Source organism: Burkholderia sp. AU16482 (genome assembly GCF_002223285.1).
GTDB lineage: Bacteria > Pseudomonadota > Gammaproteobacteria > Burkholderiales > Burkholderiaceae > Burkholderia > Burkholderia semiarida.
In genome coordinates this window covers 1358198-1584444 of sequence record NZ_NKEY01000003.1, presented here as the reverse complement: position 1 = coordinate 1584444, position 226247 = coordinate 1358198, and the positions used below count along the sequence as shown (strand labels likewise).

Sequence of the window (226247 nt, the reverse complement as noted above, 5' to 3'; positions counted from 1 at the left end):
GACGGCCGAGCGGGCGCTGCGCGCAGGCGACGATACGAAGATGCGCTCGTTCGTGAACAACACGATGGGCCGGCCGTACAAATACAAGTCGGACCTGCCGGAGCTGGATTTGCTGGCTGAGCGGGCGCTGTCGTATGCGGCGTTTACCGTGCCGTCGCGCGGGCTGCTGCTCACGATTGGCGTCGACGTGCAGCGCGACCGCATCGCGGTCGTCATCCGTGCATGGGGTCGGGGCGAAGAAAGCTGGCTGGTGCTGTGGGATGAGCTGTACGGCAACGTACTGGAACAGGGCGAGAACCCGCTGACCGGCGGCGTATGGGGCGCACTGACTCAACTGCTGACGCACGCGTACCGGCACGAATCCGGCGGGCTTGCCCGGATCCGCGCGGCGTCGATCGACTCGTCGGACGGCTCGACGTCGGACGCCGTATACAAGTATGTGCGTGCCGCGCAACGGGCCGGCCTGAACGTGATGGCAATCAAGGGCAGTACCGACGCGGGGGCCGAGATTTTCAGCGTGCCGAAGGCGTCGATCGACTCGACGCGTAACAACAGCAAGGCCGCGAAATACGGGCTGCGGCCGTTCATGGTTGGCGTCAGCAAGGCGAAAGACTTGATCCTGGAGAACCGGCTGAAGCTGGACGGCGACGGACCGGGGCGGATGCACTGGTACGCTGGCGTGCGGTCCGATTACCTCGCGCAGGTCACGGCCGAGGTGAAGGTGCCGGGGCGCGTTGGCGGCAAGCGAGTCTGGCAACTGAAGGCGGGCGTGCGGAACGAAGCACTCGATTGTGAAGTGTACGCGTTGCACGCGGCGCGAAGCGTGAAAACGCATCTGCTGACCGAACAGCACTGGTTGCTCGAGCAGCATCGCATTTCGCAGGTGACGCTGTTCGATGCGGTACCGGTGATCGAAGCGCTGCCGCTCGCACAACCGTTCGAGCAGCCCCCCGATCCGCCGAACGAATCGGCCGCCGAGCTAACCGCGGTCGTCACGACGGCACCAAAACCAACCGAAACCCCGCCACCGAGCGGGGTTTCGCGCATTCAGGGTCGGCGTGTTGGTCGCTCGACGTATCTGAAACGCCGATAGGAGGAACACATGGCATACACGATGGCGGACCTGCAACGCATCCAGTCGGCGATCGCGAAGGGCGAGCTGGAGGTCCAGTACGCGGATCGCAAGGTGCGATACCGGTCGATTGCCGAGCTGCGCGACGCACAGACTGAGATCATTCGGGCGCTTGACGGCGCGACCGGCCGCTCGCGGCTCATTCGCCTGCGCCATGCCGGCAAGGGGGTGCGATGAGCCGCGCGTATCCGGCTCTCGCGCAGCGCGGCTTTGTCGTGCCGACACGGCTGAAGGCTGCTGCGTACGAATCGGCCGGCACGCGCGGGGCGCGGGCGAAGTCGTGGCAGGCATCGAGCGCGGGACCGAATGCATCGGTTGTGCAGAACCTGCCGCTGATGCGCCACCGTGCACGGGACGCGATCCGAAACGACCCGTGGGCGAAGACGGCGATCGCGCGGCTGGTGTCGAACACCATCGGCACCGGCATTCAAGCGCATCCGCAGCATCCGGACGCGGACGTGCGTCGCGCACAAAAGCAACTTTGGGACGACAGCTCGGGGGAACTGGACGCGGACGGCGTGCACGACCTATACGGTTTGCAAACGCTCGCCGCGCGGGCGTTCTTCAGCGACGGCGAAGTGCTGGTGCGCCGCCGGCTACGCCCGCTGTATGCCGGACTGGCGGTGCCGATGCAGATCCAGCTATTCGAAGGCGACATGCTGCCGGTGACGAAGAACGAGCTGGTTCCCGGCGGCGAGATCATCAACGGTGTCGAGTTCAACGAAGACGGCGAGCGCGTCGCGTATCACCTGCTGCGCCGTCATCCGGGCGAGTACAACCGGTTAGTGGGTGATGCGGTGCAGACCGTGCGCGTGCCGGCCGACGAGATCGCGCACGTCTTCCACGCGCTCCGGCCCGGTCAGGTACGTGGCGTGCCGGAATTGTCGACGGTGCTGCTCCGACTGCATTCGCTGGACAACTTCGACGACGCGGTGCTGTTCCGGCAGGAGGTGAGCAACCTCTTTGCCGGCTTCATCGTGAAGCCGCAGGCCGAAGTGGGCCCCCTCGGCGATCCGGTCTCTGGTGCGCCGATCGCGTTCGATGTCGACGGCTTCTCGCCGGTTGTGTCGCTGGAGCCGGGCGGGATGCAGGAGCTGGCGCCCGGTGAGGACGTGCGATTCGCAACGCCGCCCGGCGCAGGTGCCGACTATGCGCCATTCATGCGACAGCAGCTGATGGCGGCAGCCGCGTCGGTCGGCATGCCCTATGAGGTTTTGACGGGCGACCTGCGCGATGTCAGCGACCGCGTGCTTCGGGTGTTGCTCAACGAGTTCCGGCGCTCGATCGAGCAGCTGCAGCAGAACGTGTTCATCCACCAGTTCTGCCGGCGGATCTGGCGCTGGTGGGTCGACGCGTGCGCGCTGTCGGGCGCGATGCCGATGCCGAACTATCACCGCGCCAGGCGCGAGTACCTGCGCGTGCGGTGGGTGCCGCAGGGCTGGCCGTATATCCATCCGGTGCAGGACGTGTCGGCCAAACGCGCAGAGATCCGCGCGGGCCTGACGAGCCGCACCGGCGCGATTCTGGCGAAGGGCGAGGATCCCGAGCAGGTCGACGACGAGAACGCAGCCGATCAGCAGCGCGCGCAACGGCTCGGACTGCAGTACGACACGCACGCGACGGACGACACCGATCCGCTCGTGCACACGAATGGGGAGTGAGATGAAACGTAATCGCAAGTGGTGGGATATCCGGGCGCAGGCGAACGCGGCCGGCGACGTTGAGATCCGGATCTACAACGAGATCGGCTTCTGGGGTACGGACGCGCAGACGTTCGTGACGCAGCTCGACGCGGCAGCGGCGAACGCATCGGCGATCGTGGTCGCGATCAATTCGATGGGCGGCGACGTGTTCGACGCATTCGCGATCTACAACGCGCTGCGCCGGCACGCGGGCAAGGTCAAAGTGCGCGTCGATGGCGTCGCGGCATCGGCGGCGTCGCTGATCGCAATGGCCGGCGACGAGATCGTGATGCCGGAGAACGCGATGCTGATGATCCACAACGCGCATACGGTGACCGCGGGCGAAGCGAAAGACCTGCGACGCATTGCCGACCTGCTCGATAACGCAGGCGACGGGATTGTCGCGGCGTACGCAGCCAAGAGCGGCCAGTCGGTCGACGAGATCCGGGCGTTGATGGACGCCGAGACGTGGCTGACGGCCGCGCAGGCGAAGGAGAAGGGATTCTGCGACACGATCGAGGCGGCAGTGAAGTTGTCCGCGTCGGCGAGTTCGACGGCGCTGCTCGCGCGCTTCTCGGCATTGCCCGAGGTCGTGCGGGCGCTGGTCGATGAGGGCGATCCGACCGATCCGCCGCAGTCCGATCCACCGCTCGATACGCCCCCGGAGCCGACCCCCGAGCCGGAACCTGAATTGCAGCCGGTACCGTCGGCCCCGGATGTCTCGGCGCTCGCGTCGCACGTGTTCGCGGCATGCCGTGACGCGCGCCTGTCGCACTGCGCGGAGGCGATCGTGACGGCAACCGGCCTGAAGGACCGCGCAACGGTCGATGCCGCGATCCAGCAGGCTGCGGACATCGCGGGGATCTGTCTTGCGGCGAACGTGCCGGAGCTGACCGCGCAGTTCGTCGCTGACGGGTTGACGCCTGATCACATTCGCGCGCGGCTGTTCGAGCGCGTGACGGCGTCGCAATCGCGCATCAATCCGCGTGCGCAGCCGGCAGCGCAAAACGAGCCGGTCGCGGCCGCGAATGCACCGCGTGCGGCCTCCATCTACGCGGCTCGCAAGAGCGGCAAGTAACTTTGACGATACCCGAGGAGGGGAATACTCATGTCGAACGTGAAGGTACAGGGCAGCCAAACGGCGGAATTTCTGGTGTCGGAAGGCAACGGGCAGATTTCGCGCGAGCACATCATCGTGAAGGCCGGACCGGCGCTGCCGGCCGGCCAGGTGCTTGGCGTGACTAGCACCGGCGAGTATGCGCCGTACGACAACACGGCGAACGACGGGGCCGAAGTGGCTGCGGCGGTGCTGTATGCACCGCTGGCGGCGTCCGACGCCCCGCGCTCGGCGACGGGTATCGTGCGGCTCGCCGAGGTCGCCGCCGCACGCCTTACCGGTCTGAATGCCGCTGCGCGCACCGATCTCGCGGAGCGCCATGTGATCGTCCGCTGACTGCAGCGCAACTGATTCCGAAGGCCACGCATCGCGCGTGGCCTTTTTTGTATCCATTTCCCTTTTGGAGGTTGTATGGCGGACATCGCCCTGTTTCAAGATGAAGCGTTCTCGCTGTCGTCGCTCACCGCTGCGATCAACGAGCAGCCGCACGTTCCGGGCCGCGTCGGGGCGCTCGGCCTGTTCGAAGAGGACGGCATCACCACGACGACGATCCAGATCGAGCGCGACGGCGACACGCTGTCGCTCGTGTCGGCCGGCGAGCGCGGCTCGCCGTCGGCGATCGTGGTCGGCAGCAAGCGCAGCATGATTCCGTTCAATACCGTGCACCTGCCGCAGCGTACCTTCGTGAAGGCCGACGAGATCCAGAACCTGCGCGCGTTCGGCTCCGAAACGGAGCTGGAGGCGCTGCAGACGGTCGTGAATCGTCGGCTCGCGAAGCTTCGCCGCCAGCTCGACGCGACGCACGAGTTTCACCGGATCGGCGCGATCAAGGGCGCGGTGCTCGATGCCGACGGCAAGACGGTGCTGATCGACCTCCTGCAGTACTTCGGCATCGAGCAGACCGTGATTCCGTTCGAGCTGGGCAAGGCGGACACGGAGATCCGCGTGAAGTGTGTCGATGTCCAGGACGCAATCGAAGATGCGCTGGGCGCGACGACCTACACGGGCGTGCGCGTGCTTTGCGGCCGGGCATTCTGGAACAAGCTGATCGTCGCGAAGGCCGTGAAGGAAACGTATCTCGCGACCGCGATGGCGGCGTCCCTGCGGGGCGATGCGCGCGACGCGTTCGACTTCGGCGGCTGCACGTTCGAGCGCTATCGCGGTCGCGTCGGCGACATCGGCTATGTGGCGGACGACGAAGCGTACGCGGTGCCCGAAGGCGTGCCGGAGCTGTTCATCACGCGCTTCGCGCCGGCCGACTATGTCGAGGCGGTGAACACGACGGGCCTGCCGTACTACGCGAAGCAGGAACTGGCGCAGTTCGGTAAGGGTGTCGACATCGAGGCGCAGTCGAACCCGGTGCACCTGTGCACGCGCCCGAAGGCGATCGTCAAGCTGAAGGCATGACATGGCGTTCCGGGATCTGATCTCGGATGTCGACTCCGCGGTGCTGCGCGACCTGGGCGATGCGGACATCACGATCGACGGGCGGCCCGTCGAAGGGATGTTCGCATCGCCTTGGCTCGGCCCTGATCTCGGTAGTCAGCGCACGCAACTCGTCGCGCCGGTGTTTCATCTGCGCGACCGCGACGCTGCTGCGGTCCGGCAGGGCAGCATCCTGACCGCGAGCGGGGAGCGTTACCGTGTGCTTGAGGCGCATCCGGACGGGACCGGCTGGACAGTCCTCATTCTCCAGTAGGCCATATGGACGATCTGAAGATCGAAATCGACATCAAAGAGGCGACGGCCGTCCTGCAAGGCTTGTCGCCGTCCGCGATGCAGGCAGCGTGGCGACGGACGTTGCGCAAGACGGCTGGCTGGATCAAGAGTCAGACGGCGAAAGAGGTCGGCGCTGCGACGAAGATTCCGCAGAAGGCGGTTCGCCGCCGGCTGTATTTCTTTCTTCGCTCGGCTGACACCGGAAAGGTGTGGCTCGGTCTGAACCCGATTGAAGCGCATCGCCTTGGCAGCGCCACGAAGACGCGCAAGGGGATGCGGGTCGGCCGTCATTCGTTCGAGGGTGCATGGCGGCAAACCAATCGGAAGCCGGACGGACCGATTTACGAACGAGTCGGCAAGGAGCGGATGCCTTACCGGATGGTGACGGTCGCGTGGCAGCAATCGGGCGACCCGGCATTCCGACGGGCCGCGAAAGCCTGCGAAGCGCGGCTCATGGTGATTCTCCGTCAGGAAGTGAACTACGAACTGCAGAAGGTGATGCGCCGTGCTTGAGAATCTGAAAGCGCTACACGAGGCAATTGAGCGCGGCATGCGCGTGAAGCTGCCCGCGATGAAGCGAATCGAGGCGTATCCGCGTCTCGGTCAAAAGATCGACACGCCGTTGATCGCGATCGAGCTGAACGAGTTCGAACCCGGTCACGATGATGGCACCGGTGACGTGCCGCTGATTGCGCGCATGCAGGCCCGTGTTGTGTTCGATCCGATCGACGAAGGGGCCGAGCTGGCCGTGCGCGAGGTTGCCGCGCGAGTCGCGATGGTCGTGCACGGGAACACGTGGGAACTGCCGATCACCCCGGGTAAGGTCGTGCAGGTCGCCGAAGATCCGTTCCGGCCGCAGCTCGATACCTACTGCGTGTGGCTCGTCGAGTGGACCCATCAATTCGGTCTCGGCTTCGACCTTGGCGAGATCCCGGACGGCCCCGCGATCCTGTGGGGCGTCGATCCGGACACGGGCCACGGCAACGAAGGGGCGTATTGGGAGCCGGCAGACGCTGGAGGTGGTGGGCCATGAGCGATTACGAACTCGGCGAGATTGATCGCCGCATGGCCTGCATGGTGCAGCACGGCACCGTCGAGAACGTCTCGTATCAGCCGCCACTGTGCCGCGTGCGGATTGGAGATTGGGTCAGCGACTGGATGCCGTGGAAGACCGCTGCGGCGGGTGTCGTTCGATTCTGGCGTCCGCCTTCCATCGGAGAGCAGGCGTCGATGTTCGCGCCATCGGGCGATCTGGCGGGCGCGTACGCGGCTCCCGGCTACTACTCGGAGCAGCACGGGGGCTCGGCGCGATCCAGCCCGTCCGAGACCGCATGGGACTACCCGGACGGTGCCTCGGAGGTTTACGACCACGAAAAGCACGAATACCGAGTCGACGTGCCGACAGGCGGGCGCATCGTGTTTCGCATTGGCGCGACGGAGCTGGAGCTACGCGCGGACGGCGTGACGTTGCGCACGGAGAAGTTGCTCGGCGACGTTCCCGATTCGACGTTCACGGGCAACACGACGACGGAGAAGCTGTTGACCTTCAACGGTGGGATGCAGGGCAAGGGCGCAGGCAATGGTGGCCCGGCGGTCAAGGTTGAGGGCGGGGCGATTTACACGGACGACGTTGAGATTGCCGGCAAGTCGTTTGTCGGTCACAGGCATATGGAAGAGGGCGACGGTGCGCCGGTGTCGCCGCCGCTGTGACGGCCATATTCGCAAAGTTGCTTTGCCCCGCCTCGGCGGGGTTTTGTTTTTGAGAGGGTGATCATGGCAAAAGACAACTCTCCGGCTACTACGCCGGCCGTTGCGTCTGTGGCGAAGTTTCTCGATACGCGGTTCCGTAGCCGCGTGATCGTCTTCCCGAACGGCGACGTGCTGCGTGTCCTGTCTGGCGAGGCGATCGCACGAACGGCCGCGCAGATCGAATACCTCGACGCGCACCCTGACTTCAAGCGGCTCGAGGAGCGCGGATGAGTCGGTCCGGTGCGCTCGTCGGTATGGACCGATGGACGGGTGCGCCGATCAGCGGCATCGCGCACTTGAAGCAGAGCCTCGGCGACATCCTCAGCACGCGCAAGGGCACCCGCCGCGAACTACCTGAATACGGTTCGGACATACCGTTGATGGTCGACCTTCCGGTGACGCGCGGATGGATCTCGGCGGCACAGGCTGAGGCCGCCCGCGCGATCGGCCGGTGGGAGCCGCGAATCAGGCTCGCTCAGGTCAAGGTGCTGTCGGTCATCGACGGCAAACCAACGTTCGCGATTCGCGGCGAATACGACGGTACGGCCGTCGAAATCGAGGTGCCAACATGACGATTATCGATCTCGCTTCGCTGGACCCGCCTGATCTTGTCGAGGTACTCGACTTCGAGGCGGCGTTCCAGATGAAGCTGGAGTACTTCAAATCGATCTATCCCGACTGGACGGCGGCGCTGAAGTCGGACCCTGTCGTGAAGCTCATTGAGCTGGCGGCGTATGACGAGATCCGCGCTGCAGCACGCCTCAACGACGCTGCCCGCGCAGGCATGCTCGCGTTTTCGACGGGTGCGGACCTGGAGCATCTGGCGGCGTTGATGGACACAGAACGAGCGGTGGTCGATCCCGGCGATCCGGTGGCGAATCCGCCGATCGAGCGGCGCATGGAATCGGACGACCGGCTGAAGCTGCGCACGCAGATGTCGATGGAGCGCGCGACGGTAGCGGGGCCATTCGCGGCATACCGCGCGTTTGCGATGGATGCGTCGGCCGACGTCCTCGATGTCGCCGTCGACCGGCCTGAACCGGGCACGGTGCGGCTCACGATCATGTCCGCACGCGGTGACGGTGTGCCCGATCAGGCGCTGCTCGATGTCGTCCGCGCCAAAGTTTCGCCCGAGACAGTTCGCCCCCTCAACGACACGGTCCTGGTCGAGCCGGCGATCAAGATCGCGTATGCGATTCATGGCGTGATCTATGTCGGCAGTGGGCCTGATCCGAACATTGTGCTCGATGCACGGCGTAAGGTGCTCAACGGCGTGGTGGCGAAGTCGCGACGGCTTCGTGCGGGCATGCCGCGGACTGCGATCGAGGGCGCTCTGCACGCGCCGGACAGCGGTGTCACACGCATCGAATTGAGTTCGCCGGCCGCTGACGTTCTCTGCGGTCCCCGCGAATTCGCGCTCTGCACGAGCATCAATCTGGAGGTAAAGGTCGATGACGCATGAACCGCTTTTACCATCGAACCAGACACCGCTCGAGGCGGCTCTCGCCCGTGTCATGCGACCCAGCGTGGATCCCGAGATCTTGCGCACGTTGTGGGACGCGGATCGTTGTCCGACCGCATGGTTGCCGTGGCTCGCGTGGGCGCTCGCGGTCGATGGTTGGGAGCTGGCCGAGTCAGAAGACGCACGGCGGGCGCTGGTGAAAGGTTCGATGGCGCTGCACCGAAAGAAGGGGACGCCTTGGGCGGTGCGCGAAGTGATTCGCCGGCTCGGCTTCGGTGAGGTCACGATTATCGAGGGGCGCAGTGGCCGCCGGCGTGATGGCTCAATCCTGCGTAACGGCGAGCAACTGCACGGTAAGGCGAGTGCATGGGCCGAGTACATCGTGAAGCTCGGCGTGCCGATCACCCGTGATCAGGCCGACAAGCTTTGGCAGGCGATCGAGCGTTACGCGCCCGCGCGCAGCAAGCTGGCTGCGCTCGACTACGCGGCCGTGCCGATCCGACACAACGGCGTTGCACGTCGAGACGGGCAATACACAAGAGGGAGTATCACTACATGACGAACCTGCTTGAGATCGAGCGATGGGAGGATGGCATCTACCAGCTCGAAACGTCGGACCCCGTTGTCGGCGGTCCGGACGGAATCGACAACCTGCAAGCCAAGCAGCTCGCGAACCGCACGCGCTACCTCAAAAAGGCCATCGAGGCGGGGCAAAGCGACTTTGGCGCGCACGTTGCCGCGGTTGATCCGCACCCGCAGTATGCGACGCATGCTGATCTGGCGGAGAAATTGGCCGCGCTTGTCGCGCAGTCCCCCGAGACGCTCGATACGCTCAGCAAACTCGCGAAGGCACTCGGCAATGACCCGAACTTTGCTACGACGATCGCCAATCAACTCGCGCTGAAAGCGCCGCAGGACTCGCCGGTTTTCACTGGTACACCGAAGGGCACGACTGCGCCGCAATTCGACAGCAGTACGAGGCTTACAACGAACGAATTTTTGCAGCGAGCGCTTGGGAACTTCAATCTGAGCAGCGGCACGGGTGCCGGCATCAGCGCCGCTGCGACGGTGCTGACGAACGACGACATTGGAGGCTTTCATTACTTCAACGGTGCCGGTGCCCAGACGACCACACTGCCGAGCGAAACGGGCTTGCCGGCAGGCGCCGCGATTGCGTTTCAACGTGGCGCTCAAGCTGGATTGACGATCGGTACCAAGAAGGCGAACGCGATCATCGATACCACGGCTGGCCTTGCCTCGTCGATTACGCTCATGGCCGGCGAGTTCGTCGTGCTGGTTTGGAGCGGTACATATTGGCAGGCGTTCGGCACATATACACAACGTGTGGGTCAAACGTTCGCCAGTTTGCTTGGGACAAGTGGTTGCCAAAAGCTGCCGAGCGGGATGATTTTTCAATGGGTTACGGGTACCAGTGACGCGAACGGCAACATGACTCTAACGCTTCCGCTTACTTTCCCAACCTCGGTACTGGGTGGTATGGCGAATGAGTCGAATCCGGCCGGTTGGGCTCCCAATACCGCAACGGTTTGGGCTTTCGATCAGTCGGTATCAACGCAATCCACGGTGGTGGCTCGTGTGCGAACGATTACCAATCCCGCGGGGCCTGCGACATCTGCTGGCATTGGCGGTCGGATCTTTTGCTGGGGAAAGTGAAATGGGGCAAAAACTCGCAGCGTACGACGCGGACGGCAACATCGTTGCCTTTTACGACTCCGTCGATAGTCCCGCTCCGGATGGAGTGGCTGTCATCGAGATCACCGCAGAGCAGTTGGAAGACCTGATGCGAGCACAGGCTACCGGAAAGCGCTTTGCGGTCAAGAACGGAGCGCCGGTCGCCGTCGATCCGCCGCCGCCGACCCGCGCGCAGCTCGCCAACATGAAACGAGCGCAGCGTGACGCGGCACTGAAGGCGACGGACTGGCTCGTTTCCCGGCATCAAGACGAGCAACTGCTGGGTGAAGGGACGACCCTGACGACCGACCAGTTTGCCGCGCTGCTCCGTTATCGGCAGTCATTGCGGGAAGCCAGTGATCTTCCCGGCTGGCCGAGTGCGGAGTTACCGTCACCTCCACCATTTGCAGGTGCGGAGCCGGCTGCAACGGCGTAGCACGACTGTTGATTTACCTGTATGTCAGGCCGCTCATTCAGCGGCTTTTTTATTTGCAGCTTCTCGGAGATCTGAATGCCTGCTACTTCTTTCTATCACGGTGTAACGACCGTGCTGGTCGACACCGGCCCGCGCACGATCGCAGTACCGTCGACATCGGTCGTCGGCATCGTGGATACATACACGCCCGGTTCGGACCTTGTTGCGCCGAACGTGCCCGTGCGCATCACGAGCGAATACGATGCGGCCGCTGCGTTCGGTGAGAGCAGCCCGATCGCGCGCGCGATTCAGGGCATCTACAAGCAGAGCAAGACGGTGATGGTGGCGGTCGGCGTCCCGGCTGATCAGGCCGATGCCGAGCTGACGTCCGCGATCATCGGTGGCGTGTCGGCGGGTGGCGTGCGCACCGGCATGCAGGCGCTGCTCGATGGCAAATCGCTGTTCGACCTGAAGCCGCGCCTTCTGATCGCGCCGGGACACACCGCCAAGCAGCCGGTCGCGACGGCGGCCGACGAACTGGCGGCGAAGCTGCGCGCAATCGCGATTCTCGACGGGCCGAACAAGACCGACGAGGACGCGATCCAGTATGCGAAGAACTTCGGCAGCAAGCGGCTATATCTGGTCGATCCCGGCGTGCGGTATTGGGACACGGCGAAGAACGCGGACGTCGACGCGCCGGCATCTGCGTACGCTGCGGGCCTGTTCTGCCAGACCGACGCGGCGATCGGCTTCTGGGCGTCGCCGTCGAACAAGGAAATCGTCGGGATCAGCGGTACGAAGCGGCCCATCGAATTCCTCGACGGGGACGAGACGTGCCGCGCGAACCTGCTGAACAACTCGTTCATCGCGACGATTATCCGCGACGGTGGGTATCGCCTTTGGGGCAACCGCACGCTCTCGGCCGATCCGAAGTGGTCATTCGTGACGCGCGTGCGCACGCTCGACATCGTGATGGACGCAGTCCAGGCCGGCCATAAGTGGGCGGTCGACCGCGGCATCACTGCGACGTACGTGCAGGACGTGACCGAAGGGCTGCGGGCGTTCATGCGCGACCTGCGCAATCAGGGTGCGGTGATCAACTTCGAGGTGTACCCGGATCCGAAGCTCAATTCGGCATCGCAGCTCGAACAGGGCAAGGTGTACTGGAACATCCGCTTCACGGACGTTCCGCCCGCAGAAAACCCGATCTTCCGCTTCGAGGTCACGAACGAGTGGCTGACGGAAGTTCTCGACACGCAATCGTAAGAGGTGACGCATGGTCCCGGAAACCCTGAACAACATGGCGTTGTACGTCGACGGACGCGGCTTTGCCGGCCGATCGCCCGAACTCAGCCCGCCGAAGCTGAAGATCAAGACGGAGGATTATCGCGCGGGTGGCATGGATGCGCCGATCAAGATCGACCAAGGGATGGAGGGGCTGCAGGCCGCTTTCTCCATGGGGAGCGTCGAGCGTGACGTGCTGAAGTTCTTCGGGCTGGCCGACAACAGCGCATTCAACGCCACTTTTCGCGGCGCGTTCCGCGACACGCGCGGCAAGGTGAAGTCGGTCGCACTGATCATGCGCGGCATGCTGTCCGAATACGATCCCGGCAGCTGGAAGCCGGGGGCGACGTCGGAGCTGAAGTACACGGCCGAGCTGTCGTACTACAAGGCTGAAATCGACGGTGCCGTCATCTGCGAGATCGACGTACTCAACATGATCCGCATTATCGACGGCGTCGACCAGCTCGCCGACGTGCGCAAGGCGCTCGGCATGTAAGCGTTGCTGCCGGCCAATGCGCCGGTCAAAGTAACTTTTCGATATACCGAGGGGCGGTCCGTTGACCGCCCTTTGTCATTTCTGAGGTGCTGAATGGAAACCGTGAAGGTCACGCTGAAGTATCCCGTCTCGTTCGACGGCGTTGTGCGCAACGAGCTGGTGATGCGCCGCCCGAAGGTGCGCGACATGCGTACCGCGAGCAAGCAGGCGCAGGGCGACGACGAGCTGCGCGAAATCGTGTTGTTCGCGACGCTGGCCGACGTCGCTCCCGACGATATCGAAGGAATGGACATGGTCGATTACGACGCCATGCAGCGTGCGTACGAGTCCTTTCGATCCGTTCGTCCGGCTTCCAATCGCGACCGTGAAGGCGCTGGCTCGGCGGATGATGAAGGAGTACGGAACGCAGCCGCAGGTGGTTGACGACATGACGATCGACGAATTGCTGTGGTGGCTGACGGATTGAGCGGGGACTGACATGGCACGCGATATTGCACTTGGTATCGTCATCGGCGGTGCGGTGTCGGCAACGCTCGGCAAGGCGTTCGCGGACACGAATTCGAAGATCGTGGGGTTGCGCAAGGCCGCGAGCGAGCGCGGCATGTGGCAGCGGCAAATCGGCGAGACGATCAAGCTGCATGAGGAGTTCCGCCGGCTGCATCTTGCCGGCGACAGTGCGGCTGACGGGATCCGCCGCAAGCTGGACAGTAACGTCCGAGCGTTGCGTGACGCCGGTTTCGAGGTCGATCGGCTCGACCGCGCGTATGCGCGGCTCGGCCGTACTGTGCGAGGGCTGGAGCTGAAGGCCGCCGGCCATGAGCGCTTCACGGTCGGCCGCGAAGGCATGCGCAATGCAGCGAGTGACGCGGTGAAGCTTGGTGTGGCCGTTGCCGTACCGACCGCTGTATCTGCGCAGTATCAGGCGATCATCCGCGATATCGCCATCAAGGCGGGCATCGCGCGCACCGAGCAGGAGCGCGCGATGTCCGAACGAATCCGCCGTGACGCACTGTCGAACGGCATGGGGCGCAACGAGCTGGCCGACGCGGTGAACCAGATGGTCGCGGCCGGGATGGATGTCGATCGGGCGCTGAACTTCGGCCCAGCCGTCGCGAAATTCTCGGTGGGTCAGGGCGCGTCGAGCGTCGAGACCGCGCAGATGATTCAGGCGCTGCAGCAGAACGCCAACATCACGGATCCCAAGGCGATGATGAAGGCGCTGGAGGCCATCGCGTACCTCGGCAAGGAAGGCTCGTTCGAATCCGTCGACATGGCTCGTTGGTTTCCGGTGCTGCTCGCCGAAATGAAGAAGATCGGCATCACGGGGCAGGACTCCGTGACTCAACTCGGCGCGATGCTGCAGGTTCAGATGAAGACTGCGGGCAACGCCGACGAGGCGGCGAACAACCTCAAAAACTGGTTCTCGAAGATCGGTTCGGGCGAGACCGAGCGCAACTACAAGAAGGCCGGCGTCGACTACGAAGCAAAGATGAAGGAGGCGATCGGCAAGGGCTGGTCGACGCTGGAGGCGTCGTTCGTTCTTGCGCGGGCGTACATCGAGCGTGTCGATCCGAAGAAGGCTGCGCAGCTCGCGGCGGTGGCGAAGCAGCTCAACAGCGAGCTGGATCCCGCCAAGCGGCAGGCGCAGATGCGCGCCTTCGAGGACACGATGAAGACCGGCGACCTGTTCAACGACATGCAGGTCAAGGCGGCGCTGACGGCGTACATGCAGAACGCCGATCTGTATCAGAAGCTCAAGCGCAATGCGGCGGACGCGAACGGCGAGATCGACAAGGATCTGGCTGATCGTCGTGCAACCTCGAAGCAGATCTGGAGCGAGGTCGTGCAGCAGTGGGACGACGCGATGCGCAGCATCGGTGACGCGCTGCGGCCCGTGACGGATCTCGCCGGCAAGGTCGCGAAGCGGGCGGGCGAAACGGTGCAGCACGCGTCCGATGCTGCGCCCGGTGCAACGGCGGCCGTCGTCGGCGTGATCGGCACGGCCATTGCCGTTCGCGGCGCACGTGCGGCGTGGAACATGGGGCGCGGAGTGTTCGACATCCTGCGCGGTGGCTGGATGGCCCGACGTGGCGTGGGCGCTGCTGCCGGTGGCGGCGCTGCCGGCGGGCGGGTTGGCAAGGCGCTCGATGCGTTGAGCGGTGCAGCCGGGGGCGTGCAACGTGTGTTTGTTGTGAACCTGCCGGGTGGCGGTCTTGGCGGCGGCCTCGGCAGCGCAGCGGGCGACCTGCTTGGTGACCTGGCAGGCGGCGGTTCTGGCGGCGGCCGGGTTCCCCGCGGGCGCCTCGGCCGCGTCATCGGTGCGTTTCGGACGGTCGCTGGCCGTATCGCGCCCTACGCGGGAAAACTGGCCGTCGCCGGCACCGTCCTGAAAATCGGGTTCGCGGCCAAGGATGCGTATGCGGTCGCTCGTAGCGATCAACCAACCGCGCGCAAGGCGGAAGGGTACGCAAGCATCGGGGGCTCGCTCGCCGGTGGCGTTGTCGGGGCGAAGCTCGGCGCAGGTATCGGCATGCTCGGCGGCCCGATCGGTGCAGCCATCGGTGGAGTGCTCGGCGGTGCGGTCGGCACGTTTGCCGGCCGAAAGCTACTTGGGGCGATGGCGCGGTGGGCGACGGGTTCGAAGGACGGCGACAGCGACGCGGCGAAGGCGGTCGCGAAGGCTGCCGCTGGCCCGGATTCGCCGCAATCGCGACTGTTCAAGGTCGAGCAACAAAATTCGTTTGCCCCGGTGTTCCACATCAAGGTCGAGGGCAGCTCCGACGCGGAGATCGCGGACAAGTTGCTCGCGCGCATCAATCCGCTGATTCAGCGGTCGATGACCGAGTCGCTGGACAAGAGCAACCGGTCTGCAATGTTCGACGCACCGCATCTGTAAGGGGGATAGATGGACTTCATTTCCAGTGTGACGCAGGCCGCGACGCAGGCGAGCATTGCGTCCGAGCGCGTTCGGCACGTCGTGCGCGTGTTCGATCGGAATCGCAGCGCGAGTCAGAACACGGTCGACACGTTGACGAAGCTCGCGACGGGAAATCTCACATCAGCTGCCGACCTACTACGTGGAGCGACGAGCCTGCTATCGGTGGCCGGCGACCTGAGTCCGCAGATCGGGACGGTCATGCGTAGCTTCTCGGCGACCGGCGCAGCGGTAAGCGGCATCGTGAAGCTGGTCGGCGGCGTCAATCATCCGTTGATTCAGTCGGCCGCGCAGTCGGTCATGGGCGCATTGGGCGACGCGAAAACACAGTTCACGGCGTTAGTCGGCGAGCAGACGATGGGTGCACTGCAGTCGTTCGCGCAGACGACGGGCCTGAGTTCGGTTCTCTCCGGCTTGTTCGACAGCGCGACGTCCTCCACCCCTCATCTGCTGACGCTATCAACGGATGACGGGGACGCGTTCCACTTCGGACTGTCGACGGCGGCGTACGACAAGCTGCGGCGCTCGACGCGCTTCAAGATCGCGTCGCAGGAACGATTGAATCGCGAAGAGGCGCAGCAGCCGGTCAGTCAGGGCGGCGACACGATCACGCTGTCGGGTGTCGTGTTTCCGTCGCTCGGTGCTGGTTTCCGCCAGTTGGAAACGCTGCGCGCGATCGGCGCGAAGTTGAAGCCGGTGCAACTGACGGCCGGCACGGGCGACGTGCTCGGACGCTGGTATCTGCACAGCGTCGACGAAGAGCAGGAGGCGCTGATGTCGGACGGTGCGCCGCGCAAGCAAACCTACAGCCTGGAGTTCGGCCGCTATGGCGAAGATTTTGCGAACCTCTGACGGGGACATCCTCGACACGCTCTGCTACGCCCATTACGGGACGTTGAAGGGCACCGTCGAGGCGGTGTACGAAGCCAATCCCGGTCTCGCGCGCGAGCCACAGCCGTTCCGGTCTGGCGTGTTGATCACGATGCCGGATCTCGACACGCCGCGCGACGAACCGATTCAGCTCTGGTCGTGAGGGAGGGACGATGCGGGCAATTTTTCAGGTCGTTGCGAACGGCAGCGACATCACGCGCGTCATTCAGGACCGCGTGCTGCGGATACAGACAACCGACAAGCCGGGCCTTGAGGCCGACGAATGCGAGATCGAGCTGGACGATCGGGATGGCAAGGTCCGATTCCCGCCGAAGGGCGCGACGTTGAAGATCTCGCTCGGATGGGAGGGGCAGGGGCTGTCGATGCTCGGCGAGTATGCCGTCGACGAGATCGTGTTGCGCGGACCGCCGGCGACGATGATCATCCGCGGCCGACCGGCCAACATGCGAGCGACGTCGAAGACGCAGCGCAACGGCAGCTGGACGAACGTGAAGCTGGCCGACATCGTCGGCGACGTCGCGCGGCGCAACAAATGGGTGGCCGCGTGCTCGGTCGACGCGGCGATTCCGCGCGCGGATCAGTTCGGCGAAAGCGACCTGCACTTCATCACGCGTATCGCGCGGCAGTACGGCGCGACGGCGACGGTGAAGGCGGGCAAGCTGATCGTCGGGCCGATCGGTGGCGGCAAGAGCGCGAGCGGCAAGCCGCTGCCGGCCGTCACGTTGACGCCCGACGATCTGACGGATTACGAGATCTCGTTTCCGGACCGCGCGAGCTTCGTTGCCGTACGGGCGAAGGTGCATGACAAGAAGACGGGGAAGAAGATCGACCTGACGATTCCGAATCCCGATGCGCCGCCGGGCGCCGCCGCTGTACATACCGAGCGCCATGCGTTCGCCAGTCCGGAAGCCGCGAAGGCTGGTGCGAAGTCGCGTCTCGAAAAGCTGAACCGGCACACCGCGCGTAGCGTGCTGCGCATGAAGGGGCGCACCGACATATCGGCCGAGAAAACCGTGAAGCTGTCGGGCTTCAAGCAGGAGGCGGACGGTGATTTTCTGGTCGACTCCGTACGACACACCTATGCCGGCAACGGGTGGGAGATGTCGGTGGAGCTGAACGCCGGCAACAAGGGCAAGGCGAAGGTCGGTCATCGCAAGAAGCCGACGAAGAAAGTCGACTTGGTCGTACCGTCGCCGCCGAAGTAACACGCGCGCACATCAATTTCTGGCAGCCGCCTCGGGGCAACTCGGGCGGCTTTTTCTTTTATTGCGGGGGTGGAATGCAGGACCACGAGAAAACCATTCTGGAGCTGATCATCATGGGCGGACTGATTGGTATCGCGAAGGTGCTTGTCGGCAGCGAGCAGCTGACGTTCCGGCTGGTCGCCGGCAGGGCGGTATTGGGTTCGGCGACGTCGATGGTTGCCGGCTTGGCGCTGTTGCAGATTCCGGATCTGCCGCCGATCGCGCTGCTCGGTCTCGGCAGTGCGCTCGGCATCATCGGGTCGCAGTACCTCGAGGTGCTGCTGCGTCGGAACGCGAAGCGACTGTTCGGGGAGAAGTGACGATGGCACGCATCAGTGTTACCGCTGCCGGCGGATGGAATCGCGTCGCGTTTCTCGACATGATCGCCGTGAGCGAGATTGGCTCCGATCTGCTGGCTAAGTCGGACGACGGCTACAACGTGCTCGTCGGCTCGACGCCGTCGCGGCCGCTACTGTTCGCCGGCTATGCGACGCATCCGAACGTGCTCAACCGGCAGATCCCGGTGCCTTCGACGGCTGCCGGCCGCTATCAGATCCTCGCGCGGTGGTGGCGGATCTATCAGGCGCAGATGAAGCTGCCCGACTTTGCTCCGATCTCGCAAGACCGGTATGCGCTGCAGCAGCTGCGCGAGCACGGCGCACTGCCGTTGATCGACGCCGGCCGGTTCCGTGAGGCGGTGGCGAAGGTGTCGAACGTATGGGCGAGTCTGCCGGGGGCCGGGTACGGCCAGCACGAAAACAGGATCGAACATTTGCAGGCCGCGTACCGCGCGGCAGGCGGGGAGGTGGTCGCATGACGTGGTTCGACCCGCGTATCTGGCTGCTCGTCGTTGCCGGCGTCATCGCTGGAGCGGCGTGTGGGTATCTGAAGGGGCACCGTGATGCGGACCAGTCGGCCACGGTCGCCGATCAGGCTCGGCAGATCGACGATCTGCGGGCCGAACGTGATGAATATAGCCGCCGGCTGGTGGCACAAGAGGAGATCGCAACCGATGCTGCGAAAGAACGTGATCAGGCACGCGCTGATGCTGCTGTTGCCGACGACGTTGCTGACGGCCTGCGTAAGCAAGTCGTCGCACTCATTGCCGACGCTCGACGTGCCGGCGCTGCGGCCGGAAGCTCGGCAACCGGCGACGGCCTCGATCTGCTTGCCGACCTGTTCGGCCGGGCTGACGAGCGCGCGGGAGAGCTGGCGAAGATCGCTGACGAGCGGGGCATCGCCGGCCAGCAATGCGAGCGCAGTTACGACGCGTTGATCGGCAACACGCAGCCCAATTCGCCGCGGTAACGCGGCAATCGAGGCGCAGCGGCCTCGAGAGAAACAGGGCGACCGAAGGGCGTGCGGCAACACGCTCCCCGGTCGCCTTTCCACTGAGCGTGCCAGTGAATCGGCCAAGGCCCTGCTACCTACCGGTAGGCGGGCCGGATTCTACACCAAGTTTAAAAACGGCTTTCACAATGGCAAATCCCATCATTCCTTGGATCGGCGGCAAGCGCCGCCTTGCAGACCACCTCATCCCGCGTTTCCCGGCGCACGACTGTTACGTCGAGGTATTCGCAGGTGGGGCGGCGCTCTACTTTCTGCGACCGCCTGCCAAGGTCGAAGTCATCAACGACGTCAACGGGGAGCTGATCAACCTGTACCGCGTCGTGCAGCATCACCTGGAGGAGTTTGTGCGCCAGTTCAAATGGGCGCTGACGAGCCGGCAGGTGTTCGAGTGGCTCAAACAGACGGTCCCGGAAACGCTCACCGATATCCAGCGTGCCGCGCGGTTCTACTACCTGCAGAAAAGTAGCTTTGGGGCGAAGCTGGAAGGGCAGACGTTCGGCACGGCGACGACAACTCCGCCCGGCCTGAACCTGCTGCGCATCGAAGAGGAGCTGTCAGCGGCGCATCTTCGGCTCGCAAACACATTCGTGGAGCGTCTCGATTGGGCTGCGTGCATCGATCGATACGATCGGCCGCATACGCTGTTCTATCTCGACCCGCCGTATCACGAGACAGAGGGGTACGGCGTGGCGTTTCCGTTCGCGGAATACGAGAAGATGGCCGAGCGGCTGCGCACGCTGAAAGGCCGTGCGATTGTCAGCCTGAACGACCATCCCGACATTCGGCGCGTGTTTGACGGGTTCCAAATCGAGACTGTACCAATTCACTACACGGTTGGAGGCGGCAAGGGTGTCGAGCGCAACGAACTGATCATCTTTAGCTGGGATGACGCGGCGCAGCCAACAGGGCTCTTCTGACGGAAGACGCTGAAGGCTCTTCCACGTTTCAGGGCTGCATCATTCATGTCAAATCATCCCGCCCTGCCGGGGCACTGGCATGCCGGGTCCAGTGGAAAGGGCGAGAAATCGGAGTTCCATGCTTCACGTCTGAAACATTTTCCTCTCCAGCTCACGGCTCCATGCGCATGATGCTGGCCGGTCGCCACTCTTTGCGGGGCGGCTGGCCAGATGGCGCGCATTTTGCATAGGCCATGACGTCGCATTGATGACCGGCGACCGACCGAAACATATCGGAGCATGTAAGCCGCTGCGCACCTCTTATTCACGGGGAAGAAGTGCCATGAAACGAAAACACTGGAAAAGGCAACGGGGCGTTGCGGCCGTAGAGTTCGCATTGGTCCTTCCGCTGCTGCTGTTGATATTGTTCGGCATCGTTGAGTTCGGGCTTGTGATGTTCGACCAGGCCGTCATCACAAACGCGAGTCGAGAAGGTGCACGAGCGGGGATCGTTCTCAAGACGCCAAAAGCGACGATTACAGAAATTCAGAACGTCGCCCTCAACTATTGCAACAGTCACCTCATCACACTCGGCAGTGCGTCGACTCCTACTGTTACCGTGCCATCGGGGCAGGGTGGCGGTTTCGGCACACCGCTGACCGTGACGGTCACATACAAATTTAATGGGCTGGCTTTAGGCTCGATGTTCAATCCGATAAGCAAGCTGTTGACCTTAACGGCGACGACTGTCATGAACAACGAATGAGGAATTGCTCATGAATCGCGATCGCAGACGTTGTGCTGTTGTGCGTTGCTCTCCGCGGACGACGCCTCACGCTGGCCTCGCATCGAAGCGTCGTCAGAAGCAGAGGGGTGCGGTTGCGATAATCGTCGCACTCTTAATGACGATTTTGCTGGGCTTTGCAGCTCTCGCAATCGATATCGGTTATCTGTTTGTCGTTCGAAACGAGCTTCAGAATGCGGCCGATGCCGCTGCGCTGGCGGGCGCCCCATGTCTGTATCCGCGCGCGCAGTGTAGTAATCAGACCGCTCACGCTCCAGATTGGGCGACGGCACAAGCGCAGACTGTGCAGGGTGTGTCGCTTAACAAGTCGTCGAATAAAACGCTGACCGGCTATACGACCGATGTCTCTTACGGATACTGGGACGTTACCGGGAGCGTTCATGGCCTGCAAAGTTCGATGCCGGCTTCGCCGGCTGTGGGTATGCCTGCGGTGCAAGTAGTTGTCACTCGGTCGGCAACGAAGAATGGCGGCGTACCGACGTTTCTCGCAACGATTTGGGGTACCAAGTCCGTTTCCGAAAGCGCCGTGGCTGTAGCGGTCGTCTCGAATCCCGGAAACGTTGGATCCGGAGCGATGTTTCCGGTCGCGATTACAAAATGCATGTACGACCAGTATTGGGATTCGACGAACGGAAAACCCAAGACCGCGACGGCCACGACACCTCCCGGCCCCGGCCAGCCAAATCAAACGGTGGGGAAGCCTTACACATTTTATGTGACCTCGTCTTACCACGCTGGTGCGTGCGAGGCAGGACAATGGACGACATTCGATACAACCGCTAACGACGTGCCTACGGTCCGCAATTTGATATCCAATGGAAATCCTGACCCGGCATCGATCGGATCACCGAGCGGTGTCTGCTCGACCTCGGATGCAACGTGTACCTATATCCAGCCTGGCACGAAGACGACCCTGTACACGTCGGTGAACGACTGTAGCGCAGCGGGCAATAAGACCTGCGAATATGTCCTCGTTCCGGTCGTTCAGGACCTGGCGACAACGTCATACGAGCGGATTCTTGCGTTCGCGTGTGTCCACATTGATGGTGCCAGCGGCGGCAGTTCGAAATATATCCAGATGGAGATGACGAACAATCCCGACAAATGTCAGGCGTCAGGGGCGGGTGGTATTGGGCCCTACTATGGAGCGCTTACGCCCGCGCGGTTAGTCCAATAAAGAGGAGGCGCGCATTGACCGGTACGTCAGCCTCTGACCGTCTTCACAGTGTCATCTTGGAGAAAGGCGGACGTTTGAGGAAGGTCGGGCTCGCGGTAGCGTGAGGAAGAGTGCAGGCGGTCGATGTGGGACTATCGGTAACCAAAATTGCCACGCGTCGCTGGAGACTCGAACAGGCCGACAAGCGTCCCGCACACTCCAATGTCCTGCATTCGGACGCTGACGTTGAGGGTGCTCGGTACATCATCGAGATATAGCGTTTCGAGCCTACGGAACGGTAAGCTGACCGCCTGTTAAGGATGTAAAGTGGTCCTCCGACATCCTCTCCGTGTTCGGTCTTATCTCGAGAGGAGGAGGCTGAGCGCGGCTTTCTTGTTCTCCGGCCTGTGTCCGCTAATTTCCAGTGCGCCGCTGGCCCTATAGTTGCAATCGAAGCTTATCTCTGCAACCGTCGGATCGCATGCGGCCATGGTCGCTCGTTGGGGCTATAGTGTAGAACCGTCGCACACGGAATCAGGCTGCTGGTGGAAGCCTGCGAGGTCGCTCGTTCACTGGAGCGAGCTTCCCCTCGGTTGCAGGAAAAGCGCCGGGCGCGCCATCACTGAAGTCCGTGCGCAACCATCAATCGGTATAGCGTCGTACGCGAGATACCCAGTTCAGCAGCGACGTCGGTGTGTTGATGCGGATGACGTGCCAGAGCCTCCTCGATGGCACGTCGTTCTGCTTGCTTGCGTGCGTCGGCAAGCGTTGGCGGACGGTGCGAGGTATACGGCGTCAGCTCCAAGTCAGCCGCTGAGATCATTGGACCATTCGTCATGACGACGGCAAACCGGATTCTGTTTATCAGCTCGCGCACGTTACCCGGCCAAGCATATTGGTGAATCGCTTCGATAGCACAGGGTGTGAAGCCAAGGATCCGCGTCGAGCTTTCACAACGATAGCGCCGCAGTGTGTAGTCGGCGAGCAACATGATGTCGCGGCCGCGTTTGCGGAGTGGGGGTTCGTCGATGCGAAGCACGCACAGACGGTAGTACAGATCCGCCCGAAACCGGCCTTCTTGTACCGCAGCCTCAAGGTCGACATGGGTAGCGGATATGATGCGCGCATCTATCGGTATCGAAACCCGGCCGCCGAGCCGCTCAATCTTACCGCCCTGCAGAAATCGGAGCAGGCTCGCCTGGCTCTCAAACGGCATGTCCCCGATCTCGTCGAGAAACAGGGTGCCGCCGTCGGCGGCCTCAACGCGTCCAACCTTGCGCTGATGGGCGCCTGTAAATGCGCCACGTTCGTTTCCGAATAGTTCGGCTTGAAGCAATGTTGATGGGATGGCCGCGCAATTCACCGCGATAAAAGGGCCATCTCCGCGCGATGAGTGTTGGTGGATTGCCGCTGCGGTCAGCTCTTTACCCGTGCCCGATTCACCTGAGATAAACACCGCCGCGTCCGTGCTCGCGACTTTGCGAATTGTCGCGAAGAGCCGGCGCATTTCATCGCACGCACCGATCATTTCATCGCTGGTCGGAGTGGTTTCCGTGGTGCCTTCGGTTTCGGACAATTTCAGCATGCCGTACGCATGGCCTGCGAGGTAGCCGATCGTCGACGACGCAGCAGTGTTGCGAACGTAATCGAAGCAGCATCGGCGGATCAAGCGTGCGAAGACGGGGTTCGTCAGCTGTTCGTCCTCCGCTAGTGCGACCCAGCCTACCCTCGGATCACGCAGGAGTGATTCGAGCGATGCAAAATCCGATGGCGCGAAGTCGCTGAAATTGATGACGCCCGCATGCAGACGGTTCGCTTTGATGAAATTTCGAGCTTCTGCAATGGTCTTTGCATGCCATACGTCCCATCCCCGCAAAGCCAGCGAATCGCTTAGCCCTACGTCATGGTGCCTAGAAACATAGACAAGCGGACGCAAGGGCGCGGCCATATTACGTCGTACGACGAAGAAGGGGGCGGGACCTTTGTCCGGCTCGTCCTTTGGACGAGCTGAGAGTCTGATCGAAGAGGGGGTCACGTTAGCCTCGTCCCGTGGGCACATCGTTAGCGACAGAAGACGACACGCTGGGTATAGATTTGCGGTTCTATGGCTGGCCGAGAAGAGCGCTCGACTATGGTGCGATAGCTGCGGTATGTTTTCCCGTTTACCGTCACCTCTTCCGCGTGCGCGATCTCGATCGAATTGAGCTCGTTGGTTTGCCAGTCGCTGACCATAGTCGACGCCGAGACGGCTGACTCACCGGCGATCTTCTGCGTGAGTGCGCTGCTGTCACTCCACGGTTGAGTCTGCATGTCGTCGGCGTGTTGGGTAGATCGACTGCCTTGAGTCGTCGGCGTCGGCCCCGCCTGCGCGACGAAGGGGGCACCGCGGCCATAAACTGGTGATTGCCAAGACGGCGCGTGGCCTGCCTGGGGCACCATATATACCACCTGTGGATCGCCGACCATCATCATCGGAACACATGCTGTATTGTCGGGACGGCCCAGCGTAGTGAGTGCCTGTTGGACGCTCACTGCATTTGCTGCTGTTTGCTCGTTCAGAATGACAAACACCGCGGGATTCTGGAAAACTGTCTGCGCAGCGGCCTGTGCCCCATACAGCAACAGGGCGCTCAAAAAGATCCTCATGATTGAGGCCTCCTCGCATCCCCGGCAAGCAAAAAGAGGTGTTGGACTCGGGGAAGGAACCAACACCCGTCAAACTTTGACCGTGCCGCAGAGCTCGACGTCTTTCACGCGGCCGGATGCCGACCGCGCGAAAGGTGGGTTCGATCGCTTACGACGACGTGCTTGTCGAGATGGCCGCTGGAGCCGGCATCGCAGGAGCGGCCTGCTGGTCGGCCGGGGCCGGGGCGACAGCCGGTATCTCGGCGGACGGCGCGACTTGTAATGCGTTGTCGGTTGCCGGCGCGGGTTCCGGGGTCTTCTCGGCAACCGCCGGTACAGGCTCCTCTGCCTTGCTAGCTTCGGCCGGGGCGGGTTCCTGAATCTTGTCGGCGACAGGCGATGCGGGCTCCGCTGGCTTCTCGGCGACGACCGGCGCAGCAGGCTCCGGTGCCTTGTCGGCAACCGTAGGCGCGGGTTCCGATGCCTTCTCGGCAACGACAGGCGCAGGCTCCGGTGCCTTCTCCGCGACGACCGGTGCAGCAGGCTCCGGTGCCTTGTCGGCAACCGCAGGCGCGGGCTCCGATGCCTTCTCGGCGACGACCGGCGCAGCAGGCTCCGGTGCCTTCTCGACAACCGCTGCCGCAGGCTCCGATGCCTTCTCCGCAACGACCGGCGCAGCAGGCTCCGGCGCCTTGTCGGCAACCGCCGGCGCAGCGACGATCGCGGCCGGTGCAACGGCCGGCGCGGCACTCGTCGCCGGCACCACCGCAGCGGCCTGCGACGCCTTCACCGCCGCCGCTTGTGTAGCGGCCGGCACGGCACTGACCGCAGGTGCAGCGATCGCCGGCGCGGCCATCGGCACGGGCACAGGCACCGGCGCCGCCTGAACCGCGGCCGTCGCGACCGGCCGCGCCTGCGCGGGTGCTGGCGCAGCGCCGTCGAGCGGCGGCAGGCCCATGCGGCTGCGCACGATCGGATCGCGATACTTCACGTCGTCGGCGACGGTCGCTTCGGCGGACGGCGCAACATTCGAACGCGCAAGCGGCGCAGTCGTACCCGGGCACAGATGCCCGGTCGCTTCCACCGCGCGCCGGTTCGCATCGCTCTGACACAGCAGCGCCAGCGCGACGTCGGTCAACCCCATCGCGCGGAATTCGCGCGCATCGAGACGGCGCACGCACGCCTGGTCGACCAGGGTCGTGCCGCCGGTCGCGCCGAACCCCGGAAACGACACGCCGACGCTCACCGAACCCATGCAGGTATCGGACAGCGTCGTCGTGAGGCCGGGCGCCTGGATTGCCGGGTTCGTCTTGATCGTCTGCGTGCCCGAATAGTTGACGTTTTCCGACATCTGGGTGTTGTAAGGGTTCGTGCCGGGCGAGCCAGCCGACTGGAGCGAACTCACGCTCTGTGGCGTCGCGCTCGAGCCGCCGCTCGCGGAGGACGGCATCGTCACGTTGACCTGCACGCTCGAATTGCCGCTGCCGCGTACACCGCTCGTGCTGGCGCTGCTGGCGTTGCCGCCGCGCGAACTCGTGACGTTCGTGTTCATGCTGGAGCCGCCGCCCTGGCTGATCGCCGTCGACGACGTCGAGGACTGCGCGCTTGAAGTCGAGTCGGCGGTCTGCGCGTGGGCACCGATTGTGGTCATCGCGAACATAGCCGCACACGCCACCCTGATCTTGTTGCTGTTCATATCATTCTCCGGACGAGGTTAAACCTCCGACCCAGGCAACCGTACTAATTCCCCTGAATTGCTTCAGTTTTTCCTGCTTCCCCGAACTGCTTCCAGCCGTTACCCAGCTGGGACCATGGGCCGTTCGCGATCCCCTGTTGCTGCCGAGATTCGGGGCCGGCGATGGCATTGCCCGACGAAAGCGATTGTTGTTCTGACGGTTTGGTTGTCTGAGCAGGATTGTTTGACGTCTGCAAATTCGATTGCACGTCGTCGGCAGCACGGTCAGCGCCATACGCCGTCAGAGACGCGAGCATCAGAGCGGCGGCAATCAGGTTCTGCTTCATGCCAACTCCTTACATGACAACTAGGTGAGGCAAGAGACCAGCGTCGCTGTGAAACTGGTCCCCCACACCTGACTAATGACTGCTCCCGGTTGCGCTCGAACTGCCTTGGCTTCCGCCCGACGCAGACGGCGAGCCGGCCGGACCGGTACTCCATACGGTCGACGAGTTGTAGTGATTCGAACCCGTGATTGCGCCTGACCCACCACTACTGGTCAGTCCGGCGGCACCCGCGTTGGCATTGCCCTGGTCGTTCGCACCCGTTGCCGTGTAGTGGTTCGCGCCCAATACGATCGTGGCAGTCACCCCTCCCGACAGCGCATTCGCGTTCTCATTCGTTTTGCTGTTTCCACCGAACGAGCCTGCGGCACCGATACCGCCGCCTGCTGCAAACGCGCCTCCGTTCGCGCCCGAACCGCTGGCGGTCGAAGTCGAGTTGTGAAAGGCGGATGCCGTGCCAGTGGAACCAGTGGGCGCCACGGTACTTCCTGCGCTCGCGCCCGCGACCGAATTCGAATTGCTCGTATAGCTGCCGGAGCCGACTAGCGCCGAACCAGATACACCCGCTGCAACGGATTGCGTCTGGTTTGTCGTGGACGGACCGGTGGCCAGTACGGCCGACGAAAGGGCGGTGAGCGCTGTCGCTAAAATAACTTTGGCTTTCATAACAATTCCTTGCGGTGAGGAAGTTCGGTGGCAACGTCGCCGGGCCTGTCCTTTCGGAACGAAGCCCGGCGTCCTCTGCCACCAGCCAGTGACAAACGCTACGCGCCGCGGCTTAGTGGTGATGCGTCCAGCCCATCGAGCCGGCGTTCGCGCCGCTGGAGCCGCTGGCCTGTGCCCCGCCGTAGCCGAAGCCGCCGACCGACGACGTTTGAGTGTGGTTCGTGTACGAGATCGAGCCGCTGCCGTAGCCACCGGCCATTGCGCCGGCGGCCCCGAGTGCCGAGCCCGAATCGGTGGCGGTGAAGTGGCCGAACCCGACAACACCGGCCGACGTGGCCCCGCCACTCGACGAGTTGCTGCTCGACACCGTACCGCTCCCGGCAAACGCTGCACCCGAAACCGCCAGAACTGCTGCTGCAATCAGAAGCTTCTTCATGGTCGACTCCATAACGGCGTGGAGGAAAATAGAGCAAGGAAGATCGCACGCCTTCGATCCGCCTGCCATGAGCAATCCCGATGCTTAAGGATTACCGTTTAATAAATTTCCTATAACGACATCACTTGCAAATTTGTTTGATCCAATTTTTTGTCAGGCGAAGTGTAGATTAAAGTTTTTTAGTCATCCGAACTTTCTTTGTAGGTGTTTTCTCTGAATTTTATGAATATTGGAAAATATTTTTTGAAAAAATAGCCGCCGTTCAAATAGATGTAAATCTATTCGGGTTAATGGGGCTCGTCGCCAATCTGGGCTACCGATGATGCGCTGGTGTATTCCCTGAATTCGGCGATTGCGCAGAATTTATGTGGCGCACAATGTCGTCTTTGTCGAACGCTAGCGTTGAACGAGCTTCAGTAGGGCTGCGTCGCCGCCAGCGACATCGATTCTCCCTGAGCATTCGAATGAGCATGCCGCGATAATCGTGATTAGGGCGATCGTTTAACTCGGGCGCCGTCGGTATTCGCGTGCCGTAATGGAAACAGGTTGGCACACTGGTCGGCGAATGTGCCCCATGCCGCCGGTTAAGGGCGGCAGATGCCATCTGAGTACCCTGAGAGAAGGGGGGTATCCCTCGCAGAGAATCGCCGTATGCAGCGACAATCGCCCCAGCGTGCGCTGCGTGATGCCGAAGAATCGGCGCGTCCGAGCTCGCGGAAGTGGCACTACAATGCGCGCCCTTCCGCGAAGTTGCCAACTAGCCCTTTGTTGCGCGAATGCGCGGAGCAAACTGCCACAGATGGTCTTCATCGCTGTTCCCCGACTGCTTATTGACGAGTTGGTCGCCTGTAACATTGTGGTGCGTCATGTCGACTGCTCGTCGGTGTTTAGAGTAAGGCAAGCACCATGCCATGTGCCATACGACCGACATTTGCCGGAGAACCTCCGCAGTTGTGGTGTGCGAAGTCGTCGTTTTTGTTTCAGATGTGTATCGACGCCCCGGCTCGCATCTGCCAGACTACAGAAAGCAATGCACCTGACGGCTGTCACGATTCGAGAACCTGGCCCACGAAAGCGCTGTCGGAATGCGCAGGAAGCTCGAATCGTGATGCGGAGGTCACGTCAAAGGCCTGAGACGCATCAGGCGCGCGGGCCAAGGGCGTGATGGGAAGAGGCATCGTTCGGACAGCGACGGTTGCTAACTTCGCACTAGCCTCGCGCCAATGATTCAGCCGTGAAACGAATGTAAAGGGCACGTGATTCCATATTGGTCGGCCGGAATTTTTTTCCGCAACTTACGCCGAGAGGTTTGCGATGTCACGTTGTTCGTTTGAATTCGTCAATGTTCGTCAGCGCGTGTATGAGTGGACCATTGTCACTGTGCGGGCGGATGATTCCTCATCGTTGGGCGACAAGCGATCGAGTGACGTCCCAAAGTAACTTTTTGTCGGATCCCGCAACGCGCAGTTCATGAAATTTTGCCGCTTCGTGATATTTCTGAAGTCGAATGGTTGAGGGGGGGTAACGCTCGTTTCCGCAAATGTCTGGACGACATACGCTGCAGGTGTGCATTCCCCAAATGCACAGGTGATTGGCCTTCTTTGAGCCCGCCACGTACGGGCTTTTTTTGTAGCTTTCGCGGCTCGATTACGAGTTGAAAACTCTGACAAATTGCGCTATACCGTAACGCGGGGGAACATCGCGTTGCGCGGGTGTGGCCCTCGGCCCGACGGCGCTATGCGAATTTGATCAGGTGCCGGTTCGGCCGTGCTCGCACAATGCAACGCGAGCCACATGGTCAGCTGTTCGATTCTTATTGTCGGGATACAGTAGGACGACACTAGGTTGCTGATATGCGATGTACGGCACATCGACTGCGAAATTCGGCTGCTTTGGGCGGGCACAGGGGTGATCGGCGACAAGGCGGCTCCGTTGCATTGTTCTTCCTCTTATTCCTGATACCGCTGCTGTCCTTCGGTGCGTTGGCGATTGATGTCGCGTGGATCGGAGTGGTGAAGAACGAATTACAGAACGCCGCCGACGCGGCAGCGCTTGCGGGCGCATCGAAGCTGACTACCACGGGCGGAGCAACGATGAATTGGTCGCAGGCCACGCTGGCTGCGAACAATGCCATCGCACTAAATCGGGCGGCAGGGGCCGCACTGGCGACGGGAACGGTGACTGCGGGCTATTGGAATCTGACGCGAAACCCGTATGGCATGCAGTCGACGTCCATTTCACCCGGCGTCTACGATACACCTGCCGTGCAAGTCACTGTCTCGCGCACGACCAACGTCAATGGTGGCCAGATTCCGTTGCTCCTTGGGCGTCTGCTTGGCATTCCCGGCGCGTCAGGAAGTGCGACCGCCGTGGCCGTTGTGACGTCACCGGGGACCATCGGCGCAGGAGGAGTTTTCCCGATCGCAGTGGATCAATGCATTTACAGTTTGTACTGGAATGCGGCAGCGAATCGGCCACTCCTGAATCCGCTCACGGGGCAGCCCTATGAAATCTTGATAACAAACGGGCAATTGTATGGAGCGTCATGCATTGCCGGCACGTGGACTTCGTTCTTGACCAATTCCAATGATGTGTCCACCTTAGCCGGCCTTATGCAGACCGGAAATCCTGAGCCGCTCAGTATCGGCGACAACATCTATCTTGTTCCCGGCACGAAAACAGCACTCTATGGTGACGTTCCGGTCGGCGCGACGGTAGTTATGCCTGTCGTCGCGCAAAGCGCGACCAAGTCGTATGTTCCAATCGTTGCATTTGCAGCGTTCCAAATTGACGCGTCAGTAGGTGGAAGTGGGAAGTATGTTCTTGGTCACTTCGTCGCGGGCTACAAGTCAAGTGCCGCTGTGAGCGGCAGCGGCCCGAACTATGGTGTCTATGGTTCTCCGAAGCTTGCGTTGTAACGCAGGCTGCAAATATGCCGAAGGTTGTTCCAAGTATGTCGCCATCCGGCTTTGGATGGCAGGCGTACATAGTGCCCGGTGAACTACTGGTCTGTGCGTGACTGCATCATCGGTGATCGGTCTATTCGATTCCTGTCACTAGAATCTCGCACGGCAGACCAAAGCAACTTGGAGCCGACAGCAGGAAATTTTTCGCGATCTACGCATTTTTTACGCATAACGTCGCGTTATCGGCGTTGAGAAAGGGAATTGGAGTCCGGCCTCACGCACCAGAAGTCGAACGTGTCCCGTCACGGGCCGTTCGCGAAAAAGCGCTGCCGGTCGGCTGACCGCAGCGCTTTTTTGTTGATGGCCCTCAGCCGGGATGATGCCGTTCGCGCAGGCACGGTAAATCGGCGATGTGTAATATGACGCAACCATTCAGAGCGCTGCGTCGTTCGACAAGCAAGCGCCGCGCGTCGTCCGAGCGCGCCGCTTCGTCGTTTCCGCCACGCCTATTCCCAGAAGCTGCGGATCGCGACGGCCACGATCACCGGCACCGAGAACACCAGCGGAATCGCGAAATACTGCGCTTCGCGATCGACGACCCAGCTATAGATCACCCACGCCGCACCGATCGCGAACGTGATCAGGCCGACCGTCACGGCGGCGATGTTCAGGGCCAGCTTCGACGGCTGGCGGCGCGTTTTGGTGTTGTCGTCGTGATCGCGCGGGGACGATTTCATCGGAAGAGTGCGGCCTCGTGCCGGAACAAGGGTAAAGGCACAGGAAACCCCATCCGCGCGGATCGTGCAAGGGCCGGCGCGGGCCGGCCCTTGCCACGTCCGTTCCCGCCCGTTACAACCCGAACGACGCGGCCAGTTCGTCGAGCAGTTCGCGCTGAAACGCGACGAACCGTTCGCCCGGCTGCTGCGCGATCGCGAGATCGAGCATCGGATCGGCGACCTCGGTGCGAATGCCGGCCAGTTCCTCGATGATCGCGAGCCCGCAGAACGGCACGTACGCCTCCGAATAGCCGCCTTCGTGAACGATCACGAGCCGCCCGCCGCAATGACGCTGCGCGGCGTCCTTCACCGCGCGGGTCATGAACCGGTAGCTGTCGGTATGCAGTTGCATGCGCGCGAGCGGATCGACCGCGCTCGCGTCGAGGCCGCTCGCGACGACGATCAGCTCGGGGCGAAAACGGGCGAGCGCCGGCAGCACGATCCGATCGAATGCATACCGGTAGGCATCGTCGCCGCTGCCCGCGAGCAGCGGCACGTTCAGGTTCGAGCCGATGCCCGCGCCTTCGCCTCGGTCGTCCGCGCCGCTGTAGCCGGGCGGAAAGCAGCGATCCTGGTGCAGCGAGATCGTCAACGTATCCGGATCGTCGTAGTAGATCGACTGCGTGCCGTTGCCGTGATGCACGTCCCAGTCGATCACCGCGACGCGCTCGATGCCGTGCTTCGCGCGCGCGGCCTCGATCGCGATCGGGATGTTCGCGAGCAGGCAGAAGCCCATCGGGCGGTCGCGCAGGCAGTGATGGCCGGGCGGACGCGACAGCGAGAATGCATTCGCCGCGCGCTCGCCGACGACCGCGTCGACCGCCGCGATCGCGAGGCCGGCCGACAGCGCGGCGATCTCGTAGCTGCCCTTGCCGAATGGCGCGAGATCGCCGAGGTCGCCGCCGCTCGCGTCGCTCAGCGCGCGGAACGCGTCGAGATAGTGCGCCGGGTGAATGCGCAGCAGGTCGGCTGTCGTCGCGGGTGCCGCGCCGCGCAGGTCGAGCCGGGCGGCCAGCCCCGACGCCTGCACGAGCGACAGGAGGCGGCGCTTCGAATCGGGCGATTCCGCGTAGCCCGCGCTCGACGGCGGCTGGACCCAGCCGCCGACCGGGAGGAACAGCGCGTGCGTGCCGCCGGTGTGCCAGAAAGTGCGTTCGTCGGTGAAGAAGGCAGTGCGATTCATGGGTGCTTGACCTGTCACGGTTGGGAGGAAACGGAGGGGCGCGCGCGGCGATCGATGTGGCGCAGCGCGGCGAACGACGCGATCGCGACGGCCGTCGCGGCCACGAACAGCGCGCGCATCGTGCCGCCGGCGTCGAGCATCAGGCCGGCCAGCAGCGGGCCCGCGGCGAGCCCCGCGCCGATCACGAAGTTGAGCGTCGCGACGAGCCGCCCAGACGTGTCGATCTGCGCGACCGTCGCGAGAATGAACGGCAGCACGAAGGTCCATGCGAACTTGAACGCGAAGATCGCCGCGCTGTAGCTGCCGCCGTGGCGCATCGCGGCGAGCGCGACGAGCGATGCCGCGAGCAGCGCGTAGCCGGCCGCGAGCATCGCGCGCCGCGCGAGCCGGCCGCCCGCGCACGATGCGAGCGCCGCGCCGGCGATGCCCATCACGCTCGCGATCGCGAGCACGTTGCCGGTCGACTGCGGATCGAGCCCGGCCTCGGCCGCCGCGCGGCTCGCGAACGTCCATACGCTGCCGATCGCGAGATAGAACGTCAGCACCGCGCCGATGGCGAGCACCACGAAGCTTCGGGGCGTCTGGGGCGCGTCGCCGTGCGCGGTGCGCGCGGATGCCGTTCGCATGCCGAGCGACGACGGAAACCCGCGCGACAGCGGCGCCGCGAGCAGCGCGAGCACGGCGAGCGCGACGTACAGCGCGCGCAGCCCGAACGCGGCGAACACGTGCGGCAGCACGAACAGGCCGATCGCGCCCGCGATCAACTGGCCGACGACCCACAGGCCGTACACGCGGTCGCTGTTTCCGCTCGTCGCGGCGCTCGTCATGCAGAGCACCATCAGCGAGCCGCCGCCGAGCGCGGTGACGGCGCGCAGCGCGAGCAGCGCGGCAAAACCGGGCATCCACAGCGCGGTCAGCAGGTTGCCCGTGCCAAACAGCGCGATGGCGAACGCGGCGACGCGGCGCGCGTCGACCCGGCCGAGCCACAGGTACGACGGCACGGTCGCGAGGCTGAACGCGCCGAGTTCGACGAAGAAGTAGGTGCCGATCTGCGATGCGGTCAAGCCGAGCTGCGTCGCGAGCTGGCCGGCGACGGCGGGCGCCACGAGCAGCAACAGCGGCGTGATGGCCGCGAACACGACGAGCGCGACGAGCGTCGAGCGTGCGAACGTCGACGCGCGGCCGTCGGGCGAGCGGGCGGCATCCGGGGACAGGATTTTCATGGCGGGATCTCGTCGAGGGAATCAGAACAGGTGGTACATGCCGACCATCGCGCCGAACTGCGACGCGCCGGCAAGCGGTGTCGGGTCGTATTCGTAGACGGTCTGCGAGCTTTGCCCGCCGTTGCGCGCATAGCCGAGGTTCACGTAGGCGACGGTGCGTTTGGACAGCGCGTACGTGGTACTCGCGATGAACAGCGTCGGGTGGCCGATCGCCGGCGTGCGCGAATCGGTGTGGTAGACGCCGGCGTTCAGGCCGATCCCGTTCGACATCAGGTAACGCGCACCGCCCCACACGATCGTGCGCGCCGCGTCGAGGTCGCCGGTCAGGCGTTCGACGCCCGCATGGACGGTGAGCGGCAGCGTCGCGAACGCATAGCGTGCGGCGAGCGTGCCGAGTTCGCGGCGCCGCGCGGATGCGTCGCCGGCCGCCGATACGTCGCCGTGCGCCTGGTGCAGCACCGCGCCGACCGACAGGCCGTTGCTCGTGTACTGGCCGCCGAGCTCGAGCACGCGGCCGGCGCGCGTATTGCCGGCGACGCCGGAGGTCGCGGCGAGCACCTCGATGTCGAAGCCGGCAAAGGTCGGCGACTGGTATTTGACCGAGTGGTCGATGAAGTTCGCGTTCATCGGCACGAGCACGCCCTGGCCGCTGTACGACCCATACCAGAGCGGGTCGTAGAACAGCGTCTTGTCGAACAGCACGCTGAACTGGCGGCCGAGCGTGACGGTGCCGACCGGCCCCGCGATCCCCACGTATGCGCCGCGAAAGAACGCATAGCCGGGCACGGTCGCGGTGCCATCGTTGAGGTCGAGGCCCTGTTCGAGCTTGAACAGCGCACGCCAGCCGCCGCCGAGATCCTCGTGGCCCTTGATCCCGATCTGCGAAGGCAGGATGCCGTAGTTTTGCAATCGCACGGCCGAGTGATGTCCGTCGGCGTGCGTCAGGTACTGCACGCCGGCGTCGAGCGCGCCGTACAGCGTGAGGGCGGACTGCGCGTGCGCGGCGCCGCCGCATGCGGCGAGCGTCGCGGCGGCCGCGGCCATGCGGATGAAGCGGGGTGTCGTCACGTGGGGTTCTCCATACCGTGCTGCATCGATTTGTCGTTGGTATCGTCGCGACGCAGTGTCCGTAGCGGGAAAACCTTCGAACAGTCGTCCAGATGAACGGTGCGGAAAACCCGCGGTGCCCCGCATGAACGCCGTGCGATGCCGGCGCGCGCGGTGCTGCGCAGCAGCAATGCGCGGTGCACCGTTCAAATGGATGGGGTTGACGAGCGTTCCGGCACCGTGGCCCGCCAAAAAAGCGGCTCGCTATAATCGGCCGGTGTCGTTGCGCACATCAGCAGCCCGACCGGGCAGGAGAGCGGAAAGTGAGGATCACGACGGATATCGGGCAGGACCTCGACGCGCTGCGCGACGTGCCGGCCGCCATCGTGCTCGACGAATTCGCGTGGCCGACGCGGCCGTCCCGGCGCGCCGATTTCGACGGCGTCACGCGTGGCGACGCGCCGCAGCGCGAACTCGGCCTGATGCTGCTCGACCTGTACGCGGTGGCCGCGCAGTCCGCCATCGGCGAATTCGAGTACCGGTTCTTTTCGCTGCTGCAGGCCCTCATTCCGTTCGATGCCGCGTGGACGGGCGTCGCGACCCACGTGCCGACCGGCCCCGTGATGCACAACAGCTTTTTGTACCGGTTGCCGCACGCGTTCTTCACCGACTGGAAGCGTGTGCGCGATTGCGATCCGCTCGCGCACCGCACGCTGCACGGCGCGCACGGTCGCGCGGTGCGGCTGACGGTCATCGAGCCGGGGCTCGATGCACGATTTCGCGATTGGTGCGTGAAGTACGGGCTCGCGCAACTGATGTTCGTCTGTACGATCGATCGCCGCTTCGGCCTGACGACGTTCGTGTCGATTTACCGCCAGGGCCTGAATCGGCCGTTCGGCGACAACGACGCACATCGTTTCGAGGAACTCATTCCGCACCTCGCGGCGGCGTTGACGATCAATCGCGCCGCGCAGCTCACGCGCGAACGCGAGCGCGCCGACACGGTCGCCCCGGCCGCGAGAGCGTTGTGCGACAACTTCGGCGTGCTGCACCATGCCGACCCCGGTTTCGACGACGTGCTGCGCGCCGAGTGGCCGGCCTGGGCGGGCCCGCGCGTGCCGGAGGCGCTCGTCGCGCACCTGCGACGCCAGTCGGGCCAGCCGTTCGTCGGCGACGCGCTGCGCATCCAGTGCGTGCCCGTCGCGGGGTTGTTCCAGATCGAGGCACGGCCGCGCTCGCTGCTCGACCGGCTCAGCCCGCGCGAGCTCGCGGCGATCCGCTATTACGGTGCCGGGCGCTCGCACAAGGAAGTCGCGCAGCAGATGGCGATCTCGCCGACGACCGTGCGCCATTACCTGCGCTGCGCGTACCGCAAGCTCGGCATGCACGACAAGAGCCAGATCGCCGGCGTGCTCGGTGCGACGACGAGCGGTACGGCCGACGACGAGGCGATGGAAGCCGGCGGCATGCCGCGCTGACGCGCACGCATGACCGGGTGCCGCGGGGAGCGCCCGGCGTTGTCGGAATGGTTGTGCCCGCAACTATTGAGCGTTATGCTCGTCTGCTCTCGGAAGACGGAATCCCATCATGAACGACACGAATTCAGGGTCGGTGCGCGCGGCGGTGGTCGGGGTCGGCGCGATCGGCGGATTGCTCGCGGCCGCGTTGTCCAGAGCCGGCATGACCGTGAGCGCGTACGCACGCGGCGCGACGCTCGATGCGCTGAATACGCACGGCGTGCGCGTGATCGACGAGGCGGGCGCAACGTCGTCGGTGCCGGTGCGGGCAAGCGACGATGCGGCCGCACTCGGCGTGCAGGACTACGTGGTGATCGCGCTGAAGGCGCAGGCGCTGCCGGCGCTGGCCGCGCGCATTGCGCCGCTGGTCGGGCCCGACACCGTGATCGTCGCGGCGATGAACGGGTTGCCGTGGTGGTTCACGCACGGGCTCGAAGGAGCGCTCGACGGCGTGCCGCTCGAGGCGGTCGATCCGGCCGGTGCGGTGTCGGCGGCATTGCCGCCCGCGCGGGCGATCGGCTGCGTCGTGCACCTGTCGTCGAGTACCGACGCGCCGGGCGTCGTGCGGCGCGGGCGCGGCAACCGGCTGATCGTGGGCACCCCCGATCCGCGGCTCGACGTGCCCACGGCGCGGTTCGCCGCGGCACTCTCGGCCGGCGGTTTCGACGTCGAGTCGACGCCCGCGATCCGGACCGAGATCTGGACGAAGCTCTGGGGCAACATGAACATGAACCCGCTGAGCGCGTTGACCGGTTCAACGGCCGAGCAGTTGCTCGATGATCCGTTCACGCAGGATCTGGCGTTGCGGATGATGGAGGAGGCGGCCGCGATCGGCGCGAAGCTCGGCCTGTCCACCGGGATGAGCGGTCCCGAGCGGATCGCGGTCACGCGCAAGCTCGGCGCGTTCAAGACGTCGATGCTGCAGGATTTCGAAGCGGGGCGCCCGCTCGAGATCGGGCCGATTCTCGGCGTGTTTCCGGAACTCGGTCGCAAGCTTGGCGTGCCGACCCCGTACTGCGACGCAGTGCTCGGATTGTTGCGTCAGCGCGCGACGAACAGCGGGTTGTAGTGTGCGCCAGGCCGGCGCGAATGCGCGGCTGCCGGCAACGCGCGCTTCGCGCGAGATCGCCGCATGATGCAAAACCGGCCGCCCGGATCGCGTGTGACGCGACCCGCGCGGCCAGTCTGATTCATCGGATCAATGCGGCCCGCGGCAAGCGGCCGTCCGGCGATGCCGGGGCCGACGCGACGCTCAGTCGTCGCGTTCGACTGCGTGCGCGACGACCTTGTCGAGCAGCCGCTCGAACGTCTGACGTTCGCTGTCAGACAGGCATGCGAGCAAGCCGTCGTTCCACTTGCGCACGATCGGCATGATCTTGCGATACAGCGCGCGGCCGTCGGCAGTCAGCGCGATCAGCACGATCCGGCCGTCCTCCTCGCTCGCGCCGCGCTCGAGCAGCCCCTGGCGCAGCAGCGCTTCGGCCGCGCGGCTCGCCTGGCTCTTGTCGAGATTGGTGTGGCGTGCGAGATCCATGATCGAGAACGGACCGAACGCGCCGACGGCGGCGATCACGCGCGCCTCGGGCAGCGAAATGTCGAGCTTGTGCCGGTACACCTCGCCGATTCCGCGGTCGGAGTGCTTCGTGAGCACATGGAGGCAATAGGTCAGAAACTGATCGAGCCCGGCTTGGCGGCCTTTCATGTCGAATCCTGAAGAAAAAGGGCGGGCCCGATTGTTCCTGTATCGCGCGCTCGGGTCAACGGTCAGTGTGCGCCGTACTTCAGCCGTGTCAACTGTTCTGCTTCGTTCGCGAGCAGATTCGCCGCATCGCGGATCGCGACGTCGAGCGTGATCGGCCCGGGAGCGGGCGAGAAGCAGCCGGAGAAATGCTCGGACAGGCGCGGCAGCGCGGCCGGATCGACCGCGCCCGACAGCAGCGACGCCGGGACGCCGGCGGCCCGCGCGTGCCGGCACGCGATGAACGGCGCCTTGCCGTGCAGCGTCTGCACGTCGGAGCGGCCTTCGCCGGTGATCAGCCAGTCGGCGCCGGCCAGTGCGGCGTCGAGCCCGACCTGGCGCGCGACCACTTCGGCGCCTGCCTCGAAGCGTGCGCCGAGCATGTGCAGCGCGAAACCGAGGCCGCCCGCGGCGCCCGCGCCCGGCAGATCGCGGCCGCCGCGGTCGAGCGCGGCCTCGAGCAGATCGGCGAAGCGGGCAAGGGCGGCATCGAGGGTCGCGACCTGCGTTGCCGTCACGCCCTTTTGCGGACCGAACACCACGGTGGCGCCATGCGCGCCCGTCAGCGGGTTGTCGACGTCGGACATGCCGATGAATTCGGTTTCCTTCAGCCGCGGATCGAGCCCCGACGCGTCGATGCGCGCGACGTCGGCGAGCCGCGACGGCACCGGCTCGACCGGCTGGCCATTCGCGTCGAGGCACTGCAGGCCAAGGCCCGCGAGGAGCCCCGCGCCCGCGTCGTTGGTGCTGCTGCCGCCGAGCGCGACGAAGAAGCGGCGCACGCCTTCGTCGAGCAGCAGGCGGATCGCTTCGCCCATCCCGCGCGTGCTGCGCGCATCGACCGGCACGCTCATGCCGACCGGGTCGGTGATGCCGACGATCTCCGCCGTCTCGACGATCGCGGTTCGCGCGTCGATCACGCCGACCGCCGCATCGCGCGCCGCGAGCGACGCGCCGGCCACCCGCAGCGTGCGCCGCGTACCGCCGCCCGCCAGCATCGCGTCGAGCGTGCCTTCGCCGCCGTCGGCCATCGGGCAGCAGCGCACGACGGCGTCGGGCCGGGCACGGCGAATGCCGGTGGCGATCGCGTCCGCGACCTGCTCGGCGGAAAGCGAGCCTTTGAACGAATCGGGCGCGATGACGACGACAGGCGCGGACGGGCGGTGCGGCATGGTGTCTCCGAAAGGCGTGATTGGTATGAAGGTCGGGCCACGACGGTGGCTCGCACGTTATCGGAGCTTACAGGATGACGGGGCCGGGGAGGATACGCCGTTCGGCATAGCGGCGATCCGCGTGCAGGGGCGTGCGACGGGCCGCAGACAGGGCCGGGACAACCTGTGTCGCGCCGATCTGGCGGTATGAGGAAAATTGTTTGCTAGAATAGTCGATTCTTCCGGCCAAAGCCGTGCTCCGAGCCGCTTGCGCTAGCCATCCGGCGCGTGCAGGGATGGCGTGGCGCCCCGGCGCGGCGTGTGAGTGTGCGCACCTCGCGCCGCAGGCAGGCACGGCAAGGAAAACCCGATTCGCTCGAATAATTTTAGGACGATTGAAGCCATGGCTAACGTTGTTGAGAACCTCGGCAAGCTTGAACGCCGTGTGACGATTTCTTTGCCGAAAGACACCGTGCAGAAGGAAATCGACGCCCGCATCCAGAAACTCGCGAAGAACGTGCGCATGCCGGGTTTCCGCCCGGGCAAGGTGCCGCTGAAGATGGTCGCGCAACAGTACGCGGGTCAGGTCGAGGCGGAAGTGCTGAGCGACAAGATCGGCCAGGAATTCTTCACGATCAGCCGCGCGGAAAACCTGCGCGTCGCCGGCCAGCCGAGCTTTGAGCCGAAGCAGGAGCAGGCCGAGGACGCATACGCGTTCGACGCGACGTTCGAGGTCTACCCGGAAGTGAAGATCGGCGATCTGGCGACGGCTGAAGTCGAGCGCTCGACCACGACGATCGGCGACGCCGAAATCGACCGCACGCTGGACATCCTGCGCAAGCAGCGCGTGCACTACCACGCACGCGGCGAAGCCGGCGAGCACGGTGACGGCGGCGCGGACACCGCGGCGAAGAACGGCGACCGCGTGACGGTCGACTTCGTCGGCAAGATCGACGACGTCGCGTTCCAGGGCGGCACGGCCGAAGATTTCCCGTTCGTGCTCGGCGAAGGCCGCATGCTGCCGGAATTCGAAACGGCGGCGCTCGGCCTGAAGGTCGGCGAACAGCGTACGTTCGACCTCAAGTTCCCGGACGACTACCACGGCAAGGACGTCGCCGGTAAAACGGCGCAGTTCACGGTCACGATGAAGAAGATCGAATGGCCGCACCTGCCGGAAATCGACGCGGAATTCGCGAAGTCGCTCGGCATCGAAGACGGCGATCTCACGAAGATGCGCGCCGAGATCAAGGAAAACCTCGAGCGCGAAGCGAAGCGCCGCACGCAGTCGATCGTCAAGAACCAGGTGATGGACGCGCTGCTGAAGATTTCCGAACTCGACGTGCCGAAGGCGCTGATCGAGCAGGACCAGCAACGTCTCGTCGAAATGGCTCGCCAGGATCTGGCGCAGCGCGGCGTGCCGAACGCGAAGGATGCACCGATCCCGGCCGAAATGTTCGCCGAGCAGGCCGAGCGCCGCGTGAAGCTGGGCCTCGTGCTGGCCGAGCTGGTGAAGGCGAACGGCCTGGAAGCGAAGCCGGAGCAGATCCGCGCGGAAGTCGACGAGTTCGCGAAGAGCTACGAAGACCCGAAGGAAGTGGTCCGCTGGTATTATTCCAACCAGCAGCGCCTCGCCGAGATGGAAGCGTTCGTCGTTGAAAGCAACGTCGTCGACTTCGTGCTGGGCAAGGCAAAGGTGACGGACAAGGAAGTGAGCTTCGAGGCACTCGCGAGCGCATCGGCGCAAGCGTAACTGTCGCTCTTGCGGCGTGCCGGCTGTCGGAGCGACGGCCCGCACGCCGTTTTTACGTCAAGCGCACGGTTGCCATTAATATGGCGATTGAGCGGGCGGCTTCCTTCCGTTCAATTTTCCAATCGAACAAGGTTCATTGAATGATCACTCGCGCTGAATTGCTGGACATGCTTGCTTCGAACGCGCCGCAGGGTTTCGAGGCGCAAGCGCTGGGGCTGGTGCCGATCGTCGTCGAAACGAGCGGCCGCGGCGAGCGTTCGTACGATATCTATTCGCGTCTCCTGAAGGAGCGCCTGGTGTTCATGGTCGGCGAAGTGAACGACCAGACCGCCAACCTCGTGGTCGCGCAATTGCTGTTCCTCGAGAGCGAGAATCCCGACAAGGACATCAGCCTCTACATCAACAGCCCGGGCGGCTCGGTGTCGGCCGGCATGGCGATCTACGACACGATGCAGTTCATCAAGCCGGACGTGTCGACCCTGTGCATGGGCCTCGCGGCCAGCATGGGCGCGTTCCTGCTCGCGTCGGGTGCGAAGGGCAAGCGCTTCGCGCTGCCGAATTCGCGCGTGATGATTCACCAGCCGCTCGGCGGCGCGCGCGGCCAGGCATCCGACATCGAGATCCAGGCACGCGAGATCCTCTACCTGAAGGAGCGGTTGAACAACCTGCTCGCGCAGCACACGGGCCAGGACGTCGAGCGCATCGCGCGCGACACCGACCGTGATAACTTCATGTCGAGCGAGGACGCGAAGGCGTACGGGCTGATCGATCAGGTGCTGCTGAAGCGCCCGTGAGCTTAAACGGGGTGCCGCCCCGATTCGGGCCGGCGCCCTCAAACGTCCCGAGTGCCCTGAGCATCTGCGGCAAGCGCATCCAGCCGGCTCCGGTCGCGCCCTAGGCGCGGCGTCCGGAGCAATCGGCGTATCATGTCATCTACCTGTCCGGAGGCTCTACATTCATGGCGGACAAAAAAGGTTCGAACAGCGAAAAGCTGTTGTATTGCTCGTTTTGCGGAAAGAGCCAGCATGAGGTGAAAAAACTCATTGCGGGCCCGTCGGTGTTCATCTGCGATGAATGTATCGACCTCTGCAACGAAATCATTCGCGACGAGGCGGCTGCCGCCGGCGTCGAGGCCAGCCTGTCCCGGTCGGATCTGCCGAGCCCGCAGGAAATTCGCGACATCCTCGATCAGTACGTGATCGGCCAGGAGCGCGCGAAGAAAATCCTCGCGGTGGCCGTGTACAACCACTACAAGCGCCTGAAGCACCTCGACAAGAAGGACGACGTCGAGCTGTCGAAGAGCAACATCCTGCTGATCGGCCCGACGGGCTCCGGCAAGACGCTGCTCGCTCAGACGCTCGCGCGGTTGCTCAACGTGCCGTTCGTGATCGCCGACGCGACGACGCTGACCGAAGCCGGCTACGTCGGCGAGGACGTCGAGAACATCATCCAGAAGCTGTTGCAGAATTGCAACTACGAGGTCGACAAGGCCCAGCGCGGGATCGTCTACATCGACGAAATCGACAAGATCAGCCGCAAGTCGGACAACCCGTCCATCACGCGCGACGTGTCGGGCGAGGGCGTCCAGCAGGCGCTGCTGAAGCTCGTCGAGGGCACGATGGCGTCGGTGCCGCCGCAAGGCGGCCGCAAGCACCCGAACCAGGATTTCATCCAGGTCGACACGACCAATATCCTGTTCATCTGCGGCGGCGCGTTCGACGGTCTCGAAAAGGTGATCACCGATCGTACCGAGAAAACCGGCATCGGCTTCGGCGCGACGGTCAAGAGCAAGCAGGAACGCGACGCGGGCGAGGTGCTGCGCGAAACGGAACCGGAAGACCTGATCAAATTCGGTCTGATCCCCGAATTGATCGGCCGCCTGCCGGTGGTCGCGACGCTCGGCAAGCTCGACGAAGCCGCGCTGATGAAGATCCTGGTCGAGCCGAAGAATGCGCTCGTCAAGCAGTATCACAAGCTGTTCGCAATGGAGCGCGTCGAGCTGGAAATCCGGCCGGGCGCGTTGCAGGCAGTCGCCCGCAAGGCGATCCGCCGCAAGACCGGCGCGCGCGGTTTGCGTTCGATCATCGAACAGGCGTTGCTCGACGTGATGTACGAGCTGCCGACGATGAAAGGGGTCAGCAAGGTCATCATCGACGAGAACGTCATCGATGGGGACGGCAAGCCCTTGCTGATCTACGAGGACACGCCGAAGGTGGCGGGTTCGAACTGACCGGCTTGCCGACGATGTTCATCGAAAAAGGCCGTTCATGAGTCCGTGGGCGGCTTTTTTTCGTTTATCTTGTGGGTAACTCTGACTCGACACGCGGTGGTTACTTTCTTACCGAATATTTCCCGCACTTGAAGGCTTGCAATTCGTTGTGGCGGCCTCAATTACCGAACAATTGATTCCACTCATGGGGAAATGAAATGTCAGGCACCCAACTTCTCCCGCCGGAACGCATCACGCTCCCGCTGCTGCCGCTGCGGGATGTCGTCGTTTTCCCGCACATGGTCATTCCGCTCTTCGTGGGCCGGCCGAAATCGATCAAGGCCCTCGAAGCAGCGATGGAAGGCGGCAAGCACATCATGCTCGTCGCCCAGAAAACCGCGGCCAAGGATGAACCGACCGAAAAGGACATGTACGAGGTCGGTTGTATCGCCAACATTCTGCAGATGCTGAAGCTGCCGGACGGCACCGTGAAGGTGCTCGTCGAAGGCCTGCAGCGCGCGAAGGCGTTGTCCATCGAGGAACAGGAGACGCAATTCTCCTGCGACGTGATGCCGCTCGAGCCCGATCACGCCGACAGCGCGGAAACGGAAGCGCTGCGCCGCGCGATCGTGTCGCAGTTCGACCAGTACGTGAAGCTGAACAAGAAGATCCCGCCGGAGATCCTCACGTCGCTGTCGGGTATCGACGAAGCAGGCCGTCTCGCCGACATGATCGCCGAGCGCCTGCCGCTCAAGCTCGACCAGAAGCAGCACATCCTCGAGATGTTCCCGGTCATCGAGCGCCTCGAGCATCTGCTCGCGCAGCTCGAAGCCGAGATCGACATCCTGCAGGTCGAAAAGCGCATCCGTGGGCGCGTGAAGCGCCAGATGGAAAAGAGCCAGCGCGAGTACTACCTGAACGAACAGGTCAAGGCGATCCAGAAGGAGCTGGGCGAGGGCGAGGAGGGCGCGGATCTCGAGGAACTCGAGAAGCGCATCAACGCCGCGCGCATGCCGAAGGAAGCCAAGAAGAAGGCCGACGCCGAGCTGAAGAAGCTGAAGCTGATGTCGCCGATGTCGGCGGAAGCGACCGTCGTGCGCAACTACATCGACACGCTGATCGGCCTGCCGTGGCGCAAGAAGAGCAAGGTCAACAACGACCTGTCGAACGCCGAGCAGGTACTCGACGAGGATCACTTCGGCCTCGAGAAGGTCAAGGAACGGATCCTCGAGTATCTCGCGGTGCAACAGCGCGTGGACAAGGTCAAGGCGCCGATCCTGTGCCTCGTCGGGCCCCCGGGCGTCGGCAAGACCTCGCTCGGCCAGTCGATCGCGCGTGCGACGAACCGCAAGTTCGTCCGGATGGCGCTCGGCGGCGTGCGTGACGAAGCCGAGATCCGCGGCCACCGTCGCACGTACATCGGCTCGATGCCGGGCAAGATCCTGCAAAGCCTCGCGAAGGTCGGCGTGCGCAATCCGCTCTTCCTGCTCGACGAAGTCGACAAGATGGGCATGGATTTCCGCGGCGATCCGTCGTCGGCGCTGCTCGAAGTGCTCGATCCGGAACAGAACCACACGTTCGCCGACCACTACATCGAAGTCGATTTCGATCTGTCGGACGTGATGTTCGTCGCGACGTCGAACTCGCTGAACATCCCGCCGCCGCTGCTCGACCGGATGGAAGTGATCCGTCTGTCGGGCTACACGGAAGACGAGAAGGTCAGCATCGCCCAGCGTTACCTGCTGCCGAAGCAGAAGAAGAACAACGGGCTGAAGGAAGGCGAGGTCGAGGTCACCGAACAGGCGATCCGCGACATCATCCGCTACTACACGCGCGAAGCCGGTGTGCGTTCGCTCGAGCGGGAAGTGTCGAAGATCTGCCGCAAGGTCGTGAAGATGCTGCTGCTGAAGAAGGCATCGGGTGCGATCAAGGTCGATGGCGAGAACCTCGACACGTTCCTCGGCGTGCGCAAGTACGACTTCGGCCTCGCGGCGAAGGAAAACCAGGTCGGTCAGGTGACAGGCCTCGCGTGGACGGAAGTCGGCGGCGACCTGCTGACGATCGAAGCTGCGGTGATGCCGGGCAAGGGCAACGTGATTCGTACGGGCTCGCTCGGCGACGTGATGAAGGAGTCGGTCGAGGCTGCGCGTTCGGTCGTGCGCTCGCGTTCGCGGCGTCTCGGCATCAAGGACGAAGCGTTCGAGAAGCAGGACATCCACATCCACGTGCCGGAAGGCGCGACGCCGAAGGACGGTCCGTCCGCCGGCGGTGCGATGACGACCGCGCTGGTGTCGGTGCTGACGGGTATTCCCGTGCGGGCCGACGTCGCGATGACGGGCGAAATCACGTTGCGTGGCGAAGTGCTGCCGATCGGCGGGCTGAAGGAAAAGCTGCTGGCGGCGCATCGCGGCGGCATCAAGCTCGTGCTGATTCCGGAAGAGAACGTGAAGGATCTCGCGGACATTCCGGACAACGTGAAGAACGCGATCGAGATCGTGCCGGTCCGCTGGATCGACAAGGTGCTGGAGCTCGCGCTCGAGCGTTCGCCGACTCCGCTGCCGCCGGAAGAAGAAGCGAAGGCAGCGGCGCCGGTCGGCGAGGCGGCGAAGGATGCCGGCTCGACGGAAGTCGTCAAGCACTGAGACCCTGACGACCGTCGTTGTTGACGGTTGTTCACGAAACCCGCGGCGATGCCCGCGGGTTTTTTTATGCGCGTCGGCATCGTGCGAGCGCGGGCGTTAAAAAAATTCACGCACGGGCTTGGCAAAATGATCGGGGATGAATTAAACTTGCGGGCTCGCTGATTGTTGATGCGGAAACGCAGATCGCAGTCGGAACGAATCGGAAACGGGTGCTTAGCTCAGCTGGTAGAGCGGCGCCCTTACAAGGCGTAGGTCGGGGGTTCGAACCCCTCAGCACCCACCAGTTTCACGATTCAGCCAGACCAAGGAGCGGTAGTTCAGTCGGTTAGAATACCGGCCTGTCACGCCGGGGGTCGCGGGTTCGAGTCCCGTCCGCTCCGCCAAGCAAACAACAATGCCCGCCTTGTGCGGGCATTGTTGTTTGTGTGTTGTGGTTTTGCGCCCGCTGGCGGGCGCGTGACTGCGGAGTGGAGGAAGCCGCCTGCGCGGCTTCCGGCGGGACTCGAAGGGCTGCGCTTGCAAGCGCAGCCGCGGCCTGCGGGATGTAGGCGAGTCCCGTCCGCTCCGCCAAACAAACAACAATGCCCGCCTCGTGCGGGCATTGTTGTTTGTGCGTTGTGGTTTTGCGCCCGCTGGCGGGCGCGTGACTGCGGAGTGGAGGAAGCCGCCTGCGTTTTATCCCGTCCCACCCCGTATGTTGTAATATCGGACGTTTTGTCCAATTTTCCCGTCACGCATGCTCGATTTCTTCCGTAATCACCAGCGCCTGATGATGGCGCTCCTGCTCCTGATCGTGTTGCCGGGGCTGGGTTTCGTCGGGATCCAAGGCTTCCGCGGCTTCTTCGACGACAGTGCGAACGTTGCGGCGGTCAACGGACACAAGATCACGCGGGTCGAATTCGACGGCGCGTTCCGCCAGCAGATCGACCAGGCGCGCCAGGCGCTCGGCGGGCAGTTCGACATCAAGATGTTCGATACGCCCGAGCATCGCAAGCAGGTGCTCGACGGCCTGATCCAGCAACGCGTGCTGGCCGACGAGACGCAACGTCTGCACCTGACCGCCTCCGACAACGCCGTGCGCGACGCGCTGATGAGCGACCCGATGATCGCGTCGCTGAAGAAGCCCGACGGCACGATCGACGTCGAACGCTATGCGCAACTGCTGTCGTTCCAGGGGATGACGCCCGAGCAGTACCAGGAGCGCGTGCGCTACAGCCTCGCGCTGCAGCAGATTCCCGCAAGCATCGTGTCGAGCGCGTTCACGCCGAAGAGCCTCGCGCAACGCCTGTCCGAACTCGCCGCGCAACAGCGCGAAGTGCAGGTGCTCGTGCTGAAGACGAGCGACTTCGCAGCGAAGGTCCAGCCGACCGACGCGCAGCTCGCCGCGTACTACGACGCGCACAAGCAGAGCTTCGCGACGCCGGAAACCGCGACGATCCAGTACCTCGTCTATTCGCCGGCAGCGGCGGCCGCGAGCGCGCAGCCGACCGAGGCGGACATCAAGAAGTTCTACGACGACAACCCGACGCACTTCCGTACCGAAGCGCAGGTGCGCGTGAGCCACATCTTCATCGCCGCGCCGGGCAACGCGAGCGCGGCCGACAAGGCAGCCGCGAAGGCGAAGGCCGAGCAACTGCTCGCCGACGTGAAGGCGCATCCGGACCAGTTCGCGCAGATCGCGCAGAAGAACTCGCAGGACGCGCCGTCGGCGGCGAAGGGCGGCGACCTCGGCTTCATCACGCGCGGTTCGACCGCGGGCGGCAAGGCGTTCGACGATGCCGCGTTCTCGCTGAAGCAGGGCGACGTCAGCGGTATCGTGCAGTCGGATCTCGGTTTCCACATCCTGAAGGCGACCGAAGTGAAGCCGGCCGTCGTCAAGCCGTTCGCGGAAGTGAAGGACCAGATCGCGGTAGACCTGAAGCAGCAGTACGCATCGAAGGCGTTCTCGGACAACGCGGAAGGCTTCACGTCGACCGTCTATGAAAAGGCGAAGACGCTGCAGCCGGCCGCGGACAAGTACAAGCTGACGATACAGACGGCCACGGTCACGCCGACGCCGAATCCGCAACTGCCGCCGACGAGCCCGTTGAACAATCCGAAGTTCCTGGCCGCCGTGTTCGCGAACGACGCGGTGAAGAACCAGAACAACACGCAGGCGATCGACGTCGGCAACAACACGCTGATCTCGGCGCGCGTGACCGAGCACAAGCCGGCCGCGGTGCCCGCGCTCGACGCGATCAAGGATGTCGTGCGCCAGAAGGTCATCGCCGAGCAGGCCGCGGAACTCGCGAAGAAGGACGGTGCGGCGAAGCTGGCCGAACTGCAGAAGTCGAAGTCGACGGACGGCTTTACGGCCGCGCAGAAGGTGTCGCGCACGCAGTCGCAGGGCCTGACGCCGGCTGCGCTGAGCGCCGTCTACAAGGTCGATGCGAAGACGCTGCCGGCTTACGTCGGTGTCGACCTCGGCGCGGACGGCTATGCGATCTATCGCGTGAACGCGGTCATTCCGGGTTCGGCGGTCGATCCGCAGCAACTGGCGGCCGCGCAGCAGCAGATGGCCCAGGTCGACGCGCAAAGCGAAGGCGAGGCGTACCTCGCCGCGCTGCGCGATCGCTCGAAGGTGAAGCTGTACGGCAGCACGACGGCCAGCCAGCAGCAGGACGGCGACAACTGAGCGTCGTTTCGCCCGCAACCATCGAAAAGCCCCGCTCGAAGCGGGGCTTTTCGTTTTCCGGTGCGTCGGCTGCGGTCAGCCGCGCGGCTTGCCGAGCAGCGGCTTCAATGTCGGCCACACGTTGTCGAGCAGAATGCCCTGGGCCTGCTGCGCGGGATGCATCTGGTCGGCCTGGAACATCTCGGGCTTGTTCTCGATGCCGGCCAGCAGGAACGGCACGAGCGGCACGCCGAGGTCCTTCGACAGCCGCGTATAGAGCGCGTGGAACTTCTGCGTGTAGTCGGGGCCGTAATTGGGCGGCACGTACATGCCGACCAGCACGACCTTCGCCTGTGCACGCCGTGCGCCGGCGATGATGTCGCGCAGGTTCTGCTCGGTCGTCGCGAGCGGCACGCCGCGCAGCGCGTCGTTCGAACCGAGTTCGACGACGACGATCGACGGCTTGAGCCGCTGCAGCACCGCCGGCAGCCGCGCACGGCCGCCGCTCGTGGTGTCGCCGCTGACGCTGGCGTTCGCGACGCTATAATCGATTCGCTCGGTGGTGAGCCGTTGCCGCAGCAGCGCCACCCAGCCAGTGTCGCGCGGTAATCCGTATTCGGCCGACAGGCTGTCGCCGAGCACGACGATCACGGGCGGGCTCGATGCCGGCGCCGTCGCGGCGCGTGCGGGTACGGTGACGGCCAGCAACGTGCCCAGCAGCGCGGCGGCCGTCGCGCGTCTTTTCCAGCGAAATGTCGTGTCCATGTTCAAGATTACCGATCCGATCATCGAAGTCCATGACGTGTGCAAGCGGGTTGCCGATGCAACGGGCGAGCTGACGATCCTCGACGGCATCACGCTCGCCGTGCAGCCGGGCAGCAGCCTCGCGATCGTCGGCGCGTCGGGCTCGGGCAAATCGACGCTGCTCGGCCTGCTTGCGGGGTTGGACAGCGCGACGAGCGGCACGGTTCGCCTGCTCGGCCGCGCGCTCGACCCGCTCGACGAGGACGAACGCGCGGCGCTGCGCAACGGCGCGGTCGGGTTCGTGTTCCAGTCGTTCCAGTTGATGCCGCACCTGACGGCGCTGGAGAACGTGATGCTGCCGCTCGAACTGCAGGGCGGCATCAGCGCGCGCGACGCGGCCGACCGCGCCCGCGCGCTGCTCGTGCAGGTCGGTCTCGGCGAACGCACCGCGCATTATCCGAAGCTGCTGTCGGGCGGCGAACAGCAGCGCGTCGCGCTCGCCCGCGCGTTCGTAACGCGCCCGGCGATCCTGTTCGCCGACGAGCCGACCGGCAGCCTCGACGCGGCCACCGGCCACGCGGTCATCGACCTGATGTTCGAGCTGAACCGCACGCATGGCGCGACGCTCGTGCTCGTCACGCACGATACCGAACTCGCGCGCCGCTGCGCGACGACAGTCACCATCGACGCCGGGCGCATCGTCGCGCCGCACACAATCGCTCCGCGTGACGCGTGAATGTCGTGCTGGCCGCGCATGGTGAATTGCGCGGCCAGCACGGGTGCGACGCCGTCGCGTCAGTCCTTCTTCAACGCTTGAGCGCCGCACGGGCGCGCTCGATCAGCGCCGTGGTCGACGAGTCGTGCTTCGCCGGATCGACCGATTCGGCCGACAGGTCGGCTTCGACGACCTTGCCGAGAATCTTGCCGAGCTCGACGCCCCACTGGTCGAACGGATTGATGTCCCACACCGTCGCCTGCACGAGCACCTTGTGCTCGTAAAGCGCGATCAGCGCGCCGAGCGTGCGCGGCGTCAGCGCATCGACGAGCAGCGTCGTGGTCGGGCGGTTGCCGGGGAACGTCAGGTGCGGCGCGAGCGCTTCCTTGCCCGGCCCGGCCACCTTGCGCGCTTCTTCGAGCGTGCGGCCGAGCATCAGCGCCTCGCTCTGCGCGAAGCAGTTCGCGAGCAGTTTCGGATGATGGCTCGCCAGCGGATGCTCGGGCGTCAGCACCGCGATGAAATCGATCGGCACGATCGTCGGCCCCTGGTGCAGCATCTGGAAGAATGCATGCTGGCCGTTGGTGCCCGGCTCGCCCCACGTGACGGCCGACGTCGGGTAGTCGACGAAGGTGCCGTCCAGGCGCGCGGATTTGCCGTTGCTCTCCATTTCGAGCTGCTGCAGGTACGACGGCAGGTAGTGCAGCGCTTCCGAATACGGCGCGACGAGATAGCTCTGCGAGCCGAAGAAATTCCGGTACCAGATGCCGATCAGGCCGAGCAGCACCGGCAGGTTCCGCTCGAGCGGCGCTTCGCGGAAGTGGCGGTCCATGTCGTTCGCGCCGGCCAGCAGCTCGTCGAACCGTTCAGGGCCGACCGCGATCATGATCGACAGGCCGACCGCCGACCACAGCGAATAGCGGCCGCCGACCCAGTCCCACATTTCGAACACGTTGTCCGCGGCGATGCCGAACTTCACGACTTCGGCCGGGTTCGCCGACACGCCGACGAAGTGTTTCGCGAGCGCGTCCTCGGGGCAGCCGCGCGCGACGAACCAGTCGCGCAGCGAGCGTGCGTTGGTCATCGTCTCGAGCGTCGTAAACGTCTTCGACACGATGATCGCGAGCGTTTCCTCGGGATCGACCTGTTCGAGCACGCGCGCGAGATCGGCGCCGTCGACGTTCGACACGAAGTGGGTCGAGATCTCGGGCGTCGCGACGTGGTGCAGCGCATGCACGACCATCTTCGGCCCGAGATCGGAGCCGCCGATGCCGATATTGATCACGTGGCGAATGCGCTTGCCCGTATAGCCCGTCCACGTGCCGCCGCGCACGGCGCGCGCGAACGTCGCCATCTTCGCGCGCTCGGCGCTCACCTGCGCGTGAAACGGCGCCTGCGGGTCGGTCGCGCGCAGCGCGGTGTGCAGTGCGGCGCGGCCTTCGGTCGGGTTGACGATCTCGCCCGCGAACATCGCGTCGCGGCGCGCTTCGACGCCCGCGTCGCGCGCGAGCTGCACGAGCAGGCGTACCGTTTCGTCGTCGATACGGTTCTTCGAGAAATCGGCCGCGAGACCGCCGCCGGCAATCGTGAAGCGCTCGGCGCGGGTGGGCGCGCGGTCGTTTTCCGGCGCGAACCAGTCGCGCAGCCGCGCGTGGCGGATCTGTTCGAAGTGGGATTGAAGGGCAGTCCAGGCGGGGAGCGATTTCAGCGTCATGGCGGTTCGAGTGAAGCGTGAATCGGGAGGAATGCCGCGCCGGCTCATCGGGATCGGAAAGCCGGCGGACGAGAAGGCCCGCCGTGCGGCGGGGCAGTCAGTATAGCGGCGTTACGTGTCGGCGCGCGGCGACGGATAAAAAAGGCGATTGATCAGCGTGCGCACCATCGGCGCGAGCTCGCCCGCGGTCAGCCCGGCCGGGCCGGTGCCGTTCGCGGTCAGCGTGTCGGCCGCGAGGCCGTGCAGGTAGACGCCGGCCAGCGCGGCCTCGTACGGCGCGACCCGCTGCGCGAGCAGCGCGCCGATCAGGCCGCCGAGTACGTCGCCGGTGCCGCCGGTGGCGAGCGCCGCGTTGCCGGTCGGATTGATCGTCACGCGGCCGTCGGGCGCCGCAATCACCGTACCCGAGCCTTTCAGCACGACGATGGCCGCGTAACGGGCGGCGAGCGCCTGTGCGGCCGCGACGCGATCGCGTTGCACGGCGGCGGTGTCGCTGCCGAGCAGGCGTGCGGCTTCGAGCGGATGCGGCGTCAGCACGCATGGATTGCCACGCGCGCCGCGCGTGGCGACCGCGGCCGCGAGGTCCGCGTGCGTCGCGACGAGATTCAGTGCGTCGGCATCGAGCAGCGTCGCGGTGTCGTACGCGAGCACGTCGCGCACGAGCGTCGCCGCGGCCTCGCGCGTGCCGAGCCCGCAACCGGCCGCGATCGCGGTCATCGCGCCGAGGTCGAGGGTGTCGGCCGGATGCAGCATCAGTTCGGGAAAGGGCGGATCGTACGGCGGCGCACCCGCGCCAAGGAAGCCGACGTGCACCTTGCCGGCGCCGGCGAACAGCGCGGCGCGGGCGGCGAGGATCGGCGCGCCGCACATGCCTGTGTCGCCGCCGAGCACCGCGAGGCTGCCGTACGTGCCCTTGTGGGATGCGAACGCGCGCACGGGCAGCGCCGCGGCGAACCGCGCGGCTGCGTTCAGCACGATGGCCGGCGCGGCGGGCGGCGCGACGTCGAGCGACGCGACGTGGATTTCACCGGCGAGGTCGCGGCCGTCGCCCGTGTAGAGGCCGGGCTTCGCGCCGATGAAGGTGAGCGTGTGGGTGGCCGCGACGGCGACGCCCGCGCCGACGATCCGGCCCGTGTCGCTGTCGAGCCCGCTCGGCACGTCGAGCGCGAGCACGCGGCCGCCGCCGCGCGCATGGGCGGCGATGCGCGCGGCCTGCTCGGCGAACGCGCCGTCGAGCGCGCGGCCGAGACCGATGCCGAACAGCCCGTCGACGACCCACGCGTAGCCATCCAGCGACGCGGGCGGGGTGGCCGACAACGGCACGCCGGCCGAGCGCGCGAGACCGAGCGCCCATTGCGCGTCGTCCGGCTTGACCGGCACCGGCATCCACGCATGCGTCGCGACGCCGAGCTGCTGGAGCTGCGCGGCGGCCACCAGTGCGTCGCCGCCGTTGTTGCCGGGGCCGACCGCGAACCAGACGGGGCGTTCGTCGCCGGCCATGCGCTCGGACAGCCAGTGTGCGGCGGCGGCGCCGGCGCGACCCATCAGCGTGTGCGGCGGCAGCGCGGCGGTGGCGTCGGCTTCGGCCGCGCGCAGGTCGGCGACGCGCAGCAGCGCGATCGGATCGGAATCGGGAAGCGGGTGGGTAACGGTCATCGCGGGATCGTGGCGGCTGGCAAGGATGCCGCCACGGGACGGCCCGCGGCGGTCAGGTCGTGAAGCGGCCGGCGCTCAGCGCGGCGAGCGTGTCGGCGGGCCAGTGCTGGACGTTGCCGCCCAGATAGTCGGCCACCACTTTAGCAGAGCCGCACGCGAGCCCCCAGCCGGCCGGGCCATGGCCGAAATTGACGAACACGCGTGGATGCGGGGTCGGACCCACGACGGGCAGGCCGTCCGGCGACAGCAGTTGCATGCCTTGCCACGACAGCGCGGCCGAAATCCGCGCCGCGCCGGGTACCCAATCGTGGACGGCCTGGCCGAGCAGCGCGAGCGCGGCCTCGGACAGCGGCTCGGCGAGCGGCTTCGCGGTATCGGCGAGACTCTGCAGCACGGCGCCGCCGCCGATGCGCAGCCGCTGGTGGGTGCGCGTGATCGAGATCCGCTTGATCGAATCGACGACGCTCAGGTGTGGCGCATGCTCTTCGTATGCAACCGGCGCGGTGAGCGTATGGGTGCGCACCGGATGCAGCGGCAGGCGCCAGCCGAGCCGTTCGAGCAGCGCAAGGCTGCCGGCGCCGGCCGCGACCACGATCGCGTCGGCGGACATCACGTCGACCTCGCGCGCCTTCGCCGGGTTTCCATTGCCCGGCGGCACGAGTTCGACCGCGGCGCGGCCGTTGTCGACGCGAATCGCGGCGACGTCCGCGCCGAAGCGGAACTGCACGCCGTGCTCGTCGAGCGTCTGCTTGACCAGTTTCGCGAACAGCGGGCAGTTGCCGGTGCGCTCGGTTTCGAGCAGCACGCCGCCCGCAAAGCCGGGTTCGGCCGGCACCGACGGTTCCAGCGCCGTGCATTCGTCGGCGGTGAGCGTGCGGTACGGCTGATCGAGCGTGCGCAGCAGGTCGAGCGCGGGTTGCAGCGCGTCCCAGTCGCGCGGATCGCGCACGACGTGCAGGATGCCCGGCTTCTGCTCGAATTCGAGTTCCAGGCGCGCCTCGATATCGGCGAGCGTGTCGCGCGACACGTCGATCAGCGGGCGCAGCCGCGCGTACTGCGCGGCGAACGCGTCGGGCTCGCGCAGCGCGCCGAGCTGCTTGACGAAGCGGCGCACGCCGCCGTTCAAGCCTGGTTTGTAGACGATGCCGCTGTCGCGCGGCTGGCGCTGGCGCATGAAAGTCGGGCCGAACCAGACGTCGAGGGGGCTCGGCAGCAGCGCGCCGCCGTCGCCGTAGGTCGCGCCTTGCGCGACGGTCGCGTGGCGTTCGACCACGCACACGCGATGGCCGGCCGCGCGCAGCTGGTAGGCGGTGGCGACGCCGCTGATCCCGCCGCCGATGACGATCACATCCATGGATTGCTTCGATGACGGGCGGCGCGCACGCCGCCCGGTGAGAATTCGCTGAGGGCCCGGGCCCGGTGAACCCGGAATGATAGCGCCAAAAGTGCGCGAGCCGGCGCCGGCCGAGCATGGGTCGTGCGGGCGCGCCACGACGGCGCGGCGCACGGGCTGCTCGTGCCGGCTAGGCGGGCGGCCGTGCGCGCCCCGCGCGCGGGCACCGGTGCGGTGCATGAGGCGCACCGATCGGCCGGTCTGGGACGCCCGACTTCCGGGTATAATTACGGCCTTCCTTTCGCCCCACGTCGCCACCTCGCGCGACTCTTCGACGTCAGTCCAGCCCATGGCTCACTTCTCGTGTTTTCCCGGCGCTTCGGCCCTCTCCGATTTCCGTCAAACCCGTCTGCTCGACACGCTCAGGCAAATCGACGCCAACATCGTCGCGGTGCGCGGCCAGTTCCTGCACTTCGTCAATGCGGCCGAGCCGCTGTCGGCCGACGACAGCGCGCGCATCGACGCGCTGATGCACTACGGCGAGCCGTTCCAGCCGGCGGGCGAGAAGGGCGCGACCGAGACCTTCGTCGTGCTGCCGCGCTTCGGCACGGTCTCGCCGTGGGCGAGCAAGGCGACCGACATCGCGCAGCACTGCGGCCTCACGCACGTGCGCCGCATCGAGCGTGGCGTCGAATTCACGGTCACGCTGAAGTCGGGCCTGCTCGGCGGCAAGAAGGCGCTGTCGGACGACGCCCGTGCGGCCGTCGCGGCCGCGCTGCACGACCGGATGACCGAAAGCGTGGTCGCGGCCCGCGACGACGCGAAGCATCTGTTCGACGAGCTGCCGGCCAAGCCGCTGTCGACCGTCGACGTGCTGGGTGTCGGCCGCGCCGCGCTCGAGCAGGCGAACGTCGAGCTGGGCCTCGCGCTCGCCGACGACGAGATCGACTACCTGGTCGACGCGTTCCGCAAGCTCGAACGCAATCCGACCGACGTCGAGCTGATGATGTTCGCGCAGGCGAACAGCGAACACTGCCGCCACAAGATCTTCAACGCACAGTGGACGATCGACGGGCAAGCGCAGGACATGTCGCTGTTCGCGATGATCCGCAACACCGAGAAGCTGAGCCCGCAGGGCACGATCGTCGCGTATTCGGACAATTCGTCGATCATGGTCGGCGCCGAAGCCGAGCGCTGGTTTCCGCGCAAGTCGGGTGCCGCGGGCGAGCCGGGTGAACGTTATGGCCGCCACACCGAACTCACGCACACGCTGATGAAGGTCGAGACGCACAACCACCCGACGGCGATCTCGCCGTTCCCGGGGGCGGCGACCGGCGCGGGCGGCGAGATCCGCGACGAAGGCGCGACGGGCCGCGGCGCGCGTCCGAAGGCCGGCCTCACGGGCTTCACCGTGTCGAACCTCGACCTGCCGGACGCCCGCCGGTCGTGGGAAAACGATCGCGACGCCGCGCAGCCGATGGCCGAGCGCAACCCGAACGAAGCGCACGGCCCGTACGGCCGTCCGGACCGCATCGCGTCGCCGCTGCAGATCATGATCGACGGCCCGCTCGGCGGCGCCGCGTTCAACAACGAATTCGGCCGCCCGAACCTCGGCGGCTACTTCCGCGTGTACGAACAGAACGTCGGCGGCACGGTGCACGGCTATCACAAGCCGATCATGATCGCGGGCGGCCTCGGCAACATCGCGGATCAGCACACGCACAAGCACGACGTGCCGGCGGGCTCGCTGCTGATCCAGATCGGCGGCCCCGGCATGCGGATCGGCATGGGCGGCGGCGCCGCGAGCTCGATGGCGACCGGCGCGAACACGGCCGAGCTCGACTTCGACTCGGTGCAGCGCGGCAACCCGGAAATCGAGCGTCGCGCGCAGGAAGTGATCAACGGCTGCTGGCAGCTCGGCGCGGAAAACCCGATCCTGAGCATCCACGACGTCGGCGCGGGCGGCCTGTCGAACGCGTTCCCCGAAATCGTCGACGGCGCGGGCAAGGGCGCGCGCTTCGAGCTGCGCAAGGTCGCGCTCGAGGAATCGGGCCTGTCGCCGCGCGAAATCTGGTCGAACGAGGCGCAGGAGCGCTACGTGCTGGCGATCGCGCCGGCCGACCTGCCGCGCTTCGAGGCGATCTGCGCGCGCGAGCGTTGCCCGTTCGCGGTGGTCGGTGTCGCGACCGACGAGCGCCAGCTGAAGCTCGTCGACGACGAAGCGACGGGCGCCGGCGAATACCCGGTCGACATGCCGATGGAAGTGCTGCTCGGCAAGCCGCCGCGCATGCACCGCGACGTCGTGCGCGTGAAGACCGAGCGCGCGCCGGTCGACGTGACGGGCATCGCGCTGTCGGAAGTCGCACTCGACGTGCTGAAGCACCCGACGGTCGGCAGCAAGTCGTTCCTGATCACGATCGGCGACCGTTCGGTCGGCGGGACGTCGGTGCGCGACCAGATGGTCGGCCCGTGGCAGGTGCCGGTGGCCGACTGCGCGATCACCGCGCTCGACTACGCCGGCTTCAAGGGCGAGGCGATGACGATGGCCGAGCGTACGCCGCTCGCGGTCATCGATGCGCCGGCATCGGGCCGCATGGCCGTCGGCGAAGCGATCACGAACATCGCGAGCGCGCCGATCGCGTCGCTCGACAAGCTGAAGCTGTCGGCGAACTGGATGGCCGCGTGCGGCACGGCCGGCGAAGACGCCGCGCTGTTCGACACGGTCAAGGCGATCGGCATGGAGCTGTGCCCGGCACTCGGGATCGGCATCCCGGTCGGCAAGGACTCGCTGTCGATGAAGACGAAGTGGGACGAGCAGGGCGTCGCGAAGGAAGTGGTGTCGCCGGTGTCGCTGATCATCTCCGCGTTCGCGCCGGTCGAGGACGTGCGCCGCCATCTCACGCCGCAACTGCGCCGCGTGGCGGATGCGGGCGACAGCGTGCTGATCGCGATCGACCTCGGCCGCGGCAAGAACCGGATGGGCGGCAGCATCTTCGCGCAGGTCACGCAGCAGGTTGGCGACACGACGCCGGACGTCGACGACGCGGAAGACCTGAAGCGCTTCTTCAACGCGATCCAGTCGCTCAATGCGCGAGATTTGCTGCTCGCGTACCACGATCGCTCGGACGGCGGCCTGTGGGCGACCGTGTGCGAAATGGCGTTCGCGGGCCACGCGGGCGTGTCGCTGAACGTCGACATGCTGACGCTCGACCCGAACCACGAATCCGACTACGGCGACGCGAAGGACTGGGCGAAGCAGACGAGCGGCCGTCGCGACGACCGCACGCTGCGCGCGCTGTTCTCCGAAGAACTCGGCGCCGTCGTGCAGGTGCGCGCGTCCGACCGCGACGCGGTGCTCGGCGCGCTGCGCGAGTTCGGCCTGTCGACGTGCTCGCACGTGATCGGCTCGGTCAACGATCGCGACGTGATCGAGGTGTACCGCGATGCGAAGAAGATCTTCGACGCGCCGCGTACCGAACTCCATCGCGCATGGAGCGAAGTAAGCTGGCGCATCGCACGCCTGCGCGACAACCCGGCCTGCGCGGATGCCGAATACGACGCGCTGCTCGACGCGGCCGATCCGGGCATCTCGCCGGTGCTGACGTTCGATCCGGCCGACGACATCGCCGCGCCGTTCATCGCGACGGGCGCTCGGCCGCGCGTCGCGATCCTGCGCGAGCAGGGCGTGAACTCGCATCTGGAAACGGCGTACGCGTTCGACCGCGCAGGCTTCGATGCGCACGACGTGCACATGAGCGACCTGCTCGCGGGCCGCGCGACGCTGGCCGATTTCGCGGGCGCGGTCGCGTGCGGCGGCTTCTCGTATGGCGATGTGCTGGGCGCCGGCGAAGGCTGGGCGAAGACGATCCGGTTCAACGCGAACCTCGCCGACATGTTCTCGGCGTTCTTCGCGCGTCCCGATACGTTCGCACTCGGCATCTGCAACGGTTGCCAGATGCTGTCGAGCATCGCGTCGATGATCCCGGGCGCGGAGGCGTGGCCGAAGTTCACGCGCAACAAGTCCGAGCAGTTCGAGGCACGCTTCTCGTTCGTCGAAGTGGAGAAGTCGCCGTCGATCTTCTTCGCGGGGATGGAAGGCTCGCGGATTCCGGTCGCGGTCGCGCACGGCGAAGGCTATGCGGACTTCTCGCAGCAGGGCGACATCGAGCGCGTCGCGGTCGCGATGCGTTACGTCGACCACCGCGGCGAAGCGACCGAGCGCTATCCGTTCAACCCGAACGGCTCGCCCGCCGGCATCACGTCGGTCACGACGGCCGACGGCCGCTTCTCGGTGCTGATGCCGCACATGGAGCGCGTCCATCGCACGGTCACGATGAGCTGGCACCCGGAAGGCTGGGGTGAGGCGAGCCCGTGGATGCGTGTGTTCCGCAACGTACGCCGCTGGATCGGCTGATTCGGGGATGATGTTCGACCCGAACGCGCCGGTCGAGGTCGTCACGCTGCGTGACGCGCGTGCGAGCGAGGCCGACGCGATCGGCCGCGTGATCCGCGCGGCGTTCGCGGGCGAGCCGCAGGGCGGGCAGTTCGAGCAGCGCATCGTCGACACGCTGCGCGCCGACGGTGCGCTGAGCGTGTCGCTCGTCGCGGAGCGCGACGGGCGTATCGTCGGGCACGTCGCGTTCTCGCCGGTCGCGATCGGCGGCGAGCCGGCCGGCAGCCAGCAGTGGTACGGGCTCGCGCCGCTCGCGGTGCGGCCCGAATGCCAGCGGCAAAGCATCGGCGCGGGGCTCGTGCGCACGGGGCTCGACGCGTTGCGGCGGCTCGGCGCGCGTGGCTGCGTCGTGCTCGGCGAGCCGGCGTATTACGCGCGTTTCGGGTTCGAACCGCACGGCGGCATCGTGTTTCCGGGCGTGCCGGCCGAGTATTTCCTTGCGCTGTCGTTCGACGAATCGGCACCGGTGCCGTCAGGTAATGTGCGTTACCACGACGTGTTCTATCCCGCCGCGTAGCGAACGCGGTGTGCGGTCACACCTGGCATGGCAAAGCCGCTCTTCGGAGCGGTTTTTTATTGCACGTCGGCCGCGCGTCGCCGCATCGCGAGACACATGTTCGCGCGCGCCAAAAGAAAAAGCCGCTCCGAAGAGCGGCTTTGCGATGCGCGTATGACGCGCGCCGGCGTTACTGAATCTTCGCCTGCTGGCGCAGACCTTCCTCGAACGCCTGCAGCTTCTGCTGCACGAGCTGCTGCGCGATCTGCGCCTTCACCTGGTCGAACGGCGGCGGGGCGATGTCGCGGATGTCGTCGACGCGGATGATGTGCCAGCCGAACTGCGTCTTCACCGGCGCGTCGGTCATCTGGCCTTTCTGCAGCTTCTGCGCGGCCGCCGCGAATTCCGGTACGTACGCCTTCGGGTCGGACCAGTCGAGATCGCCGCCGTTCTTGCCCGAGCCCGGATCCTTCGAGTATTGCTTCGCGAGATCCTCGAATTTCGCGCCGCCCTTGATCTTCGCGATCAGGTCCTTCGCCTGCTGTTCGCTCTCGACGAGGATGTGGTGCAGGTGATACTCGCGGTTGCCGCCCACGCCCTTGACGAGTTCGTCGTAGCGCGCCTTCACTTCGGCGTCGGTCGGCTGGTTCTTCTTCAGGAAGCTCTCGATCATCGAGCGCAGCACGACGGTCTGCTGCGCGACGGCGACTTGCGCCTTCACGTCCGGACGATTCGGGATGCCTTCGCGGATCGCTTCCTGCATCAGGATTTCGCGGTTCACGAGTTCCTGGCGCACGGCCTGCTGCAGTTGCGGGCCGTCGGTCTGGCCTTGCTGGACGAGCTGCGCGACCATCGCGTCGGCGCGCGATTTCGGAATCGGCGTGCCGTTGACGACGGCGATGTTCTGGGCGAATGCCGGCGCCGCTGCAAACGCAGCCGCCGCGACCCACAGGCGGGGGGATTTCAGGATCATCGGGAATTCCTAATGAGACTAGATTGAAGATTCGTTGAATTCTTCGGGCGTGTAAGCCACGATCGCGAGCGCGTGAATGCCGCGCTGCATCGCATCAGCGAGCGCATCATACACCAGCCGGTGCCGAGCGACGCGCGGCTTGCCCGCGAACGCGGACGATACGATCGTGACCGTGAAATGGCCGCCGGCGGCCGCGCCCGCGTGGCCTGCGTGCTGCGCGCTGTCGTCGCGCACGGTGAGCGACAGCGGCGCGAGCGACGCGGTGAGGCGCGCTTCGATCAGCGCGATGCGTTCGTCGGCGGAGGCGTGGAGAAAGGCGTCGCTCATGTCATTCGTCCTTCAGGTACTTCGTGAGCCACAGGCTCTGCAGGATGATGAATACGACCATCGCGCCCGTCGTACCGAACAGCTTGAAGTTCACCCATTGCGATTCGGTGAAGTTGTGCACCACGTACAGGTTCGCGACGCCGAGCACCGCGAAGAACAGCGCCCACGCGACGTTCAGCTTGTCCCACACGGGGGACGGCAGCGTGAGCTGCTTGCCCATCATCTTCTCGATCAGGTTCTTGCTGAACGCATAACGCGCGGCGAGCAGCCCGATCGCAAACAGCCAGTACAGCACGGTCGGTTTCCATTGAATGAATTTCTCGTCATGCAGGACGAGGGTGGCGCCACCGAACACGACGATCACGCCCAGGCTGACCCACAGCATCGTGTCGACCTTCCGGTGCCGGAAGGCGACCCACGCGACCTGGGCCAGCGTCGCGACGATCGCGACGGCGGTGGCGGTAAAGATGCCCCAGACCTTGAAGGCGACAAAAAACAGGATGATCGGAAACAGATCGAACAGGAATTTCATGGCGCTCGCAGCTGCGTGACGGGCCGCTCGTGCGGCCCGTCACCGTTGTAGGGACCCGCCAGGCATCGCCGTCGCGGATCGGGGCGGTCCGGCTCGAGGCTGGCCGCCCGGCAGATCCGCCCGGCGCCGCTCATTCGTTTTCGGGTCGGGACTCGAAGTTTAACGCAGCCGAATTGATGCAGTACCGCAAACCGGTCTTGTCGCGCGGGCCGTCCTCGAAGACGTGGCCCAGATGCGCGCCGCAGTGGTTGCAGCGCACCTCGACGCGCACCATCCCGTGCGAGTAGTCGACCTTCTCGTCGATCACCTCGCCGTTGAGCGGCTTGAAGTAGCTGGGCCAGCCGCAGCCCGAGTGGAACTTGGCGCCGGATTCGAACAGCGGCGTGCTGCAGACGACGCACTTGTAGATGCCGGCATCCTCGGTGTCGGTGTATTCGCCGGTGAACGCGCGCTCGGTCGCCGCGTGCTGCGTGACCTCGTACTGCATCGGCGTGAGCCGGCGGCGCAGCTCGGCGTCGTCCTTCTGGTACGGGTAGGTTTTGTCGTCGGAATCGTGGGACATGAGGTTCTCCTGATCGGTCGGTCGAGATGCGCGGGTTGCGGGCTTACGACGAGCAGCTCACTTCGAGCGAGCCCGCCCAGTCGGGCGGCAACGCCGCGTATGCTTCGTGCTCCGGTTGTTCGTCGAACGGGCGGCGCAGGATCCGCGCGAGCCGCTCGACTTCCGAAAAATCCTTTTCCTTCGCGCGCCGGATCGCGACTTCGGCCAGATGGTTGCGAAGCACGTATTTGGGGTTCGCGCGGTTCATTGCAACCGCGCGTGCCGCGTCGTCGCGCGTTTCCTCGGACAGCCGCGCGCGGTAGAGGTTCGCCCATGCGTCGAATGCTTCGCGGTCGATGAAGAGGTCGCGCACGGGCGCGTCGCGGCTCGCGTCGTGCTTCGAGAGCTGCGCGAGCCGGCGGAACGTCAGCGTGAAATCCGCGTGGCTCGCGTGCATCGTCTCGAGCAGCTTGTTCGCGAGTTCGGCGTCGTTCTCGCGCTCGAGCTCGAGGCCGAGCTTCGCGCGCATCGCGCGTTCGAGCGCGGGACCGAAGCGTTCGGGGAATGTCGCGAGTACGGCCTGTGCATCGTTCACCGCGCGCTCGGCGCGCGCATCGTCGTCGGCGATGCCGTGCTGCAGCCCAATCAGCGGCAGTAGCGCCTGCGCGAGGCAATAGCAGTTCCAGTGCGCGATGCGCGGCTGCATCCGGTACGCATAGCGGCCGCCGGTGTCCGAGTGGTTGCAGATGTGGTTCGCGTCGAATGCGTCGACGAAGCCGAACGGACCGTAGTCGATCGTCACGCCCAGGATCGACATGTTGTCGGTGTTCATCACGCCGTGGCAGAAGCCGACGGCCTGCCATTGCGCGACGAGCTCGGCCGTGCGCAGCGTCGCGGCTTCGAGCAGCGCGAGGTACGGATCGTCCGCGTCGCGGCAGGCCGGATAGAAGCGGTCGATCACGTGATCGGCAAGCTGGCGCAGCAGGTCGGGGCGATCGTTCGAGAAGAAGTGCTCGAAGTGGCCGAAGCGCACGAAGCTTTCCGACACGCGCGTGACGACGGCCGCCGTCTCGATCTCCTCGCGCACCACCGGCTGGTCGGAGCCGATCACCGTCAGCGCGCGCGTGGTCGGGATGCCGAGGTGATGCATCGCTTCCGAGCACAGGAATTCGCGGATCGACGAGCGCAGCACCGCGCGGCCGTCGCCCATCCGCGAATACGGCGTGCGGCCGCCGCCCTTGAGCTGCAGTTCGTAGCGCCGGCCGTCGGCGCCGGGCAGTTCGCCGATCGTCAGCGCGCGCCCGTCGCCGAGCTGGCCGGCCCACACGCCGAACTGATGGCCGGAATAGACCGACGCGTACGGCATCGCGTGCGCGGGCCAGTCGCGCGTCGGGTTGCCGGCGAACAGCTCGGCGAAGCCGGGCCGCGCGGCGATCGACGGCGGCAGGTCGAGCAGTCGCGCGACTTCGTCGGAAAAGCCGACGACGTACGGCGCGGCGAGCGGCGCGGCCGGCAGCCGCATATGAAACGCGTCGCCGAGCGTCACGAACGCGCGTTCGGCGGGCGCGCCGAGCGTCGCGGCGAGGTCGGGCAGGGTGTCAGCCGCATCGGCTGCGCTTCGGGAAAACGACATGTTGAGCGCCTCTGGGTAAGCCGATATTGTAAGGCGGCGCCGCGCCGCCCGCATGGCGGCCCGCGCACCGTGCGCCGCGCCTGTCCGGGCCGCCGACGGGCGCGCCGCGGGAGCCGGTCACCGATTCGCATCCTTCACGGAGAACAAGACGATGGGTAAGCCGTTGCTGGGCCAGATGATGGATGTGCCGTTGCTCGTGTCGTCGCTGATTTCGCATGCCGCGCGGCACGCCGGCGACACGGAGATCGTGTCGAAGCGCGTGGAAGGCGACCTGCATCGCTACACGTACCGCGATTGCGAGCGCCGCGCGAAGCAACTGGCGCAGGCGCTTGCGCGGCTCGGCGTCGAAACCGGCGACCGCGTCGGCACGCTGGCGTGGAACGGCTACCGGCATCTGGAAGCGTATTACGGGATCGGCGGGATGGGTGCCGTCTGCCACACGATCAACCCGCGCCTGTTCCCCGAACAGATCGCGTACATCGTCAATCATGCGGAAGACCGCTACGTCTTCTTCGACATCAATTTCGCGCCGCTCGTCGATGCGATCGCTCCGCAATGCCCGCACGTGAAGGGCTGGATCGCGATGACGGACGCCGCGCACCTGCCGTCCGGCGCCACGCCGTTCCTCTGCTACGAAACGCTCGTCGACGCCGAGGACGGCCGCTACGACTGGCCGCGCCTCGACGAGCAGCAGGCGTCGGGGCTCTGCTACACGTCGGGGACGACCGGCAACCCGAAGGGCGTGCTGTATTCGCATCGCTCGACCGTGCTGCATGCGTACGGCGCCGCGCTGCCCGACGCGATGAACCTGTCCGCGATGGACGCCGTGCTGCCCGTCGTGCCGATGTTCCACGTCAACGCATGGGGGCTGCCGTACGCGGTGCCGCTCACAGGCGGCAAGCTGGTGCTGCCCGGCAAGGATCTCGACGGGAAATCGCTGTACGAGCTGATGGAGGCCGAGCGCGTGACGTTCTCCGCGGGCGTGCCGACCGTGTGGCTCGGCCTGCTGAACTACATGCGCGAAGCCGGCGTGCGTTTCTCGACGCTGAACCGCACGGTGATCGGCGGCTCCGCGTGCCCGCCCGCGATGCTGCGCACGTTCGAGGACGAATACGGCGTGCGCGTGATCCATGCGTGGGGGATGACCGAACTGTCGCCGCTCGGCACGCTCGCGAAGCTCAACTGGGCGCAGTCGCGGCGGCCGCTCGACGCGCAGCGCCGGCTGCTGGAGAAGCAGGGGCGCGTGATCTGCGGCGTCGACATGCGCATCGTCGGCGAGGACGGCCGCGAGCTGCCGTGGGACGGCGTCGCGTTCGGCGAACTGCAGGTGCGCGGGCCGTGGGTGATCGACCACTACTTTCGCGGCAATGAATCGCCGCTGGCGGACGGCTGGTTCCCGACCGGCGACGTCGCGACGATCGACCCCGACGGCTTCCTGCAGATCACCGACCGCAGCAAGGACGTGATCAAGTCGGGCGGCGAGTGGATCAGCTCGATCGACATCGAGAACGTCGCGATCGCGCATCCGGGCGTGGCCGAGGCCGCCTGCATCGCATGCGCGCACCCGAAATGGACCGAGCGGCCGTTGCTCGTCGTGGTGCCGCGTGAAGGCGCGAACCTGAGCCGCGACGCGCTGCTCGCGTTCTACGAGGGCAAGGTCGCGAAGTGGTGGATTCCCGACGACGTCGTGTTCGTCGAGTCGCTGCCGCACACCGCGACCGGCAAGCTGCAGAAGCTGAAGTTGCGCGAGACGTTCCGCGATTACGTGTTGCCGACGGCGGTGGGCGCGCCGTAAGCCCTCGCGCCCGGGCAGCCGCCGGCACGCGGGGCCGGTCGCCCGATGCCGGTCGCCCGACGCCGGTCGCCCGACGCCGGTCGCCCGATGCCGGTCGCCCGATGCCGGTCGCCCCGCTCCGTCCCCGAATCGGGAACGCAATTCAAATTGAACGATCGTGCTTTTTCGTTGTATGCTGCCTGCGTTCATCCGGACATGCGGCCGTTCGACCGCGCACAATGAAGCGCAGCCAATCCGGCGCGCGATGCATGGAGGCAGGCAGATGGCAGTGGATTACTCGACTCGCGACGGCGTGGCCGTCATCACGCTCAACAATCCGCCCGTCAACGGGCTTGGCTTGTCGACCCGCCAGGGCGTCATGGACGCGCTCGATCGCGCCGCGCAGGATCCGTCGGTCACGGCCATCGTGCTGACCGGCGCGGGCCGCGCGTTCTCGGGCGGCGCCGACATCACCGAATTCAATACGCCGAAGGCGCTGCAGGAGCCGACGCTGCACACCGTGATCCGCGCGGTGGAGGCGAGCGCGAAGCCGGTCGTCGCGGCGCTGCACAGCGTCGTGATGGGCGGCGGCCTCGAGCTCGCGCTCGGCGCGCATTACCGGGTCGCCGCGCCCGGCGCGCAGGTCGCGTTGCCCGAGGTGAAGCTCGGCCTGCTGCCGGGCGCGGGCGGCACGCAGCGCCTGCCGCGCGCGGTCGGGCTTGAAACCGCGCTGAACATGATCGTGTCGGGCGCGCCGGTGCCGTCGGAGCAACTCGCGAAGAGCGGGCTGTTCGACGAAATGGCCGACGGCGACCTGCTCGACGCGGCCGTTGCGTTCGCGCGCAAGGTTGGCGCGCAGAAGGGGCCGCATCCGCGCGTGCGCGATCGCAAGATCGTCCACGAGAACGCGGCGGGCTTCATCCAGTTCGCGCGCAATTCCGCGCGGGCCGCCGCGCCGAATTTCCCCGCGCCGCACAAGTGCATCGACGCGATCGAGGCCGGCGTGCTGAACGGCTTCGACAAGGGCAGCATCGCCGAGCGCGAGGGATTCGTCGCGCTGATGATGACGCCGGAAAGCCGCGCGCTGCGCCATGCATTCTTCGGCGAGCGCGCGGCAAGCAAGATTCCCGACGTGCCGGCCGATACGCCGTTGCGCGAGATCCGCCGGGTCGGCGTGATCGGCGCGGGCACGATGGGCGGCGGGATCGCGATGAACTTCGTCAACGCCGGGCTGCCGGTCACGCTGCTCGAGACGAAGCAGGACGCGCTCGAGCGCGGCCTCGCGACGATCCGCAAGAACTACGACGCGCAGGTGAGGAAGGGCAAGCTCTCGCAGGAGAAGCTCGACGCGCGCATGGCGCTGATCGCGCCGACACTGTCCTACGACGACCTGAAGGACGCCGACCTGATCGTCGAAGCGGTGTTCGAGGAACTCGGCGTGAAGGAGCAGGTGTTCAGGAAGCTCGACGAAGTCGCGAAGCCGGGCGCGATCCTTGCGTCCAACACGTCGACGCTCGACGTCGACAAGATCGCGGCGTTCACGAAGCGTCCGCAGGATGTCGTCGGCATGCACTTCTTCAGCCCGGCGAACGTGATGAAGCTGCTCGAGGTCGTGCGCGGCGCGCGGACCGCGAAGGACGTGCTCGCGACCGTGATGGCGGTGGCGAAGAAGATCCGCAAGACGGCGGTCGTGTCGGGCGTGTGCGACGGCTTCATCGGCAACCGGATGATCGAGCAGTACATCCGCCAGGCGCTGTTCATGCTCGAGGAAGGCGCGCTGCCCGCGCAGGTCGATCGCGCGATCGAGAAGTTCGGCTTCGCAATGGGGCCGTTCCGGATGAGCGACCTCGCCGGCAACGACATCGGCTGGGCGATCCGCAAGCGGCGCTACGTCGAGCAGCCTGGCCTGCACTATTCGAAGATCGCCGACCGCCTGTGCGAGCAGGGCCGCTTCGGCCAGAAGACGGGCGCCGGCTGGTACGACTACGTGCCGGGCGATCGCAAGGCCAAGCCGTCGGCGCTCGTCGACGAGATGGTTGTCGCGTACTCGAAGGAGCGCGGCGTCGAGCGGCGCAAGATCGGCGACGACGAGATCGTCGAGCGGCTCGTGTTCGCGCTCGTCAACGAAGGCGCGAAGATCCTCGAGGAGAAGATCGCGTCGAAGGCGTCCGACATCGACATGGTCTATCTGACCGGCTATGGCTTCCCGCTGTGGCGCGGCGGCCCGATGCTGTACGCGGATACGGTCGGCCTCTACAACGTCGAGCGTGCGATTCGCCGCTATGCGGCGGCGCCGAACGGCGACGCGTGGCAGCTCGCGCCGTCGATCGCGGAACTGGCCAAGGCCGGCCGCGGGTTCAACGGCTGACGATCTCGCACGACGGCGCGCCCGATTCACCCAGGAGAATTGAAATGAAACGCACCGACGACGTCCTGCTCGTGATCGACGTGCAATACGACTTCATGCCGGGCGGCGCGCTCGCGGTGCCCGACGGCGATGCGGTCGTGCCGGTGATCAACGCGCTCGCGCAACGCTTCGACCAGGTCGTGCTCACGCAGGACTGGCACCCGCGCGAGCACGTGTCGTTCGCGGCGAACCATCCGGGCCGCGAGCCGTTTTCCACGCTTTCGCTGCCGTACGGCGAGCAGGTGCTGTGGCCCGTGCACTGCGTGCGGGACACCGACGGCGCGGCGCTGCATCGCGACCTAGACATCCCGCACGCGCGGCTCGTGATCCGCAAGGGCGGCGACGCGCAGGTCGACAGCTATTCCGCGTTCGTCGAGGCCGACCGCACGACGCGCACGGGGCTCGCGGGCTACCTGCGCGAACTCGGCGCGAAGCGCGTGTGGTGCTGCGGGCTCGCGACCGACTATTGCGTCGCATGGTCGGCGCTCGATGCGCGCGCGGCCGGTTTCGAAGCCGCGGTGATCAACGATGCGTGCCGTGCGATCGACCTGAACGGGTCGCTCGCGCACGCATGGCAGCAGATGCAGGCAGCGGGCGTCGCGCATGTGACGTCCGCCGGCGCGCGCCCGGCGGCGTAGCGCATTTCCCATCCGATTCAGGACATGAAGCAGGACCGAAGGAGACTCGCATGACCGAAGCCGTAATCGTATCGACCGCACGCACGCCGCTCGCGAAGTCCTGGCGCGGCGCATTCAACATGACGCACGGCGCGACGCTCGGCGGCCACGTGGTCGCGGCCGCGCTCGAACGCGCGAAGCTCGATCCGGCGCGCGTCGAGGACGTGATCATGGGCTGCGCGAATCCCGAAGGCGCGACGGGCGCGAACATCGCGCGGCAGATCGCGCTGCGCGCGGGATTGCCGGTGAGCGTGCCGGGGATGACGGTGAACCGTTTCTGTTCGTCGGGGCTGCAGACCATCGCGCTGGCCGCGCAGCGGATCGTCGCGGGCGAAGGCGAGATCTATGTGGCCGGCGGCGTCGAATCGATCTCGTGCGTGCAGAACGAGATGAACCGGCACATGATCCAGGAAGGCTGGCTCGTCCAGCACAAGCCCGAGATCTACTGGAACATGCTGCAGACCGCGGAGAACGTCGCGAAGCGCTACGGCATCTCGAAGGAGCGGCAGGACGCATACGGCGTGCAGTCGCAACTGCGTGCCGCGGCCGCGCAGGAAGCCGGGCGCTTTCGCGACGAGATCGTGCCGATCACCGTGCTCGCGGGCATCGCCGACAAGGCGACGGGCCGCCTGTACACGCAGGAAGTGACGGTCTCGGCCGACGAAGGCATTCGCCCCGACACGACGCTCGAAGGCGTGTCGAAGATCCGGTCGGCCGTGCCGGGCGGCGTGATCACCGCGGGCAATGCGAGCCAGTTCTCGGACGGCGCGTCGGCATGCGTGGTGATGAGCGCCGCCGCCGCGCAACGCGAAGGGCTGCAGCCGCTGGGCGCGTTCCGCGGCTTCGCGGTGGCCGGCTGCGAACCGGACGAAATGGGCATCGGCCCGGTGTTCGCGGTGCCCAAGCTGCTGAAGCAGGCCGGGCTGACAGTCGACGACATCGGCCTGTGGGAGCTGAACGAGGCGTTCGCGGTGCAGGTGCTGTACTGCCGCGACACGCTCGGGATTCCTGAGGAGCGCCTGAACGTGAACGGCGGCGCGATCGCGGTCGGCCATCCGTATGGCGTGTCGGGCGCGCGCCTGACCGGCCATGCGCTGATCGAGGGCAAGCGGCGCGGCGTGAAGTACGTGGTCGTCACGATGTGCATCGGCGGCGGGCAGGGCGCGGCCGGCCTGTTCGAAATCCTCTGATCTTTGACCGGCCGCGGTGGCGCTTCGGCGTCACCGCACGCCGCCGCGATGAATCGGCGCGACCGATGCGCGATTCGCAACGACGGGGAAGCAAAAGGCATGCACCCGGCAATGCCGTTTCCCCTGACTTGTCAAACGAATTACCCCACCTATACTTGCTCTGACATTTGCCTTTCGGCACGATGGGTCAGATCATGCGTTGCGCGATCCGTGCCGCGAAGACTCCAATCAACGCAGCAGACCGACCGGGGACCGAATGAGTACGACCTATGCAGCCGGGGAACCGCCGCGCGTCGTCAGTGCGGCCGCAAGGCTCTACGCGAAATGCCTGCTGGTCGGATTCGCGTTGCTGCCTGCGTATCTGATTGCCTATCTGTGGTTCTTCAGCGACCGGAGCGTCGTGTTCGAGAACCACGCTTTCCATGAAATCGCGATCGCGGCGGCGACGATCGAAGGCGCGTTCGTCACCTATGTGACGTGGGTGTGCTACCGGTCGTCCGGCGAGCCGCTGCTGCGCTGGCTGACGCTCGGCTTTCTCGGTTTCGCGATGATCTATGCGCTGCACGGCGCGTTCACCGGGATGGCGCATCACAATATCTGGCTGTTCCTGCTGTACGGGCCCGCGTCGCGGTTGGCGATGTCCGTGCTGCTGCTCACGGGCCTGCTGTCGTATTCGCGTCCGCCCGACCGGGTCGACAAGCGCACGAGCGCACGGACGTGGCTGCCTTGGATCGTGCTCTTCCTGATCGTCGACGTGGTGGTCGCGTACATCGCGTATTCGCCGGTTGCCGGTGCACTCGGCACGCGGCTGTCGATGGAAGGCGGCGCGCTGGTGTTCTCGCTGCTGAACGTGTGCCTGCTGCTCGCGCGGCGGATCCGCTCGCCGCTGATGGTGATCTACGGCGTGTCGATCATGGCGTTCGCGCTGTCGTCGCTCGCGTTCATCCTAGGCAAGCCGTGGAATCACATGTGGTGGCTCGCGCATGCGATCTTCGCGGGCGGGTTCTTCCTGCTCAGTTACGGCGTCGTGCAGGCGCTGCAGACGACGCGCTCGTTCTCGGCGATCTACAGCCAGGAAGACCTGATGAGCCGCTTGTCCGAATCGATGGCGCGCACCGAAAGCGCGCTGCAGGAGTTGCGGCGCACGAACCAGAAGCTCGAGTACATGGCCGCGACCGACCCGATGACGGGCGCGTCGAACCGCCGCCAGTTCATCGCGCAGGTCGAGCGCGAGATCGTGCGGGCCGAGCGCGACGGCACGCCGTTCTGCCTGCTCGCGCTCGATCTCGACAATTTCAAGAACATCAACGATGCCTACGGGCACCAGATCGGCGACGAGGTGCTGCGCGGCGTCGTGCGCCAGTGCCTCGAGGCGATCCGGCCGGCAGGTGCGCTCGCGCGGGTCGGCGGCGAGGAGTTCATGGCGCTCCTGCCCGAGATGCCGCTCGAGGGCGCGCGGATGACGGCCGAGCGCGTGCGTTCGTCGATCGCGAGTGCGCCGTTCGGACTGGACTTCAAGCGCGTGCAGGTGACGGTCAGCGTCGGCGTCGCGCAATACGGCGTCGACGGCGGCACGGTCGATGCGCTGCTGCGGGTGGTCGACGAGCGGCTGTACCAGGCGAAGCGGGAAGGGCGCAACCGCGTGGTGACGCGCTAGTCCGCATGCCGGCGCCGGTGCCGGCCTGCACGCGCGTGGCGACGCGCTAGCGCGACGCCACGGCCGTCGCCTGCTTCGATCGTTCGTCCTGCATCGGCTGCGACGCCTGCCACCAGTACTTGCCCGCGCGCTGCTGCGGATCGCGGATCGCGAGATACGTCGTACTCCAGAGTTGCGCCGCGTTGGCTTCGGTCGCATCGGCGCTGCGCGTGCCGAATGCGTCGGTCTGGTACTTGCCGTTCACGTAGGACCACGTCCACATTTCCGACGTGCGCATGTCGCGTCCGTTCGAGATTACCTGCCAGATCGTCTGCCGCGCCTGCGCGAGCAGCGTGCGTGTCGTGGCCGACAGGTCCTGGCGCGCCAGCTGGCGATCCAGCCCGGCCACCCACATCGCCTGCTGCCACGACCAGACAACCGTGCCGTGATACGCGGAGCTCGTGAACTTCGGCCACAGTGACGGGCTCGCATACGCGGGGTTCGCGATCAGCATCCCGGCATCGGTCACGAGCCCGGTCGGGAACGGCCGCGTGACGTCGCCGACGATCCGCTGGAGCTGATCGTCCGGCGGCGTGCCGAACAGCAGCGCGAAGCCGCCGTCCGAATGCATCACCGGAATCGGGTTGCCCTGCTGGTCGAGCGACAGCGCGTAGAAGGCCAGCGGTGCATTGGGCGCGGCGCCGGCCGGCACGCCGGCGGATGGCGCATAGGCCGACACGTCGGTCGCCGCCTGCGCGGCCGGCACGCTGACCTGGAACAGCGGCGGCGCCTGCGTTTCCCACGTGGCCGCTTCGTTCGCCGTGTTGGCGAGCGTCGCGCGTTGCTGGGCATCGAGATACGGATCGAGCAGGCCGCGGGCGAGGAACGCGTTCGCCGCGCGTAGCGCGGCCGGCACGAGCACCGCGTTCACGTCGTACGGGTAGACGCCGCCGCCGAGGCCGTCGGTGCTGTCGCGCCAGTTGCCGACGATTTCGCCGGGCCGCAGGTGGATCAGGTTTGCCACCGACGGTTGCTGTGCGAACGGCTGCGCGGTCGTCGCGACGTGCAGCAAGTTGACGACGAGGCGGCTGCCGTTGGTCTGCCCGTCGCTGCCGCGCTGCGCCAGGTACGCGGCCGCGCGGGCCTGGCCGCGCGTATCGTCGATCAGCCACGCGGCGGCGATCGGTGCGAGCAGGTAGTCGCTGTCGATCATCTTGTAGTCGTAGGTCGGTGTCGCATCGTTCGGCCGCCCGTTCTTCTGGTTGTCGACCAGCGCGAATTCGCCGATGCCTTCCTCGTGAGCGACCTTGCCGTCGGGCGACAGGCGGCTCAGCACCGACGACAGCCCGGCCTCGATCGCCGCCGGTTCGAGCACGGGCATCAGCATGCGGACCGAGATCAGCGTGTCGCGGCCGAAGTACGTGTCGTATTGCCACGAACCGGCCAGCAGCTTGTCGTTGAAGCTCAGGAATTCGAGCACGTTCTGGCTGACCGGGTCGGGGTTCACGGACGGCGCGAACAGGTTGGCGTGCGTGATCGGCGACAGCGGCGTCTCGCCCGACAGCGCATCGATGTGCAGCTTCAGCGTGTGCGAGCCCGCCGGCGCGTTCAGCACGAGCTTGCCGCCCGCTGCCGGCGCGATGCTGCCGCCGTCGCGCAGCGTGATGCGCAGCGCATAGCCGGGCGCGCCGTCGAGCCGGTCGCGTTGCCATTGCGCGGTGTTGCCCTGGACCGTCGGCGCGGTGAGGATCTGCGGCGGAATCGTCGCGCCGCCGTTGAAGTCGCGCAGGAAGCGCACGTTGCTGAGCACGCCCTGGCGGATCGTCAGCGTAGCGGTGTCGACCGACACGTCGGCGCCGATGCCGTACAGCGGACGGCCGTGCGCGTCCGGGGCCGACAGTGCGGCCGGCGGCGTGTCGAGGCTCCAGTTCACCGGCTGCGCGGTGTCGTCGAACCACAGTCCGGTGCCGCTGTTGCCGGCGGGGAAGACCACGAGCAGACGCGGCTTCGTGGACGAGCGCGCCAGCAGGTGCGCGGCGACCTTGTCCTGCCGGTAGAACGCGTTGATCTGGCCGCCGGTGTCCATGCGGAACGACAACGCGGCGGTGTTCGACGGCGGGCTGTTCGATTTGACGTCGTCGTCGTTGCAGGCCGACAGCAGGCCGGCGCAGACGAGCCCGAGACACAGCGACTTCGCAAGGCGATGCATGTTGATGTCCCTCCTGATGACTCGCGATTTTTTATCTGGATGTTCCAATCGGCGGATCTTGGGTCCGTCTGATCCTGTCTTGCATTCACTCCGGCGAATGGCGGGAATTAATCGGGGTGTTGCGCTTCTTCTAAAGGGAAACAGGTTGGCAAATAACCGGTTGGCCGATAAATGCCGAAAGCCGAAAACGGCAGAGGTGTGCGTCGATGCCCCGCTGGAAAGGCGATGAGACCGGCCTTCGCGCGGGTGAGCGGCGAATCCGGGGCGGCGCGGAAAATGATGCGTAAGCCGTCGTAGGCGATTCTAAATTTGCGGGAAAGTCGAAGTCAATAATGTTTTTGTTTTCGAATGTTGAATTGAAAAATGGGATGAAATTATTGCCAGTCGCTTCGGTAAAATGTGCGATTCAATGGATTCGAATTAACGTACTCCGGATATCCGGTGACAAAACGACCGGAAATACGATGCCGGGCCGGGCATTGATGCCCAACAGGAAATGAATCGCCGCATTGTGTCGGGCAGTGTCGAGACAGGCCGACATGCAAATCGCGGCACGCGCGAGGCCGAGCAAACCGCGTTCCTGCGCGTGTGCCGCACGACGAGGGATCGTCGATTGATCGCTAGACAGTCCAAGGTTCACAAGCGTCATGTTTCAACGTTCTTGATAGTCATCCGGCAATGATCAATCGCTTTTTTCAACCGTTAGCGGAGCCCGTGATGCCTGCAAACAATCTCAAAGTTCGTCCTTTGGTCGGCGGGATCAAAATTGTGACCCCCAGCAAGATCGGCACTTTAGGTCTGGTCGTGGAATATGACGGCGGTACGTGCTTTGCGACGGCGGGCCATGTGTTCGGAAAGAAGGATGTGAAGGTGGGTCAGCCCGATGACGCAAACCACGTGGGCGATCTGCTCATCAACTTCCTCGAGGAAAATCAGGATATCGCCCTCGTGACGGTGTTGTCGGGAGTCAAGGCAACGGCCAATGAGATATGGACGGACAGTGGTAAAAAACCGGTGGAGTTCGGCTCAAACGTTCGTCCCGTAAAGGGCCAGCGTTTGTGGTTGCAAGGTGCGCTCTCCGGTCTCGTGAATTGCTCGGTTGCCGAGGCGGATGCGGATATCACGGTGCCTGGCACCAACGATAAGGTCAAGAACGTCGTCCTGCTCAACCTGGACGGAGATGCGCAGACCCAACCGGGTGACAGTGGCGCGCCCGTGGTGGGAAACGTGGATAGCAAGGACGTTTGCTACGGCGTGTACGGCGGGAAGGTGGTGGTCAGCTCAAGAACGTATGGATGGTTCACGCCGTTCGAGAACCTGGTTTGGGATTAGTTCGGCGTGGTCGAATGTGACGCTGTCAAAGCCCTGGGTGCAAGCGCGCTCGGGGCTTTTGCATTGGGGCGCCGGAACGCGAACCGAGTCGACAGGCGCCGGAGCGTCGCAACGCACGTGCCGACCTCAAGATACCGTCCATTGCCATCGGCAAGTTTGGTAGGCTTGTCGCCTGCGCGAGCTTGTCGGATCCTGATGCCGGGCAGGAGGGTGACCGTGAGCGAACGGCGGAAGGGTGTAAAGTGCCCGGCTGCCAAGGACGACAGGCCAATCGCCGAACCAACACGAACAGGAGCAACCGAAGTGATCAGACATATCGTCATGTGGAAGTTGAAGGAATCGGCCGAAGGCGCGACGCGCGCGCAGAACGCGCTGAAGCTGAAGGAAAAGCTCGAAGGCTGCCGCGACCTCGTGCCGGGCACCCTGCAGATCGACGTCGGCGTGGCGACGCCGGGCCTCGATGCGACCGCCGACATCGTGCTCGTCTCCGATTTCGCCGACAAGGCCGCGCTCGACGCATACCAGGTGCATCCGGTTCACCAGGAAGTGAAGAAATTCGTCGTCGCGGTGGCCGAATCGCGCGAGTGCGTCGACTACATCGTCGACAACGCGTGATGAGCGACGCGGCAACCCCGACGGAAGGCCCGTCGATCGAAAGCCCGTTCGTCGATCTGCTCGGCGTGCAACTCGTGTCTGCGAAGGATGGCGCGAGCGAGATCGTGCTGCCGCTCGAGGAGCGGCACATGAACACGTGGAGCATCGCGCACGGCGGCGTGACGATGACGCTCGCCGATATCGCGCTCGCGATGGCGGCGCGCAGCCTGACCGACGACGGCGTCGGCGTCGTCACGGTCGAGATGAAGGTGAACTTCATGCAGCCGGGCCGCGGCGAGCTGCGCGCTTACGGGCGCGTGATGCACCGCTCGACGACGATGGCCTACTGCGAAGGCGAAGTGCGCGACAGCGACGGCAATTTCGTCGCGAAGGCGCTCGGCACGTTCAAGTACATGCGCCGGCTCGCGGTCGGCCGGGACATCAAGCGGCAACGCTCGCGCACGGCGCCGGACGCGCAACCCGGCCCGAGCGACGCGTAAGCATCCGCCACGCACGGCCCTGTCTCTTCGATGCGGCAGGGCCGTTTCGTTTTGGAGCACGGGATGGCGGTACATGGCACGGCGCGCCTGCCCGGCGCGCGCGTGGCATCATGTGACGCTTGTCCGTTCACGACGCCGCACCGGCGCCGTCCACACCGATGCCGCTGAATCCGAAGATCGCCCAGGTGCTCGACATGATCGAGCGCGCGAAACGCCCGTCGTATCACCATCAGACGCCGCAGCAGGCGCGCGCCGCGTACGAGAAGAGCGCGCCGATCCTCGACGTCGCGCCGGCGCCGATGCATGCGGTGGAGGAATGCATCGTGCCGACGCGCGACGGCCGCACGATCGGCGCGCGGCTGTATCTGCCGGTCGCGCCGAGCCTGGCCGAGCCGCTGCCCGCGCTCGTGTACTACCACGGCGGCGGCTTCACGGTCGGCAGCGTCGATACGCACGATGCGCTGTGCCGGATGTTCGCGCACGACGCGCAATGCGCGGTGCTGTCGGTCGGCTACCGGCTCGCGCCCGAACACAAGTTTCCGACCGCGGTGAACGACGCGGACGACGCATTGCAGTGGCTGCATCGCGAGGCCGCCACGTTCGGCATCGACGCCGCGCGGCTGGCGGTCGGCGGCGACAGCGCGGGCGGCACGCTCGCGACGGTCTGCGCGGTGCTCGCGCGCGACGCGGGCATTCGTCTTGCGCTGCAGCTGCTGATCTACCCGGGCGTGACGGGCCACCAGGACACCGAATCGCACGCGCGGCTCGCGAGCGGCTACCTGCTGACGCAGGACACGATCGAGTGGTTCTTCACGCAATACGTGCGCGATCGGGCCGATCGCGACGACTGGCGTTTCGCGCCGCTCGACGGTACGCGCGGCGCGCCGTCGTTCGCCGGTGTCGCGCCGGCGTGGATCGCGACGGCCGAGTACGATCCGCTGAGCGACGAGGGCGCCGCGTACGCGGACAAGTTGCGCGCGGCCGGCAACGCGGTCACGCTGGTCTGCTATCCGGGGATGATCCACGAATTCTTCAAGATGGGCGGTTACGTGCCCGAGGTGCGGGCCGCGCATGCCGATGCGGTCGCGGCGCTGAAGGCCGCATTCGACGAGGTTTGACGGCGAGCGCCTGACGGCGCGCACGCTGCGGGAGGATGGCGATGACGAACGGCGTGGGCAGGGTGGAAACGGGCGACTGGACGGTACTGGGCGGCGACGCTGCGCGGATCCGCGACGCGGTGTTCGTGCGCGAGCAGCAGATTCCGCCGGAATGGGAACTCGACGACGACGATCCGCTGTCGCTGCATGCGGTCGCGTACCGGACCGACGCGGCGACCGGGCTGCGCCGCGCGGTCGCGACGGGGCGGCTGCTGCCGTCCGGTACGATCGGCCGCGTCGCGGTGCTGGCCGACGTGCGCGGGCAGGGCGTCGGGTCGGCCGTGCTGAATGCGCTGCTGGACGCCGCGCGGCGCCGCGGCGAAGCCGTCGTGCGGCTGTACGCGCAGGATTCGGCGGTGTCGTTCTATCTGCGGCACGGCTTCGCGGCGGTGGGCGAACCGTTCGTCGAAGCCGGCGTGCCGCACGTCGAGATGGCGCGCGCGCCGTAGCACGCCACGCGTGCGTTCAGCGCGGGCGCGCCGCGTCGATATCGAACGTGAACGCGCGCTCGAACGCGCCCGGGCGCACGGTGCGGTGCGACCCGTCGTCGTCGCTGCGCTCCTTGACCTCGACCGTCAGCCGCACGCCTTCCTTCATCGTGACGCGCAGCGCGGTCGTGCCGCGCGTGCCGTATTCGGGCGTCTCGATGAACGCGGCCGACAGCGCGCGCTCGCGCTCGATCGGAATGCCCGTGTGCGGCAGTGCGTCGTCGTCCGCGACGTGCGGGTCGCGCATCAGCGCGATCAGTTCGTCGAGCGACGGGGTCGGATTGTCGGTGAGCAGCGTGCCGAGCTCCGCGCGCTTGCGCACCACTTTGGGCCAGGGCGTATCGAGCCGTGCATTCGACAGCGCATGCACGCCCGGCGCGATCGCGACGGGCGCGGCGACCCGGCTTTCGCCCTCGGGCGCGCGGTTGCAGAACCATGCGAGTTCGCGCCGGCGCCAGTCGCCGACGAGCAGGTTGAAGCCGTTGTAGACGGCCGCATGCTCGGCAAGCTGAGCGAGATAGTCGAGCGGCGCGACCGGCGTGCCGCCGAGAAAATCGGATACCAGCTTGCCGCGGGTCGGCGCGCCCGCGCGGATGTCGAACGGCGCGCGGTAGTTGGTCAGCGCGGCGAAGCGGCCGTCGCGCGAGACGCCGAGCCACGTGCCGCCTGCCTCGAGGTCGCGGCCGGCCAGTACGCCCGGCACGTCTTCCCACCACGAGAGCGGCGCGCTGGTCCGGCGAAAGAACTCGTCGCGATTGGCCACGAGGGTAAAGACGGGACCGGCGGCGGCATCGGGCTGCCAGTCGAAGGCAATCAGACACATCGGGCGAATCTCTCGCAGGAAACGTCGCGCGCCGGCTGCGACTCGCGAGCCGGCGCGCGAACGGGTTGTCAGTGCATCAGGCTTCGGTCGGCCACGCGTACGGCAGCGCGTCGAACGCGAGCGCCGGGCCGTCGGCCGAACCGAGGTGCACCGAGCCGCTGTCGAGCGCGGCGAGCTTGATCTCGACGAGCGCGTCGACGCCGCCCGCCGGCGCGGCCGCCGCGTTGACGATCATCCCGCACGGCTGGCCCGGATCGTCGCTGTGGAACAGCTCGACGCCGGCATGCACGGTATCGGTCTCGCCGGCGACGTGCGCGAGCGCGGTGCGGCGCTTGATCGTGCCGCGGTACTGGCTGCGCGCCACCACTTCCTGGCCCGGGTAGCACCCTTTCCTGAAGTTAACGGCACCGATCACGTCGAAGTTGACCATCTGCGGCACGAACTGTTCGACGGCCGGCTGCGTGATGCGCGGCTCGCCCGCGCGAACGTCGAGCCAGTCCCACACGGCGGGCGACACGACGGGCAGCGTGCCGGCGAGCGCGGCGACGCGCGCGTCGACTTCGGCGCGCGGGCCGATCCACACATAGCGCTTGCGGCCGGCCGCATCGGGCACGCGGATCAGCGCGCCGGCCGGGCCGTCGACCTTCACGTGCACGCCGTCGGGCAGCGCATCGAAGATGCCCGACAGCGCGTCGCGCACGTCGCCCGCGAAGCCGGCCACCGCGAGCGTGTCGCTCGCGTCCGTCAGCTTCGCCTTCGCGCGCAGCACGAACATCGACAGCCGCTTCTGCACGGCCGGCTGCACGTCCTTCGACACGAGCAGGCGCACGTCGTGGCCGGCGCGCCACGCGAGGAACGACGCGAGCAGCCGGCCCTTCGGCGAGCAGTACCCGGACAGCCGCGCGCTGCCGGCATCGAGATGCTCGACGTCGTTGGTGAGCTGGCTGTGCAGGAACGTCGCGGCGTCGTCGCCGGCCACGTCGATCACGCCGAACTGCGGCAGCGGCATGCAGGCGGCCGGCGCATCGAAATCGGCGGCCGACGGGCGGGGGAAAACGGGGAGCGAGGCGGATGCGGCCTGGGCAGCCGGTGAAGCGAACGGTGTGCTCATGGAATGAGGGAACAGTCAACCCTGACTTTGACGGAGGCGAGCAAGTATTATATGGGTCTTACCTGAGTCACGTTTCCATGTCCCTACTGAAGAAATGCGCCGCGACGATCGTGGCGCTGGCCGTCGTTGTGGCCGCTGCCGGCGCGGGCGGCGGGTATTACTGGGCGACCCGGCCGCTGTTGCTGGGCTCGGCATCGCTCGACGTCACGATCAAGCCGCGCAGCAGCGTGAAGAGCGTCGCGCTGCAGCTCCAGCGCGGCGGCGTGCCGGTCGAGCCGTTCGCGTTCGTCGCGATGACGCGCGTGCTCGGGCTGTCGAGCCGGCTCAAATCGGGCAACTACGAATTCAAGACCGGCATCACGCCGTACGACGTGCTGCAGAAGATCGCCCGCGGCGACGTGAACGAGTACGTCGCGACCGTCATCGAAGGCTGGACCTTCAAGCGGATGCGCGCGGAGCTCGACGCGAACCCCGATCTCACGCACACGACGGCCGGCATGAGCGACGCCGAGCTGCTGCGCGCGATCGGCGCGCCGGAGAGCGCGGTGCAGCGCGGCAGCGGCGAGGGGCTGTTCTTCCCCGACACCTATCTGTTCGACAAGGGCACGAGCGACCTGAACATCTACCGGCGCGCATACCGCCTGATGCAGGCCCGCGTCGACGAGGCCTGGGCCGCGCGCACGCCGGGGCTGCCGTACAAGTCGCCTTACGAAATGCTGACGATCGCGTCGATCGTCGAGAAGGAAACCGGCCATGCGGCCGATCGCGCGTTCGTCGCGGCCGTGTTCGCGAACCGGCTGCGCATCGGCATGCCGCTGCAGACCGATCCGTCGGTGATCTACGGGCTCGGCGACGCGTACGACGGCCGTCTGCGCAAGCGCGACCTGCAGGCCGACACTCCCTACAATACCTACACCCGACGCGGGCTGCCGCCCACGCCGATCGCGTTGCCGGGTGTCGCCGCGCTGCAGGCGGCGATCAATCCGGCCCCGACGAGCGCGCTCTATTTCGTCGCGAAGGGCGACGGCACGAGCGTGTTCTCGGACACGCTCGGCGACCACAACAAGGCCGTGGACAAGTACATACGAGGTCAATAATGGCGAGCGGTAAATTCATCACGTTCGAAGGCATCGACGGGGCGGGGAAGACCACCCACCTGCAATGGTTCTGCGAACGCCTCCAGGGCCGGCTGGCCGCGGCCGGCCGGCAGGTGGTCGTCACCCGCGAGCCGGGCGGCACGCAGCTCGGCGAGAAACTGCGCGAGATCCTGCTGAACCAGCCGATGGATCTCGAGACGGAAGCGCTGCTGATGTTCGCCGCGCGTCGCGAGCACCTCGCGCTCGTGATCGAGCCGGCGCTCGCGCGCGGCGACTGGGTCGTGTCCGATCGCTTCACCGACGCGACGTTCGCGTACCAGGGCGGCGGGCGCGGGTTGCCGCGCGACAAGCTCGAGACGCTCGAGCGCTGGGTGCAGGGCGGTTTCCAGCCCGATCTCACGGTGCTGTTCGACGTTGCGCCGCAGGTGGCGAGCGAGCGTCGCGGCGCCGCGCGCATGCCCGACAAGTTCGAAAGCGAATCCGATGCGTTCTTCTCGCGTACGCGCGCCGAATATCTGCGGCGGGCGGAGGAGGCGCCGCACCGCTTCGCGATCGTCGACGCGACGCGATCGATTCCCGAGATCCGCCAGCAGCTCGAACGCGTGCTCGCCGCGCTGTAACCCGCAAGGAACGCACCCCATGATCTATCCGTGGCAAACCGACGACTGGAACCGCCTGCAGCAACTGCGCGCGCAATGGCCGCATGCGCTGCTGCTGCACGGTCAGGCCGGGATCGGCAAGCTGCAGTTCGCGCAGCATCTCGCGCAGGGCTTCCTGTGCGAATCGCCGCAGCCGAACGGCGAGCCGTGCGGCGCCTGCGCGGCCTGCAACTGGTTCTCGCAGGGCAACCATCCGGACTACCGGATCGTGCTGCCCGAGGCGCTGGCGGGCGAGGCGCCGGGCGCGGCCGACGACGCGAAGCCGGCCGACGCGGACGAAGGCGGCAAGAAGACGCGGGCGCCGAGCAAGGAAATCAAGATCGAGCAGGTGCGGGCGCTGCTCGACTTCTGCGGGGTCGGCTCGCACCGCGGCGGCGCGCGCGTCGTCGTGCTGTATCCGGCCGAGGCGCTCAATGTCGCCGCGTCGAACGCGCTGCTGAAAACACTGGAGGAGCCGCCGCCCGGCGTCGTGTTCCTGCTCGTGTCGGCGCGCATCGACCGCCTGTTGCCGACGATCATCAGCCGCTGCCGCCAGTGGCCGATGACCGTGCCGGCGCCGGAGGCGGCCGCCGCGTGGCTCGCGGCGCAGGGCGTCGACCACGCCAGCGCGCTGCTCGCCGAAGCCGGCGGCGCGCCGCTCGCCGCGCTGGCGCTCGCGAGCGACGAGAACCGCCCGCTGCGCGACTACACGCTCGGGCAACTCGCGGCCGGTGCGGCCTGCGACCCGTTCGCATGCGGCGAGACGCTGCAGAAGCTGCCGGTGCCGCTGGTGCTCGGCTGGCTGCAGCGCTGGCTGTACGATCTGCTCGCGCAGCGGATGGCCGGCGCGCCGCGCTACTTCCCGACGCACGCGGCCGCCTTGGCGCGCTGCGCGGAAGCGGTCGACGCGAACGCATTCGCGCGCTTCATGAAAGCCGTGACGCGGCAGCGGACGGTCGAGAATCATCCGCTCAACGCGCGGCTCGTATTCGAGGAATTGTTTCTCGGATATCGGGAAATGTTCGCTTGACCCGGCATTGTTTCCGATGGGTTGCGAAACGATGAACGGGTCCCGCGGCGGCGCGGCCGTGGCCGCCCGGCCCGCGCACGTCGCCCGGTGCCGCCAGCCGGCGGGCGCATGAGCGCCCGTCTCACGTATTCAGGAAACACGATGTTCGTCGACTCTCACTGCCACATCAATTTCAAGGGCCTGGGCGACCGCCTGCCGGCCGTTCTCGAGAACATGCGCGAGCACGACGTCACGCACGCGCTGTGCGTGTCGGTCGATTTCGAGACGCTGCCGGACGTGCTCGCGATCGCCGAAGCGCACGACAACGTGTACGCGTCGGTCGGCGTGCATCCCGATCACGAGGACGCGCGCGAGCCGACGCTCGCGGAGCTCGTCGAGCTGGCCGCGCACCCGAAGGTCGTCGCGATCGGCGAAACCGGCCTCGACTACTACCGCCTCGAAGGCCGCTCGATCGCCGACATGGAATGGCAGCGCGAGCGTTTTCGCACGCACATCCGCGCGGCGAGCGCGACGATGAAGCCGCTGATCATCCACACGCGCGCGTCGTCGGAAGACACGCTGCGGATCATGGCCGAGGAGCGCGCGGACGTGCCGGGCGGCGTGATGCACTGCTTCACCGAGCCGTGGCCGGTGGCCGAGCAGGCGCTCGCGCAGAACTTCCATATCTCGCTGTCGGGCATCGTCACGTTCAAGAACGCGACCGACGTGCAGGACGTCGCGCGGCGCGTGCCGCTCGACCGGCTGCTGATCGAGACCGACTCGCCGTACCTCGCGCCGGTGCCGTATCGCGGCAAGCCGAATGAACCTGCGTACGTCAGCCATGTCGGACGCTTTATCGCATCCGAGCGCGGGATCGCCGTCGAGGCGCTCGCCGATGCGACGACGCAGAACTTTTTCCGGCTGTTCAAGATCGCCCGCTAACGACGCGCGCGCAGCCGACAACCCAGGGAAGGAGCCCACAACAATGACGAAGCCGACCAACCATCTGCCCAAACGCGCCCTCGTTGCCGCCGCATTCGTCGCGAGCGGCCTGTTCGCCGCCGCCGGCGCGCATGCCGAGTCGCTCGACGCGATCGTCAAGGCCGTCAAGTTCGACGACATCGCCGATATCGGCAAGCAGCTCAAGAGCGGCAAGCTCGATCCGAACACGCTCGCGCCGAACGGCGACCCGATCCTCGTGATCGCCGCGCGCGAGAAGTCCGACAAGGTCGCGGCCGCGATCGCGACGACGCCGAACGTCGACCTCGAGAAGGAAGACAAGGCCGGCGAAAACGCGCTGATGCTCGCATCGCTGAACGGCGACCTCGGCCTCGTCAAGCTGCTGATCGACAAGGGCGCGGAAGTCAGCAAGAAGGGCTGGGCGCCGCTTCACTACGCGGCGACCAACGGCCAGGACGCGGTCGTCAAGGTGCTGCTCGACCACGACGCGTACATCGACACCGCATCGCCGAACGGCACGACGCCGCTGATGATGGCCGCGCGCGGCAATCATGCGTCGACGGTCACGCTGCTGCTCGACCAGGGCGCGGATCCGCAGGTGAAGAACCAGCTCGGCATCACCGCGCTCGAGTTCGCGAAGCACTACAACGCGCCGGACGCGATCGAGATCCTGAGCAAGCGGACGACGCGTATCGGTGCGGGCACGCCGGCAGATGCTCAAAAGAGTGCAAAATAACGGTTTTTGGTGCGGCGGCGCCTGTCCGGCCAGCCGGCTTCCGGGCGGAGCAGGGCATCCGTTGCCGCACCGGCCAACGCAGCAGGCGGTCTCGGGCCGCCTTGACATAAGAAGGAACACCATGTTGCGCGCAATGTTTTGTGCCGCGGCGTTTGCCGTGCCGTTGTCGGCGGCGGCTTTCACGGGCGCGGATCTCGACCGGCTGTGCGCGAAGACGGACGTCAAGTCGCGGGCGTCGTGCGCGGCCTATATCGAAGGCGCCGCCGACGGCGTCTACAACACGATCGATGCGATCGGCGGCACCACGGGGCCGCGCGTCGGCCAGTATTTCTGCCTGCCGCCCGACATCCGGGCGCAACAGATGACGGACGCGGTGCGCAAGTACATCGCGGAAAATCCGAAGCTGGCCGACTACAACGCGAGCACCGCGGTGTCGCTCGGTCTCGGCAAGGCGTTTCCCTGCAGGAACGGCAGCTGATCTGACGCCGTGTCCGGGCGCGTGCGCGGCCCGGGCGTCGCCGACGCATCCAGGACGAAGCCAGTGGGCTTCATCACTCGAGGGCGCCGATGATTTCAATCGAGGAACTGCAGCGCATCGCCGATGCGCCGCTGCATTCGTGGCTCGGCACGCTGGGCGTGTCGGTCATCGTCATACTGGTCGTCACGGTCGTGCACCGCCTCGGCGCACGCATCGTCAAGCGCATCGCGCAGCCGTATCCGCTGATGAGCGCGATCCTGCGCTACATCGACAAGCCGTCGCTCGTCGTGCTGGCGCTGCTGGCGCTCGAATTCCTGTGGGTCCAGGCCGACGACGGCATGTCGTTCGTGCGCGGCATGCGCACCGCGGCCGCGGTCGGCTCGATCGTGTCGCTCACGTGGCTGCTGGTGCGGCTCGCGGCCGGCGTCGGCGACGCGATCATCCAGGCCCATCCGATCGATACGGCCGACAATCTGCAGGCACGGCGCGTCCATACGCAGGCCAAGGTGCTCGTGCGGACCGTGATGGTGCTGATCGTGATCATCGGCACCGGCGCCGCGCTGATGACGTTCCCGAACGTGCGCCAGATCGGCGCGAGCCTGCTGGCGTCGGCCGGCGTCGCGGGGCTGGTCGCCGGTATCGCCGCACGGCCGGTGCTCGGCAACCTGATTGCCGGGTTGCAGATCGCGCTCACGCAGCCGATCCGGCTCGACGACGTGGTCGTGATCCAGGGCGAGTGGGGGCGTATCGAGGAAATCACCGGCTCGTTCGTGTCGGTGCGGCTGTGGGACCAGCGGCGCCTCGTCGTGCCGCTGCAGTGGATCATCGAGAACCCGTTCACGAACTGGACGCGCAGCAGCGCGGAGATCATCGGCACCGTCTACCTGTCGGTCGATTACCGCACGCCGCTCGCGCCGCTGCGCGAGGAACTCGCGCGGCTCGTCCACGCCGCGCCCGAGTGGGACGGCCGCGTGCAGGTGCTGCAGGTGACCGACGCGACGGAGCGCACGATGCAGTTGCGCGCGCTCGTCAGCGCGGCCGATTCGTCGTCGTGCTGGGATCTGCGCTGCCGCGTGCGCGAAGGGTTGATCGCCTATCTGCAGGACCGCTATCCGCAATGCCTGCCGCGCAGCCGGATGGAGCTGTATCCGCACGACGCGGCGCCCGATGCGCCGAATCGCGAACGGCCGCACGTGCGCTCGCCTGCCGCCAGCACGGCGGCCAACACCGCCGCCGACCCGCAGGCCGTCGAAGGCCGCTGAGCGCGGCCCGGCCCCTGCTTGCCATTTCCCGTTCCCATGACCGCGCTGAAGACGCTTGCCATCGCCAATTACCGCTCGCTGCGCGAGCTGATCGTGCCGCTCGCGGCGCTCAACGTCGTCACGGGCCCGAACGGCAGCGGCAAGTCGAGCGTGTACCGCGCGCTGCGGCTGCTCGCCGACACCGCACAGGGCCGCGTGATCCCGTCGCTCGCGCGCGAGGGCGGCTTGCCGTCGACGTTGTGGGCCGGCCCCGAGCGCTTCTCGCGCGCGATGCTGGCCGGCGAGGTGCCGGTGACGGGCACGGTGCGCAAGGGCCCGGTGAGCCTGAAGCTCGGTTTCGCGTGCGACGATTTCGGCTATGCGATCGATCTCGGCCTGCCGTTGCCGAGCCGTTCGCAGTTCGCGCTCGACCCGGTGGTCAAGCGCGAGTGCATCTGGGGCGGCGCGGTGCTGCGTCCGTCCACGCTGCTGGTCGACCGGCAGGGCGCGCAGATCCGCGCGCGTACCGCGTCGGGCGACTGGCTGACGATCCCGCAGCCGGTCGCGAGCTTCGACAGCATGATGACCGAATTCGCCGATCCGACCGGCGCGCCCGAGATGATCGCGGTGCGCGAACGGATTCGCTCGTGGCGCTTCTACGACCATTTCCGGACCGATGCGCACGCGCCGGCGCGCCAGTCGCACATCGGCACGCATACGCCGGTGCTCGCGGACGACGGCGCCGACCTGGCCGCCGCGCTGCAGACGATCCGTGAAATCGGCGATGCCGCGGCGCTCGACGCGGCGATCGACGACGCGTTCCCCGGTGCGTCGGTCGAGATCGACAACCCGGGCGGCCGCGGCCGTTTCGACGTGCTGATGCGCCAGCCGGGGCTGCTGCGGCCGCTGTCGGCGGCCGAGCTGTCGGATGGCACGCTGCGTTACCTGCTGCTCGCGGCCGCGCTGCTGACGCCGCGGCCGCCGGCGCTGATGGTGCTGAACGAACCGGAGACGAGCCTGCATCCCGATCTGCTGCCGGCGCTCGGCCGCCTGATCGCGCAGGCCGCCCGGCGTTCGCAGGTGCTGGTCGTGTCGCACGCGGCGCGGCTCATCGCGACGCTCGAGCGCGAGGCCGGCTGCGAATCGCTGGTGCTCGACAAGCAGCTAGGCGCGACCGCGCTCGTCGATGCCGACTCGCGCGACCTGCCGGCCTGGAAGTGGCCGTCGCGTTGACAGCCTGACGGTGCGCCTGGGGCGTGATCGGCCCGGCCGGGCCCCGCTGCGAGGCGGCCGTGACCGGTCGGCCGAATGTATCCGGTCTGTAACAACCCCCAAAAAATGAAAGACCAGCGGTTCCGCTCATCGGGATCGCGAATAATAATGAGATATTCGGCTGGCGCCACGCCGGCCGGCGCCGCATGGACGCACGGCGGGCGCACGCAAGGGCGCAATCCCGCCGGCCGTACCGCAACGGACAGGACACAGGAGACGTGGACCATGAGAATTGCCCAGATCGCCCCGCTGACCGAATCCGTGCCGCCGAAGCTGTACGGCGGCACGGAGCGCGTGGTGTCCTACATCACCGAGGCGCTCGTCGACCTCGGCCACGATGTGACGCTGTTCGCGAGCGGCGATTCGACGACGCGGGCGACGCTCGAGGCCGTGTGGCCGCGCGCGCTGCGGCTCGATTCGTCGATCCGCGACCGGGTCGCGCCACACATGCTGCTGATGGAGACGGTCGCGCGCCGCGCGAAGGATTTCGACGTGCTCCATTTCCACATGGATTACTACTCGTTCTCGGTCTTCAACCGGCAGGAAACGCCTTACGTGACGACGCTGCACGGCCGGCTCGACCTGCCCGAGCAGCAGCCGGTATTCGACACCTTCAACACGGCGCCGGTGATCTCGATCTCCAATGCGCAGCGCCAGCCGCTGCCGCAGGCGAAATGGCTGACGACCGTCTATCACGGGCTGCCCGATACGCTGTACATGCCGCAGCCCGTCGAGCCGCGCTATCTCGCGTTCCTCGGCCGCATCTCGCCGGAAAAACGCGTCGATACCGCGATCCGCATCGCGCGCCAGTGCGGGCTGCCGATCCGGATCGCCGCGAAGATCGACGCGGCCGACCAGGAATACTTCGACCGCGAGATCAAGCCGCTCTTCGCGTTGCCGCACGTCGAGTACATCGGCGAGATCGCCGATCACGAGAAGGCCGAATTCCTGTCGGGCGCGCATGCGCTGCTGTTTCCGATCGACTGGCCGGAGCCGTTCGGCCTGGTGATGATCGAGGCGATGTCGTGCGGCACGCCGGTCATCGCATTCAACCGCGGCGCGGTGCCCGAAGTGGTGGACGAGGGCGTGTCGGGGTTCATCGTCGAGGATGAAATCAGCGCGGTGGCCGCGGTGAACCGGCTGCACCTGCTGCCGCGTGCGCGCGTACGGCAGCGCTTCGAGGAGCGCTTCACGTCGCGCCGGATGGCGCAGCAGTACGTGGACGTGTACCAGTCGGTGATCCGCGCGCAGAAGCGCTCGCGCTTCAAGGTGATCGACTCGACGACCTGAGCGGCCTGGCCGACCCGGCGCGCGGTGCGGGCGGATAAAAAAACGGCGATGCCCGCGAGGACATCGCCGTTTGCGCATGCCCGGCGCGCCGCGCGCGGGCAGTGCGTCAACGTCAGATCTTGAGCTTCGTGACCTTGGTGCCGTTGATCGACACGTCGCCCATCAGGCCGGCGTTCGTCAGCACGACGACCTGGATCGGCGCGGTGGCCGTGTTGGAATCGACCGCGCCGTTCGCGCCCATCTTCACGAGCGCGACCGATGCGCCGGCGCCGGCTGCCCAGCCGTCCGAGCTGCGGAATTCGTCGAGCGCCTGCTGCGTCATGAACAGGAACACGACCGCCTTCGACTGCGCGCCGGCCTGCAGGCCGACCGACAGCGACGACGTGTTGTAGTAGCCGACGGTGCTGCCGCCGACGCGCAGCGCGCCGTTGCCGGACTGGGCGCCGACGATGAAGCCGGCCTGGAGCACTTCGGGGAAGACCAGCACGCCGCGCGATTTCGCGACGAGCTCGCGCGAGCCCTTGACGGTGGAGTACATGCGCGACAGCGTGGCGTCGACGCTCGCGTCGATCGACTGACGCTTCGACGCGTTGGTGGCGGCATTGTCCGGCTTGTCCGGGGTGGTGGTGCAACCGGTGAGCGCGAGGCTACCGACGATGAGCGCGGCGGCGGCTTTGAGCACAAGAGTCCGTTTTTGCATCGTTGTTCTCCATCGGATGATGTTCGGAGTGAGTCTCGCTCAAGGAGCGGATCACGTCGGCAGTTATATCACAGCGGATCAGGGCCACTTTTCGTTGCCACGTGAAAAAGCGTCAAATCGCGCGCGGGTGTCGCGGCGCGCCAACGGACGAAGCGGCGCCCGCGCGACGCATGCCTCGCACAGGGGCGTCGTGCGGGAACGTGCGGGCGATTGCAGGGGCGGCGCCCGCGGCGCGCCGGTGTCAGTGCGTGACGGGGGGAACGGGCGGCTTGATCGGCGGGCGGCGCAGCGCGCGACGGATCAGCGCGATCACGACGCCGCACGCGAACAGGAACGCGGCCGGGACGACCCAGTAGCCGACGAACGCATGCCACAGGTAGCCGGCGAGCGTATTGCGGCGCACGACGTATTCGTCGCGAGCCGCCTGCTGGCGCGGCGCGTTGGCGGCCAGCACATCGGCCGGGCAACCGGCCGCGCGCGCCTCGTCGGCATCCCCGCGGCACTTCGCGGCGGCGCCGGCGGCCTGCTGCGCGTCGGTGAGCTGCCAGGTGGTCAGCGCGAGCTGCAGGTCGGCCTTGTTGTAGGCCATTTCCTCGCGGATCTCGCGCACGGCGACGATCGCGACGGGCACGGCCCAGAACACGATCACGATCAGCCAGCGGCGAAACCAGCGGTGTTGTCTCCATGCCATCCAGGCCTCCGTTTGACGCGCGTGCGCGTTCGTCTCGAGGGCGGCCCGATGGCGCTTCTTGGTCTTGGGTGGGCCGCGTTGCAGCCATCATAGAAGAAAACGCGGCGAATTGCCGCACCCGAATTACCGCCCCTGTGGCGGCGTCGGGACGGCGGGCCGGAAAACGGGGAGGGAGGCGGTGTGTGCGCGTCGATGCGCGTGCAACGAAAATGAAAATGCCGCGCCCGCCGAAGCGGTGCGCGGCATTCGAGACGGGAGCGCCGGAACTCAGGCGGCCGGCTGATTGCTCAGGCAGCTCTTCATGAACGCCTTGCGATCGTCGCCCTTCTTGCCGGTGGCCTGCGTGTTGCACGCCTTCATCTTTTCCTGCTGCGTCATCGCCTTCGCGGGCTTCGCCGACAGGCAGTCCTTCATGAACGCCTTGCGTTCGTCGCCCGTCTTGCCGGCTGCCTGCGTGTTACAGGCCTTCATCTTGTCCTGCTGGCTGTTCGCCGCGAAGGCGGGGGAAGCCAGCATGCCGCCGAGAAGCAGTGCGGCTACGAGCGATTGGATTTTCATTTCGACACTCCCATGGGGTGAATTGCGCGTGATCGACGCCGTCATGAAGCTCGACGCGACGTGGACAGGGCCACATCGCACCACGCGTTCCGATTATGGCAAATCAAGGTGAAAACACCAAAACGGCACTTTCTATAACGTTGCGGACGCCATGGCCGTTGACGGCGCACGCGGCTAGGAGATCGGGACAAACCATGACGCGCGGCGGGCGGCGCCGGCCCGTCGCGCCGGAACCTGCCGGCTCGCGGCCGCGAGCCATTACAATCGCGGCCATGAATACACCGAACACCGCATCCCCTTCGTCCGCGGCGACGCTGCCGCGCATCGCCGTACTTGCCACCGGCGGCACGATCGCCGGCGCCGCGCCCGACGCGGCCAGCACGGCCGGCTACCAGGCCGGCGCGCTCGGCGTCAGTTTCCTGGTCGACGCCGTGCCGGCGCTTGCGTCGGTCGCGCGCATCGACGCGGAGCAGATCGCCAGCATCGACAGCAAGGATCTCGCGTTGCCGCTGTGGAACACGCTCGCCGCGCGGATCGACGCGCTGATGGCCGATCCCGCGATCGACGGCATCGTGATCACCCACGGCACCGATACGCTCGAGGAAACGGCGTACGCGCTGCATCTGGTCGTCCGGGGCGACAAGCCGGTCGTGCTGACGGCCGCGATGCGGCCGGCGACCGCGCTGTCGTCCGACGGCCCGCTGAACCTGCTGAACGCGGTGACGGTGGCCGCCCATCCGGCCGCGCGCGGGCAGGGCGTGCTGGTCGCGTTCAACAACCGGATCCACGGCGCGCGCGACGTCGTGAAGACGAGCACCTATGCGGTCGACGCGTTCCAGTCGCCGGAGCTCGGGGCGCTCGGCTGGGTACAGGACGGCCGCGTCGAATTCGCGCGCCGCATCACGCGTACGCGCGACACGCAACTGGCGATCGCGGCAAGCTGGCCGCCGGTCGAGGTCGTCGCGAGCTATGCGGGCGTGACGCGCACGGCCGTCGATGCGCTCGTCGGGGCCGGCGTGCGCGGCCTCGTCGTCGCGGGCACCGGCAACGGGTCGATTCATGCGACGCTGCAGGCGGCGCTCGCCGATGCGGTCAATGCGGGCGTGGCGGTGGTTCGTGCGTCGCGCGTCGGGTCGGGGCACGTGATGCGCAACGGCGCCGCGAGCGACGATGCACTCGGTTTCGTGAGCGCGGGCTCGCTGCACCCGTTCAAGGCGCGCGTGCTGCTGATGCTCGCGCTCGCGAACGGCATTCACGATCGCGACGCATTGCAGCGCGCGTTCGATACGCTGTGATTCGATGACGGGAAGATCGACACGCGCCGATCGCGCGGTGCGCGTCGCCCATGAAGAAAGGCAGGCCGAGCGGCCTGCCTTTTTTGCATCAGCGCTGCGCGAATGCTCAGGACTGCGGCGGAATCACGAGCTTCTGGCCCGGGTAGATCCGGTCCGGGCTCGACAGCATCGGCTTGTTCGCCTCGAAGATCGCCGGGTACTTGCTCGCGTCGCCGTACACTTCCTTGGCGATCGCCGACAGCGTGTCGCCCGGCTTCACGTCGTGGTACCGCACTTCCGGATCGTCCGGCTGCAGGCCGTCGTCGTTGACGCCCGCGACACCCTGCACGTTGCCGGCCGCGACCTTGACCTTCGCCTTCGTGTCGAGATCGGCGACGCTGCCCGACAGCGTGACGGTGCGCGACGCGCCGTCGAACGCGACGGTCAGGTTCGACGTGTCGAGACCTTGCGAGTTGATGTAGTTCTTGATCGCATCGGCCGCGGTCTGGTTCGCGGCATTCGGATCTTCCGCTGCCTGTGCATCGGCGTGACCCAGCAGTTTTTCACCCGCCTCTTTAATAAACGAAAGAAGACCCATCGTTGCACTCCTTAGGTGGTTGAAAAGAAAACGCGCCGTGAAGTGGCGAAAAAACACCGCGCTGGGTGCGGTCTCCGGAGGGAAACGCAGGCGCGGCGGTTTTCTCGAAAGGCGTGGCGAAAGTGTAGGCGTTCGACGCGACGATTGCATGAAAAATCGCACGCTCGAACGTAAAGAAATGTAATACGCGAAATCCGACAGGCGGACACCCGACGACGACGTCTGACCGACCAAGGCTTCCCCGGCGCCGCCGGGTGCCGCTGCGGACCCCACCACGCCGCTCTCAGCCCAGAGCGGCGTTTTTTCGCCCCGTCCCGCCTGCCGTTGGCGAGCCGGGCGGGGCGCCCCACCGTGATGCGCGCGTACGCCGCGCATCTGTGCGACCGGCCGCGGCCGAGTCGCGTATATGCGTCGCGCGCGTCCGCCGTCGCGGCGCACACGCGCGTTGCGGCATCCGCGTCACGCGGCCGGCGTCTGACCGATCTCGAAGTTCGACATGATCTCGAGCGCGCGCACGAGCGCCGAGTGATCCCATGCCTTGCCGCCGTGCGACGCGCACACGCTGAACAACTGCTGCGCGCTCGCGGTGTGCGGCAGCGCGAGGCCGAGCTTGCGCGCGCCGTCGAGCGCGAGGTTCAGGTCCTTCTGGTGCAGCTCGATGCGAAAGCCCGGGTCGAACGTGCGCTTGGTCATGCGCGCACCGTGCACTTCGAGGATGCGCGACGCGGCGAAGCCGCCCATCAGCGCCTGGCGCACGCGTTCCGGATCGGCGCCCGAACGCGCGGCGAACAGCAGCGCTTCGCCGACCGCTTCGATGTTCAGCGCGACGATGATCTGGTTCGCGACCTTGCAGGTCTGGCCCGCGCCGTTGTCGCCGACGAGCGTGATGTTCTTGCCCATCTTCTCGAACAGCGGCTTCGCGCGCTCGAACGCCTTCTCGGGGCCGCCGACCATGATCGTCAGCGTCGCTTCGCGCGCACCGACTTCGCCGCCGGACACCGGTGCGTCGAGGTAGTCGCAGCCGAGCGCGTTGATCTGTTTCGCGAATGCCTGCGTGTCGAGCGGCGAGATCGAGCTCATGTCGATCACGAGCTTGCCGGCGCTCAGGCCCTTCGCGACGCCGTCGTCGGCGAACAGCACGTTACGCACGTCCGGCGTGTCCGGCACCATCGAGATGATGATGTCCGCGTGCCGCGCGACTTCGGTCGAGTTCGCGACGACCTTGGCGCTGCCGCGCAGATCGTCCGGGATCGGAAACGCGCCGTTCACGACGAGTTGATGATCGCCCTTGAGCAGGTTGCGCGCCATGTGCGCGCCCATGATGCCGAGGCCGATGAAACCGATGGTTGCCATGTGAAAGTCTCCTGTGAGGCTGAAAACGGAAAGGGTGCGACTCAGGCGGCGCGACGCGCCGAGGCCGGTGCGCAACCGGCCACGCTTTGCAGCCAGCCGAGGCCTTCCGTCGTGGTGGTGCGGGGCTTGTATTCGCAGCCGACGTAGCCGGCATAGCCGAGCCGGTCGAGCAGCGCGAACAGGAACGCGTAGTTGATCTCGCCGGTGCCCGGCTCGTTGCGGCCCGGGTTGTCCGCAAGCTGGACGTGGCCGATCGACGCGAGGTTGCGTTCGATCGTCGCGGCCAGTTCGCCTTCCATGCGTTGCATGTGATAGATGTCGTACTGCAGGAACAGGTTGTCCGAGCCGACCGCGCGGATCACGTCGAGGCCTTCCGACGAGCGGTTCAGCGCGAAGCCCGGGATGTCGAAGCGGTTGCACGGCTCGACGAGCAGGCGGATGCCTTCGCGCTTCAGCGCATCGGCGGCGAAGCGCAGGTTGTCGACGATCGTCACGAACGTCTTGTCGCGCGCCGTGCTCGCCGACGGGATGCCGACCAGGCAGTTCAGCTGCGGCACCTTCAGCGCCTTCGCGTAGTCGATCGCCCGGCCGACCCCTTCCTGGAATTCGCCGACGCGATCAGGCAGGCACGCGATGCCGCGCTCGCCCTGGTCCCAGTTGCCGGCGGGCAGGTTGTGCAGCACGAGGCGCAGGCCGTGCGTCTCGAGCCGCTCGGCGAGTTCTTCTTTCGCGTACGGATACGGAAACAGGAACTCGACGGCGTCGAAGCCCGCGTCCGCGGCCGCCTTGAAGCGGTCGAGGAACGGCACTTCGTTGAACAGCATGGTCAGGTTTGCAGCAAACTTCGGCATGAGCTAAGCCTCTTCGGTCGGTCAAAAATGTCGTGCGGTTCAGTCGAGCATCGAGATCGCGGTCGGTGCGTGCCCGGCCTTTTCGGCGAGCTCCTCGAATTCGTTGATCGCGTCGATCTCGGTGCCCATCGAGATGTTCGTCACGCGCTCGAGGATCACCTCGACGACCACCGGCACGCTGAACTCTTCCGCGAGCGTTTGCGCCTGACGCAGCGCCGGCTCGATCTCTTCCGGCTTGAACACGCGCAGCGCCTTGCAGCCGAGGCCTTCCGCGACGGCCACGTGGTCGACGCCATAGCCGTTCAGTTCGGGCGCGTTCACGTTGTCGAACGCGAGCTGCACGCAGTAGTCCATGTCGAACGCGCGCTGCGCCTGGCGGATCAGCCCGAGGTACGAGTTGTTCACGACGACGTGCACGTACGGCAGCTTGAATTGCGCGCCGGCCGCGAGCTCCTCGATCATGAACTGGAAGTCGTAGTCGCCGGACAGCGCGACGATCGGGCGGCTCGGGTCGGCCGCGCGCACGCCGAGCGCGGCGGGGATCGTCCAGCCGAGCGGGCCGGCCTGGCCGCAGTTGATCCAGTTGCGTGCCTTGAACACGTGCAGGAACTGCGCGGCGGCGATCTGCGACAGGCCGATCGTGCTGACGTAGCAGGTATCGCGGCCGAACACCTTGTTCATCTCTTCGTACACGCGCTGCGGCTTGACCGGCACGTTGTCGAAGTGCGTCTTGCGCTGCAGCGTGCGCTTGCGCGCCTGGCACTCGGATACCCACTCGCCGCGGTCCTTCAGCTTGCCGGCGGCCTTCCATTCCCGCGCGACCGCGACGAACAGCTCGAGGGCCGCCTTCGCGTCGGACACGATGCCGAGATCCGGGCCGAACACGCGGCCGATCTGCGTCGGCTCGATGTCGACGTGCACGAACTTGCGGCCCTTCGTGTAGACCTCGACGCTGCCGGTATGGCGGTTCGCCCAGCGGTTGCCGATGCCGAGCACGAAGTCGGACGCGAGCATCGTCGCGTTGCCGTAGCGGTGCGACGTCTGCAGGCCGACCATGCCGGCCATCAGCGGGTGATCGTCGGGAATCGCGCCCCACGACATCAGCGTCGGGATCACCGGCACGCCGACCGTTTCGGCGAACTGCACGAGCAGGTCTTCGGCCGCCGCGTTGAGCACGCCGCCGCCCGACACGATCAGCGGCTTGTCCGCGTCGTTGAGCATCGCGAGCGCCTTCTCGATCTGCGCGCGGGTGGCCGCGGGCTTGTAGACCGGCAGCGGTTCGTACGTGTCGATGTCGAACTCGATTTCGGCGAGCTGCACGTCGATCGGCAGATCGACCAGCACCGGGCCCGGGCGGCCCGAGCGCATCAGGTGGAACGCCTGCTGGAACACGCGCGGCACGAGCGCCGGTTCGCGCACGGTGACGGCCCACTTGGTGACCGGCTTCGCGATCGATTCGATGTCGACGGCCTGGAAGTCTTCCTTGTAAAGGCGCGCGCGCGGCGCCTGGCCCGTGATCGCGAGGATCGGAATCGAGTCGGCCGATGCGGAGTAGAGGCCGGTGATCATGTCGGTGCCGGCGGGGCCCGACGTGCCGATGCACACGCCGATGTTGCCCGGCGCCGCCCGCGTGAAGCCCTCGGCCATGTGCGATGCGCCCTCGACGTGGCGCGCGAGCACGTGGCTGATGCCGCCCGACTTGCGCATGGCCGAGTAGAACGGGTTGATCGCCGCGCCCGGCACGCCGAACGCGGTCTGGATGCCTTCCTTCTCGAGCACGAGTACGGCTGCGTCGACGGCTCTCATCTTGGCCATGAATGTCTCCTTGAATATGGCGGATCGTGCGAATCGGTCTGTTGGGGACACTTTAGGGATGCAGGAAAGGTTTGATAAGATCAGCCGAAGTCGCTTATTTCGAAACTAAAAGTATGGAATGACGGCCGGACGGGGCTTCCCGCCGGTGTCGGAGCCAAGACGGAGACGGGAGATGGACCGCTTCAAGCAGATCGAGACGTTCGTGCGCGTGGCCGATGCCGGCAGCCTCGCGGCGGCGGCGCTGGAGGAGGGCGTGTCGCCGGTGGTGCTGGGGCGGCGCATCGACGCGCTGGAGAAGCGCCTCGGCGTGAAACTGATGTACCGCTCGACGCGGCGGCTGGTGGTCAGCGAGGAGGGCGCCGCGTTCCTCGAGCGCTGCCGCGGGCTGCTGTCCGAATGGGATCAGGCCGAGAACGAGCTGGCTGCCGGCCGGCGCGCGGTCAGCGGGCACCTGATCGTGTCGGCGCCGGCCGCGTTCGGCCGCAAGCACGTCGCGCCGCACGCGCCCGGCTTTCTGGCCGACAAGCCGGAGATGCAGCTGTCGTTCAACCTGACCGACCGCGTCGTCGATCTCGTGCGCGAAGGCTACGACCTGTCGATCCGGATCGGCGGCGCGGTCGATCCGAACTTCGTCGCGGTGAAGCTCGCATCGAACCGGCGCGTGGTGTGCGGCACGCCCGACTATTTCCGCCGGCACGGCCGGCCGAAATCGCTCGACGACCTGCTCAAGCACAACTGTCTCGCGTTCAACCTGCAGGGCGGGCAGAACCGCGGCTGGTATTTCCAGCGTCACGGCAAGATCGCGACGATGCGCGTGACCGGCAATCTCGACTGCAACGACGGCGAGCTGCTGCACCGCTGGGTGGCCGAGGGGCTCGGGCTCGGCTGGCGCTCGACGTGGGAGATCGCCGCGCAGCTCGAAACGGGCGAACTCGAGACCGTGCTCGACGAATACGCGCTGCCCGACTACGACATCCTCGCCGTCTACCCGCAGCAGCGCTACGTGCCGGCGCGCGTGCGTTACTTCATCGACTACCTGCGCGAAGCGTATGCACGCCCCGGCTACTGGAGCACCACGCCGTAACGGCCGGCGCGCCCGGCCGCCCGGCGATTTTTTGCGCTGCATGCGTGCGGCGCGGGAATAAACTCGACGCAGCAGCGGTAAGGTCATCGAGCGCGCACGTTGCCGGTCTGTCCGGGCGCCGGGCGCGGAACGGGCGCGGCGTCGGCCGCCGGGACCAGGGAGGCCATGTGGGGCAAGCCGGACAGGCGGGCGATGAGCGGGCGGCGGACGATGCCGCCGCGCGCGGCGAGCGGTTTCGCACGCTCGTGCTGCCGCATCTCGACGCCGCGTACAACCTCGCGCGCTGGCTGAGCGGCAGCGCCGGCGATGCGGACGACGTCGTGCAGGACGCGTGCATGCGCGCGCTGCGCTTCGTCGATTCGTGTCGCGGCGACAACGCGCGGCCGTGGCTGCTGACGATCGTGCGCCACACCTGGTACACCGAGTGGCGGCGGCGCACGCATGCGCACGAGGTCGCGCTGCCCGACACGCTCGACGACGCGGACGTGCCCGACGACTGGCAGCCGGCGACGGAGGACCCGCTCGCGCAGCTGCTGCGCGGCGAGAACGTGCGGCTCGTGAATGCGGCGCTCGCGAGGCTGCCGACCGAATACCGCGAGGTGCTCGTGCTGCGCGAGATGGAGGACCTCAGCTACCGCGAGATCGCGGCGATCGCGGACGTGCCGGTCGGCACGGTGATGTCGCGGCTCGCGCGCGGCCGGCGCAAGCTTGCCGCGCTGCTGGGCGCCGCGCCGGCGCCGACGACCGAAGGCCGGCCGGGCCGGACGCCGGCGGGCGGAACCGCATCGGAGGCTATCGATGGACTGTAACGAAGCGCGAGCGTTGCTGGACGCGGACGTCGACCGCGAGCTGTCGGCGCCCGATGCGTTGCGGGTCCAGCAGCATGTCGACGGGTGCGACGCGTGCCGCCGCGAACGCGCGCGGATCGTCACGCTGGTGCAGGCCGTGCGGCAGGCCGATTATCACCGCGCGCCGGACGCGCTGCGGGCGAGCATTCTTGCGAGCCTGCCGGCCGCGGCCGATGCGCGCGCCCGTGAGTCGTCGCCGGCCGAGCCGCGGCCCGAGCCCCGGTCACCGCCGCCGCGGCGGCCGCGCGGACGCGGCTGGTTTTCCTGGCTGAGCGGGCGTGGCGGGCCGGCGCGCCCGGGGCCGGCCGGCATCGGCCCGCGCGTGGCCGCGTTGCCGGGTCTCGGCTGGGGCGTCGCGTTGCTGATGGCGCTCGCGGCGGCGGGCGGAATGGCGTGGTCGGCCCGCCACGCCGACACCGAGCGAACGGTCGACGAACTCGTCGCGAGCCATGTACGGGCCGACCTGTCGGCGCGCGCCATCGACGTGATCTCGACCGACCAGCACACGGTCAAGCCGTGGTTCAACGGCCGGCTCGACTATGCGCCGCCGGTCGAGGATCTCGCGGCGAGCGGCTTCGCGCTGGTCGGCGGCCGGCTCGACTACGTCGGGCGGCGCCGCGTCGCGGTGCTCGTCTATCGCCACCGGCAGCACGTGGTCGACGTCTACGTGCAGCCGGCCGGGGAGCGGCCGGCCGCTCCGTACACGACCGTGTCGCAGGGCTATGCGCTCGACCGCTGGAACGCGGCCGGGATGACGTGGTGGGCCGTGACCGACGCCGAGCCGTCGGCGCTCGCGGCGTTCCGGACGGCCCTCGGCGCGCGGCTTGCCGGCGCGCGCAGCGAATGACGGCGCGGCCGACGGGCGGCGCACGCGTGTTCCGACCCCGGCCGTGGAAGGGCCGGATGTCGGCCGCAGCCGCCCGCATGCCTGCTCAAGTCTTTGAAAACACGGCCGAATCCGTCTGCCGATCGTAGATTGGCCTTGCATACGCCCCGTAACCGGGTTAGAATCTTCGGCTTCTCACTTGCCACACCGGTTCAGACGCCCGGGTGGCTTTAATCCACAAGGAGTGTGTAATGCGTCATTACGAAATCGTATTCATCGTGCACCCGGATCAAAGCGAGCAAGTGCCCGCGATGATCGAGCGCTACAAGTCCACGATCACGTCGCACGGCGGCCAGATCCACCGTGTCGAAGACTGGGGCCGTCGCCAGCTGGCCTACATGATCGAGAAACTCGCGAAGGCTCACTACGTCTGCATGAACATCGAGTGCGACCAGACGACGCTCGACGAACTCGAACACGCGTTCAAGTTCAACGACGCCGTGCTGCGTCACCTCATCGTCAAGATGAAGAAGGCCGAAACCGGCCCGTCGCCGATGATGAAGGAAGTTCAGCGCGAAGAAGCCAAGAAGGCGGCTGCTGCTCAGCCGGCCGAAGCGCAGGCTTAAGTTCGTCACTTATTAAGCCATCAAGGAGCGCGCCACTCACGTGAACAGGTTGCAATTGACGGCGAGCGTCGTCGAACGCGCACCGGTGCGATATACGCCGGCCGGTGTTCCGATCGCAAGCGCCACATTGCATCACCGCACGGAAGTCGTCGAAGCAGGCATTCCCCGTCAGGTCGAAATGACGATCGAGGCGGTGGCGGCCGGTGAGGCGAGCGGCAAGCTGGAAAGTCGTGAAATGGGCGTCGAAACGCTGTTCACGGGCTTCCTGGCCAAGAAAAGCCGCAACGCGAGAACCTTGGTGTTTCACATCACTGCATTGCAGGACACAGGAAAGGACTGAAATCATGGCCCGCCCGACTGGTAAGAAATTCGACAAGCGTCGTCAGCAACAAAACCCGCTCTTCAAGCGCAAGAAGTTCTGCCGTTTCACGGCTGCAGGCGTCGAGCAGATCGACTACAAGGACACGGAAACGCTGAAGGACTTCATCGGCGAAAACGGCAAGATCACGCCGGCTCGTCTGACGGGTACGAAGGCGCACTATCAGCGTCAGCTGGATACGGCCATCAAGCGTGCGCGTTTCCTCGCGCTGCTGCCGTACACCGATCAGCACAAGGCGTAATCAGGCGACGCAATAAGGAGAATTCGAATGCAAATCATTCTGTTGGAAAAAGTCGCCAATCTGGGCAACCTCGGCGATATCGTCAAGGTCAAGGACGGTTACGCTCGCAACTTCCTGATCCCGAACCGCAAGGCTCGCCGTGCAACGAAGGAAGCGATCGCCGAATTCGAAGTGCGCCGCGCTGAACTCGAAAAGATCGCTGCTGAAAAGCTGGCAGCATCGCAGGCAGTCGGCGAGAAGCTGAACGGCCAGTCGTTCGAAATCACGCAGAAGTCGGGCGTCGACGGCCGTCTGTTCGGCTCGGTCACGAACGGCGACGTCGCGGAACTGCTGAAGAAGGCAGGCTACGAAGTCGAGAAGCTGCAAGTGCGCATGCCGGAAGGCCCGCTGAAGATGATCGGCGAGCACAACGTCCAGGTCGCGCTGCACACGGACGTCGTCGTCGACGTCACGATCAACGTGATCGGCGACCACGCGTAAGCGTATGCAAGCTTGCCGGGCGGCTTCCGTCGTCCGGACAAGGGCAGGCGCCCGGGCAACCGGGGCCTGCCTTTTTTATTGCCCGATCGCCGGCAAGCGGTGGTAGCGCTGCCGCCATCTATTCGCGATAATCCCAACCCATGAACGCGCCGCAAGATCCCCAAATCGAATCGCTGAAAGTCCCGCCGCATTCGGTCGAAGCCGAGCAGTCGGTGCTCGGCGGCCTGTTGCTCGACAACGCGGCATGGGACCGGATTGCCGATTTCCTGTCGCAGGGCGACTTCTACCGCTACGACCACCGGATCATCTACGAGCACATCGGCCGCCTGATCGCGTCGACGCGCCCGGCCGACGTCGTGACCGTGTACGAAGCGCTGACCACGTCCGGCAAGGCCGACGACGTCGGCGGGCTCGCGTACCTGAACGCCCTCGCGCAGAACACGCCGAGCGCGGCGAACATCCGCCGCTACGCGGAAATCGTGCGTGATCGCGCGGTGCTGCGCCGGCTGGTGTCGGTCGCCGACGAGATCTCGGCCGACGCCTTCAATCCGCAGGGCAAGGAAGTCCGCCAACTGCTCGACGAAGCCGAATCGAAGGTCTTCTCGATCGCCGAGGAGGGCGCGCGCGGCAACCAGGGTTTCCTCGAGATCGGCCCGCTGCTTACCCAGGTGGTCGAGCGCATCGACACGCTGTACCACACCGCGAACCCGAGCGACGTCACAGGCACGCCGACCGGCTTCGTCGACCTCGACCGGATGACGTCCGGGATGCACGGCGGCGAGCTGATCATCGTGGCCGGAAGACCGTCGATGGGTAAGGCCCAGCCGCTCGATGCGCGCGTCAGGACGCTGACGGGCTGGAAGCCGATGGGTGAGCTGGCAGTCGGTGATGCACTTGCTTCGGTCGACGGCGCAGCGTCGATCGTGACCGGGATCTACCCGCAGGGCGAACGCCAGGTGTATCGGGTCCGCTTTTCGGATGGGCGCTCGGCCGAATGCTGCGACGAGCACCTGTGGTGCGTCCATTTCCGTGAGTGGGAAAAGCCGCGCGTACTGTCGACCGCGGAGATTCGCACGTTGCTGACGCGCGAACGCTACCGGAACCGGCTGTGGATCGACATGCCGAGCGGCGAGTTCGGTCATCGCGAGGCGCTGCCGATCGATCCGTGGGTGCTCGGCGCGCTGCTGGGCGACGGTGCGCTCGGCGGGACTGCCGTGCGTTTCAGCGTGAAGGCCGAGGAAACGTTGAACCGGATGCGCGCGCGCGTCGACGCGTCGCTCGAGCTCGAATACGCGGGCCAGCACGACTGGCGGATCAAGCGCCGGCCGTCGACGGCCGCGGAAGCCCGGCCGTCCGCCAACCCGCTCAAGGCTGCTCTCGAGCAGCTCGGTGTGTGGGGGAGGACGAGCTACGACAAGTTCATCCCGCGCCTCTACCTCGATGCGGACAAGGACGCGCGGCTGGATTTGTTGCGCGGGCTGCTCGACACGGACGGCTGGGTCGAATCGTGGGGGGCGGTGCGTTATTCGACCGCCAGTGCGCAGTTGGCGAGCGACGTGCGCGAGCTGGCGCGTTCGCTCGGTGCATGGTGCCAGATTGCCGAAAAGGCGACGAGCTTCACGGTCGACGGCGAACGCAAGGCCGGTGCGACGGCTTACGTTTGCACGATCAGTCATCCGGATCCGCAGAGCCTGTTCCTGTTCCAGGGCAAGCGCGACCGGCTGACGGGCGGGCGTGTGCGCCGCAAGATGCCGGTCATCGTCGGCATCGAGCCGACGCGCCGGACGGCCACGCAATGCATTTCGGTCTCGCATCCGTCGCGGCTGTACGTGACCGACGATTACGTCGTGACCCACAATACGGCCTTCTCCATGAACATCGGCGAATACGTCGCGGTCGAGTACGGGTTGCCGGTCGCGGTGTTCTCGATGGAAATGCCGGGCACCCAGCTCGTGATGCGTATGCTCGGCTCGATCGGCCGGCTCGACCAGCACCGAATGCGTACCGGCCGCCTGACGGACGAGGATTGGCCGAAGCTGACGCACGCGGTGCAGAAGATGAGCGAGGCGCAGCTCTTCATCGACGAGACGGGCGGCCTGAATCCGATGGAATTGCGCTCGCGCGCGCGGCGCCTCGCGCGACAATGCGGCAAGCTCGGCCTGATCATCGTCGACTACCTGCAGCTGATGTCGGGTTCGTCGCAGGGCGAGAACCGCGCGACCGAAATTTCGGAAATCTCGCGATCGCTGAAGAGCCTCGCGAAGGAGCTCGACGTGCCGGTGATCGCGCTGTCGCAGCTGAACCGCGGCCTCGAACAGCGCCCGAACAAGCGGCCGGTGATGTCGGATTTGCGCGAATCGGGCGCAATCGAACAGGATGCGGACGTGATCCTGTTCATTTATCGAGATGAGGTCTACAATCCCGACAGCCCTGACAAGGGGACGGCCGAAATCATCATCGGCAAGCAGCGTAACGGCCCGATCGGGCCCGTTCGGCTCACGTTCCTGGGGCAATACACGAAGTTCGACAATTTTGCCGGGGCGCAGACCTTCTACGGCGAGTAAAGCCGGTTGTAAACACCTATTTCGCCAAATGTTGTATCCAATCCCGGCGTGCGCATATGCGCACGTCGCGTCGCGACCGGAACCGGTACAATGTCGCCCGTTTTCGTGACAGTAGTTTGACAATCTCTCAGGAATCCCATGTTCGGTCGATTCATGCCCACCGAGGGCAAGTTCTTTGAACTCTTCAACTCGCACGCGAAGCACATCGTTTCCGGTGGCCGCGAGCTCGAACTGCTGATCGACAATCTCGCCGACGCCGAGATTCACAAGCAAAACGTGCAAATCGCCGAGAAGGCCGCCGACAAGCTGACGCACGAGGCGATCGATCTGCTGCACAAGACCTTCATCACGCCGCTCGATCGTGACGAGATCCACAAGCTGATCACGACGATGGACGACATCCTCGACCTGATGGAGGACGTCGCGACGGCCGTGTCGCTGTACGACGTGCAGTCCGTCACGTCCGAGGCGAGCCAGCTCGCGCATATCGTCACGCAGTCGGCGCAACACGTGCAGCAGGCCGTCGGCCTGCTGTCCGACATGAAGCAGTCGGCGCAGATCCTCAAGCAGTGCGAGGAAATCGATCGCTGGGAGTCGGAAGCCGACCGCGTGCTGCGCGCGGCGATGTCGAAGCTGTTCCGCGAGGAAGACGACGTGAAGACGCTCATCAAGCTGAAGGCGATCTACGAGCTGCTGGAAGAGATCACCGACAAGTGCGAGGACGTCGCGAACATCATCGAAGGCATCGTGCTGGAAAACGCCTGAGCGGACCACATGCATTCGATACAACTCGCCCTATGGATGGTCGCGACGCTCGTGCTCGTCGCGCTCGTATTCGACTTCATGAACGGCTTTCACGACGCGGCGAACTCGATCGCCACCGTCGTGTCGACCGGGGTGCTGAAGCCCCAGCAGGCCGTGGTGTTCGCGGCCGCGTTCAACGTGATCGCGTATTTCATCTTCCACCTGAAAGTCGCGCAGACCGTCGGTAAAGGCACGATCGATCCCGAGATCGTCGACCACTACGTCGTGTTCGGCGCGCTGGTCGGCGCGATCGGCTGGAACGTGATCACGTGGTACTACGGGATTCCGTCGAGCTCGTCGCACGCGCTGATCGGCGGCCTCGTCGGCGCGGCGCTCGCGAAGTCGGGCTGGAGCTCGCTGAACATCGACGGGCTGCTGAAGACGATCGCGTTCATCTTCATTTCGCCGCTGCTCGGCTTCATCCTCGGTTCGCTGTTCATGCTCGGCGTGTCGTGGCTGTATTTCCGTACCGCGCCCAGCAAGGTCGACCGGCGCTTCCGCCGGCTGCAGCTGCTGTCGGCGGGGCTGTACAGCCTGGGCCACGGCGGCAACGACGCACAGAAGACGATCGGTATCATCTGGATGCTGCTGATCGCGAGCGGCTACGCGTCGGCCACCGCCGATGCGCCGCCGGCGTGGGTGATCGGCGCGTGCTACCTGTCGATGGGCCTCGGCACGCTGTTCGGCGGCTGGCGCATCGTGCGCACGATGGGCCAGAAGATCACGAAGCTCAAGCCGGTCGGCGGCTTCTGCGCGGAAAGCGGTGGGGCAATCACGCTGTTCGTCGCATCGTTCCTCGGCATTCCCGTGTCGACCACGCACACGATTACCGGTGCGATCGTCGGTGTCGGCGCGACGCAGAAGCTGTCGGCCGTGCGCTGGGGCGTCGCCGGCAACATCGTGTGGGCGTGGGTGCTGACGTTGCCGGCAGCCGCGCTGTTCGCGGCTGGCGGCTGGTGGCTCGGGCATCAGATCTTCTGATCGCCGACACTACCTGATCGACGCGAAATGCGCCGCGGGCCGAAAGGCCGCGGCGCATTTTCTTTTGGAGGCCAGCGGAGCATGTTGTCGACGTCGTCGACGGTCGCGGTTCGAGCAACGGCTCAGTAGCTGCCGTTCGCGAACCGCGCGATCGGATCGTCTGCCGTACTGGTGCGCGGGCTGATGGGCGCGGATTGCGTCGACGCACGCAACACCTGCACGGGCTCGACGGTGCGCGGCGGCGTGCCGGGGGCGGGCGGCGGCTCGGCATCGAAGGCGGCGGCCTCGGCGGCCGTCAGGGCGGTCGTCGGAATCTGCGTGCCGACTTCCGCCGGGGCGGTCGGTGCTGCGTTGGCGGTCATCGCGGTCGCGCCGTCATTCACCGACGTGGCTTGCTGCTGGGCCGCCTGCACCCGCGGTGGCGGCGGTTCATACGGATCGGCGGCCGGTGCTGCCGGTGCGGTTGCGGTGGCCGTCACGACAGGCGTGGTCGGGATGGCCGGAGCTGGAGCCGGCGCCTGCGTCGTTCTTGCTCGTGAAGACGCATACGCCGCCGGCTGTCGCGGCGCGGCGGCAGCCGTCACGACCGCCGGAGCAGCCGCGAGCGCCGGCGGATTGCGCGGCTCGTCGCGCTTGGCCTCGTAGGTCGGTGCATCGAACGGCGTCGGGGCGGAGCGCGGCGGTGCGACGCGGCGAATGCCGTCGAAGCGCTTCGCCCAGTACGGGTTCGTCAGGTAGTCGAGCCGCACGGTGCCGCCCGTCGACGGTGCGTTGACGAAGCGCAGCTTGCCGACATAGATGCCGACGTGCGAATGCGGCCGCCCGGTCGTATTGAAGAAGATCAGGTCGCCCGGCGCGATCTCGTCGGGCTCGATCGACACGCCGCGGCTGCTCATGTCGGCGGTCGTGCGCGGCAGGTTCACGTCGGCCGCGCGGCCGATCACGTAGCGCACGAGCCCGCTGCAGTCGAAGCCGCTCGCCGGCGTGTTGCCGCCCCAGCGATACGGGACGCCGACGAGGCTCATCGCCTGGATCGAGATCTCTTCCTGGCCGACGCTGTGGTCGACGAATTTGGGGAAATTGGCCGGCGCCGGGAACGCACGCGGCGTCGTGATCTTCATGCCCGACGCGGAACGCGATGCCGATTGCGGCGGCACGCTGGAGCAGGCCGCAAGCAGGGAGACGACGGCGACGGGAACCCAGATTCGAAGCATGGCAAGGCGGGCGAGCGGTGCACTCGCGAATCGTATGACAACAGACAGACCCGATGGTAGACGCTCCGGCGGGGCTTAAGCAACCATTCTTGAGAATTTACTTGAAGTTTCGCGCGTAAACTGCGTGGTTGCGTGACGACGCGTTACCTTTGTCTTCGACCCCAAATAAAAACGGCGCTCCGGAAACGGAGCGCCGCGTGGCGTCGACAGCCGGCCGATCGGCCGGCCGGCGCGTTACAGAATGTCCGACGCGTAGTCGGCGAGCCGCGAGCGTTCGCCGCGCGCGAGCGTCACGTGGCCGCTGTGGCCCCAGCCCTTGAAGCGGTCGACGACGTAGGTCAGGCCCGAGCTGCCCTCGGTCAGATAGGGCGTGTCGATCTGCGCGATGTTGCCCAGGCACACGATCTTCGTGCCGGGGCCCGCGCGCGTGACGAGCGTCTTCATCTGCTTCGGCGTCAGGTTCTGCGCCTCGTCGATGATCAGGTACTTGTCGACGAACGTGCGGCCGCGCATGAAGTTCATGCTCTTCACCTTCAGGCGCGAACGGATCAGCTCCTGCGTCGCCGCACGGCCCCATTCGCCGGCCGCGTCGTCGGTCTTCTGCAGCACTTCGAGGTTGTCGTCGAATGCGCCCATCCACGGCTGCATCTTTTCTTCCTCGGTGCCGGGCAGGAAACCGATGTCCTCGCCGACGGGCACGGTCGCGCGCGTCACGATGATCTCGTTGTAGCGCTTGTCGTCGAGCACCTGCGCGAGGCCGGCCGCGAGCGCGACGAGCGTCTTGCCGGTGCCGGCCTGGCCGAGCAGCGTGACGAAGTCGATCTCGGGGTTCATCAGCAGGTTCAGCGCGAAGTTCTGCTCGCGATTGCGCGCGGTGATGCCCCACACGTTGTTCTTGTGGTGGCTGTAGTCGCGCAGCGTCTGCAGCAGCGCCGTCTTGCCGTTCAGCTCGCGGACGATCGCGTGGAACGTCGGCTCGCCGTTCTGCGGCTCGAGATAGACGAACTCGTTGACGAGCATCGACGCGACGAGCGGGCCGGTCACGCGGTAGTACGTGGTGCCCGTCTTCGTGTCCTGCCAGCTCTCCATGCCCTTCGCATGCTTGGTCCAGAAGTCCTGCGGCAGTTCGCGCACGCCGTTGTACAGGAGATCCGAATCCTCGAGCACCTGGTCGTTGAAGTAGTCTTCCGCGGGCAGGCCGAGCGCGTGCGCCTTGATCCGCATGTTGATGTCTTTCGACACCAGCACGACCTGGCGGTCGGGCCGGTCGCGCTGCAGCGCGCGCACGACGCCGAGGATCTGATTGTCGGCCTTGCCTTCGGGCAAACCTTCCACCGGCGCGATATCCGCCAGCTTCGTCTGGAAGTACAGGCGGCCGAGCGCGTCGCGGCTGCCGAGGCGCGACAGCGGGATGCCGGCCGAGATCGGGCCGCCGTCGGCGACGAGCGCGTCGAGCGTGCGGCTGACCTGGCGCGCGTTGCGTGCGACTTCGGACATCCCCTTCTTGTGGTTGTCGAGTTCCTCGAGCGTCATCATCGGCAGATAGACGTCGTGTTCCTCGAAGCGGAAGAGGCTGCTCGGGTCGTGCATCAGCACGTTGGTGTCGAGCACGAACAGCTTCTGCAGTTCGGCGTCGGCGGGCTTGCGGCTGCGCGACTTCGTCGCGGCGCCGGCATCGCGCGCGGGTGCCGCGGCCGCTCCGCCAGATTTATCTGCGGCCGGCTTGTCGTTGCGTGCCACGACGGGCGCCGCGGGTTCGGCGGGCGCCGGCATCGGCTGCAGCAGCGCGGCCGTCTGCCTGGTCTTGCGGCCGCGCGCGGGCGCGCTCGGGGCATCGGGCGCCGAAGACGCGACGGCGCGCAGCGGCGCGGCCGTGTTCGCGGCTTCGATCATCGGTTGGGCCACGCTGGCCGGACCATAGTCACCGGCTGTGGATGCGTCCCCTTCGGCGGATTTCTTCGCGGCTTTCGCGGGCCGCGCTTTCGCCTTGTATTCGTCGGGCGGCAGCAGGCTGCCGAGCTTGCTGGGGGGGGTAGGCAAAGGCATGGTGTCCCTCGGGAGGAATCGTGTCGCATGGCGTGCGCCGCTGATCGCATCCTGCGTGACGTAGACGCATGCAGTTTGCGCGCGGTGGCGCACAGGAATTTCGTCTAGCCGGTTCGCCTAAGTGTCGATCAGCTCCTCGATGCGGTAAGGGCCGGACCGGGGAGGGCCGGCGCGCGTTCCATAAAAAAAGCCGCTGCCCCGTCGACAGGGACATGCGGCTCGGCTGATGCCGTCGTGATGCGCGTCAGGTGCCGGCAAGCATCGCAACGGGCACCGGCGCAGCTACGAGAAATATGGGGCGAACGGGCATTCATTGCGGCCCAATATAACGCGCCTCAAAGCGCTTGTACAGCCTTTAGCACGTCGTCCACGTGACCCGGTACCTTGATGCCGCGCCATGCGTGGCGAAGCACGCCGTCCGCGTCGATCAGGAACGTCGAGCGCTCGATTCCGCGCACTTCCTTGCCATACATTTTCTTCATCTTGATGACATCGAACAACGCGCACAGCGCTTCGTCGGCATCGGAAATCAGCGGGAACGGCAGTTCGAGCTTGGCCTTGAAGTTGTCGTGCGAGCGCAGGCTGTCGCGCGACACGCCGATGACTTCCGCACCGGCTTTCTTGAACTTCGGATAGAGATCGCGGAACTGCAGCCCTTCGGTCGTGCAGCCCGGCGTGTTGTCCTTCGGATAGAAGTACAGTACGAGCTTCTTGCCCTTCAGGTCGGACAGCGAAATGTCGCCGCCCGTGGCCGGTGCGGTGAAATCGGGAACTTGACGGTCAACTTCGACAGACACGTGTTTCTCCTGTTGTTATGGAAGGGCGCCGCTGCGGCGGCGCAGTTCGGCGGGGCGTCGCGGCAACGCGCCGCGAGGGCGGGAGCGGCGACGCCGGCTCGCGCGCGAACTCAGTCGGGCTGGACGATCAGTTCGCCGGAGCGGCCGGGGATTTCGCCCCACGCGACAGGGTACGATGGCAGCGAGTCGCGGTCCAGCGTCGCGTGGTAGTCGCCCATCGTCGCGAACGTGTGGCCTTGCGCACGCCAGCCGGCGAGCAGTTGCTCGAACACGGGCGCGAGCTTCTGGCCTTCCAGTTCCGCATGCAGCGTGAACACCTGGTCGTGCGGATTGGCTTCGGTGAACTTGAGGATGTGCGCGGCGACGTTGTGCGTGTCGATGCCGTCGACGCCGAGCACTTCGTCGAGCGTCGGCAGCGTGGTCGGCATCTGCACGTGCGACAGCGTGCGGCCGCCGACGACGGGCAGGTACGGCGAGTGGCCGCGACCGTCGGATGCGTAGCGCATCCCCCACGCGTCGATCTGCTCGAACGCGGAATCGTTCATCTGCCAGCCGGCCGCGCCGTGCGTGACGGGCGGCGCGCCGAAGATCTCGATGAAGCGCGCGTGGCTCTTCTGCATTTCACGCGCGGTCCAGTCGCGATCGCGCACGCGCACGTTGTCCTGCCAGACCACGTGATCCCACGTGTGGATCCCGCATTCGAAGCCGGCCTCGTGAATCGCGCGCATGTCGGCGATCGCGCGGCGGCCGATGTCGGGGCCGGGCAGCAGCACGCCGTACATCAGCTGCTTCACGCCGTAGTGTTCGACGACCGACGTGCGCGACACCTTCTTCAGGAAGCCCGGGCGGAACACGCGCCGCAGCGCCCAGCCCGTGTGATCGGGCCCGAGGCTGAAGAGGAAGGTCGCGCGCGCATTGAAGCGATCGAAGATGCGCGCGAGGTTCGGCACGCCTTCGCGCGTGCCGCGCAGCGTGTCGACGTCGATCTTGAGGACGATGCGAGCCAAGCGAACGTCCCGCTCAGCCTTGCTGTTCGACGAGCGCGCGCGCATCGGCGACGTGGCCGCGATACGCTTCGAAGATGTTGCGCAGCGCGTCGTCGAACGTCGCTTGCGGCGCCCAGCCGAGCTCCTGCATCGTGTTGTCGATCTTCGGCACGCGGTTCTGCACGTCCTGGTAGCCGTTGCCGTAGTAGGCGCCGGACGTCGTTTCGACGAGCTTCACCTGCTTGGCCGAATCGGCGTACTCGGGGAATTCCGCGGCCAGTTCGAGCATCTTGTGCGCGAGCTCGCGAACCGAGAAGTTGTTCTTCGGATTGCCGATGTTGTAGATCTTGCCCGACGCGACGCCGCCCTTGTTCTCGATGATCTTCATCAGCGCGCTGATGCCGTCGCCGATGTCGGTGAACGCGCGCTTCTGCGAGCCGCCGTCGACGAGGCTGATGTTCTCGCCGCGCACGATGTGGCCGAGGAACTGCGTGACCACGCGCGAGCTGCCTTCCTTCGGCGTGTAGATCGAGTCGAGACCCGGGCCGATCCAGTTGAACGGGCGGAACAGCGTGAAGTTCAGGCCTTCCATCCCGTAGCCCCAGATCACGCGGTCCATCAGCTGCTTCGAGCACGCGTAGATCCAGCGCGGCTTGTTGATCGGGCCGTAGGTGAGCGCGGAGGCATCCGGGTCGAACTGCTCGTCCGAGCACATGCCGTAGACCTCGGAGGTCGACGGGAACACGAGGTGCTTGCCGTACTTGACGGCCGAGCGCACGATCGGCAGGTTCGCCTCGAAGTCGAGCTCGAACACGCGCAGCGGCTGCTGGACGTAGGTGGCCGGCGTCGCGATCGCGACGAGCGGCAGGATCACGTCGCACTTCTTCACGTGATACTCGACCCACTCCTTGTTGATCGTGATGTCGCCTTCGAAGAAATGCATCCGCTCGTGGTTGACGAGGTCGCCCAGCCGGTCGGTCTGCATGTCCATGCCGAACACTTCCCAATCGGTGGTCTCAAGAATGCGCTTCGACAGGTGATGGCCGATGAAGCCGTTCACACCCAGGATCAGGACTTTTTTTGCTTTCATGAATGACGGGAAGAATGAATGAACTGCGCGAATTCCGCGGGCGTCACGACGGTTTCGCCGCCGTCGCGCTGTTGCCGGAGCTCGAGAATGGATAGGGCGCGGCTGTCGCCGCAGACGCCGAATAGCGCATTATCGCTTACGTGCAGGCCGGGCGGCAAATTCGCCGCGGCCGCCGCCATCGCGCTGCCGGGCGCCGCGAGGCGCGCGCGTGCGATCACGAAGCGCGCGCCGTGGACGTCCGTGAATGCACCCGGATACGGGGGCGCGACCGCGCGCACCAGGTTGTAGACCTGCGCGGCCGGCTTCGACCAGTCGATGCGGCCGTCCTCGGGCTTGCGCCCGCCGTAGTAGCTGCCGGTCGCGAGATCGTTCGGCAGGTGCGGCGCCTCGCCCGCGAGCAGCGCGGGCAGCACGCGCCACAGCGTCTGCTCGGCGGCCACGGTGACCTTGTCGAATACCTGTGTGGCCGTGTCGTCCGGCAGGATCGGCACCGCGGTCTGGCCGACGATCGCACCCGCGTCGGGCTTGGCGGCCATCTCGTGCAGCGTCGCGCCGGTCTCGGTCTCGCCGTTCAGCACGGCCCAGTTGGTCGGAACCCGACCCCGGTATTTCGGCAGCAGCGAACCGTGCATGTTGTACGCGCCGCGCGGCGCGATCGCGAGCAGGTCCACCGGCAGCATGTGGCGGTAGTAGAACGAGAAGATGAAATCGGGCCGCGCGTCGGACACCGCGCGGCGCAGCGCCGGATCGGCGGGATCGGCCGGCGTGAGCACCGGAATGCCGTGCTCGGCCGCGACGGCCGCGACGCTGCCGAACCAGATGTTCTCGTTCGGATTGTCCTCGTGCGTGACGACCAGCGCGACGTCGACGCCGCGCGCGAGCAGCACCTGCAGGCACCGCACGCCGACGTTGTGATACGCGAAGACGACCGCGCGCGGCTTCATTGCACGGCTCCCGGATGGTTCGCGCCGGCCGGCACCGGCGGCACGCCATCGTGCTGCTCGAGCACGGCCTGGATCAGGTAGCGCGGCCGCGCGCGCACCTGCTGGTAGATGCGGCCGACGTATTCGCCGAGCAGGCCGAGCGCGAAGATGATCACGCCGAGCAGGAAGAACGTGATCGCGAACAGCGTGAACACGCCTTGCACTTCCGCGCCGACGATGAAGCGGCGCACGAGCAGCAGCACGAACAGCGCGGCGGAGCCGAGCGACAGGATCACGCCGATGAACGACAGCCACTGCAGCGGCACGACCGAGAAGCCCGTCACGAGGTCGAAGTTCAGCCGGATCAGGCTGTACAGCGAATACTTCGACTGGCCCGCGAAGCGTTCCTCGTGCGCGACCTCGATTTCGGTCGGGTTCTGCGCGAACGTGTACGCGAGCGCGGGGATGAACGTGTTGACTTCGCCGCACACGTTGATCGTGTCGATGATGCGGCGGCTGTACGCGCGCAGCATGCAGCCCTGGTCGGTCATCTTGATGCGCGTGATGCGCTCGCGCAGCCGGTTCATCATCTGCGACGCCTTGCGCCGCCACAGGCTGTCCTGGCGCTGCTTGCGGATCGAGCCGACGTAGTCGTAGCCCTCGCGCATCTTCGCGATCAGCTTGCCGATTTCCTCGGGCGGATTCTGCAGGTCGGCGTCGAGCGTGATGACGATCTCGCCGCGCGACTGCGCGAAGCCCGCGAGGATCGCCATGTGCTGGCCGTAGTTGCCGTTGAGCAGCACGACGCGTGTCGTGTCCGGCCGTACGTGGAACTGATCGGCGAGCATCGCGGCCGAGCGGTCGCGGCTGCCGTCGTTGATCAGGATCACTTCGTACGGCGTGTCGAGTGCGTCGAGCGCCGGATACAGTCGCGCGAACAGCGCGGCGAGGCCGTCTTCCTCGTTGTATACGGGGATGATGACCGAGACTTCGGGCCGGCCGGCGTCCAGATGCGCGGCGCCCGGGTGTCCGGCGCCCGGATGCCCGGCGCGTGCTTCAAGGTGACTCATGTACGCTTATTTTCCGTATTGTTCGCAAATCTGATTGACGGCGTCGACCACGCGACGCACGTCGCCTTCCGTCATCTGCGTAAACAGCGGCAGCGTGACGGTCGACGCGCCGTACCGTTCGGCGTGGGGGAACATCCCCTCCTTGAAACCGCGCGCACGGTACAGCGTGAAAAGATGGATCGCCGGGTAGTGGATGCCGGTGCCGATGCCGCGTTCCTTCATCTGCGCCATGAATTCGGCGCGCGTGATCGTCAGCCGCTCGAGCGGCAGCGTGACGAGGAACATGTGCCAGTTGCCGTTCTCGAATTCGGCGACCGGCAGGCCGAGGCCGAGCTTCACGGCCGCGCCGCCGTCGAACGCGGCGAAATACGCGCGGGCGAGCGCGCGGCGCTGCGCGGTGAAGCGCTCGAGGTGCGGCAACTGGCCGAGGCCGACGCGCGCGGCGACGTCGGTCAGGTTGTACTTGCCGCCGAGCACGTCGCAGTCCATCCCGTCGAAGCCGGTGCGCGTGATGCCCTGCAGCCGGTACTTCTGCGCGAGCACGGCTTCGTCCTCGTCGTTCAGCACGAGCGCGCCGCCTTCGATCGTCGTCAGGTTCTTGTTCGCGTGGAAGCTGAACGACACGAGGTCGCCGAACGCGCCGATGCGCTTGCCGTTCCACGTCGAGCCGAATGCCTGCGCGGCATCCTCGATCACGCGCAGCTTGTGCGCGCGGGCGATCGCGTACAGGCGGTCCATGTCGACCGGCAGGCCGGACAGGAACACGGGGACGATCGCCTTCGTGCGCGGCGTGATCGCCTGCTCGAGCTTGTCGAGATCGATGTTGCGCGTGACGGGATCGATGTCCGCGAATACGGGCGTCGCGCCCGTTTCGATGATCACGTTGCTGGTCGAGACCCACGACGCCGGCGTCGTGATCACCTCGTCGCCGGGGCCGACGCCCGCGATGCGCAGGCCGATCTCGAGCGTGCAGGTACCCGAATTGAACGCGCGGACCGGGCGGCCGCCGCAGTACTCCGACAGCGCGGCTTCGAATTTCTGGCACTGCGGGCCGGTCGTGATCCAGCCCGAGCGCAGCACGTCGACGACGCCCTGGATGGTTTCCTCGTCGATCTCGGGGCGGGTGAACGGCAGAAACGGAGCGGTAGTCTGGCTCATGAACGCGTTGGGCCTGTAATGGCGTGTAATAAAAGGGTCGGGCGATCCGTCCGAAACCGGCATTAAACACCGGTTGGCCGATTCGTACCGTGATTTTTTGTAGGCGGACGCTTAACGCCGCGCGCCGTGCTCAGCTGCGCGCGAGCACGAGCACGCCGATCAGGATGATGCCGATGCCGACGAGCCGCTGCATCGACAGGACTTCGCCGAACAGGTACCACGCCGCGAACGCATTGACGACGTAGCCGAGCGACAGCATCGGGTACGCGATCGACACGTCGACCCGCGACAGCCCGACGATCCATACGACGACGCTCAGCACGTAGCAGCCGAGGCCGCCGATGATCGGCAATTGGGTCGCGATCTTGAATCCGACCGGAATGATGTTCGCACGGCTGAATTCGAAGTGTCCAACGGCGTTGACGCCGGCTTTCAGCAAAAGTTGCGCACAGGCGTTGAGCATCACGCCGGTGACGATGCAGACGAACGAAACGGGATTCATGCGGGGGACGTCCTTACGATTGCGGTTTCTCGACGATCACGCGGCGGTTGTCGCGCGCGATCACGCGCATCGGCACGCCTTCCTTGACCAGCGCGTCGTACTGGCCGGGCGGCATGATCGCGAGCGCATGGGTGTCCTGCTTCCAGCGCGTGATCCATTCGCCGACGGTCGGGATCCACTTGTTCGGCTCGACCGAGATGCCGAACGCGAGTTCGTCCTGGCGCTGGACCATGATCGTCGTGTGGCCCACGTAGAACGGGAACGTGTGGTCGAGCATTTCGATCGAGTAGAACGGCGTGTCGGGCGGCAGCTTCGCCAGCTCGGCGCGCACGGCCGGCGCGAGCAGCGCGCCCGAGCTGTAGCGGCCGAACTCGTCGTGCCCGGTGCCGCCGATCGTGCCGAACGCGAGCCACGCGGCGCCGAACGCGGCGAGCGCGGCGGCCGCGCCCGCCCGGCGGTTCAGCCACGCGGCCGCGAGCGTCAGCGCGGCCGAGACCGCGAGGCCGGCGTACAGCCACATCTGGAACGCGCGGTACAGCGCGTTCGGCGTGCGGGCGTCGCCCTGGTACGCGAGGAAGATGATCCCGAACGCCGCGGCGACGAAGAACACGAGATAGCCGAGCAGGTGGCGGCGGAAGCGCTCGGCCGTCATCAGCGGCAGGTACGCGCCGATGATCAGCGCGAGCGCCGGCGCGACCGGCAGCACGTACGAGATCAGCTTCGAATGCGACGCGCTGAAGAACAGGAAGATGAACGCGCTCCAGATCAGCAGCACGAGCATCGGCGAGAAGCCGTTCGGCTGGCGCGGCATGCGCAGCGCATGGCGGATGCTCTGCCACGCGACCGACAGCCACGGCAGGAAGCCGACCAGCAGCACGGGCACGAAGTAGTACAGCGGGCCCGGGCGGTTCTGTTCCGGGGTCAGGTACCGGCGGAACTGCTGGACGACGAAGAAGAAGTTGAAGAACTCGGGGTTGCGCTGCTGGACGAGCACGAACCACGGCGTGACGATCGCGAAGAAGATCACGAGGCCGCTGACGAGGTACAGGCGCTTCCACAGCGCCCAGTCGCGCGCGACCAGCGTATACAGCACGAGCACGGCGCCCGGCAGGATCAGGCCGACGAGGCCCTTCGACAGCACCGCCAACGCCATCGCGGCCCAGCACGCCCACATCCAGCCGCGTACCGCGGCCGGGCGCAGCCCGGGCCGCTGCGCGAGCAGCAGCGAGCAGAGCGACAGCGCCATCCAGAACGCGAGCCCCATGTCGAGCGCGTTGAAGTGGCCCATCAGGTTCCAGTACGGCGAGCTGGCCAGCACGACGGCCGCGAGCAAGCCCGACAGCGGGTTGAACAGGCGCGCGCCGGTGTAGCCGACGAGCAGCACGCCGGCGAAGCTCGCGACGGCGGTATAGAGGCGCGCCTGCCATTCGCCGATGCCGAACCACGCGAAGGTGAGCGCGTTCAGCCAGGTCTGCAGCGGCGGCTTCTCGAAGTACTTGTAGCCGTTGTAGCGCGGCGTGATCCAGTCGCCGGTGACGAACATCTCGCGCGCCATCTCCGCGTAGCGGCCTTCGTCGCTCGGGATCAGGTGGCGCAGCCCGAGCGGCGCGAACCAGACGATCGCGAGCGCGACGACGAGGAGGACGAGCGTGATGCGATTGAGCGGTAGCCTCGACGGCGTATCGTTCATGGGTTTTCAGCCTGTTGGTTGTTGTGACGGGCCGCCGGCGCGGTGCGCCGGGGGCGGGCGGCCTGGCCGGGGGCGATCCGGGGATCGACCCGCTGCGCCGGCCCGTGTTTTACCGCATCGGGGATTAACGTTCAATCAAGAGCGCGGCGGCGACTTTGCGGCCCTCGGCCATCAGGATGTTGTAGGTGCGGCAGGCGGCCTGGAAATCCATCGTCTCGACGCCGATCCGTTTCGCGGTGAGCGCCGCGACGAGCCGCGGGTGCGGAAAGCGCAGCCGCGCGCCGCTGCCGAAGATCACGAGTTCGGGCGTGGGGTCGAGCAGCATCGCGAAATGCTCGGGCGCGAGCGCGTCGAACGACGCCACGGGCCAGGCCTGGACCGGCGCGCCGGGCAGGACGATGACGCTCGTTTCGTGGCGTTCGAGATTGACGTCGACATAATCGGGGCCGTAGCCGGTGACGGTGTTGAGCGCGCCGCTCGTGTCCTGGTGCAGTTTCAAATCGGTATTCCGCGGTTCCGTAGGGGAATGGATTGGCAGGGCCGTGGGGCCCGGCGGGCCGGTTTCGCGCGCTCCGGCACGCGCGGACGCCCGACGGCGCGGGCCCGGCGCGGCTATGGTGCATTGCGAAAGTCGGCCAAAATCCGCTAAATTATAACTTTTTGGTCGCCCCCGGGCGCCACTTGCGTCGTGCGTCGCCACAAGCCGCGTCCGGCCGCCGCTTTTTCCCAGCCTAGACAGCGCGCACAGACCGGCCGCTTTCCAGTTTTGATCCCGTCCCCCCGGCCGCAAGGCCAACCCAGGAACCGTGTCGTCGTGAAACCGATTCAGAAGTCGAACAAGCTGCTCAACGTCTGCTACGACATCCGTGGCCCGGTGCTCGAGCACGCCAAGCGCCTCGAGGAAGAAGGCCACCGCATCATCAAGCTGAACATCGGCAACCTCGCGCCGTTCGGTTTCGACGCGCCGGACGAAATCATCCAGGACATGATCCGCAACCTGCCGGCGTCGTCCGGCTATTCGGATTCGAAGGGCGTGTTCTCGGCGCGCAAGGCCGTGATGCACTACACGCAGGAAAAGGGCGTCGTCGGCGTCGGCCTCGACGACATCTACATCGGCAACGGCGCGTCCGAGCTGATCGTGATGGCGACCCAGGCGCTCCTGAACGACGGCGACGAAGTGCTGCTGCCCGCGCCCGACTACCCGCTGTGGACGGCGGCCGTGAGCCTGTCGGGCGGCACGCCCGTGCACTACGTGTGCGACGAGCAGAACGCGTGGATGCCCGACCTCGACGACATCCGCGGCAAGATCACGCCGAACACGAAGGCGATCGTCGTGATCAACCCGAACAATCCGACCGGCGCGCTTTATTCCGACGAATTGCTGCTCGAGCTGCTCGAGATCGCGCGCCAGCACGGGCTGATCGTGTTCGCCGACGAGGTTTACGACAAGATCGTCTACGACGGTCTCGAGCACACCGCGCTGGGTGCGCTGTCGGAGGACGTGATCACCGTCACGTTCAACAGCCTGTCGAAGAGCTACCGGTCGTGCGGCTATCGCGCGGGCTGGATGGCCGTGTCGGGCCTCGGCGGCGACAATCGCCGGCGCGCGAAGGATTACCTGGAAGGGCTCGGCATCCTGTCGTCGATGCGCCTGTGCGCGAACGTGCCCGGCCAGTTCGCGATCCAGACGGCGCTCGGCGGCTACCAGAGCATCAACGAGCTGATCGTGCCGAACGGGCGCCTGTACAAGCAGCGCGAACTCGCGTATGACATGCTGACGTCGATCCCGGGCGTGACCTGCGTGAAACCGCAGGCCGCGCTGTACATGTTCCCGCGCCTCGACCCGAAGCTCTACCCGATCCAGAACGACCAGCAGTTCATTCTCGACCTGTTGCTCGAGGAACGCGTGCTGCTGGTACAGGGCACGGGGTTCAACTGGGCGACGCCGGACCACTTCCGCGTGGTCTTCCTGCCGAACCTCGACGATCTGGCCGATTCGATCAACCGGATCGCGCGCTTTCTCGACGGCTACCGCAAGCGCCATTCGGTCTGAGCGGGCAGCGCCACACGGAACTCACTACTTCTTACTCATCGATCACACGCAGCATGGAACCGATCAAAGTTGGCCTGTTGGGCTTCGGCACCGTCGGCAGCGGCACCTTCACGGTGCTGCGCCGCAACCAGGAAGAAATCAAGCGACGCGCGGGGCGCGGCATCGAGGTGGCGCGCATTGCCGTGCGCAACCCGGCCAAGGCGCAGGCCGCGCTCGGCGGTGACGCCGCGGCCGCGCAGATCACCGACGACTTCAACGCGGTCGTCGACGATCCGTCGATCGCGATCGTCGCCGAGATGATCGGCGGCACCGGCATCGCGCGCGAGCTCGTGCTGCGCGCGATCGCGAACGGCAAGCACGTCGTCACGGCGAACAAGGCGCTGCTCGCGGTGCACGGCACCGAGATCTTCGAAGCCGCGCGCGAGAAGGGCGTGATGGTCGCGTTCGAGGCGGCCGTCGCCGGCGGCATTCCGATCATCAAGGCGCTGCGCGAAGGCCTGACCGCGAACCGCATCCAGTACATCGCGGGCATCATCAACGGCACGACGAACTACATCCTGTCGGAAATGCGCGACCGCGGCCTCGATTTCGCGACCGCGCTGAAGGCCGCGCAGGAACTCGGCTACGCGGAAGCCGATCCGACCTTCGACATCGAAGGCGTCGACGCCGCGCACAAGGCGACGATCATGAGCGCGATCGCGTTCGGCGTGCCGGTGCAGTTCGACCGCGCGTACGTCGAGGGCATCAGCAAGCTCGACGCGACCGACATCCGCTACGCGGAAGAGCTCGGCTACCGGATCAAGCTGCTCGGCATCGCGCGCCGCGCCGCAAACGGCATCGAGCTGCGCGTGCACCCGACGCTGATCCCGGAAAAGCGCCTGCTCGCGAACGTCGAGGGCGCGATGAACGCGGTCGTCGTGCACGGCGATGCGGTCGGCACGACGCTGTACTACGGCAAGGGCGCGGGCGCGGAGCCGACTGCATCGGCCGTCGTCGCGGATCTCGTCGACGTCACGCGCCTGCACACGGCCGACCCCGAGCACCGCGTGCCGCACCTCGCGTTCCAGCCGGACAGCCTGTCGAACACGCCGATCCTGCCGATCGAGGAAGTGACGAGCGGCTACTACCTGCGCCTGCGCGTCGCCGACCAGACCGGCGTGCTGGCCGCCATCACGCGTATCCTCGCCGAGTCGGGCATCTCGATCGACGCGCTGCTGCAGAAGGAATCGGAGCAGATCGACGGCGCGAACGGCGAGACCGACATCATCCTGATCACGCACGAGACGGTCGAGAAGAACGTCAACGCGGCGATCGCGCAGATCGAGAGCCTCGCGACGGTGGTCTCGAAGGTAACGAAGCTGCGCATGGAAGCGCTGAACTGAGGACCAGGAACGACATGAACTACATCTCCACGCGCGGCGCCGGCATCGGCGAGCGCCATACGTTCTCCGACATCCTGCTCGGCGGTCTCGCGAAGGACGGCGGGCTCTACCTGCCGGCCGAGTATCCGAAGGTGTCCGCCGACGAGCTCGCGCGCTGGCGCACGCTGTCGTACGCGGATCTCGCGTTCGAGATCCTGTCGAAGTTCTGCGACGACGTGCCGGCCGACGATCTGCGCGCGATCACGCGCCGCACGTATACGGCCGCCGTGTACAGCAACACGCGCCATGGCGAAAACGCGTCCGACATCACGCCGCTGAAGGCGCTCGGCACCGAGAACGGCGCGGCGCTGTCGCTGCTCGAACTGTCGAACGGCCCGACGCTCGCGTTCAAGGACATGGCGATGCAGCTGCTCGGCAACCTGTTCGAGTACACGCTCGCGAAGCACGGCGAAACGCTGAACATCCTCGGCGCGACGTCGGGCGATACCGGCAGCGCGGCCGAGTATGCGATGCGCGGCAAGGCCGGCGTGCGCGTGTTCATGCTGTCGCCGCACAAGAAGATGAGCGCGTTCCAGACGGCGCAGATGTTCAGCCTGCAGGATCCGAACATCTTCAACCTCGCGGTCGAAGGCGTGTTCGACGACTGCCAGGACATCGTGAAGGCCGTGTCGAACGATCACGCGTTCAAGGCGCGGCACAAGATCGGCACCGTCAACTCGATCAACTGGGCACGCGTCGTCGCGCAGGTCGTGTACTACTTCAAGGGGTATTTCGCGGCGACGCAGTCCAACGACGAGCGCGTGTCGTTCACGGTGCCGTCGGGCAACTTCGGCAACGTCTGCGCGGGCCACATCGCGCGGATGATGGGGCTGCCGATCGCGAAGCTGGTGGTCGCGACCAACGAGAACGACGTGCTCGACGAGTTCTTCCGTACCGGCGCGTACCGCGTGCGCAGCGCCGAGAACACCTATCACACGAGCAGCCCGAGCATGGACATCTCGAAGGCGTCGAACTTCGAGCGCTTCGTGTTCGACCTGCTCGGCCGCGATCCGGCGCGCGTGATGCAACTGTTCCGCGACGTCGAGGAGAAGGGCGGCTTCGATCTCGCGGCGAGCGGCGATTTCGCGCGTGTGGCCGAATTCGGCTTCGTGTCCGGCCGCAGCAGCCACGCCGACCGCATCGCGACGATCCGCGACGTGTTCTCGCGCTACGACACGATGATCGATACGCATACGGCCGACGGCGTGAAGGTCGCGCGCGAGCATCTGGAGGCCGGCGTGCCGATGGTCGTGCTCGAGACGGCACAGCCGATCAAGTTCGGCGAGACGATCCGCGAGGCGCTCGATCGCGAAGCCGAGCGTCCGGCCGCTTTCGACGGGCTCGAGGCGCTGCCGCAGCGCTTCGAGGTCGTGAAGGCCGACGCGCAGCAGGTGAAGGACTTCATCGCCGCCCATACGGGCGCATGACGCACGGCCGGGCCTGCGGGCCCGGTCGCGCGGGACGGCCGGAATGCCGATTCGTCGAACGGATCGGGGTTCCGGCCGTTTCGTTTGGCGCGCGGGCATCATACGCCGCGCGAAACAGGTGCCAGACCCGCGCGTTCGCGCCGATCACAGTTTTCGCATGCCCGCCATATCGCGCGTCCGCGTGGCGTCGTCGCTACAATGACGTATTGATTCCAACGATCCCCGATTCCATCGATGTCGAACCCGAATCCCGCGGCGCCGCGCGCGCCGATGCTGTCGACCGCCGAGGCGCTCGCCGCGCTGCTCGACGCCGCGAAGCCGCTGCCCGGCGCCGAAACCGTCGCCACGCTCGACGCGCTCGGCCGCGTGCTGGCGGCCGACGTCAGCTCGCCGCTCGACGTGCCGCCGATGCATACGAGCGCGATGGACGGCTATGCGGTGCGTGTCGCCGACCTGCTGCACGGCGACCGGCGCCTGCCGGTGTCGCAGCGCATTCCGGCCGGGCATCCGGCCGCGCCGCTCGCGGCCGGCACGGCCGCGCGGATTTTCACCGGCGCGACGGTGCCGCCGGGCGCCGATGCCGTCGTGATGCAGGAGCAAGCATCGGCCGACGGCGACGCGGTCGAGATCCTGCACACGCCGAAGGCCGGCGAATGGATCACCGCGCAGGGCGCGGACATCCGTCAGGGTTCGGTGATCCTGCCGGCCGGCACGCGGCTCACGCCACAGGCGCTGGGTCTCGCCGCGTCGGTCGGCTGCGCGCAACTGGCGGTCGCGCGGCGGATTCGCGTCGCGGTGTTCTTCACCGGCGACGAACTGACGATGCCCGGCGAGCCGCTGAAGCCCGGCGCGATCTACAACTCGAACCGCTTCACGTTGCGCGGGCTGCTCGAGCGGCTCGGCTGCCACGTGACCGATTACGGCATCGTGCCCGACTCGCTGGCCGCGACGCGCGACACGCTGCGCGAGGCCGCCCGCGATCACGACGTGATCCTGACGAGCGGCGGCGTGTCGGTCGGCGACGAGGATCACGTGAAGCCGGCCGTGGAGGCCGAAGGCCGGCTCGCGCTGTGGCAGATCGCGATGAAGCCCGGCAAGCCGCTCGCGTACGGCGCGGTGCGCCGCGGCGACGAGCGCGCTGACGCGCATTTCATCGGGCTGCCCGGCAACCCGGTCTCGAGCTTCGTCACGTTCCTGCTGTTCGTGCGGCCGTTCCTGCTGCGCCTGTCCGGTGTGCGCGACGTCGCGCCGCGCGCGTTGTCGCTGCGTGCCGATTTTTCGCAGAGCAAGGGCGACCGGCGCAACGAATTCCTGCGCGCGCGCGTCAATGCGGCCGGCGGCCTCGACCTGTTCCCGAACCAGAGCTCGGCCGTGCTCACGTCGACGGTCTGGGGCGACGGCCTGATCGACAATCCGCCGCAGCACGCGATCAGCGCAGGCGAGACCGTGCGTTTCATTCCGTTTTCCGAACTGCTGTCGTGACGCGGCGGCTCCCCGAACCATGAAGATTCAACTGAAATTTTTTGCAAGCGTGCGCGAAGCACTGGGCGTGGCCGATGAAGAAGCCGACGTGCCGGACGGCGTGACGACCGTCGGCGACGTGCGCGCGTGGCTGCGCGCGCGCGGCGGCGCGTGGGCCGACACGCTCGCCGAAGGGCGCGCGTTGCGCATGGCGTGCAACCACGAGATGACCGACCCCGACACGCGGCTCACCGAAGGCTGCGAGGTCGCGTTCTTCCCGCCCGTCACGGGCGGTTGAGGGGGGAGGCGATGGCAACGGTACGAGTCCAGACCGACGATTTCGATCTGAATGCCGAAGTGGCGGCATTGCGGGCGCGCAACCCGAAGATCGGCGCGCTCGCGTGCTTCGTCGGCACGGTGCGCGACCTGAACGAAGGCGATACGGTCGCCGCGATGGAGCTCGAGCACTATCCCGGAATGACCGAGAAGGCGCTCGAAAAGATCGCGGCCGAGGCCGGCTGGCGCTGGCCGGGTGTCGACGTCGCGATCGTGCACCGCGTCGGCAGGCTGCTGCCGCTCGACCAGATCGTGATGGTCGCGACGGTCGCGTCGCACCGCGGCGACGCGTTCGCGTCGTGCGAGTTCGTGATGGATTATCTGAAGACCGAAGCGCCGTTCTGGAAGAAGGAAACGACGCCTGACGGCGAGCGCTGGGTCGATGCGCGCAGCACCGACGACGCCGCGCTCGCGCGCTGGGGCGTCGAGTCGGGCAACGCGCCGCGCTGAGCGCGGCACGCGGGCGATGCAGCGAAGTGCCGCGTGCGTGCGGTCGTCGCGTGTAAAGGGCGTTACGCGTCCGGGTCGACGCCGCGCCCGATGATCTTCGTCGGAAAAGGCTCGCCGCGGGCGCGCGACGGCAACGCGTGCGAATCGTCGCCCGCGTCGCGGCGGCGCGGCGCGATCGCGTCGAGCAGCGCCTGCTGCTCGGGCGGAATCCGGTAGTCCCAGCCGAACCGGCTCAACTGCAGGCTCTGCGCGATCCGCAGCGCGGGCTCCATGAAACGAACCGCCGCGGGCGGCGCGTAGCGCGCTTCGACGGTGTTCAGGAACAGCGACAGCCAGCGGCTGAAATGGGCCGGCTCGATCCCGTCGAGCGGCTGGTGCGCCTGCTGCACGTTGCCGCGATAGCCCTTGGTGCCGAGCACGAGGCTCGACCAGAACGTCACCATCTTCGGCAGATGGTCGTCCCAGCGGCCGGCCAGCTTTGCGTCGAATACGGGCCCCAGCAGCGGATCGGCGCGTACGCGGTCGTAGAACGCGTAGACGAGATCGCGGATGTTGTCTTCGGTCGGCTCGGCGTCGCGGGGGCGGGCCGGTACGGTATCGGGCGAGACGGGTTGGGCAGTCATGACGAAAAGGGCCGGTAGAGCGGGGCGGTGACGGCGCGACGGCGCCGGCGACGGGCAGGACGCCGGTCGGATTTTGACGCAAAATAGCGTCCAATAACCCCTGGAAAACGTGTAGATATCCCGCATCTTATTGCGCGCACGCGATCCCGGCAACCCGGGGCCGCGCCACGGCACCGTCTATCGGCCCTGCACGCCTCGCGATCGGCCCGGTTCATCCGAGCGGGGCACGATCGACCTTTTCTGTATTCGCTCATGAGACTCACCGACTACACCGACTATTCGCTGCGCGTGATGCTGTATCTGGCCGTGCGCGGTGAGGGGCTCGCGACGATCCAGGAGATCTCGGACGCCTACGGCATCTCGAAGAACCATCTGATGAAAGTCGTCCAGCGGCTCGGCGAACTGGGCTGGGTCGACACCGTGCGCGGCCGCAACGGCGGGCTGCGGCTGTTCGCCGATTCGCTGCGGCTGACGGTCGGCCAGGTCGTGCGGGCGACCGAAAACGACTTCGCGCTGGTCGGCTGCTTTTCGCCCGACGGCAGCGAGCCGCGCGGCTGCGTGATCGAGCCGCAGTGCCGGCTGAAAAGCGTGCTGGCGGCCGCGCGCGATGCGTTCTTCGCGGAGCTCGATCGTCACACGCTCGGCGAGCTGGCCGTGCCCGCATCGCCGCTCGCGGCGTTGCTCGGCATTCGTCCGGTCGCGCTCGTGCGTGCCGCGCCGTCGCCGGACGAAGCGCCGGCAGTTGAACAGACGTCGTCCAAGGCCCCCTGATGCGCGGGGCGCCGCGCGCTGCCCGCTCGCGCCATCACGCCGCCGGACCGTTTTCAGGCTATCCGGCAATTTTTGCGCTGAATCAACCCGAATTTCGCTTGAAAGCCGCATAACCATCCTCATCTTGGTGTTAATCGAAAATTGGAGGTCTCAACCAAATGAGAATCGACAAGCTCACCACCAAGTTCCAGGAAGCACTCGCGGACGCGCAAAGCCTCGCGGCAGGCCGCGACAATCAATACATCGAACCCGTTCACGTGCTCGCGGCGCTGGTCGCGCAGCACGACGGCTCGGCCCGCTCGCTGATGTCGCGCGCGGGCGTGCACGTGCAGGCGCTCCAGGGCGCGCTGAACGAAGCCATTTCGCGCCTGCCGCAAGTAACGGGCACGGGCGGCGACATCCAGATCGGCCGTGAGTTGGCCGGCCTGCTGAATCAGGCCGACAAGGAAGCGCAGAAGCTCAACGACACGTTCATCGCGAGCGAGATGTTCCTGCTCGCCGTATCCGACGACAAGGGCGACGCCGGCAAGCTCGCGCGCCAGCACGGTCTCACGCGCAAGGCGCTCGAAGCCGCGATCGCCGCGGTGCGCGGTGGCTCGCAGGTGCACAGCCAGGACGCCGAAAGCCAGCGCGAGGCGCTGAAGAAATACACGGTCGACCTGACCGAGCGCGCCCGCGCGGGCAAGCTCGACCCGGTGATCGGCCGCGACGACGAAATTCGCCGCTCGATCCAGATCCTGCAGCGCCGCACGAAGAACAACCCGGTGCTGATCGGCGAACCGGGCGTCGGCAAGACCGCGATCGTCGAAGGGCTCGCGCAGCGGATCGTCAACGGCGAGGTTCCCGAGACGCTGAAGGGCAAGCGCGTGCTGTCGCTCGACATGGCCGCGCTGCTCGCCGGCGCGAAGTATCGCGGCGAGTTCGAGGAACGCCTGAAGGCCGTGCTCAACGACATCGCGAAGGACGAAGGCCAGACGATCGTCTTCATCGACGAAATTCACACGATGGTCGGCGCGGGCAAGGCCGAAGGCGCGATGGACGCGGGCAACATGCTGAAGCCGGCGCTGTCGCGCGGCGAACTGCACTGCATCGGCGCGACCACGCTCGACGAATACCGCAAGTACATCGAGAAGGACGCCGCGCTCGAACGCCGCTTCCAGAAGGTGCTCGTCGACGAGCCGAGCGTCGAGGCGACGATCGCGATCCTGCGCGGGCTGCAGGAGAAGTACGAACTGCACCACGGTGTCGACATCACCGACCCGGCGATCGTCGCCGCGGCCGAGCTGTCGCATCGCTACATCACCGACCGCTTCCTGCCCGACAAGGCAATCGACCTGATCGACGAAGCCGCCTCGAAGATCAAGATGGAAATCGATTCGAAGCCGGAAGAGATGGACAAGCTCGACCGTCGTCTGATCCAGCTGAAGATCGAGCGCGAAGCGGTGAAGAAGGAGCAGGACGAAGCGTCGCAGAAGCGCCTGCAACTGATCGAGGAAGAGATCGATCGCCTCGGCCGCGAATATGCGGATCTGGAAGAGATCTGGACCGCCGAGAAGGCCGCGGTGCAGGGCAGCGCGCAGCTCAAGGAAGAGATCGAGAAGGTGCGGGCGGACATCGCGCGGCTGCAGCGTGAAGGCAAGCTGGAGAAGGTCGCCGAACTGCAGTACGGCAAGCTGCCGCAACTCGAGGCGCAACTGAAGCAGGTCACGCAGGCCGAGGAGCAGGAGCAGCACAACCCGACGCGTCCGCGCCTGCTGCGCACGCAGGTCGGTGCGGAGGAAATCGCGGAAGTCGTGTCGCGTGCGACGGGCATTCCCGTGTCGCGGATGATGCAGGGCGAACGCGAGAAGCTGCTGCACATCGAGGAAAAGCTGCACGAGCGCGTGGTCGGCCAGGACGAGGCGATCAGCGCGGTGGCCGATGCGATCCGTCGGTCGCGCGCGGGGCTCGCCGATCCGAACCGTCCGTACGGCTCGTTCCTGTTCCTCGGCCCGACCGGTGTCGGCAAGACCGAGCTGTGCAAGGCGCTGGCGTCGTTCCTGTTCGATTCGGAAGAGCACCTGATCCGCATCGACATGAGCGAGTTCATGGAGAAGCACAGCGTCGCGCGGCTGATCGGCGCGCCGCCGGGCTACGTCGGCTACGAGGAAGGCGGCTACCTGACGGAAGCCGTGCGCCGCAAGCCGTACAGCGTGATCCTGCTCGACGAGATCGAGAAGGCGCATCCGGACGTGTTCAACGTGCTGCTGCAGGTGCTCGACGACGGCCGCATGACGGACGGGCAGGGGCGTACGGTCGACTTCAAGAACACGGTCATCGTGATGACGTCGAACCTCGGCTCGCAGGTGATCCAGGCCATGACGGGCTCGCCCCAGGACGAGATCAAGGACGCCGTGTGGCTCGAGGTGAAGCAGCATTTCCGCCCCGAGTTCCTGAACCGGATCGACGACGTCGTCGTGTTCCACGCGCTCGACCGCAGCAACATCGAGTCGATCGCGAAGATTCAGCTGGCGCGCCTGCATGACCGGCTCGCGAAGCTCGACATGGCGCTCGACGTGTCGCCGGCGGCGCTCGAACAGATCGCGAAGGTCGGCTACGATCCGGTGTTCGGCGCGCGGCCGCTGAAGCGCGCGATCCAGCAGGAGATCGAGAACCCGGTCGCGAAGCTGATCCTCGCGGGCCGCTTCGGTCCGAAGGACGTGATCCCGGTCGACGTGAACGACGGCCAGTTCGTGTTCGACCGCGTCGTTCACTGATCGTCCGCCATCGGCCGCGTGCCCGGCTCACGCCGGGCGCGCAAAAACGAACACCCCGCCTCGGCGGGGTGTTTGCTTATGGAGCGGCCGAACGGGCCGCCCGGTCGCGGCGCGGGCTCAGCCCTGCTTGTTGCCGCCGAACATGCCGGCGAGCTGCGTGAGCGTGCCGAGCACGTTCGACGTGTCGACCTGGCCGCTGGCCGGCACTTCGCCGTTCGGCGTCGCGCCGTTGACGACGTGCGGCAGCACCTGCGCGAGGATCGACGAGGCCTGCGCGGGATCGATGCCGACCTTGCTCGCGAGCGAGCCGACGACGTCCGAGCCGAGCACGTTCTGCAGCGTATCCGGCGAGATCGGCTGGTTTTCGCCGGTGCCGACCCACGAACCGATGATCTCGCCGGCGCCGCCGGCCTTGAACTTCTCGATCAGCCCGTTCAGGCCGCCCGGCTGGTTGTTGATGAATTCGAGCGCGGTCGTGATCAGCGCGCTTTGCGAGTTGCCGCCGGCCTGGCCGCCGATCAGACCGCCGACGATGTCGAGGAGACCCATGGTTCTTCACCTTCACTGAAAAGGGCGCCGTGACGACGGCGCCCGTTGAACGAATGCCGCGCGCACGCCGTCGCGCGCGCGGCGCACATCAGGCGCCCGACGCCGCGGCGGCGGAGGCTGCCTTGTCCTTCTTGCTCTTCTTCTTCGAACCCTTCGCGGCCTTCGTGGACGATGCGGCCGCCGGTGCGCTCGCACCCGTGTCGGCGGATGCCGCGGCCGCCGCTGCCGCCTTTTCCTTCTTCGATGCGCGCTTGGTCTTGGCCGGCTTGGCGGCCGCGTCCGGTGCGCTCGCCGCCGGCGCGGGGGCCGTGGTCGTCGTGCCGGCCGTCGCGGTCGTGGACGTCGATGCGGTGCCTGCCGACGTCGTGGTCGATGGGGTCGCCGACGTCGTCGCGGCCGGCTTCGACGGCTTCACGCCCTTCGGCGGCGTCGACGAGCCGCCGATCGTCAGGCCGTTTTCCTCGAGATGCCCGACCGACTTCGTGCCGAGACCCTTCACGCGGTTCGCGAGATCGTCGGCGTCCTTGAACGGGCCGTTCTTGGTGCGTTCGTCGATGATCGCCTTCGACTTCACGGGCCCGAGACCCTTCACGGATTCGAGCGCGGCCTGGTCGGCCGTGTTGACATCGACGGCAGCGGCAAGGCCGGCGGCGAGCGACAGCGACAGCGCGACGAACAGCATCAGCAGCTTTTTCAGCATGGCAAGGGCTCCCTGGTTCTGACGGATGAATGGTTGTTGCAACGGACGGCGGCCCACGAGCTGGCCGGGCGTCGCCGTTAAGCATAGGACAAATGCGTGCCCTTTTTGAGACAGGCTGATCGCATCTTGCTGAAGGCTTGCGGTGCTGTAAAGGCCGAAAGCGGTCGCGGCGGGCGATTTTGACCATTCTTTACGGTGTCGCAGGGGGATCGCGGGCGAACGCCGCACTGGCCGTCAGACAATGCTTGACTTAGAGTGAACTCTAACTCCTAACCTTGTTCCTGCCATGTCGAAAACCCTATCCCAACCCTCCGCCGCCGGTCCGCTGACGATCGGGCAAGTCGCCGAACTGACGGGCGTGTCGACGCACACGTTGCGGTATTACGAGCAGGCCGGCCTGCTGCGCGCGATTTCGCGCACGGCGGCCGGGCACCGGCTCTATGCGCCGGCCGACCTTGACTGGCTGGCCTTCGTGATGCGCCTGAAGGCGACCGGCATGCCGATCGCGCAGATGCAGGCGTTCGCGGTGCTGCGCGAGCAGGGCGAGTCGACGTTCCGCGCGCGGCGCGACTTGCTGGTCGCGCATCGCGACGCGGTGCGCGCGCATATCGCGGAGCTGCAGGCGAGCCTCGATGCGATCGGCGCCAAGATCGCGTACTACGAGGCGCAGGAACGGGAAACGGAACGACGGGCGAATCTTTCTCACTCTTTATCGGAACAGGACGGACAAGATGGAACGACTCGTTGAGGATCGCTACACGCGCGGCTGGAACAAGCTCAAGGAAATCGACGGCGAAGCGGGCGAACGCGTGATCGCGGCGCTTGCGCCGATCGCGCCGGATTTCGCGCGGCTCCTGGTCGAATTCAGCTTCGGCGACATCTACAGCCGGCCGCAGCTCGACCTGAAGGCGCGCGAAATCGCGACGATCGCCGCGCTGGCCGCGCTCGGCAACGCGCAGCCGCAACTGAAGGTGCATATCGAGGCCGCGCTGAACGTCGGCTGCACGCGCGACGAGATCGTCGAGGTGTTCATGCAGATGGCCGTGTATGCGGGGATGCCGGCCGCGCTCAACGCGCTGTTCGCCGCGCACGAGGTGTTCAAGCGGCGCGACGAAGCGGCCGGCGAGGCAGACCACGCGAACGAAGCGGCCGGGCAGCCCGCATGACGGCGCGTGTCACGCGCGGTGCGGCGCGACGATCCGGTGCTTCGCGATGCGCCGGTACAGCGTCGCACGCGACATGCCGAGCGCGCGGGCGGCCGCGTCGGGCCGCCAGCGATGCGCGGTGAGCGCGGCGACGATGCGCCCGCGTTCGTCGTCGGGCAGCACGCCCGCCGGGGTGCCGCCGAGTTGCGCGGCGAGCTCGGCCGGCAGGTCGTGCCGCGTCACGCGCGCGGCGTCGCACACCGCGCACGCATAGCGCAGCACGTTGCGCAGTTGCCGCACGTTGCCCGGCCACGGGTAGGCCGCGAGCTGTTCGGCGAGCGTCGCATCGAGCGTCAGCACGTGGCCGGTCGCCTGCGCCTCCTCGGCGAACACGGCGGCGATCACGTCGCGCACGTCCGCGCGTTCGCGCAGCGGCGGCAGGTCGAACGTCGCGCCGCTCAACCGGTAGTACAGATCTTCGCGGAACGTGCCGTCGGCCACCATCCGCGCGAGATCGCGGTGCGTCGCGCAGATCACGTCGAGATCGACGCGCACCGGCGTGTCGCTGCCGAGCGGCACGACTTCGCCGTCGGCCAGCACGCGCAACAGGCGCGTCTGCAGCGCGAGCGGCATGTCGCCGATTTCATCGAGAAACAGCGTGCCGCCGTCGGCGAGCGCGATCTTGCCGCGCGCGCCGTGCTTGCGTGCGCCGGTGAACGCGCCGGCCGCATAGCCGAACAGTTCGCTCTCGATCAGCGCTTCCGGCAGCGCGCCGCAGTTCACGGCGACGAACGGCCGCGCGCGCCGCGCGCCGGCGTCGTGGATCGCGCGGGCGAACACTTCCTTGCCCGCGCCGGTTTCGCCGAGCACGAGGATCGGTAGCCGCTTGCTCGCGACGCGCAGCGCGAGTTCGGCCTGTTGCGCGATGCGCGCATCGCTGCTGTGCAGGAACGGCGTCAGCGCGCCGACGTGACGCGGCGCGGCGGTGCCCGGGCGGCGCGATGCCGTGGCGGCCCGGGCCGCGCCCGGTTCGCGGCCGGCGCGGCGTAGCGGCGCGCGCAGCCGCGCGAAGAGCGGGGCGCCGGTCGCGCGCAGCCGCAGCGCGACGATCGCGTCGAGCCGCGCGGCGTCGCGCAGCGGCATCTCGGTCGCATCGAAGATCTCGTCGATATGGCGCGGCTCGCGCAGCGCCGGCAGCGCGTCGCGCGCGTGCCGGTTCGCGGCGACGATGTTGCCGCATTCGTCGAACGCGATCAGCCACTCGGGCTGCGCTTCGACGTAGTGACGGTTCGGATGCCCGAACAATATCCAGTGCTGCGCGGTGCTGTGCACGAAGTAGCCGTCCTCGATCAGCGCCGCGCTTTGCCGCACGAGCTGGTAGACGAGGCGCTGGCTGTCGCGGCCGTCGGGCGAATGCACGGCCGACGCGTCGAGCACGCCGATCAGCTCGCCGCCCGGCGAGAAGATCGGCGCCGCGCTGCACGTGAGCGTCGTGAACGCCGCGCGAAAGTGATCGGTCTTGTGCACGGTGATCGGCGCGAGATCGGTCAGCACGCTCGCGACGCCGCAGGTTCCTTCCTCGCTTTCCGACCAGCACGAGCCGATGTGCAGCCCCGCATGACGAAAGTCGTTGCGGCGCTCGCGGTCGATCCGGTAGTCGATCGTCACGCCGTGCGCGTCGGTCAGCATCACGCAGTAGTCGGCGACGCGGATCATGTCGTGCAGCCGCGTCAGGCACTGGCCCGACGCGCGCAGGAAGGCCTCTTCCTTGTCGCGCACTTCGCGCAGCTCGGCCGCGGTCAGCACGCGCGGGCCGATCGACGAAGCGGGGTCGAGGCGATAGCGCTCCAGCGATCGCTGCCACGAAGACACGAGGCGCGCGGAATCGGCCGGCGCGGGCAGGCGCCCGGCGAGCGCGCCGAGTATGCGGTCGGCGTGCTGGGCCTGGGGGACGGCGTAGGGCATGGTCGGCTCCGGGTACGGCGGGGATGTCGCTGTTCTTGTAGCACATCCGGTCCGGCGGATCACACTGCATCGCAGCACGCGGCGCGCGTGAGACGGTCGTCTCACCGGTATCCGATGCGTCTCGCGCGATTGAGACGGCCGCCCGCGCGCGGCGCGACGGTCGTCAGGCGGGGCGTCGCGCGCGCGGCGCCGCGCGAATGCTGGGTTTGCGGGCGGAACGCCGCGCATGCGCGCGCGCCGCGACGATCGCGTCGCCGTATCGACGGCATGAGACGTGCCGGCGAATCCGACGCGCGCCGCGCCGTCACGACCGCGCATTGCGAACCCGCGCATGCCCGCCGCGCCAGCGCGGACGCGGGTTTCGCGGGCATCGCATGCACGATGGCACGCCGCTTGCAGAGATGACGGGCAAGCCGGCGCGATTGCGTCGGCGACGACGATCCGCCGCCCGTCGATGGCAGCGGACGAAACAGGCGAGGGCGGCGCGCGCAATACGCCGGCCCTGCCGACTGGATGGAGACAAACCCGTGACGACGCCCGTTACCGTCGGCGTGATCGCGAACCCCGCATCGGGGCGCGACATCCGCCGCCTCACGACGCATGCATCCGTGTTCCCGACCGCGGAGAAGGCGAACATGATCGTGCGCCTGCTGGCCGGCCTCGGCGCGATGGGCGTCGAGCGCGTGCTGACGCTGCGCGACCGCACGGGCATCGCGACGCTGCTGCTGCGCGCGATCGACACGCATCGCGCGGTCGCGCCGCACGAGCGCTGGCCCCAGGTCGAATTCGTCGACCTGCCGATTACCGACAGCGTCGCCGACACGCAGGCCGGCGCCGCCTATCTGCATCGGATGGAAGTGTCGCTGATCGTCGTGCTCGGCGGCGACGGCACCCATCGCGCGGTGGCCGCGCATTGCGGCGCGACGCCGCTCGTCGCGCTGTCCACCGGCACCAACAACGCGTTTCCCGAACATCGCGAGGCGACCGTCGCCGGCGTCGCCGCGGGGCTCGTCGCGACCGGCGCCGTGCCGGCCGAGGTCGCGTTCGTGCGCAACAAGCGGCTCGTCGTGCGCTGCGTCGCGGGCGCGCAGCCCGGGCGCGAGGAGATCGCGCTCGTCGATGTGTGCGCCGCGCGGCAGCGCTTCGTCGGCGCGCGCGCGATCTCCGGCTCGGAGGACATCGACACCCTCTATCTGACGTTCGCGGAACCGGACGGCATCGGCCTGTCCGCGCTCGGCGGCGCGTGGGCGCCGCTCGAACGCAGCGCGCCGCACGGGCTCGCGATGCGCTTCGCGGATGCCGGCAAGACGGCCGGCACGCCGCTCGTCGCGCCGATCGCGCCGGGGCGCGTCGACCGCGTCGTGATGCGCAGTTGCGAGCGGCTCGAGCCGGGCGCGTGGCACGCGATTCCGTTCGAGCGCGGCACGCTCGCGTTCGACGGCGAGCGCGAGATCGAGGTCGCGCGCGGCGATCGCTACGAGATCGCACTCGACTGGGGCGGACCGTTGACGGTCGACGTCGGCCGCACGCTGCGCTACGCGTCGTCACGGCAACTGCTGCGCGATGCCGGTGCGTGGCACGACTGATACACCGGTTTCACGAAGACGTTTCGACATCCATCACGATCATCAAGGAGACATCGCCATGACAGCCCCTCTCGAAGGACAGGTCGCCATCGTCACGGGCGGCGCGCGCGGCATCGGCCGCGGCATCGCGCTGACGCTCGCCGGCGCCGGTGCCGACATCCTGCTGGCCGACCTGCTCGACGACGCGCTCGACGCGACCGCCGGCGAGGTGCGCGCGCTCGGCGGCCGCGCGGCGATCGCGAAGGTCGACGTCACGCAGGCCGCGCAGGTCGACGCGATGGTCGCGCAGGCGCTCGGCGACCTCGGCGGGCTCGACATCCTCGTGAACTGCGCGGGCGTGATCAGCATCCGTCCGGTTGCCGAACTGACCGAGCGCGACTGGGATTTCGTGATGGACGTGAACGCAAAGGGCACGTTCCTCGGCTGCCGCGCGGCGCTCGCGCATCTGAAGGCGCAGCGGCGCGGCCGGATTATCAACGTCGCGTCGATCGCGGGCAAGGAAGGCTTCCCGAATCTCGCGCATTACAGCGCATCGAAATTCGCGGTCGTCGGCTTCACCAACGCGCTGGCGAAGGAGCTCGCGCGCGACGGCGTGACCGTCAACGCGATCTGCCCCGGCATCGTCCGTACCTACATGTGGGACCGGCTGTCCGACGAATGGAAGACCGACGGCGAATCGGTCGAGGAGTCGTGGCAGCGGCACCAGTTGACGCTGATTCCGCAGGGCCGCGCGCAGACGCCGGAAGACATGGGCCGGCTCGCGCTGTTCTTCGCGACGATGGACAACGTGACGGGCCAGGCCGTGAACGTCGACGGCGGCTTCACGTTTCACTGACGGCCGCAGGCCGTGCAATCCGCCGCCACGGCATGGCCGGGGCGGCATTCGCAGTCAGACCTACCCAGGAGACACACATGACCGCTTCGACACAGCTCGGCAGGGACAAGCTGCTGGACGCCTATCGGCTGATGCGCACGATCCGCGAATTCGAGGAACGCCTGCACGTCGAATTCGCGACCGGCGAGATACCCGGCTTCGTTCACCTGTACGCGGGCGAGGAGGCGTCCGCCGTCGGCACGATGCTGCACCTCGGCCTCGACGACTACGTGGCCACCACGCACCGCGGCCACGGCCATTGCATCGCGAAGGGCGTCGACGTGCACGGGATGATGGCCGAGATCTACGGCAAGAAGACAGGCGTCTGCCACGGCAAGGGCGGCTCGATGCACATCGCCGACCTGTCGATGGGGATGCTCGGCGCGAACGGGATCGTCGGCGCGGGCGGCCCGCTCGTGTGCGGTGCGGCGCTCGCGGCCAAGTACAGGAAAACCGGCGGCGTCGGCGTGTGCTTCTTCGGCGACGGCGCGTCGAACCAGGGCGTGATCTTCGAATCGATGAACCTCGCGTCGGTGTGGCGGCTGCCCGCGATCTTCGTCGCCGAAAACAACGGCTATGCGGAAGCGACGACGTCGAGCTGGTCGGTCGCGACCGACAACATCGCCGATCGGGCGAACGGGTTCGGGATGCCGGGCGTGATCGTCGACGGCTTCGACTTCTTCGCGGTGCACGAGGCGCTCGGCGAAGCCGTCGACCGCGCGCGCAACGGCGGCGGCCCGACGCTCGTCGAGGTGAAGTTCACGCGCTATTTCGGCCACTTCGAGGGCGATGCGCAAACCTATCGCGCGCCGGGCGAAGTGCAGAAGCTGCGCGACGAGAAGGACTGCCTGAAGCATTTCGAAACGCGCGTCGTGCGCGCCGAAGCGCTGACGACGGCCGACCTGCGCGCGGTGGACGCCCAGGTGAAGGCGCTGATCGACGACGCGGTCGCGCAGGCGAAGGCGGCGCCGCTGCCGGATGCCGCCGACCTGCTCGCCGACGTCTACGTGTCGTATCCGTGAACTCGGCCTGACCGAGCAGCCGGCACGGCGAACCGAACATTCCAGGAGACAGACATGGCAAGGAAGATTACCTATTCGCAGGCGATCAACGAGGCGCTCGCGCAGGAAATGGCGCGCGACGACAGCGTGATCGTGATGGGCGAGGACAACGCGGGCGGCGCGGGCGCGCCCGGCGAGGACGACGCATGGGGCGGCGTGCTCGGCGTGACGAAGGGGCTGTTCCACAAGTTTCCGGGCCGCGTGCTCGATACGCCGCTGTCGGAGGGCGGCTACATCGGCGCGGCGGTCGGCGCTGCCGCGTGCGGGATGCGGCCCGTCGCGGAACTGATGTTCATCGATTTCATGGGCGTGTGTTTCGACCAGATCTTCAACCAGGCGGCGAAATTCCGCTACATGTTCGGCGGCAAGGCCGTGACGCCGGTCGTGATCCGTGCGATGTACGGCGCCGGCCTGCGCGCGGCCGCGCAGCACTCGCAGATGCTCACGTCGCTGTTCACGCACATCCCGGGGCTGAAGGTCGTGTGCCCGTCGACGCCGTACGACGCGAAGGGGCTCCTGATTCAGGCGATCCGCGACAACGATCCCGTGATCTTCCTCGAACACAAGCTGCTCTATACGCGTGAGGGCGACGTACCGGAGGAATCCTATGCGATTCCGTTCGGCGAGGCGAACGTGCTGCGCGACGGCGACGACGCGACGATCGTCACGTACGGCCGGATGGTGCATCTGGCGATGGACGCGGCCGCGACGCTCGCGAAGGACGGCATCCAGTGCGACGTGATCGACCTGCGCACGACGTCGCCGCTCGACGAGGAAACGATCCTCGAAAGCGCGGCGCGCACGGGGCGCGTGGTGGTGGTCGACGAAGCGAACCCGCGCTGCTCGATCGCGACCGACATCGCCGCGCTCGTCGCGCAGCGCGCGTTCCGCTCGCTCAAGGCGCCGATCGAGCTCGTCACCGCGCCGCATACGCCCGCGCCGTTCGCCGGCGTGCTCGAAGACCTGTATATCCCGTCCGCCGATGCGATTGCGCGGGCGGTCCTGAAGACGAGGAGCTGACACGATGTCGATTCACATGATCACGATGCCCAAGTGGGGGCTGTCGATGGAGCAGGGGCAGGTCAATGGCTGGCTGAAGGCGATCGGCGAACGCGTGGCGAAGGGCGACGAGGTGCTCGACGTCGAGACCGACAAGATCTCGTCGGGCGTCGAATGCGCGTTCGACGGCACGCTGCGCCGCCAGATCGCGCAGGAGGGCGAGACGTTGCCCGTCGGCGCGCTGCTCGGCGTGGTCGCGGCCGCCGACACGAGCGACGCCGACATCGATGCGGCGATCGCCGACTTCCAGCGCGACTTCGTGCCGAGCGCGGCGTCCGACGAGGCGGCCGGCCCGCAGCCGGAGAAGGCGCGGATCGGCGGACGCACGATCCGCTTCCTGAAGCTCGGCGACGGTTCGGGCACGCCGGCCGTGCTGATCCACGGCTTCGGCGGCGACCTGAACAACTGGCTGTTCAACCATGCGGAACTCGCCGCGCACCGGCCGGTGTGGGCGCTCGATCTGCCCGGCCACGGCGAGTCGGGCAAGGCCGTCGAGACCGGCAGTCTCGACGAGCTGGCCGACGCGGTGCTTGCGCTGCTCGATGCGCAGCACATCGAGCGTGCGCACCTGATCGGCCATTCGATGGGCGGCGCGGTGGCGATGACGTTGGCCGACAGCGCGCCGGCGCGCGTGGCGTCGCTCACGCTGATCGCGAGCGCGGGGCTCGGCGCCGACATCAACCGTGCATACATCGACGGCTTCGTCGCCGGCAACAGCCGCAACACGCTGAAGCCGCACCTCGGCGCGCTGTTCGCGGACGACGCGCTGGTCACGCGGCAGCTCGTCGAGGATCTCGTCAAGTACAAGCGGCTCGAAGGCGTGCAGGCCGCGCTGGAGAAGATCGCGGACGCCGCGTTCGACGGCGCCGCGCAGCGGCGCGTATTCCGCGACCGGCTCGCGACGCTTGCGCCGCGCACGCTCGTGATATGGGGCGAGCGCGACCAGGTGATTCCCGCGCGGCACGCGCAGGGCTTGCCGGACGGCGTGCGCGCCGAGGTGATCGCCGGCGGCGGGCACATGGTGCAGATGGAGGCGGCCGCCGACGTGAACCGCCTGATCGTCGCGTTCCTCGGAGACTGACGATGGCCGCCGCGCTCGAACGACCCAGCCTCACGGCGCTCGGCCAGCCCGGCGCGAGAAGTCGCGACAAGCTCGCGCGCATTCCGGTGCGCGTCGAGCCCGCGGCCGGCGCGGCGCTGCCGAAGCCGCCGTGGCTGCGCGCGCGGCCGATGATGAGCGCGGCGGTGGCCGACATGGCCGCCGTGCTGCGCGAGCATCGGCTGCATTCCGTCTGCGAGGAGGCGATGTGCCCGAACATCGGCGAATGCTTCGCGCAGCGCACCGCGACCTTCATGATCATGGGCGGGCTGTGTACGCGGCGTTGCCCGTTCTGCGACGTCGCGCACGGCCGGCCCGAGCCGCTCGATCCCGACGAGCCCGCGCGGCTGGCCGACGCGGCGGCGGCGCTCGGGTTGCGCTACGTCGTGATCACGTCGGTCGACCGCGACGATCTGCGCGACGGCGGTGCCGCGCATTTCGCCGCGTGCATCGCGGCGGTGCGCGCGAGCGTGCCGGGCATCGGCGTCGAGGTGCTGACGCCGGACTTCCGCGGCCGCACGGCATGGGCGCTCGATGCGCTGTCGTCGGCGTGGCCCGACGTGTTCAACCACAACATCGAGACGGTGCCGTCGCTGTATCGGGCGGCGCGGCCGGGCGCCGACTATCGCGGCTCGCTCGAACTGCTCGCGCAGGCGAAGGCCGCGCGGCCGACGCTCGTGACGAAATCGGGATTGATGCTCGGGCTCGGCGAGCGCGACGACGAGGTGCGCGACACGCTGCGCGACCTGCGCGCGCACGAGGTCGACGTGCTGACGCTCGGCCAGTATCTGGCGCCGTCGGCGCACCATTTGCCCGTGCGGCGCCACGTGAGCCCGGAGGCCTTCGCCGCGTGGCGCGACGAGGCGCTTGCGCTCGGTTTCAGGGAAGTGGTCGCCGGCCCGCTCGTGCGGTCCTCCTATCACGCAGCCGACGTGCTGGAGGGCGCGTAGCGCGCCGCGCTTCAGGCTGTGGCTGCGTGCGCGCGGCCAATGCGGCGCAGGTACAGCACGAGCCCCGCGCCCGCCAGCATCAGGCTGACCGTGTTCGCGAACCAGAAGCCGCGCGCGCCGGTCAGCCACGCGGGCGCGATCCCGCCGACGTCGAAGCCGAGCAGGTAGCCGCCGCTGAGTCCGACGCCCCACAGGGCGACCGCATAGATCACGGTCGGCACGACCGCCACCTTGTACGCGCGCAGCACGAACGCCGACGTGACCTGCAGCGCATCGAACACGTGGTAGCACGCGACGATCGCGACGAGCGGCATCGCGGCCGCGGCGACGGCCGGGTTCGGCGTGTAGCCGCCGATGATCAGCGGGCGCAGCGCGAACACGAGCACGCCGTAGGCAGCCGCCACGCCGCACGCGAACATCACGCTGTGCCGGCCGAGCAGCCGGGCTTCCTCGGCGTGCCCGGCGCCGAGCGCGCGCGCGACCAGCGTCGACGCCGCCACGCCGATCGACAGCGGCGTCATGTACAGCACCGCGCCGATGTTGCCGGCGATCTGGTGGCCGGCGAGCGTCGTCGTGCCGAACTGCGCGATGAACAGCGCCATGCACGTGTACGACGTGACCTCGATCAGATACGACAGGCCCATCGGCACGCCGAGCTTCAGGATTGCCTTCTGGCGCGCCCAGACGGGCCAGCAGAAGCGGGAGAAGATCGCGAGCGGCGCGAACACGTCGAGCTTCGCGAGCAGCGTGTAGCCGATCAGCGCGAGCGCCCAGTTGATCAGCGTGCTCGCGAGCCCGCAGCCGGGGCCGCCGAGCGCCGGCACACCGAAGCCGCCGAAGATGAACCAGACGTTCAGCGGAAACTTGAGCAGCAGCGCGCCGATCTGCAGGATCATCGCGAGCCGCGGCTTGCCGGCCGCGTTGGTCAGCGCGTTGTAGATGCGGAACACGAGGCTCGCGGGCAGCCCGTACGACAGGATGCGCAGGTAGTCGACGGTGCGCTCGTGCAGCGCGGCGGGCGCATGCGCGATGCGCAACAGCGGCTCGGGAAAATGCAGCAGCAGGAAGCCGGGAATCGCGAGCAGCAGCGCGAGCCACAGCGCCTGGCGCACTTCCTCGCCGATTTCCGCATAGCGCCGCGCGCCGTACAGTTGCCCGGTGATCGGCTGCAGCGCGGACAGGATGCCGGTTAGACCGATATAGATCGATACGTAGATCGACGAGCCGAGCCCGAGCGCGGCGAGATCGACGGCCGAGTAGCGGCCGACCATCGCGGTGTCGATCACGCCGAACGCGATGATCGCGAGCTGGCCGACCAGCACCGGCCACGCGAGACCGACGATCCGGCGGATGTCGCCGAACATCGTCAATCGGCCGCCCGACGGCGCGGCGGACGCCGCTTGACGGGCGTCTTCGGCCGTTCGATGCGCTCGTACAGGCGGAAGCGCTCGTCGCGGTCGGCGACGCGGCGGCCTTCCCAGACGAGACGCCACACGTATTGCGACATCGCGCTCGGCTCGCCGAAGTCGGCGCGGTCCTGGCGCAGGATCACGTCGCAGTCGCCGGAGAAATCGAAGTGCATGTCGCCGAAGTACGCGAAGGTCGCGATCTGCGCGTCGCCGAGCCGCACCGGCGAGATGCATTCGTAGTCGGACGGCAGGTGCACGGCGATCTGTTGCGCGACGTCGCGATAGGTCCGGCCGTAATTGACGATCGGCAGCCACAGCGTCATCAGCAGCACCCACATCAGCGTCGTGCCCGCGCCCGACAGCACGACGCTGCGCCACAGCACCTTCGGCTGCCGCGACACGCGCCAGCGCACGATGAAGCACCAGCACACGGTAACGATCACCGCGCAGATGAACGACAGGATCTTGAAATGCGGCTCGTAGCCGGGCACGAGGCGCGCGAGGTTGCGCGCGAGCGGATGCGGGAAGCCGGTGAGCGATGCGAGCCACACCAGCCACACGAAGGTGCCGAGGATCGTGAAGCTCAGTACGGCAAACCAGTCGATCGCGTTGATCGCGCCGCGCTTGAGGGTCGGCAGCGCGAACGTCGCCAGCACCGCGAGCGGCGGCAGCAGCAGCATGTACATGCGGTTCGACTGCTGGCTTTGCAGGATCACGAGCGCGACGAGCGGCACGGCCACCGACAGCGGAATCGCGATGTGCGCGCGACGGCGCATGCCGGCCCAGCTCCACCACGCCCAGATCGCGAGCGGCCAGGCGGGCCACGTGAACAAAGGCAGGTTCTTCGCCGCATAGCCGAGCACGGCCGTCGGCGGGCCCGAAAAGCGCATCAGGCTGCCGTGGATCCACTGGTTGAAGAACCATGCGGCGTCGTCCGGCGCCGCGACGAAGGCGGCGATCGGCCACAGCGCGAAAATCGCGGCCGCGAGCGGCAGGCCGACCAGCGGCAGGCGCAGGTTGCGCATCTCGGGCGTGACGAGCCACAGCGCGGCCGTGCCCGCGAGCAGCGCGACGACCAGCACCGGGTTGCCGGACAGCGCGACGAGGCCCATCGCGAGGCCCCACCACAGTGCGCCTTGCAGCGGCTTGTCGATGCCGCGCACGATCCCGTACACGAGCATCGCGATCCACGCGAATTGCGCGAGTTGCGGCGTCGTTTCATGCCCGCGTTCCGCGAGGCCGAAGCAGGCGACGAGCACCAGCAGCGCGCCGTCCGCGAGCGTGCGGCCGTAGTCGCGCGGCTCGGGCTCGCCGCCGAATGCGTATTTGAACGGTTGAACCTCGGCGCGCCGGCCGAGCAGGTAGGCCGCGTACCAGACGAACGCGCACGCGGCGCAGAACAGCACGCCGGTATCGACGCGCGACGCGTTGCTTGCGTCGACCCACGGGCCGAGGCCGCGGATCGACAGTGCGCCGAGCCAGTAGCCGAGCGGCCCGTCGGTCGTGATGAACTTGCCGACCAGGTTCGGCAGCAGCCAGTCGTGCCAGCCGCCCTTGGCCATCGTCCACATCACGCCGAAGCCCGCCGCGTCCTCGTTTTTCCACGGGTCGCGGCCGAACAGGCCGAACGCCGCGTAGACGAGGCAGAGCGTGAGCAGCAGCCAGCGCGGCAGCGCACGCGTGGCGGAGGCGGTGAGACGGACGACAGGCTTCATGCAGATGAGCGATTTGTTATGGGCGGGCGGCCGGCGCGGCTGCGCGCGGTCGAGCCGGTTTCGAGCATCCGGCATTGTAGTCGCGCCCGCTGTTGTGCGTCAGGTCGTTGCCCGGGCGCCGGGCGGCGCCTTTCCGGGCGGGCAGAGACAAAAAAGGGCAGCCTGGGCTGCCCTTTCGTGCGGTACCGGTGCGTTGCAACCACCGGATGCGGTGCGAAGCTTACTTCGCGACCTTGCCGCTGGCGCGTGCGCCGAACTTGTTCTTGAACTTCTCGACACGGCCTGCCGTGTCCATGATCTTTTGCTGACCCGTGTAGAACGAGTGCGATTCCGACGACACTTCGATCTTGGCGAGCGGGTAGGTCTTGCCTTCGTGCTCGATGGTTTCACGCGTCTGGATCGTCGAGCGCGTGATGAACTTGAAGCCGTTCGACATGTCTTGGAAGACGACTTCGCGGTAGTCCGGGTGAATGCCAGGTTTCATGATTTTCCTTGGTGATAGCGGTAGCCAACCCGCCGCTTGGCCGGCCGTGCCGCCCCGATGGGAGCGTTTCGGCTGACGTCAAGCCCGGCGCGAGCCACTTGCCTAAGGTCGAAAAACGGCGATTATGCCAGAAAATCAGACGGTTGACGAATAATTTTCATGGTGCGTCGAGCGCGCCGGCGCCGGCCGGATCCTGCCGGTAGTAGCGCGCGAGCAGCCGGTACAGCTCCGGAAATTCGGACTCGAACGCTTTCGGCCGCACGAACAGCGCCTCGCTGCATACGGCGAAGAATTCCGACGGGTGGTCGGCCGCATAGGGATCGATCAGCGAGTCCCGCTCGAAGCGCGCCCACGCGCGCTCCGGCACCGCGTCGACGCGCGCGCAGAACTGGTCGTACGCATGTTCGAACACGTCGGCCCACGCCTGCGCGTCGAGGTGCGGCGCATGCCAGCGGCGAAAAAGGGGCGGATAGCCGTCGGCCGCGCCATTGACCATGTCGATCTTGTGCGCGAACTCGTGGATCACCACGTTGTATGCATCCTGGCCGTCCGTCATCTGCGCGTCTTCCCACGACAGGATCACGGGTCCGCCTTCCCATGCCTCGCCGCTCGCATCCTGCTCGACTTCGTGAACGACGCCGTCCTCGTCCTGCACCGTCTTGCGGATCACGAATTCGCCCGGATACACGACGACGCCGACCCAGCCGTCGTACAGCGACAGGTCGAGATTCAGCACGGGCAGGCAGGCCTGCGCGGCGATCGCGACGATCATCGCGTCGGTCAGCTCGAGCCCGTGCGCGGTCGAAAACGATTTTTTCGCGACGAACAGGCTCGTCATCTCGCGCAGCCGGCCGAGCGCGTCGGGCGGAAGATCGGCCAGGAACGGCAGCCGCTCGACGGTTTCGCGCCATAGCGCGTCGGGAATCGGATGGCTGCGCAGCGCGCGGTCGCGGCGGCGGTCGTCGAACCAGCGGGTCAGTTTCGAAAGCATGGAGGCTGCGGACGAAAATCCAAAGCCTGTCTTTTAACTCAATCGATCTGTTTTTGCCATGCCGCGAAGAGGCCGCCGACGAGCGCCACGCCCGCGAGGAAGTAAAAGCCGTCGAGCGACGCGAGGAACGACGCCTGTTGCGCCACCATCCGCGCGATCGACGCGATCGCGAGGCCGTGCGCGTCGTTCAGCGCGTGGCCGGCGGCCGCATAGCCGCGCGTGAGTGCATCGGCGGTCTGCTGGAACAGCGGGTCGAACACGTTCGCGCGCTCGACGAGCCGTGTCTGGTGCACGGCCAGCCGGTGCTGCTCGACGATGATCACCGACGACGTCGCGAACGAGATCGTCAGTTGCCGCACGATGTTCTTGAGCCGGTAGCCGTGCGTGTATTCGTCGATCGCGAAGATGCGGAACGTGAGGTTCGCGACCGGCAGCACGATGAACAGCAGCAGCAACCCGCGCAGCAGCAGCGGGACGATCAGCGCCGCCTCGCCCACCTGCGGCGTCATCCGCGTCATCCACAGCGCGGCCGTGACCGCGATCGCGAACCCCGGCACGACGAACCATTTCTTGTGCGTGACGAATTTCGCGTAGCGCAGATAGGCGAACAGCGCGGTGGCCGAGATCAGCGACATCGTGCCGACCAGGCGCCCGGCGTTCTCGACCGGATAGCCGAGCCCGCCCTCGAGAAACCGCGACGTCAGGTAGCTGAAGCCCGTCGTCTCGTAGTAATAGAACATGTAGAGCAGCAGCCCGATCTGGAACGTCCGCTCGCGAAACGCGTGCAGCCGCACGAGCGGCGTCGGGTGATGCCATTGGTGATAGGCGAACCACGCGAGCGCGCCGAGCCCGGCAATCGTCAGCGCGATCAGCATCGGCGAGCCGCTGTAGAGCTGGTAATGCACCTGCTGCAGCACGATCTGCAGCGCCCCTTGCGCGAGCGCGAACAGGACGTACGGCCAGAAGTGGCCGGAACCGCGTTCGTCGTCCGGCGCGCGGCCCGAATCGGGCAGCGTGAGCAGCGCGAGGATCGCGAACGCGATGCCGGCCGGCGCCGTGCACGCGAACAGCGCGCGCCACGTCGAATGCGCGACCAGCAGCCCGCCGACGATCGGCGCGAGCGCGCTGCCGAGCAGGATCATGATCAGGAACGCGCGGGTCGCGGGCGGCCGCTCCTGCGGCTTGAAACTGATCTGGATCAGGATCCGGCACGCGCCCATCATCGGGCCGATGAAATAACCCTGGAAACCGCGCGCGAACGCGAGCGCCAGCGACGTGTCGGCCAGCGCCGACGCGACCGCCCCGAACGAGAACATCAGCATGCAGCCCGCGACGTAGCGGCGATGGCCGAGCCGGTCGACCCACCATTGCTGCTGCAGGATACCGAGCACGGCCGTGACCGCGTAGGCGCTCGACGACCACACGAGTTCGTCGGGCGAGGCGTTGATGCCGCCCGCGATGTAGCTCGCGAAGAACGAGAAGACCGCGTTGTCGAAGTAGTCGATGCCCGTGACGAGCGCGAGCGCCCATGGGAACAAGTCCGCGCGCAGGTTCGCGCGGCTCCACAGCGGCGATCGGCCGGGCACCGCGTTCATTCGCGATCCTTGCGGGCGCGCCGCGCGCCGGCTTCCGCCCGCCGCTGCGCGATCAGCGCATCGGCGTTTTCGCCGGCGAGGCGCCGTTCGACGTAGTCGATGTCGTGCTGCAGTTCCTTGCGCAGCGCGACGGCTTCCTTCAGCTCGCGCTGGACGGCCGCGATCCGCCGGTCGAGCGTATCGATCTGCTCGGCGAGGCCGGCGCGGATGTCGCGCAGCGATGCATCCGAATAGCGGCGCCGGCCGTCGCCGGTTTCTTCCAGCGGGCGCTTCAGCATTTCGGTGATGCCGTGCAGCGAGAACCCGAGCGCGCGCAGCCGCAGGATGCGCGCGAAGCGCTCGAGGTCGGTTTCGTCGTAGAGGCGGTAGCGGCCTTCGCTGCGCGACGGCGTGACGAGCCCGCGCTCTTCGTAATATTTGAGCGTGCGCGGCGTGACGCCGAGCCGCGACGCGGCGTCGCTGACGGTCAATAACGGGGCGGAGGCGTCGTTCGGCATCGGAGGTGGCGGATTTCGGCGGAAGGATGACGCGATTATAGGTCAACGTGTACGTTCACGTACAGGTTGGGATCGAAAAACGGCCGCCAGGCGGAATGCGCGGGCGGCCGTGTCGTGCGGCGAGGGCGATCAGCCGCCGCGGCGCATCAGGTCGAAGAACTCGGAGTTGCTCTTCGTCTGGCGGATCTTGTCGAGCAGGAATTCCATCGCCTCGACTTCGTCCATGTCGTGGATGAACTTGCGCAGCACCCAGATCTTCTGAAGGATCTCGGGCTTGATCAGCATTTCTTCGCGACGCGTGCCCGACTTGTTCAGGTTGATCGACGGATAGACGCGCTTTTCCGCGAGGCGGCGCTCGAGGTGCACTTCCATGTTGCCGGTGCCCTTGAACTCTTCGTAGATCACGTCGTCCATGCGGCTGCCGGTTTCGATCAGCGCGGTGCCGATGATCGTCAGCGAGCCGCCTTCCTCGATGTTGCGCGCCGCGCCGAAGAAGCGCTTCGGGCGCTGCAGCGCGTTCGCGTCGACACCGCCCGTCAGCACCTTGCCCGATGCCGGGATCACGGTGTTGTAAGCGCGTGCGAGACGCGTGATCGAGTCGAGCAGAATCACGACGTCGTGCTTCATTTCGACGAGGCGCTTGGCCTTCTCGATCACCATTTCGGCGACCTGCACGTGACGCGTAGCCGGCTCGTCGAACGTGGACGCGATGACTTCGCCGGCGACCGAGCGCTGCATTTCGGTCACTTCTTCGGGGCGTTCGTCGATCAGCAGCACGAACAGGACGACGTCCGGGTGGTTCTGCTTGATCGCGTGCGCGATGTGCTGGAGCATCACCGTCTTGCCCGACTTCGGCGACGCGACCAGCAGGCCGCGCTGGCCCTTGCCGATCGGCGCGATCATGTCGATGATGCGGCCCGTGACGTTTTCCTCGCCGCGCATCTCGCGCTCGAGCGCCAGCGGCTTGTTCGGGTGCAGCGGCGTGAGGTTCTCGAACATGATCTTGTGTTTCGAGGCCTCGGGCGGCTGCCCGTTGACTTTGTCGACCTTCACCAGCGCGAAGTAGCGCTCGCCGTCCTTCGGCGTGCGGACTTCACCTTCGATGGTGTCGCCGGTGTGCAGGTTGAAGCGGCGGATCTGCGACGGGCTGATATAGATGTCGTCGGTGCTCGCGAGGTACGACATTTCCGGCGAGCGCAGGAAGCCGAAGCCGTCCGGCAGCACTTCGAGCGTACCGTCGCCGAAGATCGTCTCCCCCGTCTTGGCGCGCTTTTTGAGAATGGCAAACATCAACTCCTGCTTGCGCAGGCGGTTCGCGTTTTCGATCTCCAGGCCATTGGCCATTTCGATCAGTTCGGACACGTGCAGAGACTTGAGCTCGGATAAATGCATACGGAGAACCCGCCAGGGAGGAGAAGCGACGAAAGAAAATAAGGGAGGAGGGCGAGCGGAAGCGCTCAGAGACTTAAATGCGTCTTGCCGACGTTTTTTAATTCTAGCATAGGCCGATTCGCGCTTGAGCGAGCGATCGGCGGCTTGGCGGCAGACGTGTTGCCGACTGACAACACGTCCGCGGATCTGCCGGTATTACAGGTGGCTGTCCAGGAATGCGGTGAGCTGCGACTTCGACAGCGCGCCGACCTTCTGCGCGGCAGCCGCGCCGTTCTTGAACAGGATCAGCGTCGGGATGCCGCGCACGCCGAACTTCGCGGGCGTGGCCTGGTTGTCGTCGACGTTGATCTTCGCGATCTGCAGCTTATCGCCGTAGTCCTTCGCGACTTCGTCGAGGATCGGGGCGATCATCTTGCACGGGCCGCACCATTCGGCCCAGAAATCGACGAGTACGGGCTTGTCGGACTTGACGACGTCCTGTTCGAACGATGCGTCGCTGATGTGTTTGATCTGTTCGCTCATTGGGTCAATACCTCTTACGGTTCGGGGACTGCCTGCTTGCGCGTTGCGGCGAACCGGCCGCCGTAGGCTGCCGGCCGCCGCGGCAGGTCACTCCGCCTTTCCGGAAAGGAGGGGCGTAAGCGCTGCATCCGCGGCTCGCGGGTCGTTCGGGCGTCATATTAGCCTAAATTGCTATCTGCTGCGGGCGGCGATAGTAGCCGCTACGCGAGTAGGGGTACGACGCGACGTTCGACCATCGTGCCATGCAGGTGGAGGCCGGTTCGCCAATTGCAAGGGGCGCGCCGCATGCAACGTATCCGAATGGACGACGCGCCGGTTTGCCCGGCGACATTCGCATTGATGCGAACAAACGGTCGCATTCGTCCGGAAGCGGTGATAGAATATGCCGTGACGGGCCTCCTCGCATGGTGGGGCGGTGAACCTGGTCAGGTCGGGAACGAAGCAGCCACAATCGTTTTCCGCCAGTGCCGAGGGTTGGGCTCGTCACCTTCCTTCTCGCCCCGTTCGCCGGGCGTTTTTTATTTCCGCGTCACACTCCGTTCGACCCGTGCGTTGCCCGTGTTCCGCACCGTTTCGCGTGTCGGCGCGACGCAGCGTTACTGATACAATTTCCCGATGACCTATCAAGTTCTCGCACGCAAGTGGCGTCCGAAGGATTTCGCTTCGATCGTCGGCCAGGAGCACGTCGTCAGGGCGCTCACGCACGCGCTCGATGGCGGGCGCCTCCATCACGCCTATCTGTTTACCGGAACCCGCGGTGTCGGCAAGACGACGCTGTCGCGGATCTTCGCGAAGGCGCTCAACTGTGAAACCGGCGTCACGTCGCAGCCGTGCGGCGTGTGTCGCGCCTGTCGCGAGATCGACGAGGGCCGTTTCGTCGATTACGTCGAGATGGACGCGGCGAGCAACCGCGGCGTCGATGAAATGGCCGCGCTGCTCGAGCGCGCGGTGTATGCGCCCGTCGATGCGCGCTTCAAGGTCTACATGATCGACGAAGTGCACATGCTGACGAACCACGCGTTCAACGCGATGCTGAAGACGCTCGAAGAGCCGCCGCCGCACGTCAAGTTCATCCTCGCGACGACCGATCCGCAGAAAATCCCCGTCACCGTGCTGTCGCGCTGTCTGCAGTTCAACCTGAAGCAGATGCCGGCCGGGCACATCGTGTCGCATCTCGAGCAGATCCTCGGCGAAGAGCGGATCACGTTCGAGCCGCAGGCGCTGCGCCTGCTCGCGCGCGCCGCGCAAGGCAGCATGCGCGATGCGCTGTCGCTGACCGACCAGGCGATCGCCTATTCGGCGAACGAGGTGACCGAGTCGGCGGTGTCGGGCATGCTCGGCGCGCTCGACCAGACCTACATGGTGCGCCTGCTCGACGCGCTCGCGGCCGGCAGCGGCCCGGAAATCCTCGCGATTGCCGACGAGATGTCGCTGCGCAGCCTGTCGTTCTCGACCGCGCTGCAGGATCTCGCGAGCCTGCTGCACCGGATCGCGTGGGCGCAGTTCGCGCCGGGCTCGGTGCTCGACGAGTGGCCGGAAGCGGCCGATCTGCGCCGTTTTGCGCAGACGCTGAGCCCCGAGCAAGTCCAATTGTTCTATCAGATCGCGACGGTCGGGCGCGCCGAGCTCGGCCTGGCGCCGGACGAATACGCCGGATTCACGATGACGCTGCTGCGGATGCTCGCGTTCGAGCCGGCCGTTGGCGCCGGCAGTGCGCCGGGCGGCCAGCCGTCCGTGCCGCCGCGTGCCGTGCCGGCCCCGCGTGCTGCCGCGGCGCCGGCCGCCGCCGCCGCGGCGAAGCCGGTATCGGCAGCGCCCGCCAGCGCAGCGCGTCCGCAAGTTGCGACGCCGGCCTCACCTGCCGTGCCGGTCGCACGTTCGGCGCCGGCGCAGTCGGGCGACGAAGCCGGGCGGTCGGCCGCCAAGCCGGCTGCCGTCCCGTCGCCGGCGGAGGCGGAGGCGGCAGCGCCGGCACCGGTCGCGGCCGACGCACACGCCATCGTGCCGCCGCAGCCGGAAACGAAAGCAGCGCCCACCGGCGACGTGCCGGCATCCGCCCGCAAGGAACCCGAGCCGCCTGCCGTTGCCGCCGTGCAGCGAAACGACGAACCGGCGCCGCAGGCCGAACCGACGCCGCGCGCCGCGTCGCCCGAGCCGGCCGCCGCGCGTCCGGCGGCGCGCGCCGGCGGTGCCGCCGCCGCGCTCGACGTGCTGCGCAATGCAGGGATGCGCGTGTCGTCGGACCGCGGCGGGCGCGCAGGCGCAACAGCCAAACCGGCGGCGGCCCAGCCGGCCGCCGAGAAGCCGGCCGCGCCGCGGCCGGCCGTGCAGGTGCCGACGCCGCGTGCCGCCGCCCGCGCGCCGCAAGCCGCCGAGGCGCGCCAGCCGTCGCCGCCGTGGGAGGACATCCCGCCCGACGACTACGTGCCGCTCAGCGCCGACGAAATGTTCGGCGGTTCCGACGACGGCTTCGTGCCGGTGTTCGACAGCGGTCCCGACGATGTGCGTGTGACGCCGAAGCCGGCGGACGCACGTCCGGCCGCGCCGATCGACACGCGCCCGCTACCGCCGGCGATCGCGCTCGATCCGATCGGCTTCGACGGCGAATGGCCGGCGCTGGCCGCGCGGCTGCCGCTGAAGGGTGTTGCATACCAGCTCGCGTTCAACAGCGAGCTGACGGCCGTCGATGCGAGCGCGTTGAAACTGTCGGTGCCCGTGCCGCAGTATGCGGACGCCGCGCAGGTGGCGAAGCTGAAGGCCGCGCTGGCCGATGCGCTCGGCAAGCCGGTCGAGGTGACCGTGGAGGTCGGGCCCGCACGGCGCACTGCGGCGGCGCTCGATGCGGCCGCGCGCGCGGCACGCCAGCGCGAAGCCGAGCAGGAGATTCACGGCGACCCGTTCGTCCAGCAGCTCGTGCGCGAGTTCGGTGCGCGCATCGTCGAGGGGTCGGTGCGTCCGCTCGCCGATTCGTCGCCGGACGGCGCGCCGCCTACACTCCATTGAACTGAGCGCCCCGCGACAGGCACAATCACGCCCCGCACACATTGGCCGGCACGCGCCGCGTGCCGGTTTTCACACGATCGAGAAGGAGTATTCCCATGTTGAAAGGCAACCTCGCCGGACTGATGAAGCAAGCGCAGCAAATGCAGGAAAACATGAAGAAGATGCAGGAGCAGCTTGCGCTGATCGAGGTCGAAGGGCAGTCGGGCGCCGGCCTCGTCAAGGTGACGATGACGTGCCGCAACGAAGTGCGCCGCGTGTCGATCGACCCGAGCCTGCTCGCGGACGACAAGGACATGCTCGAGGATCTCGTCGCCGCTGCGTTCAACGACGCGGTGCGCAAGGCCGAAGCCACGTCGCAGGAAAAGATGAGCGGCATGACGTCGGGCCTGCCGCTGCCCCCGGGCTTCAAGCTGCCGTTCTGAGCTTGGCGTCCTTGCCACCGTTTGCCGCCGTATGAAACAGCCGTCCGCCCTGTCCGCTCTCGTCGAAGCGTTGCGCGTGCTGCCCGGCGTCGGGCCGAAATCCGCGCAGCGCATGGCGGTTCACCTGATGCAGCACGACCGTGAGGGCGCGGAGCGGCTCGGCCGGTCGCTGCTGTTCGCGACCGAGCACCTGCAGCATTGCGAAAAGTGCAACACGTTCACCGAAGCACAGATCTGCGAGGTCTGCAGCGACGAGGAGCGTGATCCGACGCTGCTGTGCGTCGTCGAGACGCCCGCCGACCAGATCATGCTCGAGCAGACGATGACCTACCGCGGGCTGTATTTCGTGCTGATGGGGCGACTGAGCCCGCTCGACGGAATCGGTCCGAAGGAAATCCATTTCGACCGCCTCGTGCGGCGCGCATCCGACGGCGTCGTCAAGGAAGTCGTGCTCGCGACCAACTTCACGAACGAAGGCGAAGCCACCGCCCACTATCTCGGCCAGACGCTCAAGGCGCGCGGGCTGGCGGTCACGCGTCTCGCGCGCGGCGTGCCGGTGGGCGGCGAGCTCGAGTACGTGGACGCGGGCACCATCGCCCGCGCGATGCTCGATCGCCGCACGATGTAAGCCGGGCGCCGCCTGCTAGCGGCGCCGTTCCTCATGCCAGGGAGACACATGAGCACCAGCCAGGGCCCGCTCGCGGGCGTCAAAGTGCTCGAATTCGGAACGCTGATCGCGGGGCCGTTCGCGTCGCGGCTGTTCGCCGAATTCGGCGCGGAAGTGATCAAGATCGAGGATCCGAACGGCGGCGACCCGCTGCGCAAATGGCGCAAGCTCTACCCGGAGCAGGGCGGCACGTCGCTGTGGTGGTCCGTGCAGGCGCGCAACAAGAAATCGGTCACGCTAAACCTGAAAGCCGACGCCGGCAAGGCGATCGCGCGGCAACTCGCGAGCGAGGCCGACATCGTGATCGAGAACTTCCGTCCGGGCCTGCTCGAAAAGCTCGGGCTCGGCTACGACGTGCTGTCGGCCGACAATCCGGGCCTCGTGATGGTGCGCCTGTCCGGCTACGGGCAGACGGGCCCGTACCGCGACCGGCCCGGCTTCGGCGCGATCGCCGAATCGATGGGCGGGCTGCGCCACATCACCGGCTATCCGGATCTTCCGCCGCCGCGCATCGGCATCTCGATCGGCGATTCGATCGCCGCGCTGCACGGCGTGATCGGCGCGCTGATGGCGCTCCATCACCGCAAGGTCAACGGCGGCGCGGGGCAGGTGGTCGACGTTGCACTGTATGAAGCCGTCTTCAACATGATGGAAAGCGTGGTGCCCGAATACGGCGTGTACGGGATGGTGCGCGAGCGCACCGGCGCGTCGCTGCCGGGCATCGTGCCGTCGAACACGTATGCATGCCGCGACGGCAGCATCGTGATCGGCGGCAACAGCGACCCGATCTTCAAGCGGCTGATGAAGGCGATCGAGCGCGACGACCTCGCCGACGATCCCGCGCTCGCGCAAAACGACGGGCGCGTGCCGCGCACGCAGGAAATCGACGACGCGATCGCCGCGTGGCTCGCGCCGCGCACGATCGACGAGGCGCTCGGCGTGCTGAACGCGGCCGACGTGCCGGCCGGACGCATCTACAGCGCGGCCGACATGTTCACCGATCCGCAGTTCGTCGCCCGCCAGATGATCCAGCGGTTCAAGCTGGCCGACGGCACCGACATTCCGCTGCCGAACATCACGCCGAAGCTGTCGGCCACGCCGGGCGAAACGCGCTGGCTCGGGCCCGAGCTCGGCGAGCACACCGACGAGGTGCTGCGCGGCCTCGGCTACGACACGCAGGCGATTGCCGCACTGCGCGAGGCGGGCGCGATCTGAGCGCAGCCGGCCCGGCGATGGGATCCCGTCGTCCAGACTTTCGTCGGGGCGGCAAATCGGGCGACACGGTGTTTTCCCCAGCGCGCGGAACGCCGCCGCGCAGTACGGCGGCGCATCGCCCGCCCATGCGTATACCCGCCCGCCTGCGGTGGCTGGACTGTCGCTCTCGCGCCATCCTTCCTCGGTTACAATCGCCGGATGCGAATCCTACTCAGCAACGACGACGGCTATCTCGCCCCTGGTCTCGCCGCGCTCAGCGAAGCGCTGCAGCCGCTGGCCGAGCTTACGGTGATCGCGCCCGAGCAGAACTGCAGCGGCGCGTCGAATTCCCTCACGTTGTCGCGGCCGCTGTCGGTGCAGCGCGCAGCGGGTACGGGTTTCTTCTACGTGAACGGCACGCCGACCGATTCGGTGCACGTCGCGCTGACGGGGATGGCCGATGCGAGGCCGGACATCGTCGTGTCCGGCATCAACAACGGCCAGAACATGGGCGAAGACACGCTCTATTCGGGGACAGTTGCAGCCGCCACCGAAGGCATCATGTTCGGCGTGCCGGCCATCGCGTTCTCGCTGGTCGACAAGGGCTGGACGCATCTGGCCGACGCCGCGCGCGTCGCCGCGGAAATCGTCGCGCACTACCTCGCGCATCCGCTGCCGGGCCAGCCGCTGCTGAACGTCAACATTCCGAACCTGCCGTACGATCAACTGAAGGGCTGGAAGGTCACGCGCCTCGGCAAGCGTCATCCGTCGCAGCCGGTGATTCGCCAGACCGACCCGCGCGGCGAGCCGATCTACTGGATCGGCGCCGCGGGAGAGGCGCTGGACGCCAGCGAAGGCACCGATTTCCATGCCGTCGCGAACGGTTTCGTGTCGATCACGCCGCTGCAGCTCGATCTCACGCATACGCAGATGCTGCCCGCGACGCGCGAATGGGCGCGCGCCGGAGGGCGGGCTTCATGAGCGGCGAGCGCGCGAAGCGGTTCCCGCTCGCGCTCGAAGATCTCAAGCGAGCGCCACGCAAGTCGGAAAAAGGCCGGGCCGGCGAACGCCAGACGGCGAGCGCGGTGCCGAAGGCCGCCGACAAACCCGCGGCCGCGCTGAAACCGGTCGCGGTGAAGCCGGCCGCGTTGCGTGCGCCGCAGCCGGGCATCGCCGCCGCGAAGCCGGCGACCGCACCGAAGCCCACCGCACTGAAACCTGCGCTACCGAAGCCGGCTGCGCCGAGTGTCGCGCCGGCCGGCGCGTTCGCGCTTACGTCGGAACGTGTGCGCGAGCGGATGGTCGAACGCCTGCGCGCGAACGGCGTGACCGATGCGCGCGTGCTGGACGCGATGGCCGCGGTGCCGCGCCACCTGTTCGTGGATCCGGGGCTCGCGACGCAGGCCTACGAGGATTCGGCGCTGCCGATCGGCCACCAGCAAACCATTTCAAAGCCGTCGGTCGTCGCGCGCATGATCGAGCTCGCGATGGCCGGCCGCACGCTCGAGCGCGTGCTCGAGATCGGCACGGGCTGCGGCTATCAGGCCGCCGTGCTGAGCCACGTGGCACGCGACGTGTATTCGATTGAACGCATCAAGCCGCTTTACGAGCGCGCGAAGCTGAACCTGCGGCCGCTGCGCGTGCCGAACATCCGTCTGCACTACGGCGACGGGCGTGTCGGTCTGCCGTCCGCGGCCCCGTTCGACGCGATCGTGATCGCGGCGGCGGGGCTCGACGTGCCGCGCGCGCTACTCGAGCAACTCGCGATCGGCGGGCGGCTCGTCGCGCCTGTCGGTGCGCAGAGCGGACAGCACCAGGTGCTCACGCTCGTCGAGCGCGTCGCGCACGCGCAATGGCGAGAGTCCCGGCTTGATCGCGTTTTCTTTGTCCCTTTAAAATCCGGAGTGATTTGAAACCGATGAGTATGTTGCGCGCGATGCAAAACAACCGATCCAGGGAACCGCTCACGCTCGCCCAGCGCGCGATCTGTGTGGCTGCTTTCTCCACGCTGCTGGCCGCCTGTGCGACGCGGCTCGACAACGCGCCCGTCGTCGATCGCTCCGGGGCGCTCGGCACGAGCACCGCCGCGCAGCCCGCGGTGCCGCTCGGCCCGCCGCCGCCCGGCTTCTATCGGGTGAAGCCGGGTGACACGCTGTACCGGATCGCGCTCGAGAACGGGCAGAACTATCGAGACATCGCGTCGTGGAACAATCTGGCGAACCCGAACCAGATCGAAGTCGACCAGTTGCTGCGTGTCGCGCCGCCGGGCGGCGCCGCGGTCGCGGGCGCGCCGGCCACCGCACCGATCGCCGGTGGTGCGGTCGCGACCGCGCCGCTGAGCAGCGGCCCGGCCACGCCGGCTGCCGGCACGTCGTCGGCACTTGCCGCCACGCCGCCGGCCGCGGCAACCGGATCGAGCGATACGGCCGCGGCCCCGAGCGGCCCCGTGACGTTCGCGTGGCCCGCGCGCGGCCCCGTGCTGAACGGGTTCGACGATGCGAAGAACAAGGGTGTCAATATCGGCGGGACGGCCGGCGAGGCCGTGAAGGCGGCAGCAGACGGCCGCGTCGTTTACTCCGGCAACGGGCTGCGTGGTTACGGCAACCTCATTATCATCAAACACGATGCAACTTACCTCACGGCGTATGCACACAATCGCGCTTTGATGGTAAAAGAGGGGGACGCGGTAACGAAGGGGCAGAAGATCGCCGAGATGGGTAACAGCGATGCCGACCGCGTGATGCTGCATTTCGAGGTTCGCCGGCAGGGTAAGCCTGTCGATCCGCTGAAGTATTTGCCGCCTCAATAACCGAGACGACCATGCCGAAATCGAAGCGCCACGAGCCGCAAGCCGAGTCTGAGAAGATCAGTCGTGCCACGCAAGCATCGGTGGGGCGAGCAGGTGCTTCGACGGACGACGAAGACGACGTCGCGGAAAACGAACGCGATCTCGAGGCACGCGACGCCGACGCCGACGCGGACGGTGGCGACGACGAGCGCGAAAGCCGCCAGGAAGCAGTTCCCGACGTCGACGATTTCCGCACGCTGCTGCAGGCCGAGCTCACGGCCGACACGATCCAGCATTACCTGAACCGCATCAGCGTGAAGCCGCTGCTGACCGTCGAGGAAGAGCAGCGCTATTCGCGCCTCGCGAAGGCCGGCGAATTCGAGGCGCGGCAGGTGATGATCGAGCGCAACCTGCGTCTCGTCGTCAGTATCGCGAAGGGGTACCTGAACCGCGGCGTGCCGCTGCTCGACCTGATCGAGGAAGGCAACCTCGGCCTGATGCATGCGATCGAGAAATTCGACCCGACGCGCGGGTTCCGTTTCTCGACCTATGCGACGTGGTGGATCCGGCAGAGCATCGAGCGGGCAATCATGAACCAGGCCCGCACGGTACGCCTGCCCGTGCACGTGATCCGCGAACTGAACCAGGTGCTGCGCGCGAAGCGCCACCTCGAAAAGAATTCGATGTCGACGGGCGAGGCGGCCGAGCGCCGCGAAGCCAGTATCGACGACATCGCCTATCTCACCGGCAAGACCGCCGAGGAAGTCACCGATATCCTCGCGCTCAACGAACACACGGCATCGCTCGACGCGCCGCTCGACCTCGATCCCGCGAGCAGCCTGCTCGACCTGCTGCCCGACGACCAGAGCCAGTCGCCCGACGCCGAGGTGCAGCATCGCGAGCTCGAAACGCTGACGCGCGCGTGGCTGTCGCGGCTGTCCGACAAGCACCGGCACGTGATCGAGCGCCGCTTCGGCCTGAACCACATCGAACCGGCGACGCTCGAGGAGCTTGCCGACGAGATGGGGCTCACGCGCGAGCGCGTGCGCCAGATCCAGCAGGAAGCGCTGGTGCGCCTCAAGCGGTTCTTCGCCTCCAACGGCGTGCGCAAGGACGCCGTTCTGTAACTGATGACTCCGATTCTCGTTTTTGACATCGAGACGATTCCCGATGTCGACGGCATCCGCCGTCTGGAAGACCTGCCCGCGACGCTCGACGATGCCGCAGTGGCCGAACATGCGTTTGCCGCACGCCGCGAGAAGACCGGCGGCGATTTCCTGCCGCACCATCTGCAGCGGATCGCGGCGATCTCGTGCGTGTTCCGCGACAACAACGGTTTTCGCGTGCGCTCGCTCGGGACGCCGCAGGACAACGAAGCCACGCTGATCCAGTCGTTCTACCGCGTGATCGAGAAATACACGCCGCAACTCGTGTCGTGGAACGGCGGCGGTTTCGATCTGCCGGTGCTCCATTACCGCGCGCTCGTGCACGGCATTCCCGCCACCCGCTACTGGGATCTCGGCGAGGACGACCGCGAATTCAAGTGGAACAACTACATCTCGCGCTATCACTCGCGGCATACCGACCTGATGGACGTGTTGGCGATGTATCAGGCGCGCGCGAACGCGCCGCTCGACGCGCTGGCGAAGCTGTGCGGTTTCCCGGGCAAGCTCGGGATGGACGGCAGCCAGGTATGGCCGGCGTTCCGCGACGGCCGGATCGACGAAATCCGCAACTATTGCGAAACCGACGTCGTCAACACCTACCTGCTGTATTGCCGGTTTCAGTTGATGCGCGGCGGGCTGACGCCGAGCGAGTACGCGGACGAAATCCTGCTCGTGAAGAACGCGCTCGCGCTGGAGCCGGCGCCGCACTGGGCTGAATACCTGGCCGGCTTCGACGCGTAGCGCGGGCGGCGGCGCCGCAACCTGCGCGTTCAGGCCAGCTCGAGCAGCACCGGCTGGTGATCGGACGCGCGTACGTCGCCGTCGATCTCGCAGCCGGTGACGCGCGGCAACAGCGTGTCGGTCACGAACACGAAATCGCACGCGAGCGGGCCGTCCGACCATTGCACCGTATCGTAGACGCCGGCCGTCGGCGGCGGCGTACGACCGGGATGCAGCGCGACCCACGCGTCGACGAAACGCGGCGCGTCGGCAATCGGCTCCAGAAAGCGTCGGTATGCCTCGCTGCCGAATGCGCTGTTGAAATCGCCGCAGACGATCGCGTCGCGCGGTTGTCCGGTCGCGCTGAACGGCCCGTCGGCGGTTTCGGCGGGCGCGGGGTGGTCCGCGTGCGCACAGGCCTCGCGATGCCGGGCGCGTAGCGCGTCGACCTGTGCAAGCCGCTGGCGCGCCGAGTAATACTCCAGATGCGTGGTGATCACGCGCAACGGCCCGAAGGGCGCCTGCAACTCGATATCGAGCGCGACGCGCGGCATCGACGGCGCGCCGGCGTCCGCGGGCCACGGCAGCAATTGGCGCAGCACGCGCCCGACCGGCAGCCGCGTCGCGATCGCATTGCCGAACTGGCGGCGTGCTCCCCCGGGCCGGATGGCCGGCAGGTCGGCGCCGATGGCGTCGACGATCGTATAGCCGGGCAACAGCGCCGCGAGTTCGGCGAACTGATCGGGGCCTGGCCGGCCGGGCAGTGCGTCGAAGCCGCGCGTGACTTCCTGCAGGCACAGCACGTCGAAATCGCCGAGCCGGCGGATGGCTGCGACGGTGCGCGGAAGATCGACGCCGCCGTCCGCGTCCCGGCCCCATTGGATGTTCCAGTCGATCAATCGCATGGTCGAACCTCCTGTCGGGCGGGTAGGGATGTTGGGCCTCGGACGTTGCCTCGGCTGATTCCGTGGCCCACGCCGGCCGCGGGCGAATCGGAAAGCCGCGTCGAGCGGCCGTCCGGGCCCGCGCCGCATGGTTTATGCCCGCGTGCCCGATGCGTGCCTCATCCAAAGCACGCGGCGAGGGCCTGCGTCGTCTACAATCTCGCCTTCTTCAACGTTTGTCAGGAAAAGCTGGTGTCCGAAGCCGTCCCCACTTCTGCGCGCAAATCGAAAAATGCGCCCGTTCCGCCCGGGCCTGCACCGGTTCTCGAGATCGAATCGCTCGACATGGAAGCGCGCGGTGTCGGCCGCACGGTGACCGAGGACGGCCAGCCGGGCAAGGTGATCTTCGTCGAAGGCGCGCTGCCGGGCGAGCGCGTGACCTATTCGAGCTATCGCCGCAAGCCGAGCTACGAGCAGGCGACGGTCGTCGACATTCTGCGCCCGAGCGTGATGCGCACGCAGCCGAAATGCAAGTTCTTCGGCACCTGCGGCGGCTGCTCGATGCAGCATCTCGACATGCGCGCGCAGGTCGCGGTCAAGCAGCGCGTGCTCGAAGACAATCTGTGGCACCTGGCGAAGCTGCGCGCGGAAACGATGTTCGCGCCGATCCACGGCCCGTCATGGGGCTATCGCTACCGCGCGCGCCTGACCGTGCGCAACGTCGCGAAGAAGGGCGGCGTGCTGGTCGGATTCCACGAGAAGAAGAGCAGCTACGTCGCCGACATGACGAGCTGCGAAGTGCTGCCGCCGCACGTGTCGGCGATGCTCGTGCCGCTGCGCCGGCTCGTCGAGGGGCTGTCGATTCGCGACCGGATGCCGCAGATCGAACTCGCGGTCGGCTCGGCCGTCACGGCGCTCGTGCTGCGCGTGCTGGAGCCGATCAACGCGGACGACGAAGCGCTGCTGCGCGCGTTCGCGGACGAGCACAAGGTGCAGTTCTGGCTGCAGCCGAAGGGGCCGGACACGGTAACGCCGTTCTATCCGCTCGACGTGTCGCTCGATTACACGCTGCCGGAATTCGGCATCCGCATGCCGTTCAAGCCGACCGACTTCACGCAGGTCAATCACCAGATCAACCGCGTGCTGGTGGGCCGCGCGCTGCGCCTGCTCGCGCCGTCGCGCGACGACCGCGTGCTCGACCTGTTCTGTGGAATCGGCAACTTCACGCTGCCGCTCGCGCGGCTGTCGCGCGAAGTGATGGGCATCGAGGGCAGCGACACGCTGACCACGCGCGCGCTGGCGAACGCGCGCGAGAACGGTGTCGACGGCCACACGACGTTCGCGTGCCGCAACCTGTTCGAAGTGACGGGCGACGATCTGCGCGCGCTCGGCGCATTCGACAAGTTCCTGATCGACCCGCCGCGCGAAGGCGCGCTCGCGGTGTCGAAGGCGCTGGCCGAGATCGCGCAGAGCGGCGAAGGCCCGCTGCCGAAACGCATCGTCTACGTGTCGTGCAACCCGTCGACGCTCGCGCGCGATGCGGGCCTGCTCGTGCACGAGGCCGGCTACCGCTTGAAGGGCGCTGGTGTCGTGAACATGTTCCCGAATACGTCGCACGTCGAATCGATGGCGCTGTTCGAGCGCGACTGAGCCGGGCGTCGGACGTAAAAAAACCGGCCCGCGGGCCGGTTTTTTCATGGGTGCGCAGCGAACGTCAGTTGCGGTTGCCGCCGAAGATGCCGAGCAGCGCGAGCAGGTTCGTGAACACGTTGTACAGGTCGAGGTAGATCGCGAGCGTGGCCGAGATGTAGTTCGTCTCGCCGCCGTTCACGACGCGCTGGACGTCGAACAGCATGTAGGCCGAGAAGATCGCGATCGCGAGCACCGACACGGTGAGCATCAGCGCCGGCAGTTGCAGGAAGATGTTCGCGACCGACGCCAGCAGGATCACGATCACGCCCATGAACAGCCACTTGCCGAGCCCCGAGAAGTCGCGCTTGCTGACGGTGGCGATCGTCGCCATCACGGCGAAGATGATGCCGGTGCCGCCGAACGCGAGCATGATCAGCGACGGGCCGTTCGAGAAGCCGAGGATGAAGCTCAGCAGCCGCGACAGCATCAGGCCCATGAAGAACGTGAAGCCGAGCAGCACGAACACGCCGGCCGCGCTGTTTTTCGTCCGCTCGATCGCGAACATGAAGCCGAACGCGATCGCGAAGAACGCGAGCAGGCTCATCATCGGGCTCGTGGCCGCGAACAGCGAGAAGCCCGTCGCGACGCCGACCCAGGCGCCCAGCACGGTCGGCACCATCGACAGTGCGAGCAGCCAGTACGTGTTCCGCAGCACGCGGTTGCGAACCTCGGCGGTGCTGACGGAACCGCCGCGGCCGAAATTGTACGGATAGTCGTTCATGGTTTCTCCTAACATTGAACGCGTGGGCGTCCGGGGCCGGTTCGGCGCGCGCGATGTGCGGCGCAGCAAACCGGGGCAGCTATGGCTAAGATACGTTCCGTGCCGCGAGGTTTCAATGGCTCGGCGGAACAAAACATATGGATTCTGAACCTTTCATTCGTGTAAGGGTTCAATCGCAATGATACACGGGATCGTGCTACAATAGCGGATTCATTTGAACCTGTAACTTCTTAATTTTTTGGAGTTTTTATGGCAATCGAGCGCACCCTGTCGATCATCAAGCCGGATGCGGTGGCAAAGAACGTGATCGGCCAGATCTACAGCCGTTTCGAAGGCGCCGGCCTGAAGATCGTCGCAGCGCGCATGGCACACCTGTCGCGTGCTGACGCAGAGAAGTTCTACGCAGTCCACGCGGCACGTCCGTTCTTCAAGGATCTCGTCGATTTCATGATCTCGGGCCCGGTGATGATCCAGGTTCTGGAAGGGGAAGGCGCGATCCTGAAGAACCGCGACCTGATGGGCGCGACGGATCCGAAGAAGGCGGAAAAGGGCACGATCCGGGCCGACTTCGCCGACAGCATCGACGCGAACGCCGTGCACGGCTCGGACGCTGCGGAAACGGCAGCGGTCGAAATCGCGTTCTTCTTCCCGGAAATGAACGTTTACTCGCGTTAAGCCCTGGCTGACAGCAAGTAGGCAGGATTCAGCGCACGCGGCAAGGCAGCACATCATGACGAGCGAAACTTCCGTCAATCTTCTCGACTTCGACGCCGAGGGTCTTGTCGCGTACTGCGGCAGCCTGGGCGAGAAGCCGTTCCGCGCCAAGCAGTTGCAGCGCTGGATCCACCAGTACAACGCCGGCGACTTCGACGGCATGACCGATCTCGCGAAGTCCCTGAGGGAAAAGCTCAAGGGCCGCGCGTCGATCGTGATGCCGGATATCGTCAGCGATCACGTTTCCACCGACGGTACACGCAAGTGGCTGATCGACGTCGGAAACGGCAATGCGGTCGAAACCGTGTTCATCCCGGAAGAGACGCGCGGCACGCTGTGCGTGTCGTCGCAGGCCGGATGCGCGGTGAACTGCCGCTTCTGTTCGACGGGCAAGCAGGGCTTCTCCCGCAACCTGTCGACAGCCGAAATCATCGGCCAGCTCCGGATGGCCGAATTTGCATTGCGAGCGTCGCTGGGCCGCGCGCCCGGCCCGAACGGCAAGGCCGAGCGGGTCGTCACCAACGTGGTGATGATGGGCATGGGCGAGCCGCTGCTGAATTACAGCGCGGTCGTGCCCGCGATGCGGCTGATGCTCGACGACAACGCGTACGGCCTGTCGCGCCGTCGCGTCACGCTGTCTACATCGGGCGTGGTGCCGATGATGGACCGCCTCGGCGCCGAGTTGCCGGTCGCGCTGGCCGTTTCGCTGCATGCGCCGAACGATGCGCTGCGCGACGAGCTGGTGCCGCTCAACAAGAAGTATCCGCTTCGCGAGCTGATGGCTGCGTGCCAGCGTTATCTGAAAGTCGCGCCGCGCGACTTCATCACGTTCGAATACTGCATGCTCGACGGTGTCAACGACACCGAAGCGCATGCGCGCGAACTGCTGGCCGTCACGCGCGACGTGCCGTGCAAGTTCAACCTGATCCCGTTCAATCCGTTTCCGGAATCTGGCCTGATCCGTTCGAAGCCAGAGCAGATCAAGCGTTTCGCGCAGGTCCTCATCGACGCGGGCGTCGTCACGACCGTGCGCAAGACCCGCGGCGACGACATCGACGCCGCGTGCGGGCAACTGGCCGGCGCGGTGAAGGACCGCACGCGCCTCGCGGAACGGACGGGCGCGGCAGGAAAGATCATCGAAGTTCGGGCAGTTTGACGGGGACGCCTAGTCGGGGACGCCCAGTCGGGGACGCCTAATCGGGGGCGCGTAGTCGGGGGCGCGTAGTCGGGGACGCCTGGTTCGGGGCACCTGCCCAGGGTGCCCGAACCGTTTGGCGGTGCAACACGCGAATAGCGATCGGTCGCGGCGCCTCGGCGCCGCGCAGGGTATGAACCGTTGCGGGTGCCGGCCGGCAGGAGCCGGCGGCACCCGCCAGTGAAGAAGAATCGACGCGAGGACAAGGATGAGTGAGCCGCAGCCGTCTAACGGCGCAGAGACGAATGCCGCGAAGCCGGCACCGGCGGGGCTGGAATCGCTGGCGGCGGTCGGCAGCCGGCTGGCGCAGCTTCGGGAGACGAAGGGCTGGTCGGTCGACGACGTGTCGGCGCGACTCAAGGTCGCACCACAGAAACTCCGGGCGCTCGAGGCCGGCGACATCAGCCATTTGCCTGGCGTGACGTTCGCGCTCGGCGTCGTGCGCAGCTACGCGAAGATGCTCGGCGTCGATCCGGAACCGTTCGCGCAGGCGCTGCGCCGCGAGCGCGGGGTGCCGGAAGTCGACCTGTCGATGCCTGCGTCGTCGGGCACGGATCTGCCGCGCGGCCGCGTGTCGATTCCGCTGGGCGGTTCGTCGCGCCACCATCCCTGGCTGTGGGGAACGGGGATCGTCATCGTCGCGGTGGTCGCCGCACTGATGTGGCACACTGGCGGCGATTCGTCGAGCCTGCTCGCGCGCTTCAAGGGCGGCGACGCCGAACATGCGTCGGCCGCGAGCGCGGCGGCAGCGTCCTCCGCTGAAGAAGCGGCCCCGAACGGTGCGTCGGCGGCGGTGGCGAATGAGGTTCCGGCCCCGGCTGCCGCGTCGGCGGCCCCGGCGCAGGCGATTGCATCGGCTGTCCCGGCGCCCGCCGCCCCGGTCGCGACGGCTGCGGCATCGCAGCCCGTGGCGGCAACGGCGGCGGCAAGCACGGCCGCGCCGGCCCAGCCGGCGAGCGTCGTGGTCGCGGCGGGCCAGTCGATGGTCGAACTGAAGGTCAAGCAGGATTGCTGGTTCAGCGTGCGCGACAAGAATGGCAAGGAGCTGTTCTCGGCGCTGGTGCGCGCCGGCGAAACGAAGCAGGTCGCCGGTGACGGACCGTTCAAGGTCACGATCGGCAACAAGGCCGGCCTCGACGCGGTTGCGTTCGACGGAAAACCGGTCGATCCGGCAAAATATTCGGCAGCGCGGGGTAACGTGGCGCGGTTCACGCTGCCCTGACGTCAAGCGCCGTGGCGAAGGCCTGCCGTCGATATCGGCGGGCCGTGAGGGCACGGCGCTTTTTCAATTCATGCGCCGCGTCGCGGCGCATTCCGCGTAAATGGATCTATCGATGCAATCCGAAGCTCAATCCCCACGCAGCAGTCAGATTTGTTCAACCGAGCCGGTGTTCGGCGGGCATCAGCCGCGCCGCGTATCGCATGCGGTGGATGTCCGCTGGGGCGGGCAACTCGTGACGATCGGCGGCGACGCGCCGGTGCGCGTACAGTCGATGACGAATACCGACACGGCCGACGCGATCGGCACGGCGATCCAGATCAAGGAACTCGCGAATGCGGGCTCCGAGCTGGTGCGCATCACGGTCAACACGCCCGAAGCCGCGGCCGCCGTGCCGGCGATTCGCGAGCAGCTCGACCGGATGGGCGTGACGGTGCCGCTCGTCGGCGATTTCCACTACAACGGCCACCTGCTGCTGCGCGACTACCCGGGCTGCGCGGAGTCGCTGTCGAAGTACCGGATCAACCCCGGTAACGTCGGTCAGGGCGCGAAGCGCGACACGCAGTTCGCGCAGATGATCGAGGCTGCGGCGAAGTACGACAAGCCGGTGCGGATCGGCGTGAACTGGGGCAGCCTCGACCAGGATCTGCTGGCGCGCATGATGGACGAGAACGCCGCGCGCGCGCAGCCGTGGGACGCGCAGAGCGTGATGTACGAGGCGCTGATCCAGTCGGCGATCGGCTCGGCCGAGCGTGCGGTGGAGCTTGGCCTGGGGCGCGACCGCATCGTGCTGTCGTGCAAGGTCAGCGGCGTGCAGGACCTGATCGCGGTGTACCGCGAACTCGGCCGCCGCTGCGGCTTCGCGCTGCACCTCGGGCTGACCGAGGCCGGCATGGGCTCGAAGGGGATCGTCGCGTCGACGGCGGCGCTCGGCGTGCTGCTGCAGGAAGGGATCGGCGACACGATCCGCATTTCGCTGACGCCGGAGCCGGGCGCGTCGCGCACGGGCGAAGTGATCGTCGGCCAGGAAATCCTCCAGACGATGGGCCTGCGCTCGTTCGCGCCGATGGTGATCGCGTGCCCGGGCTGCGGCCGTACGACGAGCACGCTGTTCCAGGAACTCGCGATGCAGATCCAGACGTATCTGCGCGAGCAGATGCCGGTCTGGCGCAAGGAGTATCCGGGCGTCGAGAAGATGAACGTCGCGGTGATGGGCTGCATCGTCAACGGCCCGGGCGAATCGAAGCACGCGAACATCGGCATCAGCCTGCCGGGCTCGGGCGAGAACCCGGCCGCGCCCGTCTTCATCGACGGCGAAAAGGTCAAGACGCTGCGCGGCGAGCGGATCGCCGAGGAATTCCAGCAGATCGTCAGCGACTACGTCGCACGCAATTACGGCCGCACCGAGGCCCTGAACTAATTCGTCCACACACACGAACGATGACTGAACAGAAACGCAAGATCGAGAAGCTCACCGGCGTCAAAGGCATGAACGACATCCTTCCGCAGGATGCCGGCCTGTGGGAATTCTTCGAAGCTACCGTGAAATCGCTGCTGCGCGCGTACGGGTACCAGAACATCCGCACGCCGATCGTCGAACATACGCAGCTCTTCACGCGCGGCATCGGCGAAGTCACCGACATCGTCGAGAAGGAGATGTACAGCTTCACCGACGCGCTGAACGGCGAGAACCTGACGATGCGCCCGGAAAACACCGCGGCCGTCGTGCGTGCGGCGATCGAGCACAACATGCTGTACGACGGCCCGAAGCGCCTGTGGTACATCGGCCCGATGTTCCGTCACGAGCGTCCGCAGCGCGGCCGTTATCGCCAGTTCCACCAGGTCGGCGTCGAGGCGCTCGGCTTCGCGGGTCCCGATGCGGATGCCGAGATCATCATGATGTGCCAGCGCCTGTGGGACGACCTCGGCCTGACCGGCATCAAGCTCGAGATCAACTCGCTCGGCCTCGCCGCAGAGCGCGCCGCGCACCGCGTCGAACTGATCAAGTACCTCGAGCAGTTCGCCGACGTGCTCGACGAGGACGCGAAGCGCCGCCTGTACACGAACCCGCTGCGCGTGCTCGACACGAAGAATCCCGCGCTGCAGGAGATCGCGCAGAACGCGCCGAAGCTGATCGATTTCCTCGGCGACGAATCGCGCGCGCATTTCGAAGGGCTGCAGCGCCTGCTGCTCGCGAACAACATTCCGTTCAAGATCAATCCGCGTCTCGTGCGCGGCCTCGATTACTACAACCTGACCGTGTTCGAGTGGGTGACCGACAAGCTCGGCGCGCAGGGCACGGTCGCGGCCGGCGGCCGCTACGATCCGCTGATCGAGCAGCTCGGCGGCAAGCCGACCGCCGCGTGCGGCTGGGCGATGGGCATCGAGCGCATCCTCGAGCTGCTGAAGGAAGAGGATCTCGCGCCCGAGCAGGAAGGCGTCGACGTATACGTCGTGCACCAGGGCGAAACCGCGCGCGAACAGGCGTTCATCGCGGCCGAACGCCTGCGCGACACGGGCCTCGACGTGATCTTCCACTGCAGCGCCGACGGCGCGCCGGCGAGCTTCAAGTCGCAGATGAAGCGGGCCGATGCAAGCGGCGCCGCGTTCGCGGTGATCTTCGGCGAAGAAGAGGTCGCGAACGGCACGGTGGGCGTGAAAGCGCTGCGCGGCGCGGGCGCGGAAGGGGAAAAGAACGTTCAGCAGACCGTACCGGTCGAAAGCTTGACCGAATTCCTAATCAATGCGATGGTTGCATCCGCCGAAGACGGCGACGACTGATCGCGCTGGCATCCGCTCGACAAGAAAAGCTGAACAGGAAGGAATCGCTCGCCGATGAGTTATCACGACGAACAAGAATCGATTGAAAGTCTCAAGGCGTGGTGGGCCCGCTGGGGCAACCTCACCACGTGGATCGTGCTCGCGGCGCTCGTCGTCGCGGCCGGTTTCAACGGCTGGAACTACTGGCAGCGCCGTCAGGCCGCCGAGGCGTCCGGGCTGTACGAACAGGTTCAGAAGGCGGCCGCCGCGAACGACAAGGCGACGATGGCCCGCGCGGCTGCCGACATGGAAGACAAGTTCGGCAGCACGCCGTATGCGCAGATGACGGCGCTCGCGGCCGCGAAGACGCTGTACGCGGCCGGCGATGCGGCAGGCGCGAAGGCGCAGCTGCAATGGGCCGCCGAGCACGCCAAGGACGAAGAGTACAAGCAGATCGCGAAGCTGCGGCTCGCGTCGCTGCTGCTCGACGAGAAGGCGTACGATGCGGGCCTCGCGCTGCTGTCGGGTACGCCGGTCGATGCGTTCAAGGGCCTCGTGGCCGATCGCCGCGGCGATCTGCTGGCCGCGCAAGGCAAGACCGACGATGCGCGCGCGGCTTACAAGCTTGCGCTCGACGGCCTGTCGAAGGACGACCAGTCGGCACGCCAGCTCGTGCAGTTCAAGCTGGACGCGCTCGGCGGCTGAATCCCGGCCCCCTCAACCTCTTAACTCTGCTTCGCTAACCGATGAATTTGCTGAAACGTTACGCTGTGCCCGTTGCCTGCGCGGCGGCTGTCCTCGCTTTGGCGGCTTGCTCGTCGTCGAAGGACGCGCGCCGCGTGCCGACGCCGCTCACCGAGTTCAAGCCCGTGATGGACGTGCAACAGGTCTGGAAGGCGAGCGTCGGCAAGGGCGGGCGCTACCTGTTCTCGCCGGTGGCCGTGGGCGACGCCGTCTATGCGGCGGGCGAAAACGGTTCGGTCGAGAAGATCGACGCGAAGACGGGCCAGACGCTGTGGCGCTCGAAGGTGGGTTCGGACCTGTCGGCCGGTGTCGGCAGCGACGGCAACCTGACCGCGGTCGGTGCGTTGAAGGGCGGCGTGTTCGTGCTGGGCCCGGACGGCAAGCAACTGTGGAAGACCACCGTGCAGGGCGAGATCTTCTCGCCGCCGCTCGTCGGCAATGGTCTCGTGATCGTGCGCACGATCGACGGCCAGGTGATCGCGTTCAACGCGCAGACGGGCGAGCAGAAGTGGAACTACCGCAACCGTGCGGTGCCGCTGAACCTGCGCGTGTCGGCCGGCATGACGTTCGCGGGCGACGCGGCCGTGCTCGCGGGCTTCCCGGGCGGCGGTCTCGTCGCGATCAACCTGCAGACGGGCGAGCCGTTCTGGCAGACCCCCGTGTCGTTCCCGAAGGGCGTGACCGAGGTCGAGCGCATCAACGACGTCAGCGGCCCGCCGACGCTCGTGGGCGCGGAAACCTGCGCGGTGACGTTCCAGGGTCAGCTCGGCTGCTTCGATGCGAACTCGGGCCGTCCGCTGTGGGAAAAACCGTTCTCGAGCCGCAGCGGCCTCGCGCAGGACGATTCGGTGGTCGCCGGCGGCGACGACTGGTCGGTCGTCACCGCGTACGACGCGGCCACGGGCAACCCGCTGTGGCGCAACGACAAGCTGAAGAGCCGTGACGTCGGCGTGCCGTACCTGCTCGGGCACGCGGTCGTGATGGGCGATTACAAGGGCTTCGTGCATTTCCTGTCGCGCGAAGACGGCAGCTTCATCGCGCGGATGAAGACCGACGGCAGCGCGATTACGGCGGCGCCGGTTCTCGCGGGCAATACGCTCGTCGTGCAGACGAAGGACGGCGGCCTGTACGGGTTCCGTCCGCGCTGACACGCAGGAAACAGGCGGGGCCGCGGTGCGGCGGGCCGGTCCCGCGCGCCGCGGCCCCGCGACTTGAAGGCGGCCGGCGTTCCCGGCCGCTCGGTATTTGAAAGGCAGTTCGAGACGAAAGACGACGGCGCGCGACGCGCGCCCGGCGCGCGCATCCGGCGCGGCGCGAATTCGTGATATTTTCATTCAGCGCAGCCGCCCGCAGCAGCGGGCCTCCCGCTGCTGCGCTTCACCGTAGAAAACACAGATGAAACCGGTCATTGCCCTCGTTGGGCGCCCCAATGTGGGGAAATCCACGCTGTTCAACCGGCTCACGCGCTCGCGCGATGCGCTGGTCGCCGACTTGCCGGGCTTGACGCGCGATCGCCATTACGGCGAAGGGCGCGTCGGCGAACGGCCCTACCTGGTCGTCGATACGGGCGGCTTCGAACCCGTCGCGAAGGACGGCATCCTGCACGAAATGGCGCGCCAGACGCGGCAGGCCGTCGAGGAAGCCGATGTCGTCGTGTTCATCGTCGACGGCCGCAACGGGCTCGCGCCGCAGGACAAGTCGATCGCCGACTACCTGCGCAAGACCGGCCGGCCGATCTTCCTCGTCGTCAACAAGGCCGAGGGGATGAAGTACACGGCGGTCGCCTCCGAGTTCTACGAGCTCGGGCTCGGCGATCCGCGCGCGATCTCGGCCGCGCACGGCGACGGCGTGACCGACATGATCAACGAGGCGCTCGAAGTCGCGTACGCGGGCCAGCCCGAGGAAGCGGACGAGGATGATCCGTCGCGTGGCATCAAGATTGCGATCGTCGGCCGCCCGAACGTCGGCAAGTCGACGCTCGTCAACGCGCTGATCGGCGAGGACCGCGTGATCGCGTTCGACATGCCGGGCACGACGCGCGATTCGATCTACGTCGACTTCGAGCGTAACGGCAAGAAATACACGCTGATCGACACGGCCGGCCTGCGCCGCCGCGGCAAGGTGTTCGAGGCGATCGAGAAGTTCTCGGTCGTGAAGACGCTGCAGTCGATCTCCGACGCGAACGTCGTCATTCTTCTGCTGGATGCGCAGCAGGACATTTCCGACCAGGACGCGCACATCGCCGGCTTCGTCGTCGAGCAGGGCCGCGCGCTCGTGATCGGCGTCAACAAGTGGGACGGCCTCGACGACCACGCGCGCGACCGCGCGAAAGCGGATTTGACCCGCAAGCTGAAATTCCTCGACTTCGCGAAATCGCACTTCATTTCGGCCGCGAAGAAGACGGGTATCGGCGCGCTGATGCGCTCGGTCGACGACGCCTACGCGGCGGCCATGGCGAAACTGCCGACGCCGAAGCTCACGCGCGCGCTGATCGAGGCCGTCGAATTCCAGCAGCCGCGCCGTCGCGGCCCGGTGCGTCCGAAGCTGCGCTACGCGCACCAGGGCGGCCAGAATCCGCCGATCATCGTGATTCACGGCAACGCGCTCGACGCGGTGACGGAAACCTACAAGCGCTACCTCGAAAACCGGTTCCGCGAAACTTTCTCGCTGACCGGGACTCCATTGCGCATAGAGTTCCGTTCGTCGAACAATCCGTACGCGGACAAGGGCTGACGCATGGCCCGCCACGGCTAGGCCGGAAGGCCTATGCACCGGGCGGGGCAGGCAAAATCAGCTATAGTGTAGCGATTGGCGCCGGATCTCTTTTTCTTCGCCGCCAATCCAGATCAACCTGCAAAAAAAGATGGAGTACGCCATGAGCAACAAAGGGCAATTGTTACAAGACCCGTTTTTGAACGCACTGCGCAAAGAGCACGTTCCCGTTTCGATCTACCTCGTCAACGGCATCAAGCTTCAAGGGAACATTGAATCGTTCGACCAGTACGTCGTGTTGCTCCGTAATACGGTGACCCAGATGGTTTACAAGCACGCCATCTCGACGGTCGTGCCGGCGCGCCCGGTGAATTTCCACCCGGACGCGGAAGCCTCGTCCTAACCTATCGCAGCGGCCGGCATCCGGTCGCCGCGAGCGACCGATGCCAGCCGCCTTATCTTGACACCCGATAATTTGATCAACGCAGCGCTCGTCGGCATCGATTTCGGCAAGACCGATTTCGAAGCCAGTCTCGAAGAACTCAGTCTTCTCGCCTCCAGCGCGGGAGCCCGTCCCGCCGTCACCCTCACGGGGCGTCGCGCCAGTCCCGATGCCAAGATGTTCATCGGCAGCGGCAAAGCCGAAGAGCTGCGGCTCGCCTGCGACGCGCACAACGTCGAAATCGTCATCTTCAACCACGCATTGGCGCCGGCCCAGCAACGCAATCTGGAGCAGGCGCTTAACAGGCGCGTGGTCGATCGCACGAGCCTCATCCTCGACATCTTCGCGCAGCGCGCCCGCAGCCACGAAGGCAAGCTGCAGGTCGAGCTCGCGCAGCTTCAATACCTGTCGACCCGGCTCATTCGCGCGTGGACCCACCTCGAACGGCAAAAGGGCGGTATCGGCCTGCGCGGCCCCGGCGAAACCCAGCTCGAAACCGACCGCCGGCTGATCGGCGAACGCATCAAGATGCTGAAGTCGCGGCTCGACCGGCTGCGCCGCCAGCACAGCACGCAGCGCCGGCAGCGCGCGCGCAGCGGCACGATGTCGGTGTCGCTCGTCGGCTATACGAACGCGGGCAAGTCGACGCTGTTCAATGCGCTGACGAAAGCGCAGGCCTACGCGGCCGACCAGCTTTTCGCGACGCTCGATACGACGTCGCGGCGCGTGTACCTCGGCGACGAGGTCGGGCAGATCGTCGTGTCCGATACGGTCGGGTTCATCCGCGAGCTGCCTCACCAGCTCGTCGCGGCGTTCCGGGCGACCCTCGAGGAAACGATCCATGCGGATTTGCTGCTGCACGTGGTCGATGCGTCGAGCGCGGTCCGGCTCGAGCAAATCGAGCAGGTCAACGGCGTGCTGCACGAGATCGGTGCGGACACGGTCCGGCAGGTCCTGGTGTTCAACAAGATCGACGCCGTGCCCGAGCTGGCGGCCCGCGGCGACGCGGTCGAGCGGGACGAATATGGTAATATTTCGCGCGTCTTTTTGAGCGCGCGCACCGGTCAGGGTCTTGATACGTTGCGTGCCGCCATCGCCGAAATCGCCTCCGCGGAACACCTTTCCAGCGCGACGTTGTCCGACGCGCTCGATGGCACGTCCGCTGAACCGCACGAAGACCACACGATTTCCGAACACGGGCGCTAACCGGCCCCGGCCGGTTCGCCGGCTTCCAATCTGGTGAACAAACTCTGGTGAACGAATACAACGAGCGGAGTACCTGGCGGCGGATGCGCGCCTTGTTGTCGATCAACGATCCCCGCTGGGGACGCGGCGAAGGCAATGGCAAGGACGGATCCCGCCCCCGCGCGAACGAATCGAAGCGTCCGCAAGGCGGCGACGGCGACGGTCCGCCCGATCTCGACGAGATGTGGCGCAACTTCAACCGACGCCTGAGCGGCCTGTTCGGCGGCAAGGGCGGTAACGGCTTGCGTCCCGACAACGGCCGGGCCGCACGGGTGGGCGTCGGCATCGTGATCGGCGTGCTGGTCGCGGTGTATGCGGGCAGCGGGCTGTTCGTCGTGCAGGAAGGCCAGACGGGCGTCGTGCTGCAGCTCGGCAAGCTGTCGGGCACGGTCGGCCAGGGCGTGCACTGGCGCGCGCCGTATCCGTTCGCGTCGCACGAGATTGTCGACACGTCGCAGGTCCGCTCGATCGAGATCGGCCGCAATAACGTCGTGCGCCTCGCGAACGTGAAGGAGGCCGCGATGCTGACGCGCGATGCCGACATCGTCGACGTGCGCTTCATCGTCCAGTACCGGATTCGTTCCGCCACCGATTACCTGTTCCGCAGCGTCGATCCCGAACGCAGCGTGTCGCAGGCCGCGCAGGCCGCGGTGCGCGCGATCGTCGGCACGCGCAGTGCGGCCGACATGCTGAATCAGGATCGCGATGCGCTGCGCGAGCAGCTTTCCACCGCGATCCAGCGTGATCTCGACCGCTACCAGTCGGGGCTCGAGGTGACGGCCGTCACGATGCAGAGCGTCGCGGCGCCCGACCAGACCCAGGCCGCGTACGCCGAAGTAGCGAAGGCGCGCGACGAGCGCGAGGCCGCGAAGCGCGCCGCGCAGGCCTACGCGAGCGACCTGCTGCCGAAGGCGCAGGGCGATGCGGCGAAGCTCGTCGACGAAGCGAAGGCGTATGCCGATCGCGTGGTCACGCAAGCCGAAGGCGATGCGGACCGCTTCAAGCAAGTCTACGCGCAGTACTCGAAGGCGCCTGCGGTCATCCGCGAGCGGATGTATCTCGAGACGATGCAGGAAATCTATTCGAACGCGACGAAGGTGTTCGTCGGCAACAAGGGCGGCAACAGCGTCGTGTATCTGCCGCTCGACAAGCTCGTCGAGCAGGGGCGGCAAAACGCCGCGGCGTCGACCGGCGCGTCCGGGCCCGATGCGGCGTCGGCCCCGGCTGCCACGACGCCGGCGGCAGCCGCGCCGGCACCGGCGAGCGCCGCACCGGCCGCCACCGCCTCGGGCGTCGACGTGCTGCGATCGCGCGAAGCGTTTCGCAGCCGGTCGCGTGAAGACGATACGAAGTAACGGGGAGCGCAGAACATGAACCGAATCATTGCGCTCGTCGTCGCAATCGTGATCGTCGCCTTCGCGGCATCGTCGACGGTCCTCACCGTCGATCCGCGCCATGCGGCCGTGCTGTCGGGCCGCGACGGTACGCAACCGGAGCTCGCGGGCCCCGGCGTCCACTTCAAGCTGCCGCCGCCGCTGCAGACGGCCACGCTGATCGACACGCGCGTGCAGTCGCTCGAGTCGTCCGATCCGCTGCAACTGGCAACCGAAGACAAGCACGACCTGCTGGTCGCGTATGCGGCGAAGTACCGGATCAGCGATCCGATGAAGTATTTCACCGCGACGGGCGGCGACCCGGCGGCGGCCGCCGACCGGCTGGCCGGCGTGCTGAAGGGCGCGCTCGGCGACGCATTCGGCAAGCGCGCGCTCGACGATGCGCTCGGCGGCCAGCGCGCGATCGCCGAGGCCGCGCGCGATGCGGCGAAGGCGCAAGCGTCCGGTTTCGGCGTCGACGTGGTCGATGTTCAGCTCACGCGTGTCGACTTGCCGGCCGCGCAGGCGGACGCCGTCTATCAACGGATGATCGGCGCGTTGCGCGATCAGGCGGCCCAGGTGCGTGCGCAAGGCGCGGCCGACGTCGAGCAGATCAAGGCCGACGCCGAACGCGAGCAGCAGGCCGTGCTCGCGAACGCGTACAAGTCCGCGCAGACGATCAAGGGCGAGGGCGACGCGAAGGCCGCGACGATCGCCGCCGACGCGTTCGGCCGCGATCCGCAGTTCTATCAGTTCTACGCGAGCCTGCAGGCCTACCGGAATACGTTCAAGCGCAACGACATCATCGTCGTCGATCCCGACAGCGAGTTCTTCCGCTTCATGCGCAGCCCGACGGGCGGCGCCGCACCGGCGGCGCCCGCTCCCCGCAAACATTGACCTTGGGGCGCCGCGTCGAGCGGCGCCGTCGCTCGCATGGACCTGGCTGGCTCGTTGTTGCTCGCGGTAGCGCTGATGCTGATCATCGAGGGGGCGTTCCCTTTCGTGTTTCCCGTCGCCTGGCGCGACACGTTTCGTAGAATAGCTGAGCGGCCGCCGCATCATATCCGGATCGGCGGGCTGATCGTGATGGTGCTCGGGCTCGTGCTGCTGCTGCTCGCGACCTGACCGGCGCCCCGATCCGGACGGCGCATCCGCCGTTCGTTCCGCCCGATTTCGAAGTTCCGATTCAACTCGCGGCGCGCGTGTCGCGCGCCGTTTCCCGTCGTAGGACCGTACCGATGTCGACCTGGTTACTTCCCGAGAATATCGCCGACGTGCTGCCGTCGGAAGCGCGCAAGATCGAGGAGCTGCGCCGCAGGCTGCTCGATCGCTTCCGTTCGTACGGCTACGAAATGGTGATGCCGCCGCTGCTCGAGTATCTCGAGTCGCTGCTGACGAGCGGCGGCGCCGATCTGCGCCTGCGAACCTTCAAGCTGGTCGACCAGCTGTCGGGCCGTACGCTCGGCCTGCGCGCGGACATCACGCCGCAGGTCGCGCGGATCGACGCGCACCTGTTGAACCGGCAGGGCGTGACGCGCCTCTGCTACGCGGGCCACGTGATGCATACGCGTCCGCGCGGCCTGCACGCGACGCGCGAGCAGATCCAGATCGGCGCCGAAATCTACGGGCACGCCGGGCTGGAAGCCGATCTCGAGATTCAGCAACTGATGCTCGATGCGCTGCATCTCGCGGGCCTGTCGCGCATCCGTCTCGACCTCGGTCACGCGGGCGTGCTCGCGGCGCTGCTGGCGCGCGACGCGCAGGCCGCCGAGCGCGGCGAGTCGCTGTACGACGCGCTGTCGGGCAAGGACGTGCCGCTGCTGAACGAACTCACCGACGATCTCGGCGCCGATACGCGTGCCGCGCTGCGCGCGCTGCCGAACCTCTACGGTGACGCGAGCGTGCTCGCCGAGGCGCGTACGCGCCTGCCGGTGCTGCCTGAAATCACGCGGGCGCTCGACGATCTCGCGCAGCTTGCGTCGCAGGCGAAGGGCGTCGAAGTCGCGATCGATCTCGCCGACCTGCGCGGCTATGCGTACCACAGCGGCGCGATGTTCAGCGCGTACATCGACGGCGTGCCGAACGCGATTGCGCGCGGCGGCCGTTACGACCACGTGGGGCAGGCCTATGGCCGGGCGCGTCCGGCAACCGGCTTCTCGCTCGACCTGCGCGAGCTTGCGCGGATTTCGCCGGTCGAGGCGCGCGGCACCGCGATCCTTGCGCCGTGGGCGCAGGACGATGCGCTGGGCGCGGCCGTCGCGGCGCTGCGCGATGCGGGCGAGGTCGTGATCCAGGCGCTCCCGGGCCACGACCACGTGCTCGACGAATTCGCGTGCGATCGCTCGCTCGTGGAGCGCAACGGCGCATGGGTGGTCGAACCCCGATAAACAGGCGTTCGCGGGTCGCGCTTCGGCGTGCATATCGTTGAAGCGAAACGGAAAAATTCGGAATCGCCCGCGAACATAGGTAGAATACGTTTTTAACCAGCTAACGAATCAACATGTCTGCCAGCGCAGTGAACGTGACTCCCGGGCGCAATGTCGTCGTCGTGGGAACGCAATGGGGTGATGAAGGCAAGGGCAAGATCGTCGACTGGCTGACGGACCACGCTCAGGGCGTCGTGCGTTTCCAGGGCGGTCACAACGCCGGCCACACCCTCATCATCGGCGGCAAGAAAACGATCTTGCGCCTCATTCCGTCGGGCATCATGCGTGAAGGCGTCGCCTGCTACATCGGCAACGGCGTCGTCCTGTCCCCCGAAGCACTGTTCAAGGAAATCGGCGAGCTCGAAGAAGCCGGCGTGAACGTGCGCGACCGTCTGTTCATCTCCGAAGCCACGACGCTGATCCTGCCGTATCACATCGCGATCGACCAGGCGCGCGAAGCGCGCAAGGGCGCGGGCAAGATCGGCACGACGGGCCGCGGCATCGGGCCCGCGTACGAAGACAAGGTCGGCCGTCGCGCGCTGCGCGTGCAGGACCTGTTCGACGCGAAGACCTTCGCCGATCGCCTGCGCGAAAACCTCGATTTCCACAATTTCGTGCTGACCCAATATTTGGGCGGTGCGGCCGTCGACTTCCAGGCCACGCTCGACACGATGCTCGGCTATGCCGACCGCCTGAAGCCGATGGTGGCCGACGTGTCGCGCCGCCTGTACGACGCGAACAACGCGGGCCAGAACCTGCTGTTCGAAGGCGCGCAAGGCACGCTGCTCGACATCGACCACGGCACCTATCCGTTCGTCACGTCGAGCAACTGCGTCGCGGGCGCGGCATCGGCCGGCGCCGGCGTCGGTCCGCAGAAGCTGAACTACATCCTCGGCATCACGAAGGCGTACTGCACGCGCGTCGGCTCGGGCCCGTTCCCGAGCGAACTGTACGATGCGGACAACCCGCAGCGTCAGGACCAGGTCGGCGTCACGCTCGCGAACGTCGGCAAGGAATTCGGCTCGGTCACCGGCCGTCCGCGCCGCACCGGCTGGCTAGACGCAGCGGCGCTGCGCCGCTCGATCCAGATCAACGGCGTGTCTGGCCTGTGCATGACGAAGCTCGACGTGCTCGACGGTCTCGATGAAGTCAAGCTGTGCGTCGGCTACCAGGTCGACGGCAAGGACGTGGACATTCTGCCGCGTGGCGCGGTCGACGTCGCGCGCTGCGAACCGGTGTACGAAACGTTCGCCGGCTGGAAGGAAAGCACCGTCGGCATCAAGACGTGGGACGCGCTGCCGGCCAACGCGCAGGCTTACCTGAGCCGCGTCCAGGAAGTGGCTGGCGTGCCGGTCGACATGGTGTCGACGGGCCCGGACCGCGACGAAACGATCCTGCTCCGCCATCCGTTCAAGGTGTAATTCCCAAGATGACGCAGCAAATCACGATGACGGCGGCAGACTTGATGACCGATCCGCGCAACGACGACAAGAACCTGTGGGTAGGCTGGGACGAGTACCACCGTCTGATCGAGCTGCTCGCGCTCCAGGTGCATGCGTCGGGCTGGAAGTTCGACCAGATCCTGTGCCTCGCGCGCGGCGGCCTGCGCGTCGGCGACCAGCTGTCGCGCATCTACGACGTGCCGCTCGCGATCCTCGCGACGAGCTCGTACCGGGAAGCGGCCGGCACCCAGCAGGGCGAGCTCGACATCGCGCAGTACATCACGATGACGCGCGGCCATCTCGCGGGCAACGTGCTGCTGGTCGACGATCTCGTCGATTCGGGCGTCACGCTCGCGCGCGTGCAGGAGCACCTGAAGGAGCGCTATCCGGCGGTCACGGCGGTGCGTTCGGCCGTGCTCTGGTACAAGGGTTGCTCGAAGGTCAAGCCCGACTATCACACGCAGTTCCTGCCGACGAATCCGTGGATTCATCAGCCGTTCGAGGAGTGGGACACGGTTCGTCCGCACAACCTCGAGGCGTGGATCAAGCGCGGTCGCGCGCAGCGCGACGGTTCGGGCGCGTAAGCGGCCGGCCGATCGAAGGAAAGCCTGGTACGGCGCCGCTTGCGGCGCCGTTTTCGTTGGTGCGCGCGTTGCGCCGCGCGGCGCGCCTTGCGCACCCCGATAGGCAGGCGGCGCGGTCCCGGCTATGATGGCAGCCCTGCCACAGGTGGCGCCGGATTGCATGCGCGGCGTGGGTCACGTGGTTCCACGGCAACACGGCAGGGCGGCGTTTCACGGGGGCGCGAGTAGAATAGCGCTCGTTTTGTCCGACCCGGACCCGATTATTACGCTTCATATGAACGACACGACTCACGCGACCGACGCCGCACACGCGCCGCATTCGACGCAACAACATTCGATGCGGGCGCTAGCGATAGCAGCCATCGGCGTCGTGTTCGGCGACATCGGCACCAGCCCGCTGTATTCGCTCAAGGAGGCGTTCAGCCCCGCACACGGGATTCCGCTGACCGAAGGATCGATTCTCGGCGTGATCTCGCTGCTGTTCTGGGCCATCGTGCTGGTGGTCGGCGTCAAATACCTGCTGTTCGTGATGCGCGCCGACAACAACGGCGAAGGCGGCGTGCTCGCGCTGATGGCGCTGTCGCTGCGGCCGCTCGATTCCAAAACCCGTGTCGCGGGCGCGCTGATGGCACTCGGGATATTCGGCGCGTGCATGTTCTACGGGGACGCGGTGATCACGCCGGCGATCTCCGTGATGTCGGCCGTCGAAGGTCTCGAGATCGCGACGCCGCACCTGTCCCATCTCGTGCTGCCGATCACGATCGTGATCCTGATCGCGCTGTTCTGGATCCAGCGGCACGGCACCGCGCTGGTCGGCAAGCTGTTCGGCCCGATCATGGTGCTGTGGTTCGTCGTGATCGCGGCGCTCGGTGTGTACCACATCGTTCGCGTGCCGGGCATCATCGCGGCAATCAATCCGTATTACGCGGCGTCGTTCATGGCCGACCACCTGCTGCAGGCCTACGTCGTGCTCGGCTCGGTCGTGCTGGTGCTGACCGGCGCGGAAGCGCTCTATGCGGACATGGGCCACTTCGGCGCCAAGCCGATCCGCTACGCCGCGTACGGGCTCGTGATGCCGTCGCTCGTGCTGAACTATTTCGGCCAGGGCGCGCTGCTGATCCAGAATCCGAAAGCGATCGAGAATCCGTTCTTCCTGCTGGCGCCCGAATGGGGGCTGCTGCCGCTCGTCGTGCTGTCGACGGTCGCGACCGTGATCGCGTCGCAGGCCGTGATCTCGGGCGCGTATTCGCTGACGTCGCAGGCGATCCAGCTCGGTTACGTGCCGCGCATGAAGGTGCTGCATACGTCCGAGCTCGCGATCGGTCAGATCTACGTGCCGGTCGTGAACTGGCTGCTGCTGTTCGTGATCCTCTGTATCGTCGTCGGTTTCAAGAGTTCGGACAATCTCGCGGCTGCGTACGGTATCGCGGTGACGGCGACGATGGTGATCACGACCGTGCTCGCGTGCGTCGTGATGGTGAAGGTGTGGAACTGGAACCGGCTGCTGGTGGGCGCGATCATCGCCGTGTTCCTCGCGATCGACCTCGGCTTTTTCGGCGCGAACCTGCTGAAGGTCGCGCAGGGCGGCTGGCTGCCGCTCGGCATCGGCGCGCTGCTGTTCTTCCTGCTGATGACCTGGTACAAGGGGCGCCACATCGTCAAGGAGCGCACGGCGGCCGACGGTATTCCGCTGGAGCCGTTCCTGCAGGGGCTGCTCGCGCATCCGCCGCATCGCGTGTCGGGCACCGCGATCTACCTGACCGGCAACGACAAGCTCGTGCCAGTCAGCCTGCTGCACAACCTGAAGCACAACAAGGTGCTGCACGAGCGAACCATTTTCCTGACGTTCGTCACGCGCGATTTTCCTTACGTGCGCGACGACAAGCGCCTGAGCTCACGCGATGCCGGCGGCGGGCTGTACATCGTCAAGGCCGAGTACGGCTTCAACGAGACGCCGGACGTGAAGGCCGTGCTCGAGGAATTCGGCCGCTCGCACGACATGACGTTCGAATTGATGGATACGTCGTTCTTCCTCGCGCGCGAAACGGTCGTGCCGACGCATCTGCCGGGGATGTCGATCTGGCGCGAGCGCGTGTTCGCGTGGATGCATCAGAACGCCGCGAAGCCGACCGACTTCTTTTCGATTCCGGCGAACCGCGTCGTCGAGCTCGGCACGAAGATCGAGATCTGACCGGTGCGGTGGGGCCGCGCATGCGGCCCATGCCGGCCAGGCTGCGCGTTTCGCCGAAGCAATAAAAAACCCGCCGGAAGGCGGGTTTTTTATTGCTTCGGGCGCCTTCGCGCGCTCAGCGCTTGAGCTTCGCGAATGCCGCGGCCATCGCGCCTGCCGGTTCCGGCTCGCGCGAACGCTGCGGGCGAGCGGCACCGCGCCCCGCGTTGCCGCGATCCTGGCCGCCGCGCGACGACATGCCGGGCGCTGCCGCGTCGTCGTCGAGGCGCATCGTCAGCGCAATGCGCTGGCGTTTCACGTCGACGTCGAGCACCTTCACCTTGACGACCTGGCCGGCCTTCACGACTTCGTGCGGGTCCTTGATGAACTTCGTCGACATCGCCGACACGTGCACGAGGCCGTCCTGGTGCACGCCGATATCCACGAACGCGCCGAACGCGGCGACGTTCGTCACGACGCCTTCGAGCGTCATGCCCGGCACGAGATCCGATACCTTCTCGACGCCTTCGCGGAACGTGGCCGTCTTGAATTCCGGACGCGGATCGCGACCCGGCTTTTCCAGTTCGGCCAGGATGTCGCGCACGGTCGGCAGGCCGAAACGTTCGTCAACAAATTCCATCGGAGACAGGCCCGACAGCGCTTCGCGGTTGCCGAGCACGTCGTCGATGCGCTTGTTGATCTTCGCGAGCATCCGTTCGACGACCGGATATGCTTCCGGGTGCACCGACGAGCGGTCGAGCGGATTCTCGCCGCCGTTGATGCGCAGGAAGCCGGCGGCTTGCTCGAAGGTCTTGTCGCCCAGGCGCGGCACCTTGCGCAGGTGCTCGCGCGACGGGAACGGGCCGTTCGCATCGCGGTAGTCGACGATGTTGCGCGCGAGCGTCGCGTTCAGGCCCGACACGCGGGCGAGCAGCGGGACGGACGCCGTGTTCGCGTCGACGCCGACCGCGTTCACGCAATCCTCGACGACCGCGTCGAGCGAGCGGGCGAGTTCGCGCTGGTTCACGTCGTGCTGGTACTGGCCGACGCCGATCGCCTTCGGCTCGATCTTCACGAGCTCGGCGAGCGGGTCCTGCAGGCGGCGGGCGATCGACACGGCGCCGCGCAGCGACACGTCGAGCTCCGGGAATTCCTTCGCGGCGAGCTCGGACGCCGAGTAGACCGACGCGCCGGCTTCCGACACGACGATCTTCTGCAACCGCAGTTCGGGGTGCTTCGCGATCAATTCGCTCGCGAGCTTGTCGGTTTCGCGGGACGCGGTGCCGTTGCCGATGCTGATCAGTTCGGCCTGCGTCTGCGCGGCGATGCGCGCGAGTTTCGCGATCGAGCCGTCCCAGTCGCGGCGCGGTTCGTGCGGGTAGATCGTGTCGGTCGCGAGCAGCTTGCCGGTGCGGTCGACCACGGCGACCTTCACGCCCGTGCGCAGGCCGGGGTCGAGACCGATCACCGCCTTCGGGCCGGCCGGCGCGGCCAGCAGCAGGTCGTTGAGGTTGCGGGCGAACACGCGGATCGCCTCGGTTTCGGCCGTTTCGCGCAACTGCGTGAGCAGTTCGTTTTCGATGTGCGGCTGCACCTTCACGCGCCAGCACCAGCGGCAGACGTCGGACAGCCATTTGTCGGCCGGGCGATTCTGGTTCGCGATCCCGAAATGGCGCGCGATCATCGCCTCGCCCGGGTGCGGCACCTGCGCGTCGAGCTCCTCGCCGAGGCCGAGCTTGATCGTCAGCACGCCGGCGTTGCGGCCGCGGAACAGCGCGAGCGCGCGGTGCGACGGCACGGTCTTGATCGTTTCCGCGTAGTCGTAATAGTCGCGGAATTTCTCGCCTTCCTCGTTTTCCTTGCCCTCGACGACGGCCGACGACACCACGCCCTGGTTGTGCAGGTAGTCGCGCAGCTTGCCGAGCAGCTCCGCCGTCTCGCCGAATTGCTCGGACAGGATGTCGCGCGCGCCGTCGAGCGCGGCCTTCACGTCGGCGACGCCCTTGTCGGCGTCGACGTACGCGGCCGCCTCCGCCTGCGGGTCGAGCAGCGGGTTCGCGAGCAGCGCGTGCGCGAGCGGCTCGAGGCCGGCTTCGCGGGCGATCTGCGCGCGCGTGCGGCGCTTCGGCTTGTACGGCAGATAAAGGTCTTCGAGCACCTGCTTGCTGTCGGCCGCGTCGATCGCGGCGCGCAGTTCGTCGGTCAGCTTGCCCTGTTCGTCGATGCTCGACAGGATCGCGGCGCGGCGATCCTCGAGCTCGCGCAGGTACAGGAGGCGTTCCTCGAGCTGGCGCAGCTGCGTGTCGTCCAGGTTGCCGGTCACTTCCTTGCGGTACCGGGCAATGAACGGAACGGTCGAGCCTTCGTCGAGGAGTTGCACGGCCGCCGCGACCTGGCGCGGCTGGACGGACAGTTCGGTGGCGATGCGCTGTACGATCTTGAGTGCTACGGTTTCCGTCATGTCGTGGATGGTCTGTCTGCCTGCTGAAATCGCGGCGCGGGCCGGCAGGCCCGCAGCGGCGGACTGCACGGCGGGCCCGCCGGGGCAAGGCCGCGGGTGAATGGAGCGGGGCATTTTGCCATAAATGGCGGAGCGTCCAGCCGGGGGTGATAGAATTTGACACATGTCCCGCAGCTTTCCTACGACGTTGCCAACTTCCCGTATTTCTCTCGTCGCGCTCGGCGCAGCGCTCGCCGCGGCTTTGTCTGCCGGGGCTTCCGGCGCATTCGCGCAGGCCTCGGACGCCGCCGCGTCCGCGCCCGTTGCCGCCTCCGCCGCCCCGGATTTCGACGCCCGTCAAAAAGTGCTCAATCAGCGCTCCGCGGAAAACGATTATCGTTATGCGGTGGCGGAGCACGATTGCTACAGCAAATTCTTCGTCAATCACTGTCTCGGCAAGGCGCGCGACCGGATGCGCGAGGAGCGGGCGAGCATCCGCCAGGAGCAGCTCGCGCTCAACGACGAGCAGCGCGCTGTGCGGGCGCAGCAGCGCGACCAGCAGCAGGCGCTGAAGCAGGCGCAGAACGCGGCGGAAGCGCCGCAGCGGGCGGCGAACGACGCGGCGAACGCGGCTGCATTCCGCGACAAGCAGGAGCAGAATGCACTGAAGCAGGCGCAGCGCGGCGCGGAAGGGCCGCAACGCGCGGCGAGCAAGCAGGCATACGACCAGAAGCAGGCGGATTTCCAGCGCAAGCTCGACCAGGCGCACCAGCAGGCGGCGCAGAAGGCGCAGGAGCGGGCGGACAACGCCGCGCGCTACGAGCAGAAGCAGAAGGAAGCCGCGCAGCACAAGGCCGATGTCGAGCGGCGTCAGCAGGAAGCGGCCGAGAAGGCCAGGCAGCAGCAACAGCAGGGGCAGTAACGTGTTGAATTGATCGGGATCAGTCTCGGGCGCGTCGGCACGCCAGCCGTCGCGCTGCTTCGATGAGGAGGCAACTATGCAAAACCGTCACACGGAACAGCAGCAGGAATTGCACAACCGTTTGGCTGCATTGCAGGAGCAGCACCAGCAGCTCGCTCGGGAGATCGAGCTGAAGGAAGGACACTCCGACATCGACGACATCACGCTGCACCGCCTGAAGAAGGAAAAGCTGGCGGCCAAGGACAAAATCATTTTGCTGCAATCGCAGCTCGAACCGGATAAGCGCGCCTGAGCGCGGCCTGGCAAGCGCCGGCGCCGCCCGGGCGCTGGACACAGGAACGCTTGCCTTGAATTCACCGCTTGAAGCCACCCCCGATGCCCGGCGTGACACGACGTCCGCCGGGCGCGCTCGTGCGCCCGAAGGCACTTTCGAGCTGAGCCGCAAGCGCGTCGACGAACTCGACACGATCTTCGGCGAAGGCGGATTGCTGGCGCGTGCGCTCGACGGTTACCGGCCGCGTACGTCGCAGATCGAGATGGCGCGGGCGGTCGCGTCCGCGATGGAGGCATCCGCACGCCGGATGCCGGAGCCCGAGATCTTCGAAACCCGCAAGCGGCCGGCGCGCCGCTTGGGCGAGGCCGACAAGACGGCCGCGCCGACCGCGGACGACGCCGCGGCCGCAGAATCCGACCACGACGCAGGCGACAACACGCTGATCGTCGAGGCCGGCACGGGTACCGGCAAGACCTACGCGTATCTGGTACCCGCGATGCTGTGGGGCGGCAAGGTGATCGTGTCGACCGGCACGAAGCACCTGCAGGACCAATTGTTCCTGCGCGACATCCCGACCGTGCGCAACGCGCTCGCGGTGCCGGTGTCGGTCGCGATGCTCAAGGGCCGCGCCAACTACCTGTGCCACTACTACCTGCAACGCACGGCCGACAACGGCCGGCTGCCGTCGCGGCAGGACACGGCCTATCTGCAGGAAATCGTCCGCTTCGCGAAAATCACGAAGAGCGGCGACAAGGCCGAACTCGCGAGCGTGCCCGAAAACGCGCCCGTGTGGTCGATGGTCACGTCGACGCGCGACAACTGCCTCGGCCAGGAATGCCCGCACTACAAGGAATGCTTCGTGATGCAGGCGCGGCGCGAGGCCCAGCAGGCCGACATCGTCGTCGTCAACCATCACCTGTTCTTCGCGGACATCATGCTGCGCGACACGGGGATGGCCGAACTGCTGCCGAACGCGAACACGATCATCTTCGACGAAGCGCACCAGTTGCCGGAGACGGCGACGCTGTTCTTCGGCGAGACGCTGTCGACGACGCAGATTCTCGAGCTGGCGCGCGACACCGTGGCCGAAGGCCTGAGCCACGCGCGCGACGCGGTCGAGTGGGTGAAGCTCGGCGGCGATCTCGAGCGCGCGGCGCGCGACTTGCGCCTCGCGTTCGCGAACGACCAGATCGTGCGCATGTCGCTCGCGCAACTTGGCGACGATCACCCGATGTTCGGTGCGCTCGACGCGCTCGACGTCGCGCTCGATGCGCTCGCATCGGCGCTCGCGAGCCAGGCCGAGCGCGCGGAATCGCTCGGTGCGTGCCTGCGCCGCGCCCGCGAGCTGCAGGACCTGCTGGCCGGCTGGATCGCGCCCGGCGCGGCGGAAGCGGCCGCGCAGGCCGATGCGGCAGCCGCCGGCGACAACGCGGCATCCGCCGGCGATCCGAACGAGAAGGTGCGCTGGGTCGAGGTGTTCGCGCATACCGTGCAACTGCACGAAACGCCGCTGTCGGTCGCGCCGATTTTCGCGAAACAGCGTGCGGGCGTGCCGCGCGCATGGGTGTTCACGTCGGCCACGCTGTCGGTGCGCGGCGATTTCACGCACTACGCGGCGCAGATGGGCCTGAGCTCGCGCCGTTCGATGACGCTCGCCAGCCCGTTCGATTACCAGTCGCAGGGGCTGCTGTACGTGCCGCGCAACCTGCCGCAGCCGTCTTCGCCCGCGTTCACCGATGCCGTGTTCGATGCCGCGCTGCCGGCGATCGAGGCGTCCGGCGGCGGCGTGTTCATGCTGTGCACGACGCTGCGCGCGGTCGACCGGATCGCATCGAAGCTGCGCGACGTGATCGAATCGCGCGGCTGGAACACGCCGCTGCTCGTGCAGGGCGACGCAAGCCGCACCGAGCTGCTCGACCGCTTTCGCGCCTACGGCAATGCGATCCTGGTCGGCAGCCAGAGTTTCTGGGAAGGCGTGGACGTGCGCGGCGATGCGTTGTCGCTGGTCGTGATCGACAAGCTGCCGTTCGCGCCGCCGGACGATCCGGTGCTGGCCGCGCGGCTCGATGCGTTGACGAAGAAGGGGTTGAGCCCGTTTGCGGTGCATCAATTGCCGCAGGCCGTGATCACGCTGAAGCAGGGCGCGGGCCGGCTGATTCGTGCCGAGACGGATCGCGGCGTGCTGATGATCTGCGATACGCGGCTCGTCGACAAGCCGTACGGGCGCCGGATCTGGCAAAGCCTGCCGCCGTTCAAGCGCACGCGCGAGATCGCGGTCGTCCAGGATTTCTTCGACGAGCACCGCTCGGACAAGCGCGCGTGACCGCATGCGCGGCGCTGGCCGCGCGAACGCACCGGCGCTGCCTGCATGCGGCGCCAATAAAAAACCCGGCTCGTTGGCCGGGTTTTTTGTGTGCGCGCCGGGGTGTTACGTCGCGCCGTGCTTCAGAACTGCCACCACGACTTCTTCGTACCGGGGCGCGAATGGCCCGTCACGTACGGGCTGTCGGGGAACGTGCCCGCGAGCACGCGCTTGGTGTCTTCGGCGAGTTCCGGCTGGTTCAGCTTGCCGTACGACAGGATCATGATGTGCAGCGCATCCTCGATCGCCGGCGCACCCTTGTAGTCCTTGATCGCGAGCTGCGCGCGATTGATGGCCGCGACATACGCGCCGCGGCGGTAGTAGTAGTCGGCCGCATGCACTTCGTGCGACGCGAGCGCGTTGACGATGTAGCGCATCCGCGCGGCCGCATCGGGCGCGTACTTGCTCTTCGGGAAGCGGTCGACGACCACCTTGAACGCATCGTACGATTCGCGCAGCGCCTGCGGATCGCGCTCGCTCATGTCCTGGCCGGAGAACCGCCCGAACAGGCCGAGATCGTCGTTGAAGTGGATCATCCCCTTCAGGTAGTACGCGTACGGGATATCCGGGTGATCGGGGTGGAGCTGGATGAAGCGATCGACGGCCTGGTCGGCCGCTGCCGCTTCGTTGTCCTTCCAGTTGCAGTATGCAACGTTGATCTGCGCCTGCTGCGCGAAATGGCCGAACGGATCGCGGCCCTGCAGCGATTCGAAATATTTCGCGCACTTGCCCCAGTCGCCGCCGGACAGTGCGTCCTGGGCCTCTGAGTATAATTTGTTGTTCGACCAGGTAGCCGTCTCGTCCTGCTTCTGCGGCAAGCCGTGGCAGCCGGCGATGAGGGCCGCGGCCGCTACCGCCGCAGCCCGGGCGGCGACGGTTCTGGCCGTGCGTTTGGTCGAATTCATCATGCTCGCATGTCCTAGCTTCAAGTCTCGGTGACCCAGTCTAAATGACCCGTTCAAGTTCGCAGAATGCCCAGCCGGGCACACCAAATCGCGAAGATTATAGCCCAAGCGATCGGCCCGCCGACGCTGCGTCGGGGGATTCCCTCGATGACGATCTGGCCGGCGACGCCATGCAGCCGCCCGTGGTGCCGTCCGCGGCGGGCGACGACGCGCCGCGCATCGTCGAAGTGCCGCTGTCGCTCGCCGGCGAACGGCTCGACAAGGCGCTCGCCCAACTGTTCCCCGAATTCTCGCGCAGCCGCCTGCAGAGCTGGATCGAGGCACAGCGCGTGCTCGTCGACGGCGCGCCGGCGAAGATCCGCCAGCCGGTGCCGCTCGGCGCGAAGATCGCGCTCGTGCCCGACCTGCTGCCCGAGCAGCTCGCGTTCACGCCTGAGCCCGTGCCGCTCGACGTGATCTACGAGGATGACGCGCTCGTCGTCATCAACAAGCCGGCCGGCCTCGTCGTGCATCCGGCCGCCGGCAACTGGAGCGGCACGATCCTCAACGGTCTGCTGCACCGCTACGGCGACGCGGCGGCCGGCCTGCCGCGGGCAGGGATCGTCCATCGGCTCGACAAGGAAACTTCCGGCCTGATGGTGGTCGCACGCACGCTGGCCGCGCAGACGGACCTCGTACGCCAGTTGCAGGCCCGCACGGTGAAGCGCCGCTATTTCGCGCTCGTGTGGGGCACGATGCCGGAGGAGGGCACGATCGACGCGCCGATCGGCCGCGACCCGCGCGAGCGTACGCGCATGGCCGTCGTCACGGGGGCGTCGGGCAAGCCCGCGCGCACGCATTTCCGCACGGTTGACACATGCCTGTGGCAACGTCAGCCGGTGTCGGCGATTCAGTGCGATCTCGAGACCGGCCGCACGCACCAGATCCGCGTGCATTGCGCGCACGCCGGACACCCGCTGCTCGGCGATCCGGTCTACGGGCATGCGCGCGGCAAGCGTTCGGTCACGCCGCTGCCGGACGGATTCGCACGGCAGGCGCTGCATGCGTGGCGGCTCGGCCTCGTGCATCCGGTCACGGGCAAGGCGATGCAGTGGCGCTGCCCGCTGCCGGACGACATGAACGCGCTCGTCGCGGCGCTCGGCTTCGGGCAGGGCGACGAGGAGTTCGACGACGACGGTGTCTACGACGATGACGATTTCGGCGGCGAGTATCACGACGACGAGCCGTATCTGGACGATGAGGAGGAATGAGTGCCGATGACGAACCTGGCGCCGTTGACGTGGCACGACTGCGTGCAGCCCGACTGGCAGGTGTCGCCGCGCGTGCGTGCGCTGATCACGACGCGCAACGGCGGTGTGAGCGAAGGTCCGTACGGGCGCTGGCACGACGGCGCCGCGCTGCCGGGCGGGATGAATCTCGGCCTGCATACCGGCGACGATCCGGACCATGTCGCCGTCAATCGCGCGCGCGTGCTCGCGCTCGCGGGCCAGTCGAGCGCCGCATGGCTCGAACAGGTTCACGGCGCGCAGATCGTGCAGGCGGACGCGGTGATCGCCGCGGCGCCTGTCGCCACGGCGCCGGTGCAGGCCGACGCGAGCGTCACGGACCAGCCAGGCGCCGTCTGCGTCGTGATGGTGGCCGATTGCCTGCCCGTGCTGCTGTGCGACGCGCAGGGTCGCGCGGTCGGCGCCGCGCATGCGGGCTGGCGCGGGCTCGCGGCCGGCATCGTCGAGCAGACCGCGGCGCGCGTCGCGGCGCTCGCGGGCGGCGCGGCGGACACGCTGCATGCCTATCTCGGGCCGGCGATTGGCCCGCGGGCGTTCGAGGTCGGCGCCGACGTGCGCGATGCGTTTCTCGACACGGCTTCGCAGTCGGAGCATGATGAAACCCGTCATGCGTTCGTCGCGATCGACGGTGCGCCCGGCAAGTTTCTCGCCGATCTCTACGCGCTCGCACGCCTGCGACTCGCGCGTGCGGGGGTGGCGCACGTGAGCGGCGGGACGGCTTGCACGGTCGCCGAACGCACGCGCTTCTATTCGTATCGACGCGACCGCGTGACGGGCCGCATGGCCGCGGCAATCTGGCTCGCCGATTGATCGCACGCGCATGCGCGGGTTTTGTTGCGCCGCGAAATCGGTTTATCTCGATATTGAGGCGGCAATGCGGCGTTGCATGCGCGACTGAATGAAAAATTCCGGCGTCAAGCCAGGAAAAATGTTTTATGTTTCGTCGGAACCCTTGTCCCGTCTGTTGTGCGAGGATTATCTCCGCGCGGAAATGTTCAGTGGTTTGATCGCGCATCACATGGGGAAAACGATAATGATAAAAATACCGCACTGCGGCAGAATCTGGAGACGCCTCTCCAGAGCATGACGGCCCGGCTCGCAGCCGGCACGCCGCGCGCGAGCAGGATTTCACGATTGACGCTCACGAATCACCGGTAAGGCAGGTAATGACAGCATCGAAAAATTCGTCGACGTCCGCGCATGCGGGCACTTCCGCGGGCAGCACCGGTTTCGATCCGGCTGCCCAGCCGATGCAGCAGATGTTCGAGTCGTGGTTGAACGCGTGGCGTGGTTTTGCGGATCCGGCGCGCGCCGCGACGGCGTCGGCCTCCGTCAATCCGTTCGCGACATTCCAGTTCCCGACGTCGTTTCCGTTCCAGATGCCGTCGATGCCCGACCTAGGCGCGATGGCGTCGCCGTTCGCGGGGCTGAAGCTGCCGGTTGCCGCGATTCCGCCCGAACGGCTCCAGGCATTGCAGGCCGACTACGCGCGCGATTGCATGACGCTGATGCAGCAGGCGAGCGCCGCGAAGCTCGAGTCGCCGGAGTTGAAAGACCGCCGCTTCAGCGGCGACGCGTGGAAGGCGTCGCCCGCGCATGCGTTTGCGGCTGCCTGGTATCTGCTCAACGCGCGTTACCTGCAGGAGCTGGCCGACGCGTTGCAGACCGATCCGAAGACGCGCGAGCGCATCCGTTTCACGGTCCAGCAGTGGACGGCCGCCGCCGCGCCGAGCAACTTCCTCGCACTCAATCCCGAAGCACAGAAATCGATCCTCGAAACGCACGGCGAAAGCCTGCGGCAGGGGATGATGAACCTGCTCGGCGATCTGCAGCGCGGCAAGATTTCGCAAACCGACGAATCGCAGTTCGTGGTCGGCAAGAACCTCGGGTGTACCGAAGGCGCGGTCGTGTACGAGAACGACCTGATCCAGCTGATCCAGTACACGCCGAAGACGGACAAGGTGTTCGAGCGGCCGCTGCTGATCGTCCCGCCGTGCATCAACAAGTTCTACATCCTCGACCTGCAGCCCGAGAATTCGCTCGTCGCGCACGCGCTGTCGAACGGCCATCAGGTGTTTCTCGTGTCGTGGCGCAACGCGGATGCGTCGGTCGCGCACAAGACCTGGGACGACTACATGAACGAAGGGCTGCTCGCCGCGATCGACGCGGTGCAGCAGATCAGCGGCCGCGAGCAGATCAACACGCTGGGCTTCTGCGTCGGCGGCACGATGCTCGCGACCGCGCTCGCGGTGCTCGCCGCACGCGGCGAACATCCGGCGGCGTCGATGACGCTGCTCACCGCGATGCTCGACTTCACCGATACGGGCATCCTCGACGTGTTCGTCGACGAGGCGCACGTGCAGATGCGCGAGCAGACCATCGGCGGCAAGAACGGCGCGCAACCGGGGCTGATGCGCGGCGTCGAGTTCGCGAACACGTTCTCGTTCCTGCGGCCGAACGATCTCGTGTGGAACTACGTCGTCGACAACTACCTGAAGGGCCGCACGCCCGCGCCGTTCGACCTGCTGTACTGGAACAGCGATTCGACGAGCCTGCCGGGCCCGATGTACGCGTGGTATCTGCGCCATACCTATCTCGAGAACAAGCTGCGCGAGCCGGGGGCGCTGACCGTGTGCGGGGAATCGGTCGACCTGTCGCTGATCGACGTGCCGACCTTCATCTACGGTTCGCGCGAGGATCACATCGTGCCGTGGCAGACGGCCTACGCATCGACGTCGATCCTCTCGGGCCCGCTGAAGTTCGTGCTTGGCGCGTCGGGGCACATCGCGGGCGTGATCAACCCGCCGGCGAAGAAGAAGCGCAGCTACTGGGTCAACGACGACCTGCCCGAATCCGCGGACGACTGGTTCGCCGCGGCGACCGAGCAGCCGGGAAGCTGGTGGCCGACGTGGGTCGAGTGGCTCGACGTGTACGGCGGCCGCAAGATCGCGCCGCCGGCCCAGCCCGGTTCCGCGCAATTCCCGGTGATCGAGCCGGCGCCCGGGCGCTACGTGTTGCAGCGCGATTGACGAAAACCGGACAGCGGCGCACGCTGTCTGGCGCACCGCAGTTTTTTTAACAGGGCCGGTAACGATGCGCCGTGTCGTGCGGGCCTGGAGGAAAGGGAAATGACGGACGTAGTGATCGTATCGGCCGCGCGGACCGCGGTCGGCAAATTCGGCGGCTCGCTGGCGAAGGTGGCGGCGCCTGAACTGGGCGCGACGGTAATCCGCGCGGTGCTGGAGCGTGCGGGCGTGAAGCCCGAGCAGGTCAGCGAAGTGATCATGGGCCAGGTGCTGACGGCCGGCTCCGGGCAGAACCCGGCGCGGCAGTCGCTGATCAAGGCGGGGCTGCCGAGCGCCGTGCCGGGCATGACGATCAACAAGGTGTGCGGCTCGGGCCTGAAGGCCGTGATGCTGGCGGCGAACGCGATCGTCGCGGGCGACGCGGACATCGTGATCGCGGGCGGCCAGGAGAACATGAGCGCGGCGCCGCACGTGCTGCCGGGCTCGCGCGACGGCTTCCGGATGGGCGACGCGAAGCTGGTCGACACGATGATCGTCGACGGCCTGTGGGATGTGTACAACCAGTACCACATGGGCATCACGGCGGAGAACGTCGCGAAGGAATACGGGATCACGCGCGAGGAGCAGGACGCGTTCGCGGCGCTGTCGCAGAACAAGGCGGAAGCCGCGCAGAAGGCCGGGCGCTTCAACGACGAGATCGTGCCGGTGTCGATCCCGCAACGCAAGGGCGAGCCGCTGCAGTTCGCGACCGACGAATTCGTGCGTCACGGCGTGACGGCCGAATCGCTGGCCGGGCTGAAGCCGGCGTTCGCGAAGGACGGCTCGGTGACGGCGGCGAACGCGTCGGGGCTGAACGACGGCGCGGCGGCGGTGCTGGTGATGTCGGCGCAGAAGGCGGCGGCGCTGGGCCTGACGCCGCTGGCGCGGATCAAGGCGTACGCGAACGCGGGCGTGGATCCGAGCGTGATGGGCATGGGTCCGGTGCCGGCCTCGCGCCGGTGTCTGGAGCGTGCGGGTTGGACGCCGGGCGACCTGGACCTGATGGAGATCAACGAGGCGTTCGCGGCGCAGGCGCTGGCGGTGCACAAGCAGATGGGCTGGGACACGTCGAAGGTGAACGTGAACGGCGGGGCGATCGCGATCGGCCACCCGATCGGCGCGTCGGGCTGCCGGATCCTGGTGACGCTGCTGCACGAGATGGCCAAGCGCGACGCGAAGCGCGGGCTGGCGTCGCTGTGCATCGGCGGCGGGATGGGCGTCGCGCTCGCGGTCGAGCGTCCGTGACCGGCCGTCCGTAACCGGCCGTCCGTAACCGGCCGTCCGTAACCAGCCGTTCGCCATCGGCGAACCGAATCCGTGCGCCGGCCGATTGCGGCTTCGGCCGGCGTCACGTGAAGTCAGAGGGGGCTCCGGCAGCTCTCGAAACCAAAAAATGGAGTGAGATTTATGTCTCAGCGAATTGCGTACGTAACCGGCGGGATGGGCGGCATCGGCACCAGCATTTGCCAGCGTCTGTCGAAGGACGGCTTCAAGGTGGTCGCAGGTTGTGGCCCGAACTCGCCGCGCCGGGTGAAATGGCTCGAGGACCAGAAGGCGCTCGGGTACGACTTCATCGCGTCGGAAGGCAACGTCGGCGACTGGGACTCGACCAAGGCAGCATTCGACAAGGTGAAGGCCGAAGTCGGCGAGATCGACGTGCTGGTCAACAACGCGGGCATCACGCGCGATGTCGTGTTCCGCAAGATGACGCATGAAGACTGGACGGCGGTGATCGACACGAACCTGACGAGCCTGTTCAACGTGACGAAGCAGGTGATCGACGGGATGGTCGAACGTGGCTGGGGCCGCATCATCAACATTTCGTCGGTGAACGGCCAGAAGGGGCAATTCGGTCAGACGAACTACTCGACCGCGAAGGCCGGCATTCACGGCTTCACGATGTCGCTCGCACAGGAAGTCGCGACGAAGGGCGTGACGGTCAACACCGTGTCGCCGGGCTACATCGGTACCGACATGGTGAAGGCGATCCGTCCGGACGTGCTCGAGAAGATCGTCGCGACGATTCCGGTGCGGCGTCTCGGCGGGCCGGAAGAAATCGGTTCGATCGTCGCGTGGCTCGCGTCGAACGATTCCGGTTTCGCGACGGGCGCCGACTTCTCGCTGAACGGCGGCCTGCACATGGGCTGAGCGTCCGGGCCGCGCGGGCGGATGGCCGCGCGGCCGGGCGTTTTCCGAAGGCCCCCGCCTCCCGGATTCGGGCGGCGGGGATTCGTCACTTGCGCTACGCTGCACTCAAAGGCGTTACATGACTACTACAAAGAAGACGGCCGAACGGCTCATCAAGAAGTATCCGAACCGCCGGCTCTACGATACCGAGACAAGCACGTACATTACGCTGACCGACGTGAAGCAGCTCGTGCTGGAGCAGGAGGATTTCAAGGTCGTCGATGCGAAATCCAACGAAGACCTGACGCGCAGCATCCTCCTGCAGATCATCCTCGAAGAGGAAAGCGGTGGCGTGCCGATGTTCTCGTCGTCGATGCTGTCGCAGATCATCCGTTTCTACGGTCATGCGATGCAGGGCATGATGGGCACGTACCTGGAAAAGAACATCCAGGCGTTCATCGACATCCAGAACAAGCTCGCGGATCAATCGAAGAACCTGTACGAAGGCAACGCGATGAATCCGGAAGTCTGGTCGCAGTTCATGAACATGCAGGCGCCGATGATGCAAGGGATGATGACGAGCTACATCGAGCAGTCGAAGAACATGTTCGTGCAGATGCAGGAACAGATGCAGAACCAGGCGAAGTCGATGTTCAGCACGTTCCCGTTCAAGCAGCCGGGAGCGTCGGAACCGGAGAAGAAGTAAGCGGCGATCCGGCGTGGGCGCGCAAAGTGTCGCGCCGGCATCGCGCGGGACGGCAACGGGCCGTTTCGCGGAACGATTGTCCGCACGGTGGCATTGCCCGCGAGTGCATGGGCGTTGTCGTACCGTGGCGCATCAGTGCAAATTAAAAAGGCCGACCGGCAAAGCCCGGTCGGCCGAATATCAGATAAAGCGCTGATTGTAAAAGATGCCGATGGCCGGATTTTCGGCCGGCTTATCGAACCGCGAAGCGGCTTGCCGCCGATCCGTTCGAGCAGTTGTTTCCGTAAATAAAGATATTTCTATTTTCGGAAAATGCCGAGTAGATGATCGGAAAAACTTCCTTGGCGCTGAACGAGTAAATGCCATCGTTGATGGATACGAGGAGATTGCCGCTCGTATCGGTTTCGATCTTGTCGATCTTGCCTGCCTTGCAAAGCGATTCCGCGGAGGCGTATGAGGATGCAGCAAGCATCATGGCCGAAACGAGGGCGGCCGCGAGTTTTCTCATGGTCTTTCCTTGATGAATGGATTGCTTGGTTGTGGTACGGGTAATGCGCGGTTCAGTGTTGCCAGGCTGAATAGGTGTCGAATATATTGGAGATTGATCGGGTGTTGGATGGGGGTGGCGGATTTGGAAATGATTTTTGTGGATTATTGACTATTTCAAAATATTTTTGTGAATTGTGTGTTGTGATGGTTTGCAAAGAATGCGGTGATTGGGTGGTCGTAAAAAATAAATTTATGGATTATTTTGAGTTGTGGTTTTGAGTCGTGGTGTGGTTTGGTGATTTTCATGTGGTTTGTTTTTCTATTTTTATTTTGTTGGTCGGATTTTTTGAATACGATTCATCGACAAACCCGAGGCCAGCGACGAGCGAGCCGCCGTGCCGGCCGATCGGTCGGGCAAGCGCTGATCGCGCTGGCGCGGGCCGCGCATCGGTGCTCGGGAAATAGACGGGCGGCCCGTTGGCGGGCTTCGACGTCAACGGCGACTTCGTACCGGGCGATGCGCGGGGCGCGCACGTTTCGTATGCGCGTTTCGGAACGCTACAGGCGATGGCAGGAAGATTCGCCCGGCGGCGTGCTGCGACGCGCAGGCATGCGATAACGGTGGCGTACAGGCTGGGTGCGTGCGGGGACGGTCGATAGCGATAGTCGCGCGCCTGCGCCGACAACCGGCCGACCGCAACGAGACGTGGCGCTGTGGTCGATCGGCGATGGCGACGATGCGGTCTGGTTCAACCGGTGCTTGATGGCTGCCACGTATCCGGCGCGAGCATCGGAGCGAGTACGGGCCTGCTGCGGCGGATTTTTGGCGATTTCGTCACGGAACTGGATGCGTCAGGATTCCGGATCGAACCCGTGTTCGTCATCCGACGGCGGTAGATCGAGAACGAGCTTGACCGCGCTGTAGTTCGCCTTGAGCGAGAACACGCGGCCGATCACGAGAAACGTCTGCCGGGAGTTTTCGAGCTCGACGAAGTCGCCCGGTTGCGGGACGTGCGCGCCCTGATCATACGAAAAGCTGGTGCTCGTTTGCTCGCCGATGGCTTCCGCCGCGTGCTCGGTGAATTCGATCGTGATGTGCGTGGTCATGCGAACCCCGTTGGGTCGATTGAAAAGGGTGGAGGGTTCGATTTTCGCATAGCGGTCGGCTGGATTCGGGCCGATTTCGGTGCGGCATGTGGCGCCGGTGGCGCGCCATGTCGCCTTTGCAGAAGGTGAAGCAGATCATCAGGCGGTGGCACGCATGAGAGAACAGGGTCGCCAGGAAGCGATGTATCCATGGCGCGTTAGCCGTTGTGCCGGGCAGAATCGCTCAGCGTGCTCGTCGCGCCGCCGCCCGAATGTGGCGCGACGACACGCTGATGAATGGTTGCCGCCTGATCAGCGGTGTCGAGCGTGACGGTCCCTGACAGGCGTGCCCACTCGACCGAAGCGAGCACGTGTCACGCAACGCGCACGCTTCGGCTCACAGCGCCAAGGTGGTGATCGTCGGATCCCATTCGTAGTAGCTATGGAACTTTTGCGTTTCCCCATCGGGCGCGAGCGTATACAACGCAAACCGGATCCAGAAACTCTCCGTTCCATTTCCAATGACGCGCGTGTCGAAGAGCGAGAACGACCTCGGGACATGAATCGCATCAAGGCCGTCCTTCGTCTCCGGATTGGGCTCCGCGGCCCGCGCCAACGTATAGCCGCGGTGGGTCAGCCCGATTCCCGGGCGCAAATCCAATACGTTATCGCCGCTCTGATGGACAAGATCGTAGACAATGACGGCGTAGCGTGAATTGGTGTGAATCGTGGTTCCGGTAAAATTGACGGAATCGAACTTTTTTGCATAGAACTTGATATTCCATGCCCCTTGGTTTTCGGATGGGCGATAGGGGTCGTCGCACAGCAGGTACTGGTGATTGTGCCCGACCTGGACGGGGCGGCTTTTGTCGGACGACACTTTCCCATTCGCTTCTTCTATTACTTTTTCTGCATTAATAACCGAGAGTAACGTGATTTCCTGAATGCTGGCGTCAACGCTGGGTCCCTTGTACATTTCATTTCCTCGGTAAGTAGATGGTTCGCATTCCTGGTAGGCGCATATAAGGCCGTGTTCCTGGATTTGCGGCGTGCTGTTCGATGCTCACGCACGACAAACCGTACATGCTGGAAAACAGTCGATCCATTACAGCCAATTACGCGCGGACGGCATCGAAACGCAGCGCAATTTCGAGAAGTCGAGGCGTCCCGATATTTCGACACATCGCCTTGTCGGCATAAACGGGAATGGCACCATCAGGAGCCGTGGTGTCGTGAAGATCTGGCCGAAGGTTTCGACCTCGCGCCAGCGCGCCCGGGGCCGGATAAAGCCCGCAATTCCGGCTTTCTGTCCCCATTAACACGCTTTGCCCGCGCCGTGAGGGGCGGGGGATGCGGACCGTCCGCCCCCCGACGCGATCGTCAATGACCGGCACGGAGCCGACGAGCACCCGGCATGGGCGCGCGCCGGCTAGCGCTGCGGGATTTTGCCTCGCCGTCCCTAAACGGCTGTAAACTCACGCTTTTGCCGCCACGCCCCCACACCCCAGATGTCTCAGTCCCCCAAAGTAGGCTTTGTCAGCCTCGGCTGCCCGAAAGCGCTCGTCGATTCCGAACAGATCATCACGCAACTGCGCGCCGAAGGTTATGAAATCTCCGGCAGCTACGACGGCGCCGACCTCGTCGTCGTGAACACCTGCGGCTTCATCGACGAAGCCGTGCAGGAAAGCCTCGACGCGATCGGCGAAGCGCTGACCGAAAACGGCAAGGTGATCGTCACCGGCTGCCTCGGCGCGAAGTCGAGCGCAAGCGGCTCGAACCTGATCGAGGAAGTCCACCCGAAGGTGCTCGCCGTCACCGGCCCGCACGCGGTGGGCGAAGTGATGCAGGCCGTGCATTCGCACCTGCCGAAGCCGCACGACCCGTTCGTCGACCTCGTGCCCGCGGCCGGCATCAAGCTCACGCCGCGTCACTACGCATACCTGAAGATCTCCGAAGGGTGCAACCACCGCTGCACGTTCTGCATCATCCCGTCGATGCGCGGCGACCTCGTCTCGCGCCCGGTCGCCGAAGTGATGCTCGAAGCCGAGAACCTGTTCAAGTCGGGCGTGAAGGAACTGCTCGTGATCTCGCAGGACACGAGCGCATACGGCGTCGACGTGAAGTACCGCACGGGCTTCTGGAACGGCAAGCCGATCAAGACGCGCATGACCGACCTGGTCGGCGCGCTCGGCGAGCTCGCCGCGCAGTACGGCGCATGGGTGCGCCTGCACTACGTGTATCCGTATCCGAGCGTCGACGAAGTGATTCCGCTGATGGCCGAAGGCCCGTTCAAGGGCCACGTGCTGCCGTATCTCGACGTACCGTTCCAGCACGCGCACCCGGACGTGCTGAAGCGCATGAAGCGTCCGGCGAACGCGGAGAAGGTGCTCGAGCGCGTGCAGAAGTGGCGCGAGATCTGCCCGGACCTGACGATCCGCAGCACGTTCATCGCGGGCTTCCCCGGCGAGACGGAAGCGCAGTTCGAAACGCTGCTCGACTTCATCCGCGAAGCGGAACTCGATCGCGTCGGCTGTTTCGCGTATTCGCCGGTCGAAGGCGCGACCGCGAACGACCTCGATGGCGCGCTGCCGGACGAAGTCCGCGAGGAACGCCGCGCACGCTTCATGGAAGTCGCCGAGGAAGTATCGGCGAACCGCATGCAGCGCAAGGTCGGCAAGACGCTCAAGGTGCTGATCGATGAGGTGAGCGCAGAAGGCGGCATCGGCCGCACGGCAGCCGACGCGCCGGAAATCGACGGCGTCGTCTACGTCGAGCCGGCGGCGAAGGCATCGAAGCGCTACAAGGTCGGCGATTTCGTGTCCGTGAAGATCACGGGCGCCGACGGGCACGATCTGTGGGGCGAGGTGTAAGCGATGGCCGCCGCATTCCCGGAGATTCTCGCGCTCGGCGAGGCGATGATCGAATTCAACCAGTCGCAGCCGGGGCGTCCTGAATTCCTGCAGGGCTTCGGCGGCGATACGTCGAACTTCTGCATCGCGGCGGCGCGCCAGGGCGCGTCGACGGGCTTCGTGTCGGCGATCGGCGACGATCCGTTCGGCCGCCTGCTGGCCGACATGTGGGCGTCGGAACGCGTCGACACGACGTACGTGCGGATCGACCGTTCGGCGCCGACCGGCGTGTATTTCGTCACGCACGGCGCCGACGGCCATCAGTTCGACTATCTGCGCGCGGGGTCGGCGGCGAGTCGCTATGTAGCGGCCGATCTGCCGCTCGACGCGCTCGCGGCCGCGAAGGCCGTGCATTTGTCGGGCATCAGTCTTGCGATCAGCACGGCCGCGTGCGACGCGGCATTCGCGGCGATCGATCATGCGCGCAGCAACGGCGCGCAGGTCAGCTTCGACACGAACCTGCGGCTGAAGCTGTGGCCGCTGCCGCGTGCCCGCGCGGTGATGCGCGAGGCGCTGCGGCAGACGGACATCTGCCTGCCGAGCTGGGACGACGTCACGGCGCTCACGGGCGCGAACGATCGCGACGCGATCGTCGACGCGATGCTCGAACACGGGCCGCGGGTCGTCGCACTGAAGCTCGGCAAGGAAGGCGCGTATGTCGCGACGCCGAACGAGCGGCGCGTCGTGCCGGGCTTCGCGGTCGAGGCCGTCGACGCGACCGGCGCGGGCGACTGCTTCGGCGGCGCGTTCGTCGCGCGGATCGTCGCGGGCGACGATCCGTTCGCGGCCGCGCGCTATGCCAACGCGGCGGCGGCGCTGTCGACGACCGGTTACGGCGCGGTCGCGCCGATTCCGCACCGCGATGCGGTGGAACGCCTGATGCAGGGCTGACGCGAAACGCGCACGCCGGCGCATTGGCCGCGCCGGTTCGCGCGGCCACGCAGGAACCGGGTCTCGACCCGGCACGGTCCGCGGTTGTCGGGCGAATCTGAAGCAAGGAGCAACACAACGTGGGTCGATATTCGGAATGGCAACGGGCGCTCGTCGTCGCGGGTGCGCTGGCAGTAGGCGTCGCGATGCCGACGGTGGTCGCGGCGCAGGCGGTCGCACCGGGCGTGCAGCAGGATGAACCGGCGCCGGCGCGGCCGCTGAAGCCGAATCCCGAGTTCGCCCGCCTGCCGCGCTACGAAGGCACGCTCGGCGATCGGCCGATCGTCGTGCATCTCGGCCCGAAGACGGACGAGGAAGGCGTGCACGGCGAATACCAGTTCGCCGACACGGGCGAGGTCGTGCTGCTCGCCGGCGATCGCGACGGCGATACGCTCGAGATCGAGGAGTCGAACGACGGCACGAACATCACCGGCGTGTGGATCGGCCGCTTCGACGCGACGGGCGACCTGAAGGCCGACCGGATGAATTCGGACGAATCGGATCCGCAGCCGGTCGTGCTGCGTCTGGCGCCGGGCAAGCGCGCGGCGCTGCAGGTGCGCGACGGCCGCGTGAACGAAATCGAGACGGTGGGCGGCATCGTCAACCTGCGTACCGACGACTGAGCGCGTGCTGGCTCGGTGTGCGCGGCGCGCATTGTACCGGGCCAAGCGTACCGATTTTGGCTAATCTAGCGACATATTCCGCAACCGAACGGCCTCGTGCCCGGCTCCCCGTCATGACTGCATCCACTCCCAAGCGCGCACTGCAAACCCGTATCGTTCAACCCGACGACGTCATTCCGGAAGGCTTCCGTTCGTTCGTGCCGCCGGTCGCGCGCGCGTCGACGGTCGTGTTCCCCGATCTCGCGACGATGCGCGCGCTGGTCTGGCACGACGACAACCAGTGGCGCTACGGGCTGCACGCGACGCCGACGTCGCTCGCGCTCGCGCAGCGGCTCGCCGAGATCGAAGGCGGCACGCACGCGCTGCTGCAGCCGTCGGGTCTCGCGGCGATCATGAACGTCTACTTCGGGATCGTGAAAGCGGGCGACGACGTGCTGATTCCGCATAACGTGTACGGCCCGAACGCCGATTTCGGCAACTGGCTCGCGAAGGATTTCGGCCTGACCGTGCGCTTCTACGATCCGCTGATCGGCGCCGGCATTGCCGGGCTGATCCAGCCGAACACGCGACTGATCTGGCTCGAGGCGCCCGGCTCGGTGACGATGGAAGTGCCCGACGTGCAGGCGATCACGGCGGCCGCGAAAGCGCGCGGCGTACTCACCGCGATCGACAACACCTTTTCGGCGGGGCTCGCGTTCAAGCCGTTCGAGCACGGCGTCGACATTTCGGTGCAGGCGCTGACCAAGTATCAGTCGGGCGGCAGCGACGTGCTGATGGGCGCGACGATCACCGCGAACGCGGAACTGCACGCGAAGCTGAAGCTCGCGCGGATGCGCTGCGGGATCGGCGTGTCGGTCGACGATTGCTCGCTCGTGCTGCGCAGCCTGCCGAGCATGCAGGTGCGCTTCGACGCGCACGGCAAGAGCGCGCTCTCCCTCGCGCAATGGCTGAAGACTCGACCGGAGATCGCGGCGGTGCTGCATCCGCAGATCGCCGACTGTCCGGGGCATGCGTCGTTCATGCGTGATTTCACGGGCGCGGGCGGGCTGTTCTCGGTGGTGTTCGACGCGCGCTACAGCGCGGAGCAGGTCGACGGTTTCGTCGAGTCGCTCGAGCTGTTCGCAATCGGCTGGAGCTGGGGCGGCGCGTGCAGCCTCGCGATGCCTTACGACGTCGCGTCGATGCGTCCGGACTGGCCGCATCGCGGCACGCTGGTGCGTTTCTACGTGGGTCTGGAAGACGAAGCCGACCTGCGCGCCGACATCGAGCGGGCGATGCAGGCCACTCTCGGCTGATCGCACGCCGGCAACGTCCGGCACAAAAACAAAACGCCGGCGCGATGCGATATCGCGGCGGCGTTTTTCATTGACGGTGCCGCGGGATCAGAACAGTCGCAGCAGCCCGTCGAGGCCGACATGGTCGAATGCGACGGTGGCGGCATCGCGCACGACGGGCTTCGCGTGGAACGCGACCGACAGCCCGGCTTCGGCCATCATCTTCAGGTCGTTCGAGCCGTCGCCCATCGCGATCGCGCGGCTCGGCTCGAGGCCGAGCGATGCGCACGTCTCGCGCAGCAGACGCGCCTTCACGTCCGCGTTGACGATTTCGCCGAGCACCTTGCCGGTGAGCTTGCCGTCGACGATCTCGAGCGTGTTCGCATGCGCGTAGTCGAGGCCGAGGCGGGCTTTCAGCCGCTCGGTGAAGAACGTGAAGCCGCCCGACACGAGCAGCGTCTTCAGGCCGGCGGCCTTCACGCCGGCCAGCATCGTCTCGGCGCCCGGTGACAGTTGCAGCCGTTCCTCGTACACGCGCTCGAGCGCGTGCGCGTCGAGCCCGGCCAGCAGCGCGACACGGCGCGTGAGGCTTTCGTTGAAGTCGCGGATCTCGCCGCGCATCGCCGCTTCGGTGATCTCCGCGACCTGCGTTTTCAGCCCGCAGAAATCGGCGATCTCGTCGATGCACTCGATCGTGATCAGCGTCGAATCCATGTCCATCACCGCGAGCCCGAAATCGCCGAGCGTGCGGCCGGCCTCGACGAAGCCGAAGTCGAGCGCATGCGTGCCGCAGTACGCGTCGATGTCGAGGCGTTGCGCGGGGTTCGCGTTTTCGATGCGCAGCGCGTGATCGTCGGTCTGCACGACGCGGGTGCCGCGCGACAGCGCGAGCAGCGGTTTGTGATGGGCGTCCGACAGCGGCGCAAGACTCTGGATGACGAGATTGTGGGTCATGACGAGTGGTTGGAAGGCGAATGAATGACGTGCGCGGCCCGCGGGCGGCCGCCTGCGAACGCGGGCCCCGTGCGGCTGCGGGCCGTTGCGTCGCGAACGCGCCATTGTAGCCGGTTGGCCGCGCAGGGCGGCCGGCGCCGGAGCGAAACCCGTGCGCGCAGCGGTGGCGCTCACCCGTTTGCGCGATCCCAGTACGGCGGATCGCCGAAATGCTCGGCCAGGAACGCGATGAACGCGAGCGTTTTCAGCGGCACGTGCGCGCGGCTCGGATAGACGGCCCAGATCGCGACGTCTTCCGCGAACGGGTAATCGTCGAGCACGGTGACGAGCGCGCCGCTCGCGAGCAGCGGGCCGACGTCCCAGGTCGACTTGATCGCGATCCCGAAGCCGTCGACGAGCGCTTCGCGGATCGCCTCGCCGTTGCTCGCGACGAGCCGGCCGCCGACCCGCACCGTGAGCGGGCCCTGCGGCGTCGCGAACGACCAGTCGCGCTGGTCGCCGAGGATCACGCACTCGTGCTGGGTCAGGTCGGCCGGATGGCGCGGCGTGCCGCGTTGGGCGAGGTAGGCGGGCGAGCAGCACAGCACGCGGCGGTTGACGGCGAGCTTGCGGGCGACGAGCGTCGAATCCTTCAGCGCGCCGAGGCGGATCGCGACGTCGTAGCCGTCGTCGACCAGATCGACGATCTCGTCGGACAGCCGCAGATCGAGCGATACGGACGGGTAGCGGCGCAGAAACGCCGGAATTACGGGCGCGACGTGCTGGCGGCCGAACGACGACGACATCGACACCTTCAGCCACCCGTACGGCTCGCTGCGGCCGCGGCCGACGGATGCGCGCGCGGCGTCGGCGGCCGCCAGCAGCGCGTCGGCGCGCGCCATGAAGATTTCGCCGTCCTGCGTGAGGCTGATGCGGCGCGTGGTGCGATGCAGCAACCGCGCGCCGAGCTGGCGTTCGAGCTGGGCGATGCGCGCGCTGGCGACCGCGGCCGACACGCCGAATTCTCGGCCGGCCGCGCTGACGTTCGCGAGTAGCGCCGCGCGCACGAACAGCGCGACGTCGAGCAGGTCGAGCGGCTTGTCGGGCGCAGGCATCGGATCGGACGTCATTATTCTGAAATTCCTGAAAATGTTTCAGGAAATATAGCGGTTTTCTCGAATGATCGCGGTGTCTACGATGGCACGCATGGAGGTTGCGCCGCAGCCTGTCCGAATTCCGTTGAAAGGAGTATCGAGATGAAAGCCGTTGGATTGACCCGTTATCTGCCGATCGACGACCCGCAAGCGTTGCTCGACGTCGAACTGCCGCAGCCCGTGCCGGGCCCGCGCGATCTGCTCGTGAAGGTCGAGGCGATTTCCGTGAACCCGGTCGACACCAAGGTGCGCGCGCCGAAGCCGCAAGTCGAGGAGACGCCGCGCGTGCTCGGCTGGGATGCGGCCGGCACGGTCGTCGCGGTCGGCGCCGACGTCACGCTGTTCCGGACCGGCGACGAAGTGTTCTACGCGGGCAGCATCACGCGGCCCGGCGCGAACAGCGAATTCCACGCGGTCGACGAGCGGATCGCCGCGCTGAAGCCGCGCACGCTCGACTTCGCGGCGGCCGCCGCGCTGCCGCTCACCGCGCTGACCGCGTGGGAAGCGCTGTTCGACCGGTTGCGCGTGTCGCCGCAGGGCGCGGACGCCGGCAAGTCGGTGCTGATCATCGGCGGCGCGGGCGGCGTGGGCTCGATCGCGATCCAGCTCGCGAAGACGCTCGGCAAGCTGCACGTGATCGCGACCGCGTCGCGGCCGGCGTCGGCCGAATGGGTGCGCGCGCTGGGCGCGGATGCGGTGGTCGACCATTTCGGCGACCTGCCGGCGCAGTTGCGCGAGCTCGGGCATCCGACGGTCGACTACGTGCTGATCTTCAACGATACCGACCATCATTTCCCGGCCGCGGCGGAAGTCATCCGGCCGCAGGGCGGCATTTGCACGATCGTCGAGAACGCGAAGCCGGTGCCGGTCGAATTGCTGAAGGCGAAGAGCGCCGCGTTTCATTGGGAATTCATGTTCACGCGCGCGATGTTCGAGACGCCGGACATGATCGAGCAGCACCGGATCCTCGGCGAAGTCGCGCGGCTCGTGGACGGCGGCACGCTGCGCACGACGCTCGGCGAACAGCTCGGCACGATCAACGCCGAGAACGTGCGGCGCGCGCATCGGATGCTCGAGGGCGGGCGCGCGATCGGCAAGCTCGTGCTGAGCGGGTTCTGAGCCGGGTACGCGCGATTAAGGTCGCGGCGCCGCGAACGCAAGCGGGGTAACACCCGATGCGTTTGCGGCGCATTGCGTCCCGCTTGGCGGTAGACTGGCAGCGCATCATGCATCTAAAACCGCGCGGCACGCGCGTGCCGCCGCATGACAAGGAGGTCAGCATGAGCCAACGCAGCTTGTCGGTCGCCGCATCGTGGTCGGTCGTGTTCGCGGCGGCGTGCGCCAGCGCGAGCGTATTCGCGGCGCCGCCGGTCAAGGGCAGCCTGAAGGGCGGCGGTACCGGACAGCTCGAATACACCGTCAAGGTCGACTCGAAGACCTTCGGCAACACGCAGGAGACCCGCAAGATCCGCTCGGGCGAGACGGACGATTTCAACTGGAAATCGGTGCCGCCGAGCGGCGCGGTCGCGATGCCGGATGGCTGCCCGAACGCCGACAACCTGCCGCGCGACGCGAACGGCGCGATGGTGCGGCAGACCCAGGTGCGGCTCGCGCCGTCGGTCGACGCGAAGGGCGTCGCCAACGTGCAGTTGAGTTTCCAGGCGGCCGCACCGAAAGGCGCGCGCAGCGTGACGGCCGGCGGCAAGTCGCTGCAGTGTCCCGACGTCGTGTCGGTGAGCCAGGTGAAGTGGGTGTCGATTCCCACCAACGGCGGGTCGAAGTCCGTGACGATGAGCGACGGAACCAAGGTGACGGTGTCGATCAAGCATTGAGCGGTGCGCGCGAGCCGGGGCCTCTTCGGTGCGCGCGCAACCGGTTCGATTGGCGTGACGAGCAGGGCGGCGCGCGAGCAAGTCGCGCCGTGCCGCCGTTGCAATGCGTCCTGCTGCCCGCTTCGCGGTACGGCTCGCGCCGTCGCCGCCGCGCGTCACTGCGTGCGCTCTTCGAGCCGCGACGCGAGAAAGCGGTGATCGGCCGAGAACAGCCGGCGATAGGTCATCAGCACCGCGCCGACGGTGCCGAGCGCGGACGCCGCGGCGATCAGGAACATGATCACGATCTGGTAGCGCACGGCCTGCAGCGGCGACTGGCCGGCGAGCACCTGGCCCGTCATCATCCCCGGCAGGCTCACGACGCCGACCACCGCCATCTGGTTCAGCGTCGGCAGCATGCCCGCGCGCACGGCCTGGCGTGCGGCGTCCTGCGCGGCTTCCCAGCGCGTCGCACCCAGCGCGAGCGCGGTTTCGACGCGATCGCGGCGTGCCGTGAGTTCTTCCATCATCCGCTCGACGCCGAGCGAGACGCCCGTCAGCGTATTGCCCAGAATCATCCCGAGGATCGGGATCGCATACTGCGGCGCGTACCACGGATGGATGCGGATCACGACGAACAGACCGACCGCCGCGACGAACCAGCTGCTGAACCAGATCGACGCGATGCTGTCGACGCGCTGGCCGCGGTACGTGCGCTTGCCGCGCCCCGCGCCGGCGAAGCCGGCGATCAGCGTCATCAGCGCGGTGAGCGGCAGCACGACGTACCAGTGCGGATGGCCGAACACCCAGCCGAGCACGTAGCCGATCGCCAGCAACTGCACGACGGTGCGCACCGCCGCGAGCGCGAGCTTGCGGCCGAGGCCGAGCGACAGCGCCGCCGAGATCGCGCCGTTGACGGCGACGAGCGCGGCGGCGATGCCGACGTCGACGAGGCTCAGGTCCTGCAGTGCCGGGCTCATTGCGCGGCCTCCGCCGGGTTGGCCGCGTGCAGGACGCCGGCCTGCATCACGCGCCGTATCGTGCCGATCCGCGCGGCCTGGGCCGGATCGTGCGAGATCCACATGTAGGCCCGTGCGTCGGGCGCCGCGTCGAACCACGCGCCGACGAGCGCCTCGATCGCGCGCGCCGATTCGGGATCGAGCGCGGAGGTCGGCTCGTCCAGCAGCAGGACGTCGGGGTCGAGCTGCAGCACGCGCAGCAGCGCGGTAATCTGCGCTTCGCCGCCGGACAGGTCGCTCGCGCGCTTGTCGAGAAAGTCGGCGCCGCGGCCGGCCTGCGCGGCGAGCGCTTCGGCGCGCGCGCGATCGAACGCGACGTCGCGATAGATCGCGAGCGAGTAGGGGTAGCGCAATTGCGATTCGACGGTGCCGTCCATCTGCGCCGGGCGCTGGCGGACATAGGCGATGCTGCGCCGGTAACGCGGGATCGCACTGCGCCGGATCCGGCGGCCGCGCCACAGGAGGTGACCGCCGTCGAGCGGATCGAGCAGCGCGAGCGCGCGCAGCAGCACGCTCTTGCCCGACCCCGACGGTCCGGTGATAGCAATTCGCGATCCCGCGGCGAGGCTGAAATCGGTCGGGGCGAGCAGCGTCTTGCCGCTGCTGGCGTCGCGCCGCGTGATGTGCCGCGCGTCGATGAGGCCGGTGGGGGAGGTCATGTCAAAAATGAAAAAAAGCGTTAATGGCGCCGAAAGGCCGCCATCTCGTGCGCCATAATACCGATTGAAAAGCCGCAGTTGTCGTGCGCCGTTCGTCCACGCAAGCGGCCCGGCATGGTGCGGCAACACTTCAGAACAACAACGGAACCGCCATGACGCTAGCCCGAACCATCGGCAAATCGGCTGCATGGATCGTCGGTATCGTCGCGGTGCTCATCGCGGCGGCCGGCATCTTTCTCTTCACGTTCGACTGGAACCGCGCGAAACCGTGGGTCAACGAACAGGTGAGTACGGCACTTGGCCGTCCGTTCGCGATCAACGGCGATCTCAAGGTCGGCTGGCGTCGTCCCGATGGCGAGACCGGCTGGCGCGCATGGGTGCCGTGGCCGAGTTTCTCCGCCACGCAGCTCGAGATCGGCAATCCCGACTGGGCGCAGGCGCCCAAGTTCGTCACGCTCGACGCCGCGCACTTCGACCTCGCGATTCTGCCGCTGCTCGCGCATGAAATCGTGATCCCGTCGATCGACGTCGTGAATCCCGCCGTCGATCTCGAGCGGCGCGCGGACGGCAGCAATACGTGGACGTTCCAGTTCAAGCAATCGTCGCAGCCGTCGCGCTGGAAGGTGCGGCTCGACAGTTTCGGTTTCGCGAAGGGCACCGTCACGTATCGCGACGCGATCACGAAGGCCGATCTGACCGTCGCGATCGATACGCTCGGCCAGCCTATCCCGCTCGGCGACGTGCTGAAGGAGCAGGAGCAGACGTCGCGAGCGGCGTCGGCGCAGCGCGTCGGCAAGCACGGCGCCGCGCAACTGGGCGCGAAGGTCGATGCGCAAGCCGCGTCGGGCGCGTCGGCGGCAAGTGCGGCTGCGGCCTCGGGTGCGTCGGCGGCGAGTGTCGTTGCTCCGGCTGCTGGCGGTTCGTCGGGGGCATCCGCTTCGTCCGCTCCTTCCGCGTCAGCGGCTGCCGCGTCCGGCGCGAGCGGGGCCGCGGCGCCCGCGAAGCCCGCCGGCCCGACCTATGCATTCGGCCTGAAGTTCGACGGCCGCTACAAGAACGTGCCGGTCAGCGGCACCGGCAAGGTGGGTGGCGTGCTGGCGATCGAGAACGCGACGCGGCCGTTCCCGCTGCAGGCCGACGTGAAGGCCGGCGATACGCGGCTCGCGATCGTCGGCACGCTGACCGACCCGAGGCATCTCGCGGCGCTCGACCTGCGGCTGTGGCTGCAGGGCACGTCGATGTCGCACCTTTACCAGCTCACCGGCATCACGCTGCCCGATACGCCGCCTTACGCGACCGAAGGGCGCTTGATCGGCAACTTCAAGCCGAACGCGAGCACGTTCCGCTACGAGAACTTCAACGGCCGCGTCGGCGGCAGCGATCTCGGCGGCACGCTCACCTGGGCGCAGCGCGAGCCGCGGCCGAAGCTGTCGGGCGAACTCGTGTCGAACCTGCTGCAGTTCTCTGACCTCGCGCCGGTGATCGGCGCCGACTCGGCCGCGAGCAAGAAGAAGCGCGGCGACACGACGCGCCAGCCGCCGGACCGCGTGCTGCCGGTGGCGACGTTCCGTACCGAACGCTGGAGCGCGATCGATGCAGACGTGAAGTTCACCGGCCGCAAGCTGATCAAGAGCCCGCAGTTGCCGATTACGAACCTGTACACGCACATCCTGCTGCAGGACGCCGTGCTGACGCTCGAGCCGCTGCAGTTCGGCGTCGCGGGCGGCACGCTCGCGACGAACGCGCATCTCGACGGTAGCCGCACGCCGCTCAAGGGGCACTTCACGCTGAGCGCACGCCACCTGAAGCTCAAGCAGCTGTTCCCGACTCAGAAGGTGATGCAGACCGCGCTCGGCGAGATCAACGGCGACGCGTCGCTGTCGGCGACCGGCAATTCGCCGGCCGCGCTCGCCGGGACGTCGACCGGCGAAGTGAAGGCGCTCATCACGAACGGCCGCATCAGCCTCCTGCTGATGGAGGCCGCGGGCCTGAACGTCGCGAACGTCGTCTACGAGAAGCTGTTCGGCACGCGCGACGTCAACATCAATTGCGCGGCGATCGATTTCGTCGCGAACGACGGCATGCTCGAGCCGAAGGTCTTCGCGCTCGATACCGACGATGCGCTGATCAACGTCGACGGCCCGATCAACCTGCGCGACGAATCGCTCGACCTGAAGATCCATCCGCACACGAAGGGCTTCCGGATCTTCTCGCTGCGCTCGCCGTTGTATGCGAAGGGCACGTTCAAGAACCCGAAGGTCGGCGTCGATGCGGGCGCGCTCGCGCTGCGCGCCGGCGCGATGGTCGGGCTCGGGCTGATCAACCCGTTCGCGGCGCTGATCCCGCTGATCGCGCCGAGCAACAACCGCGACGTGCCGTGCTCCGAGTTGTTCGGGCAGATGAAGGCGCAGGCCGCGCAGAAGGCGGCCAAGAAGGCCGGCAAGTGATGCTCAGCCGCCGGAGCGGCTTGCTCTGGTGCGCCGGGGCGGTTGCGGCGCTCGAGCGCCCGCTGTGCGACGCCGCCGGGGGGCGTTCAGCGGCGCGCGCGGACCCAGACGAGCACCGGTTCGACCTCCCGGCCGCCGATCCGGATCGGGGCGGTGGTGCCGAGTTGCAACCGGTCGCCGTCCAGGCTGACGACACGCTGCTGGACGTTGCCGATCCAGTTCGGATACAGGCTGACGTCCATTTCATGAGTCAACGTGCCGTCGTCGTCGACGTTGAAGGGGCCTGAATACGCAATGTAGCCGTGCGCCGCGGCCGCGCGCTCCTCGACGCTGCCGCCCTGCAGGTCGCCGTCCGCGTAAGGCGGGCGGCCGGCCGCCATCAGCTGCGCGGACATGTAGCCGTCGGGCGTATAGAGGATCCAGCCCCGCGCGTCGCGGCCGAGCGGATAGGTGATGGTCCCGCCGTCACGCGGGCGGATTTCGTAGGACACGAGGCGCCACGCGCCGACGAGTCGTTCGCGAAGCTGGCTGGCGAGCATGCGGGATTCCGGTAGGACGGCGGTGACGCGCGTGCCGTCGTGTTGACGGGCCGCCGGGCGGCCGGCTGGCGTGGCCGGAATGCGCTGCCGGGGCGGGGCGGTCGGCAGTTTCTCCGACACCTGCTAAAATACACGGTTTTCCGTCGATTTCTCTCTTACGGGACCTGCCGTGCTTTCTACTGCCAACATCACGATGCAATTCGGGCCGAAGCCCTTGTTCGAGAATATCTCGGTCAAATTCGGCGAGGGCAACCGCTACGGTCTGATCGGCGCGAACGGCTGTGGCAAGTCGACCTTCATGAAGATCCTCGGCGGCGACCTCGAGCCGAGCGCCGGCAACGTCGCGCTGGAGCCGAACGTGCGCCTGGGCAAGCTGCGCCAGGACCAGTTCGCGTACGAAGACGTGCGCGTGCTCGACGTCGTGATGATGGGCCACACCGAGATGTGGGCCGCGATGACCGAGCGTGATGCGATCTACGCGAACCCGGAAGCGACCGACGACGACTACATGCACGCGGCCGAGCTCGAAGGCAAGTTCGCCGAATACGGCGGCTACGACGCCGAAGCGCGCGCGGGCGCGCTGCTGCTGGGCATCGGCATCGAGGAAAAGTTCCACAACGGCACGATGGCCGACGTCGCGCCGGGCTGGAAGCTGCGCGTGCTGCTCGCGCAGGCGCTGTTCTCGAAGCCGGACGTGCTGCTGCTCGACGAACCGACCAACAACCTCGACATCAACTCGATCCGTTGGCTCGAGCACACGCTCAACGAGTACAACTCGACGATGATCATCATCTCCCACGATCGTCACTTCCTGAACTCGGTGTGCACGCACATGGCCGACATGGACTTCGGCACGCTGAAGGTCTGGCCGGGCAACTACGACGACTACATGCTCGCATCGGCGCAGGCGCGCGAGCGCCAGGCCGCGGCGAACGCCCGCGCGAAGGAGCGCGTGGCCGAACTGCAGGACTTCGTGCGCCGCTTCTCGGCGAACAAGTCGAAGGCGCGCCAGGCCACCAGCCGCGCGAAGCAGATCGACAAGATCAAGATCGAGGAATTCAAGCCGTCGTCGCGCCAGAACCCGTTCATCCGCTTCGAGTTCGAGAAGAAGCTGCACAACGTCGCGGTGGTCGCCGAAGAGATCACGAAGAAGTACGAGCGCACGATCTTCCAGAACTTCAACCTGTCGGTGCAGCCGGGCGAGCGCATCGCGATCATCGGCGAGAACGGCGCGGGCAAGACGACGCTGCTGCGCTCGCTGCTCGGCAACCTGCCGCTCGATCACGGCACGGTGAAGTGGGCCGAGAACGCGAATGTCGGCTACATGCCGCAGGACACGTACGAGGAATTCCCGGACGACATCACGCTGATGGACTGGATCGACCAGTACCGCAAGGACGGCGACGACGAAACGATGGTGCGCGGCACGCTGGGCCGCCTGCTGTTCTCGTCGGACGACATCAAGAAGTCGGTGAAGGTGCTGTCGGGCGGCGAGAAGGGTCGCATGATCTGGGGCAAGCTGATGCTCGGCCGCCACAACGTGCTGCTGATGGACGAGCCGACCAACCACATGGACATGGAGTCGATCGAGTCGCTGCAGATCGCGCTCGAGCAGTTCGAAGGCACGCTGATTTTCGTGTCCCACGACCGCGAATTCGTGAGCGGGCTGGCGAACCGGATCATCGAAGTGCGTACGGACGGGACGCTGTTCGACTTCGGCGGGAATTATGAGGAGTTCCTGACGAGTCAAGGGCAGGAGTAAGTGCCCCGAGGTTTCCTCCGGGCGTGAGGCCAGGTCGGGCATCACCGTACGGAGTGAACCGCCGGAAGTGCTACGGGCCCGCATCGACAGCCATGTCGATGCGGGCTTTTTCATATCCGCCGCGCCCGAACCCCGCCGTGCCGCGCATGCCGGTTTCCTCTGCTTGATCGACTTCGGGTAAATTACCCACCCAACACCCCCATCATTCCCCATTTCACCCGGAGCCGCCCTCGATGCAGGACCATCTTCTCCCGCTCGACCTGTCCGGCCTTGCGCCCAGCCTGTACGCGCAGGGCACCGAGGAGGGCATCCTGTCGCGCCTGATGGAGCGGATCGCGCCGACCCACCGCTTCTGCGTCGATATCGGCGCGAGCGACGGCCTGCGCAACAGCAATACCGCGCGGCTGCTGCGCGAACAGGATTGGGCCGGCGTACTGGTGGAAGGCAGCGCATACCGGTTCGGCAAGCTTGCCGCGCACTACGCCGGTGCGGAGCGCGTCCGCCTGCATCACGATCGCGTCCAGCCCGACACGGTCGATCAGTTGCTCACCGAGGCGAACGTGCCGACCGACTTCGACCTGCTGTCGATCGACATCGACGGCAACGACTACTGGGTGTGGCGCGGCCTGCAAGCGTTCCAGCCGCGCATCGTCGTGATCGAATACAACCCGTACTACACGCCGCCCGAGCGCTGGGTCATGTGCTTCAATCCGGACCACGAATGGGACGGCTCGACCTATTACGGCGCGAGCCTCGAATCGCTCGTGCATCTCGGCAGGCAGAAGGGCTATGAACTCGTGTGCTGCGACGACATGGGCAACAACGCGTTCTTCGTGCGGCGCGACCTGTACCCGCTGCTCGGCATCGCGAACAACGACCCGTCGGTGCTGTTCCGACCGGCGATGTACAAGCTGCGCTACGTCGGACACAACACGTTCCTGACCGGCCATCCGTATCGGCACGGGCCGGCCGAGCACATCTGAATGGATTCGCTCGCAGCCACCTTCGACGAGATTCGCGACGCCTACGGGCTCGGCCGCGGCGGGCTGCCGACGCAGGTCAGCGAGCGGGTGTGGCATCTGCCGACCGACAGCAGCGCAGGCGTGGCGGTCAAGCGCTATGCGCTTGACCACCATGCGCGCGCGGTCAAGGAAGCCACCGTCCTCGCACATCTGGAAACGCATGTCGATACGCGCTTCCATGTGCAGACGCTCAAGCGCACGACGTCCGGCGCATCGCTTTGGTCGGGACAAAATTCCCATGCGATGCTGACCCGCTGGGAAGTCGGGCAATTCAAAACCTACGATACGTTCTCGACAACCGAATGGGATGCGCTCGGCGCCAGTCTGGCCGCGTTGCACGTGAGTCTCGAACAACTGCATCTGCCGTCGCTCGACACGATCCATGCGCGGCTGATCTCCATCGACGCGGATGCGGTACGCGGCAGCCTGCTGGAGGCACTCGATCGAGCCGATGCGAACGCTGCCGCCTCCGCGAACCTGCGCCGCTACGTCGATCTCGCGCTGCGCATGCTCGACCGCTACTATCCCGGCAGCATCGAAGCGTTTCCGGCCGACGACCCGCAGCATCCCATTCACAACGACTACAACCAGTTCAACTATCTGTTCACGGGCACGCTGCCGCCGCTGATCCTCGACTGGGAAGCATCGATCGGTGCGCCGCGCGAATACGAACTGGTGCGAGGCCTGAATCATTTGCCGCTGGAGGCGCCGGACCGCGCGGAAGCGTTCGTGCGTGCGTACCAGCGAGTGCAGCCGGTGAACCCGGCAAACATCGCATGGGCGGTCGATGCCGCCTGCTTGCAGCACGCGCTGAAGCTGTGGGTCGTGCAAGGCTGGCTCGACGATCCGTCGCGCTTCGCGTCGCACCTGAACGGCGCGGTGACGATGGCGTCCGCGATGGTGGACGCGCGTGACCATCTGATCGATTTCTTTTCCCGTTGCGTGGAAGCAGGAAGCTGATGTGAGTACGAGCCCGAACGAGATCCCGAATCGGCCACGCGCCGGCGAGCGGCAGCACGTGTTTCCGCCGCCGCTCGATCGCGATTACCGCGTCGAGGACGGACGCGTCCAGACGCGCTCGCTGGAAGCGCATATCGTCGATCACTGCAACCTCACTTGCGCGGAATGCTGCTCGCTGTCGCCGCTCCTGCCCGAGTGGCATGCGAGCCCCGCATCGATCGAAGCCGATTTGCGCAAGGCCGCGAAGGTGTTGCGCCCGCGCATGTTCAAGCTGGTTGGCGGTGAGCCGCTGCTGCATCCGGCGCTCGTCGAAATCGTCGAGCGCGCGCGCGGCACCGGCATCGCGCCCGTGATCTCGGTCACGACGAACGGCCTGAAACTCGGCGAGATGCCCGACGCGTTCTGGCAAGCGGTGGATGCGCTGACGATCTCGCGCTATCCGAAGCCGGCGCTTTCCACCGATCTGGTCGCGCATGTCGAGCGCCAGGCCGCACGCTTCGACGTGCGTCTGAACTGGAAAGTGCAGGACGTGTTCACGACGATGAACCGCGCACAGCCGGGCACGGATCGCGACGAAGCCCGACGCCTTTATCACGATTGCTGGATCCGGGAGCGCTGCCATATGATTCGCGACGGCATGTTCTACACGTGCACGCGCCCCGCGCATTTCCATACGTTGTACAAGGGCGAGAAGGACTTTCAGGCCGACGGCCTGCCGCTGCGCGACGACGCCGGCATGCTCGACGCGATGCTCGCGTATCTGCAACGCAAGACGCCGCTCGAAGCATGCCTGCATTGTCGGGGCGGCAGTGCGCCGGTGGCGCCGCATCGCATCCTGAAACGCATTGAAGTGGACACCTTGAAGGCTCGTTATCCATGATCGTCGGCACGCGCGACCCGTTCGGTTTCGATCGGCTGTACTACCATCCGCGCAGCGGCGTGTCGGCATCCGGCATCCGCGCCGTATTGCGGGCGTCGGGGCAACCGGCCGGCGCGCCGGACGCGGCCGCCATCGCGGGCTACCTGAGCGGCGAGCGTCTCGTCGGCCGTACCGTGCTGCGCGACGTGCGCGCGGTGCCGCCCGGTCATGCATTGACCCGGTCGCCGCAAGGGCTGACGGTGCGGCCGGCGCCCGAGCGGCCACGGCCAGCCGATCTCGACACCGTGCTGCGCGCGTCGCTGCAGCGCGCGCTCGACAGCGGCAAGCGGGTCGCGCTGGCGCTGAGCGGCGGGCTCGATTCGGCGCTGCTGCTCGCGTTGCTGCGCGAACTCGGCGCGTTGCGGCACGTGACGGCCTACATCCTTGCGACCGACATGCCCGATTACTGCGAACGCGACGCGGCGCTCGAACTGGCCGCGCAGATGCAGGCGAACGTGAAGATCGTGCGCGCGAACGAGGCCGATTTCGTCGCGGCGCTGCCGCGAACGACCCATGCGGTCGAGGAACCGATGTTCAACCTGCATCCGGTCGCGAAGCTGCTGTTGGCCGACGCGATGGCGGCGGACGGCGTCGAGGTGGCGATTACCGGCGACGGCGCGGATCAGGTCTTGCGCCGCGACCGCTCGGCCAACTATCTGCCGCTGTGCCATGCGCTGTTCGACGAGGCCTCGGTCGACCTGCATCCGCCGTTCGTCGATGCCGCCGTCGTCGCGCATCTGACGAGCATCGCGCCCGACCCGAACAAGCAGTGCCTGCGCGATCTCGGTGCGCGCCTGAATCTGCCGGACCGTCTCGTGCACGGCCCCAAGCGCGGGCGGCTCGCGCCGGCGATGAATCTCGCGACGCTGCTCGATCGCGACCGCACGCAGGCACTGGCCGATACGCTCGGCCTGGCCGTGCCCACGCTGCAGGCGGATACCGAACGCGTGCTGTGGACGACGCTGACACTGCTTCTCGATCATCTCGATCGCCTTCACCGCGATGCCGCGCATCGCCCAACCTGAGCCGCTCATGAAACGCATCCTGTTCTGCGTGGTGCCCGAGAAGGGCCACGTCAATCCGTGCATCGGCCCGGCCCAGCATCTGCGCGCCGCCGGCTGCGACGTCGCGTTCTATGCGCCGGCCGACATCAGCGCGCAGCTCGACGGCGCGGGCGACTTCGCGTTCGTCGGGCCGCGCGAGACGCCCGAGCGCCACGACCTGTCGCGCGGCGCGAGCTTCGCCGCGAACATTCGCGACGCCGACTGGCTGCGGCACTGGATCCGCACGCTGCTGATCGACCTCGCGCCCGCGCAGGTGGACGGCATTCGCGCGGTGCTGCGCGAATGGCAGCCCGACGTGGTCGTGATCGATCCGCTGCTCTATGCGGCGGCGATTGCCGCCGAGCTGGAAGGGCTGCCGTGGGTGTCGATGTCCAATTCGCTGAATCCGGTGCTGCCGGACGATCTCGATTCGGAATTGCTGCGCACGGTGCGATGGCTCGAACCGGAACGCACGCGCCTGTTCGCGCGCTACGGCCTCGACGCGCGCTTTCGCGGGTGCGACGTGCTGTCGCCGCACCTGACGCTCGCGTTTACGACCGACGCGCTCGTCGGCGCGCCGCCGCCCGGCGTCGAGCTGGTCGGCCCCGCGATGCCGTCGGGCCCGCGCGGCGACGAGACGGTGTTTCCATGGGAACGCCTCGACGCGGATCGCCCGCTCGCCTACATGTCGCTCGGCAGCCAGCTTTACTACCATCCGGACGTGTTCGCGAAGGTAATCGACGCGACGCGTGCGACGGCCGCGCAACTGGTGCTGTCGGTGGGCGAACTGGTCGATTCGGATCTGCTGCCTGCCGGCGACGAACGCGTGATCGCGGTACGTTACGCGCCGCAACTGGCGCTGCTGCGGCGCACGCATGCGTTCGTCAGCCACGGCGGCGCGAATTCGGTGATGGAGTCGCTCGCGTGCGGCGTGCCGATGCTGCTGTCGCCGTTCTGCAACGACCAGTTCCATTCGGCGCATTTCGTCGAGCGGGCCGGCGCGGGATGCGTGCTCGATCTGCGGCAGGCCGGCGTCGCGGCCATTACCGACGCGCTCGAACGCCTGTTGCGTGCCGGATCGTTGCGCGAGCAGGCGGCGCGGATCCGCAACAGCTATGCCGCGTGCGACGGCTCGGCGCGAGCCGCCCGCCTGATCAGCGCACTCGCTTCAGGAAGCCGCCTGGCGACAGCGTCATGAGCACGCGGTCCTCGATGTCGTGGTCGATTTCGAACCGGTCGTCGCGGCCAAGAAATTCGCGCGCGGCCGTGGCCGGGTTGTTGCCTCGGCCGTACGGCTTGCCGTCGAACATCGACTCGGGCAGGTACTCCATGATCGTGTCCATCACGATCGCGTAGCTGCCGGGCGTCACGAACGGCGCATAGCATTCGAGTTCGCGCAGCACGTGCGTGTGCGTATGCGTGAGATCGAGAATCGCCATCACGCGCGCGCCGTCGCCGATCTGCGCGCGCACCGACGCGAGCGTGTCGGCCGCGCACGATTCGCCCTCGATCAGCACCATGCGGTGGGCGAGCCGGTGCGCGTGCAGGCGCTGGCGGACCTCGTCGCGCAGGCGCGGCTCGATCGCGACGACGCGGCCATCGGTGCCCGCCAGCTCCAGCATCGACGCGGTGAACACCACGCCGCCGCCCGCCGCGATGCCGGTCTGCACGATGCAGTCGGGACGCTCGCGCCAGATGAGTTCCTGCAGCGCGAGCATGTCGCCGGGCAGATGGAAGAAGCGCTCGCCGAGCCAGCGGGTCTGGAACAGATGGCCGAATTCGGCGGCGCGCGTCAGCCATTCGATGTTGATGTCCCGCATGCGGGCCGAAGGACGCTCTGACATGGTCGATGCAACGAGTAGGAGTGACGTGATAACGCTGGAATCGTGGCTTCACCGGTACTGGAACACCGGGCCGGCGCGCCTGCAGGCGCTGGCGTCGGGCCATACTAACAAAACGTATCTCGTCGAGGGCGATGCGGGGCGCACGGTGCTGCGCGTGTCGTGGTCCGGCAAGCCGGTCGCGCAGATGCGGCGCGAGGCGTCGATACTCGCGCGTCTCGGCGAGGCGCGCACGGCGTCGACGCTGCCCGCGCTGCCGCGGCTGCGGCCGACCGTCGACGCGCAACCCGGCGTGCAGACGCCCGATGGAAGCTGGTTGCATCTGTTCGAGCATATCGACGGCCGTCCCGGCCTGCCGGACGACCCGCATGCGGGCGCGATCGACGCGATGCGCACGCTCGCGCATCTGCATGCGGCGCTGGCCGCGATACCCGCCGGCGAAGCGGCGCCGCTGGCGTGGCTGTCGGCCCGTCATGCGCGCGTCGCGGCGCGCGCGATGCCGACGCTGCCGGCCGGCTTGAGCGACGACTACGGCACGGTGATCCGGCGGATCGGCATGCATCTCGACGCGGCGGCATCGTGGTTGACGGGGCCGGTGCATTGGCTGCACGGCGACTATCACGCGGGCAACCTGCTGTATGTCGGCAACGCGGTGAACGGCGTGCTGGATTTCGACGACGTGGGGCAGGGCGCGCAATGGCTCGAGGCGGCCTTTGCGTCGTTCGCGCTGTCGCGCGATGCGGGGCGGGACGATGGCTTCGTGTTCGACCGCGGGCGATGGGCGGCCGGCCTGGAGGCTTATGCGGCGACGCGGCCGGATGCGGCGCCGGCGTGGCTGCGCGACAACCACGACGCGCTGATGACGCTGTTCTGCGCGGATCAGACGCTGATCCATCTCGAGGCCGCGCAGCGCGGGCTGTGGATGCCGGGGCCCGGGATCGGTTTCCTTGGCGGCTGGCGCCAGTTGCTGGACGGGACGGTGCCCGCGGGTTAGCGGGGCGTCGCGTCGGCGCGCCGCCGGTTCAGGAACAGGCGCACGGCTTCGACCGTGTCGGGCCGCGCTTCGCCATGCCGCGACCCGTCGTGCAGGCAGAACAGCACGTCGCGCTGCCGCGCCGTGCGGGCGTCGACATGCGCGCACATCGCGTCGAACAGCGCCTGGGGTGACGGGGGCGGCCGCTGCCAGTCGTCCAGTATCGCGGTCCAGCCGGTGTGTTCGCGCCGCAGGCGCGCGAGCACGGCCGCGCGATCGTCGTGCGGCATCAACCCGTACGGAAGGCGCAGCGGGATCGTGTCGGGCGCGGCAAGGCCGGCGCGGCGGTAGACGTCGCGGATCAGCGCATCGGTTGCATCGATCTCGTCGATCAGTGCGGCGTCCGCGAGCGCGCCCGGCCTCGCATGCGAATAGGTGTGATTGCCGAGCCGGTGGCCTTCGCGCGCGATTCTCGTCGCGACGTCGAGCGCGCGTGGCAAGTGCTGGCCGAGCACGAAGAACGTCGCCGCGCACGCGGCGTCGCGCAGCACGTCGAGCAGCGCGGGCGTCGACGGGCCGGGGCCGTCGTCGAAACTGAGGTGAATGGACGTCATGGATTGCCAGGCTCGCTCACTGAACCGGCTCGATGGCCAGCGGGCAGGTGCCGACCGGACGCAGCCGGGAGCCGGTCCATTCGTAGAAGAAGCGGGCCGCTTTCGCGTGGCCGTCGCCGCAATCGTCGTTGAAGCAGCCGGCGACGATCAGCAGCCTGCTGCCGGCACGGAAGTCGACGCGCTCGTCGTCGTTGCCCATCACGCCCGAGATGGCCGTCACGCCGGGCATCGTGTACGTCGCGTCCGTGTTCTTGTCGAGGATCGCGAAGTTTCGGCAATCCGTTCCGCAACCCCAGATCGCGACGCGGTAGTGGCCGGCAAAATTGGCCGGTTGCGCGAATGCGTCACGAATGACGGTGCGGTACAGGCGCGCTTCGCTGCCGGCGAGCCGAGGCGCGCCGGCCGGTTTGCGCGGCGCGCGGGTGGCGGCCGGCGCCGGATAACGGTCGAACGCAGGCGAGGCGCAGGTCGCGGCCGCCGCGGCCGCGGGTGCCGCACCGGCGGTACCGGCGGTACCCGCGCCGGCCATCGGCGTGATCGAGGCGCCGGCGATCAGCAGAAGTCGTTGGGCGAGCGCCACGCGAGGGTTCTTCATGTTCGAGAGAGATGTCGGGCCGCAGCGGCCTTTCGGCCGGCGACGACGATTCTATGACGCTTCGCGCGGGGCGGCGACACGGAATGGCGGTCGTGCGCCTGCCGCCCCCGCGACGCCGCGCGGAATCGCTCCGTCGAGCGTCGTCAAACCGCCGCGATATCACGCTGCCTGACGTTTCATGCCGCCTTTGCGCGGCTCAATCGGCCAGCCGCTTGTCGGCGAGCGCCTTGCAGCAGTCCTCGTACACCCACTGCACGAGTTTGGCCCGATAGTCGAGATCGTCGGTATCGACGATTTCCTCGACCGCGTCGCGCGCCCACGACGCGTCGACGAAGCCTGCATGCCGCTTCGCGATGTCCTGCGCGAGCGCCGCGAGCCTGGCGACCGCGAGCCAGTCGGCCTGGCGGTGATGGCGGTCGAGCCAGCGGTGCGCGGCCTGGACCTGGAACGCGGCGTCCGGCCAGGATTCGTTGAGGTAAAACGCGCCGAGGTTGCCGCAGGTGAGCCAGCAAAGCAGCTCCAGGCGGTCTTGCGAGCCGAGGGTATGGGATGCGTCGGACATGGCAGCGCTCACGAAGTGCGTCGATTCCGGGCGGCGCCGGCCGCAACGGGCCGATGCCGATAGTAAAAACATAGCACGATGCGGGCCCGGCCGCGCACCCGGGTGGACGCTGACGCGGCGTTGGCCGGACGAAGGCGCCGCCGGCCATGCGCGCGGGCGGCGGAGCACCGGCGCGGGGCCTGGCCGGTCCTTTCGGATGGCTGTCATTCGTCACACCAGCCACCGAAACGCTCGCTAGAATGGCGGCTTCCCTGGAGGCGGAACACGATGAAAATCTACGACCAGTTCTACATCGACGGCGCATGGCGCAAACCGGCCGGCACGGGCACGATCGACGTGATCGATTCGGGCACCGAAGCCGTGATCGGCCGGATTCCCGAGGGCGTCGCGTCCGACGCGCAGGCCGCGATCCGCGCGGCGCGCGCGGCCTTCGACGCGTGGGCGGCCACGCCGGCCGCGACGCGCGCGGGTTACCTGCGCAAGATCGTCGAGCATCTGCAGGCGCGCAGCGAAGAACTCGCGCAGTCGATCACCGGCGAAGTCGGCATGCCGATCAAGCTGTCGCGCGCGATCCAGGTCGGCGGCCCGATCTACAACTGGAAGGCGTACGCGAAGCTCGCCGAATCGTTCGAATTCGACGCGCGGGTCGGCAATTCGCTGGTGGTGCGCGAGCCGGTCGGCGTCGTCGCGGCGATCACGCCGTGGAACTACCCGCTCAACCAGGTCACGCTGAAGGTCGCGCCGGCGCTCGCGGCCGGCTGCACGGTGGTGCTGAAGCCGTCGGAAGTCGCGCCGCTGAACGCGTTCATGCTCGCCGAAGCGATCCACGAGGCCGGGCTGCCGGCCGGCGTGTTCAACCTGGTGTGTGGGTATGGCCCGGTCGTCGGCGAGGTGCTGGCCAGCGATCCGGACGTCGACATGGTGTCGTTTACCGGCTCGACGCGCGCGGGCAAGCGCGTGGCCGAGCTGGCGGCCGCGAGCGTCAAGCGCGTCGCGCTGGAGCTGGGCGGCAAGTCGGCGTCGGTGATCCTCGACGATGCCGATTTCGCGACGGCCGTGAAGGGCACGGTCAACGCGTGCTACCTGAACGCGGGCCAGACCTGCTCCGCGCATACGCGGATGCTGGTGCCGCAAGCGCGCTACGAAGAGGCGCGCGAGCTCGCGAAGGCGGCGGCCGAGTCGTACGTCGCGGGCGACCCGCGGCACGAGGCGACGCGCCTCGGCGCGCTGGCGTCGGCCGCGCAGCAGCAGCGCGTGCAGGCGTACATCCAGCGCGGCATCGACGAAGGCGCGGAACTCGTGACGGGCGGCACCGGGTTGCCGGCAGGGCTCGAAAAGGGTTTCTTCGTGAAGCCGACCGTGTTCGGCCGCGTCGATCCGAAATCGACGATCGCGCAGGAAGAGATCTTCGGGCCGGTGCTGTCGATCATCACGTATCGCGATGAAGACGAGGCCGTGCGGATCGCGAACGATTCGCCGTACGGGCTCGGCGGTGCGGTGTGGGCAGGCAGCGACGAGCGCGCGATGCGCGTCGCGCGCCGCATCCGCACGGGGCAGGTCGACATCAACGGCGGCACGTGGAACGCCGCCGCGCCGTTCGGCGGCTTCAAGCAGTCGGGGTACGGCCGCGAGAACGGCGTGTACGGGCTCGAAGAGTATCTCGAGTACAAGTCGATACAGTTGAAGCCGGCGAAGCCGGCCTGAACGCCGCTCGCGGCTCGAATCGGAAACGGCACGCTCGCGTGCCGTTTTTTTCTTGACGGCCGTCAAGGTGCGCGGCGGTGGATCGTCGATCATCGCGGTTCCGATGTTCCGACGAGGTTTCAGATGACCGTACGCACTTCCTTTCCGCCGCTGACGATCCGCGGCCGCACCTTGCTGCCCGTCGTGCAGGGCGGCATGGGCGTCGGCATCTCCGCGCACCGGCTGGCGGGCAGCGTCGCGCGCGAAGGCGCGGTCGGCACGATCGCGAGCATCGACCTGCGCCACCATCATGCGGATCTGCTCGCGCGTTGCCGCGCGCAACCCGATCGCTCGACGCTCGAGGCGGCGAACCTCGACGCGCTCGCGCGCGAGATCCGTCTCGCGAAAACGTACAGCGAAGGCCGCGGGATGATCGCGGTCAACGTGATGAAGGCGGTGAGCGCGCATGCGGACTACGTGCGGGTCGCGTGCGACGAGGGCGCGGACGCAATCGTGATGGGCGCGGGCCTGCCGCTCGATCTGCCCGACCTCACGCAAGGGCGCGACATCGCGCTGATCCCGATCCTGTCGGACAGTCGCGGGATCGCGCTGGTGCTGAAGAAGTGGATGAAGAAGGGCCGCTTGCCCGATGCGATCGTGATCGAGCATCCGGCGCACGCGGGCGGCCACCTCGGCGTCACGCAGCTCGACGACATGCACGACGGCCGCTTCGATTTCGCGCGCGTGCTCGACGAGACCGCGCAGGTGATGGCGTCGCTCGGTGTCGCCCGCGACACGATCCCGCTGATCGTGGCCGGCGGGATCAACAGCCACGACACGGTGCGCGCGGCGTTCGCGGCCGGCGCGAACGGCGTGCAGGTCGGGACGCCGTTCGCGGTGACCGAAGAGGGCGATGCGCATCCGCGTTTCAAGCGCGTGCTTGCCGATGCGACGCCCGACGACATCGTCGAATTCGTCAGCGTGACGGGGCTGCCGGCACGCGCGGTGAAGACGCCGTGGCTCGATCGTTACCTGCGCAACGAGACGCGCATTCGCAACAAGCTCGGCGCGTTCAGGCAGCGTTGCCCGACCGCGCTCGAATGCCTGAGCGTATGCGGGCTGCGCGACGGCATCGAGAAATTCGGCCACTTCTGCATCGACACGCGGCTCGCGGCCGCGCTGCGCGGCGACGTCGCGAACGGGCTGTTCTTCCGCGGCCGCGAAGCGTTGCCGTTCGGCCGCGCGATCCGCAGCGTGCGCGATCTGCTCGACCTGCTGCTGACGGGCAGTGCGACCGAGCCTGCGGCAAACCGTCCCACGTTTACGCTGGCTTGACCAATATCAAGATGACGAAAAGACCCTACAGCGAGAATGGAAACCATTCTTTGGGGGTCCGTACCATGCATAAAACGATTCGAACTTGTGTCACCGCCGCCGCCGTCGCGGCGAGCGTCCTCGCGATGCCGTCGCTGTCGTACGCGGCATCGCCGGGGGACGGCATCAACCAGGGTGACGTACTGGTTCGGCTTCGCGCGATCAGCATCCAGCCGAACGAGCGCGCGAGCGACACGCTCGGCGCGATCAACACGGGCGTGAACAACGCGATCGTGCCCGAGCTCGACTTCACGTACATGATCCGCGACTACCTCGGCGTGGAACTGATTCTTGGCACGTCGCGGCACCAGATGACGTCGAGCCTCGGCAATCTCGGCGGCGTGGGCGTGCTGCCGCCGACGCTCTTGCTGCAGTATCACTTCAACCATGCGGGCAAGGTGCGTCCGTACGTCGGCGCCGGGTTGAACTACACGTACTTCTACAACAACGGGCTCAACGTCGGCGGGGAGGGCGTGTCGATCAACAAGAGCAGCTTCGGCCCCGCGCTGCAGTTCGGCGTGGACGTGCAGTTGACGAAGAAGGTGTTCATGAACGTCGACGTGAAGAAGATCTGGATGAGCACCGATGCGACGTTGGGCGACAAGGGCATCGGCACGCTGCACATCGATCCGCTGATCGTCGGCGTGGGCGTCGGGATGAAGTTCTAGACGCGACTGTAAAAGAACAGAGTTGGGGTTGGCGGCATGGCGGTCGGCATGCCGCTCTTTTTTTGTGCGCGCGGATTTACAGCTTGTCGTACTGGAAGCGCATCGCGGTGCCTTCGCGCGTGATGCGTTCCCACACCGCCCGCTTTTCGTCGTCGCTCAGGAACACCCAGTTCGAGACTTCGGCGGCCGTGCGGCCGCACCCCTTGCAGACTTCGTCGAAAAGCGTCGAGCACACGCCGATGCAGGGGCTGTCGGGGAGGTCGTGAAGATTGGAGGCCATCGGCAGGGTTCGCGCAGTTGAATCGTCAGCCGCCATTTTAATGCATCGCGGCGGCCCGGCCGGACGTTGCCGCCCGCATGCCGTCCCGGCGCGGGAGCGCGACAGTACTGCCCGGCGTTGCGCGCGGCCGTCGAACGGGCCGTGCGTCATGCAAACGCGGATTCTCCGTCGTCCGTTTTTGCCGGTGGACAACCGCCGATTACCCGATAGAATTCCCCCGGAACGCCCCGCCGCACGGGCGGCTCGACCGACCGGCGGCGGGAATCTGTTCCGTTTGCGCGACACCGGCATGATTTTTTTGTGACGGGGCGCGAATGATGGTAGTTTTCGGGGTTTTCGAGGGGCGGCGCGCCGGAATGCGCCGCCATGACGAGGCAGACGGCAGCCGGGCAATGCGTCCGGCCGAAGGGAGAACGGGATGAAAGCAAAGGTAGTGGGCCGGTTCGCGGCGCTCGCGCTGTGCGTGGGCGCATCGGCGGCAGCGGCGAAGGATACGCAGCTCAATGTCTATAACTGGTCGGACTACATTGCGAAGGACACGATCCCGAACTTCGAGAAGCAGACGGGCGTCAAGGTCCGCTACGACAACTACGACAGCGACGACACGCTGCAGGCGAAGCTGCTGACGGGCAGCTCGGGCTACGACATCGTCGTGCCGACCAGCAACTACGCGGGCAAGCAGATCGCCGCCGGCATCTTCGCGCCGCTCGACAAGTCGAAGCTGCCGAACCTCAAGTACCTCGATCCGCAACTGATGGCGCTCGTCGCCGGCGCGGATCCGGGCAACAAGTACTCGGTGCCCTGGGCGTACGGCACGACCGGTCTCGCGTACAACCTGACGAAGGCGCAGCAGGCGCTCGGCAAGGTGCCGCTCGACAACTGGGACATCCTGTTCAAGCCGGAAAACATCGCGAAGCTGAAGACCTGCGGCGTGTCGGTGCTCGACGCCCCCGACCAGATGTTCGCGGCGACGCTGCACTACATCGGCAAGGATCCGATGAGCACGAACCCGGCCGACTACAAGGCCGCGATGGACGTGCTGAAGAAGATCCGCCCGTACATCACGCAATTCAACTCGTCGGGCTACATCAACGACCTGGTCGGCGGCGACATCTGCTTCGCGTTCGGCTGGTCGGGCGACGTCGTGATCGCGAAGCATCGCGCGATCGAGGCGAAGAAGCCGTACAAGGTCGAGTACTACATTCCGAAGGGCGGCGCGCCGGTGTGGTTCGACGTGATGGCGATCCCGAAGGACGCGAAGAACAAGGAAGCCGCGCTGCAGTGGATCAACTACATCGAGGATCCGAAGGTGCACGCGGCGATCACCAACGCGGTGTACTACCCGAGCGCCAACACCGAGGCACGCAAGTACGTGCGGCCCGACGTCGCGAACGACCCGGCCGTCTACCCGCCGGCCGACGTCGTGAAGACGCTGTTCCTGCTCAAGCCGCTGCCGCCTGAAATCCAGCGTCTGCAGACGCGTCTGTGGACCGAGTTGAAGTCGGGCCGCTGACGCGAGCCGAAGTGAACCCGCGGTCATGAAGCCCCTGGTGCCCCCGGGGGCTTTGTTCGTCTAACGCAGGAGAGAAGCAGCACATCATGAATAGCCAGTCGGGCGCGCCGGTTGCGGGCGCGCCGTTCTCCGTTTCCTCCTCCGGCGCCGATGCGCGCGCCGAGAACTTCATCCAGATCGTCGACGTCGTCAAGAAATTCGGCGACACCGAAGCCGTGCGCAGCGTCAACCTGACCGTGCGCCAGGGCGAGCTGTTCGCGCTGCTCGGCAGCTCGGGCTGCGGCAAGTCGACGTTGCTGCGGATGCTCGCGGGCCTCGAGACGGTCACGTCGGGCAAGATCCTGATCGACGGCGAGGACCTCGCGCAGATGCCGCCGTACAAGCGGCCCGTGAACATGATGTTCCAGTCGTATGCGCTGTTCCCGCACATGTCGGTCGAGTCGAACGTCGCGTTCGGGCTCAAGCAGGAAGGCACGCCGAAGGCCGAGCTGAAGGCGCGTGTCGCGTCCGCGCTCGAACTCGTGCAGATGGGCAAGTACGCGAAGCGCAAGCCGCACCAGTTGTCCGGCGGCCAGCAGCAGCGTGTCGCGTTGGCCCGCTCGCTGGTCAAGCGCCCGAAGCTGCTGCTGCTCGACGAGCCGATGTCGGCGCTCGACAAGCAGATCCGTCAGCGCACGCAGATCGAGCTCGTCAACATCCTGAACAAGGTCGGCGTCACGTGCATCATGGTCACGCACGACCAGGAAGAGGCGATGACGATGGCGAACCGGCTCGCGGTGATGAGCGAAGGCCAGATCGTGCAGATCGGCTCGCCGAACGAAGTGTACGAATACCCGAACAGCCGCTTCTCGGC

General features: G+C 66.7%; 215 protein-coding genes, 2 tRNA genes, 1 other RNA gene and 1 pseudogene (2 of these 219 running past the window's edge). 146 read left to right on the top strand and 73 right to left on the bottom strand.

Annotation, left to right across the window (positions count from 1 at the left end; translation table 11 throughout):
* The 29 genes from CFB35_RS09900 to CFB35_RS09760 form a co-directional block, all read left to right on the top strand.
* Nucleotides 1–1093, top strand: the 3' portion of a protein-coding gene (locus CFB35_RS09900) for a phage terminase large subunit family protein (protein WP_373453006.1). 971 nt of this gene lie to the left of the window's left edge; only the last 1093 of its 2064 coding nucleotides appear in the window; its start codon lies beyond the left edge, outside the window; it ends in the stop codon at nucleotides 1091–1093.
* Nucleotides 1094–1102: 9 nt separating this feature from the next.
* Nucleotides 1103–1309, top strand: coding sequence for a phage head-tail joining protein (locus CFB35_RS09895; RefSeq protein ID WP_011657129.1), 207 nt, complete (start codon nucleotides 1103–1105; stop codon nucleotides 1307–1309).
* The gene (locus tag CFB35_RS09890) at nucleotides 1306–2793 is read left to right on the top strand and encodes a phage portal protein (RefSeq protein WP_089464886.1); all 1488 of its coding nucleotides are present in this window, start codon (nucleotides 1306–1308) and stop codon (nucleotides 2791–2793) included. The genes CFB35_RS09895 and CFB35_RS09890 overlap by 4 nt, the downstream gene beginning before the upstream one ends.
* A 1-nt stretch (nucleotide 2794) precedes the next feature.
* Entirely contained in the window at nucleotides 2795–3892 is a 1098-nt protein-coding gene (locus tag CFB35_RS09885) for a head maturation protease, ClpP-related (protein ID WP_089464885.1), read from the top strand.
* A 30-nt stretch (nucleotides 3893–3922) separates the two neighbouring features.
* On the top strand, nucleotides 3923–4267 hold the full coding sequence (locus tag CFB35_RS09880) for a head decoration protein (RefSeq protein ID WP_059978467.1): 345 nt from the start codon (nucleotides 3923–3925) through the stop codon (nucleotides 4265–4267).
* A 75-nt stretch (nucleotides 4268–4342) separates the two neighbouring features.
* Nucleotides 4343–5338, top strand: a complete 996-nt coding sequence (locus tag CFB35_RS09875; protein ID WP_089464884.1) for a major capsid protein — start codon at nucleotides 4343–4345, stop codon at nucleotides 5336–5338.
* 1 nt (nucleotide 5339) lies between these two features.
* Nucleotides 5340–5630, top strand: a complete 291-nt coding sequence (locus CFB35_RS09870) for a hypothetical protein (RefSeq protein ID WP_089464883.1) — start codon at nucleotides 5340–5342, stop codon at nucleotides 5628–5630.
* A gap of 5 nt (nucleotides 5631–5635) precedes the next feature.
* A complete protein-coding gene (locus tag CFB35_RS09865) occupies nucleotides 5636–6163 on the top strand; it encodes a phage tail protein (protein WP_089464882.1) in 528 nt (175 codons plus the stop codon).
* Entirely contained in the window at nucleotides 6156–6683 is a 528-nt protein-coding gene (locus tag CFB35_RS09860; RefSeq protein WP_089464881.1) for a hypothetical protein, read from the top strand. Before CFB35_RS09865 ends, CFB35_RS09860 begins: the two co-directional genes overlap by 8 nt.
* Nucleotides 6680–7360, top strand: coding sequence for a phage baseplate assembly protein V (locus CFB35_RS09855; protein ID WP_089464880.1), 681 nt, complete (start codon nucleotides 6680–6682; stop codon nucleotides 7358–7360). Before CFB35_RS09860 ends, CFB35_RS09855 begins: the two co-directional genes overlap by 4 nt.
* 63 nt (nucleotides 7361–7423) lie before the next feature.
* Nucleotides 7424–7630 (top strand): hypothetical protein, encoded by a 207-nt coding sequence (locus CFB35_RS09850; protein ID WP_089464879.1) that lies wholly within the window; start codon nucleotides 7424–7426, stop codon nucleotides 7628–7630.
* On the top strand, nucleotides 7627–7971 hold the full coding sequence (locus CFB35_RS09845) for a GPW/gp25 family protein (RefSeq protein ID WP_089464878.1): 345 nt from the start codon (nucleotides 7627–7629) through the stop codon (nucleotides 7969–7971). The genes CFB35_RS09850 and CFB35_RS09845 overlap by 4 nt, the downstream gene beginning before the upstream one ends.
* Nucleotides 7968–8861 (top strand): baseplate J/gp47 family protein, encoded by an 894-nt coding sequence (locus tag CFB35_RS09840; protein ID WP_089464877.1) that lies wholly within the window; start codon nucleotides 7968–7970, stop codon nucleotides 8859–8861. The genes CFB35_RS09845 and CFB35_RS09840 overlap by 4 nt, the downstream gene beginning before the upstream one ends.
* Complete coding sequence (locus CFB35_RS09835; RefSeq protein WP_040144408.1) at nucleotides 8851–9420, top strand: phage tail protein I; 570 nt, start codon at nucleotides 8851–8853, stop codon at nucleotides 9418–9420. Before CFB35_RS09840 ends, CFB35_RS09835 begins: the two co-directional genes overlap by 11 nt.
* Nucleotides 9417–10535 carry a hypothetical protein gene (locus CFB35_RS35205; RefSeq protein ID WP_218828249.1) on the top strand — a complete coding sequence of 373 codons (1119 nt, stop codon included), beginning with the start codon at nucleotides 9417–9419 and terminating at the stop codon, nucleotides 10533–10535. The genes CFB35_RS09835 and CFB35_RS35205 overlap by 4 nt, the downstream gene beginning before the upstream one ends.
* A 1-nt stretch (nucleotide 10536) precedes the next feature.
* Nucleotides 10537–10989, top strand: coding sequence for a tail fiber assembly protein (locus CFB35_RS09825; protein ID WP_089464876.1), 453 nt, complete (start codon nucleotides 10537–10539; stop codon nucleotides 10987–10989).
* Between the two features lie 75 nt (nucleotides 10990–11064).
* Nucleotides 11065–12234 carry a phage tail sheath family protein gene (locus CFB35_RS09820; RefSeq protein ID WP_089464875.1) on the top strand — a complete coding sequence of 390 codons (1170 nt, stop codon included), beginning with the start codon at nucleotides 11065–11067 and terminating at the stop codon, nucleotides 12232–12234.
* Nucleotides 12235–12244: 10 nt separating this feature from the next.
* Nucleotides 12245–12748, top strand: a complete 504-nt coding sequence (locus CFB35_RS09815) for a phage major tail tube protein (protein ID WP_089464874.1) — start codon at nucleotides 12245–12247, stop codon at nucleotides 12746–12748.
* Between the two features lie 93 nt (nucleotides 12749–12841).
* A complete protein-coding gene (locus CFB35_RS09810; protein WP_089464873.1) occupies nucleotides 12842–13171 on the top strand; it encodes a phage tail assembly protein in 330 nt (109 codons plus the stop codon).
* A 55-nt stretch (nucleotides 13172–13226) separates the two neighbouring features.
* The gene (locus tag CFB35_RS09805; protein ID WP_089464872.1) at nucleotides 13227–15644 is read left to right on the top strand and encodes a phage tail tape measure protein; all 2418 of its coding nucleotides are present in this window, start codon (nucleotides 13227–13229) and stop codon (nucleotides 15642–15644) included.
* A gap of 9 nt (nucleotides 15645–15653) precedes the next feature.
* The gene (locus tag CFB35_RS09800; RefSeq protein WP_089464871.1) at nucleotides 15654–16535 is read left to right on the top strand and encodes a phage tail protein; all 882 of its coding nucleotides are present in this window, start codon (nucleotides 15654–15656) and stop codon (nucleotides 16533–16535) included.
* Entirely contained in the window at nucleotides 16510–16716 is a 207-nt protein-coding gene (locus CFB35_RS09795; RefSeq protein WP_006411293.1) for a tail protein X, read from the top strand. The genes CFB35_RS09800 and CFB35_RS09795 overlap by 26 nt, the downstream gene beginning before the upstream one ends.
* 10 nt (nucleotides 16717–16726) lie before the next feature.
* Complete coding sequence (locus CFB35_RS09790; protein WP_089464870.1) at nucleotides 16727–17779, top strand: phage late control D family protein; 1053 nt, start codon at nucleotides 16727–16729, stop codon at nucleotides 17777–17779.
* 74 nt (nucleotides 17780–17853) lie between these two features.
* Nucleotides 17854–18138, top strand: coding sequence for a holin (locus CFB35_RS09785; protein WP_006408930.1), 285 nt, complete (start codon nucleotides 17854–17856; stop codon nucleotides 18136–18138).
* Between the two features lie 2 nt (nucleotides 18139–18140).
* Nucleotides 18141–18635, top strand: coding sequence for a glycoside hydrolase family protein (locus CFB35_RS09780; RefSeq protein ID WP_089464869.1), 495 nt, complete (start codon nucleotides 18141–18143; stop codon nucleotides 18633–18635).
* Nucleotides 18632–19126, top strand: coding sequence for a DUF2514 family protein (locus CFB35_RS09775; RefSeq protein WP_089464868.1), 495 nt, complete (start codon nucleotides 18632–18634; stop codon nucleotides 19124–19126). Before CFB35_RS09780 ends, CFB35_RS09775 begins: the two co-directional genes overlap by 4 nt.
* Nucleotides 19127–19296: 170 nt before the next feature.
* On the top strand, nucleotides 19297–20085 hold the full coding sequence (locus CFB35_RS09770; RefSeq protein WP_089464867.1) for a DNA adenine methylase: 789 nt from the start codon (nucleotides 19297–19299) through the stop codon (nucleotides 20083–20085).
* Nucleotides 20086–20407: 322 nt separating this feature from the next.
* On the top strand, nucleotides 20408–20830 hold the full coding sequence (locus CFB35_RS09765; protein ID WP_256939971.1) for a TadE/TadG family type IV pilus assembly protein: 423 nt from the start codon (nucleotides 20408–20410) through the stop codon (nucleotides 20828–20830).
* Between the two features lie 10 nt (nucleotides 20831–20840).
* Entirely contained in the window at nucleotides 20841–22046 is a 1206-nt protein-coding gene (locus CFB35_RS09760; protein ID WP_089464865.1) for a pilus assembly protein TadG-related protein, read from the top strand.
* Nucleotides 22047–22644: 598 nt separating this feature from the next.
* Here the strand turns inward: CFB35_RS09760 and CFB35_RS09755 are convergent.
* The 6 genes from CFB35_RS09755 to CFB35_RS09730 all read right to left on the bottom strand — a co-directional run bounded on the left by CFB35_RS09755 (nucleotide 22645) and on the right by CFB35_RS09730 (nucleotide 27771).
* Nucleotides 22645–24084 carry a sigma-54 dependent transcriptional regulator gene (locus tag CFB35_RS09755; RefSeq protein WP_089464864.1) on the bottom strand — a complete coding sequence of 480 codons (1440 nt, stop codon included), beginning with the start codon at nucleotides 24082–24084 and terminating at the stop codon, nucleotides 22645–22647.
* A 2-nt stretch (nucleotides 24085–24086) separates the two neighbouring features.
* Complete coding sequence (locus CFB35_RS09750; protein ID WP_089464863.1) at nucleotides 24087–24671, bottom strand: hypothetical protein; 585 nt, start codon at nucleotides 24669–24671, stop codon at nucleotides 24087–24089.
* A 148-nt stretch (nucleotides 24672–24819) separates the two neighbouring features.
* Nucleotides 24820–26346, bottom strand: coding sequence for a chemotaxis protein CheA (locus tag CFB35_RS09745; RefSeq protein WP_089464862.1), 1527 nt, complete (start codon nucleotides 26344–26346; stop codon nucleotides 24820–24822).
* A gap of 44 nt (nucleotides 26347–26390) precedes the next feature.
* Nucleotides 26391–26672: a hypothetical protein gene (locus CFB35_RS09740; protein WP_089464861.1), complete on the bottom strand. Its 282-nt coding sequence runs from the start codon at nucleotides 26670–26672 to the stop codon at nucleotides 26391–26393.
* A 72-nt stretch (nucleotides 26673–26744) separates the two neighbouring features.
* On the bottom strand, nucleotides 26745–27335 hold the full coding sequence (locus tag CFB35_RS09735) for a hypothetical protein (RefSeq protein WP_089464860.1): 591 nt from the start codon (nucleotides 27333–27335) through the stop codon (nucleotides 26745–26747).
* 112 nt (nucleotides 27336–27447) lie between these two features.
* Nucleotides 27448–27771 (bottom strand): hypothetical protein, encoded by a 324-nt coding sequence (locus tag CFB35_RS09730; RefSeq protein WP_089464993.1) that lies wholly within the window; start codon nucleotides 27769–27771, stop codon nucleotides 27448–27450.
* Between the two features lie 1853 nt (nucleotides 27772–29624).
* Between CFB35_RS09730 and CFB35_RS09725 the strand changes: the two genes are divergently transcribed.
* Complete coding sequence (locus tag CFB35_RS09725; RefSeq protein WP_089464859.1) at nucleotides 29625–30689, top strand: pilus assembly protein TadG-related protein; 1065 nt, start codon at nucleotides 29625–29627, stop codon at nucleotides 30687–30689.
* A gap of 494 nt (nucleotides 30690–31183) precedes the next feature.
* Here CFB35_RS09725 and CFB35_RS09720 read toward each other — a convergent pair whose 3' ends face one another.
* The 4 genes from CFB35_RS09720 to CFB35_RS09705 form a co-directional block, all read right to left on the bottom strand.
* Entirely contained in the window at nucleotides 31184–31414 is a 231-nt protein-coding gene (locus CFB35_RS09720) for a hypothetical protein (RefSeq protein ID WP_059585171.1), read from the bottom strand.
* 112 nt (nucleotides 31415–31526) lie between these two features.
* A complete protein-coding gene (locus CFB35_RS09715) occupies nucleotides 31527–32636 on the bottom strand; it encodes a class II histone deacetylase (RefSeq protein ID WP_089464858.1) in 1110 nt (369 codons plus the stop codon).
* Between the two features lie 14 nt (nucleotides 32637–32650).
* Nucleotides 32651–33859, bottom strand: a complete 1209-nt coding sequence (locus CFB35_RS09710; protein ID WP_089464857.1) for an MFS transporter — start codon at nucleotides 33857–33859, stop codon at nucleotides 32651–32653.
* Between the two features lie 21 nt (nucleotides 33860–33880).
* On the bottom strand, nucleotides 33881–34927 hold the full coding sequence (locus CFB35_RS09705) for a porin (protein WP_089464856.1): 1047 nt from the start codon (nucleotides 34925–34927) through the stop codon (nucleotides 33881–33883).
* 302 nt (nucleotides 34928–35229) lie between these two features.
* Between CFB35_RS09705 and CFB35_RS09695 the strand changes: the two genes are divergently transcribed.
* Together CFB35_RS09695 and CFB35_RS09690 are read left to right on the top strand one after the other, a co-directional pair.
* A complete protein-coding gene (locus CFB35_RS09695; protein WP_089464855.1) occupies nucleotides 35230–36384 on the top strand; it encodes a LuxR C-terminal-related transcriptional regulator in 1155 nt (384 codons plus the stop codon).
* A 109-nt stretch (nucleotides 36385–36493) separates the two neighbouring features.
* Nucleotides 36494–37492, top strand: a complete 999-nt coding sequence (locus CFB35_RS09690) for a 2-dehydropantoate 2-reductase (protein ID WP_089464854.1) — start codon at nucleotides 36494–36496, stop codon at nucleotides 37490–37492.
* 183 nt (nucleotides 37493–37675) lie between these two features.
* On the opposite strand, the gene CFB35_RS09685 is transcribed toward CFB35_RS09690, so the two are convergent.
* Both CFB35_RS09685 and CFB35_RS09680 read right to left on the bottom strand, forming a co-directional pair.
* Nucleotides 37676–38125 (bottom strand): MarR family winged helix-turn-helix transcriptional regulator, encoded by a 450-nt coding sequence (locus CFB35_RS09685; protein ID WP_089464853.1) that lies wholly within the window; start codon nucleotides 38123–38125, stop codon nucleotides 37676–37678.
* Between the two features lie 62 nt (nucleotides 38126–38187).
* Entirely contained in the window at nucleotides 38188–39333 is a 1146-nt protein-coding gene (locus CFB35_RS09680; protein WP_089464852.1) for a glycerate kinase, read from the bottom strand.
* 382 nt (nucleotides 39334–39715) lie between these two features.
* Here CFB35_RS09680 and tig point away from each other — a divergent pair, with 382 nt between their 5' ends.
* From tig to CFB35_RS09645, 7 genes are all read left to right on the top strand, one after another.
* Nucleotides 39716–41062, top strand: a complete 1347-nt coding sequence (gene tig, locus CFB35_RS09675; protein WP_059585179.1) for a trigger factor — start codon at nucleotides 39716–39718, stop codon at nucleotides 41060–41062.
* Nucleotides 41063–41202: 140 nt separating this feature from the next.
* On the top strand, nucleotides 41203–41856 hold the full coding sequence (gene clpP, locus CFB35_RS09670; protein ID WP_006496351.1) for an ATP-dependent Clp endopeptidase proteolytic subunit ClpP: 654 nt from the start codon (nucleotides 41203–41205) through the stop codon (nucleotides 41854–41856).
* A gap of 164 nt (nucleotides 41857–42020) precedes the next feature.
* Entirely contained in the window at nucleotides 42021–43292 is a 1272-nt protein-coding gene (gene clpX / locus CFB35_RS09665) for an ATP-dependent Clp protease ATP-binding subunit ClpX (RefSeq protein ID WP_006489345.1), read from the top strand.
* Nucleotides 43293–43489: 197 nt separating this feature from the next.
* Nucleotides 43490–45913 carry an endopeptidase La gene (lon, locus tag CFB35_RS09660; protein WP_059585180.1) on the top strand — a complete coding sequence of 808 codons (2424 nt, stop codon included), beginning with the start codon at nucleotides 43490–43492 and terminating at the stop codon, nucleotides 45911–45913.
* A gap of 207 nt (nucleotides 45914–46120) precedes the next feature.
* Nucleotides 46121–46196, top strand: a tRNA-Val gene (locus tag CFB35_RS09655).
* Between the two features lie 23 nt (nucleotides 46197–46219).
* Nucleotides 46220–46296: transfer RNA gene (locus CFB35_RS09650), tRNA-Asp, on the top strand.
* Between the two features lie 353 nt (nucleotides 46297–46649).
* Complete coding sequence (locus CFB35_RS09645) at nucleotides 46650–48587, top strand: SurA N-terminal domain-containing protein (RefSeq protein ID WP_089464851.1); 1938 nt, start codon at nucleotides 46650–46652, stop codon at nucleotides 48585–48587.
* Nucleotides 48588–48662: 75 nt separating this feature from the next.
* Here the strand turns inward: CFB35_RS09645 and CFB35_RS09640 are convergent, their stop codons facing one another.
* Nucleotides 48663–49331 carry an arylesterase gene (locus CFB35_RS09640; RefSeq protein WP_059585182.1) on the bottom strand — a complete coding sequence of 223 codons (669 nt, stop codon included), beginning with the start codon at nucleotides 49329–49331 and terminating at the stop codon, nucleotides 48663–48665.
* On the opposite strand from CFB35_RS09640, the gene CFB35_RS09635 reads away from it, so the two are divergent.
* Complete coding sequence (locus CFB35_RS09635) at nucleotides 49330–50046, top strand: ABC transporter ATP-binding protein (RefSeq protein WP_059645536.1); 717 nt, start codon at nucleotides 49330–49332, stop codon at nucleotides 50044–50046. The genes CFB35_RS09640 and CFB35_RS09635 overlap by 2 nt on opposite strands.
* 70 nt (nucleotides 50047–50116) lie before the next feature.
* Here the strand turns inward: CFB35_RS09635 and pgi are convergent, their stop codons facing one another.
* From pgi to CFB35_RS09620, 3 genes are all read right to left on the bottom strand, one after another.
* Nucleotides 50117–51739 (bottom strand): glucose-6-phosphate isomerase, encoded by a 1623-nt coding sequence (gene pgi, locus CFB35_RS09630; RefSeq protein WP_059585184.1) that lies wholly within the window; start codon nucleotides 51737–51739, stop codon nucleotides 50117–50119.
* A gap of 111 nt (nucleotides 51740–51850) precedes the next feature.
* Nucleotides 51851–53395 (bottom strand): NAD(P)H-hydrate dehydratase, encoded by a 1545-nt coding sequence (locus tag CFB35_RS09625; protein ID WP_089464850.1) that lies wholly within the window; start codon nucleotides 53393–53395, stop codon nucleotides 51851–51853.
* 52 nt (nucleotides 53396–53447) lie between these two features.
* Entirely contained in the window at nucleotides 53448–54749 is a 1302-nt protein-coding gene (locus tag CFB35_RS09620) for an FAD-dependent oxidoreductase (RefSeq protein WP_060966230.1), read from the bottom strand.
* 328 nt (nucleotides 54750–55077) lie between these two features.
* Here CFB35_RS09620 and purL point away from each other — a divergent pair, with 328 nt between their 5' ends.
* Nucleotides 55078–59142, top strand: a complete 4065-nt coding sequence (gene purL, locus CFB35_RS09615; RefSeq protein ID WP_089464849.1) for a phosphoribosylformylglycinamidine synthase — start codon at nucleotides 55078–55080, stop codon at nucleotides 59140–59142.
* 7 nt (nucleotides 59143–59149) lie between these two features.
* A complete protein-coding gene (locus CFB35_RS09610) occupies nucleotides 59150–59698 on the top strand; it encodes a GNAT family N-acetyltransferase (RefSeq protein ID WP_089464848.1) in 549 nt (182 codons plus the stop codon).
* Between the two features lie 169 nt (nucleotides 59699–59867).
* Here CFB35_RS09610 and CFB35_RS09605 read toward each other — a convergent pair whose 3' ends face one another.
* From CFB35_RS09605 to CFB35_RS09585, 5 genes are all read right to left on the bottom strand, one after another.
* Entirely contained in the window at nucleotides 59868–60650 is a 783-nt protein-coding gene (locus CFB35_RS09605; protein WP_050013274.1) for a peptidylprolyl isomerase, read from the bottom strand.
* 18 nt (nucleotides 60651–60668) lie between these two features.
* On the bottom strand, nucleotides 60669–60977 hold the full coding sequence (locus CFB35_RS09600; RefSeq protein ID WP_050013273.1) for a BolA family transcriptional regulator: 309 nt from the start codon (nucleotides 60975–60977) through the stop codon (nucleotides 60669–60671).
* 1 nt (nucleotide 60978) lies between these two features.
* Nucleotides 60979–61509, bottom strand: a complete 531-nt coding sequence (locus tag CFB35_RS09595) for a septation protein A (protein ID WP_059585190.1) — start codon at nucleotides 61507–61509, stop codon at nucleotides 60979–60981.
* A gap of 130 nt (nucleotides 61510–61639) precedes the next feature.
* Nucleotides 61640–62071: a peptide-methionine (R)-S-oxide reductase MsrB gene (msrB, locus tag CFB35_RS09590; protein WP_059585191.1), complete on the bottom strand. Its 432-nt coding sequence runs from the start codon at nucleotides 62069–62071 to the stop codon at nucleotides 61640–61642.
* 43 nt (nucleotides 62072–62114) lie between these two features.
* Nucleotides 62115–63683, bottom strand: a complete 1569-nt coding sequence (locus tag CFB35_RS09585; RefSeq protein WP_089464847.1) for a YdiU family protein — start codon at nucleotides 63681–63683, stop codon at nucleotides 62115–62117.
* Between the two features lie 151 nt (nucleotides 63684–63834).
* Here CFB35_RS09585 and CFB35_RS09580 point away from each other — a divergent pair, with 151 nt between their 5' ends.
* From CFB35_RS09580 to CFB35_RS09560, 5 genes are all read left to right on the top strand, one after another.
* Complete coding sequence (locus CFB35_RS09580) at nucleotides 63835–65478, top strand: 3-(methylthio)propionyl-CoA ligase (RefSeq protein WP_089464846.1); 1644 nt, start codon at nucleotides 63835–63837, stop codon at nucleotides 65476–65478.
* A 262-nt stretch (nucleotides 65479–65740) separates the two neighbouring features.
* The gene (locus tag CFB35_RS09575; protein WP_089464992.1) at nucleotides 65741–67825 is read left to right on the top strand and encodes a 3-hydroxyacyl-CoA dehydrogenase NAD-binding domain-containing protein; all 2085 of its coding nucleotides are present in this window, start codon (nucleotides 65741–65743) and stop codon (nucleotides 67823–67825) included.
* A 44-nt stretch (nucleotides 67826–67869) separates the two neighbouring features.
* Complete coding sequence (pncA, locus tag CFB35_RS09570; protein ID WP_060316572.1) at nucleotides 67870–68502, top strand: bifunctional nicotinamidase/pyrazinamidase; 633 nt, start codon at nucleotides 67870–67872, stop codon at nucleotides 68500–68502.
* Nucleotides 68503–68552: 50 nt separating this feature from the next.
* Nucleotides 68553–69731 carry an acetyl-CoA C-acyltransferase gene (locus CFB35_RS09565; protein ID WP_089464845.1) on the top strand — a complete coding sequence of 393 codons (1179 nt, stop codon included), beginning with the start codon at nucleotides 68553–68555 and terminating at the stop codon, nucleotides 69729–69731.
* Nucleotides 69732–69987: 256 nt separating this feature from the next.
* A complete protein-coding gene (locus CFB35_RS09560) occupies nucleotides 69988–71388 on the top strand; it encodes a GGDEF domain-containing protein (RefSeq protein ID WP_089464844.1) in 1401 nt (466 codons plus the stop codon).
* A gap of 46 nt (nucleotides 71389–71434) precedes the next feature.
* On the opposite strand, the gene CFB35_RS09555 is transcribed toward CFB35_RS09560, so the two are convergent.
* Both CFB35_RS09555 and CFB35_RS34230 read right to left on the bottom strand, forming a co-directional pair.
* Complete coding sequence (locus CFB35_RS09555; RefSeq protein WP_089464843.1) at nucleotides 71435–73576, bottom strand: hypothetical protein; 2142 nt, start codon at nucleotides 73574–73576, stop codon at nucleotides 71435–71437.
* A gap of 406 nt (nucleotides 73577–73982) precedes the next feature.
* The gene (locus CFB35_RS34230) at nucleotides 73983–74225 is read right to left on the bottom strand and encodes a hypothetical protein (protein ID WP_143328708.1); all 243 of its coding nucleotides are present in this window, start codon (nucleotides 74223–74225) and stop codon (nucleotides 73983–73985) included.
* Between the two features lie 68 nt (nucleotides 74226–74293).
* On the opposite strand from CFB35_RS34230, the gene CFB35_RS09550 reads away from it, so the two are divergent.
* From CFB35_RS09550 to CFB35_RS09530, 5 genes are all read left to right on the top strand, one after another.
* Nucleotides 74294–74908 (top strand): trypsin-like peptidase domain-containing protein, encoded by a 615-nt coding sequence (locus CFB35_RS09550; RefSeq protein ID WP_143328707.1) that lies wholly within the window; start codon nucleotides 74294–74296, stop codon nucleotides 74906–74908.
* A 303-nt stretch (nucleotides 74909–75211) separates the two neighbouring features.
* Nucleotides 75212–75523: a Dabb family protein gene (locus tag CFB35_RS09545; RefSeq protein WP_059585240.1), complete on the top strand. Its 312-nt coding sequence runs from the start codon at nucleotides 75212–75214 to the stop codon at nucleotides 75521–75523.
* Nucleotides 75523–76002: a PaaI family thioesterase gene (locus CFB35_RS09540; protein WP_006483907.1), complete on the top strand. Its 480-nt coding sequence runs from the start codon at nucleotides 75523–75525 to the stop codon at nucleotides 76000–76002. The genes CFB35_RS09545 and CFB35_RS09540 overlap by 1 nt, the downstream gene beginning before the upstream one ends.
* A gap of 158 nt (nucleotides 76003–76160) precedes the next feature.
* Nucleotides 76161–77120, top strand: a complete 960-nt coding sequence (locus tag CFB35_RS09535; RefSeq protein ID WP_089464841.1) for an alpha/beta hydrolase — start codon at nucleotides 76161–76163, stop codon at nucleotides 77118–77120.
* A gap of 41 nt (nucleotides 77121–77161) precedes the next feature.
* The gene (locus CFB35_RS09530) at nucleotides 77162–77608 is read left to right on the top strand and encodes a GNAT family N-acetyltransferase (protein ID WP_089464991.1); all 447 of its coding nucleotides are present in this window, start codon (nucleotides 77162–77164) and stop codon (nucleotides 77606–77608) included.
* 16 nt (nucleotides 77609–77624) lie between these two features.
* Here CFB35_RS09530 and CFB35_RS09525 read toward each other — a convergent pair whose 3' ends face one another.
* On the bottom strand, nucleotides 77625–78470 hold the full coding sequence (locus CFB35_RS09525) for an NRDE family protein (RefSeq protein ID WP_089464840.1): 846 nt from the start codon (nucleotides 78468–78470) through the stop codon (nucleotides 77625–77627).
* Between the two features lie 76 nt (nucleotides 78471–78546).
* Nucleotides 78547–79581, bottom strand: a complete 1035-nt coding sequence (locus CFB35_RS09520) for a folate-binding protein YgfZ (protein WP_089464839.1) — start codon at nucleotides 79579–79581, stop codon at nucleotides 78547–78549.
* Between the two features lie 77 nt (nucleotides 79582–79658).
* On the opposite strand from CFB35_RS09520, the gene mltG reads away from it, so the two are divergent.
* The 9 genes from mltG to CFB35_RS09475 all read left to right on the top strand — a co-directional run bounded on the left by mltG (nucleotide 79659) and on the right by CFB35_RS09475 (nucleotide 88302).
* On the top strand, nucleotides 79659–80678 hold the full coding sequence (gene mltG / locus CFB35_RS09515) for an endolytic transglycosylase MltG (protein WP_089464838.1): 1020 nt from the start codon (nucleotides 79659–79661) through the stop codon (nucleotides 80676–80678).
* Nucleotides 80678–81298 (top strand): dTMP kinase, encoded by a 621-nt coding sequence (gene tmk / locus CFB35_RS09510; protein ID WP_006478605.1) that lies wholly within the window; start codon nucleotides 80678–80680, stop codon nucleotides 81296–81298. Before mltG ends, tmk begins: the two co-directional genes overlap by 1 nt.
* Before the next feature lie 19 nt (nucleotides 81299–81317).
* Entirely contained in the window at nucleotides 81318–82346 is a 1029-nt protein-coding gene (locus tag CFB35_RS09505; RefSeq protein WP_059585245.1) for a DNA polymerase III subunit delta', read from the top strand.
* Nucleotides 82347–82487: 141 nt separating this feature from the next.
* Nucleotides 82488–83267 (top strand): TatD family hydrolase, encoded by a 780-nt coding sequence (locus CFB35_RS09500; protein WP_089464837.1) that lies wholly within the window; start codon nucleotides 82488–82490, stop codon nucleotides 83265–83267.
* A 43-nt stretch (nucleotides 83268–83310) separates the two neighbouring features.
* On the top strand, nucleotides 83311–84021 hold the full coding sequence (locus tag CFB35_RS09495; RefSeq protein WP_059645577.1) for an ankyrin repeat domain-containing protein: 711 nt from the start codon (nucleotides 83311–83313) through the stop codon (nucleotides 84019–84021).
* Between the two features lie 121 nt (nucleotides 84022–84142).
* Nucleotides 84143–84499: a Rap1a/Tai family immunity protein gene (locus CFB35_RS09490; RefSeq protein WP_059585248.1), complete on the top strand. Its 357-nt coding sequence runs from the start codon at nucleotides 84143–84145 to the stop codon at nucleotides 84497–84499.
* 89 nt (nucleotides 84500–84588) lie between these two features.
* Nucleotides 84589–85761, top strand: a complete 1173-nt coding sequence (locus tag CFB35_RS09485) for a mechanosensitive ion channel family protein (protein WP_059585249.1) — start codon at nucleotides 84589–84591, stop codon at nucleotides 85759–85761.
* A 36-nt stretch (nucleotides 85762–85797) separates the two neighbouring features.
* Nucleotides 85798–86973 (top strand): AAA family ATPase, encoded by a 1176-nt coding sequence (locus CFB35_RS09480; protein WP_089464836.1) that lies wholly within the window; start codon nucleotides 85798–85800, stop codon nucleotides 86971–86973.
* 264 nt (nucleotides 86974–87237) lie between these two features.
* Nucleotides 87238–88302 (top strand): glycosyltransferase family 4 protein, encoded by a 1065-nt coding sequence (locus CFB35_RS09475; protein ID WP_060316529.1) that lies wholly within the window; start codon nucleotides 87238–87240, stop codon nucleotides 88300–88302.
* A gap of 112 nt (nucleotides 88303–88414) precedes the next feature.
* On the opposite strand, the gene CFB35_RS09470 is transcribed toward CFB35_RS09475, so the two are convergent.
* From CFB35_RS09470 to CFB35_RS09460, 3 genes are all read right to left on the bottom strand, one after another.
* A complete protein-coding gene (locus CFB35_RS09470; protein ID WP_059585252.1) occupies nucleotides 88415–89002 on the bottom strand; it encodes a YSC84-related protein in 588 nt (195 codons plus the stop codon).
* Between the two features lie 241 nt (nucleotides 89003–89243).
* On the bottom strand, nucleotides 89244–89693 hold the full coding sequence (locus CFB35_RS09465; protein WP_059585253.1) for a hypothetical protein: 450 nt from the start codon (nucleotides 89691–89693) through the stop codon (nucleotides 89244–89246).
* Nucleotides 89694–89960: 267 nt separating this feature from the next.
* Complete coding sequence (locus CFB35_RS09460) at nucleotides 89961–90251, bottom strand: PsiF family protein (protein ID WP_059585254.1); 291 nt, start codon at nucleotides 90249–90251, stop codon at nucleotides 89961–89963.
* Between the two features lie 272 nt (nucleotides 90252–90523).
* Between CFB35_RS09460 and CFB35_RS09455 the strand changes: the two genes are divergently transcribed.
* Entirely contained in the window at nucleotides 90524–91546 is a 1023-nt protein-coding gene (locus tag CFB35_RS09455; protein ID WP_059645590.1) for an asparaginase, read from the top strand.
* 106 nt (nucleotides 91547–91652) lie between these two features.
* On the opposite strand, the gene lysM is transcribed toward CFB35_RS09455, so the two are convergent.
* From lysM to gcl, 4 genes are all read right to left on the bottom strand, one after another.
* Entirely contained in the window at nucleotides 91653–92123 is a 471-nt protein-coding gene (gene lysM, locus CFB35_RS09450; protein WP_059645593.1) for a peptidoglycan-binding protein LysM, read from the bottom strand.
* Between the two features lie 459 nt (nucleotides 92124–92582).
* Entirely contained in the window at nucleotides 92583–93476 is an 894-nt protein-coding gene (locus CFB35_RS09445; RefSeq protein WP_059585257.1) for a 2-hydroxy-3-oxopropionate reductase, read from the bottom strand.
* 41 nt (nucleotides 93477–93517) lie between these two features.
* The gene (hyi, locus tag CFB35_RS09440; RefSeq protein WP_059645599.1) at nucleotides 93518–94327 is read right to left on the bottom strand and encodes a hydroxypyruvate isomerase; all 810 of its coding nucleotides are present in this window, start codon (nucleotides 94325–94327) and stop codon (nucleotides 93518–93520) included.
* A gap of 39 nt (nucleotides 94328–94366) precedes the next feature.
* The gene (gene gcl, locus CFB35_RS09435; RefSeq protein WP_089464835.1) at nucleotides 94367–96142 is read right to left on the bottom strand and encodes a glyoxylate carboligase; all 1776 of its coding nucleotides are present in this window, start codon (nucleotides 96140–96142) and stop codon (nucleotides 94367–94369) included.
* 172 nt (nucleotides 96143–96314) lie between these two features.
* Between gcl and CFB35_RS09430 the strand changes: the two genes are divergently transcribed.
* From CFB35_RS09430 to CFB35_RS09385, 10 genes are all read left to right on the top strand, one after another.
* Nucleotides 96315–97226 carry a LysR family transcriptional regulator gene (locus CFB35_RS09430; RefSeq protein ID WP_059585260.1) on the top strand — a complete coding sequence of 304 codons (912 nt, stop codon included), beginning with the start codon at nucleotides 96315–96317 and terminating at the stop codon, nucleotides 97224–97226.
* Between the two features lie 167 nt (nucleotides 97227–97393).
* Entirely contained in the window at nucleotides 97394–98035 is a 642-nt protein-coding gene (locus CFB35_RS09425; protein ID WP_089464834.1) for an RNA polymerase sigma factor, read from the top strand.
* Complete coding sequence (locus CFB35_RS09420; RefSeq protein ID WP_089464833.1) at nucleotides 98025–98921, top strand: anti-sigma factor; 897 nt, start codon at nucleotides 98025–98027, stop codon at nucleotides 98919–98921. The genes CFB35_RS09425 and CFB35_RS09420 overlap by 11 nt, the downstream gene beginning before the upstream one ends.
* A 230-nt stretch (nucleotides 98922–99151) precedes the next feature.
* On the top strand, nucleotides 99152–99526 hold the full coding sequence (rpsF, locus tag CFB35_RS09415) for a 30S ribosomal protein S6 (RefSeq protein ID WP_006486255.1): 375 nt from the start codon (nucleotides 99152–99154) through the stop codon (nucleotides 99524–99526).
* A 40-nt stretch (nucleotides 99527–99566) separates the two neighbouring features.
* Entirely contained in the window at nucleotides 99567–99866 is a 300-nt protein-coding gene (gene priB / locus CFB35_RS09410; RefSeq protein ID WP_011549649.1) for a primosomal replication protein N, read from the top strand.
* Between the two features lie 4 nt (nucleotides 99867–99870).
* The gene (gene rpsR / locus CFB35_RS09405; RefSeq protein WP_004193360.1) at nucleotides 99871–100146 is read left to right on the top strand and encodes a 30S ribosomal protein S18; all 276 of its coding nucleotides are present in this window, start codon (nucleotides 99871–99873) and stop codon (nucleotides 100144–100146) included.
* 27 nt (nucleotides 100147–100173) lie between these two features.
* Nucleotides 100174–100626: a 50S ribosomal protein L9 gene (gene rplI, locus CFB35_RS09400; protein ID WP_006486256.1), complete on the top strand. Its 453-nt coding sequence runs from the start codon at nucleotides 100174–100176 to the stop codon at nucleotides 100624–100626.
* Nucleotides 100627–100766: 140 nt separating this feature from the next.
* Nucleotides 100767–103190, top strand: a complete 2424-nt coding sequence (dnaB, locus tag CFB35_RS09395) for a replicative DNA helicase (RefSeq protein WP_089464832.1) — start codon at nucleotides 100767–100769, stop codon at nucleotides 103188–103190.
* Between the two features lie 138 nt (nucleotides 103191–103328).
* Nucleotides 103329–103955, top strand: a complete 627-nt coding sequence (locus tag CFB35_RS09390; protein WP_006486252.1) for a DUF47 domain-containing protein — start codon at nucleotides 103329–103331, stop codon at nucleotides 103953–103955.
* Nucleotides 103956–103964: 9 nt separating this feature from the next.
* Nucleotides 103965–104975, top strand: coding sequence for an inorganic phosphate transporter (locus tag CFB35_RS09385; RefSeq protein ID WP_059585265.1), 1011 nt, complete (start codon nucleotides 103965–103967; stop codon nucleotides 104973–104975).
* A gap of 122 nt (nucleotides 104976–105097) precedes the next feature.
* On the opposite strand, the gene CFB35_RS09380 is transcribed toward CFB35_RS09385, so the two are convergent.
* Nucleotides 105098–106189: a C40 family peptidase gene (locus tag CFB35_RS09380; RefSeq protein ID WP_089464831.1), complete on the bottom strand. Its 1092-nt coding sequence runs from the start codon at nucleotides 106187–106189 to the stop codon at nucleotides 105098–105100.
* Between the two features lie 234 nt (nucleotides 106190–106423).
* Entirely contained in the window at nucleotides 106424–108235 is a 1812-nt protein-coding gene (locus CFB35_RS09375; RefSeq protein WP_059645620.1) for a PhoH family protein, read from the bottom strand.
* Here CFB35_RS09375 and CFB35_RS35595 point away from each other — a divergent pair.
* Nucleotides 108131–108372 (top strand): annotated as a pseudogene (locus CFB35_RS35595) (hypothetical protein); the annotation flags it as partial. The gene CFB35_RS09375 and the pseudogene CFB35_RS35595 overlap by 105 nt on opposite strands.
* Nucleotides 108373–108570: 198 nt before the next feature.
* On the opposite strand, the gene CFB35_RS09365 reads toward CFB35_RS35595, so the two are convergent.
* From CFB35_RS09365 to CFB35_RS09325, 9 genes are all read right to left on the bottom strand, one after another.
* Nucleotides 108571–109032 carry a peroxiredoxin gene (locus tag CFB35_RS09365; RefSeq protein ID WP_059645625.1) on the bottom strand — a complete coding sequence of 154 codons (462 nt, stop codon included), beginning with the start codon at nucleotides 109030–109032 and terminating at the stop codon, nucleotides 108571–108573.
* Nucleotides 109033–109142: 110 nt separating this feature from the next.
* On the bottom strand, nucleotides 109143–110039 hold the full coding sequence (locus CFB35_RS09360; protein ID WP_059645627.1) for a polysaccharide deacetylase family protein: 897 nt from the start codon (nucleotides 110037–110039) through the stop codon (nucleotides 109143–109145).
* Between the two features lie 13 nt (nucleotides 110040–110052).
* On the bottom strand, nucleotides 110053–111108 hold the full coding sequence (locus CFB35_RS09355) for a bifunctional UDP-4-keto-pentose/UDP-xylose synthase (RefSeq protein ID WP_006478632.1): 1056 nt from the start codon (nucleotides 111106–111108) through the stop codon (nucleotides 110053–110055).
* A complete protein-coding gene (locus CFB35_RS09350; protein WP_089464830.1) occupies nucleotides 111105–112052 on the bottom strand; it encodes a formyltransferase in 948 nt (315 codons plus the stop codon). Before CFB35_RS09350 ends, CFB35_RS09355 begins: the two co-directional genes overlap by 4 nt.
* Complete coding sequence (locus CFB35_RS09345; RefSeq protein WP_059645634.1) at nucleotides 112049–113101, bottom strand: glycosyltransferase; 1053 nt, start codon at nucleotides 113099–113101, stop codon at nucleotides 112049–112051. Before CFB35_RS09345 ends, CFB35_RS09350 begins: the two co-directional genes overlap by 4 nt.
* Before the next feature lie 6 nt (nucleotides 113102–113107).
* Nucleotides 113108–114259: a DegT/DnrJ/EryC1/StrS aminotransferase family protein gene (locus tag CFB35_RS09340; protein ID WP_059585271.1), complete on the bottom strand. Its 1152-nt coding sequence runs from the start codon at nucleotides 114257–114259 to the stop codon at nucleotides 113108–113110.
* 130 nt (nucleotides 114260–114389) lie between these two features.
* Complete coding sequence (locus tag CFB35_RS09335; protein WP_059585272.1) at nucleotides 114390–114761, bottom strand: EamA family transporter; 372 nt, start codon at nucleotides 114759–114761, stop codon at nucleotides 114390–114392.
* Nucleotides 114762–114774: 13 nt separating this feature from the next.
* Nucleotides 114775–116451, bottom strand: a complete 1677-nt coding sequence (locus CFB35_RS09330; RefSeq protein ID WP_089464829.1) for a glycosyltransferase family 39 protein — start codon at nucleotides 116449–116451, stop codon at nucleotides 114775–114777.
* A 124-nt stretch (nucleotides 116452–116575) separates the two neighbouring features.
* Nucleotides 116576–116950 (bottom strand): Mth938-like domain-containing protein, encoded by a 375-nt coding sequence (locus CFB35_RS09325; protein ID WP_059645648.1) that lies wholly within the window; start codon nucleotides 116948–116950, stop codon nucleotides 116576–116578.
* A 315-nt stretch (nucleotides 116951–117265) separates the two neighbouring features.
* Between CFB35_RS09325 and CFB35_RS09320 the strand changes: the two genes are divergently transcribed.
* The 6 genes from CFB35_RS09320 (at nucleotide 117266) to CFB35_RS09295 (ending at nucleotide 123599) form a co-directional block, all read left to right on the top strand.
* Entirely contained in the window at nucleotides 117266–118504 is a 1239-nt protein-coding gene (locus CFB35_RS09320) for a pyridoxal phosphate-dependent aminotransferase (protein ID WP_059585275.1), read from the top strand.
* Nucleotides 118505–118557: 53 nt separating this feature from the next.
* Nucleotides 118558–119886: a homoserine dehydrogenase gene (locus CFB35_RS09315; protein WP_059585276.1), complete on the top strand. Its 1329-nt coding sequence runs from the start codon at nucleotides 118558–118560 to the stop codon at nucleotides 119884–119886.
* Between the two features lie 14 nt (nucleotides 119887–119900).
* Nucleotides 119901–121352 (top strand): threonine synthase, encoded by a 1452-nt coding sequence (gene thrC, locus CFB35_RS09310; protein ID WP_059645654.1) that lies wholly within the window; start codon nucleotides 119901–119903, stop codon nucleotides 121350–121352.
* A gap of 234 nt (nucleotides 121353–121586) precedes the next feature.
* Nucleotides 121587–122834, top strand: coding sequence for a gephyrin-like molybdotransferase Glp (gene glp, locus CFB35_RS09305; protein WP_059585278.1), 1248 nt, complete (start codon nucleotides 121587–121589; stop codon nucleotides 122832–122834).
* Between the two features lie 19 nt (nucleotides 122835–122853).
* Complete coding sequence (moaD, locus tag CFB35_RS09300; RefSeq protein ID WP_059585279.1) at nucleotides 122854–123111, top strand: molybdopterin converting factor subunit 1; 258 nt, start codon at nucleotides 122854–122856, stop codon at nucleotides 123109–123111.
* Between the two features lie 11 nt (nucleotides 123112–123122).
* Complete coding sequence (locus CFB35_RS09295) at nucleotides 123123–123599, top strand: molybdenum cofactor biosynthesis protein MoaE (protein ID WP_089464828.1); 477 nt, start codon at nucleotides 123123–123125, stop codon at nucleotides 123597–123599.
* Between the two features lie 62 nt (nucleotides 123600–123661).
* On the opposite strand, the gene CFB35_RS09290 is transcribed toward CFB35_RS09295, so the two are convergent.
* Complete coding sequence (locus CFB35_RS09290) at nucleotides 123662–124222, bottom strand: group III truncated hemoglobin (RefSeq protein WP_059585281.1); 561 nt, start codon at nucleotides 124220–124222, stop codon at nucleotides 123662–123664.
* 252 nt (nucleotides 124223–124474) lie between these two features.
* On the opposite strand from CFB35_RS09290, the gene CFB35_RS09285 reads away from it, so the two are divergent.
* Both CFB35_RS09285 and clpB read left to right on the top strand, forming a co-directional pair.
* Nucleotides 124475–124993, top strand: coding sequence for an Rrf2 family transcriptional regulator (locus CFB35_RS09285; RefSeq protein ID WP_089464827.1), 519 nt, complete (start codon nucleotides 124475–124477; stop codon nucleotides 124991–124993).
* Between the two features lie 158 nt (nucleotides 124994–125151).
* Nucleotides 125152–127749 (top strand): ATP-dependent chaperone ClpB, encoded by a 2598-nt coding sequence (clpB, locus tag CFB35_RS09280; protein ID WP_089464826.1) that lies wholly within the window; start codon nucleotides 125152–125154, stop codon nucleotides 127747–127749.
* A gap of 117 nt (nucleotides 127750–127866) precedes the next feature.
* Here the strand turns inward: clpB and CFB35_RS09275 are convergent, their stop codons facing one another.
* Both CFB35_RS09275 and CFB35_RS09270 read right to left on the bottom strand, forming a co-directional pair.
* Complete coding sequence (locus tag CFB35_RS09275; protein WP_059585284.1) at nucleotides 127867–128298, bottom strand: YidB family protein; 432 nt, start codon at nucleotides 128296–128298, stop codon at nucleotides 127867–127869.
* 88 nt (nucleotides 128299–128386) lie between these two features.
* Nucleotides 128387–128998 (bottom strand): helix-hairpin-helix domain-containing protein, encoded by a 612-nt coding sequence (locus CFB35_RS09270; RefSeq protein WP_089464825.1) that lies wholly within the window; start codon nucleotides 128996–128998, stop codon nucleotides 128387–128389.
* A 286-nt stretch (nucleotides 128999–129284) separates the two neighbouring features.
* Between CFB35_RS09270 and CFB35_RS09265 the strand changes: the two genes are divergently transcribed.
* Together CFB35_RS09265 and CFB35_RS09260 are read left to right on the top strand one after the other, a co-directional pair.
* Nucleotides 129285–129746, top strand: a complete 462-nt coding sequence (locus CFB35_RS09265) for a MerR family transcriptional regulator (RefSeq protein ID WP_059585286.1) — start codon at nucleotides 129285–129287, stop codon at nucleotides 129744–129746.
* Nucleotides 129730–130164 carry a carboxymuconolactone decarboxylase family protein gene (locus CFB35_RS09260; RefSeq protein WP_089464824.1) on the top strand — a complete coding sequence of 145 codons (435 nt, stop codon included), beginning with the start codon at nucleotides 129730–129732 and terminating at the stop codon, nucleotides 130162–130164. Before CFB35_RS09265 ends, CFB35_RS09260 begins: the two co-directional genes overlap by 17 nt.
* A 9-nt stretch (nucleotides 130165–130173) precedes the next feature.
* On the opposite strand, the gene CFB35_RS09255 is transcribed toward CFB35_RS09260, so the two are convergent.
* Complete coding sequence (locus CFB35_RS09255; RefSeq protein ID WP_089464823.1) at nucleotides 130174–132108, bottom strand: sigma-54-dependent Fis family transcriptional regulator; 1935 nt, start codon at nucleotides 132106–132108, stop codon at nucleotides 130174–130176.
* 527 nt (nucleotides 132109–132635) lie between these two features.
* On the opposite strand from CFB35_RS09255, the gene CFB35_RS09245 reads away from it, so the two are divergent.
* The 6 genes from CFB35_RS09245 to lipA all read left to right on the top strand — a co-directional run bounded on the left by CFB35_RS09245 (nucleotide 132636) and on the right by lipA (nucleotide 138737).
* Complete coding sequence (locus CFB35_RS09245; protein WP_089464821.1) at nucleotides 132636–133694, top strand: ATP-NAD kinase family protein; 1059 nt, start codon at nucleotides 132636–132638, stop codon at nucleotides 133692–133694.
* 58 nt (nucleotides 133695–133752) lie between these two features.
* A complete protein-coding gene (locus CFB35_RS09240) occupies nucleotides 133753–134529 on the top strand; it encodes an SDR family NAD(P)-dependent oxidoreductase (RefSeq protein ID WP_089464820.1) in 777 nt (258 codons plus the stop codon).
* 77 nt (nucleotides 134530–134606) lie between these two features.
* Entirely contained in the window at nucleotides 134607–135590 is a 984-nt protein-coding gene (locus CFB35_RS09235) for a thiamine pyrophosphate-dependent dehydrogenase E1 component subunit alpha (RefSeq protein WP_089464819.1), read from the top strand.
* Between the two features lie 54 nt (nucleotides 135591–135644).
* Nucleotides 135645–136649, top strand: coding sequence for an alpha-ketoacid dehydrogenase subunit beta (locus tag CFB35_RS09230; protein ID WP_089464818.1), 1005 nt, complete (start codon nucleotides 135645–135647; stop codon nucleotides 136647–136649).
* A gap of 4 nt (nucleotides 136650–136653) precedes the next feature.
* Nucleotides 136654–137769 (top strand): acetoin dehydrogenase dihydrolipoyllysine-residue acetyltransferase subunit, encoded by a 1116-nt coding sequence (locus CFB35_RS09225; protein WP_089464817.1) that lies wholly within the window; start codon nucleotides 136654–136656, stop codon nucleotides 137767–137769.
* Nucleotides 137770–137771: 2 nt separating this feature from the next.
* Complete coding sequence (lipA, locus tag CFB35_RS09220) at nucleotides 137772–138737, top strand: lipoyl synthase (RefSeq protein ID WP_089464816.1); 966 nt, start codon at nucleotides 137772–137774, stop codon at nucleotides 138735–138737.
* Nucleotides 138738–138748: 11 nt separating this feature from the next.
* Here lipA and CFB35_RS09215 read toward each other — a convergent pair whose 3' ends face one another.
* From CFB35_RS09215 to trxA, 8 genes are all read right to left on the bottom strand, one after another.
* Nucleotides 138749–140101 (bottom strand): MATE family efflux transporter, encoded by a 1353-nt coding sequence (locus CFB35_RS09215; protein ID WP_060011029.1) that lies wholly within the window; start codon nucleotides 140099–140101, stop codon nucleotides 138749–138751.
* Between the two features lie 2 nt (nucleotides 140102–140103).
* Nucleotides 140104–141936: a glycosyltransferase family 39 protein gene (locus CFB35_RS09210; RefSeq protein WP_089464815.1), complete on the bottom strand. Its 1833-nt coding sequence runs from the start codon at nucleotides 141934–141936 to the stop codon at nucleotides 140104–140106.
* A gap of 145 nt (nucleotides 141937–142081) precedes the next feature.
* On the bottom strand, nucleotides 142082–142345 hold the full coding sequence (locus tag CFB35_RS09200) for a type B 50S ribosomal protein L31 (protein ID WP_040144297.1): 264 nt from the start codon (nucleotides 142343–142345) through the stop codon (nucleotides 142082–142084).
* 157 nt (nucleotides 142346–142502) lie between these two features.
* Nucleotides 142503–143336, bottom strand: coding sequence for a zinc-dependent peptidase (locus CFB35_RS09195; RefSeq protein WP_089464814.1), 834 nt, complete (start codon nucleotides 143334–143336; stop codon nucleotides 142503–142505).
* 38 nt (nucleotides 143337–143374) lie between these two features.
* Nucleotides 143375–144931, bottom strand: a complete 1557-nt coding sequence (locus CFB35_RS09190) for an MFS transporter (protein ID WP_089464813.1) — start codon at nucleotides 144929–144931, stop codon at nucleotides 143375–143377.
* Nucleotides 144928–145428 carry a MerR family transcriptional regulator gene (locus CFB35_RS09185; RefSeq protein WP_059585300.1) on the bottom strand — a complete coding sequence of 167 codons (501 nt, stop codon included), beginning with the start codon at nucleotides 145426–145428 and terminating at the stop codon, nucleotides 144928–144930. Before CFB35_RS09185 ends, CFB35_RS09190 begins: the two co-directional genes overlap by 4 nt.
* A gap of 129 nt (nucleotides 145429–145557) precedes the next feature.
* Nucleotides 145558–146820: a transcription termination factor Rho gene (rho, locus tag CFB35_RS09180; RefSeq protein WP_006753675.1), complete on the bottom strand. Its 1263-nt coding sequence runs from the start codon at nucleotides 146818–146820 to the stop codon at nucleotides 145558–145560.
* A 195-nt stretch (nucleotides 146821–147015) separates the two neighbouring features.
* Nucleotides 147016–147342 carry a thioredoxin TrxA gene (trxA, locus tag CFB35_RS09175; RefSeq protein ID WP_006402348.1) on the bottom strand — a complete coding sequence of 109 codons (327 nt, stop codon included), beginning with the start codon at nucleotides 147340–147342 and terminating at the stop codon, nucleotides 147016–147018.
* 389 nt (nucleotides 147343–147731) lie between these two features.
* On the opposite strand from trxA, the gene ffs reads away from it, so the two are divergent.
* The 10 genes from ffs (at nucleotide 147732) to CFB35_RS09125 (ending at nucleotide 157323) form a co-directional block, all read left to right on the top strand.
* Nucleotides 147732–147830: signal recognition particle sRNA small type (gene ffs, locus CFB35_RS09170), an RNA gene on the top strand.
* A gap of 127 nt (nucleotides 147831–147957) precedes the next feature.
* The gene (locus CFB35_RS09165; RefSeq protein WP_089464812.1) at nucleotides 147958–150345 is read left to right on the top strand and encodes a DNA polymerase III subunit gamma/tau; all 2388 of its coding nucleotides are present in this window, start codon (nucleotides 147958–147960) and stop codon (nucleotides 150343–150345) included.
* 95 nt (nucleotides 150346–150440) lie between these two features.
* Nucleotides 150441–150767 carry a YbaB/EbfC family nucleoid-associated protein gene (locus CFB35_RS09160; protein ID WP_006482124.1) on the top strand — a complete coding sequence of 109 codons (327 nt, stop codon included), beginning with the start codon at nucleotides 150441–150443 and terminating at the stop codon, nucleotides 150765–150767.
* A gap of 31 nt (nucleotides 150768–150798) precedes the next feature.
* The gene (gene recR / locus CFB35_RS09155; protein ID WP_006478665.1) at nucleotides 150799–151395 is read left to right on the top strand and encodes a recombination mediator RecR; all 597 of its coding nucleotides are present in this window, start codon (nucleotides 150799–150801) and stop codon (nucleotides 151393–151395) included.
* A gap of 48 nt (nucleotides 151396–151443) precedes the next feature.
* On the top strand, nucleotides 151444–152649 hold the full coding sequence (locus CFB35_RS09150) for a CaiB/BaiF CoA-transferase family protein (protein WP_059585302.1): 1206 nt from the start codon (nucleotides 151444–151446) through the stop codon (nucleotides 152647–152649).
* Between the two features lie 198 nt (nucleotides 152650–152847).
* Nucleotides 152848–153609: a 5'/3'-nucleotidase SurE gene (surE, locus tag CFB35_RS09145; RefSeq protein ID WP_059585303.1), complete on the top strand. Its 762-nt coding sequence runs from the start codon at nucleotides 152848–152850 to the stop codon at nucleotides 153607–153609.
* Nucleotides 153606–154541 (top strand): protein-L-isoaspartate(D-aspartate) O-methyltransferase, encoded by a 936-nt coding sequence (locus CFB35_RS09140; protein ID WP_089464989.1) that lies wholly within the window; start codon nucleotides 153606–153608, stop codon nucleotides 154539–154541. Before surE ends, CFB35_RS09140 begins: the two co-directional genes overlap by 4 nt.
* 5 nt (nucleotides 154542–154546) lie before the next feature.
* On the top strand, nucleotides 154547–155437 hold the full coding sequence (locus CFB35_RS09135) for a peptidoglycan DD-metalloendopeptidase family protein (RefSeq protein ID WP_059585304.1): 891 nt from the start codon (nucleotides 154547–154549) through the stop codon (nucleotides 155435–155437).
* Between the two features lie 11 nt (nucleotides 155438–155448).
* Entirely contained in the window at nucleotides 155449–156543 is a 1095-nt protein-coding gene (gene rpoS, locus CFB35_RS09130; protein WP_089464811.1) for an RNA polymerase sigma factor RpoS, read from the top strand.
* Between the two features lie 3 nt (nucleotides 156544–156546).
* A complete protein-coding gene (locus CFB35_RS09125; RefSeq protein WP_059645787.1) occupies nucleotides 156547–157323 on the top strand; it encodes a 3'-5' exonuclease in 777 nt (258 codons plus the stop codon).
* A 29-nt stretch (nucleotides 157324–157352) separates the two neighbouring features.
* Here the strand turns inward: CFB35_RS09125 and CFB35_RS09120 are convergent, their stop codons facing one another.
* A complete protein-coding gene (locus tag CFB35_RS09120) occupies nucleotides 157353–158207 on the bottom strand; it encodes an endonuclease/exonuclease/phosphatase family protein (protein WP_089464810.1) in 855 nt (284 codons plus the stop codon).
* Nucleotides 158208–158531: 324 nt separating this feature from the next.
* Between CFB35_RS09120 and rlmD the strand changes: the two genes are divergently transcribed.
* Nucleotides 158532–159836 carry a 23S rRNA (uracil(1939)-C(5))-methyltransferase RlmD gene (rlmD, locus tag CFB35_RS09115; protein ID WP_264160244.1) on the top strand — a complete coding sequence of 435 codons (1305 nt, stop codon included), beginning with the start codon at nucleotides 158532–158534 and terminating at the stop codon, nucleotides 159834–159836.
* 64 nt (nucleotides 159837–159900) lie between these two features.
* On the opposite strand, the gene CFB35_RS09110 is transcribed toward rlmD, so the two are convergent.
* Nucleotides 159901–160599: a Bax inhibitor-1/YccA family protein gene (locus CFB35_RS09110; protein WP_059585309.1), complete on the bottom strand. Its 699-nt coding sequence runs from the start codon at nucleotides 160597–160599 to the stop codon at nucleotides 159901–159903.
* Between the two features lie 249 nt (nucleotides 160600–160848).
* On the opposite strand from CFB35_RS09110, the gene ndk reads away from it, so the two are divergent.
* From ndk to CFB35_RS09020, 17 genes are all read left to right on the top strand, one after another.
* Complete coding sequence (ndk, locus tag CFB35_RS09105; protein WP_040144283.1) at nucleotides 160849–161274, top strand: nucleoside-diphosphate kinase; 426 nt, start codon at nucleotides 160849–160851, stop codon at nucleotides 161272–161274.
* Nucleotides 161275–161329: 55 nt separating this feature from the next.
* Nucleotides 161330–162469, top strand: coding sequence for a 23S rRNA (adenine(2503)-C(2))-methyltransferase RlmN (gene rlmN, locus CFB35_RS09100; protein WP_027812035.1), 1140 nt, complete (start codon nucleotides 161330–161332; stop codon nucleotides 162467–162469).
* Nucleotides 162470–162716: 247 nt separating this feature from the next.
* Entirely contained in the window at nucleotides 162717–163730 is a 1014-nt protein-coding gene (locus tag CFB35_RS09095; protein ID WP_089464809.1) for a helix-turn-helix domain-containing protein, read from the top strand.
* Between the two features lie 112 nt (nucleotides 163731–163842).
* Entirely contained in the window at nucleotides 163843–165147 is a 1305-nt protein-coding gene (gene ispG, locus CFB35_RS09090; protein WP_059585331.1) for a flavodoxin-dependent (E)-4-hydroxy-3-methylbut-2-enyl-diphosphate synthase, read from the top strand.
* Between the two features lie 20 nt (nucleotides 165148–165167).
* Nucleotides 165168–166508, top strand: coding sequence for a histidine--tRNA ligase (gene hisS, locus CFB35_RS09085; RefSeq protein ID WP_089464808.1), 1341 nt, complete (start codon nucleotides 165168–165170; stop codon nucleotides 166506–166508).
* A gap of 54 nt (nucleotides 166509–166562) precedes the next feature.
* A complete protein-coding gene (locus CFB35_RS09080; protein WP_059585311.1) occupies nucleotides 166563–167192 on the top strand; it encodes a tetratricopeptide repeat protein in 630 nt (209 codons plus the stop codon).
* A gap of 41 nt (nucleotides 167193–167233) precedes the next feature.
* Nucleotides 167234–168379, top strand: a complete 1146-nt coding sequence (gene bamB, locus CFB35_RS09075) for an outer membrane protein assembly factor BamB (protein ID WP_089464807.1) — start codon at nucleotides 167234–167236, stop codon at nucleotides 168377–168379.
* Nucleotides 168380–168626: 247 nt separating this feature from the next.
* Nucleotides 168627–169964, top strand: coding sequence for a ribosome biogenesis GTPase Der (der, locus tag CFB35_RS09065; protein WP_059585312.1), 1338 nt, complete (start codon nucleotides 168627–168629; stop codon nucleotides 169962–169964).
* A gap of 142 nt (nucleotides 169965–170106) precedes the next feature.
* Nucleotides 170107–170346 carry an RNA chaperone Hfq gene (hfq, locus tag CFB35_RS09060; RefSeq protein WP_006399927.1) on the top strand — a complete coding sequence of 80 codons (240 nt, stop codon included), beginning with the start codon at nucleotides 170107–170109 and terminating at the stop codon, nucleotides 170344–170346.
* 72 nt (nucleotides 170347–170418) lie between these two features.
* Complete coding sequence (hflX, locus tag CFB35_RS09055; protein ID WP_179231732.1) at nucleotides 170419–171591, top strand: GTPase HflX; 1173 nt, start codon at nucleotides 170419–170421, stop codon at nucleotides 171589–171591.
* Nucleotides 171592–171638: 47 nt separating this feature from the next.
* Complete coding sequence (hflK, locus tag CFB35_RS09050; protein ID WP_089464806.1) at nucleotides 171639–172985, top strand: FtsH protease activity modulator HflK; 1347 nt, start codon at nucleotides 171639–171641, stop codon at nucleotides 172983–172985.
* A 15-nt stretch (nucleotides 172986–173000) separates the two neighbouring features.
* Nucleotides 173001–173900, top strand: a complete 900-nt coding sequence (gene hflC, locus CFB35_RS09045; protein ID WP_059645746.1) for a protease modulator HflC — start codon at nucleotides 173001–173003, stop codon at nucleotides 173898–173900.
* A gap of 36 nt (nucleotides 173901–173936) precedes the next feature.
* Nucleotides 173937–174128 (top strand): DUF2065 domain-containing protein, encoded by a 192-nt coding sequence (locus CFB35_RS09040; RefSeq protein ID WP_006478685.1) that lies wholly within the window; start codon nucleotides 173937–173939, stop codon nucleotides 174126–174128.
* A 113-nt stretch (nucleotides 174129–174241) separates the two neighbouring features.
* Complete coding sequence (locus CFB35_RS09035; protein WP_006496416.1) at nucleotides 174242–175390, top strand: ATP phosphoribosyltransferase regulatory subunit; 1149 nt, start codon at nucleotides 174242–174244, stop codon at nucleotides 175388–175390.
* A 113-nt stretch (nucleotides 175391–175503) separates the two neighbouring features.
* Entirely contained in the window at nucleotides 175504–176850 is a 1347-nt protein-coding gene (locus CFB35_RS09030; RefSeq protein ID WP_059585316.1) for an adenylosuccinate synthase, read from the top strand.
* Between the two features lie 8 nt (nucleotides 176851–176858).
* Complete coding sequence (locus tag CFB35_RS09025) at nucleotides 176859–177455, top strand: phosphoribosyltransferase (protein ID WP_059585317.1); 597 nt, start codon at nucleotides 176859–176861, stop codon at nucleotides 177453–177455.
* A 274-nt stretch (nucleotides 177456–177729) separates the two neighbouring features.
* Nucleotides 177730–179646, top strand: coding sequence for a potassium transporter Kup (locus tag CFB35_RS09020; protein WP_059585318.1), 1917 nt, complete (start codon nucleotides 177730–177732; stop codon nucleotides 179644–179646).
* Nucleotides 179647–179761: 115 nt separating this feature from the next.
* Here CFB35_RS09020 and CFB35_RS09015 read toward each other — a convergent pair whose 3' ends face one another.
* The gene (locus tag CFB35_RS09015) at nucleotides 179762–182086 is read right to left on the bottom strand and encodes a Tex family protein (RefSeq protein WP_059585319.1); all 2325 of its coding nucleotides are present in this window, start codon (nucleotides 182084–182086) and stop codon (nucleotides 179762–179764) included.
* Nucleotides 182087–182249: 163 nt separating this feature from the next.
* On the opposite strand from CFB35_RS09015, the gene CFB35_RS09010 reads away from it, so the two are divergent.
* The 3 genes from CFB35_RS09010 to CFB35_RS09000 all read left to right on the top strand — a co-directional run bounded on the left by CFB35_RS09010 (nucleotide 182250) and on the right by CFB35_RS09000 (nucleotide 185584).
* Complete coding sequence (locus CFB35_RS09010; protein ID WP_059585320.1) at nucleotides 182250–182987, top strand: hypothetical protein; 738 nt, start codon at nucleotides 182250–182252, stop codon at nucleotides 182985–182987.
* A 76-nt stretch (nucleotides 182988–183063) separates the two neighbouring features.
* On the top strand, nucleotides 183064–183279 hold the full coding sequence (locus CFB35_RS09005) for a YdcH family protein (protein ID WP_006478692.1): 216 nt from the start codon (nucleotides 183064–183066) through the stop codon (nucleotides 183277–183279).
* Between the two features lie 55 nt (nucleotides 183280–183334).
* On the top strand, nucleotides 183335–185584 hold the full coding sequence (locus tag CFB35_RS09000; protein ID WP_089464805.1) for an ATP-dependent DNA helicase: 2250 nt from the start codon (nucleotides 183335–183337) through the stop codon (nucleotides 185582–185584).
* 122 nt (nucleotides 185585–185706) lie between these two features.
* On the opposite strand, the gene CFB35_RS08995 is transcribed toward CFB35_RS09000, so the two are convergent.
* Nucleotides 185707–186531 (bottom strand): outer membrane protein assembly factor BamD, encoded by an 825-nt coding sequence (locus CFB35_RS08995; protein ID WP_046545840.1) that lies wholly within the window; start codon nucleotides 186529–186531, stop codon nucleotides 185707–185709.
* A 41-nt stretch (nucleotides 186532–186572) separates the two neighbouring features.
* Here CFB35_RS08995 and CFB35_RS08990 point away from each other — a divergent pair, with 41 nt between their 5' ends.
* The 6 genes from CFB35_RS08990 to phaR all read left to right on the top strand — a co-directional run bounded on the left by CFB35_RS08990 (nucleotide 186573) and on the right by phaR (nucleotide 193712).
* Nucleotides 186573–187778, top strand: coding sequence for an RluA family pseudouridine synthase (locus CFB35_RS08990; protein WP_089464804.1), 1206 nt, complete (start codon nucleotides 186573–186575; stop codon nucleotides 187776–187778).
* Between the two features lie 6 nt (nucleotides 187779–187784).
* Entirely contained in the window at nucleotides 187785–188624 is an 840-nt protein-coding gene (gene pgeF / locus CFB35_RS08985; protein ID WP_089464987.1) for a peptidoglycan editing factor PgeF, read from the top strand.
* A gap of 356 nt (nucleotides 188625–188980) precedes the next feature.
* On the top strand, nucleotides 188981–190843 hold the full coding sequence (gene phaC, locus CFB35_RS08980) for a class I poly(R)-hydroxyalkanoic acid synthase (RefSeq protein ID WP_089464803.1): 1863 nt from the start codon (nucleotides 188981–188983) through the stop codon (nucleotides 190841–190843).
* Between the two features lie 99 nt (nucleotides 190844–190942).
* Nucleotides 190943–192124, top strand: coding sequence for an acetyl-CoA C-acetyltransferase (locus tag CFB35_RS08975; RefSeq protein ID WP_089464802.1), 1182 nt, complete (start codon nucleotides 190943–190945; stop codon nucleotides 192122–192124).
* 162 nt (nucleotides 192125–192286) lie between these two features.
* Nucleotides 192287–193027 carry a 3-ketoacyl-ACP reductase gene (locus CFB35_RS08970; RefSeq protein WP_059583517.1) on the top strand — a complete coding sequence of 247 codons (741 nt, stop codon included), beginning with the start codon at nucleotides 192287–192289 and terminating at the stop codon, nucleotides 193025–193027.
* Nucleotides 193028–193145: 118 nt separating this feature from the next.
* The gene (phaR, locus tag CFB35_RS08965) at nucleotides 193146–193712 is read left to right on the top strand and encodes a polyhydroxyalkanoate synthesis repressor PhaR (protein ID WP_006485265.1); all 567 of its coding nucleotides are present in this window, start codon (nucleotides 193146–193148) and stop codon (nucleotides 193710–193712) included.
* Between the two features lie 232 nt (nucleotides 193713–193944).
* Here phaR and CFB35_RS08960 read toward each other — a convergent pair whose 3' ends face one another.
* From CFB35_RS08960 to CFB35_RS08950, 4 genes are all read right to left on the bottom strand, one after another.
* Nucleotides 193945–194220, bottom strand: a complete 276-nt coding sequence (locus CFB35_RS08960) for a hypothetical protein (protein WP_081059350.1) — start codon at nucleotides 194218–194220, stop codon at nucleotides 193945–193947.
* Between the two features lie 283 nt (nucleotides 194221–194503).
* Nucleotides 194504–194698, bottom strand: a complete 195-nt coding sequence (locus CFB35_RS34220) for a hypothetical protein (protein ID WP_143328706.1) — start codon at nucleotides 194696–194698, stop codon at nucleotides 194504–194506.
* Between the two features lie 355 nt (nucleotides 194699–195053).
* Entirely contained in the window at nucleotides 195054–195308 is a 255-nt protein-coding gene (locus CFB35_RS08955) for a hypothetical protein (protein WP_059583515.1), read from the bottom strand.
* Nucleotides 195309–195684: 376 nt separating this feature from the next.
* Nucleotides 195685–196263 (bottom strand): inclusion body family protein, encoded by a 579-nt coding sequence (locus CFB35_RS08950; RefSeq protein WP_059583513.1) that lies wholly within the window; start codon nucleotides 196261–196263, stop codon nucleotides 195685–195687.
* A 73-nt stretch (nucleotides 196264–196336) separates the two neighbouring features.
* Between CFB35_RS08950 and CFB35_RS34215 the strand changes: the two genes are divergently transcribed.
* The 5 genes from CFB35_RS34215 to CFB35_RS08930 all read left to right on the top strand — a co-directional run bounded on the left by CFB35_RS34215 (nucleotide 196337) and on the right by CFB35_RS08930 (nucleotide 201044).
* Entirely contained in the window at nucleotides 196337–196606 is a 270-nt protein-coding gene (locus tag CFB35_RS34215) for a hypothetical protein (protein ID WP_143328705.1), read from the top strand.
* A gap of 189 nt (nucleotides 196607–196795) precedes the next feature.
* Nucleotides 196796–198157 carry a 30S ribosomal protein S12 methylthiotransferase RimO gene (gene rimO, locus CFB35_RS08945; protein ID WP_089464801.1) on the top strand — a complete coding sequence of 454 codons (1362 nt, stop codon included), beginning with the start codon at nucleotides 196796–196798 and terminating at the stop codon, nucleotides 198155–198157.
* A 3-nt stretch (nucleotides 198158–198160) separates the two neighbouring features.
* On the top strand, nucleotides 198161–199087 hold the full coding sequence (locus CFB35_RS08940) for a sugar kinase (protein ID WP_089464800.1): 927 nt from the start codon (nucleotides 198161–198163) through the stop codon (nucleotides 199085–199087).
* A gap of 119 nt (nucleotides 199088–199206) precedes the next feature.
* Nucleotides 199207–199749, top strand: a complete 543-nt coding sequence (locus tag CFB35_RS08935) for a hypothetical protein (RefSeq protein WP_089464799.1) — start codon at nucleotides 199207–199209, stop codon at nucleotides 199747–199749.
* Nucleotides 199750–199862: 113 nt separating this feature from the next.
* Nucleotides 199863–201044 (top strand): cystathionine beta-lyase, encoded by a 1182-nt coding sequence (locus CFB35_RS08930; protein ID WP_089464798.1) that lies wholly within the window; start codon nucleotides 199863–199865, stop codon nucleotides 201042–201044.
* 87 nt (nucleotides 201045–201131) lie between these two features.
* On the opposite strand, the gene serB is transcribed toward CFB35_RS08930, so the two are convergent.
* Both serB and CFB35_RS08920 read right to left on the bottom strand, forming a co-directional pair.
* Nucleotides 201132–201977 carry a phosphoserine phosphatase SerB gene (serB, locus tag CFB35_RS08925; RefSeq protein WP_059583505.1) on the bottom strand — a complete coding sequence of 282 codons (846 nt, stop codon included), beginning with the start codon at nucleotides 201975–201977 and terminating at the stop codon, nucleotides 201132–201134.
* Nucleotides 201978–202147: 170 nt separating this feature from the next.
* Nucleotides 202148–203086: a LysR family transcriptional regulator gene (locus CFB35_RS08920; protein ID WP_089464797.1), complete on the bottom strand. Its 939-nt coding sequence runs from the start codon at nucleotides 203084–203086 to the stop codon at nucleotides 202148–202150.
* 126 nt (nucleotides 203087–203212) lie between these two features.
* Here CFB35_RS08920 and CFB35_RS08915 point away from each other — a divergent pair, with 126 nt between their 5' ends.
* Together CFB35_RS08915 and CFB35_RS08910 are read left to right on the top strand one after the other, a co-directional pair.
* A complete protein-coding gene (locus tag CFB35_RS08915) occupies nucleotides 203213–204229 on the top strand; it encodes a zinc-binding alcohol dehydrogenase family protein (protein WP_089464796.1) in 1017 nt (338 codons plus the stop codon).
* Nucleotides 204230–204390: 161 nt separating this feature from the next.
* Nucleotides 204391–204942, top strand: coding sequence for a DUF6013 family protein (locus CFB35_RS08910; protein WP_059583526.1), 552 nt, complete (start codon nucleotides 204391–204393; stop codon nucleotides 204940–204942).
* Between the two features lie 155 nt (nucleotides 204943–205097).
* On the opposite strand, the gene fetB is transcribed toward CFB35_RS08910, so the two are convergent.
* On the bottom strand, nucleotides 205098–205901 hold the full coding sequence (gene fetB, locus CFB35_RS08905) for an iron export ABC transporter permease subunit FetB (protein WP_059583499.1): 804 nt from the start codon (nucleotides 205899–205901) through the stop codon (nucleotides 205098–205100).
* Nucleotides 205898–206599, bottom strand: a complete 702-nt coding sequence (locus CFB35_RS08900; RefSeq protein WP_089464795.1) for an ATP-binding cassette domain-containing protein — start codon at nucleotides 206597–206599, stop codon at nucleotides 205898–205900. Before CFB35_RS08900 ends, fetB begins: the two co-directional genes overlap by 4 nt.
* Nucleotides 206600–206751: 152 nt before the next feature.
* On the opposite strand from CFB35_RS08900, the gene CFB35_RS08895 reads away from it, so the two are divergent.
* A complete protein-coding gene (locus CFB35_RS08895; protein WP_089464794.1) occupies nucleotides 206752–209046 on the top strand; it encodes an AsmA family protein in 2295 nt (764 codons plus the stop codon).
* A gap of 86 nt (nucleotides 209047–209132) precedes the next feature.
* Here CFB35_RS08895 and CFB35_RS08890 read toward each other — a convergent pair whose 3' ends face one another.
* Entirely contained in the window at nucleotides 209133–209585 is a 453-nt protein-coding gene (locus CFB35_RS08890; RefSeq protein ID WP_089464793.1) for a lipocalin-like domain-containing protein, read from the bottom strand.
* A 169-nt stretch (nucleotides 209586–209754) separates the two neighbouring features.
* Here CFB35_RS08890 and CFB35_RS08885 point away from each other — a divergent pair, with 169 nt between their 5' ends.
* From CFB35_RS08885 to CFB35_RS08860, 6 genes are all read left to right on the top strand, one after another.
* Nucleotides 209755–211347 (top strand): ABC-F family ATPase, encoded by a 1593-nt coding sequence (locus CFB35_RS08885; RefSeq protein ID WP_060318733.1) that lies wholly within the window; start codon nucleotides 209755–209757, stop codon nucleotides 211345–211347.
* Between the two features lie 233 nt (nucleotides 211348–211580).
* Nucleotides 211581–212330, top strand: a complete 750-nt coding sequence (locus CFB35_RS08880) for an FkbM family methyltransferase (RefSeq protein ID WP_059583491.1) — start codon at nucleotides 211581–211583, stop codon at nucleotides 212328–212330.
* Complete coding sequence (locus tag CFB35_RS08875; RefSeq protein WP_089464792.1) at nucleotides 212331–213329, top strand: phosphotransferase enzyme family protein; 999 nt, start codon at nucleotides 212331–212333, stop codon at nucleotides 213327–213329.
* Nucleotide 213330: 1 nt separating this feature from the next.
* Complete coding sequence (locus CFB35_RS08870) at nucleotides 213331–214209, top strand: radical SAM protein (RefSeq protein ID WP_089464791.1); 879 nt, start codon at nucleotides 213331–213333, stop codon at nucleotides 214207–214209.
* Nucleotides 214206–215273 carry an asparagine synthase-related protein gene (locus CFB35_RS08865; protein ID WP_089464790.1) on the top strand — a complete coding sequence of 356 codons (1068 nt, stop codon included), beginning with the start codon at nucleotides 214206–214208 and terminating at the stop codon, nucleotides 215271–215273. The genes CFB35_RS08870 and CFB35_RS08865 overlap by 4 nt, the downstream gene beginning before the upstream one ends.
* A gap of 7 nt (nucleotides 215274–215280) precedes the next feature.
* Nucleotides 215281–216489: a glycosyltransferase gene (locus tag CFB35_RS08860; RefSeq protein WP_089464789.1), complete on the top strand. Its 1209-nt coding sequence runs from the start codon at nucleotides 215281–215283 to the stop codon at nucleotides 216487–216489.
* Here CFB35_RS08860 and CFB35_RS08855 read toward each other — a convergent pair.
* Nucleotides 216446–217135 carry a cephalosporin hydroxylase family protein gene (locus CFB35_RS08855; protein WP_089464788.1) on the bottom strand — a complete coding sequence of 230 codons (690 nt, stop codon included), beginning with the start codon at nucleotides 217133–217135 and terminating at the stop codon, nucleotides 216446–216448. The two genes, CFB35_RS08860 and CFB35_RS08855, sit on opposite strands and share 44 nt — an antisense overlap.
* A gap of 25 nt (nucleotides 217136–217160) precedes the next feature.
* On the opposite strand from CFB35_RS08855, the gene CFB35_RS08850 reads away from it, so the two are divergent.
* Nucleotides 217161–218126: a phosphotransferase gene (locus CFB35_RS08850; protein ID WP_089464787.1), complete on the top strand. Its 966-nt coding sequence runs from the start codon at nucleotides 217161–217163 to the stop codon at nucleotides 218124–218126.
* Here CFB35_RS08850 and CFB35_RS08845 read toward each other — a convergent pair.
* The 3 genes from CFB35_RS08845 to CFB35_RS08835 form a co-directional block, all read right to left on the bottom strand.
* Nucleotides 218123–218719: a polysaccharide deacetylase family protein gene (locus tag CFB35_RS08845; RefSeq protein ID WP_089464786.1), complete on the bottom strand. Its 597-nt coding sequence runs from the start codon at nucleotides 218717–218719 to the stop codon at nucleotides 218123–218125. The genes CFB35_RS08850 and CFB35_RS08845 overlap by 4 nt on opposite strands.
* Nucleotides 218720–218735: 16 nt before the next feature.
* Nucleotides 218736–219248: a hypothetical protein gene (locus CFB35_RS08840; RefSeq protein ID WP_089464986.1), complete on the bottom strand. Its 513-nt coding sequence runs from the start codon at nucleotides 219246–219248 to the stop codon at nucleotides 218736–218738.
* Nucleotides 219249–219510: 262 nt separating this feature from the next.
* A complete protein-coding gene (locus CFB35_RS08835; protein ID WP_027784520.1) occupies nucleotides 219511–219876 on the bottom strand; it encodes a hypothetical protein in 366 nt (121 codons plus the stop codon).
* Nucleotides 219877–220143: 267 nt separating this feature from the next.
* Here CFB35_RS08835 and CFB35_RS08830 point away from each other — a divergent pair, with 267 nt between their 5' ends.
* The 3 genes from CFB35_RS08830 (at nucleotide 220144) to CFB35_RS08820 (ending at nucleotide 223601) form a co-directional block, all read left to right on the top strand.
* Nucleotides 220144–221580 carry an aldehyde dehydrogenase family protein gene (locus tag CFB35_RS08830; protein ID WP_089464785.1) on the top strand — a complete coding sequence of 479 codons (1437 nt, stop codon included), beginning with the start codon at nucleotides 220144–220146 and terminating at the stop codon, nucleotides 221578–221580.
* A gap of 123 nt (nucleotides 221581–221703) precedes the next feature.
* Nucleotides 221704–222894: a nitronate monooxygenase family protein gene (locus tag CFB35_RS08825; protein WP_089464784.1), complete on the top strand. Its 1191-nt coding sequence runs from the start codon at nucleotides 221704–221706 to the stop codon at nucleotides 222892–222894.
* A gap of 65 nt (nucleotides 222895–222959) precedes the next feature.
* Nucleotides 222960–223601 carry an OmpW family protein gene (locus CFB35_RS08820; protein ID WP_089464783.1) on the top strand — a complete coding sequence of 214 codons (642 nt, stop codon included), beginning with the start codon at nucleotides 222960–222962 and terminating at the stop codon, nucleotides 223599–223601.
* A 76-nt stretch (nucleotides 223602–223677) separates the two neighbouring features.
* Here the strand turns inward: CFB35_RS08820 and CFB35_RS08815 are convergent, their stop codons facing one another.
* A complete protein-coding gene (locus CFB35_RS08815; protein ID WP_006493160.1) occupies nucleotides 223678–223881 on the bottom strand; it encodes a DUF1289 domain-containing protein in 204 nt (67 codons plus the stop codon).
* A 418-nt stretch (nucleotides 223882–224299) separates the two neighbouring features.
* Here CFB35_RS08815 and CFB35_RS08810 point away from each other — a divergent pair, with 418 nt between their 5' ends.
* Nucleotides 224300–225394: a polyamine ABC transporter substrate-binding protein gene (locus CFB35_RS08810; protein WP_059645918.1), complete on the top strand. Its 1095-nt coding sequence runs from the start codon at nucleotides 224300–224302 to the stop codon at nucleotides 225392–225394.
* An 86-nt stretch (nucleotides 225395–225480) separates the two neighbouring features.
* On the top strand, nucleotides 225481–226247 hold the 5' portion of the coding sequence (locus CFB35_RS08805; RefSeq protein WP_059583465.1) for an ABC transporter ATP-binding protein. Its footprint extends 394 nt past the window's final position; only the first 767 of its 1161 coding nucleotides appear in the window; it begins with the start codon at nucleotides 225481–225483; its stop codon lies beyond the right edge, outside the window.

What these genes read in the sequence shown, in the direction of transcription:
- CFB35_RS09895 (WP_011657129.1), top strand. Translation starts at nt 1,103, where the DNA reads ATGGCATACACGATGGCGGACCTGCAACGCATCCAGTCGGCGATCGCG.
- CFB35_RS09890 (WP_089464886.1), top strand. Translation starts at nt 1,306, where the DNA reads ATGAGCCGCGCGTATCCGGCTCTCGCGCAGCGCGGCTTTGTCGTGCCG.
- CFB35_RS09885 (WP_089464885.1), top strand. Translation starts at nt 2,795, where the DNA reads ATGAAACGTAATCGCAAGTGGTGGGATATCCGGGCGCAGGCGAACGCG.
- CFB35_RS09880 (WP_059978467.1), top strand. Translation starts at nt 3,923, where the DNA reads ATGTCGAACGTGAAGGTACAGGGCAGCCAAACGGCGGAATTTCTGGTG.
- CFB35_RS09875 (WP_089464884.1), top strand. Translation starts at nt 4,343, where the DNA reads ATGGCGGACATCGCCCTGTTTCAAGATGAAGCGTTCTCGCTGTCGTCG.
- CFB35_RS09870 (WP_089464883.1), top strand. Translation starts at nt 5,340, where the DNA reads ATGGCGTTCCGGGATCTGATCTCGGATGTCGACTCCGCGGTGCTGCGC.
- CFB35_RS09865 (WP_089464882.1), top strand. Translation starts at nt 5,636, where the DNA reads ATGGACGATCTGAAGATCGAAATCGACATCAAAGAGGCGACGGCCGTC.
- CFB35_RS09855 (WP_089464880.1), top strand. Translation starts at nt 6,680, where the DNA reads ATGAGCGATTACGAACTCGGCGAGATTGATCGCCGCATGGCCTGCATG.
- CFB35_RS09850 (WP_089464879.1), top strand. Translation starts at nt 7,424, where the DNA reads ATGGCAAAAGACAACTCTCCGGCTACTACGCCGGCCGTTGCGTCTGTG.
- CFB35_RS09845 (WP_089464878.1), top strand. Translation starts at nt 7,627, where the DNA reads ATGAGTCGGTCCGGTGCGCTCGTCGGTATGGACCGATGGACGGGTGCG.
- CFB35_RS09840 (WP_089464877.1), top strand. Translation starts at nt 7,968, where the DNA reads ATGACGATTATCGATCTCGCTTCGCTGGACCCGCCTGATCTTGTCGAG.
- CFB35_RS09835 (WP_040144408.1), top strand. Translation starts at nt 8,851, where the DNA reads ATGACGCATGAACCGCTTTTACCATCGAACCAGACACCGCTCGAGGCG.
- CFB35_RS35205 (WP_218828249.1), top strand. Translation starts at nt 9,417, where the DNA reads ATGACGAACCTGCTTGAGATCGAGCGATGGGAGGATGGCATCTACCAG.
- CFB35_RS09825 (WP_089464876.1), top strand. Translation starts at nt 10,537, where the DNA reads ATGGGGCAAAAACTCGCAGCGTACGACGCGGACGGCAACATCGTTGCC.
- CFB35_RS09820 (WP_089464875.1), top strand. Translation starts at nt 11,065, where the DNA reads ATGCCTGCTACTTCTTTCTATCACGGTGTAACGACCGTGCTGGTCGAC.
- CFB35_RS09815 (WP_089464874.1), top strand. Translation starts at nt 12,245, where the DNA reads ATGGTCCCGGAAACCCTGAACAACATGGCGTTGTACGTCGACGGACGC.
- CFB35_RS09810 (WP_089464873.1), top strand. Translation starts at nt 12,842, where the DNA reads ATGGAAACCGTGAAGGTCACGCTGAAGTATCCCGTCTCGTTCGACGGC.
- CFB35_RS09805 (WP_089464872.1), top strand. Translation starts at nt 13,227, where the DNA reads ATGGCACGCGATATTGCACTTGGTATCGTCATCGGCGGTGCGGTGTCG.
- CFB35_RS09800 (WP_089464871.1), top strand. Translation starts at nt 15,654, where the DNA reads ATGGACTTCATTTCCAGTGTGACGCAGGCCGCGACGCAGGCGAGCATT.
- CFB35_RS09795 (WP_006411293.1), top strand. Translation starts at nt 16,510, where the DNA reads ATGGCGAAGATTTTGCGAACCTCTGACGGGGACATCCTCGACACGCTC.
- CFB35_RS09790 (WP_089464870.1), top strand. Translation starts at nt 16,727, where the DNA reads ATGCGGGCAATTTTTCAGGTCGTTGCGAACGGCAGCGACATCACGCGC.
- CFB35_RS09785 (WP_006408930.1), top strand. Translation starts at nt 17,854, where the DNA reads ATGCAGGACCACGAGAAAACCATTCTGGAGCTGATCATCATGGGCGGA.
- CFB35_RS09780 (WP_089464869.1), top strand. Translation starts at nt 18,141, where the DNA reads ATGGCACGCATCAGTGTTACCGCTGCCGGCGGATGGAATCGCGTCGCG.
- CFB35_RS09775 (WP_089464868.1), top strand. Translation starts at nt 18,632, where the DNA reads ATGACGTGGTTCGACCCGCGTATCTGGCTGCTCGTCGTTGCCGGCGTC.
- CFB35_RS09770 (WP_089464867.1), top strand. Translation starts at nt 19,297, where the DNA reads ATGGCAAATCCCATCATTCCTTGGATCGGCGGCAAGCGCCGCCTTGCA.
- CFB35_RS09765 (WP_256939971.1), top strand. Translation starts at nt 20,408, where the DNA reads ATGAAACGAAAACACTGGAAAAGGCAACGGGGCGTTGCGGCCGTAGAG.
- CFB35_RS09760 (WP_089464865.1), top strand. Translation starts at nt 20,841, where the DNA reads ATGAATCGCGATCGCAGACGTTGTGCTGTTGTGCGTTGCTCTCCGCGG.
- CFB35_RS09755 (WP_089464864.1), bottom strand. Translation starts at nt 24,084, where the DNA reads ATGTGCCCACGGGACGAGGCTAACGTGACCCCCTCTTCGATCAGACTC.
- CFB35_RS09750 (WP_089464863.1), bottom strand. Translation starts at nt 24,671, where the DNA reads ATGAGGATCTTTTTGAGCGCCCTGTTGCTGTATGGGGCACAGGCCGCT.
- CFB35_RS09745 (WP_089464862.1), bottom strand. Translation starts at nt 26,346, where the DNA reads ATGAACAGCAACAAGATCAGGGTGGCGTGTGCGGCTATGTTCGCGATG.
- CFB35_RS09740 (WP_089464861.1), bottom strand. Translation starts at nt 26,672, where the DNA reads ATGAAGCAGAACCTGATTGCCGCCGCTCTGATGCTCGCGTCTCTGACG.
- CFB35_RS09735 (WP_089464860.1), bottom strand. Translation starts at nt 27,335, where the DNA reads ATGAAAGCCAAAGTTATTTTAGCGACAGCGCTCACCGCCCTTTCGTCG.
- CFB35_RS09730 (WP_089464993.1), bottom strand. Translation starts at nt 27,771, where the DNA reads ATGAAGAAGCTTCTGATTGCAGCAGCAGTTCTGGCGGTTTCGGGTGCA.
- CFB35_RS09725 (WP_089464859.1), top strand. Translation starts at nt 29,625, where the DNA reads ATGCGATGTACGGCACATCGACTGCGAAATTCGGCTGCTTTGGGCGGG.
- CFB35_RS09720 (WP_059585171.1), bottom strand. Translation starts at nt 31,414, where the DNA reads ATGAAATCGTCCCCGCGCGATCACGACGACAACACCAAAACGCGCCGC.
- CFB35_RS09715 (WP_089464858.1), bottom strand. Translation starts at nt 32,636, where the DNA reads ATGAATCGCACTGCCTTCTTCACCGACGAACGCACTTTCTGGCACACC.
- CFB35_RS09710 (WP_089464857.1), bottom strand. Translation starts at nt 33,859, where the DNA reads ATGAAAATCCTGTCCCCGGATGCCGCCCGCTCGCCCGACGGCCGCGCG.
- CFB35_RS09690 (WP_089464854.1), top strand. Translation starts at nt 36,494, where the DNA reads ATGAACGACACGAATTCAGGGTCGGTGCGCGCGGCGGTGGTCGGGGTC.
- CFB35_RS09685 (WP_089464853.1), bottom strand. Translation starts at nt 38,125, where the DNA reads ATGAAAGGCCGCCAAGCCGGGCTCGATCAGTTTCTGACCTATTGCCTC.
- CFB35_RS09680 (WP_089464852.1), bottom strand. Translation starts at nt 39,333, where the DNA reads ATGCCGCACCGCCCGTCCGCGCCTGTCGTCGTCATCGCGCCCGATTCG.
- tig (WP_059585179.1), top strand. Translation starts at nt 39,716, where the DNA reads ATGGCTAACGTTGTTGAGAACCTCGGCAAGCTTGAACGCCGTGTGACG.
- clpP (WP_006496351.1), top strand. Translation starts at nt 41,203, where the DNA reads ATGATCACTCGCGCTGAATTGCTGGACATGCTTGCTTCGAACGCGCCG.
- clpX (WP_006489345.1), top strand. Translation starts at nt 42,021, where the DNA reads ATGGCGGACAAAAAAGGTTCGAACAGCGAAAAGCTGTTGTATTGCTCG.
- lon (WP_059585180.1), top strand. Translation starts at nt 43,490, where the DNA reads ATGTCAGGCACCCAACTTCTCCCGCCGGAACGCATCACGCTCCCGCTG.
- CFB35_RS09645 (WP_089464851.1), top strand. Translation starts at nt 46,650, where the DNA reads ATGCTCGATTTCTTCCGTAATCACCAGCGCCTGATGATGGCGCTCCTG.
- CFB35_RS09635 (WP_059645536.1), top strand. Translation starts at nt 49,330, where the DNA reads ATGTTCAAGATTACCGATCCGATCATCGAAGTCCATGACGTGTGCAAG.
- CFB35_RS09640 (WP_059585182.1), bottom strand. Translation starts at nt 49,331, where the DNA reads ATGGACACGACATTTCGCTGGAAAAGACGCGCGACGGCCGCCGCGCTG.
- pgi (WP_059585184.1), bottom strand. Translation starts at nt 51,739, where the DNA reads ATGACGCTGAAATCGCTCCCCGCCTGGACTGCCCTTCAATCCCACTTC.
- CFB35_RS09625 (WP_089464850.1), bottom strand. Translation starts at nt 53,395, where the DNA reads ATGACCGTTACCCACCCGCTTCCCGATTCCGATCCGATCGCGCTGCTG.
- CFB35_RS09620 (WP_060966230.1), bottom strand. Translation starts at nt 54,749, where the DNA reads ATGGATGTGATCGTCATCGGCGGCGGGATCAGCGGCGTCGCCACCGCC.
- purL (WP_089464849.1), top strand. Translation starts at nt 55,078, where the DNA reads ATGGCTCACTTCTCGTGTTTTCCCGGCGCTTCGGCCCTCTCCGATTTC.
- CFB35_RS09610 (WP_089464848.1), top strand. Translation starts at nt 59,150, where the DNA reads ATGATGTTCGACCCGAACGCGCCGGTCGAGGTCGTCACGCTGCGTGAC.
- CFB35_RS09605 (WP_050013274.1), bottom strand. Translation starts at nt 60,650, where the DNA reads ATGATCCTGAAATCCCCCCGCCTGTGGGTCGCGGCGGCTGCGTTTGCA.
- CFB35_RS09600 (WP_050013273.1), bottom strand. Translation starts at nt 60,977, where the DNA reads ATGAGCGACGCCTTTCTCCACGCCTCCGCCGACGAACGCATCGCGCTG.
- CFB35_RS09595 (WP_059585190.1), bottom strand. Translation starts at nt 61,509, where the DNA reads ATGAAATTCCTGTTCGATCTGTTTCCGATCATCCTGTTTTTTGTCGCC.
- msrB (WP_059585191.1), bottom strand. Translation starts at nt 62,071, where the DNA reads ATGTCCCACGATTCCGACGACAAAACCTACCCGTACCAGAAGGACGAC.
- CFB35_RS09585 (WP_089464847.1), bottom strand. Translation starts at nt 63,683, where the DNA reads ATGTCGTTTTCCCGAAGCGCAGCCGATGCGGCTGACACCCTGCCCGAC.
- CFB35_RS09580 (WP_089464846.1), top strand. Translation starts at nt 63,835, where the DNA reads ATGGGTAAGCCGTTGCTGGGCCAGATGATGGATGTGCCGTTGCTCGTG.
- CFB35_RS09575 (WP_089464992.1), top strand. Translation starts at nt 65,741, where the DNA reads ATGGCAGTGGATTACTCGACTCGCGACGGCGTGGCCGTCATCACGCTC.
- pncA (WP_060316572.1), top strand. Translation starts at nt 67,870, where the DNA reads ATGAAACGCACCGACGACGTCCTGCTCGTGATCGACGTGCAATACGAC.
- CFB35_RS09565 (WP_089464845.1), top strand. Translation starts at nt 68,553, where the DNA reads ATGACCGAAGCCGTAATCGTATCGACCGCACGCACGCCGCTCGCGAAG.
- CFB35_RS09560 (WP_089464844.1), top strand. Translation starts at nt 69,988, where the DNA reads ATGAGTACGACCTATGCAGCCGGGGAACCGCCGCGCGTCGTCAGTGCG.
- CFB35_RS09555 (WP_089464843.1), bottom strand. Translation starts at nt 73,576, where the DNA reads ATGCATCGCCTTGCGAAGTCGCTGTGTCTCGGGCTCGTCTGCGCCGGC.
- CFB35_RS34230 (WP_143328708.1), bottom strand. Translation starts at nt 74,225, where the DNA reads ATGACGCTTGTGAACCTTGGACTGTCTAGCGATCAATCGACGATCCCT.
- CFB35_RS09550 (WP_143328707.1), top strand. Translation starts at nt 74,294, where the DNA reads ATGCCTGCAAACAATCTCAAAGTTCGTCCTTTGGTCGGCGGGATCAAA.
- CFB35_RS09540 (WP_006483907.1), top strand. Translation starts at nt 75,523, where the DNA reads ATGAGCGACGCGGCAACCCCGACGGAAGGCCCGTCGATCGAAAGCCCG.
- CFB35_RS09535 (WP_089464841.1), top strand. Translation starts at nt 76,161, where the DNA reads ATGCCGCTGAATCCGAAGATCGCCCAGGTGCTCGACATGATCGAGCGC.
- CFB35_RS09530 (WP_089464991.1), top strand. Translation starts at nt 77,162, where the DNA reads ATGACGAACGGCGTGGGCAGGGTGGAAACGGGCGACTGGACGGTACTG.
- CFB35_RS09525 (WP_089464840.1), bottom strand. Translation starts at nt 78,470, where the DNA reads ATGTGTCTGATTGCCTTCGACTGGCAGCCCGATGCCGCCGCCGGTCCC.
- CFB35_RS09520 (WP_089464839.1), bottom strand. Translation starts at nt 79,581, where the DNA reads ATGAGCACACCGTTCGCTTCACCGGCTGCCCAGGCCGCATCCGCCTCG.
- mltG (WP_089464838.1), top strand. Translation starts at nt 79,659, where the DNA reads ATGTCCCTACTGAAGAAATGCGCCGCGACGATCGTGGCGCTGGCCGTC.
- tmk (WP_006478605.1), top strand. Translation starts at nt 80,678, where the DNA reads ATGGCGAGCGGTAAATTCATCACGTTCGAAGGCATCGACGGGGCGGGG.
- CFB35_RS09505 (WP_059585245.1), top strand. Translation starts at nt 81,318, where the DNA reads ATGATCTATCCGTGGCAAACCGACGACTGGAACCGCCTGCAGCAACTG.
- CFB35_RS09500 (WP_089464837.1), top strand. Translation starts at nt 82,488, where the DNA reads ATGTTCGTCGACTCTCACTGCCACATCAATTTCAAGGGCCTGGGCGAC.
- CFB35_RS09495 (WP_059645577.1), top strand. Translation starts at nt 83,311, where the DNA reads ATGACGAAGCCGACCAACCATCTGCCCAAACGCGCCCTCGTTGCCGCC.
- CFB35_RS09490 (WP_059585248.1), top strand. Translation starts at nt 84,143, where the DNA reads ATGTTGCGCGCAATGTTTTGTGCCGCGGCGTTTGCCGTGCCGTTGTCG.
- CFB35_RS09485 (WP_059585249.1), top strand. Translation starts at nt 84,589, where the DNA reads ATGATTTCAATCGAGGAACTGCAGCGCATCGCCGATGCGCCGCTGCAT.
- CFB35_RS09480 (WP_089464836.1), top strand. Translation starts at nt 85,798, where the DNA reads ATGACCGCGCTGAAGACGCTTGCCATCGCCAATTACCGCTCGCTGCGC.
- CFB35_RS09475 (WP_060316529.1), top strand. Translation starts at nt 87,238, where the DNA reads ATGAGAATTGCCCAGATCGCCCCGCTGACCGAATCCGTGCCGCCGAAG.
- CFB35_RS09470 (WP_059585252.1), bottom strand. Translation starts at nt 89,002, where the DNA reads ATGCAAAAACGGACTCTTGTGCTCAAAGCCGCCGCCGCGCTCATCGTC.
- CFB35_RS09465 (WP_059585253.1), bottom strand. Translation starts at nt 89,693, where the DNA reads ATGGCATGGAGACAACACCGCTGGTTTCGCCGCTGGCTGATCGTGATC.
- CFB35_RS09460 (WP_059585254.1), bottom strand. Translation starts at nt 90,251, where the DNA reads ATGAAAATCCAATCGCTCGTAGCCGCACTGCTTCTCGGCGGCATGCTG.
- CFB35_RS09455 (WP_059645590.1), top strand. Translation starts at nt 90,524, where the DNA reads ATGAATACACCGAACACCGCATCCCCTTCGTCCGCGGCGACGCTGCCG.
- lysM (WP_059645593.1), bottom strand. Translation starts at nt 92,123, where the DNA reads ATGGGTCTTCTTTCGTTTATTAAAGAGGCGGGTGAAAAACTGCTGGGT.
- CFB35_RS09445 (WP_059585257.1), bottom strand. Translation starts at nt 93,476, where the DNA reads ATGGCAACCATCGGTTTCATCGGCCTCGGCATCATGGGCGCGCACATG.
- hyi (WP_059645599.1), bottom strand. Translation starts at nt 94,327, where the DNA reads ATGCCGAAGTTTGCTGCAAACCTGACCATGCTGTTCAACGAAGTGCCG.
- gcl (WP_089464835.1), bottom strand. Translation starts at nt 96,142, where the DNA reads ATGGCCAAGATGAGAGCCGTCGACGCAGCCGTACTCGTGCTCGAGAAG.
- CFB35_RS09430 (WP_059585260.1), top strand. Translation starts at nt 96,315, where the DNA reads ATGGACCGCTTCAAGCAGATCGAGACGTTCGTGCGCGTGGCCGATGCC.
- CFB35_RS09420 (WP_089464833.1), top strand. Translation starts at nt 98,025, where the DNA reads ATGGACTGTAACGAAGCGCGAGCGTTGCTGGACGCGGACGTCGACCGC.
- rpsF (WP_006486255.1), top strand. Translation starts at nt 99,152, where the DNA reads ATGCGTCATTACGAAATCGTATTCATCGTGCACCCGGATCAAAGCGAG.
- rpsR (WP_004193360.1), top strand. Translation starts at nt 99,871, where the DNA reads ATGGCCCGCCCGACTGGTAAGAAATTCGACAAGCGTCGTCAGCAACAA.
- rplI (WP_006486256.1), top strand. Translation starts at nt 100,174, where the DNA reads ATGCAAATCATTCTGTTGGAAAAAGTCGCCAATCTGGGCAACCTCGGC.
- dnaB (WP_089464832.1), top strand. Translation starts at nt 100,767, where the DNA reads ATGAACGCGCCGCAAGATCCCCAAATCGAATCGCTGAAAGTCCCGCCG.
- CFB35_RS09390 (WP_006486252.1), top strand. Translation starts at nt 103,329, where the DNA reads ATGTTCGGTCGATTCATGCCCACCGAGGGCAAGTTCTTTGAACTCTTC.
- CFB35_RS09385 (WP_059585265.1), top strand. Translation starts at nt 103,965, where the DNA reads ATGCATTCGATACAACTCGCCCTATGGATGGTCGCGACGCTCGTGCTC.
- CFB35_RS09380 (WP_089464831.1), bottom strand. Translation starts at nt 106,189, where the DNA reads ATGCTTCGAATCTGGGTTCCCGTCGCCGTCGTCTCCCTGCTTGCGGCC.
- CFB35_RS09375 (WP_059645620.1), bottom strand. Translation starts at nt 108,235, where the DNA reads ATGCCTTTGCCTACCCCCCCCAGCAAGCTCGGCAGCCTGCTGCCGCCC.
- CFB35_RS09355 (WP_006478632.1), bottom strand. Translation starts at nt 111,108, where the DNA reads ATGAAAGCAAAAAAAGTCCTGATCCTGGGTGTGAACGGCTTCATCGGC.
- CFB35_RS09350 (WP_089464830.1), bottom strand. Translation starts at nt 112,052, where the DNA reads ATGAAGCCGCGCGCGGTCGTCTTCGCGTATCACAACGTCGGCGTGCGG.
- CFB35_RS09345 (WP_059645634.1), bottom strand. Translation starts at nt 113,101, where the DNA reads ATGAGTCACCTTGAAGCACGCGCCGGGCATCCGGGCGCCGGACACCCG.
- CFB35_RS09340 (WP_059585271.1), bottom strand. Translation starts at nt 114,259, where the DNA reads ATGAGCCAGACTACCGCTCCGTTTCTGCCGTTCACCCGCCCCGAGATC.
- CFB35_RS09335 (WP_059585272.1), bottom strand. Translation starts at nt 114,761, where the DNA reads ATGAATCCCGTTTCGTTCGTCTGCATCGTCACCGGCGTGATGCTCAAC.
- CFB35_RS09330 (WP_089464829.1), bottom strand. Translation starts at nt 116,451, where the DNA reads ATGAACGATACGCCGTCGAGGCTACCGCTCAATCGCATCACGCTCGTC.
- CFB35_RS09315 (WP_059585276.1), top strand. Translation starts at nt 118,558, where the DNA reads ATGGAACCGATCAAAGTTGGCCTGTTGGGCTTCGGCACCGTCGGCAGC.
- thrC (WP_059645654.1), top strand. Translation starts at nt 119,901, where the DNA reads ATGAACTACATCTCCACGCGCGGCGCCGGCATCGGCGAGCGCCATACG.
- glp (WP_059585278.1), top strand. Translation starts at nt 121,587, where the DNA reads ATGTCGAACCCGAATCCCGCGGCGCCGCGCGCGCCGATGCTGTCGACC.
- moaD (WP_059585279.1), top strand. Translation starts at nt 122,854, where the DNA reads ATGAAGATTCAACTGAAATTTTTTGCAAGCGTGCGCGAAGCACTGGGC.
- CFB35_RS09295 (WP_089464828.1), top strand. Translation starts at nt 123,123, where the DNA reads ATGGCAACGGTACGAGTCCAGACCGACGATTTCGATCTGAATGCCGAA.
- CFB35_RS09290 (WP_059585281.1), bottom strand. Translation starts at nt 124,222, where the DNA reads ATGACTGCCCAACCCGTCTCGCCCGATACCGTACCGGCCCGCCCCCGC.
- CFB35_RS09285 (WP_089464827.1), top strand. Translation starts at nt 124,475, where the DNA reads ATGAGACTCACCGACTACACCGACTATTCGCTGCGCGTGATGCTGTAT.
- clpB (WP_089464826.1), top strand. Translation starts at nt 125,152, where the DNA reads ATGAGAATCGACAAGCTCACCACCAAGTTCCAGGAAGCACTCGCGGAC.
- CFB35_RS09275 (WP_059585284.1), bottom strand. Translation starts at nt 128,298, where the DNA reads ATGGGTCTCCTCGACATCGTCGGCGGTCTGATCGGCGGCCAGGCCGGC.
- CFB35_RS09270 (WP_089464825.1), bottom strand. Translation starts at nt 128,998, where the DNA reads ATGCTGAAAAAGCTGCTGATGCTGTTCGTCGCGCTGTCGCTGTCGCTC.
- CFB35_RS09265 (WP_059585286.1), top strand. Translation starts at nt 129,285, where the DNA reads ATGTCGAAAACCCTATCCCAACCCTCCGCCGCCGGTCCGCTGACGATC.
- CFB35_RS09260 (WP_089464824.1), top strand. Translation starts at nt 129,730, where the DNA reads ATGGAACGACTCGTTGAGGATCGCTACACGCGCGGCTGGAACAAGCTC.
- CFB35_RS09255 (WP_089464823.1), bottom strand. Translation starts at nt 132,108, where the DNA reads ATGCCCTACGCCGTCCCCCAGGCCCAGCACGCCGACCGCATACTCGGC.
- CFB35_RS09240 (WP_089464820.1), top strand. Translation starts at nt 133,753, where the DNA reads ATGACAGCCCCTCTCGAAGGACAGGTCGCCATCGTCACGGGCGGCGCG.
- CFB35_RS09235 (WP_089464819.1), top strand. Translation starts at nt 134,607, where the DNA reads ATGACCGCTTCGACACAGCTCGGCAGGGACAAGCTGCTGGACGCCTAT.
- CFB35_RS09230 (WP_089464818.1), top strand. Translation starts at nt 135,645, where the DNA reads ATGGCAAGGAAGATTACCTATTCGCAGGCGATCAACGAGGCGCTCGCG.
- CFB35_RS09225 (WP_089464817.1), top strand. Translation starts at nt 136,654, where the DNA reads ATGTCGATTCACATGATCACGATGCCCAAGTGGGGGCTGTCGATGGAG.
- lipA (WP_089464816.1), top strand. Translation starts at nt 137,772, where the DNA reads ATGGCCGCCGCGCTCGAACGACCCAGCCTCACGGCGCTCGGCCAGCCC.
- CFB35_RS09215 (WP_060011029.1), bottom strand. Translation starts at nt 140,101, where the DNA reads ATGTTCGGCGACATCCGCCGGATCGTCGGTCTCGCGTGGCCGGTGCTG.
- CFB35_RS09210 (WP_089464815.1), bottom strand. Translation starts at nt 141,936, where the DNA reads ATGCCGGATGCTCGAAACCGGCTCGACCGCGCGCAGCCGCGCCGGCCG.
- CFB35_RS09200 (WP_040144297.1), bottom strand. Translation starts at nt 142,345, where the DNA reads ATGAAACCTGGCATTCACCCGGACTACCGCGAAGTCGTCTTCCAAGAC.
- CFB35_RS09195 (WP_089464814.1), bottom strand. Translation starts at nt 143,336, where the DNA reads ATGCTTTCGAAACTGACCCGCTGGTTCGACGACCGCCGCCGCGACCGC.
- CFB35_RS09190 (WP_089464813.1), bottom strand. Translation starts at nt 144,931, where the DNA reads ATGAACGCGGTGCCCGGCCGATCGCCGCTGTGGAGCCGCGCGAACCTG.
- CFB35_RS09185 (WP_059585300.1), bottom strand. Translation starts at nt 145,428, where the DNA reads ATGCCGAACGACGCCTCCGCCCCGTTATTGACCGTCAGCGACGCCGCG.
- rho (WP_006753675.1), bottom strand. Translation starts at nt 146,820, where the DNA reads ATGCATTTATCCGAGCTCAAGTCTCTGCACGTGTCCGAACTGATCGAA.
- trxA (WP_006402348.1), bottom strand. Translation starts at nt 147,342, where the DNA reads ATGAGCGAACAGATCAAACACATCAGCGACGCATCGTTCGAACAGGAC.
- CFB35_RS09165 (WP_089464812.1), top strand. Translation starts at nt 147,958, where the DNA reads ATGACCTATCAAGTTCTCGCACGCAAGTGGCGTCCGAAGGATTTCGCT.
- CFB35_RS09160 (WP_006482124.1), top strand. Translation starts at nt 150,441, where the DNA reads ATGTTGAAAGGCAACCTCGCCGGACTGATGAAGCAAGCGCAGCAAATG.
- recR (WP_006478665.1), top strand. Translation starts at nt 150,799, where the DNA reads ATGAAACAGCCGTCCGCCCTGTCCGCTCTCGTCGAAGCGTTGCGCGTG.
- CFB35_RS09150 (WP_059585302.1), top strand. Translation starts at nt 151,444, where the DNA reads ATGAGCACCAGCCAGGGCCCGCTCGCGGGCGTCAAAGTGCTCGAATTC.
- surE (WP_059585303.1), top strand. Translation starts at nt 152,848, where the DNA reads ATGCGAATCCTACTCAGCAACGACGACGGCTATCTCGCCCCTGGTCTC.
- CFB35_RS09140 (WP_089464989.1), top strand. Translation starts at nt 153,606, where the DNA reads ATGAGCGGCGAGCGCGCGAAGCGGTTCCCGCTCGCGCTCGAAGATCTC.
- CFB35_RS09135 (WP_059585304.1), top strand. Translation starts at nt 154,547, where the DNA reads ATGAGTATGTTGCGCGCGATGCAAAACAACCGATCCAGGGAACCGCTC.
- rpoS (WP_089464811.1), top strand. Translation starts at nt 155,449, where the DNA reads ATGCCGAAATCGAAGCGCCACGAGCCGCAAGCCGAGTCTGAGAAGATC.
- CFB35_RS09125 (WP_059645787.1), top strand. Translation starts at nt 156,547, where the DNA reads ATGACTCCGATTCTCGTTTTTGACATCGAGACGATTCCCGATGTCGAC.
- CFB35_RS09120 (WP_089464810.1), bottom strand. Translation starts at nt 158,207, where the DNA reads ATGCGATTGATCGACTGGAACATCCAATGGGGCCGGGACGCGGACGGC.
- rlmD (WP_264160244.1), top strand. Translation starts at nt 158,532, where the DNA reads ATGGAAGCGCGCGGTGTCGGCCGCACGGTGACCGAGGACGGCCAGCCG.
- CFB35_RS09110 (WP_059585309.1), bottom strand. Translation starts at nt 160,599, where the DNA reads ATGAACGACTATCCGTACAATTTCGGCCGCGGCGGTTCCGTCAGCACC.
- ndk (WP_040144283.1), top strand. Translation starts at nt 160,849, where the DNA reads ATGGCAATCGAGCGCACCCTGTCGATCATCAAGCCGGATGCGGTGGCA.
- rlmN (WP_027812035.1), top strand. Translation starts at nt 161,330, where the DNA reads ATGACGAGCGAAACTTCCGTCAATCTTCTCGACTTCGACGCCGAGGGT.
- CFB35_RS09095 (WP_089464809.1), top strand. Translation starts at nt 162,717, where the DNA reads ATGAGTGAGCCGCAGCCGTCTAACGGCGCAGAGACGAATGCCGCGAAG.
- ispG (WP_059585331.1), top strand. Translation starts at nt 163,843, where the DNA reads ATGCAATCCGAAGCTCAATCCCCACGCAGCAGTCAGATTTGTTCAACC.
- hisS (WP_089464808.1), top strand. Translation starts at nt 165,168, where the DNA reads ATGACTGAACAGAAACGCAAGATCGAGAAGCTCACCGGCGTCAAAGGC.
- CFB35_RS09080 (WP_059585311.1), top strand. Translation starts at nt 166,563, where the DNA reads ATGAGTTATCACGACGAACAAGAATCGATTGAAAGTCTCAAGGCGTGG.
- bamB (WP_089464807.1), top strand. Translation starts at nt 167,234, where the DNA reads ATGAATTTGCTGAAACGTTACGCTGTGCCCGTTGCCTGCGCGGCGGCT.
- der (WP_059585312.1), top strand. Translation starts at nt 168,627, where the DNA reads ATGAAACCGGTCATTGCCCTCGTTGGGCGCCCCAATGTGGGGAAATCC.
- hfq (WP_006399927.1), top strand. Translation starts at nt 170,107, where the DNA reads ATGAGCAACAAAGGGCAATTGTTACAAGACCCGTTTTTGAACGCACTG.
- hflC (WP_059645746.1), top strand. Translation starts at nt 173,001, where the DNA reads ATGAACCGAATCATTGCGCTCGTCGTCGCAATCGTGATCGTCGCCTTC.
- CFB35_RS09040 (WP_006478685.1), top strand. Translation starts at nt 173,937, where the DNA reads ATGGACCTGGCTGGCTCGTTGTTGCTCGCGGTAGCGCTGATGCTGATC.
- CFB35_RS09035 (WP_006496416.1), top strand. Translation starts at nt 174,242, where the DNA reads ATGTCGACCTGGTTACTTCCCGAGAATATCGCCGACGTGCTGCCGTCG.
- CFB35_RS09030 (WP_059585316.1), top strand. Translation starts at nt 175,504, where the DNA reads ATGTCTGCCAGCGCAGTGAACGTGACTCCCGGGCGCAATGTCGTCGTC.
- CFB35_RS09025 (WP_059585317.1), top strand. Translation starts at nt 176,859, where the DNA reads ATGACGCAGCAAATCACGATGACGGCGGCAGACTTGATGACCGATCCG.
- CFB35_RS09020 (WP_059585318.1), top strand. Translation starts at nt 177,730, where the DNA reads ATGAACGACACGACTCACGCGACCGACGCCGCACACGCGCCGCATTCG.
- CFB35_RS09015 (WP_059585319.1), bottom strand. Translation starts at nt 182,086, where the DNA reads ATGACGGAAACCGTAGCACTCAAGATCGTACAGCGCATCGCCACCGAA.
- CFB35_RS09010 (WP_059585320.1), top strand. Translation starts at nt 182,250, where the DNA reads ATGTCCCGCAGCTTTCCTACGACGTTGCCAACTTCCCGTATTTCTCTC.
- CFB35_RS09005 (WP_006478692.1), top strand. Translation starts at nt 183,064, where the DNA reads ATGCAAAACCGTCACACGGAACAGCAGCAGGAATTGCACAACCGTTTG.
- CFB35_RS08995 (WP_046545840.1), bottom strand. Translation starts at nt 186,531, where the DNA reads ATGATGAATTCGACCAAACGCACGGCCAGAACCGTCGCCGCCCGGGCT.
- CFB35_RS08990 (WP_089464804.1), top strand. Translation starts at nt 186,573, where the DNA reads ATGACCCGTTCAAGTTCGCAGAATGCCCAGCCGGGCACACCAAATCGC.
- pgeF (WP_089464987.1), top strand. Translation starts at nt 187,785, where the DNA reads ATGACGAACCTGGCGCCGTTGACGTGGCACGACTGCGTGCAGCCCGAC.
- phaC (WP_089464803.1), top strand. Translation starts at nt 188,981, where the DNA reads ATGACAGCATCGAAAAATTCGTCGACGTCCGCGCATGCGGGCACTTCC.
- CFB35_RS08975 (WP_089464802.1), top strand. Translation starts at nt 190,943, where the DNA reads ATGACGGACGTAGTGATCGTATCGGCCGCGCGGACCGCGGTCGGCAAA.
- CFB35_RS08970 (WP_059583517.1), top strand. Translation starts at nt 192,287, where the DNA reads ATGTCTCAGCGAATTGCGTACGTAACCGGCGGGATGGGCGGCATCGGC.
- phaR (WP_006485265.1), top strand. Translation starts at nt 193,146, where the DNA reads ATGACTACTACAAAGAAGACGGCCGAACGGCTCATCAAGAAGTATCCG.
- CFB35_RS08960 (WP_081059350.1), bottom strand. Translation starts at nt 194,220, where the DNA reads ATGAGAAAACTCGCGGCCGCCCTCGTTTCGGCCATGATGCTTGCTGCA.
- CFB35_RS08955 (WP_059583515.1), bottom strand. Translation starts at nt 195,308, where the DNA reads ATGACCACGCACATCACGATCGAATTCACCGAGCACGCGGCGGAAGCC.
- CFB35_RS08950 (WP_059583513.1), bottom strand. Translation starts at nt 196,263, where the DNA reads ATGTACAAGGGACCCAGCGTTGACGCCAGCATTCAGGAAATCACGTTA.
- rimO (WP_089464801.1), top strand. Translation starts at nt 196,796, where the DNA reads ATGTCTCAGTCCCCCAAAGTAGGCTTTGTCAGCCTCGGCTGCCCGAAA.
- CFB35_RS08940 (WP_089464800.1), top strand. Translation starts at nt 198,161, where the DNA reads ATGGCCGCCGCATTCCCGGAGATTCTCGCGCTCGGCGAGGCGATGATC.
- CFB35_RS08930 (WP_089464798.1), top strand. Translation starts at nt 199,863, where the DNA reads ATGACTGCATCCACTCCCAAGCGCGCACTGCAAACCCGTATCGTTCAA.
- serB (WP_059583505.1), bottom strand. Translation starts at nt 201,977, where the DNA reads ATGACCCACAATCTCGTCATCCAGAGTCTTGCGCCGCTGTCGGACGCC.
- CFB35_RS08920 (WP_089464797.1), bottom strand. Translation starts at nt 203,086, where the DNA reads ATGACGTCCGATCCGATGCCTGCGCCCGACAAGCCGCTCGACCTGCTC.
- CFB35_RS08915 (WP_089464796.1), top strand. Translation starts at nt 203,213, where the DNA reads ATGAAAGCCGTTGGATTGACCCGTTATCTGCCGATCGACGACCCGCAA.
- CFB35_RS08910 (WP_059583526.1), top strand. Translation starts at nt 204,391, where the DNA reads ATGAGCCAACGCAGCTTGTCGGTCGCCGCATCGTGGTCGGTCGTGTTC.
- fetB (WP_059583499.1), bottom strand. Translation starts at nt 205,901, where the DNA reads ATGAGCCCGGCACTGCAGGACCTGAGCCTCGTCGACGTCGGCATCGCC.
- CFB35_RS08900 (WP_089464795.1), bottom strand. Translation starts at nt 206,599, where the DNA reads ATGACCTCCCCCACCGGCCTCATCGACGCGCGGCACATCACGCGGCGC.
- CFB35_RS08895 (WP_089464794.1), top strand. Translation starts at nt 206,752, where the DNA reads ATGACGCTAGCCCGAACCATCGGCAAATCGGCTGCATGGATCGTCGGT.
- CFB35_RS08890 (WP_089464793.1), bottom strand. Translation starts at nt 209,585, where the DNA reads ATGCTCGCCAGCCAGCTTCGCGAACGACTCGTCGGCGCGTGGCGCCTC.
- CFB35_RS08880 (WP_059583491.1), top strand. Translation starts at nt 211,581, where the DNA reads ATGCAGGACCATCTTCTCCCGCTCGACCTGTCCGGCCTTGCGCCCAGC.
- CFB35_RS08875 (WP_089464792.1), top strand. Translation starts at nt 212,331, where the DNA reads ATGGATTCGCTCGCAGCCACCTTCGACGAGATTCGCGACGCCTACGGG.
- CFB35_RS08865 (WP_089464790.1), top strand. Translation starts at nt 214,206, where the DNA reads ATGATCGTCGGCACGCGCGACCCGTTCGGTTTCGATCGGCTGTACTAC.
- CFB35_RS08860 (WP_089464789.1), top strand. Translation starts at nt 215,281, where the DNA reads ATGAAACGCATCCTGTTCTGCGTGGTGCCCGAGAAGGGCCACGTCAAT.
- CFB35_RS08855 (WP_089464788.1), bottom strand. Translation starts at nt 217,135, where the DNA reads ATGTCAGAGCGTCCTTCGGCCCGCATGCGGGACATCAACATCGAATGG.
- CFB35_RS08845 (WP_089464786.1), bottom strand. Translation starts at nt 218,719, where the DNA reads ATGACGTCCATTCACCTCAGTTTCGACGACGGCCCCGGCCCGTCGACG.
- CFB35_RS08840 (WP_089464986.1), bottom strand. Translation starts at nt 219,248, where the DNA reads ATGGCCGGCGCGGGTACCGCCGGTACCGCCGGTGCGGCACCCGCGGCC.
- CFB35_RS08835 (WP_027784520.1), bottom strand. Translation starts at nt 219,876, where the DNA reads ATGTCCGACGCATCCCATACCCTCGGCTCGCAAGACCGCCTGGAGCTG.
- CFB35_RS08830 (WP_089464785.1), top strand. Translation starts at nt 220,144, where the DNA reads ATGAAAATCTACGACCAGTTCTACATCGACGGCGCATGGCGCAAACCG.
- CFB35_RS08825 (WP_089464784.1), top strand. Translation starts at nt 221,704, where the DNA reads ATGACCGTACGCACTTCCTTTCCGCCGCTGACGATCCGCGGCCGCACC.
- CFB35_RS08820 (WP_089464783.1), top strand. Translation starts at nt 222,960, where the DNA reads ATGCATAAAACGATTCGAACTTGTGTCACCGCCGCCGCCGTCGCGGCG.
- CFB35_RS08815 (WP_006493160.1), bottom strand. Translation starts at nt 223,881, where the DNA reads ATGGCCTCCAATCTTCACGACCTCCCCGACAGCCCCTGCATCGGCGTG.
- CFB35_RS08810 (WP_059645918.1), top strand. Translation starts at nt 224,300, where the DNA reads ATGAAAGCAAAGGTAGTGGGCCGGTTCGCGGCGCTCGCGCTGTGCGTG.